The following is a 186,773-nucleotide window of genomic DNA, read 5'->3' as shown; positions in this document are numbered from 1 at the left end:
TTCGGCAAGGACAATGTCGTCAACACCTACCTCGATATCGAGATCGGCGAATCCACCCTGGTCGCGGACTGGTGCTACATCTGCGACTTCGACCACCGCATGGACGACATCACCATGCCGATCAAGGACCAGGGCATTGTGAAGAGCCCGGTCCGGATCGGTCCCGACACCTGGATCGCCGCCAAGGTGACCGTGTTGCGCGGCACCCGCGTGGGCCGGGGCTGTGTGCTCGGTGCGCACGCCGTGGTGAAGGGTGATTTCCCGGACTTCAGTATCGCGGTCGGCGCGCCCGCCAAGGCCGTCAAGAACCGCAAGGTGGCCTGGGACGCCGCCGCATCGCAGCGGGCCGAACACCTTGCCGCCCTGGCCGATATCGAGCGCAAGAAGAACGGGGTCGGCAACGGCGGGCTCCCCCGCCTCCCCGAATCTTCAGCGCACGGCTGAGAGCCGTTGACTGTCGTGCACGCGTGCCGGCGGTTGCGTGCCGAGCCGATTGTGGGCGTACCCGACGAGTTACCCCGAACCTTGCGAAATCAGTTGTCACATCGGGACGAGGTCGGGGCGGCGGTACTGTCGGCGGTATGAATCGCTATGCCGCCTTCCTGCGTGGGATCGCGCCGATGAACCCGAATATGAAGAACGACAAGCTGCGCGGCGTATTCGAAGGTCTCGGCCTCGAGGGCGTGGGTTCGGTGCTGTCGAGCGGCAATATCGTGTTCAGCGCTCCCGAAACTGATGTTCCCGCACTGGAATCGCGGATTCAGCAGGCCTTGCAGGACCAACTCGGCATTGGCGGCGGCACCCTGATTCGCAGCAGCGATCAGCTGCGCGCCCTGGTGGAGGCCGATCCGTTCGCCGGTCTGACGCACTGCCGCGAAACCTATCTGACGGTTACCTTTCTGAAGTATCACGTCGAACCCCCGGAGCTCGAGACGACGGAGGTCGACCCGACGGTGCGGGTGGTCGGCTACGACAAGGGAACGCACGCGGTGCTGTGGGTGGTCGACAACAGCACACCGAACACCCCGAAGTTCATGGCCTGGCTGGAGAAGCACCACGGCAAGGACATCACCACGCGCACCTTTTTGACCGTGCAGCGCGTGCTGAAGAAATTGTAATTCTGACCAGTCTGTTAATGCGCTGAATGACAAACTCGTCGGGGTTCGACCTCGGAGAATTATGTGGCATGCTGTCGCCCGATAGTGCCTGTGCAAGTTGAGGTATCTGCCGGAACAAGGGGGTAAGTCCTTGTGGGTTCACTGGGCCGACACGCTGGCCCGCGCGGTGGAACGGCGCGAACGGGACAATTTGGCCCGATTGTGGATGTCGCGCGCCGAATATGACCGAAGTGTCGAATATGACCGAATTCGTTTCGAAAGCTGGGCGCCCGAAGCGGAATACGAGGACCCGAATATTCGGACCGTGCGACAAATCGCCGGATATTATCCGAGCCGCTCCGGGGAGCGGCTGCTGGTACTGGGCGAACCCGGCGCGGGTAAGGCCGTCACCCTGCTGAGCCTGCTGCTCGAATTGCTCGCCGACCGCGATCGCCGACCAACCGAGGAGCGTGGCCCGGTGCCGGTGCGGGTGGATGCGGCGACCTGGAATCCCTTGACGCGCAGCCTGACCGGCTGGCTGGCCGATCGCATAGCCAGCGACCACGGTCTGCGGGTGGGTGTGGTGCGGCGACTGGTCGAGAGCGGCGCCATCCTGCCGGTGCTCGAACGGATCGACGGCATGGACCCACCGGGTCGTGAACCCGTCCGATTGCGTTGCGCCATCGAACAGCTCGACGCCGCGGAATGGCACGACCGTGCCCTCGTCATCGGCTGCGATGCCGACACCTACCAGCGCCTGCGCTCCGACGGCGGCAGACTGGGTTCGGCCACGGTGATCGAACTGCAGCCCATCGGCACCCAGACGGTGCTCGAGCGCCTCAATGAAATGCGCAACGACCCGACCTACGACAGCGATACCTGGAAGCCGGTGGTGTGGCGGCTGGTCGAATCCCCGGACGGCCCACTGGCCCGATCACTGCGCACCCCGGTACATTTCACGCTCGCCGTGAACTTTCTGCGACGCGGCCGACCCGGCGATATCGCCCGGCTGGTGCATGCGAGCAGTGAGGCGGAGGTGGCGTCGGTGCTGCATTCGGCCGTCCTGGCCGCTGCGATCGAGAGCACGCCCCGCGTCGCCTCCGGAACCGACCGCTATGACGAGGGCCAAGTTCACCGCTGGCTGCACGGTCTCGCCGAATACCTCGGTGCGCGACCGCGAGTCGGGCGTATCGACACCGTCTTCGGGCGCGACGACATCTGGGAACTGATCGGCAAACGCACCCGCATCCTGCAGGGCGTCCTGGCGGCTCTGCTCGGATTCATTGTGCTCGGCTACGCCTACGGCATTATGGGCACGCATTACGCCTGCGTTCGGACCCCGTCCGGCGACGGCCTCTTCGGTCTCTTCGGATGGACCTGCACCACACCGGCTTTCGCTCTCGACCCGCTGCTCGTTCCGATGGCCCTGCTGTGCGGAATCGTCAGCTCCGCCCCGACGTGGACGCGCCAGCACTGGTCGCCGGTCGCGAGTATGACCGCGCGTATCGGTGCCACCGCCCTGTTCGCCGGACTGGTGGTGGCGCTGGCGGTCGATATCGCCTGGTGGAATTACCGGCCGATGGAATCGGCGCGCACGCTCGCGATCGGTTTGGCCGTCTCCGCCATCGCGGCCGCCGCGGTGGCGGCGCGGGGCTGGTCGGGCAGTACCTCGCGGCTGGTACAGCGTGCCACCCGTTTCGCGGCGACCGGATTCGTCGTCGGCCTGGTGGTCGCACTGGCCCAGGCGTCGCGTATCGCCGGTGCGGGTTCACCGATCTGGTTGCACGACAGGGTGATTCTGCTCGCCGGGCACGGTCTCGCGGGTGCAGCCGGTGTATGGCCGGTCGTCGCGATCCTGGCCGCACTGCTGGCCTTCCTGGGACCGGTCCTGGAGGTGCGTTTCCTCGAACCCGCGGGTGAACACCGCTGGCTGTTCCAGTGGGGCCGCACCGCCTGGGTCGTATTGCTCACCGCCCTGGCCGGTTTCGCGCTCTGCTACGCCGTCGTGGCCTTCACGACCGACCGCACCGGCCTACACCTCGCCCTGTTCACAGCCGCGACCTCCGCGGTCGCGGTCGGCGGCGGCACCTGCGCGGTCCGCCGAATCCGCTACACCTGCGCCTGCCTGCTCCTGCTCGGCGGCGACCGATTCAGCCCACGCCCAGCCGTTTTCCTGGAATGGGCCCACCGCGCCGGGCTCTTACGCGCCGCCGGCGGAAACTACCAGTTCAGCGACGAGTCCTTCCGCCGCTGGCTACTGGCGAACCCGACCCCACCTCGCAATCACGACCACGACGATTCATCGGAACTAGAGCTCGCGGGCGCGTGATCGGCGAGCCCCCTTCATGGACAATGGGAATGGGGCCACAGCGGTGCGGGGCACCGCGGAATCGGAGGAGCACCATGCGAACACCGACAAGGCAACCAACCATCATCGAATGGTCAGCCCTGGTAGTAGCCGTCATTATCGGATTCGGCGTAGCCACCTACTTCGGCAACCTCATCGCCGGAATCGCCGTCATGATCGCCATCGCCATCATCGGCTCGGGGTTCTTCTACGTCCGGAAGTAGGTATCGGTTTCGTCAGATCGGCTGGTTCGGATCGCGTTCCGGGAGTGGGCGTTCCGCGATCACCGGGCGGGTCAGGGGGATGCGGACGCGGCGTTTTGCGGCCTGGTAGACCAGGGCGGTTTCGGCGGCGACCACATCCCAGGCGAAGTCGGCGGTGAGGCGTTCGCGGGCGGCCCAGGCGCGGTCCTGGGCGGCAGCCTGGTTGTCGAGGACGGAGACTGCGGCGTCGACCAGACCGTTGACGTCGGCTGGTTCGAAGGATGCGCCGGTGACGTCGTCGATGACGAGTTCGCCGAGACCACCTGCGGTCGACGTGACCAAGGGCGTCCCCGCAGCGGCCGCTTCCAGCGCGACAATGCCGAAGGGTTCGTAGCGGCTGGGCAGGACGATCGCGTCGGCGCTGTGCAGCCAGCCCAGCAGATCGGTGTGGTCGAGGCGGCCGACGAAATTGACGGCACGGGCGACGCGGTGGTGGCGGGCGCGTTCGCGCAGCCAGTCGAATTGGGTGCCGACACCGGCGACGGTCAAAGTCGTTCCGGGATGGGCCTTTCGGATACGGGGGAGGGCGGCGATGGCGTCCTGCACACCCTTCTCGTATTCGAGGCGGCCGACGTAGAGCAGACGCGGCGGGCCGGAGCGCGGGGCGCGTTCGCGGAAAGTCCACGCGCCCACGTCGATGCCATTGCGAATGACGGTCAGCGGCGTCCGGTCGGGGCTGTAGAGCCGCTCGACCTCGTCCTGCATGGAGGCCGAACAGGTGATGAGCGCATCGGATTCGTGCGCCAGCCACCATTCGACCGAGTGCACCTGCTTATTGACCCGGCCCGACACCCAGCCGCTGTGCCGCCCGGCCTCGGTGGCGTGAATGGTGGAAACCAGTGGCACGTCATAGAACTCGGCCAGCGCGATACCGGGATGCGCGACCAGCCAGTCGTGCGCGTGCACGACATCGGGGGTCCAGCCCTCACCGACGCCGGGCTTTTCCAGCGCGATCCCGGCCCGAACCATGGCGTGACCCATCGCGAGGGTCCACGCCAGCATGTCCTCGCCGAAGTCGAAGCACGGTGAATCCTCGGCGACCGCGACCACCAGCACCCCGTCCTCGACGAACGAGTGCGTGGGATGGGTGCTCGCGTCGGTGCCCATGGGCCGACGAGCCAGCACCACGACCTCATGTCCGGCCGCCGCTAGTTCGGTAGCCAGGTGATGGACGTGACGGCCCAACCCGCCGACAACGACAGGTGGGTACTCCCACGACACCATCAAGATCTTCATCGGGGTCCTTCTGCGTCCATGCGGCGTCCACGGGGCCCTGCGTGGTTACGCAAGCTGCCTCCTCCGGACTCGTCGTTCCCGCCGAGGGCGGGGCCGAGTCGGCGCGCGTCGAGCGCCGGGAAGAGTCCGTCGGCCGCAGCCCATCCTGCCGCCAACCGCTGTGCTTTGGCGAGTTGCCCGCCGGAAATAGCGGAAGCGATTTCGCGCACGGCGTGTGCGTGCTCATGAGCGCGGTCACGCGCGTAGCCGGCGGCGGAGTCCTTGGAGACCATGAACGCCCAGTCGCTGGAGATGGTGAGGATGGTTTCGCGCAGCAGCTGATCGGCGACCGGATCGCGCAGCCCGTCCTGGTCGGCGCGCATCTTGTCGAGGGTGTCGAGCGCCAGCCGCACGATATCGGTATTGAGGTCGACCAGATCGGCAACCTGGTCCCCGGCCCACACTCGCCAGTCCTTGCCCGAACCCCACGAGGAATCGGCCAATTCGACGCGTTCGCCCACGTAACCACGGTCCCGCGCATCGGCGAGGGTACCGACCGTGACACCGGCTTCGGGCAGTGCGCGCAGCACCTGATCGAGCCACTGCGGGCCCTCGTGCCACCAGTGCCCGAACAGTTCGGTGTCGAACGCGGCCACCACGAGCGCGGGTCGACCGATGCGTTCGGATTCGGAGAACAGGCGTTCGCGCACCGTCGCCACGAAGTCGGCGACATCGCGTTCGATGGCCGCGGCGGCGAGTTCCGGATCGTAGGGAGCCTTGTCCGGCCCGGCGACGGTTTTGCCGGTGACCCGGGCGGGTTTGAGCCCGGAGGCATGATCGTAGTGATGGAAATCACGGTAGTACGGCTGTCCGGGGTACCCGGATTTCGGCGACCAGACGCGATAGGACACGTGCAGATCGCGTCCGAACACCACCGTGTCCGAGTCCCAGACGGGTCGCCCGAGCGAGGTGTCACCGCGCAGTGCGGGCCCGTCGCACATGAAATGGGAGATGCCCGCCGCGTCGTAGTTCTTCTCCATACCGGGTGTGAATCCGCATTCGGGAGCCCAGATACCGGCGGGGGTGTGGCCGACGCGGTGCTGTGCGTCGGCGAGACCTTCGTGCAGCTGATAGGTCCGCAGCCGCTCGTCCAGCAGCGGCTGGAACGGATGAGCCAGGGGACCGCCGAGCAGTTCGATGGCCTCGGCGTCGATCAGCTCCCGCCATACCGGTGACGATCCGTGCCGCCAGCGCGTCTCGAAATCGTCGAGAGCCTCGGTGGCGAGCCGATGTTCGTGCGCGCCGAGTGCGGTATTGCCGGCCATCGACGCCTCGTCGGCGCGCAGCTTCCAGTTGCCCAACCAGTGATGCATGCCCGAGAGGCAGTGCGGGTCATCGAGCTGTGCCGCCAGCACCGGCGTGATGCCGAGGCTCAGCAGATGTGAACGCCCTTCGGCGGCAAGGTTTCTCAGCACCTTCGCTACGGGCAGATAGGTGGCCGCCCACGACTGGTACAACCATTCCTCACCGACCGGCCACCGCCCGTGATGGGCCAGCCAGGGCAGATGTGAATGCAGGACCAGCGTGAACTGGCCTGGAACAGTGGACTTCTCGCTCACTGCGGTTTCACCGCGATAGCGACCAGATCGAGGCTGGCGTCGATATCGGCGGTGCGCAGTTCGAAATCATCGGTGCTCACGGCGGCGACATCCGCGGTCAGCTCGGCGGGCCACGGCTCACCCGCGAGGGCCCGCTCGATCTGTGCGTCGATAATCGAGCCGCCCCACTTGGTGTCTAGCGCGGCCAGTTTCGCGCCGTGGTGCACGCCGGTCATGAGCTCGACCTGGAAACCGGCCTCGACAAGAAGTTCGTCGAGTTCGGCGGCATTGAGTTCGCGGGTGTGGAAGGGGTTCAACGGTGTATCGCGCCCCGGCGAGAAGGTGATCCGGTTGGGTGTGCTGATCAACAGCTGCCCGCCCGGTCGCAGCACCCGCAGGCATTCGCGCAGGAATTGTGCTTGATCCCACAGGTGTTCGATCACCTGGAAGTTCACGACGATATCGACGGAGTCGTTGTCGAGGGGTAGGTCCGCGAGGTTGCCCTGCATCATTTCTACGCGTGGGTAGCGCGCCCGCACGTGCGCGACCGCGGAATCGTCGTAGTCCAGCCCGATTACGCGCTCGGCGACCTCGGCGATCATGTTCGCGCCGTAGCCTTCGCCGGATCCGGCCTCGAGCACCACACGCCCGGCGCAGCGGTCCAGCAGACGGGCGTAAGCGATCTCGTGCCGCCGGAACCAGTAGTTCTCCTCGGCGATGCCGGGCACCGTGCGTTCGCCGGTCAACGGCAGGGGATCGGCGTGGTTTTCGGTGGATACAACGGCATCGCTCACGGCCTCGACGTTAGCGGTTGCCCATATCACAGCGACGGCCGGAGGGGGTCATGGAGAACATCACAGCCTAAGTTACCCGCGAGTAACTTAACATGGGGTAATGTCCTGCGCGAGCTACACATGTGGGACGTACGGACGGTCGTACTACCTCACCCCGTGCCATCAGAACAGGAGGTCGACGAAGACCAATGCCGAACATCGTCGTACTGATCAAGCAGGTTCCCGACACCTGGTCCGAGCGCAAGCTGACCGATGGTGACTACACCCTCGACCGCGAGGCCGCCGACGCCATCCTCGACGAGATCAACGAGCGCGCTGTCGAAGAAGCGCTGCTGATCAAGGAGGCGCAGGGCGGCGAGGTTACCGTCCTGGCCATGGGTCCGGCGCGTACCACCGAGGCAATCCGCAAGGCGCTGTCCATGGGTGCCGACAAGGCCATCCACATTCAGGACGAGGCCGTTCACGGCTCCGACGCCGTGCAGACCGCCTACGTGCTGGCCGCCGCGCTGGGCCAGATCGAGGGCATCGAACTGGTCATCGCCGGTAACGAGGCCACCGACGGTCGCTCCGGCGCCGTCCCGGCCATCATTGCCGAATACCTGGGTCTGCCGCAGCTGACCCACCTGCGCAAGCTGACTGTCGATGGCGAGCGCATCTCGGGCGAGCGCGAGACCGACGAGGGCGTCTTCAAGCTGGAGGCCACCCTGCCGGCCATCGTCTCGGTCAGCGAGAAGATCAACGAGCCGCGCTTCCCGTCCTTCAAGGGCATCATGGCCGCGAAGAAGAAGGAAGTTCAGACCTTCACGCTGGCCGATCTGGGCGTCGACCCGGAGACCGTGGGCGTCGCGAACGCCGGCACCCAGGTGACCGGTGTGACCCCGAAGCCGGCGCGCACGGCGGGCGAGAAGATCGTCGACGAGGGTGAGGGCGGCCAGAACATTGCCACCTACCTGGTCGGCCAGAAGATCATCTAAATAGCCCCCGAGCACAACGGTTGGGGCGCAGTGCTTGCCAGCTCGCCCCCATAGACGCAGCAGGAGAAGGAACAATGGCAGAAGTACTCGTGCTCGTGGAGCACGCCGAAGGTGCGCCCAAGAAGGTCACCTCCGAACTGATCACCGCGGCTCGTAGCCTGGGCACCCCGGCCGCCGTCGTGGTCGCCGGCCCCGGCACCGCCGACAAGCTGGCCGACGCGCTGACTTCCGCCGGCGCCGAGAAGATCTACGTCGCCGAGTCCGACGACGCCGAGGGCTTCCTGGTGACGCCGAAGGTGGACGTCCTCGCCGGCCTGTCCGAGACCGCCGCCCCGGCCGCGATCCTGGTCGCCGCCACCGCCGACGGCAAGGAGGTGTCGGGCCGCCTTGCCGCCCGCATCGGCTCCGGGCTGCTGGTCGACGTCATCTCCATCAATGCCGACGGCTCGGCCCAGCACTCCATCTTCGGTGGCGCGTTCACCGTCGACGCCAAGGCCACCGGCGACGTGCCGGTGATTTCGGTCCGCCCGGGCGCCATCGAGGCAGCCCCCGCGGCCGGCGCCGGCGAGAAGGTCGTCGTCGAGGTTCCGGCCCAGGACGAGGGCGTCACCAAGATCGTCTCGCGTGAGCCGATCGTGGGCGGCGACCGTCCGGAGCTCACCGAGGCCGCGATCGTGGTCTCCGGTGGCCGTGGCGTCGGTTCGGCCGATAACTTCGGCAAGGTCGTCGAGCCCCTGGCCGACGCCCTCGGTGCCGCCGTCGGTGCTTCCCGCGCCGCCGTCGACTCCGGCTACTACCCGGGCCAGTTCCAGGTCGGTCAGACCGGTAAGACGGTTTCCCCGCAGCTGTACATCGCCCTCGGTATCTCCGGCGCCATCCAGCACCGCGCTGGTATGCAGACCTCGAAGACCATCGTCGCTGTCAACAAGGACGAGGAAGCTCCCATCTTCGAGATCAGCGACTACGGCATCGTCGGCGACCTGTTCAATGTCGCCCCGCAGCTGACCGAGGCCGTGAAGACCCACAAGGGTTAAGCGTCTCGCGCTGAGCGCAATCGACACGGCCCCCGTTGGAAACAACGGGGGCCGAGTTGTTTTCGGCCCACCTCGCTCACGACTGACGTCATCCCACGTCATCCCGGCCGACCCCGGCTGAGGTGTCTGGTGAAGCCGGATCAGGTGTACCCGTCACGGCGACGGTTGTCGCGGTTGACGGTGATGCCGATGAAGGTGGGGATGAATAGGGCCAGGCCCCAGGGGACCGCCACCCAGAAGGGCCAGAAGTAGCCCATTCCGGTGGCCAGCCAGATCACGACCATGAGGATGTTCACGAAAACCCAGGGGGTCCACATGATTTTGACCCAGGTGGGGATGGTGCTGGTGTCGCCGGAGCCTGTGGATACACCCTTGCTGGGGCGCTGGGCGGGGAGGTCGGAGACTATGGGGGCCAGTTCACCGTGCGTTTTGGCGGCGTAGACGTCCTGCAGACGGCTGTCGAACTCGTGCAGGGTCAGTCGGCCCTCGTCCATCGCGACTCGTAGTCGGTCGACGATCTTTTCGCGGTCTGCGTCTGATGCTCGCAGGTTCTCGGCGCTCACGATTTCAGGGTAGGTCGATCGCGGGCGGCGTGCGCGACGAATGAGAGGGTGGTGTCATGATCTTGCCTGCCGAGGTGGCTGAGAACATTCGTGAGATCTTCGCCGAGCGCGGGGAACAGTGGTTGGCGGAGCTACCCGGAGTCATCGAGCAGCGCTGCGCCGCTTGGGGTTTGACGGTGATCGGCGCGGCCTTCGGGGGTGGGACGCATTCCTGGGTCGCACCGGTTCGCCGCGCCGACGGATCCGTTGCGGTACTGAAGATTCCGGTGGTGGACCCGGAGAATATCGGCGAGGCCGCCGGAATGTACTGCTATCAGGGTGATGGCGCGGTGCGGCTCTACGAATTCGACCCGAAAACCGGTGCGTTGCTGCTCGAATGGGCGCGGCCCGGAGCGCCGCTGCTGGTGCAGCCGGGATTTCCGAGTCTCGAAGGGCGGCCGGAGCATATCGACAAGGTCGACCTCGCCTGTCGGCTCTATCGGCGACTGCGGCGCGCACCCATCGCCATACCGGACGGCTATCCCGCGCTACCCGAAGCCGCGGGGATAGTGGCGGAATGGGTCGAGTTGTTCACCGACCCCGATCCCGAACTCGCTCAGGTGATTCCGGCGCACCTGCTGGACGCGGCCCGCCTCTGGTGCGAGCGACTGGTGGTGCCCGACGGGCCGCTGCTCATCGTCAATCGCGATACCCACCTCGGCAATATCGTTGCGGCCGAACGCGAGCCGTGGCTGCTCATCGATCCGAAGGCGTATCTGGGTGAGGCCGCCTTCGACGCCGGATTCCTCATTATGATCTCGGTGCAGAGCGCACCCACGCCCGCACATGCCCGCGCCGTGGTCGAACGCATAGCCGCCGGTCTCGGCGTCGACGCCGAACGCGCCCGAGGCTGGGCCTTCATGCGCGCCATGGAGGAGATCGCCTGGGCGCTCGAAGACGAAGAGCCCGAGGATATGCGGCTGCACCTGGCCGTCGCGCACGCCCTGACCGTCCAGTCTTCCCAATCTGCCCTCTCGGAATGACGGGGTCAGGATCTCTACTGATCGAGAGCGGTCTTCTTCCACCAGCCGACAACGTCCTGCTTGTCACTCGACGACTTCGGGCGCGCGTACATGAGGAAGGCAGCTTGGTGTTTCGTGTCGAGGAAGACCGTGACGATCGCCTCGCCCCAATACGAGGTCACCCGGTAGTTGGTGTAGGACCGGCCATTGTTGTCCTCGGTGAACTTCTTGTTCGGATCCAGCAGTGCCGTGACCGCCCGCACATCGGCGGACGAGTTGTAGGCGTAGAACCGGAAGGTCGGATCCTTGTAGTTCCCACCGGATTCGCATTCCCACTGGGCGGTCCACCTACCGAAATCCAACCCATCGTCGCTGTCGGTCGGGCGGTCCTTGGGCAGATAGCTCTTGCACGAGGCCGCGTTGTAGCCTTCCTTGCGACTCGTAGTGACCGGCACCATCTGCGGGAACGCCCGCCAGATCGAGGCGTGGTCGCCGGACGAGTGCTGCTCGGCGTCCGCACCGCTCCTCGCGAAGAGGATGCCGGACGCAATGGCGAGTGCGGTGACGAGTGCGGCAGCGATACCCGCGAACAGCCAGGTGCGCGAGCGGCCCTTTTCGACGGGCAATGGCGCGGGGTCGGCGGTACGGACGGTGGGGTCGGTGTGGGCGATTCGCGGCGCGGGGCCGGGTTCGTACATGGGCGCGGTCACCGTCGCGCCGCTGCCACCGCTATCGGACAATGCCTGCTGTGCCGCCCGCGCGAACTCCACGCACGAGTTGAACCGGTCCTGCGGCCTTTTCGCCATGGCTCTGGCCATCACTCGATCCAGTGCCGCGGGCAGATCCGGTCGCGCACTGCTCAATGATGGTGGCGCATCGTAGAGATGCCCCTGCATCACCACGGCCGGGTGCTCCGAGGCATACGGACCCGAGCCGGTGAGCAGGCGAAACAGGGTGCAGGCCAGCGAATACTGGTCGGCCCGAGCATCGAGCGTCTCGCCGGAAAGCTGCTCCGGCGAGGCGAATGCCAAAGTCGCCGTGAAGGTTCCGGTGCGCGTCAGATGTCCGGCGTCATCGCGGAGTCGAGCGATCCCGAAGTCGGTGAGCACCACACGCTCCGGCCTCCCGTTCGCCGGTCGCTCGAGCAGGATATTCGCCGGTTTGACATCGCGGTGCAGGACGCCGCAGCTGTGCGCGTAATCGAGGGCCCCGGCGACCTGGGCGATAATGTGCACCGCACGGGCCGGGGCCACCTCGCGTCCCGGAAGCGGCTCGGCGTCGGTGCCGTCCACATACTGCATCGAGATCCACAGCCGTTCGCCCTCCGCGCCGCGGTCGTAGATCGACACGATATTCGGATGATCCAGGCGCGCGACGAGATCGGCTTCCCGATCGAACCTGGCGCGGCTCTCGGCATCGGAGAACAGTTCCCGATTCAGGACTTTCAGTGCCGTCTTGCGCGGCAGCCGGGGATGTTGGGCGAGATAGACCGATCCCATTCCGCCGCGGCCCAGCTCGCGTTCGATGACAAAGTCGGCGAGGACCTCACCGCTGCGTAGCATTCCTGCACTCCCAACCTCTTCGAACCAGCCGGTCGGCGACTAACGCTCGCGACCGCGCCCGACAACTTATCGGACTCGTCGTCTTCTCCGGAGTCGCCGCGTGTTCGGCCGCGGTGCGAGATCCCCGAAGTCGGGTGGCTCAGGGTCAAGCACTGTGTAGCGCGGCCAGCAGCGTGGTGAGGATGGGGGAGCGTCGAATATCGGCCCGCACCACCGCCGACACCGGTACCCGCAGCGGCCCCCGCGCCAACCGGAGCGTCGCGATGCCCTCGGTCTGACTGTCGGCATACAGAATCGTCCACGCGTCGGGTCGATTGATGAGCTCCATGGTGGCGGTGTGGTCCGGCGGAATCGGAGGACCGTAGACCGGACCGCTCGGCAGATCGGCGAAGGCGCCGCGCACCACATTGTGCAGCAGCACCTGTTCCGATTCCGGCGGCAGCAGTAACGGGTAGGCGCTGAGTTCGGACAGGACCACATCCTGGCGTCCGGCCAGGGGGTGCGCGGTCGCGGTCGCGATGACGAGATCTTCCACCCAGAGCTTCTCCACCTCCAGTCCGGGCTGATCCACGCTGCCGCGAATCAGCGCCAGATCGCAGTCGCCGTCCGCGACCGCCTGGATGCGCTGGCGGAACGGCTTGATGACGAACTCGATTTCCGCGCCGGGATGCGCGGCGCGCGCTCCAGCTATCGCCGAGAGTGATCTTGTTGCGAAGGACATATTCGCTGCCAAGCGAATTCGCGGCCCGGAGGCCCGTACAGCTGCGCGAATGGCCGATTCCAGGCTCAGCATTTGTTTCGCAAGGGGAAGTAGCCGAGTGGTCGCGTCGGTGGGTACCACCGATCTTGTCGACCGTTCGAAGAGGGTTACGCCAAGATCCCGCTCGAGTCGAGCGATCTGATGACTGATCGCCGACTGTGAGATGAACGAGCGCGTCGCCGCCCGGCTGAAGCTGAGCTCCTCGCAGACGGCGACGAAGTAGGCCAGCTGTCGCAGCTCCACAGATGATCTCCATTCATGATCAACCAAGATAAGAGTCATCTCCATTATGCGCCCTGACCCCTGGAACATTCTCACTTCGAATCACGGTTAGTCATGAGAGAAGGGAGCTGTCATGCAGAACGTGCATTCGGGGATCGAAGCCACTGATGTCGTCATCGTCGGATCGGGCTTCGGTGGCCTCGCCGCCGCCAAGCAGTTGAATAAATCAGGAGTCGATTACGTCCTCATCTCAGCTACGCCGGAACATCTGTTCCAGCCGCTGCTCTATCAGGTAGCGACGGGTGTGCTGGCTTCGGATGAGATCGCGCCGCCGATTGAGAACATTATTCGGCACCACAAGCATGGTGAGGCCCGGCTCGGCAAGGTCGTCGCTATCGACGCCGAGGCCGCCGTACTGACCTACGAAACCCCGGAGGGGCCGCGCAAGATCCGCTACGGATCGCTCATCGCGGCGACCGGGGCCAATCAGTCCTATTTCGGGCGTGACGATTTCGCCGATAAGACCTTCTCGCTCAAGACCATCGATGATGCCAAGCGCCTGCGCGCCCAGATCGAGAGCGTCTTCGAACTGGCTCGCAATGCCGATGCCGAGACCCAGCAGCGGCTGCTGAGCTTCGTCGTCGTGGGTGCGGGCGCGACCGGCGTCGAGGTCGCGGGCCAGCTGAAGGAACTCTCGAAACGGCATTACCACCAGGAGGTTTCGGTCACCCTGGTCGAGGGTGCGGACGCGGTGCTGCCGCCCTTCGGTGGCGGACTGTCGGAGTATGCGAAGCAGTCGCTGACCCGCAGCGGTGTCGAGGTCATGCTCGATACCTTCGTGACCGATATCGAACTGGGCAAGGTGACGGTCAAGACCAAGGACGGCGTGGAGCGGCGGATTGCCGCCGAGACCGTGGTGTGGTCGGCCGGTGTGCAGGCGGGCGGCTTCGCCCAGCTGTTGGCCGAGGCCACCGGCTGCGAAACTGACCGCGCCGGACGACTATTGATCAATCCCGACCTCACCGTGGGCGGCCACGCCGATATCTACGCCATCGGCGATATGACCTCGCTCAACGGCTATCCGGGCCAGTCGCCGGTCGCCATGCAGGAGGGCCGCCACGCCGCCGACATCATTCGCCGCAGGATGCCGTCCGGCACCCCGTTCCAGTACTGGGACAAGGGCAGTATGGCGGTGATCAGCCGGTTCAGCGCGGTCACCAAGGTGAACGACAAGCTGAAGTTCACCGGAACCATCGCCTGGTTCGCCTGGTTGGCGGTGCACCTGTTCTACCTGGTCGGGTTCCGCAATCGCTTCGCCGCGGTGTTCTCGTGGCTGGTGGCGTTCATCGGCACCGGGCGGCCGGGCTTCGACGAGGTCGAGAAGACCACCGCGCCACGGCAAATGGAGCAACGCCGCGCCGCATGAGGTAGCAGTCGCACTCTCGGATCTCGTGCCCCTTCCAGCAGAGCTGGAAGGGGCACTGTCCTGTGCGGATGGGTGCGGCAGTGCCGGAAGGGGCGCTGTGCGTGCGCACGGGTGCGCTACTGCACCGGCGTGCCGGGTGGATCGGCGGCTGTACAGCGCTACGGGGCTCTAGGTGTGACGTCGTTTGCCGCCCCTCCGCAGGTTCGCGGTGTGATGCGGCGCAGGTTCGTGGCGCGGATGTCGCCGACGCCAGGGCGGGGCGACACCACGCGTTCGCTCTCAGTAACCTGCGGATATGGCTGTTCCCACCACTCGATTGCTAGTGCTCGCCGTAGTCCGGCTGCTACAACCGGTGCACGGTTACGACGTGCGTCGTGAATTGCTGTCCTGGCGCGCCGACGACTGGGCGCATACCAAACCCGGCTCCATCTACGGCGCGCTCAAGACCCTGGAGCGCGACGGGCTGATCGCGGTGGAGGGGGTGGATCAGGGCGCGGGGCGTCCGGAGCGCACCAGCTATCACCTGACTTCCGACGGCGAGAAGGAGTTCGGCGACCTCATGCGGGCGGTGCTGTTCTCGGCGGAACAGCCCAAGTACATCTATTACACGGCGGTGGCGCTGTTCCCGCACGTGCCGCGTTCCGATGTTATCGCCGCGCTGCGCAGTCGAATTCTGAAGTTCGAGGCCGAACTGGTGATCCTGGATCGAGAGGTGGAACGGGTGCTTGCGGGTAGCGGTGATCCTACGGAGGCGGAGCCGTACCAGGTGGCGGATGCGATGGGGTTGGCCGCGGCGCATGTGCGCGCGGATCTGGAGTGGGCGCGTAAGACATTGCAGCGCATCGAAAGTGGACAGCTCGACGTGTGGACGCCGGGGAAGAAAGGGGCATTGCCAGCCCGCCTAGTCAAGCCTGAATAATCAAGCTTGACTAACGAGTCGGTTGTTTCTACCGTGGGATGGGTGGAAACGACCGACTCGGTTCGCGTTCATCCCGCCGACTCGGTAATCCGGGCGCGCGGGCTGGCCCGAACGTTCACTACCAAATCCGGCCCGGTCGAAGCGGTTAAGGGAATCGACTTCGACGTCCATGCGGGCGAAATTCTCGGTCTGCTCGGCCCCAACGGCGCGGGTAAGACCACGACATTGCGCATGATCTCGACGTTGCTCGCACCCACTGCGGGCGAAGCGACCGTCGTGGGCGCGGACCTGCGCACCGAACCCCGCATCGTGCGCTCGCGTATCGGCTATGTGCCGCAGGGCGGTTCGACGGTCGACGAGCACATCGTCGAGGAAGAATTGGTGCTACAGGCCCGGCTTTTCGGTCTTTCCAAGGCCGAGGCGCGGCGCAGTGCTGCCGCGCTGTACGAGGCGTTGGGCCTGGAAGGGTTGGCAGGACGCACCTGCGGGCAGCTCTCGGGCGGGCAGCGTCGTCGCGTCGATATCGCACTCGGCCTGGTGCACCGGCCCACCCTCATCTACCTGGACGAACCGACCACCGGACTGGACCCGCAGAGCCGGGCCAATCTCTGGGAGCACATTCGGCGACTGCGCGGCGACGGCACCACCGTCGTCCTCACCACCCACTACCTGGAGGAAGCCGACGCCCTCTGCGACCGGATCCTGGTCATGGATCACGGCGGGATTGTCGCGATGGGTACGCCCGATGAGCTGAAGCGGCGTATCTCCGGCGATGTGATCAGCCTCGAAATCGAGGACAGCGACGCCGATCTCGCGCTTCAGGTCGCTGAATCGGTGTTGGACGTGCGGCAGGGTATACGGGCGGACGGCGACAGAACCGGCCGTACCGGAACGGCTCTGGTGCATCTGACCGTCGAACGCGGTGACGAGGCCGTGGTGCCGCTATTGCGCGCGCTCGACGAAAAAGACATCACCCCTGGGGCTCTCACCGTGAAGCGGCCCAGTCTCGACGATGTATTTCTCTCACTCACGGGACGTTCACTGCGGGAAGGAGCACAGTCATGACATCGCTGCGAGAGACCGGGCTGATCTTCTGGTCGCAGCTGCGGGGCAATCTACGCAACCCGGCGTGGGTGCTGATCGGGGTTTTCCAGCCGATCCTCTATCTGGTGCTGTTCGGGCCATTGGTGAAGGGCATCTCGCCGGGGGAGGACTCGTGGACGATCCTCACTCCGGCGCTGGTCATTCAGATCGGACTGTTCGGGTCCATGTTCGCGGGATTCGGTATAGTCGCCGAACTGCGGTCCGGGACTGTTGAGCGGCAACGGGTTACGCCCGCGTCACGCGCCGCGCTGCTGGTCGGGCGGGTGCTCAAGGATATGGTGGTGCTCGCCGCGCAGGCGCTCATTCTGGTGGGCGTTGCCACGCTGGCCTTCGGAGTGCGGCCGGACCCGGTGGGTTTGGTGCTTTCGGTCCTGCTCATCTCGGTAATGGCGGCAGGGCTGGCCTCGGCGTCCTATGCCCTGGGTATGTGGGCGCGTTCGGAGACGACGCTCGCGTCGGTGCTCAACTCCATTTCGGTGCCGCTCATGCTGCTGTCCGGAATCCTGCTGCCCATGAGTGTGGGCCCCGCCTGGTTGCAGAACATCGCGGCCGTGAATCCCTTCTCGCACACCGTTGATGCGGCGCGGGCGCTGTTCCGGGGTGATTTCGGGGCGAGTGAGGTGTATCTCGGGACCGCGCTCACAGTGGGTGTGGCGTTGGTACTCATGGTGATCGGCGCACGCAGCTTCGCCCGGGAGAATGCCTGAAGCGCCAGACCTGATTGCACCGCACTGTCGCCCAGGGCGAACTGCAACCACCGCGGCTGATCGATACGAATCGGGCCGCCCGCACAGGAAGTCGCGGGAGCTCGCGCAGATTACATGGAGAGCCGAGCGGTTCCGGTCCGCGTCCGAACCGCTGACCATCGGATTGTTCGCCTTCGGCGAAGAATCATTGACCTCGAGTTCAGTTGAGGTTTCACGATGGCGTTATGGGAGACAACAGCACAGCACTCATCACTGGAGCCTCGGCGGGGTTCGGGCGGGCGCTCGCGCTCGCCCTTTCCGCACAGGGGTGGCGGTTGATCATTACCGCGCGCGGGGCCGAGCGGCTCGAAGCCGTTCGAGCGGCGACGGGAGCCTATGCGGTGGTCGGGGATATCGCTGATCCAACGCATCGAGCACAACTCGTCGGCGCGGTCGAAGCGGCGGGGCGGCTCGATCTGGTGATCAACAATGCCAGTGCCCTTGGCCCGAGTCCGCTACCGCGTTTGGACCGGTATCCACTGGATGACCTGGCGGCAGTGTACGAGACCAATGTCATTGCGCCCCTGGCGGTATTGCAGGCGACATTGCCGCTGCTGCGTAGCTCCGAGGGGATCGCGGTGAATATCAGCTCGGATGCCGCTGTCGGCGCGTACGAGGGCTGGGGTGGGTACGGGTCGTCCAAAGCGGCCCTCGACCAGGTCACCGCGGTGCTCGCGGCCGAGAACCCCGAGCTGCGGATCTACAGCTTCGATCCCGGCGATATGCGTACCGAGATGCATCAGGCGGCCTTCCCGGGCGAGGAGATCTCCGATCGTCCGGAGCCGGAAACCGTTGTGCCCACGCTACTTCAGCTCATAGGCACGCGCCCTGACAGCGGGCGATACCTGGCCTCCGAGCTCGCGGTGCGGTCATGACCATCGCGATGGAGACGGTCGATTTCACACTGCCCACCGATCGTGCCGCCACCAGCCCGCCGGAGGCGCGGGGGCTGGAGCGCGACGAGGTTCGGCTCATGGTGTCCGACGGTGGGGTTCTCACCCACGCGAGATTTCACGAGCTGCCGAACTTCCTGCACCCCGGCGATCTGGTGGTGGTGAACAACTCGGCAATGCTGAAAGCGGCCGTGGACGCGATCTTCGGCTCCACTGGTGTACTGCACTTCGGCACCTGGCTCGAGGACGGCGGTTGGGTAGTCGAGCTGCGTGATCCGCATGGAACACCATGGTCGGGCGCACCGCTGGAATCGGGTGCGCGGGTGCGCCTTCCGGGTGGGATCAGCGCTGTCCTGCGCCGACCCTGGTTACCGGGTGCACGACGGCTCTGGGTCGCCGATGTGAGCGGCGACGTATGGCGGCTGCTGGTTCGGCACGGTCGACCGATCACCTATTCCTATGTCACACAGCGCTGGTCGGCGTCCTACTACCGGACCGTCTTCGCAAGTGAGCCCGGCAGCGCTGAAATGCCCAGTGCGGCACGTCCATTCACCGAGGGGCTGGTGACCGAACTGGTGAGCGCCGGGGTGGTGCTCGCGCCGATCACCCTGCACACCAATGTGTCCTCCCCGGAGTCACGGGAACCACCGAGCCCGGAGCGGCTCACAGTATCGGAATCGACTGCCCGCCTGGTGAATGCCACGCGTGCGGCGGGCGGACGGGTGGTCGCGGTGGGTACCACGGTCACCAGGGCGCTCGAATCCGCTGTCGGACCGGACGGACTCGTGCATCCGATATCGGGCTGGACGAAGTTGGTGCTCGGCACGGACCATCCGGCCCGGGTGGTGGACGGTCTCATTACCGGCTGGCATGAACCCGGAGCCTCGCACCTGCACCTCCTGGAGGCTGTCGCGGGCGCGGTCACCGTGCGTGAGGCGTACCGCGCGGCCCTCGACACCGGCTATCTATGGCACGAATTCGGTGACACCGCACTGCTCTTCGGCAGTTGAAGCCGGGGGTGGTCGAACGCGGCCCGCGACCGTGTCATACGCTGTCCTTCCTCGGCGAGCCATGCGCATCGTGCTTTCGGGAACGAGCAAAAGGCCTGGTAGGGAACGATTAGCGACGCATCGGTGAACTCCGCGTGTGGTCCAGGTCGCGTTCACCGGACTGGCATCGGCACGCCATCTCGCGGTCGCTCCGAGGCAGTGTGCGGCTGGCTTGATCATCACTATGACCACAAAGGCAGCGTCGACCTCCAGCCTGCTTACCGCTGGATCGAATCCCGCACTGCTCCCGTCCGCGTCATGTTCCACACCGGAACCGATCCGCTCCACCGGCCGCGCCCGCTACTCCCTGGTCGTCGAATCCGACGTCGCCCATCGTGAGGTGGCGCAGCGGCTGCGCTACCGGGTCTTCGCCAATGAGCCCGGGTTCACCATTACCGATGACGGCACCGGCCGCGATCACGACCGCTTCGATGAGCACTGCGATCACCTGCTGGTTCGCGACAATCTCACCGAGGAATTCGTCGGCTGCTACCGAATGCTGCCGCCGCACAAGGTAATCGCGGCAGGCGGCTACTACACCGCCACCGAATTCGATCTGGCGGGGCTCGATCCCACCGGACAGCGCATTGTCGAGATGGGCCGCGCGTGTGTCCTGCCCGAACATCGCAACGGCTCGGTGCTCAGCCTCATGTGGGCGGGCATCCTGCACTACATCGAACTCACCGGCTACGACTGGGTGATGGGTTGCGTGTCGGTGCCCATGCAACTGACGGCCGACGACCAGCCCGGCGTGAATGTGCGCGGTGTGCGCGATCTGTTGCTCGCCCGCCACGCCATCGAAGCGCCGCGATTCGTTCAGCCGTACCGCCCGGTCGTGGTGGGCGGTCGCACCCTCGACGATATCGAACCGCCCGCCCGGGCCAAGGTTCCGCCACTGCTCAACGGCTATCTGCGTCTCGGCGCGCAGATTTGCGGTGAACCCGCGCACGACCCGGAATTCGGCGTCGCCGACTTCGTGGCCCTGCTCGGCTTCTCCACTATCAACACCCGCTACCTGGACCGATTGCGCAGCGCCGCAGCCACTTTCGACGCCCGGTGAGTAACCATGATTTCAGCGCTCCTTTCCCCGGGCTCGGCACCCCTATCGTGCCCGCCCGCCGCCCCCGTGCACGCCTGGATGCCGTCGAGCCCCTGCGGGCCGGACTGCGTCGACGCACCCACTGAGGCCGGAACCCTCCGCGTCGCTGCCCGAGTCCTCTCCTTCGCGGCGGTACTCTCCACCTTCCCCGTCGCCTACCTGGCCGCTCCCCGCCGCTGGCGACCTGCGGTGAACCGCCGCTACGCCCGAACCCTGCTGTTCTGCTGCGGGATTCGGATTCGAGTGATCGACAACAGTGCCGCCGGTGCCGCGCCCGCGGACCCCGGCACCGGCCTGCTGGTCGTAGCCGACCACGTCGGCTGGACCGATATCGCGGTACTGGCGGCCGTACAGCCCATGGGATTCGTGGCCCGCGCCGACCTGATCGACTGGCCATTGCTTGGCGGTATCGCCCGCATGGTGCGCGTGCTCCCGATTGAACGCGAAAGCCTGCGCCGCCTGCCCGGCGTGGTCGATCAGCTGGCCGCCCGCCTGCGTTCCGGAGATCGCGTCGCCATCTTCCCCGAGGGCACCACCTGGTGCGGTCGCGCCCGCGGCCGCCTCCGCCCCGCCCTGTTCCAAGCCGCCGTCGATACCGGCACCCCCGTGCGGCCCATGCACCTGCGCTACCGCGACCGCGTCGGCAACCTGTCCACTATCCCCGGATTCATCGGCGCCGACACCCTCAGCGACTCCATCCGCCGCGTCCTGCGCTCACGCGGAGTCGTCGCCGAAGTAGTCCTGCGACCGCTGGAAATGCCCGGTACCGACCGCCATGACCTGGCCCGCCGCTGCGAGCGCGCCTTGAACGACGCCCACGCCGACCAGGATTTCGCGGCCTGGCCGGTCCATGCCCGCGAAGCGGGTGCGGGGCAGCTTCGTGAAGAACAGCCGAGTGTCCAGCCGGACCAGGTACTCGCGCCGAACGCGCATCCGGATCGGAATGCGGTTTTCAAGGGTGGTTCCCCGCACCGCCGAGTCGTTGGAGCAGTCCGAGTCTGAGCATTAGCGCTCGGGGTGATCACGTGGGGGCGCGAGGGTGGATTGCACTGTGGTCGTGACGATGTGGGCGGCGTCGTCGGCCGGCATGCGTCCGGCACGAACCTCGGCGGCAGCGCCGTTGAGGATGTAGTGGACGAGGTTCACCAGCCAGGTGATCGGTAGGTCGGTGCGGAAGACGCCTTCGCGCTGGCCGCGGCGAATGAGCCCTTCGACTCGTACCGCGTGGCCGGTGTGCAGTTCGCGGATGCGCTCCTCGGGCAGGGTTGCCTGGGCCGCTATCAGCAGTGCGGTGGATTCAGCCACGAGTGACCAGCTCGAGTCGAGCAGTTGGGTCAGGGCGTCGCGTGCGTTCCCGTTGAGGTCGACGTCCGCCAGGGTTTCATCACCGGATCGCAGGGCGTCGGTCAATGCGGCGTCGACCAGTTCGGCCCGGTTGGGGAAGTGGCCGTAGAGCGTCATCCGGCCGACCGCCGCCGCCTTGGCAATGTCATCGATGCTCGCATCCGGGTTGACGCTCAGGCTCTTTCGCGCCGCGGCGATTATGCGGGCAATGCTGCGTTCGGCGTCTGCGCGTCGGCGAGGACCGGTGGTTGGGGGCATGACAGTAGCTTAACTCGTACTGGAATATACGTGTTAGTCTTCAATCGATAACTCGTACTACTTCATACGAGTTGAGCTAGGAGGCTACTGATGACCGAACAGATATGGGCGGAGCCCAGCACCGCGCATCCCTTGCGCTGGCGAATCCTCGGCTTCCTGGGCGTCGCCCAGCTGATGTTGATCCTCGATATCACCGTGGTGGCAATCGCGCTGCCGCATATCGAGACCGATCTCGACCTGAGCCGTGCGGCACTGACCTGGACGATCAGCGCGTACACCCTGGTATTCGGCGGCCTGATACTGCTGGGTGGACGGGCCGCCGACCTGATCGGGGCCAAGCCGGTTGTGCTGACCGGGTTGACGATCTTCGCGGTGGCGTCGCTGGTAGCCGGACTTTCGGAATCGGCGGGCCTGCTGCTGGGCGGTCGCGTCGCCCAGGGTGTCGGCGCGGCGTTGCTATCACCGGCGGCTCTGTCCCTGGTCGTCGGCCTGTTCGCCGGTGATGAGCGGAACAGGGCGCTCGGCGTCTGGTCTGCGCTCGGTGGCGGCGGCGCGGCTCTCGGAGTGCTGCTGGGCGGGCTCCTCACCGCGGGCCCCGGATGGCCGTGGGTCTTCTACATCAATGTGCCCATCGCGTTGGTAATTGCTGTAGCTCTGGCCCGAATGCTGCCGCGACAGCAGGTCACCGGGCCCCGCACCCGGCTCGACGTGTTCGGCGCGTTGCTGGTCACCGCCTCGGCCGGCACGGTGATCTACGCACTGATCAATGCCGGAGACCACGGGTGGCGCACCGCCGCCACCGCGGGGCTGCTCGGGGTGGGCGCGCTCGGATACCTGGTATTCGTGCTGTGGGAGAAGACCACTCGGTCACCACTGCTGGATATCGGCCTGATCGTCCGCCGTCCGGTGGCCACCGGCACGTTCCTGATCCTGATGGCGACCGCGTTGATGATCGCGGTGTTCTTCCTCGGCACCTTCTACTTCCAGCAGAGCCAGGGCTACGGCGCGCTGCGGACCGGATTGCTGTTCCTTCCGGTGGCGCTGGCGACAATGCTGGGAGCCGACCTCACCGGCCGGGCGATAGCTCGGCTCGGGGCGCGAGCGCTCGGGGTGGCCGGACTGCTGGCTGCCGCGATTGGGCTGGCCATACCCGCCCTCTCGATGCGGCCCGCGACCGTGGTGGTGGGTGTGACGATCGCGGCCGCCGGGACCGGTGCCATGTTCGTCGTCGCCTCGGCAACCGCCCTCGGTCAGATCGCCCCGCACGAAGCGGGCATCGCCTCCGGAATCGTCAGCACCTTCCACGAATTCGGTGCCGCTCTCGGAGCAGCCGTCATTTCCAGTGTCGCGGCCGCCAGCCTCGCCGCGAACACACTCGACGGATTCACGAGCGGATTCACCGTCGCCGCTGTCGCCGCTGTCGCTGCTGCCGGTGCGGCCCTCGTCGCCGCCGTGCTCACTCCAGGACGACAGCCGCGCACCGCCTGACACATCCCGCCCCGGCGTCGGACCGCACCCGACGTCGGGGCGGGATGTGTGCGGTGGTCAGGTAGTGCGCGGATGTGCCGTTGCCCGCGAAGCGGGTACGGGCAGCTTCGTGAAGAACAGCCGAACGTCCAGCCGGACCAGGTACTCACCGGGCGACGAGCGGTCCCGCGAGCGCACTCATCATGGGTCCGGCGAGTACCCCGAGCATGACGGAGCCGATGGCGGCCGTATTCGCCGCGACGCGGGACGGCGCATCGGACCGGTCGAGTTCGTGTCCCGGCGGTCGGGGACGCAGTGCCGGAGCGATCCAGCGCAGGTAGTAGAAGACGCTCGCTACCGTATTGACCGCCGCCAGGACGACCAGCCAACCGAATCCGGCGTCGACAGTGGCGGTGAATACGCTGAGCTTGCCCACGAAGACACCGGTGGGCGGGGTGCCGATCAGACCCAGCAGGCAGACCACCAGGGCCAGCAGCAGTCCGGGCCGACGTCGTAGCAGCCCGGTGTAGTCGGTGACGGTGCGCAAACCCGGGAGAGCGCACACGACCGCGAACGCACCGAGATTGGTGACGGTGTAGGCGGCGAGATAGAACAGCACCGCGGGCACGGCTTGGTCAGCGCGGCCCACCGCCGTGACGCCCATGAGCAGGTAGCCGACCTGGCTGATGGTCGAGTAGGCCAGCAGCCTGCGCACGTCGGTCTGGAAGAAGGCGCCCAGATTGCCCAGCGTCATCGTGACGGCGGCGACCGCGGCGATCAGCACCCGCCAGTCCAGTGCGCTCGGCTCCAATACCATTGCGCACAAACGAATGATCGCGACCACGGCACCCAGTTTGGGCACGGTGGTGACCAGTGCGGCGACGGCCGGGCGGGTGCCCTGGGTGACATCGGGTACCCAGAAGTGCGCCGGTACCGCACCCGCCTTGAACAGCAGCCCGCCCAGTATCGCCACCGCGGCGAGTACCAGCGCCGCACGCGGGGCGTGCGGGAGTGCTGCTGCCGCAGCCGGATAGGCGGTGGCCCCGCCGACCCCGAACAGGACTGCCACACCGAACAGCATGGTGGTGCCGAACAGCGCGCCGAGCAGATAGTACTTGAGGGTGGCCTCGGTGCCGGGGGAGTCCTTCGCGAAACCGGTGAGGGCGTAGAGCGGGACGCTGGCGAGCAGGTACGCCGCGACCAGCACCAGGGCATCGGTGGCCCCGGCCAGCAGCACCGCTCCCAAACCGCTGATCAGCAGCAGGATCAGGAATTCTGATTCCCTTGGGCCGCTGTGTGTTTCCCCGAACGAGAGGACCAGCAGCAAGAGGAGTGCGGCGGCCACCGCGAGGCGCACGGTATTGGTGGCGGTGTCGATGCCGTAGCTGCCCTCGAGGATCGTCATGGCGTCTCGACCCCACACCGCGAGGGTGCTGGCCGCCACCCCCAGGCAGGCGAGGGCCGCGAGCCCACGCACCACCGACTGCCGATTGCGGGGGAGGAATGAGCCGAGCAGCAAGCCGAGCACGGCGGTGGCCGCGAGTATGCCCTCCGGGAGCAAGGCGATCAGGTCCTGGACCATGTGGTCGGTCGATTCCATCTCAGCGTTCCACCAGGACGCCCAGCGTTCGGGCCGCGGGTTCGATCACATCGAGCAGGACGCGCGGGAAGATGCCGAGGGCCAATGCGAAGGCCATCAGCGGCATGATCGAAATCGCTTCCGGCGCGGTGAGATCGGCGAACGAGCCGGCGCGGGGCGCGCCGAGGAACACTCGCTGGTACGCGCGCAGTAGCAGTGCGGCGGTGAGCAGAATTCCGGGAACGGCCAGTGCGGTATAGACCGGCGCCGAGGCGAAGGAGCCGGTGAAGATCTGGAATTCGGCAATGAAGCCGGAGAAGCCGGGCAGCCCGAGCGAGGCGAACGCCGCCATCGCGGTGACGGCGGCGAGAACCGGTGCCTGGGCGGCCAATCCGCCGAAGTGGTCCATCTCGTAGGTGTGGCGGCGTTCGTAGAGCACCCCCGCCACCAGGAACAACGCACCCGTGATCAGCCCGTGGCTGACCATCTGGGTGACCGCGCCGCTGACCGCGAGGGTGCGCGCCTGCTCACTATTGCCCGCGGCGAGCCCGGCCGCGCCCAGGGCGAGCGCGATATAGCCCATATGGTTGACCGACGTGTAGGCGACCATGCGCTTGAAGTTGTTCTGCGCCAGCGCCACCAGCGCGCCGTACAGCACACTGACCACGCCGATGATCACGATGACCAGTGCATAGCGGCGCCACGCTTCCGGAAGCATCGGCATGGCGATCCGGACGAAACCATAGGTGCCCAGCTTCAGCAGCACACCCGCGAGAATCGCCGATCCGGCGGCGGGTGCCTCGGTGTGGGCCAGCGGCAGCCAGGTGTGGAACGGCACGGTCGGCGTTTTGATCGCCAGGCCGATCCCGATCGCGGCGAGCGCCACCGCACCGCGAGCGGTATTGCCCGCCAACGGATTCTGCTCGATCAGCGCCACCATGTCGAAGGTGTGCGGTTGCGCGGACAGGTACAGCACGATGAACCCGAGCAGCATCGCCAGCGATCCGAGGAAGGTGTAGAGGAAGAATTGCAGGGCCGCCCGGCGGGCCTGCGTATGCCCCCACCCGTTGATCAGGAAATACATCCCGACAATGGACAGGTCGAAGAAGACGAAGAACAGCACCAGGTCCAGCGATACGAAGACACCGAGGCAGGTGGTCTCGAGAAAGAGGAACAGTGCCGCGAACCAGCGCACCCGCCGGGTCTCGCGCAGTGAGTACACCGCGCAGGCGAGGAACAGTACGGCGGTGAGCGCGATCAGCGGGAGGCTGAGTCCGTCGATCCCGATGTGGTAACTCGAACCCAGACTGGGGATCCACTCGCGGCGCACCTCCTCGGCAAAGGCACCGTCGGCCGCTGGTCCGCTGGTGTAGCGCACCCACAGCACGGCGACCAGCAGCACTTCGACGGCGCTCACCGCGACCCAGATCCAGCGGGCCGCCCGGTCGCCGATCCGGGGCGCGGCGATCAGGCCGACGGCCGCGAGCAGCGGCAGGAACACCAGAATGCTGAGCACACTCACCTCTCTTCTCGTGGTCGCTCTTCATGTGGTCGCGGAGTCATCGCAGCAGGAGCAGGACGACGGCGAGAACGGCGATGCCGATCGTCGCCTGGGCGTAGTACTGATGCACCAGACCCGTCTGGGGGCGGCGAGCCCACCGCCCGAGTTGACGAGTGGCGGCGGCAATGCCGCGTATCGTCGCGTCGATATCGTGTTCGGTGCGCCGGTCGGAGATTTCCGCCAGGGTGAGTACCGCGTGCGTGCCGGTGTCCACACCGGCATCCAGTACGTGGTCGTCGAAGTCGGCCAGTCGCCGGGCGAGGACCCGGGTGCCATGGGCGGTCCTGCCGACGCTCGTGTCGAGTGCGTGATCGTCGACATTCGCCAGTCGCCCGGCCAGGGCTCGTGTTCCGGTACCGGCGGTGTCCACACCCGCGCTCAGCACTCGGTCATCGAAGCGCGCGAGCGTCCGGGCGGTGGCGAGTACCGGTTTCACCAGTAGCCGTCGCGCGGCCGTTTCCAGGCCGAGCCATCCGGCCAGTACGGCGGGGGCGGGGAGGTCGCCGCGTCGGCGCACCAGGAGGGCGACCACGGAGACGGCCGTTACCGCTACGCCGCCGGATACGACGAGTTCGGACCAGCCCGGCGCCGGTGCGGAATCATGATCGAGAAGTGCGGCGAATCGGTCGTGCACCACGGGCAGCGCCATCCCACCCGCGGCCACGGTGAGTACGGCGAGCGCGACCAGCGGTATCGCCTGGGCGGAGTTCACGCTGCGGGTACCGGGTTCCTCACTGTCCCAGTGGCTTTCGGTGTCCGCCAGCGGTCGCAGCCACACCAGGGTGAGCGCCCGCCCCGCATACACCGCACTGAGCAGTGCCGCCGCGAATCCGGCCGCGTACAGCGCCACCGAACTGTCTCGGGCCGCGGTGAGGACGGCGTCCTTCGTCGGCCACAGGGCGAACGGCGGCACCCCGGCCAGCGCCAGCGCACCCACCGTGAACGCCACGCCCGCAAGGGGATACGACCGCGCGACGCCGCGTAGTCCGGCCAGACTCCTGGTGCCGAGCGCGGTGAGCCACGCACCCGCGGTCAGGAACAGCAGGCTCTTGGTCACCGCGTGCGCGACCAGGTGCCCGCTGCCCGCGGCCACGCCACCCACTCCCGCCGCCAGCACCATGAAACCCACCTGAGCCGAAGTCGACGCCGCCAGTAGCTGTTTGAGATCGCTCTGACATACCGCCACCGCGCCGAGTGCTATCGCCGTGCCCACGCCGATCCACGCGGTGGCGGTGGCCGCCCAGCCGGTCGCGTCGAGCAGGGGAGCCGAACGCAGCAGCAGGTAGGCGCCCGCCGCCACCATGGTCGCCGAATGCAGCAGGGCGGAAACAGGACTCGGGCCGACCATGGCGCGCGACAGCCAGAAGCTGAACGGCAATTGCGCCGATTTGCCGAGCGCGGCGAGCAGTACCCCGGCGGCGGCCACATGCAGCCACAGGCTGTCGAGGTCGGCCAGCGCGTCGAGCGCGAGGACGCCGGCACCGCCCGCCAGGGCAGCCCCGGCCGCGATATACAGGCCCAAATCGCAGGTGCGAGTGGTGAGGAAGGCCACCAGACCGGATTCGGTGCGCTCCGCCTCGCGCCAGCGGAAACCGATCAGCGCATAGGACGCGGCCCCCATCAGCTCCCATGCCATCAGCAGCGGGAGCAGCGACCGCGCGGTCACGGTGGCCAGCATGGCGGCGGCGAACAGCAGCATGAGGCCGTGGAAACGGGCGCGTGGCTCGTCGGAACCGAGGTCGCCCAGAGCGAAGATCAGGACCGCGACGACGATTACCGCGACGGCGACGATCAGTACCGCCGAAAGGCCATCGACGCCGAACGACACCGGGATTCCGGCCAGGAACGGTGCGGACACCGCAGGCCGTTCGGCGGCGTTCAGCACGGCGAGCACGGCGGTCGCCACCGCCGTGAGCAGTGCGATTCCGGGCGCGAATCGATCGACGCGGCGGCCGCCGAGCAGCAGTGCCACACCGGCGACGGCGGGTAGCGCGATCATCGGCCACAGCATGGGTTCAGCCCCGCAGATCGTCGGCCGAGTCGACCATATCGATATCGCGGGCGCGGAAGATCGCGGTGGTCACCGCGAACCCGGCCGCCATTTCGATCGCCATCGCGGTGACCGCGACGAGGACGAGTACCTGCGCATCGGCCGCGGGCCAGGCGAAGTACCAAAAGGCCGCCGCGGCAACAATTATCGCATTGATCATGAGTTCCAGCCCCATCATGATCATCACGATGGACTGCTGTGACAGCACGCCGTACAGGCCGACACTGAACAGCGCCGCGGCCAGCACCAGGAATTCGGGCAGATTCATCGGCCGACACCGCCGCGCGCCGGATCATCGGGTATGCGCCGGTCCAGCCGATCACCGTAGCGGTCGTAGCGGCCGCGATGGGTGGCCAGCACCACCGTCGCCACCATGGTGGTGAACAGTGCCAGCCCGAGAATCATCATGACGAGCATCTTCGGGCCCATCAGTGCCTCACCGAGGGAGACGGTCGGGTCGGGCGGCCGGGGTCGGCCCGATCGCGGCCAGTCGACGAGCAGCGCGACCGCGGACAGTGCGACGAACACCGCCGCCGAAATGCCCAGTGCCGCTTTCTGGTTGTGCACCATGCTCATGGGCATCAGCCCGGCCGGGTTCATCATGTACATGATCATGAAAACCACCATGATGACCATCTCCATGATCATCATCAGCACCACCAGGGCACCGAGGTAGGGCAGCCGCACCAGCAGCACCGTTCCCGCCGCGAACACAAATGACGCCAGCAGCGCGAAGGTCGCCCGCGCCATCGAATCCACCCGGAATACCGCGATACCGGTCCCGACCGCGCCGACCGCGCACAGCCAGAACAGCACCTGTGACCACACCGTCGACCACCTCCCGATTCACCGGACGACAACGAGCGAAACCACCAACGCCTGCAACAGAATCAGCGGCAGCAGCACGATCCAGGCGACTTCCGTATACCGCGACATCCGGATCGTCGGCCAGCGCCGCCCCAGCCAGATCAGCACGGCCAGCACCGCGAGGGTCTTGATCAGCAGCCACGACCACGCGGGCAGCAGCGGTCCCGCACCGCCGCCGAGGAAGAGCGGAACCGCCATTGCCGCGGCCGCCACGAACAGCACCCGTTGCCCGGCGGCCAGGACCAGGCGGTCGACACCCGACAGTTCCGCGGCCACGCCCCCGGCGATATCCGCACCCGTCGGGGCGTCGAATGGAGCGCGGAAGGCTATGGCGGGCACCGACAGCAGGTAGACCGCGAAGGCCACCGGCATGATCACGATGAACCATTGATCCTCCTGGGCGGCAACAATATCCGCGATTCGCAAAGATCCCGCGCCGAGCGCCGCCGTGGTCAGCGCCAACATATGCGGCAGCTCGTAGGCCAGCCCCTGGGCGATGAAACGGTAGCCCCCGACCAGGGCGAACGCGGAGTTCGAACCCCAACCGGCCAACCACACCGCCGCCCAGGCCACCACCTCGGCGGCGTTGAACCACACCACACCCACACCGGAATCCAGCACCACCTGCCCGCCGACCGGGATCAGGGCGGCGGCCAGTACCCCAGCGGTCAGCAATGCCACACCGGCACAGCGCCACAGCGGCACATCCGCACCGACCACCCGCCGGCGCTGCTGGAGGAGCAGTAGTGCGGCCGAGCGCAGTGGGGCGGTGGCGGCCACCGCCGTAGGTGAGCCAGCGGTGCGGGCGCGCAGTAGCGACTCGGTGATCTCCACACCGACCACGATCAGTAGCACCGCGCCCGGTAGGGCGAGGGCCATCCACCAGGGCGCCACCTCAACCACGCGGCATCACCACTGATTGCCGCAGCGCCGCCACATCCGGATCGAAACCGGCGACGAGCAGTCGGGCCTCCGCCAGCTCGACCCCGGCCAGCAGCTCGGGTAGCGCCGCGACGATCCATTCGTCGCGGGTTGCCTGGTCGCCGACGAATGTTCCAGGCCGTAAAGGACTTTCGTCGCGCAGTTCGCTGTCCCGGATATCGCTGACCATTCGCAGGAGGCGATCGTGGGTATCGCCCGCCAGCCCGGACGGGACGTTGTGGTGTGCGGCGACCCGGCCGATATCCCGCAGCGACCAGCGCAGTATCCGGGAGCTCGACACTCGGTGGGTCCAATGACGCAGCCGCCGTTCGGCATTCGCGTCCGGCCCGGTCCACAGCAATTCGTCCCGCAGTCGCCCCGCCGCTATCGACGCATCGTCCCAGCCGGTCAGCGCGAGCAGGGATGCGGCCGAATCCAGTCGTCGGGCAGCGAGCCATCGCCCGCCCTCGGCCACGGTGCTCGGTTCACCCCGATCCGCCCGCAGCCATGGACGCAGCCAGAACGATTCGGTTCCCGGTGGCGGCGGCAGCACCGAAACCGTTGCGCTGGTGATCAAGTCGCCCTGCAGCCGGGTGCGCACGATCAGCCCGGCGGGCCACCACGCGGTAATCGGGCCGAGCGTAACGGTGAGCACATCGAGCTCGAGCCCATCGCGATCCGCGGCCCGGTCGGCCATCGCCAGCCCACCGGGCAGCCCCATCGACGCCATGTCGTGCCCGCCGTGGCCGTGGCCGTCATGCTCGCTATGTCCGTCGTGGGTGCCATGCTCGCCATGCTCGCCATGCTCGCCATGCTCGCCATGCTCGCCGTGTTCATCGTGAGCGCCATGCCCGGCGTGGGTGTCGTGCCCGGCGTGGGTGTCGTGCTCGCCATGGCTGTGGGGTTCGCCGGGGTCGTGGTCGTCGTGTTCACCGTGTCCGGCCGGGGTGTCGGGTGCGCGGTAGGTGTTGTGTGCGTCGTGTCCGCTGTGACTGCTGTGGCTGTTGTGTTTGCTGTGGGGAGCGTGCTCGGTGTGTGCGCCGTGCCCGGGATGGGCGTCATGTCCGCCGGTTCGGCGGTCGCCGACCTGCTCACCGAGCTGTTGGTCAGAGGTTCGAGGCGTAACACCTCTCGTCATTCCGGCGTGCTTGTGGCCGGAATCCACACCCGGAAGTGCGTGCCACACGGTGCGGATCCCGGCCAAGAAGCGCGTCGCGATGCCGGTGCGCCTCGCCATGAAACGTGCGGTGCTTTCGGCACCACCCTCAGGTCTCTCGTGTTCGCCGGCGTCGCGACTCCCGCCAGGGCTGTCGCCGGTGCGCAGCCCCAGGGCCGCGTTCTCCAACAGGGCTGCGGCATTATCGGATTCGGCGATATCGACCCGCACGCACGGCGCCGGAAGTGCCGCGAGTACCTGCCGCACGTCCTCGTCGAACTCACCGCCCACCGGTGCGCCCGCGACCACCAGCAGATCCGCGGCGGCCGGGCTCGTCACCGGCCGCCAGCCTTTCTCCCGAACCGCGCGCTCGACGGCGAGCCGTACCGCGGTGCCGCCCGGCGCCGTCGCGATGAGCGGCGCCACCGCCACCCGGCCGCGTAGCCACGAGGTCACACCCATCGCAGTGCGCCTTCCTGCCAGGCGTAGAGCACGCCGACCATCAGCACCGCGAGGAAGCCGAACATCTCCACCACGGCCATGACGCCGATATCAGCGACGACCACCGCCCACGGGAACATGAAGACCATCTCCATATCGAAGGCCAGAAAGATCATCGTGATGGCGTACCAGCGCACGTGATAGCGCGAAACCGCGTGTTCCACCGCGGTTTTGCCGGAGAGGAAGGGCATGGTGTCCAGGTCCGGCGGGGCGGATCGCAGGATGCGCGCGGCCGAATACGCCGCCGCCAATGACGCGACGACGACGGCGGCCAGCACGAGAAGATTCGTCACCACCGACGATCACCTCCTGTACCCGGCGGCCTGGCGAGGACGCTACTACTCCGATACCGAATGAGCCGGGATCGTCGGCGGCCTGTTTCCGTTGGTCCTACCCGGTCGGCACAGTGGTCGAAACAATGGTCACCACAGGTGTGGCCGGAGCGCGGCGGCGTCTCGACGAGTACCCGCCATATCGCCGAATACTGCACAGTCCGCCCGCTCCCGGCGCGATTCGCCATAACCCGGCCCGCTCGTCGCCGCCCAGCAGGGGGCCGGTGAATCGAGTCGCGGAAAACACAACCCATCGATGGATCCGTCCCGCCCGACCAGTGCCGCGGTCTGCAGGTCCCCCCAGCAAGCCGAAGTCCTCGATTAGCAGCGCCATACCTCACCAACGCCGATTCGCCGGCCGACGCGGGGCTGATACCCGCAGCAGCGCATGTACGCGTGGTGATAGCTGATCTCGGTCGGCGCGATAGGGATTGGACGGCCAACCCGGGGTGGAATATCCGGCGGGTGCGCGCGGGTTGCGCATCGTGGGTGCATGGGTCGAGAAATCGTCGAGCCAGCCCGGATACCCCAAGGTAGTGCAGGTAGAGAGTGGGATAGGCTTTATCGGTCATGAAGTCGGTTTACCCGGGTCCGGTCGGTGCCCAGACGGTCTACCTCGATCACGCGGCCACTACTCCGATGTTCCCGGTCGCCATCGAGGCGATGACGGCTGTCCTGGGGCTCGCGGGGAATGCTTCCTCGCTGCACGGGTCGGGGCGGGCGGCACGGCGGTGGCTCGAGGAGGCGCGTGAATCGATCGCGGCGAATCTGGGGGCTCGACCGTCCGAGGTGATCTTCACCTCCGGTGGGACCGAGAGTGACAATCTCGCCGTCAAGGGGATCTATCGGGCGCGGCTCGATGCCGATCCGAAGCGGTCCCGGATTCTGGTGAGCGCGGTCGAACACCACGCGGTGCTGGACGCCGTGGAGTGGTTGGAGCAGCACGAAGGCGCGCGGGTCACCTGGCTGGATGTGGACTCCGAGGGAGTCGTATCACCGCGGACGCTGCGCGACGCGCTCGCCGCGTATGCCGACGAAATCGCCCTCGTGAGTGTCATGTGGGCCAATAACGAGGTCGGCACGATTCAGCCGATCAACGAATTGGCGGCGGTGGCACAGGAGTTCGATATTCCCATGCACAGCGACGCGGTGCAGGCCGCGGCGCAGCTGCCCATCGACTTCGCGGGCAGCCGACTCGCGGCGGCCAGTTTCGCCGGACACAAGGTGGGTGGACCGCACGGGGTCGGGGTACTGCTGCTGGGTCGGTCGGTGCCGTGTGTGCCGCTGGTGCACGGCGGCGGACACGAACGTGATCTGCGGTCGGGAACCTCGGATGTGCCCGCGGCCGTGGGGCTGGCGGCGGCGCTGCGGGAGACCGCGCGCGGAATGTCGGGCCGTGCGACCGAATTGGGGCGGCTGAGTGGTCGTCTCATTGCCGGAGTCCGCGACGCGGTACCTGATGCGGTGCTGAACGGCGCGACCGGAGAACATCGCCTGCCGGGCAATGTGCACTTCACCTTCCCCGGTTGTGAAGGTGATTCGCTATTGATGCTGCTGGATGCGGCCGGAATCGAATGTTCCACCGGATCCGCCTGCAATGCGGGGGTCGCCGGGCCCAGCCATGTGCTGCTCGCCATGGGGGTGGAACCGGGGCTGGCGCGCGGATCGCTGCGCTTCTCGCTGGGACATGATTCGAACGATGCCGATGTGGATGCCGTACTGGCGGTATTGCCACAGGTGGTGGAAAGAGCCAAGGCTGCCGGACTGGCCAGTGCGAAGGGAGGGTATTGATGCGAGTACTTGCCGCGATGAGCGGTGGCGTGGATTCGGCGGTGGCCGCCGCCCGCGCCGTCGACGCCGGACATGAGGTGGTGGGCGTGCACCTGGCGCTGTCCGCCTCGCCCGGGACACTGCGCACCGGATCGCGTGGTTGCTGCTCCAAGGAGGACGCCGGAGACGCGCGCCGCGCCGCCGATGTGCTCGGAATCCCGTTCTACGTTTGGGATTTCGCCGACCGGTTCAAGGAGGACGTCATCGACGATTTCGTCGCGTCCTACGCCGCCGGGGAGACCCCGAATCCATGCCTGCGCTGCAACGAGAAGATCAAGTTCTCGGCGCTGGCCGACCGTGCGCTGGCGCTCGGCTTCGATGCCGTGGTGACCGGGCATTACGCCCGCCTCGAGGACGGTGTGCTGCGGCGGGCGGTGGATGAGGACAAGGACCAGTCCTATGTGCTCGCGGTGCTGACCGCCGAGCAGCTTTCGCGTGCCATGTTCCCCGTCGGCGATACTCCGAAGCCGCGTATTCGCGAAGAGGCCGCCGAGCGCGGCCTCGCGGTGGCGAATAAGCCGGACAGCCACGACATCTGCTTCATCCCCTCCGGCGATACCCGGGCCTTCCTGGGCGCGAAGATCGGTATCCGCCCGGGTGCGGTGCTCGATTCCGACGGCACCAAGCTCGCCGATCACGAAGGCGTGCACGGTTTCACCATCGGTCAGCGCAAGGGGCTGGGTCTGCCGGGTCCCGCCGCCGACGGTAAGCCGCGCTACGTCACCGATATCGACCCGGATTCCGGCACCGTGCGTGTCGGTTCCGCCGAGGATCTGCACGTGTGGACGGTGCTCGCCGACCGCGCCATCTGGACCTCCGGGGAAACCCCCGACGGACCGATCGAATGCACCGTCCAGGTGCGCGCGCACGGCGGTCTCGCCGCGGCGGTGGTCGAACCGGTCGACGGCGGTCTTGTGGTGCGCCTGCGCGAACCGCTCACCGGTGTCGCACGCGGGCAGGCGGTGGTCATGTACCGGTTGGATGCCGAGGGCGGCGATCTCGTGCTCGGTAGCGGCACCATCTCCGGTACCGAACGTGAGAAGCACTCGTACGCGAACGAATTGGTGTCCGGCACCGCCGAATGAGTGGTGACGCACCATGGTCAGGCGGCTATGGACCCCGGTTGTTCGGCCGGTGAGTCGCCCCGTCGTTCTGTCCAGCGGAACAACCCCGTCGTTTCGGCCTTGTTCCGACCAACGGCACACCGCCGGAACAGCCCCGTCATTCCGGCATGCTTTTGGCCGGAATCCACCTCTGGTCGGCAGCGGATACCGCCCGAACCGCACCGGGATGACAGGCTGGGCCAGCGGTGCCGAACCGACACGGCAGTTTCGCGTGCCGGACGATCGGCGAATGTGCACGTCGGGATACCGACGTGCACACCGGTGACGACGCTCGAAAGGCGAAGTGAATCCAGTTGAGTGACAACGGCACAGACGAGCGCGGCGCACTGCCGGGTGGGATCGCGACCGGAGTCGGATCGTGGCCCGGTGACGATATCCGCGAGGCGACCGCGACCGTGGTCGGTGAACTCGGGGATCTGCCGCATCTGGTGGAACTGCCCGATCGCGGGGTCGGCGCGGACATGGTCGGCCGCGCCTCGGCCCTGCTGGTGGATATGCGGTTCGACACCACCACCCGCGGTTACCGCCTGGCCGTCCGCCCAGGGGGCGCGGCCCGCCGCTCCCGCGACTTCCTGCGCCGAGATCTGGACACCCTCGAAGAAGCCTGGGAGACAGCCGGTCTCACCGGCACCGGCCGTACGATCAAGGTGCAGGCAGTAGGTCCCCTGACCCTCGCCGCCCAGGTGGAACTGCCACTCGGGCACCGGGTACTCACCGATTCCGGTGCGGTGCGCGACCTTTCGGAATCCCTGGCCGAGGGCCTGGCCAAGCACGTCGCCGAGGTGGGTAAGCGCCTGGGCGCGAAAGTCATTGTGCAGCTGGACGAACCCATGCTGAATGCCGTTCTGGAGGGTTCGCTCGTCGGCCCGAGCGTGATGAACACGGTGCGCGCCGTCCCCGCCCCGGAAGCGCAGCATATTCTCGACACGGTCATCACCGCGCAACCCGGCCCGGTCCTGATTCACAGTTGCGAAGAGCCACCCGCCCTGGACTTCCTCCGTGGCACCGCCACCGCCGGAGTCGGTTTCGACCTCGCCACCATCCGCACCGCCGACCTCGACGCCCTCGGCGAACTCCTCGAATCCGGCCGCCACCTAGCCCTCGGCCTCATCCCCACCACCGCCCCGGCAACCCCCGTCACCTGGCGCGAACTCGCCGAACCCGGTGTGCGCCTGATGGACCGCCTCAGCTTCCCCCGCCGTCGCCTCGCCACCCAAATCCTGGTAACCCCCGCCTGCGGCCTAGCCACCACCTCCCTCGACTGGGCCCGCAAATCCCTCACCCTCGCCACCGAGATCGCCACCGCCTACACCGACGAACCGGAAGCGCTGACGTTCGACTGATGTGCAGGGCTAGTTCAGGTCGAACTCGCCAGCGCGCATGCCTGCCGTGAAGGTGTCCCATTCGGCCGAGGAGAAGATCAGCGCTGGACCGCTCGGGTCCTTGCTGTCGCGGACGCCGACGCCGCCGGTGACGAAGGCCACCTCCACACACTCCTGCCCGCCTGCGCTGGAGCTGGACTTGAACCACTTCGCGTGCGATAGATCTAGCTTCACGCTCCCACCTTTACCCTGGTCGCTCGCGGCCCAGTTATTCGGGCGCTAGTTCAGGTCGAACTCGCCAGCGCGCATGCCTGCCGTGAAGGTGTCCCATTCGACCGGGGAGAAGATCAGCGCTGGACCGCTCGGGTCCTTGCTGTCGCGGACGCCGACGCCGCCGGTGACGAAGGCCACCTCCACACACTCCTTGGCCGCGTCGCTCCGGGTGCTCTTGAACCACCGTGCTCCGGATAGGTCAACGTTCACGTTCGTACTCCCTTGCAATCTGGCGCAGCATATTTCTGCTGCTCACCTCGTCCAACGTCGCGTGCTGGATCGCCTGGAACGCCTGATCGTATTTGCGGACGTCCTCTTCCTTCTCCAGGTACATGTCACCGGTGAAGATCGGAACGTATACGACTCGCGGTTCGGCTGGATCGCCGAAGCCCAGCACAATGAAGGGTCCGGTGAGGCGACCGCTCGGAACACCGGCGGTGAACGGCAGAATGCGGATCGTCACGTTCGGTCGCGTACTCAGGTCCGCGATATGGCGTAGCTGCGCGGACATCACACCGCGTCCGCCGATTACGCGCCGAAGCACGAACTCGTTCAGGACGACATCGACTGTCGCCGAATGAGTTTTGCGTGTGATCAGGATTTGTCGCTGCGCCCGCATCCGCACCCGCCTATCGTGGTCGGCGGCGGTTTCTTCAGGGTACCCAGATCGGACGAGCGCTCTCGTGTAGTCGGCGGTCTGGAGCAGTCCCGGAACCAGTTCGACGTTGTAGGCCGTGAAATTGCGGGCCGCTGCCTCCAAACCCATGTACACGTCGAAGCTTTGCGGGATGAGATCCCCGAAGTCATGCCACCAAGACTTCACTTTCGCTTGTTGAGCCAACCCGAGCATCGCCGCCGTGGTCGTTTCGTCGGCACCGTAGACGCGGCACAACGCCTCGACATCGAGCACCCGAACCCGACCGGTGCCCTTCTCCAGCCGCTGCAGGGTGCTCGAACCGTGTTCGATCAGCTTCGCGGCTTCGGTAATCGTCATGCCCGACTGTAGGCGAAGATCTCGCAGGTACCGACCGAGTTGCCTTCGGGGAAGCGTGGACTCGATTTCGGACATCGCTGATGCTCCGTTTGGGTGTGAAGTGCTCGTGTTCTGGGATTTGTGATGAGTGCGTTTGGATAAGTGTGCGCCGTGGTTCGGGCGTGGTTCTGGGCTTTCGGAAGATTCGTTCTGGGTTTCCCGAAACGTGTTGCCCTGAGATGTATCGCGGCATGTGCTGGTGTCACGTCTCTCCAGGCGTTTCACAACCCGCCGATGATCGGAAGGACCGACATCATGGAACTTCTCGTATCCACGCTCGCCGCGCTGCTGCTTGTGATGGCGGCCGTATCCAATAGCACTCGCCCGGCTCGTCATCGTGCAGGTTCCACCGTCGCCGAGATTCAGGCCCGCCTCGCCTCCGAATCCCGCACTTATCTGCCGCGTCGGGGGTGGTGATCGTGCTCGAAGTACCAACCGCCCTCGGCTACCTGCGTTCCGACATCTCTGGCATACGCCAACCGTGGGACGACACACACATCCGCAGCCTCGCGAGGCGGCTCGGCTACACGTTCGCCAAAACCGTTGTGTTCGGCGCACATACCGACCATCCACTCCAACGACTCGTCAATGTCGCCAAGGCGACCGATGTCGATGCCGTTGTGGTGCCGAGCCTCGAGCATTTCGGCGGAGAGTTGCCCGATGAGTTGGTGGCCGTCGCCGACGTGATCACCGTATCGCCCGAGCAGACCTTCGCACGCTGGATCTCCCGCCCGATGCAGCCACCGATGCGGGTGGGCGATGGCCATGCCGAGGGCTAGTGAACCGCTGGGCCGCAGGGGGTATCGCGTCGTTGACACTTTTCGTGCACTATCTCCCCTGGAAGCGCGGAATTCGCCTGGACAGTGCTGATAGTGCACGAAACAGCCCACTCCGCCAGGCCGCCGCTCTGTAGCGGCTTCAGCTCTTGGCGAGGATACCCGCCGCGATGCGTGTGGCCGCCGCGTAGCGCTGCTCATCGGTGAGGGGTAGGTCCCCCATCATCGAGACGCTCCAACTGATGGCGAGCAGCGCCTGCCGTGCGTGGAAGATGGCGAGGGGTTCGCTTTCGGGTTCGGTCATGAGATCGCCCAGCGTGCGAAACTGGTAGCGCAGGCTGGTGCCGAAGCCGAGATCGCGGAAGGCGGGCTGGTTTTCGTGCCAGAACCGGACCATGTCGGAACCGAGGCCGTGGAGCAGTGCGCCATAGCGGGTGAGGATCTCCCGGGCCCGTTCGGATCCGGGCGGCGTGGATTGCGCCCAGTTGACGATCTCGTCAATGCCGCGGCGCAGGTCCTCGGAGAGGCTGACCACGATGTCTTCCTTGGTGCGGAAGTGGTAGTAGACGGCGGCCTTGGTGACGCCGAGGCGGTCGGCGATCTCCCGCAGCGAGGTCCTCTCGTAACCACGTTCGGAGAACAATTCCATTGCCACGGAACGGATTCGCTCCCGCGTATCGCTGCGACGCCCGTCCATCGAATCCTTCCGTAGTGCTTGACGACCGGCCGGTAGGAGCCTAGCGTCCCAGTTCGAGTGAGATTACTAGCCGGGCGGCAAGTTAGTTGCTCGGAGGGGAGGGCGTTATGGATGAAGCATCGACGCGAGTCCCGGTTGCGGGGGTGGCAATGACCGCGATCGGAGTGGCTGTGATCCGGGCACGCGAATCCGCACGGACTGATCGCCTATATGACGACCCCTTGGCGCAGTGGTTCGTCGATGCGGCGCGGGAGGGGTTCACGGCGGAGCGGTGGGAGCGGGTGGACGCGCTGTCCGGCCAGTTCTACGAGGGGCGGACCGTCGGGGTCCGGCTGGTTGATGATCGGGTCCGGGAGGCGGTTGGTCAGGGGATTCGGCAGATCGTGTTGATCGGGGCGGGCCTGGATACTCGCGCGTTTCGCATGGAGTGGCCCGCGCAGACACGGATCTTCGAGGTCGATCTCCCGGAGACATTCGGGTTCAAGGAACCTGTGCTGCGGAAGGCTGAGGCGCGTCCTCGGTGTGAACGGCAGGTCGTAGCCGTGGATCTACGCGACGAGTGGGCGGAAACCCTTATTGCGCAGGGATTCCGCGTCGATCAGCCAACGCTCTGGGTGGACGAGGGGGTGCTGGGCTATCTGTCCGCTGAGGAAGCTTTGCGGGCGGCGGCCATCATCACCGAACTGTCCGCTCCGGGAAGCAATTTCGGTGCCGGACGATTCACCACCGAGGTGAACAGTGGCCGGTATGCCGAACTCCACCGCTTGGTTTCCGGCGATGACGCCCCGCCTCGCTTGCCCGGTGGTCTCGGCCCGGATATCGAAGTCTGGTTCGACGAGAATGGTTGGAGTACCGAGTTTTTCGGTTGGGACGATCTCGTAGCAGCCATCGATCGACCAGAGGCTGCCGTGCACGATCCGGGTGTCGGATTCATTCGGGCGGTCCGTCGCTGACGTCAGCCGTGGAAGGGTGACCCCGTTCCCCGGCGCGCACCCGGATGGTCGGGGAACCAGTGTTGCGGCTTACCGGAGGGGTAGAGGACCGGGATCTGCTCGCCCACATACGGCCAACGGTTCACATCCCAGACGAAGCGTCCGTAGGCCTCGTACGCGACCAGGCTCGGTCCGGAGATATTGCCGGTGATGGTGACGTACTGATCGTCGAGTGCTTCGGGGCGCGGGCTGATGCCGGTGACGTACAGCGTCCCGGACTCTTGTTCGCCACGCCCGCTGAAAGGGTTGCGCCCGCGCCAGAAGTAGCCGATGGCCAGGACGAGCGCCGTGGCCATCATCAGCACGAACATGAGTTGTACCAGCATGCCCATGCACTCAGGCTAGCGTGCCGGGGGTGCGGTCAGCGGGCGGTCAGTTCGGTGGCGCCGTGGTCGTTGCGGCGGAGCTGCCAGACCGTGGTGCGCTTGGATTGGGAGCGGCCGTTGCCGCGGTCGATGAGGGCGCGGTTTCCGGTGGTGAAGATCAGTTGTGCGCCCTGGGTGTTGGTCTCGGGGTTCTGGAAGAGCTGGATGAGGCGGTCGGCGGCGTCGCCGGTGAGGTGGGTGTCGATATCGTCGACGGCCAGTACGCCACCGGTGTCGAGGGTGTCGAGAATGGGTGGCAGCAGGCGCAGCAGGGCGACGGTGGCGGTGGATTCGTCGGTGATATCGAAGGCCGTATCGATGCCCTCGTGGACCAGGCCCAGGCCGACGCCGCGGCGGGCCACCATGCGGGAGTAGAGGGCGTCGCGGGCGGCGGTCAGGTTGGCCAGTTCGCGCTGTAGCACGGTGATGGTGAGGCCGTGGTCGCGCAGCAGTACCTCGGCGCGGGCGGGGGAGGAGGTGGCGGCGTCGACTTCCTTTGCGGTGGTGGCGATATCGTTGTCGAGATCACGCAGGTAGTCGGCGTACATCGGGTCGTTCTCGGGAATCAGCAGATCGGTGATGCCGAATTCGGCGGAGCGCAGCAGGGTGAGCAGGCGGGCGGCGTGCTCGGTGGAGCGGGAGACGTGACTGCCGAGGCGGTGTGCGACGGCGTGCGGATCCTGTTGCCCGCGTTGTACTTCCAGCAGTGACTGGAACCAGCGGTAGGCGGGGACCAGCGCCTCGGCGTACAGCTGCCCGGACAGGCTGAGTAGCAGGGCATTCGGGCGCACCAGGGGCACCAGGGCACCGATACCGAAGCGGGCGGCCTCGAACAGCGGGCCGATCCGAATATCCTCGCCCGACCGTTCGAAGACGATCCGTTTGCGGTGGTGCGGATGGGTATGCAGCCATTCGGCGGTGACATCGGCATTGTCGAGCCGGAAGCCGTAGGTGTACGGACAGCCCTCGGCGACGAAATTGGCCACGAATTCCGTTGGCTGCGCGGTGAATCCGAGATGTGGGGTACGGCCCGGCCCGGCATAGGGATCCCACCCGCTGACCGAGTTCAGCACCGCGTCGCGCATATGCCAGAGCGCGTCGATCAGGCTGGTCTTCCCGGTGGCGGCCGACCCGTGCACGGCGGTCACCGGAACGGCGACCGGCCCGCTACCGCGGGTGAGCCGCAATTCCTGGGGTTCGGCGAGGGACCTGTGGTTCGTCACCTGAAAGCTGCGCAACACGATGGTCATCCTGCCGGTAGGCGACGCAATGCGCGAGCGCGGGTTGACATGCAACCAAATGGTTGCCTAAGCTGAGTTGTGCAACCATTGGGTTGCCTATGGAGGTGAGGCATGGACGAGGTGTTCCGGGCATTGGCCGACCCGAGTCGCCGCCGCCTGCTCGACAGTCTCAACGAACGCAATGGTCAGACCCTGCGGGAGCTGTGCGAAGGGCTGGAGATGACCCGCCAGGCGGTGAGTAAGCATCTGGCGGTCCTGGAGGCGGCCAATCTGGTGACCACCCGCCGCCACGGCCGCGAAAAACTGCACTACCTCAATGCCGAACCCGTCAATGCCATTGCCGACCGCTGGATCCACCGCTACGACCGCGGGCGGGTACGTGTACTCGCCGACCTCAAAACCGCATTGGAGAGCGCGACCATGAGCACGGAAGAATTCGTCTACACCACCTACATCAAGACCACGCCCGAAGAGCTGTGGGTGGCCCTGACCGACCCGGCATTCACCATCCGCTACTGGGGTGCCATCTTCGATACCGATTGGCAGCCCGGCTCGCCCATGGTGTGGGAGCAATTCGGCTGGGTGAGTAAGGATCCCGAACAGGTGGTCCTGGAATCGGAGCCCTACCGCCGGCTGTCCTACACCTGGCACTCGGTCGACCAGGCCTTCGGTGAGCAGTTCGAATTCAGCCCGGACGAGGTCGCGAAGATGGCCGCCGAACCCCGTTCGAAGGTCACCTTCGACATCGAACCCCACGGTGAGACCGTGAAACTCACCGTCATCCACGACGGCTTCGGCCCCGACAGCGTCATGCTCGACGGTGTGCGCAATGGCTGGCCCGCCATCCTCTCCAGCCTCAAGACGCTGCTGGAAACCGGTGCGACCCTGCCGGAACCCGAAAGCGCGGAGTAACTTTCGAATTCGGTGACCCGCTCGCGCCCTCAGGGCAGCATGCCGTAGACCCGGTTCGGTGTAATCCGCACCACGGCGCGCCGATCGGCCACCATGGCACGGCGGTAGTCGTCCCAGTCCGGGTGCTCGCCGCTGAGAGCGCGGTAATAGGCGATCAATTCCTCGACCGTCGCATCATCGGGATCGGCCGCCACCGGTGACAGCTCCGCCGTGCCCTCCAGCACCGCGTAGGCCCAGAAATCATCCTGGGTCACGTGTATCGCGGCCCACGGTTCACGGCGCAGATTGTGGTATTTCGCCCGGTCGGCGGTAATGGAGATGCGGATGACACCGTCGTCGGTGACCCAGTGCGCCACATTCGACAGCTGGGGACGGGTGTCCTTGCGAATGGTCGCGAGGACGGACTGCTGGTGAGTGCGCGCGAAGGTGACGGCGGTCGCTATATCCATAAGCCGTGCAACCCCACCCCTGGGACCGGTGTTCCCAGAGGTGGGCGGTTCTCAGCGGGTATTCATCGGCAGCGAGCGCAGCCCGCGCAGGACGGGGCTGGGGATGCGGACCGGCTCGCCCGCGCGGGTGAGGCCGGGCACCCGGGCCGCCAGAATTTCGAGGGCGATCGCGGCCTCCATTCGAGCCAGCGCATTGGCTATGCAGTAGTGGATTCCGATGCCGAAGGCGATGTGGTCGTTGCGGTTTCGGTCCAGCCGGAAATCGTCGGGGGAGTCCCAGTGCCGGGGATCGCGGTTCGCGGAGCCGAGCAGGGGTAGCACTCGGGCCCCGGCGGGAATTGTCACGCCGTGCAGGGTGACGTCGGTTGTGGTGATGCGCAGCAGATTCTGCGCGGGACCGTCGTAGCGAAGCGCCTCCTCGACAACGGTCGCCGCACCCGCCGGATCCTCGGTGAGCTGCTGCCACAGGTCCGGCCGATCCAGCAGTGCGAGAACGGCATTGGAGATCAGATTGGTGGTGGTCTCATGACCGCCCACCAGCAGCAGGATGCAGAAGTTGACCAGATCGAAGAGATTCAGCCTGCCATCGGCGTCGGGGGTGATCAGGAGACTGATCAGGTCATCGCCCGGGTGCCGTCGACGGCGGCGGATGGTGCGGCCGAAGAAGACTCTGATGGCAATGGCGCTGGTGACCATGCGGCGGGTATTGCCGCCGGTGAGCAGGCCGTCGGTGAGATCGTCCGACCAGCGCTTGAAATCGTCTCTCCGTTCGGCCGGAATGCCCAGGAGTTCGGCGATCACCACGGTCGGCAGTGGTCCGGCCAGGTCGCGCACCAGATCCACCCGTTCGCCCCGTGCCGCGCGGGCGAGGAGCTCGGCCACCAGACCCTCGGTGATTTCGCGAATACGCGGTTCCAGGGCCGACATTCGGCGCGGTGCGAAGGCGCGGCTCACCTTCTTGCGGAACCGGGTGTGCTGTGGCGGGTCGCTGGTGAGCAGGGTTCGCACGGGCGGCAATCGATTGACCAGCCAGGTCACCCAGCGTGGCAGCTGTTGTCCCGGATTGAATGGATTGTCCGAGAAGTCCTCCGCCGCATAGAGATCGGAGGAGAAGCGCACATTGTCGCGAAGCGCCATGACCACATCGTCGTAGCGGCTGAGGAGCCACAGATCGGGTGCGCTGGTGTGGTGTACCGGCGCTTCGTCGCGCAGCCACCGATAGTGTGGGTACGGGTCGGCGATAACCGCGGGATCATTGAGATCAAATGTGGCGGTGGTGATGTCGGCCATGATGGCCCTCCCTGGGGTTGGGGATCAGGGTGCCGCGCCGATGGCGGCGCGAAGTGTGTCGACCCACTGGCGGACGAATCGGTCGTCGTCGATGCCGAAGGGCGGATCGTCGTAGAGATAGGTTGCGGCCCAGTAGTTTTCGAGCGCTCCCTGCCAGATGGTGGTGATGGCCTCGAAATCGCGTTCGATATCCGAGGATTCGGCCTTACCTGCCAACCAGTCGGCGAGAAACCGGCGTGACGGCGCGAACAGTCGCTCGCGAGCCTGTGCCATTACCGCCGGGAACTTCTCGCTCTCCTTGGTCATGACGCGAATCAGGTTGCCCCAGCTGTGCAGAATCATCAGCGAGCCGCGGGCGATGAGCGTCAGCTCGGCCTCCAGATTCCCCAGCGAGAGAATCGGCGCGAGCGCGAACGCGCCCTCCGATCCTGCCACGGCACGCTCGACGGCGGCGGCGAGCACCTGCTCCTTGGAGCCGAAGTGGGTATAGAGCGCACCGGAATGCGGTGAGAGACCGGCCGCCTTCTCAATGGCGGCCACCGACGTCCCCGCATAGCCCTGTTCGGCGAACAGGCGCAATGCCTCGTTGAGAATGCGATCGCGGGTACCGTCCACCGCCGGGTTCTCCAATCAACCACTTGGATATTTCCATGGTGCGCTTGTCAATGCCCTCATGTCTCGACTCGCGCCGTGATTCGTCCGAAAACCGCTGTCCGGGGGGAAGGCCGACCGTTCCGCAACGCCCGGAGGGCATCGTGCCGACCGGTCGCAATTCGACGGCGATAACGGCGCGACGTGCGGGAATGTCGCACCGAGCTGTCGGTGGGCTCCGCTAGGGTGCCTATTGTGAGCGAATCGGGTATGGAGATCACCCCGGCGAGTGGGGACGTGCGCGTGGAGTGGCAGCAACTGGCGGAGGAGGTTCGCGACCACCAGTTCCGCTACTACGTCCGGGACGCACCCATCGTCACCGATGGGGAATTCGACGAGCTGTTCCAACGCCTGGAGGCCCTCGAAGCGGCCCATCCCGACCTACGCACACCCGATTCGCCGACCCAGGTGGTTGGTGGCGGATTCACCACCGAATTCCAACCGGTGGACCATCTCGAGCGAATGATGTCGCTCGACAATGTCTTCAACGACGATGAGATGCGCCAGTGGGTCGGCAAGGCGGCGGCCGAGACCGGCTCGGATATCCACTATGTCTGCGAGGTCAAGATCGATGGCGTCGCACTCAACCTCGTCTACGAGAATGGCCGACTGGTACGCGGCGCGACCCGCGGTGACGGGCGCACCGGTGAGGACGTCACCCTCAATGCCCGCACCATCGACGATATCCCGCATGTCCTGAAGCCCACCGACGAATTCCCGGTGCCGAAGCTCCTCGAGGTGCGCGGCGAGGCGTATATGACCCTCGAGGATTTCGCGGCGCTCAATGCCGCCATAGTCGCGGAAGGTAAACCGCCGTACGCGAATCCGCGCAATACCGCCGCCGGATCACTGCGCCAGAAGGACCCCGCCGTCACCGCCAGGCGGAAGCTGCGAATGATCTGCCACGGCTTCGGTCGGATGGACGGTTGGGCACCGACATCGCAGTACGAGGCATATCGGGCGCTGGCTGCCTGGGGACTGCCGGTATCCGCGCACACCGTGCGGGTGCAGGGTGCCGACGCGGTGGTGGAACGCATCCACTACTGGGGTGAACACCGCCACGATATCGAGCACGAAATCGACGGCCAGGTCATCAAGGTCGATGAATTCTCCCTGCAACGCCGCCTCGGCGCGACCTCACGCGCGCCGCGCTGGGCCATCGCGTACAAGTACCCGCCGGAGGAGGCCACCACCAAACTGCTCGACATCCAGGTGAATGTCGGTCGTACCGGCCGGGTTACGCCGTTCGCGGTCATGGAGCCGGTCACCGTGGCGGGCTCCACCGTCGCGATGGCCACCCTGCACAATGCCTCCGAAGTGAAGCGCAAGGGCGTACTCATCGGCGACACCATTACGTTGCGCAAGGCCGGTGACGTCATTCCCGAGGTGCTCGGCCCGGTGGTGGACGCCCGCGATGGCAGCGAACGCGAATTCGTCATGCCCACGCACTGCCCCGAATGCGGAACCGAACTCGCTCCCGCCAAGGAGGGAGACGCCGATATCCGCTGCCCCAACCAGCAGTACTGCCCGGCGCAGCTGCGCGAGCGCGTCTTCCACGTGGCCGGTCGCGGCGCGTTCGATATCGAGGCCCTCGGCTACGAGGCCGCCATCGATCTGCTCAAATCCGGTGCCATCGGCGATGAGGGTGACCTGTTCGATCTCACCGAGGAAAAACTGCTCACCACAACGCTTTTCACCAATAAGAGCGGCACCCTGTCGCAGAACGGCAAGCGGTTGCTCGCCAATCTGGAAGCCGCCAAGGACCGGCCGCTGTGGCGGGTGCTGGTGGGCCTGTCCATTCGCCACGTCGGCCCGACCGCCGCGCGCGCCCTGGCCGCCGAGTTCGCCAGTATGGAGTGCATCGAGGCAGCCTCGGTGGAAGAGCTCGCCGCCACCGACGGCGTCGGCCCCACCATTGCCGTCGCGGCCAAGGAGTGGTTCGACGTCGACTGGCACCGCGCGATTGTCGACAAGTGGCGGGCCGCGGGCGTGCGGATGGAGGATGAACGCGACGAGTCCATCGAGCGCAACCTCGAGGGTATGTCCATCGTGGTAACCGGTTCCCTGCAAGGGTTTACCCGCGACGGGGCCAAGGAGGCGATCCTGATCCGCGGCGGCAAGGCGGCCAGTTCGGTCTCCAAGAAGACGGCGTACGTCGTAATCGGCGATGCCCCGGGTTCGAAGGCCGCCAAAGCGGAAGAACTGGGCGTCCCTATCCTCGACGAGGACGGCTTCCGGCTCCTGCTCGAAGGCGGTCCCGAGGCTGTGCGGGGTCCGGACGTGTCGGAGAAGGACCCGGATGTGGCCGAGAAGGACCCGGACGCGGGGGAGTAGGCCCGGCTACACGACGGGGCCTGGCTTCCGCCAGTTTGATGGGACCGGCTGTCATCGATGTGGGCCGTCCGGAATGACGAGGGTTGCCCGCCGGAATGGCGAGGGTCGCCCGCCGGAATGACGAGGGTTGCCCGCCGGGCTGGCGAAGGGTGGGCCGTCCGGAATGGCGAGGGTCGCCCGCCGGAATGACGAGGGTCGCCCGCCGGGCTGGCGAAGGGTCGGCCGTCCGGACTGACGAGGGAGCCTGCTGGAGACAAGGGTGTCCCGCTGGAAAGGACAGGGTGGCTCCGCCGGAATGGCGAAGGGTTGCGGCATGTTGGAACGACGGGTATCGGGCGTCGCATGGGAAAGCTCGAGTTCCGCAATGGGTTCGGATGGAGATGAGATGGGTGTGCGGAATGGGGATGTCGAGATTCGGGATGCGCGGGCGGCCGAGTTCGCGGCTGTCGGGGCGCTGACTGTCGACGTGTATGTCGGCGAGGGGCATGTGAACCCCGAAAGTTCCTATGTCACAGAGCTTGCCGATACCGCGACACGCGCGCGAACAGCGGAGATCCTGGTCGCGGTGCGTGAGGGGGAGGTACTCGGTTCGGTGACAGTCGCTCGGCCCGGCACCGAGTTCGCCGATATCGCCCGGGTCGGCGAGTTGGAATTCCGCATGCTCGCGGTGTCGAAGCGGGCGCGCGGTCTCGGACTCGGTTCTGCCCTGGTCGGCAAGATCGTCGAGATCGCGCGGGCCGAGGGGTTCGAGGCCGTCGTACTCACCACCATGGCGACCATGGCCGATGCCCGTCGCGTCTACGACAGGCTCGGCTTCGTTCATGTACCGGAGCGTGATTGGCGCACCATGGCCGGGTCGCCGCTTACGGTCATGCGAATGTCGCTGTCCTGAACCGGCTTCGGCTCCGAAGGATCAGCCGAGCACCGTGGCGATAATGCCCGCCAGGTAGCCCAGTCGCGCCACCTCGGACGGCCGGAAATCCGGTCCGCCGGGGCGGCCCAGCAATAGCACCTTGCCCGTATCGCCGAGCGGTGCGGCGGCGAGTTTGGTGTCCATATCCTTCCAGATCTGCGGTACCCAGTCGGCTTCGGTATCGAGGGTGCACGGCTTTTCGAGCGGCATCCACGGGGTCGCGCTCGCCTGGGTCGAGGGCGCGCTCTGGCTGCCCACCACCCGGTACGCACCGGACGGTCCCATATCGATGACGGTGCTCCAACCGACCCGCAGCACCCGCGGCACCCCGTCGACCAGCACCTGCAACCGGTCGTCGTGTGCGCTGGCCACCTGGTCGATGAGCTCGAGTTCCCGGTGGGTGTCGAGCATTCCGGAGTACGGGCGCAGCGAATCCACGAGGACGTCGGCCAGCGATTCGGCAGCGGTGATCAGGGTGTCCGGCAAAGCTCCGGACGGCACCTCCACCACGATGTCGTCGATCGCGAATCCGTCGCCTCGTTCGACGACATCCAGCGAGAGGATGTCGGCGCCGACCGAGCCCAGCGCGAGTGCGAGCGAGCCGAGACTTCCTGGGCGATCCGGAAGTTGCACGCGGAGCAGATAAGACACGTGCTTTCCTTCTTTCCTATGCGACCGAGACCCTGCGACGAGTACCCGAGTCTGGCAATACTTACACCCCCGAGTGATAGTTATCGACTCGAAGGACTTTCGGTGATGTGGGCCACTCTTCATTGTGGCGGCTATTGAGCATCCGCGCAGCGATCCGGTCCTGTGACGGGCGGCCCCACGCTAGTCGCTAGGCTGTCCATGGCCGAATCACCAAGCTAGAACCACGCGAAAGGGGTCCCGCGGTGCCCGCCATCTCTCGAGACGAGGTCGCACACCTCGCTCGGTTGTCTCGGCTCGCTCTGACCGAGGAAGAACTGGACCTGTACGCCGGTCAGCTGGATTCGATTCTGACCCACGTCAAGGCCATCTCCGAAGTCGCTGCCGCCGATGTCCCGGCCACCGCGTCGCCGAATCCGGCGACCAATGTGACCCGTCCGGACGAGGTTCTGCCCTGCCTCACCCCTGAGGAAGCGCTGTCCGGTGCTCCCGCCGAAGAGGAACAGCGGTTCCTGGTTCCGCAGATTCTGGGGGAGGACTGATGACTACATCATCACGTAGTGATTCCGTGGGGGATGGCGGTCGGGGCTCGGGTGGGCGTGACCTGACCAAACTGTCCGCCTCCGAGCTCGCGGACCGGATCCATGCCCGTGAGGTCTCCTCCGTGGAGGTGACCGAGGCGCACATTCAGCGCATTGCCGAGGTCGACGGCGAGATCAATGCCTTCCTGCATGTTTCCGGCGAAGAGGCGCTGCTCGCGGCCGCCGAAGTGGACAAGTCCATTGCCGCCGGTACGGTCGCCTCGCCGCTCGCCGGTGTGCCCTTGGCGCTGAAAGACGTCTTCACCACCACCGATGCGCCGACCACCTGCGGGTCGAAAATGCTCGAGGGTTGGGTCTCGCCGTATGACGCGACGGTGACCGCGCGACTGCGTGCCGCCGGAATCCCGATTCTCGGCAAGACCAATATGGACGAGTTCGCCATGGGCTCCTCCACCGAGAACTCGGCATACGGGCCGACCCGGAACCCGTGGGACCACAGCCGGATTCCCGGCGGCTCCGGTGGTGGTTCGGCGGCCGCGCTGGCCTCGTACCAGGCACCGCTGGCCATCGGCACCGATACCGGTGGTTCGATTCGGCAGCCCGCGGCCGTGACCGCGACCGTCGGCACCAAGCCCACGTACGGCACCGTCTCGCGTTACGGACTCGTGGCGTGCGCGTCGTCGCTGGATCAGGGCGGCCCGTGTGGTCGCACCGTCCTGGACACCGCGCTGCTGCACGAGGTGATCGCCGGCTACGACCCGCGTGACTCCACCTCGCGCAATGTGCCGGTGCCGCCGGTGGTCGCCGCCGCTCGCGAGGGCGCCAAGGGCGATCTGGCCGGTGTGAAGGTCGGTGTGGTCAAGGAACTGCACTCCGACAACTACCAGCCCGGCGTGATCTCCTCCTTCGACGCCGCCGTCGCGCAGTTGAAGGATCTGGGTGCCGAGGTCGTCGAGGTGTCGTGCCCGCACTTCGAGTACGCGCTGGCCTCCTACTACCTCATCCTGCCGTCCGAGGTGTCGTCCAACCTGGCTCGCTTCGATGCCATGCGGTACGGCCTGCGGGTCGGCGACGACGGTTCGCATTCGGCCGACCAGGTGATGTCGCTGTCCCGCGAGGCCGGTTTCGGTCCGGAGGTCAAGCGCCGCATCATGATCGGTACCTACGCGCTGTCGTCGGGCTATTACGACGCCTACTACGGTCAGGCCTTGAAGGTCCGGACCCTTATCGCGCAGGACTTCGACAAGGCCTACGAGTCAGTCGATGTATTGGTCTCGCCGACCAGTCCGTTCACGCCGTGGAAGCTGGGCGAGAAGGTCAACGATCCGCTCGCCATGTACCTGTCCGACCTGTGCACCCTGCCGACCAACCTGGCCGGGCACTGCGCCATGTCGGTGCCATCCGGGCTGAGTCAGGACGACGGCATGCCGGTGGGGCTGCAGATCATGGCGCCGGCGCTGGCCGATGACCGGTTGTACCGGGTCGGTGCGGCGTACGAGGCCGCTCGCGGGGCTATCGCCTGACCTGAAACTATCAACGCCGGAACCCCTTTCGCGATCGCGAAAGGGGTTCCGGCGTTCAGCGGCGGCTCACATCGGTACCGTCCTCTCGCCATCCCGGTACCGTTCTTTCATCATCCCGGCGTGCCTTTGGCCGGGATCCACTGCTGCGGAAGTGTGGATTCCGGCCAAAGACACGCCGGTATGACGGCCCGTTGTGACAGCCCGTTGTGACGGTTCGAAATGAAGGCTCGGAATGACAGCTCGGAATGACGGCGTGCTATGCGGGCCAGGTGAATTCCGGGTCCCGAACGTAGTCCTGGCGGCGTTGGTCGAGGGCCATGGCGACCATTTCCTGGGCTCCCGGGCCGATGATCTTGCGCAGCGGTGGATTCGGGTCGTTCACCAATGCGAGCAGGCCCGCCGCGCCGACTTCCGGCGCGGCTTCGACCCATTCGGCATTCTCGTCGGCGTCGGTGCTGCCGTCGGTCTCGGTCTCGGACTCCGTCTCGCCGACTTCCGGTGCGGCCGACCGGTCCGGGTAATCCGGCATGCCGAGAATGCCCTCGCGCAGCCCCTGGTAGGCCGGTAGGCCCTCGGGGAACTTCATACTCGACTTGGCCCAATCGGTGTCGAAGCCGCCCATCTGCGCCATGGTGACCGCGATTCCGAAGGGGCGCAGCTCATCCGCGAGTGAGGAGCTGAGACCCTCCAGCGCCCACTTGCTGGCGTTGTAGATGCTGAACAGCGGTAGTGAGCCCACCGCGCCGACCGTGGAGATCTGCACGATGTGGCCGGAGCCCTGGGCGCGCAGGTAGGGCGTCGCGGCCTGCGAGACCCACAGCGCGCCATAGAAGTTGGTGTCCATCTGATCGCGGATCTGCGCTTCGGTGAGTTCTTCGAGCGCGCCGACCAGGCCGTATCCGGCATTGTTGACGATGACGTCGATGCTGCCGGACTTGTCGAATGCGGCCGCCACGGTGGCGAATACGCTCTCCCGGTCGCGAACATCCAAGGGCAGCACCGTCAGTCGCTCATCGGTGAGGTCGTCCATGGTGCGGGGATCACGGGCCGTCGCGACGACACGATCACCTGCGGCCAGGGCGGCCATGGTGAAGGCGCGGCCGAGGCCGCGGTTTGCGCCGGTAATGAACCAGGTTCGAGTCATCGCACTTCCTCTCATGGCGAGACGCTCCGTCTCGTTTTAAGCAACTGTGCCAAGCGATGAGCGTCATGTCAAGACGATACGTTGCGTCTCGTGCAGTGGTACCATGCACTCATGCCCGAGACCCCGAGTGTGGCGCGCCGCAGCGAGCGCGCTCGCGCTGCCATCCTCGCCGCCACGACCGAACTGATCGGTGAGCTGCCCTATGGGAAGTTGAGTATCGAGGCCATTGCCGCCCGGGCAGGTGTGGGCAAACAGACGATCTACCGCTGGTGGCCGTCCAAGGGGTCGGTCGTCTTCGACGCGATGCTCGATAGGAATGCCGGGCCCGACGGGTTGGCGCTGCCCGATACCGGCGATATTCGCACCGACCTCCGGACGCTGCTGCGTGGAACGGTCGTCGCGCTCACCGATCCCGTTTTCGAGAGCTTTCTGCGGGCCATGCTCATCGAACTCCAACAGGATTCCGATTTGGCCGCCACCTATCGCGAACGACTCCTGCTCCCGGAACGCGCCGCCATCGCCGACCGCCTGACGGCGGCCGTCGCGGCCGGGCAGTTGCGCCCTGACACGAATATCGAACTGGCCCTGGACCTGCTACTCGGCCCCGTGCAGAGCCGCTGGACCCTCGGCCTCGGCAATCTCACCGACGATTACGCCGACGCGGTGGTGGACGCGGCGCTCGCCCACTTCACCGCCCAAGCGCCTGATCAGAAGCCCTGAGCGCAAGCCCCTCGTCATTCCGGCGTGCTTGTGGCCGGAATCCACACCCGAATAGCACCGCACAGTGTGCATCCTGGCCGGAAGCGCGTCGGGATGACGGCGCGGTTCGGTCACGAAACGTGCGGTACCTCCGACCACCCACTCAGCAGCCGCCGAGCAGGGTGCCCTGATCGGGGCCGTAGCGGTGGCCGTGCCCGGTGGGAGCATCCAACGCGCCGAGTAGATCGGCGCTGGTCTGTAGGAAGCTGAGGATCGGGAGCCATTGCGGGACAGGGGCGTCGGGACGGGTGCCGGTGAGATCCGGTGCGCGCCACAGCAGCGACGGGGACCAGTGCACGACCGGGTCGGAGGCATTGGCGAGAACCGTCGCACCGCCGTGATGTGCGCGGCCCGCGGGCGGACCCGCCCAGAGCGCAGCACAGGTGCGACGGTCCTGGTCGGCATTATCGGTGAAGATCGAATGACCGCCGACCGCGCCGAGACTCTGGCCGTAGACGTAGAGCTTCGGGGCACGGGGGAGGGTGGACAGGCGCTCTTCGATGGCGGTGAAGAGCGCCTGCGCCGATTGTTCGGCGGCCGTGCGGCCGAAGAGGAAGGTGGCCCAGCTGGGGGCCGACGAATACTGCATGCCGACCAGTGCGACATCGCCGTCGAAGCGATCGTCCAGTCCGGCGGCGGCCTCGGCATCGATCCAGCCGGATCCGGTCGGAATGGTCACCACCAGATTCGCGCGCTCCAGGCCGCCGGAGCGCTCCAACTCCCGCAGCGCCAGTGCCACTCGGGTATTAAGATCCGGGGCCGAATCCAGGCCGACATAGACGCGAACCGCCCGGGTCGGTGTGCCGGCCACGAACCGCCGCCCCTGCGCCCCCAGCGAAGGCCAACTGACCGTGGAAACCGGACTACCTGATCGAGTGCCGGAAATCGGCTGACTGACGCCGGGTTCCAGCGCCGCGTTCGCGGCGGCATAAGCCGATTGCCGCCACTCGATCACCGCCGGTATCGCCGCGAACTGCACCGCCACCGCCAATACAGCGGCCACCACCACACTCCGCTTCCGGCCCAATCGCCGTATCAGCCACCGTATTCCGCGTGCGACTCCCACCAGCACCCCACCGATGAGCGTCGCTCCCAGCAGACACTGCAACCAATATCCGGCGCCGACCGGGGCCACCCCCATGACATCCCGCAACCGCGACTGCCAATACTCGGCGTACCCGGCCATCGCACCCACCGCGACAACCCCGACCGCGAGCGCCCAGAGCCGATATCGCGCGAACACCGCGTCGACATCGATTCCGCTCCGCCGCAGCACGAAACGAACCACCCCGGCGATTCCCAACCCGATGGCGGCCAGTAGTCCGGTGACTATCGCCTGAGCCGACGGCGTGCGCGGTAGCAATCCAGGCGCGAGCGATGCGAGAACGCCCAAGACGATCCCCATCGTGGTGCCGACTCGCGGTGCGATAGTGCCGATGCTTATCCGGCGCAGCCGCGCGGCTTCCTCTCCGCGCTCGGCGGAAGCCGCCCGGTGCCGCATTCGGACGCTGCCCACGCGTCGTGGCGTAACCGGTTGGGGCTGAACTCCTTCAGTGGTTCCCCGTCGACTTCCCGCATACCGGGACTGCTGTCCGGTGGCGGGCCGACCCCCAGCGGTATTCGTGGATGCGAGAGGCGATTCGATGGCTCCGGACTCGGTGCCGCCAGGTGTCGGCTCGGGGTCCCGCCCAGTGGGCTGTCGGGTGTTCCGGGCGGGCCCCGCGGTCCGGCCCGGTACCGGTGCTGTCGCGTCGGATGCGGCTGATTCACGCCGGGGATCGGTAACTGTTTCGACGGCACCGTCATCGGCGCCGTTGTGTTTCGCTTCGATGCCGTGCACGGTGGGCGGCCGGGTGATCCGACCGCGCCCCGTTGTCGTCCGGCCCGGCTGTCGTATCGGGGCGGTCGGGTCGGGGCCTGCCGATTCGCACCGCGGATCGGCAGGCGTTCCGCGCGTATCGGACGCGGTGCTCATGCGGAGACCTCCTGCGGCGCAGTGTGGTTGAGGCGGCGGCGGGTGCTGCGGGCGGCGAATCCGGCGAACGCCAGCGCTGATCCCGCGACGGGGATGGCGGCGGCCGCGTGCACCCGCGGCTCGGATTCGGTGGTGTTGGAACGGGATTCGTTGACCGGAGGGCCGTAGCCCTGGCGGCGGGAATTCAGATCGACGAAGGTATTGGCGATACTGGCCATGGCCTGGCAGCCGGTGCGGGAGACCGTATTGGCGCGGGTGGTGCAGGCGGCGTGCATGCGCTGTTCGAAGGTGGCGTCGAGGGCCTGGCGGGCCCAGGCGGTGAGCGGCTGGCCGCGCGAATCCGCGTAGCGGAGCAGGTCGTAACCGAGATCATGTGCCTTGCAGGTGATCTCGAACTCAGCGGGCAGCGGGACGGGGGAGGAGCATTCACCGTCGGGATTGACCAGGAGGCCTTGCTCGATGGTCGGCTGGTAGCCGGCGCCGGCGGCGAAGTCGGCCGGAATCGCGGCCGTGGCTTGGTCCGGCGAGGTCAGTGCCTCAATCGCGGTACGCGCGGCAGTGTTCTCGGTGTTCTCGGTGTTCTCCGTGATCGCGGCTGCGGCAGCCGGATTCGAATCACCTGCTGTTGCCGCCGCGGTGGGCGCGGTGATGGCGGTGGCGGCCAGCAGGACTGCGGCAGCGGCTGCGAGTAGACCGCCGCGCCGGATCGGTGTCCCCGAGGGAGAAGGTTGCGGGCGGGTGCTCGAGCCGGTGGTGGTTACCCGGCGCGTTGCGGTCGGCGGCTCGGTGGCGGATGCGGTCTGCTGCCCGTCCACCAGCGGCGTGCTGGAGTGCGGGGCGTCCTGCCCTGCCCGTGTCGATGCGACGGATTGCCCGGTGCGCGCCGCGGTGTCGGCGAGGGTTGCGGCGTGCACCGGGCGCGCCACGGCCGCGCCGGGCGTCGTCGTATGTCCGGTGCGCGCCGAAGTCTCGGGTCCGGTCGGCGGGCTGGGGGTGACTGCTGCTCGCACCGAGCGCCGCGGTCGGTCCGGGAGGTCCTGGATCACGATCATGGTTGCCGACGTTATGGAGCGGGAAGGCCTCGGGGCCTCACGCTGTGGGGCGGTTTTCGGGTGCGTGGAGCGAGGGAGGAGGAGAGGCGGGTAGTACTGGGGTAGGGGGTGCGAGATCAGCCGGGGGTGTGAGGCCCCGGCGGCGCGGTGGAACCTAATGTCGTGGTCATGATGGCTACCTGGAGAGCGTTGCGACGCCCGAAGCATGCGCGATTGTGGTTCGACGCGTTCATCGTCCTGGTGACCACGGTGTTCCTGGCGGTGGCGTGGCCGACGCTGCACATCACCCATCAGGTGCCGGTGGCGGCGCAGCCGTTCATCGCGGGCTTCGCGGCCCTGCCATTCCTGTTGATTCGGGTGAATCCCGCACTGGGGTGGGCGGTTTCGGCCGGATCGGCGCTGCTGATCGCGCTCGCCATTCCGCACCAGCCCAATAGTGACCTGCCATTCCAGGTGGTGCACATCCTGTGCCTGTTCGCGCTGACCTTCGCGGTAGCGGTGCGGGCGCCCATACAGATCGTGCTGGTGGCGTGGATCTCGACCTCGCTGCTGATGGCCACCACCATGGCGCAGCTCGATGATTCGTTCGCGCAGGCCGGACTGGGGTGGCCCATCGCCATTACCGGGCTCATAGTGTTCGGACTACTGGTGCGGTGGTTGACGCTGTCCCAGCTGGCGCTGTTGGAGCAGTCCGAGGAGACCGAACTCGAGCGGGCCCGCCGCGCCATCCTCGAGGAGAAGGCGCGGATCGCCCGCGACCTGCACGATGTGGTCGCCCACCACATGTCCATGGTGGTGGTGCAGGCCCAGACCGCGCCGTACCGCATCGACGGATTGTCGGCGGACGCCCGCGCGGAATTCGAGGCCATCGGGACGGGTGCCCGCGCGGCGCTCAATGAAATCCGTGGCCTGCTGGGTGTTCTGCGCAGCGACGGGCAGCTGCCGGAACATGCGCCGCAGCCGACCGCGGCCGAGGTGCCGGGGCTGCTGGATGGCGCCCAGCGCGCCGGAATGCAGCTCACCTCGGTAATCGAAGGACCCCTGGACGCCATCCCGGAGTCGACGGGCCTGGCTCTCTACCGAATCGTCCAGGAATCGCTGGCGAATGCCTCGCGGCACGCCCCCGGCGCCGCCGTCCAGGTCCGGATCACCTCCGCCGAGAACCTCACCCTCACCGTCGTCAACGACCCGGCCACCCACCCCGCCACCTCCCGATCCCCCCACGACACCCCCGGCAGCGGCATTACCGGCATGCAATCGCGCGCCCAGGCCGCGGGCGGCCACCTCACCGCCGCCCCCCGCCCCGACGGCGGCTTCGAAGTCCGAGCCGAACTCCCCCTCACCCCAGCCTTCGTAACCCACACCGCCGCACCCCTCCCCGAGTTCAATATCTGATCAAGATCAGCAGCCCGGTGAGCGGCCGCCAGAATTCCGGCCCGTAACGCCCCTCGTCATTCCGGCGTGCCTGTGGTCGGAATCAATACCGGAGAACACGCACCACACAGTGTGGATCCCGGCCAAGAAGCGCGCCGGGATGACCGAGGTGGTTCGGTCCCGAACCGTGCGGTACTTCCACCCACCACTCAGTCGTCTCGTTGATCCCAACGTGGCGACTGATCTCGAAAGATTTGGGGTAACTCGTCGGGTACGTCCAGAATCGGATTGGCTCCCAACCGGCGGCACGCGTGCGAAACGTTCGACGGCTCTCGGGCCCGCGCTGAAGTCTCGGGGAGGCGGGGGAGTTCGGGGTAACTCATCGGGTACGCCCAAAATCGGCTCGGCCCTCAACCGCCGGCACGCGTGCATGACGGCCGACGGCTCCGAGCCGGGCGCTGAAGATTCGGGGAGGCGGGGGAGCGGCGGGGGAGCTCGCTCGGGGTGCTTTCATGCGAGACTCGTGAGGTGCGTGAGGTGCGATTGTGGCGATAACCGTTTTGATCGCTGATGACCAGGCGATGGTGCGGGCCGGGTTCGGCGCGTTACTTGCGGCGCAACCGGATATCAGCGTTGTGGGTGATGCGTGCGACGGGAAAGTCGCTGTGGCGGAGGCGAAGCGGCTGCGACCCGATGTGGTGCTCATGGATGTGCGCATGCCGGAGATGAATGGTCTCGACGCGGCGCGCGCGATTCTGTCCGCGGGGTTCGATCCGCCGGTACGGGTACTCATGCTGACCACCTTCGATATCGACGACTACGTGTACGAGGCGCTCGGTCTCGGGGCGAGCGGGTTCCTGCTCAAGGACGCCCCCGCCGAGGAACTGGTGCGTGCGGTGCGGGTGGTCGCCGGTGGTGATGCGCTGCTCGCGCCGACGGTGACGCGGCGGCTGATCGCCGATGTCACTCGGCGTCGTGCGCGCCGTACCCCGACTCCCGCGCTGGGCGATCTCACCCCCCGCGAACGCGAGGTGCTGGAGTTGATCGCGCGCGGTCTGTCCAACGCCGAGATCGCCGATAATCTGTTTGTCGCGGAGCAGACCGTGAAGACCCACGTATCCAAGGTTTTCGCGAAACTGAACCTGCGCGATCGAGCCCAGGCGGTGGTGTTGGCCTACGAATCCGGGTTGGTGACACCGGGCTGAATCCATTGCGCGGCATAGCTGATGTGTCAGGTACCAGAGATATCGGCGCGGTAGGCTTTCGAACTCATACGTCGCCGGAAGGGGGTCGTGATGCTGAACAGTGGTGACGTGTTCGCCGGTTTCACCATCGAACGGCTGCTCGGCCAGGGCGGAATGGGATCGGTGTATCTCGCCCGCCATCCTCGGCTGGGGCGATTGACCGCGTTGAAACTGCTCAACCGGGAACTGTTCGCCGACCGCGAAGTTCGCGCCCGCTTCGAACGCGAAGCCGATCTGGTGGCGCAGCTGGAGCACCCGAATATCGTCGCCGTCTACGACCGCGGTTCCGAGGACGCGCAGCTGTGGATCTCGATGCAGTACGTGGACGGGGTGGATGCCGCGAGCGTGCAGGTCGCCACGCTGCCGCCGGAGCGGGCCGTGCAGATTATCGAAGGTGTCGCGGACGCGCTGGATTACGCGCACACCACGGGGGTGCTGCACCGAGATGTCAAGCCCGCCAACATAATGCTGGCCCGATCGGTTGCCGGGCACGGCGAGCGGGTATTCCTCGCCGACTTCGGAATCGCCCGGCTGCGTGAGGATTCCACGCATCTCACCCAGGCGGGAATGTTCACCGCCACCCTCGCCTATGCCTCGCCCGAGCAGATGACCGGCGCCCCGCTGGACCACTCCACCGACCAGTACTCACTGGCCTGCGCCCTCTACTGGCTGCTGATCGGCATCGGCCCCTTCGACTCCCCGCATCCGTCCGAAATCATTCGCGGCCATTTGCAACTCATGCCCTATCCGGCCAGCATGCGCCGCCCCGGCATCTCACCCGCGATGGACGCCGTCATCAATAGGGCGATGGCCAAACGTCCGGTCGACCGCTTCTCCAGCTGCGCCGAATTCGCCGCCGCCGCCCGCCGCGCCCTCAAGGAACCGCCCGCGCTACCGGCCCCACCGGTGCAATCCGGCCCGACCTTCCGCTACCCGCCGAATAATCCTGCGGGCCAGCAGCCTTCACCACCCGGCTACGCCCCGCCCCTGCCCGGCTACGCCGCACCCCCGCAGCCATACCCACCCCCGGGTTACCAGGTCCCACCGCAGGGTCCGGCCGCCGCCCCGCATGGTCAGGTTCCGCCGCAGGGGCAGGGCGCCGCGCACGGTCAGGTTCCGCCCCAAGGTCAGGGCGCCGAGCAGGGTCAGGGCGCCCCGCCGGGTCACCACGCACCACAGGTCCAAGCCGCCCCACCCCCCGGTTATCCCGCGCCATCACCCGCCTACGCCGCCTCGCACCAGAATCACGCTGGCGCACCGTCTTTCGTCGCACCGCCGGTGGTTGATCCACCGGACTACCCCGCAGTGCGGGCATCCGCCCCGGGCCCGCCCGGCTATGCCGCACCACCCGCCTCCACTCCGGCGGCCCCGCCCACCGGCCAACCGCCACAATCTCGCGATCCCGCACGGCAATACGCCGATCCCGGACAGCGGTACGCGAGTGCCACCCCAGTGTTCGGCGCTCCGGACTCCACGTCGGAGGGTGCGGGCCCGCACCCGCCCGAGCCCGGGCCGCGATCAGCGGGTCCGCGAGCGGGAGCAGCCGTGCCCAGTGTGGACCCGGCGGGCCGCGACGATGCCCCCGGCGACGCGGAGTTCGCATCCGCGGCCACCGAGCAAATGGCGTATCCCGCGGTCCCCCAACGACACCCCGTCGGCGTGGCAGTACCCGCGCAACCCGGCCCGGCGGAATCCGCGCAATCTGGTCGTGCGGCGCCCGATGTGTCCGAACAGCCTGACGCTGCGGTGCCTGAGGTGCCGGAGCAGTCCGGCCGCGCGGTGCCCGAGCAGTTCGGCGCGGTGCCCGCCGGACGGTCGGCGGAACCAGAGGGACGGTCGGCGGACCCCGATCGGGCCGGAGTGACCGTCGATGGCGGCGTTTCGACACCCGTCACCACTCCGGTGGGTTACCTAGTTGCGCCACACCGGGACTCAGCGGGTACCGCGCACCCGGAGGACTCAGCGGCTCCGGTGGGGGAGAGTGCGGTCGGCGTGTCGTTCTCGAGGTGCCTCGGCGGGGTCGAGGGAGCTCAGGCCACGCCGTCGGACTCGGTCACGCCTGAGTCCGACACGGCAATCGGCTCCGATGAGGTGCGCGCTCGGAGCGGTGCCGCGCGTGCGGGGGCGGTTTCGGTCGCTGCCGAATCGGGGGCAGGCGGCGCGAGCGCGGAATCCGATGCGGATCAGCAGGATTCGAAATCGGGCAGTGGTGCCGCGCGGGTGGATTCCGCCGGAGGTACCGAGTCGGATTCTGTCTTCATCGGTAGGGATTCGGCCGTGCCGAGAGAGTCGGTCACGCCCGAGTCCGAGGTGGATATCGACTCCGGCGAGGTGCGCGCTCGGAGCGGTGCCACGAGTTCCGAAGCGGGCTCGGTCGCCGCCGGTTCGAGTTCGGTCGGCGCGGGCGCGGAGTCTGTCGCCGCGGCTGATGACGCGGTGTCCGGCGTGGGCGGCCACGTGTCTGATCGGGGCGATGCGGGCGTGGAGTCCGGTTCGGAGGATGCGCTGTCGACCGGAACAGGGCATAGTTCGACGGGCCCGGAAGTGCCGGGAAGCGGTGTGGGCACGGGCGGGACCGGAGGGGGACCGGGATTCGAGGTACCGGCTGGGGCGCCGACCGCATATGGGGCACAGGGTGTGCCGCAGGTCGGGCCGGGGCCGTTCGGGCCGCCGCAGTATCCGCCGAATACCGTTCCGCCGCAGCGGATACCGCCGCACCGTCCCGGATTGGGAGACGTGCAGCCGGGGGTCGTGGTGGTGCTGGCGCTGGCCGTCGCGGTGCTGTTGACGCTGCTGGCTCTGATTGTCTTGAATGCGGTCGGATAGCGGTCGACCGTCAGCGGTACTCGCCGGGCCCGGTCATGGGGCCGCGCGGTGGGCGAGCACCATTTGCCCGTTCTCCACGAGAAGTTGACGGGCTCGACGTCGGACGCGGCAGTCATCCACGGTGCAGCACATGTGGATTCGCATGGCTTCATGAGCCTGGTCGAGGGTGAGATCGCCCGGGTCGATGGTGCAGTCGAAGAGGAACATCATATTTCCGCCGAGTCAGCGTCTTTGCGATTACGGCCGGGTGGTTCGGTGTTCGTCCGGCATACTCCGCAAGCGTATCGAGTTCGGCGGAGTTCGGCGGCGGTATCGGAGTCCAGTAGGCAGCGATCGAGGGTCCATCGGGCAGCGATCGAGTGTCCAATCGGCAGCGACCAAAGGGTCTGCTGGCGATGAGTCAATGCCCGGTCGGCCGCGGCCGACCCAGGGCGGTGAGCGTTCGCTCGGCGCGCGAGCGCGCCCGGCATTCCCTATCGGCGCAACACAGGTGGATCTGTAGCACCTCATACGCCAGATCCGGCGCGAGGTCGCCCGGATCGACGGTGCAATCGAAGATCAGCATTACCGAGCCGGTCATGGTTCCTCGTGCGGGTCGAGTGGCGATCACGAGAGTTGGGTGCGCCCGGCTCGGGGACGAGTAGGTCCGAAGTTGTCAGGGCTCCGGCTCTCACCGGGCGCTAGTCAAGCACAGCACTCGGCGTCGAGGCCGTCACCCGAAGTCCGCGGTTGTGCGGAAACTTTCCCAAACCGCCAGGTCAGCATTCATATCGCATGGGAGCATCGTTCACAGTGACCGAAAACCGCCTGCGCGGGGGAGGATTCGATGTCCGAACACGGGTCTACACTTCCACGGCGCCAACTGGGGCGATACCTGCGTGAGGGGCGCATGGAGGCCAATATGACCATCGCCGAGGCCGCGGCCCTGATGGAGTGGAGTGAATCGAAACTCCAGCGCCTGGAAACCGGTAACGCCGAGAAGATTCGGGTGCTCGACATCCGGGAACTGTGCCGCATCTACGATTTCGACGACGAATTCAGCGCCGCGCTGGTCGGGCTGGCCCAGGAGGCGAATGTCAAGTCCTGGTGGCACGAATACGACAGTCTCGTGCCCGAGGGCTTCAACATGTATGTGGGCCTGGAATCTTCGGCACGAGCCCTCATTTCCTATCAACCCGATCTGGTGCCGGGACTGATGCAGACCGCCGATTACGCGCGGGTCCTCATCAGCGATTACTGGCCGGATGCTCTGCCCGAACAGATGGACCGCCGCGTGCAGTTGCGCATGCGTCGACAGCGTCTGCTCACCCGCAAACGCAGCCCCGCCATCCTCGATGTGGTGCTGCACGAAACCGCGCTACGCCGGGTGGTGGGTGGTCCGCGCATCATGGCAGCCCAGTTGCGCCGCGTGGCGGATATGAGCACTCTCCCGACGATTGCTGTTCGTGTACTACCCTTCTCCGCAGGCGTTCCGTCGGGCCACACCGTCGGGCCGTTCGTGATTCTGGAATTCGCCCGGGACAGCCGAAATAGACCGGTCGATCCCACCGTGGTGTACCTGGAGAACTTTCTCGGTGATCTGTATCTGGAGAAACAGGCCGCGGTCGACCGATATCGCCAGGCATATCACGCACTCCAGCAGTCGGCGCTGGATGAGCAGAGCAGCAGAGAACTCTTGCGGAAGGCAGCGAAGGAGTACGCGTAGTGGACGAACCGTTCGGCGCCCGGTGGTTCAAGAGCACTCACAGCACCGGTGCGAAGGAATGCGTGGAGATCGCCTTCCTCGACGGTGGAGTGGGTGTGCGCGACAGCAAGAATCCCACCGGCCCGGCGCTGATATTCGCGCCTGCGGAGTGGGAGAGATTCACCGCGGCCGTGGTATCGGGGCGGTTCGACCTCCCCTGCCTCCCCGTGACGCTCCCCTGCCTCCCCGTGACGCTCCCCCGCCTCCCCGTGACGCTCCCCCGCCTCCCCGTGACGCTCCCCCGCCTCCCCGTGACTTCAGCGCCCGGCTGAGTGCCGTTGCCGGTTGGGGACGCGTGCCGGCGGTTGGGAGCCGAACCGATTTCGGGGGTACCCCCGGAGTTACCCCGACCGTTACGAAATCAGTCGTCACCTCGGTCAACGATTCGGGCCCCTGCTCTCCTGGACGGGGCCCCAATCGATTTCCCTCCCTCAGCCGAAGAAGGCGGCGGCCTCGTTGTAGCGGTCCGGGGGAACGAGTTTGAGTTGTTTAGTGGCTTCGGCGAGGGGTACGAGGTCGATCTCGGTGCCGTGCAGGGCGACCATCTGGCCGAATTTTCCGGCGTGCACGGCCTCGGCGGCGTGGACGCCGAAGCGGGTGGCCAGGACTCGGTCATAGGCGGTGGGGGTGCCGCCGCGCTGGACGTGACCCAGGACGGTGGTGCGTACCTCTTTGCCGATTCGGCGTTCGATTTCCGCGCCGAGCTGCTGGGCGACACCGGTAAAGCGAATATGACCGAATTCGTCGATACCGCCGTCGCGCAGGGTCATCGAGTCGGCCTGCGGGTTAGCGCCCTCGGCGACGACGCAGATGAAGTGCGAATCTCCGCGCTGGAAGCGGCGTTTGATCATGGTGCACACCTCTTCGACATCGAAGGGCACCTCCGGAATCAAGGTCAGGTGCGCGCCCGCAGCGATTCCGGCATTCAAAGCGATCCACCCGGCATGGCGACCCATGACCTCCACCAGCATGACGCGCTGATGCGATTCGGCGGTGGTGTGCAGTCGGTCGATGGCCTCGGTGGCGACCGCGAGCGCGGTGTCATGGCCGAAAGTGACGTCGGTGCAGTCGATATCGTTATCGATGGTCTTGGGCACGCCCACCACGGGAACACCCTCGTCGGCCAACCAGCTCGCGGCGGTCAGCGTGCCCTCGCCGCCGATGGGTATGAGCGCCTCGATGCCATTGTTGTCGAGGGTCTTCTTGATCTGACCGAGCCCGGCGCGCAGCACATCCGGATTGGTGCGCGCGGTGCCGAGCATGGTGCCGCCCTTGGCCAGCAACCGGTCGGTGCGGTCGTCATTGAAAATCTGGATCTTTCGATCCTCGAGTAGTCCGCGCCAGCCGTCCTGAAAGCCGACGATCGAGTCGCCCCAGCGTCCGTTCGCGGTGCGAACGACAGCTCGGATGACCGCGTTCAAGCCTGGGCAGTCCCCGCCTCCGGTCAAAACTCCGATACGCATGGCGACCATCTTGCCCGGTGTTCGGGAGTCTGTGGGCCGCACCCCCGTGAAGGGCTGGTTACGAGATCGGGTCACTCAGCGTGGCGCGGGGCAGTCGCCGCCGCGCAACTCCTCGAGGTGCTTATCGATCAGCGCGGCGAGCTTGTTCAGGATGACGGTGCCGTCGTCGAAGGAGCCCGATGTGGGCGCGGCGGCCAGCGCGATCGCGATTTCCCCGTGCTCGACCGGTAGTAGCCCGAACTGTCGCACCAGGTAGTTACCGCTGAGGTCGGGACCCCAACCACCCTTGAACTCAGCGCCGTCGAGGGTGCCGAGACCCCAGCGCTGGCCGTAATTGACCTTTCCCATCAGGGAGGTCACCGAATCCGATTGCGGCAGGCAGGGCAGATTGGAGGCGAAGCGAATCTGATCGGCGAGCGACCAGTCGGCTTGCCCGAAAGCCGAGTAGTCGGCGCGAGTTCTGGTGGCGGGCACCTCGGTGGTGGCGTCGCCGCCCTCGCGCAGGACATCCTCCACCGACTGCGCGGCCACCTCACCCGTACCGAGCGACTGCCAGAGCGTTTCGGCCGCGGAATTATCCGAACTGGTAATGGCGGAGGTCGCGGTCCCGGAGTATCCGGCATTGTTGCGCAGCGCGGCCAGTGTCAGCGGCACCTTCATGGTCGACCAGGCCGATCCGCTGGTCCAGTCGCCGAGGAGGACCGGATACTCGCCCCCGACCGCCATGACGGCCAAGCCGACCCGACCATTCAATGAGCCGCGTAATTCATTGAAATCCCACGCCAAGGTGCCGGGTACGGTGGCGACGGCCCCCGCCGTCGGGCTGCCCGCAGCGGATCTGGTGGTGATCGGGGCGTCCGGTTCCAGGGCGGGTTCGCTGCCGCAGGCGCTGGTCACCAACAGCACGGCGATGGCGCCCGCCGTACGTGCGCACCAGCGCCGCATCGATTGCCCTGTGGGCGCGCCGATTTCGGCGCTGGCCCGGTTGTCCGCCCGCGAGACGTCCACCCCGTGTACCTCCATAACCCGGGCGCGTGGACGACAATCACCTGCTCGCCCACCGACACCCGTCGATCGCAAGGATTCTGGTGTGTCACCGCGTCACGGTCAAATGCGGTGGGGACTATCACGTTTGAACAGGTGCTTCAGTGTGTACAGGTTCCGCCGTGTAGTTCGGGTATGTGATCGGCGAACAGCAATGCCATGCGGTCCAGCATGTCGGTGGCGTCGTCGAAACCCCCGGAGGTGGGTTCGGCGGCCAGTGCGACCGCGATCGGACCCGATAGCGTCGGGACCAGACCGAATTGCCGCACGGTGTAATCGCCGGTCTCGTCGTCGGGTCCCCAGCCGCCCTTGAATTCCGCGCCGATCAATCGGCCCAAACCCCAACTCTGGCTGGAGGTGATCTCACTCATGAGCGAGACGACCGAGTTGGCGTTCGACAGGCACGGCAGCCGGGAGGCGAAACGCACCTGATCGGCGAGCGCCCAACTGGTGGCACCGAAGGCCATCAGCTCATCGGAGCCCACCGTCGCGAGTCTGCTCTTGCGGTCGGCGACATCGGTGACCGTGTCGCCGCCCTCGCGCAATACCGATTCCACGGCGTCAGCGGCCTCGTTCGAGGTGCCCAGCGAATTCCAGAGTGTTTGTGCCGCACCATTATCGGAGAAGGTAATGGCCGCTTCGGCGGTGGACAGCATGCCACTCGGGTCGTGGCGCAGCGCCGCCAATGCCAGCGGCACCTTGATGGTGGACCAGGCGATACCGGTATTCCAGTCGCCGAGCAGGGTCAGGTCGCCGCCACCGACCGGCATGATCGCCATCCCGAGGCGGCCGTCGAGACTGGCCTGGAGGTCGGCGAAATCTGCTGCGAGAGAGATGGTTCGAGGAAGGCCGAAGAGGTCCGGCAGGTTCGGGACCGCCATCGACATATGCGGGTCGGCCGCCGCCGCGGGCGCGATATCGGCCGATTGCGCCACCGGCACACCCGGGGTGGTGGCCTGGGCGCCGCACGCCGACACCGCGATCAAGGCCGCGAGCGTCACTCCACGCGCGATGGCCTTGCGACAGGCCGGGGTTGGATCAATAGACATACACCACCGCATTCTCACCACCGACGCAGGTCACCAATTTCTCTGCGGCGGTGCAACTCATCGTGTAGGACCGGCCCGTAACCGGACTAACGGCCACTACAGTAGCGGCAGCACCTGGTTGATTTCCTGTCGAACCGGCATAGGCCCGACGCACCTCTTCGGCGAATGGGCAACTGGTAACCGTACTTCCGATCGCGGAGTCCGTGTAGCCGTTGAGCGAGCCGAAGACCGACGGGCACGGCGTCGCCCCCGCCGGTAGCTGCACCGTGGTCGGCGCAGCGGAGGTCGTGGTGGTCGGAGTCGTGGAAGGCGCACCGATAGGAGGTGGCGCCACTCCTGGATTGCCTTGCTCCGCAGTCATGGTCGGTGATTCGTCACCGCCACCGTCGATGATTTGCCAACCGAGCGCACCGGCCACCGCGGCCACCGCGATGGCGAGCGCGCCCACCGCCATCGGTACCGCGATGGAGCGCCGCCGTGGTGGCCGGTAGGCCGGCTCGGGGGCGTGCTGGCGCGGATGCGACGAGGTCGGGTAGGCGGACGGATCGGGTGCGGGCGCGTACGGAAAGTCCTGCGGGCCCGACGAGTACGACGACTGCTGATGCCCCCACGGCGAACTGGGCTGTGGGTTGTCCTCATTCGGCGGCAGCGGTGTGAAGTAGAAATCACTGGGCCGCACCACCGTCGGATCGGCGGGCACGATGACCGGCAGGTCACTGGCGGACGGATGCTCGCCGCTCACCGGCGGGAAGCCGCCGGTGGTATACGGCGGAAACGCGCCCGTACCGGGATCGGTGCGGGGATTGCCCTGCACCACAGTCGGATCGGATTTGCCGACCGGGGGCATCGCGCTGGTGGGTGGTGCACCGACCGCGCCCGGTGGGGTACTGCGTACGGTCGGCGGGGGCACCATGCGTCCGGGTGGGAGTGATTCGGTGGGTGGCGCGGTGACCGGACCGCCCATCAGCGCGATGCGCGCCGCGGAGGCGAATTCCCCGGCGGTGTAGTACCGGTCATTCGGATTCTTGGCCAGTGCTCGCGCGATCACCGAATCCAGCGCCGGCGGAATCCCGGGTCGCAGCGCGGTGGCCGGTGGCGGTGACTGCGACAGATGCGCCCGAATCAGCTCGCTCATATTCTGTGCCGGGAAAGGCCGTGTGCCCGTCAGGCATTCGTGCAGCACACAGCCCAGCGAGTAGATATCGGCCCGACCCGTCACCGGCCCGACATCGAAGCGTTCGGGCGCCATATAGGCGTAGGAGCCGACCGCGGTCCCAGCCATGGTGACGGCGGTGTCGCCCTCGGTGCGCGCGATGCCGAAATCCGCGAGATATGCGAAATCCGCATCAGTGACAAGGATATTGGCGGGTTTCACATCGCGGTGTACCAGCCCCGAATAGTGCGCGGCGTCCAACCCGGCCGCGATCTGCTCGAGTAGTCCGACCGCGCGGGCGGGCGACAGTGTGCCGTGTGTATTCAGCAGCGAGCGCAGATCCTGTCCGCGAACGAGGCGCATATCGATGTAGAGCACACCGTCGATCTCGCCCCAGTCGTGGATCGGAATGATGTGCGGTTCCGCCAGTCTCGCCGCCGCCTGCGATTCGCGGCGGAAACGTTCCTGATAGGAGGGGTCTTCCGCGAGCTCGGCAGGTAGCAGTTTGAGCGCGACGACGCGGTCCTTATTGGTGTCGTAGGCCTCGTAGACCTCACCCATGCCGCCCTTGCCCAGCAGCGTGCGCAACTCGTACGGGCCGAATCTGCTCCCGGCCCGCGATGGCGGTGCATCCACCCCGTAAAACCTCCAACTCCCGGACCGGTCACGACCGAGGCGACCGAAAAATGCCCGTCAGGAATTGGATTGTCCGGGTGCGACTACGCCGTGGTCAAACGCGAAGACGATCGCCGCTGCCCGGTCGCGTAGTCCCAGCTTACCGAAAATGTGTCCCACATGGCTTTTCACGGTTACTTCCGAGATGCCCAGGGTCCGGGCGATCTCCGCGTTCAGACTGCCACGCCCGATGAGTTCGAGTACCTCCAATTCGCGGGCGGTGAGTTCGGCGAGGCGATTGCCGACGGGGGACCGGGTGGGTCGGACCGTCCGGTATGCGTCGAGTACCTGCGGGGTCACCGTCGGATCCAACCAGGAACCACCCGCCGCCACCGTGCGCACCGCACGGATCAGATCCTCGGCCGGGGAATCCTTGAGAATGAATCCGGCCGCACCCGCTCGCAGCGCACCGGAGAGCAATTGCTCGTCGTCGAAGGTGGTGAGCACCAAAACCGGTGGGGCGTCGTCGCGCTCGCGCACGGTACGGGTGGCCTCGATACCGCCGACGCGTTTCATCCGCAGATCCATCATCACCACATCGGGCCGGTGCGCGGCGATCGCGGCGGGCACCTCATCGCCGTCTGCGCATTCGCTGATGGTGAAACCGTCACGGCGACGCAGGATTCGGCGCAATCCGCCGCGCACGAGTTCCTGATCGTCGACGACGAGGACCTCGATGAATTGCTCGTCGGAGCTCACACACCCTCCTGGCGCTGGGGGAGTGCGGCCGATTCGTCGCGCCCCTCGTGCAGTTTGCGAGTTACCGACGCCATGACCGAGCGGACCGAATCCTCGGCGACGCAGGAGTACGGCTGTCCGGAGTACGGGATTCGGGCGTCCACCCGCCACCCCTCACCGCTGGGCCCGGCACTGAGCCCGCCGCCGAGCATCATGGCGCGCTGGCGCATCCCCGAGATACCCATGCCCCGCCCGGGTCGGTGCGTCGCACCTGCGGGCAGCGTATTGCTCACCCGCACCCTGACCTCCTTGGCGCATACCTCGATTCGCAGCCGCACACTCGCACCGGAGGCGTGTTTGGCGATATTCGCCAGCGATTCCTGGCAGATCCGGTACACCGCCAGCCCGAGCCCCGCCGAGACGGCATTCGAATCACCGTCGAGCCGGTGGTCGATCGCCATTCCGGCCCGCAGGAAGTCGCTGACCAGATCACCGATGTCGTCGAGGCCGGGTTCGGGGGTGATCCGGGACGGTCGTTGATCCAACAGGCCGACGGTTCGGCGAATATCGGCCATGGCCTGGCGCCCCAGCCGTTCGGCATCGGTGAGCGCGTCCACGGCCTCGTCGACATCACGATCGGTCTGCAGGCTGTGGCGGGCGGCGGTGACATGCAACAGGGTGACGCTCAATGAATGGGCGATCACGTCGTGCACCTCCCTGGCAATGCGACGGCGCTCCTCGTCGGCGGCCTGGGTGGCCCGGACATCTTGATACTCGCGCTCCTGGCGCAGATACCGGGTCTGGTAGAGCAGCATCCGGCCGGTCATCCAGCCGCACACCACCCCGCCGCTGTATTGGATCAGGCCGTCGATATGTCCGATCCGAGCAAAGAGAGCGAGCTGCAGCAGCATCGCGATGGTTACTGGTGCGCTGACCCATACCGTGGCGATCGCGGTGACCTCGCCCGCGGCCAGCACCAGGATGAGCGGCGCGACATCGTTCTCGACCGGGTGGGCCAGGAACAGCGCGGTCGCGCCCATGGCCAGCCCGGCGATCATCAGCGGCTTCGGTACGACACCGAAGAACGCGTACAGCGGGCCCGTGACGTAGGTGAGGGCCATGGCCAGCAGTGGCAGCAGGTTGGGCAGGTACTCGTGCCGCTGAATCATCGCGATGGTCGCCACCACCAGCAGCACCGCATCCAGCAGCATGACCACCGACGCCGGATAGTCCCACGGCAGGTCGTCGACATTGCGGCGGAACTCGATGGCCGGATGGCGTGCGAACCGCCCCATCCGTTCGCCGCTGCGCCGGGCGCCGTCCCACACACGACGCCCGACCGGCACCGCGGGTGCGGGTGAGGTGGCGTCGGTCACGTTCATTCTGTAAGGCTAATGGCCCGATTCACCCCCGCGCATCCTTCGTTGAGCGGGGTTGGTCTCCTACCCCGGTAGGAGAGCGAGTCGCGTCCGGAGCACGAAGACAGGGCATGGGGAGGTCAGTAGCGTTTGCGATATCGAGTTGTCCGGTACGCCAACAATCCGGGCGAACAACGAAAGGTTGGAGCCATGTCCTGGACAGACCTGCACACTCGGATGGACATTCTGCACACTGTTGTCGATCGCGCGGCACGAAATGCCGCTGATCCCAGACTGTTCGACGGAATTCCGGAGCTGAACCGGCTGTTCGGCGGGCCCGCGGGCGTACTGCTGGCGCTGCGGTACCGCTGGGACAACCATTTGCGCGTGAAAATGGAACACGCACTGGCACAGGGCAAGTCGGCCGTCGAGGTGTATCTCGAACTGGCGGCCGAACAGCCGGGGGTCCGGGCCATCCTCGATACCTACGACACCGATCGACTGATGGGGCAACCGCGCGCCAGCGCCTACGCACACTGAACTACGCATCTCGACGAGGGGAAAACCATGCTGGAACTGACCGACGTAACCAAGGAATACAAGGTGGGCGGCCAGGTGGTGCGCGCGCTCGACGGCGTCAGCCTGCGCATCGAACCGGGACAATTCACCGCCATTGTCGGGCCGTCCGGCTCCGGCAAGAGCACCCTGCTGCACCTGCTGGGGGCCTTGGATTCTCCCGGTACCGGGTCGATTCGTTTCCAGGGTGCGGAGATCGGTGGTCTCGACGACGACCGGCAGTCCGAATTCCGCAGGCATCGCGTCGGTTTCATCTTCCAGTTCTTCAACCTGCTGCCCACACTGTCGGCGTGGGAGAACGTCGCTATTCCGAAACTGCTGGACGGCACCGGATTACGTAAGGCGAAGCCGCGCGCACTGGAGCTGCTGGATCTGGTCGGACTCGCCGATCGCGCCGAGCACCGGCCGGCCGAACTGTCCGGCGGGCAGATGCAGCGCGTCGCGGTGGCGCGGGCGCTGATCATGGATCCGCCACTCATCCTGGCCGATGAGCCGACCGGCAACCTGGATTCCAAGACCGGGGCCTCGATTCTGGAGCTGCTCGGCGATATCACCCGGCAGGGGAACTCGGTGGTGATGGTGACCCACGATATGGGTGCGGTGCGGTACTGCGATCGGCTGGTCACCCTGCGGGACGGCAAGATCAGGTCCAATGAGCGCGTCGAGCACACCGATAATGGTGAGATCCGCACTATGCCGGTGGAACTGACCGAATCGATGACCGATAATGCCGCAGCTGACTCCGAAACCGCTGGGGCTGACTCCGAAACCGCCGGGGCGGTGCGTCCATGATTCGCGCGGCCTGGGATAGATTGCGGCTGTTCAATATCGGAGAACTGCTCGCCCATCGCGGTCGCACCACCATGGCGATGGTTGTCATGGGAGTCTCGGCGGGTCTGCTGGTCTCGGTATTCAGCATCTCCGGATCCATTACCGGATCGGTGGACAAGCTGACCGAGAGCCTCGGCGGAGATGCGGTATTGGAGGTCAGCGGCATCACCGATTCGGGATTCGAACAACAACTGCTGCAACAGGTTCGGGGCGTTCCGGGGGTGGAGGCCGCCGTGCCCATGCTGCGGCAGGGTGTCGGGGCCGATGACGACCGGGCGCTGCTGATCGGCGCGGACGCCAGCATCGCCCAGCTCGGCAGCACCCTCGACGGGGCGCTGAGCGATCAGGCGACCAAACTGATGACCGTGCCCAAGGGGGTACTGGTCGGCACGGGCATTGGTCGAGAGGCCGGCGAGAAGTTCCAGATCGGCACCAGCACCGTCACTGTCGCGGGCGTGATCGACGACCCCGCCGCTGCCGCGCTCAATGACGGACACCTCATCGTCGCCCTGCTTCCGGTGGCGCAGCAGATTACCGACCGGGTCGGCAGGCTCGACTCCATCCAGATTATCGCCGCTCCGAATACTGATGTGGGACAACTGCGTTCGTCCCTGTCCGAGGCGGTCGACGGCCGTGCGGTGGTCGCCGACCCGAGTCTGCGCACCGCGCAGGCGAGCGGCAGCGTGCAACTGGTGCGACTGTCGACGCTCGCGTCCTCGGCGGCGGCGCTCATCGTCTCGGCCTTCCTCATCTACAACGCCATGAGTATGGCGGTGGCACAACGCCGTCCGCAGCTGTCGCTGCTGCGTGCCATCGGCGGCCGCCGCACCCCCATGGTGCGCGATCTCATTGCCGAAGCGGCGCTGCTGGGCCTGCTCGGCGGCCTGATCGGCGCGCTGATCGGAATTGTGATGGGCAGCCAGGCCATCGATCGGCTGCCCGCGGCCATGCTGAACGCGGTGGAGGCGCGCACCGAATACATGGTGCCCGGCTATGCCATACCGGTTGCCGTGGCGGCCTGCGTGCTGGCCAGTGTCGGAGCCGCCGCGCTCGCCGCCCGTCAGGTGTACAAGGTTTCGCCGATCGAGGCGCTCGCACCGGTGGGCGTATCCACCTCCGATGTGGTCAATCCGGTGCTGCGCTGGGTCGCGGTGGTCGGCGGTATCGGCCTGATCGGGGCGTCGATCTACATCGCGAACGGCGATTTCGGGCGGCTATCCATGGCGTCGACCTCGCTGGCCATTACCGGAGCGGTATTCCTGTGCTTCGCCGCCACCGGACCGATCGTTCGAGCGACAGCCGTGGTGGCACGGCTATTCGGTGCGCCGGGCGCCCTCGGCGCCACCACCGTCGAGCGAGCGCCACGGCGGGTGTGGGCGACCGCCATGACGGTCATGATCGGCGTCACCGCCGTCGTGGCCATCGGCAATGCCACCCGCGATATGGCCGATTCGGCGGCCGAGACCTTCGAGGGCCTCGGTGTCACCGACGTATTCGTCAGCCCGACCGCCATGGCGCAATTCCCGACCGGGCCACTACTGCCCTCGGATTTGAAGGACAAGATCAGCGCGGTGCCGGGCGTCGCGGGTGCGGGCTCGGCGCAAATGGCCTTCACCACCCTCGGTGGCGGTCGGGTAATGCTGCAAGCCTTCGAGGACGGTGCCGGTCGGCAAGCCTCGACCGATTCACTGAGCTCGGATGTCTTGCGCCGCATGGCCGCCGGTGAAGGTGTGGTGATATCCCGTGATATCGCACGATCGCTCGGCGTGAGCGAGGGCTCCGAACTGGACCTGCCGACACCCAGCGGTGTGCACAAGGTCGAAGTGCTGCAGGTGGTTCCGTACTTCTCCGCAATCTCGGGGGTGGTGCAGATGGACCTGGAAATTCTGCGGCAGTGGTACCAGCGTCCCGGCGAAACCATTATCGGCGTCGATTTCCTGCCCGACGCCGACCCGGAACAGGTATTCGCCGCGATCCGCGCGGTCGTCCCACCGGAATTGCACGTGGACACCGGCCCGGGCGCCGTCGCCGAGATATCGGGCAGTGTGGAGCAGGGCACCTCGATCAGTACGTCGATCCTGTGGATCGTGGTGCTGGTCTCCACGGTCGCGCTGCTCAATACCCTCATGCTCTCGGTGCTGGAACGCCGCCGCGAACTCGGGGTACTGCGCGCCATGGGCACCAGCCGACGCTTCCTGCTCCGGACCGTGCTCGCCGAGGCCGCCGGTATCGGAGTGGTCGGCGCGGCAATCGGATTGGGGGTCGGCGCGGCCGTCCACTACCTGGCCACTATTGCCATGAGCCAGGTCGTATCGCTGGATATCACCTACCAGCCCAGCCCACTGCTGCTGGTCTACGCCATTGTCGCCCTGTTGCTGGCGCTGCTCGGCTCGATCCCACCGGCGCTGCGCGCCGCGCGGCTGCCCATCGTGGACGCCATCGCGGCCGACTGAAGTCCACGTGGTGTAAGAGGACCTACCGGCGAGACACTTCGCCGGTAGGCACCTCTCGTCAGTTCGGACCAGATCAGGCAGGATGCAGCAGGTCGTCGACCGCAAGATCGGTGTCGGCGTAGCGAATCGGGATCCGATCGCCTGCGCGGTACTCGGCACGCAGTCGATAGCCGCTCGCCGTCGGCTCCGTGTGTTCGTAGATGACGTCCTTCGTCACCACCCAGTACGCCGGATATCCGGCCCGGCCGTACAGCTTCGCCTTGACACCGAGGTCCTGCATTACGGTTTCGTCCGACACCTCGATGACCAGCAGCAGATCTCTCGGATCCCACACCGCCAGCCGCGAGCCGATCGACTCGGTCGGCTCGGCATCCCTTCGCCGTACCCAACAATCCGGGTCCGGTAGCGAGTCCCCGGTCGGCAGCGTCGAACTCGAAATCCGCACACCACGTCTCGGCAGCACAGCAGCGACGGTCATTACCGTCTCGCCGTGCCATGACCCGATTACCACCGGCCAGACCTCCCCCTCCACCAGCTCCACCCTGCGCTCGAAGACATCGGCATCCCAGGCCCGAACGAACTCGTCGCGGGACCAGTGGTAGCTCAACGTGGCTTCCTCGGTCATGCTCCAACCGTACCGCCGCGATTCGGGTCGCGGCCTGGTACGAGCCGTTTTCGGTGGTTCCCGCACACCTTTCGTTAGTTGTGGAGCCGCACCTTCGTGTCCGTGTCGATCGCCACGATCCCCGGGCACCGAGGCACGGCTGCCCTGGGGGACCGCGGGCATCGAGCCGTACATAGACTGATGGCCATGAGTGCAGCGACCGCGGACTTGATGGACTACGCCGATGTCATCGACCGGTACGAGCCGGTGCTGGGCATGGAGGTCCATGTCGAGCTGGGTACCGCGACCAAGATGTTCTGCGGTTGCCCCACCGAGTTCGGCGCCGAGCCGAATACCCAGGTGTGCCCGGTATGCCTCGGCCTGCCCGGGTCGCTGCCGGTGGTGAACGAGAAGGCCGTGGAGTCCGCCATCCGCATCGGGCTGGCGCTGAACTGCTCCATCACGCCGTGGGGGCGGTTCGCGCGGAAGAACTACTTCTACCCGGACCAGCCGAAGAACTACCAGATCAGCCAGTACGACGAGCCCATTGCCACCGAGGGGTTCCTCGATGTGGTGCTCGACGACGGGTCCGTCTTCCGCGTCGCCATCGAGCGCGCGCACATGGAGGAGGACACCGGTAAGTCGTCGCATGTCGGCGGTGCGACCGGACGTATTCACGGTGCCTCGCACTCGCTGCTGGATTACAACCGCGCCGGTGTGCCACTCATCGAGATCGTGACCAAGCCCATTACCGGGGCGGGGGAGCGGGCGCCCGAGGTGGCGCGCGCCTACGTGACCGCGCTGCGCGAGGTGCTCAAATCCCTCGACGTGTCGGACGTGAAGATGGAGCAGGGCTCGCTGCGCTGCGACGCCAATGTCTCGCTGATGCCCAAGGGCGCCACCGTATTCGGCACCCGCACCGAGACCAAGAATGTGAACTCGCTGCGCAGCGTCGAGGTGGCGGTGCGCTACGAGATGCGCCGCCAGGCCGCGGTGCTCGCCGGTGGCGGCGAAATCGTCCAGGAGACCCGCCACTTCCACGAGTCCGACGGCTCCACCTCCGCCGGTCGCGTCAAGGAGACTGCCGAGGACTACCGCTACTTCCCCGAGCCGGACCTCGAACCCATCGCGCCCGACGCGGCCTGGGTCGAACAGCTGCGCACCACCATTCCGGAGTACCCGTGGCTGCGCCGCGGCCGGATCAAGGCCGATTGGGGCCTGTCCGACGAGGTGTTCCGCGATCTGGTGAACGCGGATGCGCTGGACCTCATCATCGCCACCGTCGACGCCGGTGCCTCGGTCGACGCCGCCCGCTCCTGGTGGGTCGCCTATCTCACCGAGAAGGCCAAGGAGCGCGAGGTCGCCCTCGACGAACTGCCCATCACCCCGAAGCAGGTCGCCGAGGTGGCCGGGCTGGTCGAGGCCAAGACCATTAACAACAAGGTCGCCAAGCAGGTCGTCGACTTCGTCCTCGCAGGGGAGGGCGAACCCGCGCAGATCGTCGAGACCAAGGGCCTCGGCATGGTCAGCGACGACTCCGCCCTGCAGTCCGAGGTCGACAAGGCCCTGGCCGCGAATCCGGATATCGCCGAGAAGATCCGCTCCGGCAAGGTCCAGGCCGCGGGCAAGGTGGTCGGCGACGTCATGAAGGCCACCCGTGGCCAGGCCGACGCGGCGCGCGTTCGCGAACTGGTGCTCGCCGCGTGCGGGGTCGCCGGATAGTTCGGGCGGGATAGTTCGGCTTATCCCTCACCATTCCGGCAGGCTTTCGACCGGAATCCACACCTCAGCAGGAGTGGATCCCGGCCGAAATCACGCCGGGATGACGGGACTGTGCGCTTCCACGCTCAGTAGCAACCTGTCGGTGCCGGCCGTTAGCCTTCGGCCATGCGAGCTACCGGAACCTTCTCCGTCAAATCGTTCGTCCCTACCGAGCTGGTGCCCGACCCGGCTGTCCCGACCGCGCTGCCGGTGGGTGTGGCGACCATGGAGAAGGTCTTTGTCGGTGAGCTATCCGGCCGCGCCGCAACGGTTTTCACGTCCGCCTTCGACCAGGAGACCGGGGTCGGGAGCTATATCGCCATGGAGTCCTTCGAAGGTTCGGTGAACGGCCGACCCGGTGCTTTCAATTTCGTCCATGCCGCCAGCACCACCGGCACGGACCGCACCGCTGAATTCTTCACCATCGTGCCGGCCAGCGGCACCGACGAATTGGCCGGGATCACCGGCACCGGCGGCATTGCCGTAGACGCGGACGGTACCCACCGCATCTGGCTGGACTACGAACTCGGCTGATCGCCCGCCCGATGACGGTGCCGAATATCGAGAGTGCGGTGTCGCGCGTCGAAACGGCGGCCCCGCACGGGGTCGCGCCCGTGCGGCACGCGGTCGCCGACTAGTCCGGTCCGTTGCCCGGGCCGCCGGAGGGCGGCGGGATACGGACGACGCGGTCGTCGTACTCGTTGGGTTGGCCGCCGGTCTTATTGACGGTGGTGACCCAGATGGTGCCGTCACCGCCGAGGGCGGCGGCGTCGAGCTGGCCGTACTTGTCCTGGGACAGCAGTGTGGGCGCGGCGGTAATGGCGTGCGTGCCCTTGTCCGCCTCGGCGATTGCCAGGGCCTTCTGATTGGTGAGGGCGATGGCGACGCCGTCGGATGCGGCGACACAGCCCGCTACGCCGGGGTGATCGGGCCAGCTCCAGGCCTTGGTGGCGACGCCGTCGGGGCCCACACGCTGCAGACGGTCCTCGGTGGCGGTGCGGTCGGTGATCCAGATGCTCTCGGCGTGATCGGAGCACACGCCGCCCGCGACACCGATTCCGGCGAGCATGATTTCCGCGGCGGCACCGGGGGCGGGGGAGTTCACCGCCAGCAGCTTTCCGGCCAGCGATCCATTGTCGGCGGCGGCCGAGGGATTGCCCGCGTCGCCGGTGAGCACCACCATGCGGTTGGGTGTATGGAAGTCGATCGAGCCGCGATTGCCGTTGGCGCCCTTGGGGATTCCGGTGAGGATCGGTTTGGCCTCACCGCCGCCCTGGGTGGAGATGCGCACCACCCGATTGTCCGATCCGGTGGTGACGTAGGCGTAGAGCAGCCCGTCCTCGGAGAAGCTGGGCGAGAGTACGAGTGAGGTGAGACCGCCATCGCCGGTCGGATCCACATCCACCCGCGTGACTTCGATCGGATCGGGTGGCACGCCCTCGGAGGTGGCCTCCACCTTCAGAATGCGTCCGGTGGTGCGTTCGCCGACCAGTGCGCTCACCCCATCCGAGAGGGTGACCAGCCCGCCGGTGGTATCCAGGCACGACACCACCACCGCCGGATCCGGATCCACACACGGCAGATCGGGCCGCGCCCGCTCGGACGGCGACTCCTGCGGTTGGGAAGTCTTCAGATCGGCATCCTGCCAGTCCGGTTCGGGCGTGAACGGGCTCGACGCGGAATCGTCGAAGCGGGCACATCCGGCCAGTAGCGTCACCCCGACCACCAGACCGACCGCGACCTTCCCCGCGCAGACCCTGACTCGGCCTCCGGCAACCAACTTCATGTTGAGAACGTTACGGAAAACCCGCCGCGCCCGCTCGGACGGGGTGGGCACAGCGGGATTTTCCGACAGGTCCGTGTGAATATCGAACCGGACACGCCAGTCGACTGCCGCGCGTAGGCGGCTCGGGCGGCTTACCCTGACCCGCGTGACTGACAAGCCGAACGATCCAACCGCTGCGGCGGGGTCTGGTGAACCCGCGTCCGCGCCGAGGTCGGGCGAGCCGGTGCGCAGCCCCTTCGACAGTCCGACCGAGCAGATTTCCACGCCCGGCGCGGACTTCACCAAGGAAATTCCGCGCACCGACGAGGAATTGGGGCTCGACCTCGACGTGCCGACGCGCGCCGAGGTGCAGGGCGGTGGCCCGGCGCAGGGGCCCGGCGGCGGTGCCGCACCGGGCTTCGGCGCTGCCGCCCAAGGTGTCGGCGGCGCGCAGGATGTCGGCGGCGCGCAGGGGATCGGTGGCGTGCAGGATGGTGGCGCGGCCCAAGGTATCGGCAGCGATGCCACGACAGATCCGGCCTTGGATACCGAGGGCATCTCCCCGTCCTATGCGTTCGCGAGCATTCCGCCCGCGCCCACCGCGCCCGGCGATACCGGTCGGCTGCGTCGCCGAGACGACCGTCGCGGCACGCTCGACCTCGGATTGCTCCTGCTGCGCCTGGTGGTCGGCGGTACCTTCATCTACCACGGGCTGCAGAAGCTGACCGGTTGGTTCCACGGCCCGGGTCTCGAGGGCACCCGCGATATGTTGGAGAACGGCGGCTGGAGCCAGGCCGATATCGGCGCGGCCTTCCTCATTGTCAGCGAACTCGGCGGCGGCATCCTGATCGTCCTCGGCCTCGCCACCCCCCTCGCGGCGGGCGCGGTCCTGGCGACCATCATCAGCGCCTGGTTCTGGAAGCAGGGCATGGTCCCGGGCTTCCAGTACAAGGCCGGAGACAGTGCCGTCGAATTGGAATCCATTCTCGCCGGTGCGGCCGCGGCCATTATTCTCACCGGTCCGGGACGCCTCTCCCTCGACCGCAACCGCGGCTGGGCCACCAGGCCTTTCCTCGGGTCCCTGGCCGCCCTGGTGGCGGCCGTGGCCGCCGCCATCGGCACCTGGCTCTGGCTGCACGGCGGCAACCCCCTCACCGGGGTCGGCCCCTTCAACTGACCGCACAGCACGGAAGACGCCGCGCGGAAAACCACAACGGCCGAGACGATCACATCGCGGTTCGCGACAGATCGCCTCGGCCGTTGCGCATTACGGTCCCTCACCACTCGGTGTCGGTGAACCTCCGCCATTCATCGAAGTTCTCCCGATGCAGGCGCTGTACCTCCTGGGATTTGGCATTGACCTGGGCATCCAGGGCATCGCGCTGCGCCCGGATCCCCGCGGCCTCATCGGCGGGTGCGGAATATTCGGCCCCGAAGAGCTCCCGCGTTTCCGCGGCGAGCGCTTCGGCCTCCGCCAGAATTTCACGCGCTTGCGTATTCCGGACATCACAGCGGTCGAGCATGGCCGAGTATTCGACAAGCATCGCATCGACCTTGCCGGTGTATTCGATTGTCACGCTTACCCCTAGAGAGTTACGGCACCCGCCGGACGGCGCCCTTATCGGCGGACGTCGCGAGCGCGGCGTATGCCCGCAGGGCTGTGGTGACGGGACGGTCGCGGTTGGCGGGCTGCCACGGCCGTTCGGACGCTTCCATTTTCGCGCGCCGATCGGCCAATACACCATCGGAAACCAAAAGTTCAAGTGCTCGGGTGTGCACATCGATGCGAATTCGGTCACCCGTCTCGATCAGACCGATCGTTCCGCCGCTCGCCGCCTCCGGGGAAACGTGTCCGATGGACAGACCGGAGGTACCGCCCGAGAACCGGCCGTCGGTGATGAGCGCACAGACCTTGCCCAGACCAACACCCTTCAGGAATGACGTGGGGTGCAACATTTCCTGCATGCCGGGACCGCCCGAGGGACCCTCGTAGCGGACCACGACCACATCACCCGGCACGATCTTCTTGCCGAGAATGAGCGAGACCGCCTCCTCCTGGGATTCGACCACCACGGCCGGACCCTCGAAGGTGAACAGATCCTCATCGATACCCGCGGTCTTCAGGATGGCGCCATCGGGAGCGATATTGCCGCGCAGCACGCACAGTCCACCCTCGACCGTGTAGGCGTGCTCGACCGAGCGAATGCAGCCTCCAGCCTGATCGGTATCCAGGGAGGACCAGCGGTTCTCGGTGGAGAACGGCACGGTGGTGCGCACGCCACCCGGCGCGGCGTGGAACAGTTCGATGGCCGTCTCGGAAGCCTTGCCGGAGCGGATATCCCACTCGTCGAGCCACTGGTCGAAGGACGCGGTGTGCACGGTGGTGACATCGGTTTCGAGCAGTCCGCCACGGCGCAGCTCACCGAGGATGGCGGGAATGCCACCGGCCCGGTGCACATCCTCCATGTGGTAGTCGGAGTTCGGCGACACCTTGGACAGGCACGGCACCCGACGCGAGATCTCGTCGATGGTCTGCAGATCGAAGTCGATCTCACCCTCCTGCGCGGCGGCGAGGGTGTGCAGCACGGTATTGGTGGACCCGCCCATGGCGACATCGAGGGCCATGGCATTGCGGAAGGCCTTCGCATTGGCCACATTTCGCGGCAGTACGGAGGCGTCGTCGGTGCGGTACCAGCGGTTGGCGATATCCACGATGACCCGACCGGCGTTCTGGAACAGCGCCCGGCGGGCGGCATGGGTGGCCAGCGTCGAGCCATTGCCCGGCAGCGCCAGACCCAGCGCCTCGGTGAGGCAGTTCATGGAATTGGCGGTGAACATGCCGGAACAGGAACCACAGGTCGGGCAGGCGGAACGCTCGACCTCGTCCAGGCCCTCATCGGTGACGGTGGAGGAGGCGCTCGCCGAGATGGCGGTGATGAGGTCGGTGGGGGCCTGCGCCACACCGTCGACCACGACGGCCTTACCGGCCTCCATCGGTCCACCGGAGACGAAGACGGCCGGGATATTCAGCCGCATGGCGGCATTGAGCATGCCGGGAGTGATCTTGTCGCAGTTGGAGATACACACCAGCGCGTCGGCGGTGTGGGCATTCGCCATGTACTCCACGGAATCGGCGATGATCTCGCGCGACGGCAGCGAGTACAGCATGCCGCCGTGTCCCATGGCGATACCGTCGTCCACGGCAATGGTGTGGAACTCGCGGGCGACGCCGCCCGCCTCGCGAATCGCCTCGGCCACGATCTCGCCGACGTCCTTCAGGTGCACGTGACCGGGTACGAACTGGGTGTAGGAGTTCGCGATGGCGATGATCGGCTTACCGAAGTCGGAGTCGGTGAGACCGGTGGCGCGCCAGAGGGAACGAGCGCCCGCGGCATTGCGGCCGACGGTGGTGGTGCGTGAGCGAAGCGGTGGCATGGATAGGTCCTCGGGGTCTCGTCGCGGGGGGCTGTTAGCGACTGCGCCGAATCGCTTCGGCGGCCATCACACGTTACTCCGCCGTTATGTGGCGTCCGCACAGACCGCAGAACTGCGCACCCTTTGTACGAATACGCACCCGCTCCAAGTGCTGGAACGGGTGCGTGGGTGTGCATCCGGTGCGCGAGGTCCGCTCGCCGCTACCGCTCGCTGTCGGCCTGGGCCGGTTCGTCCGTGGACTCGGCCTGCTCGGTGTTCTCGGTGTCTGCGGTCTTCTCGGCGTCCGTGGTGTTCTCCGAGTCCGGGGCGTCCGCGTCCTCCGGTTCGACGAACGGATCCGGAATCCGCCCGCCCGACGCCTCCACCAGATCGGCCAGCCGGTCGTAGCCGACCGCGGGCAATGTCACCTTGGCGTCATCGGTGAGATGCAGTCGCAGATACCCGCGCTTGGGGATCTCGAGCCCCTTGACCTGCGCCCAATCGATATGCCGCTGTCCGAATACGCTGCGCAGGTCGAGTCCCGCATTCGACACCTTGGTCCGGGTGCGCTCCACCCACACCGCCAGCGCGATCGGAACAATGAACAGCACCCAGAGCACCTGCGGCCAGCCCGCGAACGGGAAGATCGCGCCGAGCAGCACCACGAATACCGCGAGGTGTGCGAGCCGCGAGACGGCGATCACGCGCTCACCCGGATCGTCGAGGCGGCCCCGCGAGGCGTGCACGAACTGTCGGATACGTCCGAAATCAACGCCGGGCAGCGCGATTTCGCTCCCATCGGTCAGCGTCGCGCGCACACCGCCGAATCCCGGAATGCGGACGCCGGAGATCTCCGACCACGGCACGCGGCGGGTGCGCACCAGCCCGCGCACCTCCAGTCCGTTATCGCTGACCACGGTCTTCAGTCTGGTCAGCCACAGCGGCCAGGTGATCACGAGCGGCACGATGAGGATGGCGAACAGCCATAGCCAATCACTGCGGAACTGAACGCTCGGGTAGACACCCGTCTCCGATCCGTCAGCGGACGTATGGGACGATCGACCTGGTGGCACGGACTGATGCGGTGATGACACACCCCCATCCTCGCATTGTGGTGATTGAACCCGAACAACCGCTCTGTCTCACATAATGAGACACCATTGGTCAGAAGTTTGACTCAACGACTTGCGCGCACATACCGTCGAGCGCGTGAATCGAATCGAGCGACTCGTAATCGGCCGGCGCGTCCAGCGCTGAGCCGACGATGTAGCTCCTTTACGTCAGCTCGCAGCTGCGACGCGCCACCCTCGAACAGCCATTGGCTGTCGGGGGCTTTTTTGTGTTCAGGCAAGTGTGGGAACGACAAGCAGTAAGGAACCAAGACGGTGAGCGCACCTACCGCCCGGCCCGGGCCCTCGGCCCGCAGGCCCGCGCCCTCGGCCACTCAGCCGACCGCGGCTCCGGCCGCCCCGAATCGCCGACAGGTCCCGCCCGAGCGGGTCACCGGCGCGCAGTCGGTCGTCCGATCGCTCGAGGAGCTCGGCGCGGACACGGTATTCGGTATTCCGGGCGGTGCGATCCTTCCTGTCTACGATCCACTGTTCGACTCCACCAAGGTCCGCCACGTGCTGGTCCGGCACGAGCAAGGCGCGGGTCACGCCGCGACCGGCTACGCCCAGGCAACCGGCAAGGTGGGTGTGTGTATGGCCACATCCGGTCCGGGTGCGACCAACCTGGTGACGCCTATCGCGGACGCCCAGATGGACTCGGTGCCCCTGGTGGCCATCACCGGTCAGGTCGGCCGTGCGCTGATCGGTACCGACGCCTTCCAAGAAGCCGATATCTCCGGCATCACCATGCCGATCACCAAGCACAACTTCCTGATCACCGACGGTATCGATATCCCGCGCATCCTCGCCGAGGCCTTCCACCTGGCCTCCAGCGGCCGCCCGGGCGCCGTCCTGGTCGATATCCCGAAGGATGTGCTGCAGGCGCAGACCACCTTCAGCTGGCCGCCGGAGATGCGGCTGCCCGGCTACCGTCCGGTTACCAAGCCGCACGGTAAGCAGGTGCGCGAGGCCGCGCGGATGATCATGGAAGCCAAGGCTCCCGTGCTCTACGTCGGCGGCGGCGTCATCAAGGCCGACGCCTCGCCCGAGCTCCTCGAACTGGCCGAGCTGACCGGTATTCCGGTGGTCACCACCCTGATGGCGCGCGGCGCGTTCCCCGACTCGCACACCCTGAATATGGGTATGCCGGGTATGCACGGCACCGTCGGCGCGGTCGCGGCGCTGCAGCGCTCCGATCTGCTGATCACCCTGGGCGCGCGCTTCGACGACCGGGTCACCGGCCAGCTGGATTCCTTCGCGCCCAACGCCAAGATCATCCACGCCGATATCGACCCGGCGGAGATCGGCAAGAACCGGCACGCGGACGTCCCGATCGTGGGCGACTGCCGCGAGGTCATCACCGAACTCATCGAAACCCTCAAGGCCGATCCGGCCTCCGGTTCTGCTCCGCTGGTGGAGATCTCGGAGTGGTGGAAGTACCTCGACGGCGTGCGCAAGTCGTACCCGCTGGGCTGGAAGACCCCCAGCGACGGTTCGCTGTCGCCGGAATTCGTCATCGAGAAGCTGGGCCAGATGGCCGGACCCGACGCCATCTACTGCGCGGGCGTCGGCCAGCACCAGATGTGGGCCGCCCAGTTCATCAAGTACGAGAAGCCGCGCACCTGGCTGAACTCCGGTGGCCTCGGCACCATGGGCTACGCCGTGCCCGCCGCCATGGGCGCGAAAATGGGCGCACCGGACCGCGAGGTCTGGGCGGTCGACGGTGACGGCTGCTTCCAGATGACCAATCAGGAACTCGCCACCTGCGCCGTCGAGGGCGTGCCGATCAAGGTCGCGCTGATCAACAACGGCAACCTGGGCATGGTCCGCCAGTGGCAGACCCTGTTCTACGAGAAGCGCTACTCGAACACCGATCTGGGCACCCACACCCTGCGCATCCCCGACTTCGTGAAGCTGGCGGAAGCGCTCGGCTGCTACGGCATTCGCGTGGAGAAGGAAGAGGATGTGGAGGCCGCCATCCGCGAGGCGCAGTCGATCAACGACCGCCCCGTGGTGATCGATTTCATCGTCGGCAAGGACGCGCAGGTGTGGCCGATGGTCGCCGCCGGCACCTCCAATGACGAGATCATGGCCGCGCGCGGAATCCGCCCGCTGTTCGACGATGACGAGTCGGTGGAGGAACCGGCCGTCATCCACGAGGCCATGCTGCACGAGAAGGCCACGCTCAACGCGCACGAGCGCGCCCAGAAGGGGACCGAGGAATGAGCACCACCCATACCCTCTCCGTGCTGGTGGAGGATAAGCCCGGTGTGCTCGCGCGCGTCGCGAGCCTGTTCTCCCGCCGCGGCTTCAATATCGAGTCGCTCGCCGTCGGCAGTACCGAGATTCCCGAGATCTCGCGCATGACAATCGTCGTGACGGTCGACGACCTGCCGCTCGAGCAGGTCACCAAGCAGCTCAACAAGCTGGTCAATGTCATCAAGATTGTCGAGCAGGACGCGGATTCCTCCGTCGCCCGCGAACTGATCCTGGTGAAGGTGCGCGCCGACGCCAGCGTCCGCACCCAGGTGATCGAGGCCGTGAACCTGTTCCGCGCCAAGGTGATCGACGTCTCGCCCGACGCGCTGACCATCGAGGCCACCGGCACGCGGTCCAAGCTGGACGCGCTGCTGCGCATGATGGAGCCGTACGGCATCCGGGAAATCGTGCAGTCCGGAGTGGTCGCCGTCGGTCGTGGACCCAAGTCCATTACCGCGACTCGCTAGTAGTCCACCGCCGCGACTCGCTGGTAACCGGCGGTCGCGGCGGCTGAAACCCCGTCATCCCGGCATGCTTTTGGTCGGGATCCACACAACTCAGACACAGAATCCAAGAAGGAGAACCCAAAGTGGCAGTCGAGATGTTCTATGACGACGACGCTGACCTGTCGATCATCCAGGGCCGCAAGGTCGCTGTCATCGGCTACGGCAGCCAGGGTCACGCCCACTCGCTGAGCCTGCGCGACTCCGGCGTCGACGTGCGCGTCGGCCTGGCCGAGGGTTCGAAGTCCCGCCCGAAGGCCGAAGAGGCCGGTCTGACCGTCGGCACTCCCGCCGAGGTCTCGGCGTGGGCCGACGTCATCATGGTGCTCGCCCCCGACACCGCGCAGGCGTCGATCTTCACCAATGACATCGAGCCCAACCTCAAGGACGGCGACGCGCTGTTCTTCGGCCACGGCCTCAACATTCACTTCGGTCTGATCAAGGCCCCGGCCTTCATCACCGTCGCCATGGTCGCCCCGAAGGGCCCCGGCCACCTGGTGCGTCGTCAGTTCGTCGACGGCAAGGGCGTTCCGGCCCTGATCGCCGTCGATCAGGACCCGAAGGGCGAGGGCCAGGCCCTGGCGCTGTCCTACGCCAAGGCCATCGGTGGTGCCCGCGCCGGCGTCATCAAGACCACCTTCAAGGAAGAGACCGAGACCGACCTCTTCGGTGAGCAGGCCGTGCTCTGCGGTGGCACCGAGGAACTGGTCAAGACCGGTTTCGAGGTCATGGTCGAGGCGGGCTACGCCCCCGAGATGGCCTACTTCGAGGTGCTGCACGAGCTCAAGCTGATCGTCGACCTCATGTACGAGGGCGGCATCGCGCGGATGAACTACTCGGTCTCCGACACCGCCGAGTTCGGTGGCTATCTGTCGGGCCCGCGCGTTATCGACGCCGGCACCAAGGAGCGCATGAAGGCGATCCTGACCGATATCCAGGACGGCACCTTCGTCAAGCGCCTCGTCGCCAATGTCGAGGGCGGCAACAAGGAGCTCGAGGGTCTGCGCAAGGCCAATGCCGAGCACCCGATCGAGGTCACCGGCGCCAAGCTGCGCGGCCTGATGAGCTGGGTCGATCGCCCGATCACCGAAACCGCGTAGGGTTTCGTAACTGCTGAAAAGGCCCGGCATCGGTTTCGATGCCGGGCCTTTTCGTATGCGCTGTCAGCTGCTGCCGAAGGATCCGCGCGGGAGTACGTTGCGCGGGAAGTTCCGGTCGTGGTTCCGGTCGTGGTGGTGGCCGCGGCCGTGACGATCGCAATCGTCGTTGTTCCAGTGGTTTCGGTTATCCCAGGAATTTCGGTTTTCCCAAGGGTATCGGTTGTTGTTCCAGGGATAGTTGTTGTTGTTATGGTGCGGGTGCGCCACCTCGGTGACCTCGGGTTCGAGGGTGATCTCGGCCGAGGCCGGAACCGCCAGGGCGGCAAGGGGGATCGCGGCGATCGCACCGGCGACGGCTAGTCGGGCCAGCTTGCGTCGGGGAGAAACGAGTTTGGTCGACTTCATGGCTTGTACTGTGCCGCAATTCGTTTCGGAATGGCATGGTGCTGGCACGAATTCGGAAAATTTCAGGGTCGGGTAGTTCTCAGGGATGACTCTTTGGTGAGGGCAACCCCGATGGCGAGCAACCAGAGCATGGTGAGGCCGCCGACCGTGGCCGTGGTGCCCCAGCCGTTGGCGGCGTAGAAGTTCGCCGGGTTGTTCCCGAAGAACAGCGAGGGTACGAAGACGAAGTTGACGCCCGCCAGGATGAAGGCGGATCGTCGGACCCAGTCCGGGAGCATCCGGGTGCGCAGCACCGCGAATCCCAAGGCCACCAGGAACAATCCCTCCAGTAGCCGGGAAATCGTGCCGTAGAGGATGTAGGTGCCGGAGACGGCGATGGTCGGATCGATGGGTTCCGGTGCCTGGATGGCCGCGCCGACCTCGAGGCCCATGGACACCAAAACGACTGTCACCCACATCAACCCGGCGGTGGTGACGAGGGTGGCCAGCCAGTCGTAGCGCGGATCCGCGCGCTTGACGAGCGTGCCGAATCCGGTCATGAAGACGATCAGAATGGTCAGGCCCGTCAAGCCGAAGAGGCTGCGGATGAAGATATTCCAGTCCGGGGGCGGTCCGCTGTAGACGAAATAGAGGGGGAGCTCCACCAGGTGTAGGACGGCTCCGATGATGGCGGCGATTCCGGCGGTGCGGCGGAGTGCGTGGGTATCCATAGTTTCTCCTGGTTGAACGGCCTTATTGATAGTATATGCCTTATACTATAAGCGACATACTAATCCCTTGCCGCAGGGGTGGCGAGAGCCCACGATGGCCGAGAGGAGAATGTGTACCCATGTCAGAACCGGAGGTACCCGACGATCTGGCGAGATTGTGGCGACTATCCGCTGGGACGCGCCTGGGTCGTCCGGCCGCCTTGGATGTGAAGCGCGTTGTCGAGGTGGCCGTGGAGCTGGCCGATCGTGACGGATTGGCGGGTGCGACCCTTCCGAAGATCGCCGCGGCCCTGGCGGTTACGCCGATGTCGCTCTATCGCCATATCGGTTCGAAGGATGAGCTCATGGTTCTCATGGGCGACGACGCCGTCGGTCTGCCGCCGGAATCGCTTGGCGTGTTGGGGGAGTGGCGGACATCCTTGCGTCAATGGGCGCGGGCCAACCTGGCGGTCCACCGCCGTCATCCGTGGCTCATTCAGCTGCCGATCAGCGGGCCGCCACGCGGCCCGAACGCGCTGGGCTGGATGGATATGGGTCTGCGTGCTCTACGCGACACCACTCTGGGCTGGTCTGCCAAAATCGGCGTGATAACCCTGGTCGGCGGCTATGTGCGGCAAGCCTTCATTACCGGCTACCAACTCGAACAGGCAAGGCGGGCAGCGGCTCTCGACGAGGTGCAGGCGCTACGAAATTACAGCCGCGACCTGTCCGACCTCGTCGACCCGCAACGCTTCCCGGACGTCGCCGAACTCTTCGCCTCGGGCCTCTTCACCGCACCCGAGGTCGCCGACACCACCGACGAGGACTTCTCCTTCGGCCTCGAAATCATCCTCGACGGTGTGGCGGCGACGATCTCCGGAAATCAGTAGTGAGTGCCGCCATCGATGCGAATCTCGGTGCCGGTAATGAACTTTCCATCCTCGGAAGCCAACATGGCGACCACACCGGCGACGGTATCCGGGGAGGCGAAGCCCTGGCCGATACCCGGCATCAGCTTCATGAACAGATTTATATCGGCATCGGCGGGCAGGCCGGGGCCCTTCCCATCGGTCATATCGCTGGAAATGGAACCGGGCGCGACCGCCACCACCCGCAGCCCCTGCTTGCTGTACTCCGCAGCCAGCGCGTGGGTCATGGACATGATCCCGCCCTTGGACGCCGCGTACGCAGCCATATACGGGTGCGCGAAGAACGCCGAGGTGGAGGTGAAGTTCACGATCACCTTGTCCTCCGACTCCAGCAGCGCCGGCAGTGCCTCGCGAATCATGAGAAAGGTGCCGGTGAGGTTGACGGAAATAATCTGATTGAAGTCCGCGAGAGGCATCTCATGCGTATGCGCCGACCGCAGAATGCCCGCGGCATTCACCAGAACATCAAGCCCACCAAGGGTTTCCACCGCCGAGGCGACACCGGACCGCACCGACTCCTCATCGCCGATATCGATCACCAGCGTGCTGAGTCGGTCGGCGGTCCCGGTGGCGGCAGCCTGCTTGGCGGTCTCGGCCAGCCCGCTCTCGCTGATATCGGCGGCGACCACGCGCCCACCCTCACTCAGAATCCGATGCACGGTCGCCCGGCCGATGCCGGAGCCCGCACCGGTGATCAGGACCCTGCGATCGGTAAAACGCTCCATTATTGAATCTCCTCCATTGTCTCCAAAATGCCCGATTGACACGTTACGCCCGAATGGCACAACGTGCCATGATGGCACCCGAAGACCGGGATCGAGCTAGGATCGGAGGGATTCGCCCTGAAAGGAGGTGCTGTGACAACCTCTCGCCCGACCCTGGCCGAGCGTCGCAAGACCGAAACTCGCCTCGATATCGCCCGCACCGCCGCTCGCCTTTTCGCCGAACGCGGGACCGCCGACGTCACGGCCGAGGAGATCGCCGACGCCTCGGGTATCGCCTTGCGCACCCTCTACCGGTACACCCGCACCAAAGAAGACGCTGTCGAACCCATGTTGGCTACCGGTGCGCAACGCTGGTTGGAGATAATCGCCGCTGGCCCCCGTCGGCTACCCAGGGTCAACGAACTACAGGCCGCGGCGGTCCGGTCGATGGCCATCGACGACGGCGACGATCTGGAACTGACCCGAGGACTGCTGCGCGCCATGGATGACGATGCGGCCCTGCGGGCGGTATGGCACCGCATCAATATGGAGGCCGAACGCGAATTGGCCCGAGTGCTGGGCGATTTGGCGGGCCCCGGCACGGATCCTCTCCGCGTGCGCCTGCTCGCCGCAGCCGCCGCCGGAGCCATCCGCATCGCCTTGGAGGAGTGGGCGCTCGATACGACCTTGCCCACCGCGGGCCCCGCGGCCGTCGCCGTGCGCTGTATGCGCGCCCTCGCCACGGGCGTCTGATCACCCGATTTTCCCAACCGCCGCTCCGCGTTTCACGTCTGCTCCGCCCGAATATGCCCGCTAAGGTATCGACCGGTCGCTCAGCGACCGCTCGGTCACGCCATTGGGAGCATCGACCCGCGGAGGACTTCACTTGCGTCGGATCTGTAGTCGTATCGGCCTTCCCCTGACCGCGGCGGCCGTTCTACTCCTCGCCACGGCCCCCGCCTCCGCGGCCCCCAACCAGCTTCCGGTCAACTACTCGGTAACCCAATGGTTCGCCGACGTGAACACCGCCGAGCCCCCCTACAACCCACCCGGCGGCAACGACTGGACCTGCGTCCCCACTGCAGCCCACCCCCAACCGGTAGTCCTGGTCCACGGTATAACCGGCAACGGCGCAGGCTGGCCCGCCCTCTCCCCGCTCCTCCACAACAACGGCTACTGCGTCTACTCCGTCACCTACGGCATCTACCCCGGCCAAGGGGCACCCATTGCCGGAGCGGGCGGCATGGAGCCAATCCCTCAGTCCAGCCTCGAATTACGCGACTTCGTCACCCGAGTCCTCGAATCCACCGGTGCCGCAAAAGTAGACATGGTCACTTGGTCCCAAGGCACCCTGGTAGCCGCCAACTACCTCCTCTTCGACGGCGGCGCAAAGGTAGTCGACCAAACCTTCAACCTCGCCCCCATCTGGCAGGGCACCCACGCCGCCGACCCCCTCGTCAACGCGGTCTACGGCCTTCACGCCGACCAAGCAGTCTTCGCCGCCCTCCGCCCCACCTGCCAGGGTTGCGTAGACATGCTTCCCATCTCCGACTTCATCCAAAATCTCCAGGCTGCAGGCGTTTACGCACCGGAGGTGCACTACACCAACCTGGTAACCCGAGCGGATCAAGAGGTGGTGCCGTACACGAGTGGAATCCGAGATGCGCCGAACGCGACGAATATTGTGCTGCAGGACGTGTGCGCGGCGAACTTGGCGGGGCACAATTCCGTTTCCGTCGACCCGACTGTTGCAGCGCTGGTACTGAACACGTTCGCCCCGGGCACGGTCGCCGAAATCCCTTGTGCACCATCACCGACGCCGTACATTTGAGCGGTCGACCAACCTTTACCAAACCGGAACGAACCAGACTGTTTGCTGGTGGTGTGGTCTGAACCTAATGTGGTTCACATGGCTCGGAACCCGGCGTGGACACGGGATGAATTGATCTTGGCATGCGACCTGGTATTTCAGAACGGTGGGCGTGAGCTGCGAGAACACGATCTCGCGGTCACTGAGCTTTCAGATCTGCTGCGGTCACTGCCGATCCATCCACGCACTGCGCGCGATCAGAAGTTTCGCAGCCCGAACAGCGTGTCACGTAAGACCACTGATATCGCTACGCACTATCCGGGCTACCTCGGGAAAAAGACCCGTGGTGGAAAGTTGGACCGGGTGGTGCTGGATGACTTCCTGGCCGCACCCGTAGAGATGCATGCAGCAGCGGAACTGATCCGACGATCCGTATCCGCTGGGCAGTTCGACGCCGACGTGCCGCTCGGTGATGCGCCCGTCGAGGATAGCGGAAGTGTTCGCGAAGGCCGACTATTGGAAGCCCTGCACTATCGCCGCGAACGAAATCCCAAGGCGCGGAGCAAGAAGATTATCGAATTCCGTCGCGTTCACGGGCGAGTCAGTTGTGAAGTCTGCGCTTTCGATTTCGAAGCGGTCTACGGCGAGCGCGGCAACGGCTACATCGAATGCCACCACGTCGTTCCACTCCACGCCTCGGGGGAGACTTCCACTCGCTCGTCCGATCTGATCCTGCTTTGTTCCAACTGCCACAGGATGATTCATCGTGGACCGCGATGGCTCCAGCCTGGTGAGCTTCGCGGTCTGCTGCAGGCGTCGAAGCGGCGTGCGTGAGTATGAATCGCAGCGGGCGGCGCATATTGTGATGGAGGGGTGGCGGCGTTTTCGTGCACTTTCCCGCACAAGTGGGCTGAATCTGGCTGTGCGGAATCGAGGGTGCACGTTTAGGCCGGATCAGTGCGCTGGCTTCCCTCTACGTCGTCGCCGGATCGCATTTGCCGCCTCATCCACGCAGGCGTCCAACGCGCCGTATACATCGGCTGCCGCGTAGCGCAGGATCAACCAGCCGTCGAGGAGAAGGGCGTTCTGTCGACGGCGGTCGCTGCGAAAGACTGTTGGCGCGCTGTGGAATTCGCGGCCGTCTATTTCGATGATGGTGCGGGAGCGCTCGTCGACGAAGTCGCAGCAGTACTGGCCGATCCAGTGGTTGTTCAGGAGATTGAGGCCGCGTTTGGTGAGGGCTCTGGCGAAACGGCGTTCGGGGTCGGAGGCTGCGTGCAGCGCGGCTTCGTGCAATTGCCTTCGGAGAGCGGGGGAGCCGCGTCTACTTGTCCGGCACAGGTCGAGCACGTCGTGTAGGGCGACGGTACGGCCCAGGGTTTCGTCGACCAAGCGGTCGGCATCTGTACTGGAGAGGACGGTGAGGCAATCCAGCAGGGTTGGTGCAGGAGACGTGGTCGGAAGATCCCACGTCTCGCCGGTCCACTCGCATGGCAGGTCACGGCGATAGAGGCGCAGCCACGGTGGTGTCTTTCGGTACATGGATTTCGGTACGGTGGCTTCGAACAGGGTTGGTTGTGGCAGCATGCCTTGTAACCAGGCCGCGGTGCGGTGGGTGATGATCGCGCTGGGCAGCCAGGCAACGATTGCCCGGCATCTGGTGAGTGCGGTTGGTGCTGCGAGGCAGTACGTGCCGGGGAGCAGACGGATGTATTCGCCACGGCGGCAACGGTCGGCGATAGTGGTCGGCGAAATCCCTTCACCGAGTAGTTCTGAACGCGTTCGGATCACAGATCGAGGATGGAGGAGTCTGCATGGCTGTGTCGGGGATGGTCCTGCGAAAATGGTTGGCCTGTGGATGGCGCTGATTCTTGTGAATACGGGTATCCCGTCTAACTCTGCGCTGTGCGGGTTGGTGTCGATCTGGCGAAGCCTTCGACGGCTGTGAGGTCGAAGCTGCCGTGATCGGTTCCGAGTCCTCGGGCGACGAGAGCGGCCGTGGCACTGGCTGGTCGGGTCGCCTCAGGGAGGGAACGGCCTAGGCCGACAGCTCGCAGAAATCCGGCTGAAAAGAGGATTACAGCAGTTCCGGCGGCGGTGTCCGCGGGGGTGATACGGATGTCTTCCACAAGGGTGGTTAGCTGCCCTTCAGTCAGAGCCGCTACCGGGCGGACGAGGATGTCGACGACGTGGACGCCCAGGGTAACGATGTTCATCGAGGTTCTTTCTCAACGGGTTTGGGTGTGCCGTAGCCGGTGCGGAGGGCTATTTCTATGACGGCCTGCTGTTGTTCGGGGGTGAGTTCTCGGGGAGTGCCCAGGATGGCGGTGTCCAGGTAGAGGGTGCAGGCCCATTCGAGGAGTAGGGCGTGTTCGACTGCCTTGTCCAAGGTGGGGGCGAGGGTGACGGCGCCGTGATTGGCTAGGAGGGCGGCCTGTTTTCCCTGGAGGGCGTTCAGAACGGCGGTGGCGAGTTCGAGGGTGCCGAAGGGGCGGAATGGGACCACGGGGGTTACGCCGCCGAGGAGCAATTGCTGGTAGTGGAGAACTGGGAGTTCGTCGAGTACGCAGCCGATCGCCGTGGATTTGGGGGCGTGGGTGTGGACTACGGCTCCGGCGGAAGGGAATTCGCGGTAGATGCCGAGGTGTAGTTGCAGTTCGGAGGTGGGGGCGAGGTTGCCCGCGATTACGCTGCCGTCCAGGTCTACGACGGTGACCTGGTCGGCGGTGGTGTCGGCCAGGACTGTTCCGGTGGCGGTGACGGCTATGAGGTCGCCCGCGCGCAGGCTGACATTGCCCGCGGTGCCGATCAGGAGGCCGGCCTCGGCCAGGCGGCGGGAGGCCGCGGCTACCTGGGCTCGCTCGTTGGGTGCGGTCGTCGGCATTGCGCCAACTTAGTGGACGGGCGACCTGGAGGGGTGGCTAATGGCTGGCTGGTATTCGATGGTGCGGAATTAGTCCTTGGGTAGGCCCACAGCAAATCCCAGGCCGATGGCTACGACAGCTACTACGGAAACGGCGGCAATGCTCCACATGCGAGCAGGTTACGTACCGCAGCGGCGGTCTGTGGTCGAAATGCACTGCGGCGGAAGGATTATTCGAATGTCATAAGTGCGGAAGATACGTAATCGTCCGGGTCGATGAGCATTCGGATTTCGGGGCGCGACACCTCCGGTAGCTTCGCTATCTCGGCATGTAGGGGCGTGCGGAACGCTTCGCCTCGGGCGGTAATGAGGGGTAGCCAGTTGTCGTGGTGGTTGGGGATGAACACCTTGGCGCGCAACGCTTCTATGTAATTGCGGGGGTCGCGCAGGCCGTTGGTGAACTGGTTGAAGCCCTGGACCGCGCCGATGTGGACGTCCGAGGGCGGGAGGTCGCGCAGGACGTCGAGTACGTGGGGTGCTCTGTCGGCCAGTGGACCGGATGAGTCATGCCAGGTCAGAGTGAAATTCGTGGTGCGGAACTGGTAGAGCAGAGTGCCGCCCTCGGGGGCGGAGAGATTGCGGGCCAGGTGGGCGGCGTCGGCGAGGGTGGGGCGATGGGTGCGGACGTCGCCGAGGCAGGGGCGGGGAGAGACCCGCGCAGAGGCTTCGGGGCCACGGCGGGTGGGGGCGGAATGCAGGTGGCGGATGGCCGTCACCTGCAGGCCGGGGGTGAGTTCGAAGTCGTGGCGTTCGCCGGGTAGTGACGCATCCGAACCCAGTTCCACACAGTCGAATTCGGGTTTGAAGGCGACCTGCTTGCGAATGGTCGCGCAATGCGCCGCGGTGCCGTGCATCACCGCGCCACTGGCCTGCGCGATGGGCCCGGCATCGGCGGCGTGGTCGAAATGCCCGTGGCCGATGAAGATGGCGGCGGGGCGCAGGGCCGCGAGTTCGGCGGGGGTGGTGGGTACGTATCCGGAGGTCATGCCGCGCGGCACCCAGGCGTCGAGCAGAAAGATATTGCCGCCCATGGCAATCGCGAATCCAGCGCAACCGAACCAAGCCGCCGCGACCTTATTCTCTCGTACCGCACCGGTTTCCGGATCGATGGCGTCGCCGAAGAAGTGTCGGCGAGCGGCGATCGTCTCCGCCAGGGTCGGAATAGGGAGGGGTGAATCGGCGAGGCCGGGGAACCGATCGGTCAGCCTGGCTTTGATACCGGGAATGCGCGCCAATGGAAGTCCTCCCACTCGACGTGGGCGCGGGCGGCCCACTCCCGCATTGTTCCCGTCCGATCCCGGTGTGTCACCCGATCTTGGTGAAGTGCACGTGGGTGGCCCCCTCGCCCGCCTCGACACGGTCGAGTTCGTATCCCGGCAGCGTGCCCAGATCGTCGTACAGCCGCTCGCCCGCACCGAGAAGTACCGGCGCGATCGCCAGGTGCATATCGTCCACCAGCCCCGCGAGCAGGAACTGCCGCACGGTCGAGGCGCCGCCGCCGAGGCGGACATCCGCACCGCCCGTAGCCTCGAAAGCGCGTTTCAGCACCGCGTCGGGCGTCTCGTTCACGAAGTGAAAGGTGGTGCCGCCCTCCATGGGCAAGGACGGTCGCACATGATGGGTCATGACGAACACGTCGTGGTGGTACGGCGGGTTCGGCCCCCACCAGCCGCTCCAGGAGTGGTCCGGCCATTCGCCTCGCACCGGCCCGAACATATTGCGCCCCATGATGGTTGCGCCGATACCCGCGTCACCCTCGATCAGATGCCGGTTGTCGATCCCGGTCGTGCCACCCGATTCGCCGATCATTTCCTTGCCGTACGCGGTGGCGAAAAACCATTCGTGTAGCTGCTCTCCGCCGACGCCGAGGGGGTCGTCCACCCCCTGGTCGGTCCCGGCGGCATACCCGTCGAGGGAGATGGAGACGTTGTGGACGCGGAGACGAGGCATGATCTTTCCCTTCAAAGTGATTGTGTTTTGCAATCGGTAGGACGAACTGTATCGTGAGTGGTTGTAATCTGCAATCAGTTTCTTCGATAGGGTTCGTGAGGGAGGTTGCCGTGCAGGCGCGCTCGGGCTGTCCGATCAATGCCACGATCGAGGTGATCGGCGATAAGTGGACCCTGCTCGTACTGCGGGACGTCATGTTCGGCAATCGCCGGCACTTCCGCGAACTCCTCGCCGGATCCGAGGAGGGCATCGCCTCGAATATTCTCTCCGACCGGCTCAAGCGCCTGGTCGCCGCGGGCCTGCTGAGCCGCGACGACGCCGAGCGCGGCCAGAAGCTCGAATACCGGCTCACCGGGGCCGCCATCGAACTGGTACCCACCATCGCCCATCTCGGCGCGTGGGGGGTGCGGCATCGGCCCACCACCGAGCGCTTGCGCGTGCGCGCGGAGCTGATGGCGGCCGGAGGGCCGGAATTCTGGGACGAGTTCATGGACGAACTCCGCGAATCCCACCTGGGTATCCCATACCCGGATCGGCCGGGTAAGCGGCCGACCGAACGACTGGCGGAGGCCTATGCGGCCGCCTGTTCGCTCGAATAGCGTTCTCGCCCTGGATTGTTCCGGCAGTGGGCGGGGGCGGGCAGGTCGCCTCGGAAGAACATGGCCGGCGGTACGCCCATCAGTGATCGGAAGTCCGCCGACAGATGTGATTGGTCGTAAAAGCCTGCGGTGGAGGCGACTTCGGCCCACGGCGTCGAACCACCGTGCGCGATTACCTGTCGAACTCGGGAGATGCGCCCGAAGTGCTTGGGGGACAGTCCGATCCCGGTGTTGAAGAGGTTGCGCAACTGCCGCTCGCTCACCGCGAGATCGGCGGCCAGGTCGGGCACCGGTGTGCCCGCACTTCCGGTGATCGCCTCGACCGCGCTGCGTAGCAGGTCGCGATGCGCGCGCTGGGTGGAGGTCTCGGAAATACGTTGTGGCAGAGCAGCTTCCAAGAATGGAACTACCTCGTCAGAAGGAAGTGTCAGCAACTCGTCCGCGAGTTCGCCTACCGCGCCGGGCATATCGCCGAGGTGGACCATTCTGTCCGCGAGATCGGCTGTAGAGATGCCGAGCAGTTGACGAGTTGTGCCCGGGGCCAACCGTATTCGCAGGCATCCGCCGGGACGATCCGCCGTCCAGTAGGACGCTCGGGTCTGCGGTCCGATGACGAATGCCGCTCCGCGACCGGAAATCTCGGTCTGCAGCATGATCGTGGTCGTCACCTGTGGAATATGGAAGAGCGCCTGCGGCGTATCGGTGACCATCGCAATGCGACCCAACTCGGCGAACCACGGCCGCAGCGACTCCGGAACCGGCAGCGGCGATTCGAGAAGGTCGGCGTTCCGAGCGGGTGCGAGCATGCTGGTCACCAGGTCATTCTAGGTCGTCTCCGGTCGCCGCGGCTGTGCCGAAATTTCCTATAGCTCCCGGCCCTCACCCGGACAGGATCGTGCACATGATTCTGGTTACGGGTGCTACCGGCACCATCGGCAGTGAGATCGTTCGACAGTTGTCCGCTCGCGGCGAGCAGGTTCGCGCGGTGACGAGAGATCCGGCGCGGGCGCACACACCGACGGGTGTCGAGGTGGTGCGCGGCGACTACGCCGACACCGCCTCGATGGCCGCGGCCATGCACGGGGCTCGCGCGGTCTTCCTGGTCGGCGTACTCGGTCCGGAAGACATCGATACCGATCGAGCGCTCATCGCCACAGCCGTCGCCGCCGGGGTCCGCCGCATTGTGAAGCTGTCGGCCATCGGAACCGGCGATCCGGAACTGGGCCGGGTCGGCACCTGGCACCTGTCCGGTGAGAACGCTGTCCGCGGCAGCGGCGTGGAGTGGACCATCCTGCGCCCCAGCTCCTTTGCCTCCAACTCACTCAGCTGGACCGATCCGCTGCGCGCCGGACAACCCGTTCCCAACCTGACCGGCGCCGGTACCCAGGGCATCGTCGATCCGCGCGATGTCGCCGCCGTCGCCGTGGAAGCCCTGGTCGGCACGGGACATTCCGGGCAGATCTATACCCTCACCGGTCCAGAATTGCTGACCGCACCGGACCAGGCCGCAATCCTCGCGACGGTCCTCGACCGTGAGGTGGAGGTCGTCGACGTCCCGGAGGACGCCGCCCGCCAACACATGCTCGCGGCGGGCATGTCGGTGGAATTCGCCGACGGCGCACTGGCCGGGCAGCGCTATGTGCGCGAAGGCCGCAACGCGGTGCTGACCGACGACGTGGAGCGGCTACTCGGCCGTGCTCCGCATTCGTACGCCGAATGGGCTGCCGCGCATTCGACGGCATTCGGGTCGGTGAGCCCCGCCCACTGAGGTCGGGCTGAGCGGGCACCGGTCTCGACCGCCTGTAGGGGCTGTGCGGGTTGGAGACAGGGGCGTGCAGGCTGCGGCCGGGGATGTGCGACTGGGCCAGGAAGTGCACCGTGGCGGGAGAAGGCGAATGGGCGCAGCGCGCGGTGAGGCAGCCGGGCTGGTCCCCGCCCGCGTTGTTTGCCAGGAGACCGGGAGACACCGTACCGGCGGCCCGCCACGACCACAATCCTCCCGCGTGCCGCCCCCGACTTCCCGACACCCGGTTGTTTGCCGAGGAGTCGCGTGCCACTCTGGACCCGGTACGGGCGGGGCCGTGCCAATCCGGTCAGGGCTACGTTCGAGAAGGTGTGGGAATGGTGCGCGGCACTGTGAAGTGGTTCGACAGTAAGAAGGGTTTCGGCTTCATTACCCCCGACGACGACGGTCCCGATGTCTTCGTCGAGTACACCGCCGTCGAGGGACGGGGATTCCGGTCGCTGGAGGAGGGCCAGCGGGTGCGGTTCGAGGTGCGGCGCACCAAACCCGGCCCGGAGGCCCTCCAGGTCAGCGTGGTTGGAGCGCCTGACGCCTGAAGAAGTCGGCGGTCAGCGCTCGCGCGGGCCCCAGGTCCCGCCCACGGTCGGGGACGAACATCGCTGGGGCCCGCTCGAATTCGGTATCGATGAAATCGGCGATCGGTGCGGGAACGGCCCCCGACCCCATTTCTCGGGTCTTCGACTTCAGCTCGGTCAATTCGTGAACCGATGTCACGAAATCGACGGGCAGATCGCATTGTTCGAGCAATGTCGGCAGATGCATAGGCGCGACCGCCGCATCGGGATGTTCGCAGAGCCATCGCAAAGCCATCGCCGGGCGTAATGAATAGAACACCTTCTTCAATGAGCGATTCGCTTCGAAAAGTTTCCACTGGCGTCGGCCGAGGTGTAGATAATGCATTGCGACCCGGTTGCGGTCGGCCACCGCATCGGCCAGTTCCCGCAATTCATCGCGGAATTCGGTATCGCCGCGATACACGATCGGCGACATCAACCATTCGATGAGTACGGCATTGCCCGCCACCAGCAGTCGCAGCGCCTTGGCCAGTTCCCAGCCGTTCACGTCTAGCAGGTCCACCAGCGGTGTCTCGATGACATCGCGCCCGCGCCACGGCGTCAGGTAGTCGTCCATGTGCGAGACGTAGACGAACCGGCAGTCGTAGTCGGAGTCGGGGGAGGGGAAACCCCAAGCCCGGCTGCCACTTTCGATGGCGAGGCGGACGTCGACCCGGTGGTCGCGCTCGATCCGGTCCAGTTCGCCGTCGATCGTCGCGACCACCGCTGGGTCCATGGAAGCGGGGATCGAACGCAAGGTCATGGTCGGTGAGGCTAGCGACGTGATCGGCACCGGTCCACGACTTTTAGGGGCTTGTATCTATGAGTCCGATATGCGTGATCTATCCGTGATCAGTGCTGATCGAATGCCCCATATGACTCCGGGCACAGATGTTACTCGATGTTGTGCACATCACATTCCCGTAAACCCTGGTAACGGGTCCGAAATGTCGCCCGATATGCTCGGCGACAGAAGTTCAATTGAGAATTCGTGAGGAGAGATTCATATGATCCCCGTAATTTGGGACACCCTGATGGCCGCTATCAACGGTGGGCTGAACACCGGTAGCGCTGCTCTCACCGGCATCCTCGACACGCTGTCGACCGGTTCTTTCGGTAAGTGAACCCAGTAGCCGACTAATTCGGCTTCAAAGCCCGCCCTCGGACGCCGCAGCTCCGAGGGCGGGCTTTTCTTTCCATGGACGCAGGGCTGTCTACCGGTCGAATGATCCGCTCGCTGATCCGCTGGCCGAGCCACTGCCCAGAACGCACAGTGGATTGGCCACCATGGCCGCCTGCGCCGAACCGGATGACGAACCGGTGATCCCCGAGTCGACAGGTGGCGTATTCGGAACCGGCGCGGCCGGGTTGCCAGAGCCGCCCGTCAGCATCGATCGCCCGTCCAGGTTCGCGGGAGCCGGGACGTCGAGCAGATCCAGCACGGTCGGTGTGATGTCGGCCAGGGTGTACCCGTTGTTCTCCGCGCCCGCCGCGAAACCGGCCCCGCGCGCGAGGACGAAGCTGGCCGTCTCATAGGCGCTCTGTCCGCCGTGTCCGCCATCGGGCTTATGACCGTGATCGGTGGTGACCAGAATCGTCCACCGCTCATTCGAATATGCGGCGGCGCGCGCGTCCACCGCGGCGGTGATCTTGCCGACCAGTCCGTCCGCGCGGCCGATGGCATCGCGATAGGCCTGCGGCCAGATGCCGCGCAGGGTATGTCCCACGATATCCACCTGATCGAGGTGGGTGAACAGCAGATCGGCCCCGTCGTCGGCGATGGCCGTGACGGCCTGCGCGGTGGCATTGGCATCCGCGGTGGTCTCGCACACGCCCGCGCCGGTGGGGTCGATCTGGGTGACGACCACCCGGTCGGCCTTCGGGCTGCCGGTGCGCGCGATCATTCCGATCTTGTCCCAGGTGCCGATGGACGCGGTGGTCAATGCCGGCCGCTCCCGCTCCACCTGTGTGAACACCGTCGGATACTGCGCGAAAGGCCCTGGGTTGCAAGTGGATCCATTGTCCTGGATGCCGTGCTTGGTATCCCATACGCCGGTCAGTGCCGTGGCCCAGGAGACACACGACATGGTGGTGTGCGGGGCAATGGAGGTGCGCGCGAGGGTGCCCTCCGCGGCGAGGCGACCCAGGTTCGGGGCATCGGCGGCGAGTACCTCGCTCCACAGCGTGCCGTCGATACCGATGACCACGACCTTGTTCTCGATCGGGGCCGCCGGAGCGGGTGCGGCCGCGGCCAGTGGGAGCGCGGCCAGTGCGACGGCCGCGAGTATGCGGTGAGTGCGAGACATGCGCGGCACCGTAGCTGCCGGACAGTTCCTGCGCGCATTGAATTGGACAATTGACCTAGAGAGTCTCGCTCAGTGGGAACTGCCCTGTCATCCTTGTGAAGGCAGCCGCCTACCGGGCGGTAAGGGCACCCGAAATCGCGCCCACTAAGCTGGGCCGCGAAATTGCCGATTCCCATTCCTTCAGGAGCACCCCCAGTGAGCCAAGCAGGCCGCCCTGTAGTTCTGATCGCCGACAAGCTCGCCCAGTCGACCGTCGACGCGCTCGGTGACGGCGTCGAGGTTCGCTGGGTCGACGGACCCAACCGCGCCGAGCTGCTCGCCGCCGTGCCCGACGCCGACGCCCTGCTGGTGCGATCCGCGACCACGGTCGACGCCGAGGTCCTCGAAGCGGGCAAGAAGCTGCAGATCGTCGCCCGCGCGGGCGTCGGCCTCGACAATGTCGATGTTCCGGCCGCGACCGAGCGTGGCGTCATGGTCGTCAACGCGCCGACCTCGAATATCCACACCGCCGCCGAGCACGCCGTCACGCTGCTGCTCTCGGCCGCGCGGCAGATCCCGGCCGCCGATGCCACCCTGCGCGAGCACACCTGGCAGCGCAGCAAGTTCAACGGTGTCGAGATCCTCGGCAAGACCGTCGGCGTCATCGGCCTGGGCCGCATCGGCCAGCTGTTCGCGCAGCGCCTCGCCGCCTTCGAGACCAAGATCGTCGCGTACGACCCCTACACCTCCCCGGCGCGCGCCGCCCAGCTCGGCATCGAACTGATGACCCTCGACGAGGTGCTCGCGACCGCCGACTTCATCTCCATCCACCTGCCGAAGACGCCCGAGACCAAGGGCATGCTCAATGCCGAGACGCTCGCCAAGACCAAGAAGGGCGTCATTATCGTCAATGCCGCCCGCGGCGGTCTGATCGATGAGCAGGCGCTCGCCGATGCCATCAACTCCGGCCACGTGCGCGCCGCCGGTCTCGACGTATTCGAGACCGAACCCTGCACCGACAGCCCGCTTTTCGAGCTGCCGCAGGTCGTGGTGACCCCGCACCTGGGTGCCTCCACCGCCGAGGCGCAGGACCGCGCGGGCACCGATGTCGCCAAGTCCGTACAGCTCGCCCTCGCCGGTGAATTCGTGCCCGGCGCGGTGAATGTCACCGGTGGCCTGGTGTCCGACGAGGTCGCCCCGTGGCTGGATATCGTCCGCAAGCAGGGCGCGCTGCTGGGTGCGCTGGCCGACGAGCTGCCGGTCAGCCTCGAGGTGCAGGTGCGCGGCGAGCTGACCGCCAATGATGTCGCGGTACTGGAGCTTTCGGCGCTGCGCGGTGTGTTCTCCGCCCTCATCGAGGATTCGGTCACCTTCGTCAACGCCCCGTCGCTGGCCAAGGACCGCGGTATCGAGGCCACCGTCACCACGGTGTCGGAGAGCCCCACCCACCGCAGTCTGGTGGACCTGCGCGCCGTCTTCGGTGACGGCCGCACCCTCAATGTGGCGGGCACCCTGACCGAGCCGCAGCAGGTCCAGAAGATCGTGAACATCAACGGCCGCAACTACGATATGCGCGCCGAGGGCCTCAACCTGGTCGTGTTCAACTACGCCGACCGCCCGGGCCAGCTGGGCCGCCTGGCCACCAAGCTCGGCGAGGCCGAGATCGACATTCTGGCCGCGCAGCTGACCCAGGATCTCGACAAGGAGGGCGCGACCGTCGTCCTCCGCGTCAATGCCGAGGTCCCGGCCGACGTGCAGGCCGCCATCGCCGAGGCCGTCGGTGCGGCCAAGGTGGCGCAGGTCGACCTGAGCTGAGTCCGACGGGCGGTCGGTTCGCCCGAAGTCATTGCCGCCGAGCCCCTTCCATCCAGATGGAAGGGGCTCGGCGTATATGAGGCGGCGGTCAGCCCAGTTTGCGTTCGCGCGCGTCGATGGCGTTCTTCGCCTCCAGCAGGCTCGCGAAGGGATCGAGTTCGCGATAGCGCTTGATCGCGTGGATCTTTTTGCCCCGCTGGATGAGTTCGTCGATCTCGCCGTAGTCGAGCATCGTGCTCGGGTCGGCGATTCCGAGATGTTTGATGATCAGGTCGAGCTTGCGTTCGAGGCGATCGATCTTGCGCTCGAGTCTGGCATTGTCGAACATCCCTCGAATATACGGAGGTCACTGTCTGTCGACGGCTGTCAGTGCCGTCGCTCGGCCGCCCAGAGTCGTGCTGCCGCAGCGGGATCAGTGCTGTCACGCAGGGCGGCGACGTAGCTCGGAATTGTCGCGAGTCGAATTCGTCCGGCGTGCGTGTAGCCGAGGACGACTCCGGTCAGACGAGTGCCGACCGCGGGCCACTCGTCCCGGCGAATCGTCCCGTCGGCAAGATATTCCGCTGCCACCCAGCCGTGTCGACCGGCGTCGGTCGTCACGAGAATCCCCCAGGGCGCGTAACCGGTCACGACGCACTCGGCGATCGCGTACCGGGGCTGCCGCTCGTCCATGTGTTATCCCACTTCCTGGGAGTAATGCCATCCGACCAGCGGTTGACCGATCCCATTGGATGGGAAGGGTTCGCCCTGGTGCGGGACCTCGGATACCTACCCGCTATCGTGGCGGATGTTCACGGGCGTGGAGAATCCGAATGGAGCATGAATTCATGAAACTCGCTGTCATCCCGGGCGACGGTATCGGCCCCGAGGTCATCGCCGAGGCACTCAAGGTGCTCGATGTGGTGGTGCCCGGTGTCGAGAAGACCGAATACGATCTGGGCGCCAAGCGGTTCCATGCGACGGGTGAGATCCTGCCCGAGAATGTGCTGCCCGAGCTCAAGCAGCACGACGCGATTCTGCTGGGCGCGATCGGTGATCCGTCGGTGCCGTCCGGCGTGCTGGAGCGCGGGCTGCTGCTGCGTACCCGGTTCGAGCTGGACCACCACGTGAACCTGCGTCCGTCGAAGCTGTACGCCGGTGTCACCAGCCCGCTGTCCAGCAATCCGGATATCGACTTCGTCGTCGTCCGTGAGGGCACCGAGGGTCCGTACACCGGTACCGGTGGCGCGATCCGCGTGAATACCCCGCACGAGGTGGCCACCGAGGTCTCCACCAACACTCGCTTCGGGATCGAGCGCGTGGTGCGCTACGCCTTCGACAAGGCGAAGCAGCGTCGCAAGCACCTCACCCTGGTGCACAAGAACAATGTGCTCACCTTCGCCGGTTCGCTGTGGCAGCGCACGGTGAACGAGGTCGCGATGGAGTATCCGGACATCGAGCTGGCCTACCAGCACATCGATGCCGCGACCATCCATATGGTCACCGACCCGGGCCGCTTCGACGTAATCGTCACCGACAACCTGTTCGGCGACATCATCACCGACCTCGCGGCCGCCGTCTCCGGTGGTATCGGCCTGGCCGCCTCCGGAAATATCGACGCCTCCGGTACCAACCCGTCGATGTTCGAGCCGGTACACGGCAGCGCCCCCGATATCGCGGGCCAGTCCAAGGCCGACCCGACCGCCGCCATCCTCTCGGTGTCGTTGCTGCTCGCACACCTGGGTAATGCCGAGGCCGCCGGCCGCATCGAGGCCGCCGTCGCCAAGGACCTCGCGTCCCGGACCGCCCCGGCCTCCACAGTGGAGGTCGGCGACCGCATCGCCGCCGCGGTCTGAGTCAGTACTCGAGTCGAACCCCCGGGTCGGAATCCTTTCCGGCACGGGGGTTTCGGTTATCCGTATGGATTGTGTCCACCCGCACAACCACGATGGGCACAGCGCCGCTTCCACCGAACGGTGCGGCGGGAGCGGCTGCGCGAGTCAGTTTTTCGGATCGGTCGGAACCAATGGGATGGCGGCCATGGCGATTACGGCGGCCAGCAGGTAGGCGGCCGGGAATCCCGCGACGGTGATCAATGCTCCGAAGGTGGGGGCCACCATCGCCATCGTCAGGTTCTGGCCGGTGTTCTGGATACCCAAACCGCGTCCGCTCCAATACGGTCCGGCGATCTCGGCCACCGCGGTGAAGGCCAGTCCATTGTCGGTGACCGTAATAACACAGGCCACGATCAGCGCCGCGATCGCCAGCCACCACCAGCCCATCCAGGCGGTGAAGGCCAACGCGGACATGGATATTACGGCCGCGATGGCCACCGTGCGCAGCGGCCGCAACCGGCTGCCGACCCGGTCGGACCAGATCCCGGCGCCGATTCGGCCACCCGCGCCCAGGATTTGGGTGCCGGTCACCACCGCTCCGGCGACGGGCAGCGACCAGCCGACATCGCGGTGCAGCCACAGCAGGGCGAAGGTCCACAGCGTCGCCTGCGGAAACACCAGCAGAACCGAGACCACATGGATCCGCCACAGCGTGGAATCGCCGCGGTATGGATTGGCAGGTTTACCCTGCGCGCCAGCGGCTTCCGGACGGGGCGGGTCGACGATACCGATCAGGCAACTGATCGCGGCCACGCCCGCCATCAGCGCGGGCACCAGGACGGCGGTCGAGAATCCGTGCGCCGCAGCGACGGTGGGAATACTCAGAGCGCCGATGCCCACGCCCAGTGGTTGAGCGGTCTGCCGGATACCCATGGCCAGTCCGCGTCGCTCGGGTGGGAACCAGCCGACGATCACCCGGCCGCTCGCGCCATTGGTGCTCGCCGCGCCCATACCGCCCAGGAACAGCAGCACGCCCAGGGTGGCGTAATCGGAGACAGTCGCCGCGGCCACGCCCGCCACCAGCATCAATGCGGGTCCGGCCACCAATACCTTGCGTTCGCCGATGCGGTCCACCACATAGCCCCAGGCGATCAGCGTGCACACCAGGCCGATGGTGGGCATGGAGACCAGCAGGCCGGCCGTCGCCAGCGGCAATCCTCGATCGGTCAGGGCGGGCAGGAGGAACGGGGTGCCGTGGACGAAGACCGCGCTCGAGGCCTGGGCGAAGACGCCGAGTGCCAGCATGGCCCACCGTTTCGACGAATCGATCTGGGTCACGGTGGCCATGGCCATCACCTCGAGTCTCACTATCTGGGATTGATGTCTTACTATTTGAACATCTGGCCTTAAGGTACACCCGTGGCGCAAGTCGATTCCCGTGACGAGCTGTATGTTTGCTCACACGTCCGGAGGCGGCTTTCCGGCGGTGTCCATAACATCGAGTTGTATTGTGTGACGGTCCTTTTCACTTCTGTCGCACCCCGGTGCTCCGATGATCACCAGCCGGCCGCCGGGCCCGTGAGGCGGCGGGTGACGGGGGTGTACCCGAACACTCGGTCGGGTGCGTTCGGGCAGGTCGAAGCCGGTCGATAGACTGCGACCCATGCGCCTAGGTCGAGTTGCCAGCCCCGATGGGGTCGCTTTCGTAAGCGTGGAGGGAGACGGTGACGCCACCGTCGTCCGCGAAATCGCCGAACACCCGTTCGGTACACCGACGTTCACCGGCCGCAGCTGGCCGCTGGCGGACGTGCGACTGCTCGCGCCCATCCTCGCCAGCAAGGTGATCTGTATCGGTAAGAACTACGCCGCGCACGCGGAGGAGATGGGTGGCCCGGCTCCGGCCGATCCGGTCATCTTCATGAAGCCGAATACCTCCATTGTCGGCCCTAATGCCCCGATCATCCTGCCGCCCAGTTCTTCCCAGGTGGATTACGAGGGCGAACTGGCCATTGTCATCGGCCGCCCGTGTAAGGATGTCCCGGCCGCCAAGGCCCACGAGGTGATCCTCGGCTACACCGTCGCCAATGATGTCACCGCCCGAGACCAGCAGCGTCACGACGGTCAGTGGACCCGATCCAAGGGCTATGACACCTTCTGTCCGCTCGGTCCGTGGATCGAAACCTCGCTGGACCCTTCGGATCTGGAGATCGTCACCGAACTCGACGGTCAGATCCGCCAGCGCAGCCGCACTTCACTGCTGCTGCACGATATTCCGAAATTGATCGAATGGGTCACCACGGTGATGACGCTGCTGCCCGGCGATGTCATCCTCACCGGCACACCCGAGGGCATCGGCCCGATGCAGGCCGGTCAGAACCTGTCCGTGACCATCGAAGGTATCGGCACCCTCACCAATCCCGTTGCCGCAAAACGCTGATCGAGAGAGAGCCATGACTGACGTACGGGTCCGCTTCTGCCCGTCTCCGACCGGTACGCCGCATGTCGGCCTGGTCCGGACCGCCCTGTTCAACTGGGCGTATGCCCGCCACCACGGCGGCACCTTCGTCTTCCGCATCGAAGATACCGATGCCGCACGCGATTCCGAGGACTCCTACCGGGCCCTCCTCGACGCGCTGCGCTGGCTCGGCCTCACCTGGGACGAGGGTCCCGAGGTCGGCGGCCCCTACGGCCCCTACCGCCAGTCGCAGCGCAAGGAGCTGCATCTGGATGTGGTTTCGCGTTTGCTGGCGGCCGGTGAGGCCTACGAATCCTTCTCCACCCCAGAGGAAGTCGAGACCCGCCACCGGGCCGCCGGACGTGATCCGAAGCTGGGCTACGACAACTTCGACCGGGATCTGACGCCCGAGCAGATCGCCGCCTACAAGGCCGATGGCCGCCCCGCCGTCATCCGGCTGCGGATGCCCGATCAGGACCTCACCTGGAACGATCTGGTGCGCGGTGAGACCACCTTCAAGGCGGGTGTGGTTCCCGATTTCGCGCTCACCCGCGGTAATGGCGATCCGCTCTATACGCTGGTTAACCCGGTCGATGACGCCATGATGAGAATTACGCACGTGTTGCGCGGTGAGGATCTGCTTTCCTCCACGCCCCGGCAGTTGGCGTTGTATGCCGCACTCGAGCGGATCGGCGTCGCCGAAGGTACCCCGGAGTTCGGTCATCTTCCGTTCGTGATGGGGCAGGGGAACAAGAAGCTTTCCAAGCGTGATCCGGAGTCGAATCTCTTCCTTCACCGCGACCGCGGCTTCATTCCCGAAGGTTTGCTGAATTATCTGGCGCTGCTCGGCTGGAGCATCGCCGATGATCATGATGTCTTCTCGATGGCGGAGATGGTGGCCGCCTTCGATATTTCGACAGTGAATTCCAATCCGGCTCGTTTCGACCAGAAGAAGGCCGATGCGATCAACGCCGAACATATTCGTTTGCTGGAACCGGGTGACTTTGCTCACCGACTGCGCGAGTACCTCACCGGACACGGACATATTGGTGCGGAGATCGACGAGAAGCTCTTCGCCACCGCGGCCGAACTAGTGCAGACGCGCATCGTGGTACTCAGTGATGCCTGGGATCTATTGAAGTTCCTCTTTATCCCCGCCGAAGAGTTCACAATCGATCCCGCCGCCGCGGAAAAGAACCTGGGAACCGATGCGTTGCCGGTATTGCAGGCGGCGATTACCGCGTTGGAAGGTGTTTCCGCGTGGACCGCGGCTCCGATCGAGGAGGCGCTCAAAACGGCACTCATCGACGAACTGGGTCTCAAGCCGCGTAAGGCGTTCGCTCCCGTACGCGTCGCCGTCACCGGATCGCACATCAGCCCTCCGCTCTACGAGTCGCTGGAACTGCTGGGCCGGGAGACCGCGATGGGTCGTTTGCGGGCCGCGCTGGCCACCCGCAGTCCGAATTAGCCGAAAAATGGGCCTCTGACCAGCCGATTTGTGGTTTACCCCGTGGCGTTTGGTAATCTCTTTCTCGGCCGGAAACGAAGTCGAGATCCTCACAAGGGACAGACCAAACGCCCAGGTCCATTGGGGTATGGTGTAATTGGCAACACAGCTGATTCTGGTTCAGCCATTCTAGGTTCGAGTCCTGGTACCCCAGCAGAGAGCGGTAAAACGCTCTCGGTTGTCGTTGTCGGTGGTCCGTACGGATTGCCGAGGACCTACAACCATCCTGGTCCCGTCGTCTAGCGGCCTAGGACGCCGCCCTCTCAAGGCGGTAGCGCGGGTTCAAATCCCGTCGGGACTACCAGGCAAGGCCCCCAACCACTGCGGTTGGGGGCCTTTCGCTTTGTCGAATGTCGATCCCGAATGGATTAGTCGTCGAGTGCGTTCGCGGTGGTGCCGCCGTACGGGATGGCGGGCAGGCCGAGTTTGCGGTGGTCCCAGCTGCGAGTGCGCTCGGGCACCAGGCGGATGGCCACGCGTTTGTGCAGCATCTGGTCCACAAACGGCTTCATCTCTTCGCTGTAGGGGCCGGTGTAGCGCTCCCACACACTGATTCCGACCTGGAACAGGGCGTCCGCGTCGTCGATGACTTCCGCTCGGCCCTCGATGGCGACACCGCGCAGCTGGTCATAGGTATCGCCGGCTTCGACCAGCACGGTGACGCGCGGGTCACGGCGCAGATTGACCGCCTTCTGCGATTTGGCCTTGGTTTCGAACCAGATTTCGCCGTTGATCAGGCCGTACCACATGGCGATCAGGTGCGGGGTGCCCTGCGGGCCGAGGGTGGCGAGGGTGGCGATGCGACTGCGCTCCAGGAAGTCGGTGATCTCCTCATCGGACATCACGATCGACGCGCGTTGATTAACTCCCATCAGCCGAATGTACTTTACGGCGTATGGGGCAGGTCACATGGCTGAGCGAAGGTGGTTCCCGGCACAGCCGACCTGAGGATCGTGAGTCTGGAGATTCGGCTGAGGGCGCTGTGACGGCTGTGGACGGCGTGACCTACCCGCCGCCCCGCCGCGCCCTCGAACGCCCGTCAGAGGCGCTTGTGGAGGGCCTCGGCGGCGGCCACCAGATCGGCTGCCCATCGGGCTCCGGGCCGTCGGCCCATGCGGTCGATGGGTCCGGATACCGAGACGGCGGCGACCACCGCGCCGGTGGCGTCGCGCACCGGGGCGGACACGCTGGCGACACCGGCCGCGCGTTCGGCCGCGCTCTGCGCCCACCCGCGGCGGCGCACCTCGGCGAGGGCCCGCTCGCCGAAGACGGCGTCGGCCAGGATGGTGCGCTGCAGATCCGGATCCGCCCAGGCGAGGATGACTTTGGCGGCCGAGCCCGCGGTCAGCGGTAGTCGGGCGCCGATCGGCACGGTGTCGCGCAGGCCCGAGGCGGGTTCCATCGAGGCCACGCAGATCCGGGCGTTTCCGTCGCGGCGATAGAGCTGGACGCTCTCGCCGGTGATCTCGCGCAGGCGCGGCAGGATGGTCGTCGCGGCATCGAGCAGCGGGTCGCTGGCGGTGGTCGCCAGTTCGGACAGCGCGGGGCCGGGTCGCCACAGCCCCTGGTTGTCGCGGGCCAACATGCGGTGCACTTCCAGGCCGACGGCCAGCCGGTGCGCGGTGGCCCGGGGCAGGCCCGTGCGGGTGCACAGGTCGCTGAGGCCGCAGGGTTGCTCGGCTACCGCTGCGAGTACCGCCATCGCTTTGTCGAGCACTCCGATGCCGCTATGCTGTCTCATAGAACGATATTAGCGTCTCGCATAGTGGGAATTGCAAACGGTGGGAATGGCAACTCGACGCCCACAGCCCCGGCGGGCCGCGACACCGTGCCACCAGCCCTGGCGCGGCGACGAGAATCGAAAGGTGATGGAGATATGGCCGATCGGCCACGCACTCTGGCGGAGAAAGTCTGGGAGCAGCACGTCGTAGTCCGCGGCCCGGGCGAAGGCGAACAGCGCGAACCCGACCTCATCTATATCGACCTGCATCTGGTGCACGAGGTGACCAGCCCGCAGGCCTTCGACGGTCTGCGCGCGGCGGGCCGCCCGGTGCGCCGGCCGGATCTCACCATCGCCACCGAGGACCACAACGTCCCGACCATCGATATCGACAAGCCGATCGCCGACCCCATTTCGCGCCTGCAGGTGGACACGCTGCGCCGCAACTGCGAGGAATTCGGTATCCGCCTGCACCCGATGGGCGATCTGGATCAGGGCATCGTGCACGTGGTCGGACCGCAATTGGGCCTGACCCAGCCGGGAACCACGGTGGTGTGCGGTGATTCGCATACCTCCACCCACGGCGCGTTCGGCGCGCTGGCCATGGGTATCGGCACCTCCGAGGTGGAACATGTGCTGGCGACCCAGACTTTGTCGCTGAAGCCGTTCAAGACCATGGCCATCAATATCGATGGCGAACTGCCCCACGGTGTGACGTCGAAGGATGTAATTCTCGCCGTCATCGCGCAGATCGGTACCGGCGGCGGTCAGGGCTATGTGCTGGAGTACCGCGGCGCGGCCGTGCGCTCCATGTCCATGGAGGCCCGGATGACCATGTGCAACATGTCGATCGAGGCGGGTGCGCGCGCGGGCATGGTCGGCCCCGATGAGACCACCTACGAATTCCTGAAAGGCCGCCCGCATGCCCCCGAGGGCGCGGAATGGGACGCCGCCGTGGCGTCGTGGGAGGCACTGAAGACCGATGCGGGCGCGGTTTTCGATGCCGAGGTACATATCGACGCCTCGCAGCTCACACCTTTCGTCACGTGGGGTACCAATCCGGGGCAGGGTGCGCCGCTGGGCGACCTGGTGCCGAATCCGGCCGATATGACCGATGAGAACGAGCGTGAGACCGCCGAGAAGGCGTTGCGCTACATGGATCTGACACCGGGTATGCCGTTGCGCGATGTCACCGTAGATACCGTTTTCGTCGGTTCGTGCACCAATGGTCGTATCGAGGATTTGCGTGCGGTAGCCGATGTCTTGAAGGGCCGCAAAGTGGCCGACAGCGTGCGGATGTTGATCGTGCCGGGTTCCATGCGGGTGCGCCTGGAGGCGGAAAAGGAGGGCCTGGGCGAGATTTTCACCGCCGCGGGCGCGGAATGGCGTCAGGCCGGTTGTTCTATGTGCCTGGGTATGAACCCCGATCAGCTCTCGCCCGGTCAGCGCTGCGCGTCGACGTCGAACCGGAACTTCGAAGGGCGACAGGGCAAGGGCGGTCGCACGCATCTGGTCTCGCCGCAGGTCGCGGCGGCTACCGCGGTGCGCGGAACCCTGTCCTCACCTGCGGATCTGAACTGATTCCACACTTCTCACACCAGACTTCAGGAGTAAATGATGGATGCCTTCAAGGTTCACAAAGGGATCGGTGTTCCGTTGCGCCGATCCAATGTCGACACCGATCAGATCATCCCGGCGGAGTATCTGAAGCGCGTCACCCGAACGGGATTCGAGGACGGCTTGTTCGCGGCATGGCGAACGGATCCGAACTTCATTCTGAACACCGCGCCCTACAACCGAGGTAGTGTCCTGGTCGCCGGTCCGGATTTCGGGACCGGATCCTCACGCGAGCACGCGGTTTGGGCACTGATGGACTACGGCTTCCGGGTCGTGATCTCGTCGCGCTTCGCGGACATCTTCCGGGGGAACTCCGGCAAGGGCGGGTTGCTGGCCGCGCGAATGTCACAGAACGATGTCGAATTGCTCTGGAAGATCATCGAAGAGCAGCCGGGTCTGGAATTGGTTGTGGACCTGGAGACTCGAACGGTGACGGCGGGAACCGTCGTGTTGCCGTTCGATATTGATGACTACACCCGGTGGCGGCTGCTCGAGGGGTTGGACGACATCGGTCTGACACTGCAGCGTAGCGACGAGATCAGTGCCTACGAAAAGGCAAGGCCGACTTGGAAACCCGCAACGATTCCGGCTCATATTTCGCAGACGTAATCATTGGTATGCGATAGCTGAACCCTCCCAAACGCGGTAGCTGGGCGTGTGCCACGACACATGAATTTTGGCGTGGCACATAGACTCTTGCCCAATGAAGGTTTAACGTGGTACCTAGTCGGTCCGACGACGGGCCATTAGTCTGCGGAGGATTCAATGAACAAGGCGGAACTGATCGATGTTCTGACCGAGAAGTTGGGTACTGATCGGCGCACTGCCACTGCGGCAGTGGAACAGATGGTTGACACCATCGTGCGCGCGGTGAACAAAGGTCAGAGCGTCACCATCACCGGATTCGGTGTCTTCGAACAGCGCAAGCGGGCCGCTCGGGTCGCTCGTAACCCGCGCACCGGTGAAACCGTGAAGGTTAAGCCGACCTCGGTTCCCGCGTTCCGTCCGGGTGCACAGTTCAAGGCGATCATTGCGGGTAAGCAGAAGATCGCCGCGAGCGGCCCGGCCGTGAAACGTGGTGTGGCCGCCCCGGTGTCGGGTAAGAAGGCCACCGGCGCCAAGAAGACAGCGAAGAAGGCAGCGGCGAAGAAGACCGCTACCAAGGCTCCGGCCAAGACCACAGCCAAGAAGGCCGCTTCCAAGGCCCCGGCCAAGAAGGCAGCCGTGAAGAAGACGGTCGCGAAGAAGACCGCGGCGAAGAAGGCCCCGGCCGCAAAGAAGGCTCCGGCCAAGAAGACTGCGGTGAAGAAGGCCGCCGTCAAGAAGGCCACGGCGGCGAAGAAGACCACCGCCAAGAAGACCACTGCGAAGAAGGCTCCGGCGAAGAAGACCGCCGCAAAGCGCACCGCCCGTCGCTGACGGCAATAGCCGTCCAGCACAGGCACTGTGCGACGCAGTAGGACGACACAATGCGAAACGGCCCGGCCATTGGCCCGGGCCGTTTCGCATGTCAGGGGGCGGATTCGCCTGTGAGGGCGCGGAAGTGGGCTCCGACGTCGTGAAATGGCCTGTGACGGCGCGATCCTTGCTCTGACGGTGCGAAATAGGCTCTGACGGTGTCGAATGCCCGGTGGGCACGCGGGACCGTCCGGGACGAGCTGAGACGGGCCCGAAATGGCCTGTGACGGCGCGAGAGCGGCGTCAGCGCCCGATATCCACGGTCAGCGCACGGTCGAGGTGGTCCGCGGCCACCAGGCGACCCTCATGGACCGACAGCACCCACACACTGCCCTTGCGATTACGCGCGGGCGGCAGGGCGACACCGTCGCGGTCCGCCCACCAGTCCAGCAGATCCGGAATTACCCTGCCCTGACTGCAAATGACCGGAACCGTATCCTCGGAAACCAATTTTCGGGCGCGTTTTCGGGCCGCGTCGGTCGCTTCGGCATATCCCGTTTCGGAGAACAGCGGCTCGATTTCGACCTCGATTCCGAGCTGCTCAGCGAGCGGTTCCACCGTCTGCACACAGCGCAACGGTGGGGCGGAGTAGATTTCGCCGGCTCCGAAGGCGGCCAGGTTCGGGGCGAGGTTGCGAGCCTGTGCACGACCGGCCTTTTCGAGCGGCCGCTCGTCGTCCGGGCCCGAAAAGCGGTCCTTACGGCCCGCTTTGGCATGCCGCACCACCAGCACGGTGGCGGTGTCGGCCGGTAGCCGAAGGAAATTTCGCACAATGGTGCGGTCCATCGGGTACGACAGCTGATCCATCACCCGGTCGACGCCGTACCACTCCAGTTCGTCGACCTCGAGGTTGGCGACGAATTCACCGTCCACCACCGTGGCGGCCCAGTAGTCCACTCGCTTGAGCTTGCGATGACCGGGCACCGGATACGTCACGAAGCCGAGATAGCGCCCCAGGCGGGAATTCAGCCCGGTTTCCTCGGCCACCTCGCGGACGGCAGTGATCATCGGCGTCTCACCGGGATCCAGCTTGCCCTTGGGCAGCGACCAGTCGTTGTACTTCGGGCGGTGCACCACAGCGATTTCCAGCCCGCCCCGGCCGTCGGACCGCCACAGCACCGCTCCGGCGGCCAGAATATTGGGGCTGACCCGGGGATCGGAGATTCCGGCCAGGGCGTAGTTCTTCGGCTTGCTCACGGGCGATCCGGCCTCCGCAGTCGCATGAGGTACTCCTGATGGTCGCGGACCTGCACATCGGGAATCGAGGTGTCCGGTCGGGCCTGCCAACTGCTGTCCGATTGCAGGACCCAGCAGCGGGTGTCGGGATGCAGGGCGGAGTCGAACATGCCGTTCAACTGCCCGGCCAGGCGCGGATCCTTCACCTGAGCCATGACTTCCACGCGCCGGTCGAGATTGCGGTGCATCATGTCGGCGCTGCCGATCCAGTACTGGTCCTGCGCCTGGAAGTGCATGACCCGGGAATGTTCCAGGTACCGCCCGAGGATCGAGCGCACCTCGATGTTCTCGCTCATACCGGGGACGCCGGGTTTGAGGCCGCAGATGCCGCGCACCACGATCTGGGTCGGCACGCCCGCCTGCGACGCGCGATAGAGCGCGTCGATGACCTGCTCGTCCACGATGGCATTGGCCTTCATGCGAATTCGAGCGGCCTGACCCTCCTGGGCCAGTTCGATTTCGCGCTCGATGCGTTCGATGATTCCGGCGCGGACGCCGCTCGGAGCCACCAGCAGGTTGCGATAGTTGGACTTCCGGGAGTATCCGGTGAGCGAGTTGAACAGATCGGTGAGGTCCGCGCCGATCTCCGGTGCGGCGGTGAGCAATCCGACGTCCTCGTACAGGCGCGCGGTCTTGGGGTTGTAGTTGCCGGTGCCGATATGGCAGTAGCGGCGGATGGTCGCGCCCTCGCGGCGCACCACCAGGCAGGTCTTGCAGTGCGTCTTGAGGCCGATGAGGCCGTAGACCACGTGTACGCCGGCCTGTTCCAGGGCACGCGCCCATTTGATATTGGCCTGCTCGTCGAAGCGGGCCTTGATCTCCACCAGCGCCACCACCTGCTTACCCGCCTCGGCGGCGTCGATGAGGGCATTGACGATGGGGGAGTCGCCGGAGGTGCGGTACAGGGTCTGCTTGATCGCGAGGACCTGCGGGTCGGCGGCGGCCTGCTCGATGAAGCGCTGCACGCTGGTGGAGAACGAGTCGTACGGGTGGTGCACCAGCACGTCACCCTCGCGCAGGGCGGCGAAAACGTTTCGGGGCGTTTCCCGTTCACCGAAGGCGGGCGGGGTCGCCGGTACGTACGGCGCGTCCTTGAGATTGGGCCGGTCGACGCCGTACACCTGCCACAGGCAGGACAGGTCGAGGAGGCCGGGCACCTGGATGACGTCGCCGGGATCGACATCCAGTTCGCGCAGCAGCAGATCGAGCATGTGCTCGGTCATATCGTCCGAGACTTCCAGGCGCACCGGCGATCCGAAGCGGCGGCGGGCGAGTTCTCGCTCCAGGGCCTGCAACAGATCCTCGTCGCGGTCCTCGTCCACCTCGAAGTCGGCATTTCGGGTAATCCGGAACGAATGGTGTTCCACCACTTCCATTCCCGGGAACAGCAGATCGAGGTGTGCCGCGATCAGCTCCTCCATCGGCAGGAAGGCCGCCATGGCGGATCCGGTGGGGCTGTTGGCATCCCGGGCCGGGAAGGAGCGGCGGACCCGGACGAAACGGTCCACATTGTCAGGGACCTTGACGCGCGCGAAATGTTCGCCACCGGTCACCGAATCCTTCACCGTCACGGCCAGATTCAGGCTCAGGCCGCTGATATACGGGAACGGGTGCGCCGGATCGACGGCGAGCGGGGTGAGGACCGGGAATACCTGATCGGTGAAGTGGCTCGAAAGGCGTTGCCGCTCCGCCTCATCGAGTTCCTCCCAGCCGATGATGTCGATGCCCTGCGTGGTGAGGGCGGGCAATACCGATTCCAGGAATACGTGAGCGTGCCGAACGGCGATCTCCTGGGCGCGGGCGGCAATGAGATCGAGTTGCTCATTGGGGGAGAGCCCGTCGGCGGAGCGGACCGAGAGACCGGTCTCGGCGCGACGTTTCAGCCCGGCGACGCGGACCATATAGAACTCGTCGAGATTCGACGCGAAGATGGCGAGGAATTTGGCGCGCTCCAGCAATGGCTGGGAGGGGTCCTCGGCCAGCGCGAGCACGCGGGAGTTGAAATCGAGCCAGCTCAATTCGCGATTGAGATAGCGATCCGGCGGCAGCCGCGAGGTCGTGGGCAGTGGGGTCGCCGCGGGCGGTGCCGCGGGTAGTAGCGGCGGTTGCTTGACGGTTTCCGTATCGCTCACACTCACGATCATTCCCTATCTGCCGAGGGGTCCGCCGGTCCGACACCATCCATTGCAGTGCAGATCACGCCGGTCGGCGCACCGGTGGCCCGGTCCGGGCCACTGTGGATTTGCCGCCGCCCCGATGCGACATGTCGAGTTCACGCAATAGCGCGCCGGTATTCACGCCGACTCCGAGTTCCATCGCCCGCGCCAGATCGTCGGCGGTATCCACGTCCTGCCGCAACCCCGGCCACTCACCGCGCAACTCCATGGCTCCCGCGTCGATATGACGGCGGGCCGAGTCGGTGCCGAAAAGTGGGTTCAGCGCGGAGGTTCCGTCACCGACGAGGAGGGCGACCGTGCCGGTGGCGGTGTGATCGGCGACGACCGCTCGGCGCAGCCCCGCGGCCGACCGGAGCATGTCCGACAGTTCGTGCGGTCGCAGCGCGGGCAGATCCGCCTGTAGCGCGAGCAGTTCGACCGGGCCGTGTACCGCGCGTACCGTCGTGGCGGCGGCGCTGAGGGCGGTATTCAACCCGGTGTGCGGTGCGGAGACGGGTGGTTCGGGATGGACGCGCGCGCCGAGTCCGCGCACCAATTGCGATACGCGCTGATCGGGTGTCACCACCGTGACCGAGGCGATCTCCGGGGTCGAGGTCGCCGCCGTCACCGTATCGGCGAGCATGGCCAGCACCAGCTGCGGCCGGTCCTGCGGAAGCAGCCGATCGGCGAGCCGGCTCTTGGCGAGCCCGAGACTCTTCACCGCGATAACGGCGTGCACGGACGAGCGCATGCCCGAATCCTCCCACTACCAAGTGACGCGACACGCGGCGGTCGCCGAATCGTGGCGTGCGCCGGGTCGCGCGGCCGTTCGTCTGCGGCCGTCGCATGCGACAGCCTGGGACAGTCGGTCGATATTCCCGCCGCGGCGCGCCGACTACCGAGGTTCCGTGCAGCGTCGCCGGACCACACTATTTCCGTCATCCCGGCCTGCTGTTGGCCGGGATCCGCTACTTATCAGAGGGTGGATTCCGGCCAAAGCGCGCCGGAATGACGAAGGCAGGTGACATCGCGGATGAACCTGAGCGGATGAAGCCGAGTAGCCGTCACACGGTAGGCCGGCGCCACGCCCGAATTGCGACATACCGGTGGTTCGTACCCCGCTATCGGGCAGCGCGACGGCGTAGGCGCGAACGCTGCCTATATTGGTGAGATGACGAGGGCAGCGGTGCTGGGAGCGGGTTCCTGGGGGACCACGTTCGCGAAGGTATTGGCGGAGGCGGGAACTGACGTCACCATGTGGGCGCGGCGGCCGGAGGTGGCGAAAGCGCTGGCGACCGAGCATCGCAACCCCTGGTATCTGCCGAATGTGGAGCTGCCGCCCATCGCCGCCACCGATGATCACCGGATCGCACTCGAAGGCGCGGACATTGTGGTGCTGGCGGTGCCTTCGCAATCGCTGCGCGCCAATCTCGCGGCCTGGAAGGGCGACCTGCCCGGCGATGCCACCCTGCTGAGCCTGGCCAAGGGCATCGAGACCGGCACGCTGCTGCGTATGAGTCAGGTGATCGCCGAGGTGAGTGGGGCGGATCTGAGTCGGGTCGCGGTGCTGTCCGGCCCGAACCTGGCCGATGAGGTCGCCGCCCGGCAGCCCGCCGCCACCGTGGTCGCGTGTTCGGATGCCGCGCGCGCCGAGGCGGTCCAGCAGGCCATCGCCACCGGCTATTTCCGCCCGTACACCAATACCGATGTGGTGGGCTGCGAAATCGGCGGCGCCTGCAAGAACGTGGTCGCGCTGGCCTGCGGTATCGCCTCGGGAATGGGGTTGGGCGACAATACGGTTGCCAGCCTCATCACCCGCGGTCTGGCCGAGATCATGCGCCTGGGGGTGGCGCTGGGCGCGGAGCCGGTCACCCTCGCCGGACTGGCGGGCGTCGGTGATCTGGTCGCCACCTGCACCTCACCCCTGTCGCGTAATCGCTCCTTCGGCCATGTTCTCGGCGCCGGTGGAACCATGGAGTCCGCCCAGGAGGCCTCCCATGGGCAGGTCGTCGAGGGCGTGAAGTCGTGCACATCGGTGCGTGCGTTGGCGGAGCGAACCGGTGTGGAGATGCCGCTCACGGATGTGGTGCACCGGGTATGCCACCAGGGACTGTCGACATCCGAGGCGATCGGCCACCTGCTGGGGCGGCGGCTCAAGTCGGAGTGACCGCGAGGTGACCGCGAGACCCGGGCGGGTCCCACCGTGTAACCGAAGCGTCATCCCCGACCGGGTACGGTTCCGGGCATGACCAACAGGATCCGGGTGGCGGTGGTTTTCGGCGGGCGCAGCAACGAACACGGCGTTTCGTGCGTATCGGCTCGTACCGTGCTGGGCAGCCTCGATCCCGAACGGTACGAGGCGGTTCCGATCGGCATCACTCGCGATGGCACCTGGGTGCTCGGTTCCGGTGACCCGCAGGCACTGACCCCGGCGGGGCGGGAACTCCCGTCGGTGCTGACCGATTCCGGCACCGAGTTGACCTTGGCGGCCGATCCGAGCCGCAATGGCAGCCTGGTTCCGCTGGGCGGGGGCGAAGACGTGCTCGGCAGCGTGGATGTTGTCTTCCCGACGCTGCACGGCGCATTCGGTGAGGACGGCACGCTACAGGGTCTGCTCGAACTCGCCGGACTCCCGTATGTCGGTCCGGGCGTACTGGCCAGCGCCGCCGGTATGGATAAGGAGTTCACCAAGAAACTCCTCGCCGCCGAAGGTCTTCCGATCGGTATCCAGGTGGTGCTGCGTCCCGGCGTCGCGACCCTGAGCGATGCCGACAAGGAGCGTCTCGGGCTGCCGGTGTTCGTGAAGCCCGCGCGCGGCGGCTCCTCCATCGGCATTACCAAGGTGGACTCCTGGGATGGCCTCGACGCCGCTATTGCCACTGCGCGCCAGCATGATCCGAAGGTGATTGTCGAGGCCGCGATCGTCGGCCGCGAAGTCGAATGCGGTGTCCTGGAATTCCCGGACGGCCGGGTGGAAGCCAGTGTGGTGGCGGAGATCCGGATGCCGGAGGCCGATACCGAGATTCCCGACTTCTACGATTTCGACACCAAGTACCTCGACGACGTCTGTGAATTCGACGTCCCCGCCAAACTCGACGACGATGTGTCGCAACAGATTCGCGAACTCGCGGTGCGGGCCTTCCGCGCCCTCGACTGCCAGGGCCTGGCCCGCGTCGACTTCTTCGTCACCGCCGACGGGCCGGTGATCAACGAGATCAACACCATGCCGGGCTTCACCGCCATCTCCATGTACCCGCGCATGTGGGAGGCCACCGGTCTCGATAACGGGGCCCTGGTGAGCACGCTGATCGAGACCGCGTTGGCGCGCGGCACCGGGCTGCGCTGAACCAAGGCGGCGCTCGGGGCACCTGAGCTCCGTCCGCGCGTACCCTCGATCCTGTCATGCACCGGGAGAATCCGGGCGACGGTGCGCCCGGCGGTGTTGACCTGGATCTGCTGAGCGGCACAGCGCGGCTGAACAAGCCTCGAGCGCTGCGGCTGTCGCTCGTGCGGGATTCAGCTGGGAATCGGGCCCGGATCGAGCGGCTGTTCCGGAATCGTCTTGGTAATGGCGTCCGAAATCTCTTGCAGCGGAGTGGGTCCGGCGCTGTCGGCCATGGTTACCGCGATGTAGGTGCCGCGATCGACGGCGATCCAGGTGCCGGAGGAGGCGCCGGTGGTCTCATCGCGGACCGCGAACCAGCTGACGCCATTGACGACCTGTAGCGGGGACGCGCGATTGAATTCGAGCGGGCGGTCGAGGCCGCAGCGCAGCACGATCGGGTCCCCGCCCTCGGGCAGCTGCCACGCCTTCGTGGCGGCGGGGGCGGGCTGGGCGAGTTCGGCATCGGTGTAGTCGCCGAGGGTGGCGGGGAGTTCCGGCAGCAGGGCCGTGCAGGCCGGGCCGGTGGCACCGGGGGCGGGCACCGAACCGAGTGCGAGCGGCTCACGGGACACGTTCTGGCGAGCGATGAACGCCATGACGAGGACACCGACCAGCAGAGCGATGGGCAGGGCCACGGCCGTGGCGATCAGCGCGGGGGAGCGGCCGGACTCGGCGGGTGATTCCACCTGAGCGTCGGAGTTCGCGGTGTCCGGTGACTGCTCGGCCGTCGACGTCGAATCCGTCTCGTCTCCGTGCGTGTCCTTGCTCATCCGGTCCTACATCCCCGATCTACTGGGCTGGGGCCGCGCGTTTCGGCGGGCGTCCTGGCTGGTGGTCTGCGAGTGCAGGACCGAGGGTACCGTCGGTTGGTTCGTCGCCAGCATCGCACTCACCTCGAAGGAGACCGCCATCACCGCCAGCAGGAGGCAGCGTCCCGGTGGAAACGGAACCGGTTCTCGTGAGCCCGGTACCGGGCAATCCGAGTCCGGGACCGATGCTGCGCGGACGGTGGCGGATATCGGCGAGTTCGCGCTGATCGCGCGGGTGAACGCCGGGCGTACCCAGGCTGCGGGCGTACTGCTCGGCCCGGGCGACGATGCCGCCATCGTGGCCGCACCGGACGGCCGGTTCATGGTGACCACCGACATGCTGGTGCAGGATCGCCACTTTCGACTCGACTGGTCGGGTCCGCACGATATCGGGCGCAAGGCCATTGCCCAGAATGCCGCCGATGTGGTGGGTATGGGTGCGACACCGAGTGCGTTCGTGGTGTCGCTGGGCTGTCCGGCCGATACCCGGGTCGATTTCGTCTCCGACCTCGCCGATGGCATGTGGGCGGAGATCGAGCGGTCCGGTGGATCCATTGCCGGCGGCGATATGGTGCGCAGTCCACTGCTGGTGATTTCGGTGACCGCGTTCGGTGATCCGCGCGGACGTTCGCCCATTCTGCGGTCGACCGCACGGCCCGGTGATGTGGTTGCCGTCGCCGGGCGATTGGGTTGGTCCGCGGCGGGGCTGGCGGTGCTGAGTTCCGGGGCCGATCCGACGCGGTTCGCGGATGTGGTTGCCGCGCACCGGGTTCCGCGCCCGCCGTACCAGGCGGTCTTGGATCTGCCCACCGACGCGCCCATTACCGCGCTGACCGACGTCTCCGACGGCCTGCTCGCCGATCTCGGACATATCGCCGAATCCTCCGGTGTCGCCATCGATCTCGACTCGGCCACGCTGCGCGACCCGGTCCTCGATCCGGTGGCAACAGCCCTTGACGCTGATCCGCTCGACTGGATTCTGGCCGGTGGCGAGGACCATGCCTTTGCCGCCACTTTCACCGATACCGTTGATATCCCCGCAGGTTGGGTAGTTATCGGTCGGGTTGTGTCGGGGGCCGGAGTTACTGTCGACGGCGCATCCAGGTCGGGACCTTCAGGGTGGGAGTCCTTCGCATCGGGTGGGTGAGGTATCGCAATGAAAGTGGCCACGATAGGTTTTCCCGACATGGGTGCCAAACCACTGACGGAAGTCATCGATTCGGGCTGGGCCGAGGCCCTCGAACCCGTCGCCGACCGCATTGCCACTATGGGCGAATTCCTGCGCGCGGAAATCGCCGCCGGGCGCGGCTATCTCCCCAAGGGGGAGAACGTACTACGGGCTTTCCAGCGACCGTTCGACAAGGTGCGGGTGCTGATCGTCGGCCAGGATCCCTACCCCACACCGGGTCATGCCATGGGCTTGAGCTTCTCGGTGGAACCGGATGTGAAGCCGGTGCCGCGCAGTCTCGCCAATATCTTCTCCGAACTCTCGAAGGATCTCGGACTGCCGACTCCCTCCAACGGTGATCTGACGCCGTGGTCGGACCAGGGCGTGCTGATGCTGAACCGAGTACTCACCGTCGCGCCGGGCCAGGCCGCCTCGCATCGCGGTAAAGGCTGGGAGGCAGTGACGGAGCAGGCGATTCGCGCTCTGGTGGCGCGTGATCAGCCTCTCGTGGCGATTCTGTGGGGCCGGGATGCCTCGACCTTGAAGCCGATGTTGGGCTCGACGCCGTATATCGAATCCGCCCATCCTTCACCGCTGTCCGCGTCGCGAGGTTTCTTCGGATCTCGTCCATTCTCCCGTACGAACGAATTGCTCGGTACATTAGGGGCCGCCCCGGTGGACTGGCGTCTGCCGTAGGGCGTGTTAACCCGTTGAGCCTATTCAGGAGCAGATGCATGCAGAGAAAGACTGCCCGCGGTATCGTCGCCGCCCTCGCCGTGGGTGCCGCGTTCGCAGCCGTCCCCGCCGCCCACGCAGAGCCGTTGACGCTGGAACCATTTACCAACTCGACGACCGCGCCCGCCCCGGCGACACCGGTCGGCAGCCTGCTCGACACCAATAGCGCCTCGTCGCTGTCGTCGAGCACCACGTCGACTCTCGCGTGCTTCGTCCAGTCCATCAGCCAGCAGGTGCAGTGCATCGGCGGCTCGGTGTAAGTTTCGTCGGCACAGTGTGATCAGCGCCCACCGACATAGTGCGGTGGCGCTGAATGAAGGAGCGCGGTAGCGCTCGATGAATGGTGCGGTAGCGCTGCGCCGGGTACGGCTGGTAACTCAGCCGAGCCGGGCGGCGCGCCGCACCATTCGCACTTCCAATGCGGGACTGAAGGCTTCGACCTGGTGGCCACCATCGAGCTCGAAGCCGTATTTGCGATAGAAGGCCTGGGCACGGCGGTTCTCCTCGAACACCCAGAGCGAGGTATCCACATCCGGGACCAGCACCGTGCGCATGAGATCGTGCGCCACACCGGTGCCGTACCAGGCGGACCGGACATACATGGCATTGATTTCGCGGGGGGTGACCGATGATTCGGTCAGCGATGGTCCGCCACTGCCGAAACCGATGACCGTGCCGTCGTCGGTGACGGCGACGACCGCGTTGTGCGGATACGCGATGCGGCGGCGCTCCCACTGCGCGGCCAGCCGGTCGATGTCGAAGGCGTCGAGTACGTGTCGGGGCACCAGGTTCCGATACGCCTCACGCCAGCAGGCGATATGGCATGCGGCCAGACTCCGGGTGTGGTCGGCTGCCAGCGGGACCACCTGCCACCGCTTCACCCCTCGTGCCATATGCACGCGTCAATCGTACCGACGGTCGAGCCGAACTCCATCGACGACAAAGCCCCGGCCGACCCTTACGGGTGCCGGGGCTTCGACGAGATTGCAGCCTTGGTAGATCAGCCGCGAGCGACCTTGCCCGCCTTGAGGCAGGAGGTGCACACGTTCATGCGGCGGGTGTTGCCGGGGGCAACCTGCGCGCGCACGGTCTGAATGTTCGGGTTCCAGCGACGGTTGGTGCGCCGGTGCGAGTGCGAAACCGACTTACCGAAGCCGGGGCCCTTGGCGCAAACGTCGCAGACGGCAGCCATAGTCGCGAGCTCCTTCATGTCATGTGGGGACACGCTGCATGTAAAGCAGCGTGTCCGAAAGCCTAATGTTTGGACATGCCTGGTGGCGAACCGCCAGCGACCGCAGGTCAAGCCCGCGTCAGGCAACCCTGCAAGAGTAACCGGACGGTATACGCGCTGTCCAATTGCCCCCGCGCAATCGCCAGCTACCGGACAAAGCCCAGGTCGGACGGGCGTGGCGGCCGTCTCAGGGCTGCTCTGGCCGCAACGGATGCCTTCGGGCGTTCGGTTCGAGTAGCGCCCGGGCGGCATCACCGCGCGGCCCCGCGAGGCAGAACGTCCAGCCTCCGTCGCCCTCGTCCCACAATTCGTGCGGCACGTGACCATTGTCTGTCTGTCTGTCTGTCTGTCTGTCGCGAGTGCCCACGTGTCGGTGTGTTGTCGGACGGGGCGACTACGCTGGCGGCCGGGGGTTTGCGAGGCAATACCGGTTTCACAGACGACACGGTGCGGCGGAAGGACGGTGACGGTGCCCGGGGTAGGGGACGTGCTCGACGGTGCGGCGCTCACGCGGTGGGGTCGGCGCTGTCTCGAGGGACTCGAGCGGCATCGCGACGAGATCAATGCGCTGAATGTCTTTCCGGTGGCGGACGCCGATACCGGGACCAATCTCTTGACGACCATGCGGGCCGCGGTGCTCGCCGCGGAAGAGGCGGCCCGGCCCGGCGGCTCGGACGCGGCAGCAGGTGACGTCAGCTCCGCGGCGGTCGTGGCGAAACGGGGATCGGAGCGGTCGGACGCACCGGCCGGCGCGGTGCGTGACAGTACGCCCGGCGGCGCTGTCGATCGGAATCCGGTGGGACGGGCGGATACCCCGAGCCTTGCGACCAACGCTCCGAACTCGGTCGATGGCCCCGTGGGTTCCGGTGTGACGGCCCATTCGGTCGCCGCTGCCATGGCTCGCGCCGCGACCCTTGGTGCGCGCGGTAATTCGGGCATCATTCTTTCCCAGGTATTGCGCGGGGTGGCCGAGGCCGTGAGCGACGGGCCGCTGACGGCCGAGTCGTTGCGGTTGGCGCTGCGGCGGGCGGCCGTACTGGTGCGGGAGGCGCTGAGTTCTCCGGTCGAGGGCACCATGCTCACCATCCTGGATTGCGCGGCCGATCACGCGGCGGAATGTCAGGAGCGGACGTTGCGGGCGGTCGCGCTGGCGGCTGCCGATGGGGCGGTCAAAGCGCTCGGGGAGACGACGTCGCAACTAGGTGTGCTGCGCGAGGCGGGCGTGGTGGATGCCGGGGCGCGCGGACTGCTGGTGCTGTTGGACGAATTGGTGACGGTGACGGGTGGGACAACGCCCACCCGCCCGCGGTACGTGCGCGGCGGCTCCGGCGGCATGCCGATACGCGGCGCGTCGGGTGCGGGGGCCGACAGGTCGGACATATCGACCGATCTCCGGGGAGCCCACGGGGACCCCATCGCTACGCGCGCCGGCGCGCACCCGCAGGCCTGCGGGTTGAGCGGCGCTCCGGGGGCCGCGGATGAATCCGGACTCGCCGGGTCTTCCCGCGTTGCGAACGAATCCGGAATGGCCGGGTCGCCCGATGCCGCGGACGAAGGCGGTATGGGCGGATCTCCCCGCGCCGCAAGCGAATCCGGTCCGGCGGTAGGCCGGGTGGGTGGAGCTGCCTCGGATTTCGCTGCGCGCATGGGTGATTCGGCGGATTCGCCGATGCCCGCGCCGCAGTACGAGGTCATGTACCTGTTGGACGGCACCGATGAGGAACAGGTGACGGACTTGCGGGATGCGCTTGCGGGGCTTGGGGATTCGGTGGTCGTGGTGGGAGATGGGGCGGGGGCGTGGTCGGCGCATGTGCATTGTGCCGACGCGGGGGCGGCTGTCGAGGCCGGACTGTCGGCGGGTGTGCTGAGTCGGATTCGGATCGAAACGCTGGCCGTGTCCATGCACGCGACCCTCGGACCCACGGATCGCGGAATTCTCGCGGCGGTGTCCGGACCGGGCGCGGTGCGCCTGTTCGAGGACTCGGGGGCGACAGTCTTGGAGGGTGAGGTCACGTCCGAGGCGTTGTTGACGGCGATTCGCGCAATGCCGCATCGGGAGGTGCTGGTGCTGCCGAATGGCGCGCTGCCCGCGCATGAGCTGGTCGCGGTGAGTGTCGCGGCTCGCGACGGAATGCGCGATGTGCTCATGCTGCCGTGCTCGTCGGTGGTGCAGGGGCTGGCGGCGCTGTCCATGCACGACTCCGGCCGTATCGCGGTCGATGATGTTTTCGCCATGTCGGAGGCGGCCGCGGGGACGCGGTGGGGTTCGCTGCGCGTGGCGGCGGAGCGCGCGCTCACCATTCAGGGCACCTGTGCGGCGGGCGACGGACTCGGCCTGGTGGGCCACGATGTGGTGGTAATCGATCCGGATGTGCGGGCCGCCGCGCGTACGCTGTTGGACCGAATGCTCGGTCTCGGAGGCGAATTGGTCACCATGCTCATCGGCGCGGAGGCGCCCGACGGGCTCGCCGATGAATTGAGCGACCACATCGCGGCCGGATTCCCGGGCGTGGAGGTGGTTGTGTACCCCGGTGGTCAGGCCGGGGATCTGGTGCAGATCGGGGTGGAATAGATGGCGACCTTTGCCGACCGGCTCGATCACGTGCTCGGCGTGAAAGCCGCTGAGCCGCTGGCGGATGCGTTCGATATGCACACCGTCGAGGACCTGCTGCGGCATTATCCGCTGCGCTACGCCACGCAGGGGCAGCCGCTCACCGAGGAGGCCCCGGAGGAGGGCGCGCACATCACCGTGATGGGCCGCATCACCAAAACCGAACTGCGGCCCATGAAGAACCGGCGAGGCAGTCTGCTGAAGGTGGCCCTCGATGTGGGCGGCACCCGCCCGGTGGATATCACCTTCTTCAATGGCGACAAGGTGCGGTACCTGGTGAAGGAGGGTGCCAAGGCGATGATGTCGGGCACCGTGCACTGGTGGCGGCCGGATCGTTGGAACCTCTCCCACCCCGATTACCTTATTATGCCGGACAAGGGTGACGGCACCGTCGAGAATCTCACCACCGTGCGCGGCGGCGGCGCTCTGCGCGGTCTCGCACAGAGCGCCAAAGGTGCTGGGGGAGTGGACGTCTCGTTCTTCGAGCGCGAGTTCATCCCGGTGTATCCCGCCACCGCCAAGGTGCAGAGCTGGGATCTGCTGCGCTGCATCCGTCAGGTCCTCGATCAGCTCGACCCGATCGACGATCCGCTGCCCGAGGACTGGCGTACCGAGCACGAGCTGATGCCGGTCTCGGACGCACTGCGGCTCATTCATTTACCGGAGCACAAGTCCGATATCGAACAAGCAAGGGGCCGTTTGCGTTTCGACGAAGCGCTCGCCCTGCAACTGGTGCTCGCCGAGCGCCGCCACGATGTCGAGGGTCGCGCCGCCCGCCCCTGCCCGCCGCGCACCGACGGTATTGCCGCCGCCTTCGAGAAGCGGCTGCCCTTCGAACTGACCGAGGGCCAGCGCAGTGTTATCGAGGAGATCTCCGCCGACCTGTCGCGCAGCCATCCCATGCACCGGCTGCTACAGGGTGAGGTGGGTTCCGGCAAGACCATCGTCGCCCTCGAGGCCATGCTTCAGGTCATCGACAACGGTCAGCAGTGCGCCCTGCTAGCGCCTACGGAAGTGCTTGCCGCACAGCATTATCGGTCGCTGCGCGCAATGCTCGGCGATCTCGGTTCCGGCGGTGAACTCGGTGCGGCCGACAATGCCACCAGGGTGGTGCTGGTGACCGGCTCCATGTCCACCAAGGACAAGAAGGCCGCGCTGCTCGACACCATGATCGGCGAGGCCGGACTGGTGATCGGGACGCACGCCCTCATTCAGGACAATGTCGAATTCCACGACCTGGGCATGGTCGTGGTGGACGAACAGCACCGCTTCGGCGTGGAACAGCGAGATGCTCTGCGTGCCAAGGCAAAAGAGGGTGTCAGTCCACACCTGCTGGTCATGACCGCCACACCGATCCCGCGCACCATCGCCATGACCACGCTCGGGGACCTGGAGACCTCCACGCTCACCCAGCTCCCGCGTGGTCGCTCGCCGATCGTCACGAAAGTTGTTCCCGCCAAGGTGAAACCGTCCTGGGTGGACCGGGCGTGGGAACGCATTCAGGAGGAAGTCGGGGCCGGTCGCCAGGCCTATGTGGTGTGTTCGCGCATCGGCGGCGACGAGGAGGAGAAGGCCAAGAAGGGTAAGGCCAAATCCGCCGAGGAGAAGGAAGCGCCGTCCACCCATGCCGCGGTCGACCTGTTCGAGACGCTGAGCACCGGCCCACTCGCCGATCTCCGAGTGGGCCTACTGCACGGTCGACTGCCCGCCGATGAAAAGGACCGCACCATGCGGGCCTTCAATAACGCCGAGATCGATGTACTGGTGTGCACCACGGTCGTCGAGGTCGGTGTGGACGTCCCGAATGCCACCATTATGGCCATTGTGGACGCCGACCGATTCGGGGTGAGCCAGCTGCATCAGCTGCGCGGGCGCGTCGGCCGAGGTAAGCACCCCGGGCTCTGCCTGCTCATTACCGAGACCAATCCGGTCGGCTCGGCCATGGCGCGGCTGGAAGCGGTCTCGGCCACCACCGATGGTTTCGAACTCGCCGTGCTGGATCTGCGGCAGCGTCGGGAAGGCGATGTGCTCGGCTCCGCGCAGTCCGGTACCGCGCGGTCGTTGCGACTGCTCTCGCTGCTCGATGACCTCGAAGTCATCACCTCCGCACAGCAATTGGCGCGTGCGGTGGTGGATTCGGATCCGGGGCTGAAGCAGCATCCGGGACTGGCCGGAATGATGCACGCCGCCGTTGACTCCGAACGTCTCGAGTATCTGGCCAAGTCGTAGCGGCAGTAGAGCACAGCGGAAGGTTCGCGCGAACGTGGTGGCGATCGATATCGAGCGTGCGTGGAAACCGTCGGGGAAGCCGTCGGTTCGACGCATGGTCGGGTGGCAGGGGCTCGGGGGTGTGCCGCCTACCGCATTGGTGCTGGCCGGGATTGTGAGTGTGCAGGTCGGCGCGGCCGTCGCCACCCACCTGTTCGCCTCGGTCGGGCCCGGCGGTGCGGTAACTATGCGGCTGGTGTTCGGCGGGATCGTTCTGTTGGTGCTGTGGCGTTCGGCGCTGCGTATCGAACGGCGGGCGCTACCGGTGGCATTGGCCTTCGGTGCGGTGCTGGCGCTGATGAATCTGTGCTTCTACGAGGCGATCGACCGGATTCCCCTCGGTATGGCCGTCACCCTGGAATTCCTCGGTCCGCTTGCCATCGCGCTCGCCGGATCACGTAGGTGGATCGATCCGGTGTGGGCACTGCTCGCCGGCGGTGGCGTCTTCATGCTCACCCGGTCCGATGGACAGGTGGTGTGGTCGGGGATTTTCTTGGCGCTCGCGGCGGGTGTGTGCTGGGCGGGTTATATCCTGCTCAGCGCCAAACTCGGCGAACGCACCAGTGGCGGTGGGGGATTGGCGATCGCCATGGCCTTCGGCGGGATCCTCATGATGCCGGTCGGGATAGTCGAAGCCGGTACCGCCCTACTGCAACCGGCCGTTCTCGCAGCGGGATTCGCGGTCGCCATGCTGTCGTCGGTGGTGCCGTACTCGTTGGAACTGGAGGCGCTGCGCCGGATGCCCGCCCGTATCTTCGGCGTGCTCATGAGTCTCGAACCCGCCGTCGCGGCGCTCGCCGGACTCCTCGTACTGGGTCAGATCCTGAACTTCGGGCAGTGGGCGGGCGTCGTCTGTGTGGTGGCCGCGTCGGCGGGCGCCACCCGAACCGCCTCCGCGTAGCCCCGGGGCCGGACTGATCATCGCAGGTCAGAGACTATTTATAAAAATTGGTATGACCACTTGACCTCTGACCAATTCGCCGCGTAGCTTCATTGGCATGGTGTTGAAGCGGATCGACCGCAAGACCGTTCCCGACGAGGTGTTCGAGCAACTCGTCGATACGGTGCTCGACGGTGAAGTGGCCCCGGGCGAAACCCTGCCCGCCGAACGGCACCTGGCCGAGGCGCTGGGGGTATCGCGCCCCACCGTGCGGGAGGCGCTACAGCGCCTCGCCCACACCGGACTCGTGGAGGTGCGTCAGGGCGGCGGCACCACGGTGCGAGACTTCCGACGCTTCGGCGGCCTCGATATGCTGCCGCGCCTGATCTTCCGTCGCGGCGAACTCGACTACTCGGTGCTGCGCAGCATTCTGGAGGCTCGTGCCGCCATGGGCCGCGACGTCGCCGGACTGGCGGCCGAACGTGCCGGAGCCGATATTGCCCCGGCCCTGCGTGCCACCGTGGACGAGCTTGTCGCCCACCCGGATCCGATAGCCCAGCAGCGCATTGCGCTCGCCTTCTGGGATCACCTGGTGGACGCCGCCGACTCCATCGTCTACCGCCTGCTCTACAACAACCTGCGCGCCGTCTACGAACCCGCCATCGAAGCCCTCGCCGGGCTGATGGCGGCCGAGGTCGCGCAGGCCGACCGCTACCGCGCCATTACCGAAGCGGTCGCCACCGGCGACCCCGACACCGCCCGCTCCGCCGCCACCGACCTCTTGTCCTTGGCGACAACGGAATTCACCACCTTCATCCGCCGTCTAGAGGAGGCGACCAATGACCCCCACCAGCCCTGAACGCCGCAGGAAGCTCACGCTCTCCGAGGCATTCCGAATCTTCCTCCGCCAGCCTTCCCCGTGGATCATCGCCACACTGTTCGTCGGAGCCCTCATCGCCCGCGTCGCGGTAGGCGACTGGCAACTCACCGACGCCCTGGTGCCACTCATCATGCTCGCCCTATTCCCGGTGGTGGAGTGGATCATTCACGTCACCGTCCTGCACTGGCGTCCCCGGCACCTGGGCCGCTTCACCATCGACTCACTACTGGCCCGAAAACACCGCGAACACCACACCAGGCCCGGTGATATCCCCCTCATCTTCATCCCCTGGCAAACCTTCCTCTGGCTCATCCCAGCCCTGGTAGCCATTGCCTTACTCGTATTCCCCCGTCCCGCAATGGGTTTGACCTTCCTTCTGATTCTCGGCGTGCTGGGCCTCAACTACGAGTGGACCCACTACCTCATCCACACCGACTACCAGCCGACCGGCCGCATATATAAGGCCGTGCGCCGCAACCACCGCCTGCACCACTTCAAAAACGAGCACTACTGGTTCACGGTCACCAGTTCCGGCACGGCGGACCGAATCCTGCACACCTACCCGGACCCCGGTGAAACCCCCAACTCACCCACCGCGAAAGCCCTGCACTCCGCGGCCTGACCGACCGTGCTGAATCATCGGTTCGTCAGGTCGGTCGATGCCCGAGGCCGAGGACCGCGAGCCGAACCCGATTGGACGCACCGGTTTTCGCCATCAAATTGGTGACATGTGTCTTGACCGTGGTGATCCCGACGTAGAGACGGTCGGCGATCTCGCTGTTCGACAGACCTTCCGCCACCAAGGCCAGGACTTCCGCTTCGCGGGTCGTGAGACCCGATACCTGCGCGCGGGCAACGGTTTCGGTGGTGGCGCGGGAGGTAACGGCCGAGTTCATCACCCTCCGCAGCACCTCGGGGGAGAACGGGTGGTCACCGGCTGCGGCGCGGCGGATTCCGGCCAGCAATTCCTCCGGTGAGGCGTCCTTCACCAGGAAGCCCGACGCCCCGGCAGCCAGCGCCGGATACAGGTGATCGTCATCGTCGAAGGTGGTCAGGACGACCACCGGTACGGTAGGCCGCGCGGCGAGAATCCGTTCGGTGGCCTGTATTCCATCCATTCCAGGCATCCGGAGGTCCATGAGGACCACATCCGGGAGTTCCTGTTCGGCCAGGCGTACCGCCTCGCTGCCACTGGCGGCCTCGCCCACCACCTCGAGGTCGTCGGCGGTCTGGCAGAGCATGCGCAGTCCGGCGCGGACCAATTGCTGATCGTCGACCAGGAGCACTCGAACGGTCATAGCGATACTCGGGAACCGGTGGGCAGGTGCGCGGCCAAATGCCAACCGCCGCCGGTGGATTCGGCCTCGAAGTCGCCACCGAGTAGGGTGACGCGTTCGCGCAGGCCGATGAGCCCGACGCCGTGCGGGGACCGTCCGTTGGTCGCGGCGTGTGTCGCCCGGTCGTGCAGCGCGAAATCGACCATCCCGTCGCGCACTGTGACCTTCAGTCGAGCCTCGGCTCCCGTACCCGCGTGCTTCACCGTATTGGCCAGTCCCTCCTGGGTGAGCCGCAACAGCGTCAACCCGGTCAGCGCGTCCACAGTGCCGACATCGGCGTCGATCTCGGATTTCACTCGCACCCCCAATCGCCGAGCCCGTTCGACGGCGGTGTCGATGGCATCCGGCACGTCCGCCGGGGCGATGAAGGATTCGTCATTGCCATGGGGGTCACGCAGAATTGTCACCAGTTTGCGCAGATCGGTCAGGGTGGATTTGCCATTGGCGTGAATATCGTCGAGCACCTCCAGCATGGCGGGCGGTGCGTCCGGCAGCGCATGCCGTGCCACGCCGACTCGCAGCACCGTCGACGACACGTGGTGGGCGATGAGATCATGCAGTTCCCGGGCAATGGCGGTGCGTTCGAGGGCGCGTGCGGCAGCCACCTCGGATTCGCGACGCTGGGAGATCTCCCGAGCCTGCCGCCGGGCGAATTCGGTACTCTCTCGCGCGCTACGCAGCAGAGTCCCGATGAGCAGGGGCAGACCCGCCATCACCACGGCGCGATAACCGGCGGCAGCCACACCTTCGCCCGGATGCAGCAGATACGCGCCCGCGAGCACCCCCGCGGCGAGCCAGGGACGCCAACCGTGGTGGCGGGCGGCGAGTTCGGTGAGCGCGATGGCCGCGGCCACTTTCGCGACCACCGGCCCCGAATGGCCGAACTCGAAACCGACCATCAGTACCCCGGTGGTGAGCAGCGAGGTGGCCAGCGGCCAACGCACACTTCCCGCGGTGACCGTCACCGCCACCAGCGCGATGACCCAGTCGAGGGTGTCGGCCGAGTCCGTGAGCAGTAAAAGACATCCAACCGCGAGAGCGACGAGAACCACCAGCCGGGCCGGAACCGAGCGACCATCGAGCAGCCACTCGATGCCACGGGTCATTCCGGTCGATTCCACCACACCCCACATCATGCCCCCGAGCACCCGGGATACGTCTCCTCCCCGGGGAGGAGACGTATCCACCCGGAGGTTGGAAAGTCGAGCCCACCGTCGGATTCGGTCGCCCTGGGCGGTGGCGAGAGTCGGGGATATGACCGACGAGAACGACAGCAGGGCGCAAGCCGCCTCCCTCCCCGCGGTCAGCGTCCTCACCCTCGACACCGAGGGGTACCGCATGACGCGCCGCGCCTGGAACCGGTGGATCCGGCAGGGTGAGGTATTTCTGCGCGGTGAGCGCGCTCTCGCGCAATTGATTCGATTCGCCCTGGTCGGCGGCCTCAGCAATATCGGGTATCTGGTGCCGTTCCTGGCGCTGTACAGCGGCGGACCCCAGTTCGCGAATCTGGCCGGGTCGCTGGTGAGTGCGACATTGGCCAATGAGCTGCACCGGCGGTTGACGTTCCGTGCGTCGGGTCGGGTGCGGTGGTATACGGCACAGATCGAAGGCGGAGCGCTCGCGCTGACCGGCTTGGCCGTCACCTCGGGCGCGATCGCCGTATTAGAGCGGACCGCGCCGAGTATGGATGGCCCGGCCCACGCCGCCGCCCTGTTGGCGATTAGCGCCGCCGTCGGCGTCTTTCGCTTTCTCACCCTGCGCCGATGGGTCTTCTGACCCCCTCCTTCCAAAGGAGGAGGCGACTCCACCTCGCGGCCGCGGCTCGGGCCTGCGGTCGGATCCGAACTCGCTGATCAACGGTGAGAGTGGGGCCATGACCAACGAGAGCGACAGCACGCCCATCGCCGCCGATACCCCGAAACCGAGTCGCCGCAAGCTCTTCGGCATGACAGCCTCCGGACTGGCCGTCGGTGCGGCAGCCGGTCTGGCCGGGGGCGTGGCACTCGGAGCCGATTCCAACCCGCCTCGCCCAGAGTCTGGCGGGCAGCGCCGATTCGAGAACAAGGTGGTGCTCATAACCGGCGCGACCTCCGGGATCGGTGCGGCGGCCGCCCGGCTCTTTGCCGCCGAAGGTGCGCGAGTCGCCTTCTGCGGTAGGCGGGTAGGGCGCGGACAAGCGGTCGAGCGCGAGATTCGGGCGGCGGGCGGGGAGGCGACCTTCATTCGTGCCGATGTGCTGGTGGAGACCGAGGTGCGCGACTTCGTGGCGGAGGCGGTGCGGCGCTACAACGGACTGGATGTGGCCTTCAACAATGCGGGCATCACCATTCAGAAGAAGTTGCACGAGTACACCGCCGACGATTTCGATCGCGTGGTCGGCACCAATCTGCGCGGCAGCTTCCTGGCAATGAAATACCAGGTGCCGCATATGATTCGGTCCGGCGGCGGCACGATCGTCGTGACCTCGTCGAGTAACGCGCTCGCCACCGATGCGAACAAGGCTGCCTATACCGCGAGTAAACGCGCGCTGGTGGGCCTGGTCCAATCCGCGGCACTCGACTACGCGGCCGACGGTATCCGCGTCAATACCTTGATACCCGGCACCACTGATACCGAACTCGTCTGGCGGGCAGCGGGTTTGGAGTCGATGCCCGCCGATGCCCGACAGGTTTTCCTGAAGCAGTGGGCCGGTTCCAATGTGCCCGGCCTGGGTCGGCTCGCCACCGCGGCGGAGATCGCCGCCTTCGCGCTCACCCTCGCCTCACCCGAACATCCGTACCTGACCGGGGCGCAACTGGTCATCGACGGTGGCAAGACCGCGCACGCCTGACCCTCGGTAGTATCGCCGCCGATATACGTACGGGGAGGAATGGTGCCATGCGCCGGAAATTGATCGCAGTGCTCATGATGTCGGTCCTGGCGACGGGATGTCAGGAAACCATCACCGGAACGGCGCTGCCGGATTCGGCCGCCATCGGGTCGTCGAGCCCGACGACCACCGCGGCAGAGGGGCCGGTGCCACTGGCGAAGCTATCGGGCATCTGGACCGGTACCTACACCTGCGCTCAGGGGGAGACCGAGCTGACCTTGACCATCGACCCGGCCGTAAGTGGTGCGGCGCGAGCGGTTTTCGCATTCGGTCCGACCACGAAGAATCCGGATGTGCCGATCGGCAGCTATGAGATGACGGCCCAGTATGTCGACCGCATCCTCGAAATCACCCAGCAGCGCTGGATAGAACAGCCTTCCGGCTATGTCATGGTCGACCTGCTGGCGAACGCGGTGTCGGCCAACTCCCTCAGCGGGATCGTGGACGACTCGGGCTGTACCACCTTCAAGATCACCAGGGATCGGAGCTGACCGTCAGCGCGGCAGCCGCGGGTAGGGCAGATCGGTCGAGGTGGCCTCGTTGACCGCGAGCGGCCGGCCGATCTGCGGGAAGGCGCGCTGTGGGCAGGCCGGACGCTCGCACACCTTGCAGCCCGCACCGATAGGGACGGCCGCTGCGGGGTCGTCGAGCTGTAGCCCCTTGGAATACGAGAGCCGATCGGCGTATTCGAGGTCGCAGCCCAGACCGATGGCGAATTCCTTGGTGGCGGTGCCGAATCCGTGTGGGGTCGGGTTGGTGGTGCGGGCGATCCACAGGTATCGCCGCCCATCGGGCATGGACGCCACCTGGGTGAGGGTGCGTCCGGGATGGGTGAACGCCTCGTAGACCACCCACAGCGGGCAGCTGCCGCCGACGCGGGAGAAGTGGAAAGCCGTGGCGGACTGGCGTTTCGAGATATTGCCGGCGCGGTCGGTGCGAACCAGGAAGAACGGCACACCACGCTGGCCCTGGCGTTGCAGGGTGCTCAGCCGATGGCACACGGTTTCGAAGCCGACCTCGAAACGCAGCGCGAGTAGGTCGATGTCGTAGTGCAATTCCTCGGCCGACCGCAGGAATTTACCGTACGGGAGGATGAGCGCGCCCGCGAAGTAGTTGGCCAGGCCGATCCGCGTCAGGGAGCGGGATTCACCTGTCAGCGAGGGAGTTTCGTCGAGCACCTCGTCGAGGAGTTGACCGTAGAGCAGGAAGGCGAGCGTGGTCGCGATCTGGAAGGCCCGCTGCCCGGGGCGTAGGCGCCGCGCCAGGGTGAGGGTGCGGGTTTCCCTGTCGTAGTGGCGTTTCGGGATATTGGGGTCCGCGCCATCACCGCGTACCAGCACCGTCACGCCCGCGCGTTCCTCGGCCACCCGGGCCAATTGCCGGTCCAGGGAACCGATGCTGAGGCCGCATTCCTCGAAAAGCCGCTCGGCGGCCAAATCCAATTGCGCGATGTGATTGTGGTGGTCGTAGAAGAAGTCGCGCACATCCTCGTACGGCATGGGCACACCGGGTGCGCCCGTGGGCGCGGCGACTTTCGATGACAGCAGATCCAATTGGTCGGTGGCCGCCCGTAGTCGCCGACTCATGGCGACAATGATCTTGGCGACCTCGGGTAGTCGGGTGGCCAGATCCTCCACCTCGGCCACCGGAGCCGAATTCCCGCCACTGGCTTCGACGAGCACCTCGTGCAGGTCCGACACCAGTCGAGCATCGGAGTCCGCCGCGAAGAACTGCACATCCAGATCGAAGGTGGAGTTCAACTTCAGCAGCACCGGAATCGTCAGTGGCCGTTGATCGCGCTCTAGTTGATTGAGGTAGCTGGGGGACAGATCCAGCGACTTGGCGAGGGCGGCCTGGGTCATTCGCCGTTCCTCGCGCAGCCGCCGTAGTCGGGCACCCGCATACATCTTGCGCACGGTCGGAATGCTACCCACAAGGCTTCGCAATCATTGCAGTATCGCTCGGACTCGCTGACAAAAATACGCTACTGCAAGGTATTTCCACGCCACCCAGCCGCTGCGTAGCGTGCGAAGCAAGAGCCGTGATTACGCTTCTGGGAGAAGAACTTGAAGACTCACATAGTACGCGCACGGGCCGCTGATGCGGCGTTTCCGCGAACAGAACATCTGGCGACCCGGGTTGCCGAGGTGGCTGCTGATCTTGTGCCGGTGCCCGCGGAGGTCGCCGAGATGATCATCAATCGGCTCATCGACAATGCCGGTGTTGCCGCTGCTGCACTGGTCCGCCGCCCGGTGACCACCGCGCGGCGGCAGGCGGACAAGCATCCGTACCGGCCCGGCGCGACCGTATTCGGACTGCCCGCCGCACAGCGTTTCTCACCGGAATGGGCGGCATGGGCCAATGGGGTCGCGGTGCGGGAACTGGACTTTCACGACACCTTCCTGGCCGCGGAGTACTCCCATCCGGGGGACAATATTCCACCGATTCTCGCGGTCGCCCAGCACACCGGGCGCGGCGGCGCGGATCTGATTAGGGGGCTGGCAACCGGATACGAGATCCAGATCGACCTGGTGCGCGGAATCTGCCTGCACGAGTACAAGATCGATCATGTCGCCCACCTGGGACCCTCGGCCGCGGCCGGAATCGGAACGCTGCTCGGCCTCGATATCGACACCATCTATCAGGCCGTCGGGCAGGCGCTGCACACCACGACCGCGACCCGGCAGTCACGTAAGGGCGAAATCTCCAGCTGGAAGGCCTTCGCGCCCGCGTTCGCCGGAAAGATGGCGGTCGAGGCGGTGGATCGAGCCATGCGCGGCGAGGGCGCGCCCGCCCCCATCTGGGAAGGCGCCGATGGTGTGATCGCCCGGCTACTGGGTGGTCCCGACGCGGAGTACCAGGTGTCGCTGCCGGGTCCGGGTGAGGCCAAACGCGCCATTCTCGACAGCTACACCAAGGAGCATTCCGCCGAGTACCAGAGCCAGGCCCCCATCGATCTGGCCCGCCGAATGCGCGACCGCATCGGCGATCTCGGGCAGATCGCGACCATCGTGCTGCACACCAGCCATCACACGCACTATGTAATCGGCAGCGGCTCGGGCGATCCACAGAAGTACGACCCGCACGCCAGCCGCGAAACCCTGGATCATTCGCTGCCCTATATCTTCGCGGTCGCGCTACAGGATGGGAGTTGGCATCACGAGCGCTCGTACGCGCCGGACCGGGCGCGGCGCGCGGACACCGTGCGGCTGTGGAATCGGATCACCACGATGGAGGAGCCGGAGTGGACGCGCCGTTATCACGCCACCGATCCGGCAGAGCGGGCCTTCGGCGCGCGGGCCGTGGTCACGCTGAAGAGTGGGGAAACCATTGTCGACCAGCTGGCCGTGGCGGACGCACATCCGTTGGGGGCGCGGCCTTTCGGGCGCGATCAGTACATCGAGAAGTTCCGCACCCTCGCCGACGGCGTTATCGACCCGGCCGAACAGGACCGCTTCCTCGCCGCCGCGCAGCGCACCCCGGACCTGCTGCCGGGTGAGCTGGACCAGTTGACATTTACCGTCTCCGAGACGGTGCTCGGGGCCGCTCCGGAGACTCGTGAGGGGATTTTCTGATGGCGAGATCAGTTGTGAGCCTAGGGCGGTGGCCGCTGTGACCGGCCTCATAGCGGCGGCGACCAGTGCCCCGGATAAGCGCGCGGCCTTTCGGGCCGGGTTGTCGAGCGGGCGTATCCAGCGGTTACCCGGTGCGTTCAATCCCCTGGTGGCCAAGCTGATTCAGGAGCTCGGTTTCGAGGGCGGCTATGTATCGGGTGCGGTGGTGTCGGCCGAACTGGCGCTGCCCGATATCGGGCTCACCACCCTCGGCGAGGTGGTGGCGCGGGGGCGGCAGATCGCCGCGGTCACCGATCTGCCGGTGCTCATCGACGCCGATACCGGATTCGGTGAACCGATGAATGCCGCCCGCACCGTCACGTTGCTCGAAGATGCCGGATTGGCCGGATGCCATATCGAGGATCAGGTGAATCCCAAGCGGTGCGGCCATCTCGACGGTAAGGCGGTGGTGCCGGTCGCGGATATGGTGCGGCGGATCAGGGCGGCGGTGCGAGCGCGCCGGGACGCGAACTTCGTCATCTGCGCCCGGACCGACGCCCGCGGTACCGAGGGGTTGGCCGCCGCCATCGATCGGGCCAAGGCCTACGCCGACGCCGGAGCGGATCTCATTTTCACCGAGGCCCTCACCGATGCCGGTGAGTTCGCGAAGTTCCGTGCGGCGGTGAATACCCCACTGCTGGCCAATATGACCGAGTTCGGCAAGTCCGAGCTGCTCTCGGCCGGGCAACTGGCGGAGCTCGGCTACAACGCCGTCATCTACCCGGTGACCACGCTGCGCCTGGCCATGAATGCAGTCGAGTACGGTCTGCGCGAAATCGCCGCCACCGGAACCCAATCCGCGCTCGTGGATCGGATGCAACACCGCTCCCGGCTCTACGAGCTGCTCGACTACGCCGCCTACAACGAATTCGATTCCGACATATTCAATTTCACCGTGAGTGAGTGATCGAGATGACCGAGATCAAGAAGGGGCTCACCGGCGTGGTGGTCGACACCACCGCCATCTCCAAGGTGGTAGCCGAAACCAACAGCCTCACCTACCGAGGTTATCCGGTGCAGGACCTCGTGCGGCACTGCTGTTTCGAGGAGGTCGCGCACCTGCTCTGGTACGGCGAACTACCCGATGCCGTGCAGTTGGCGGCATTGCGGCAGTCCGAACGTGCGCTGCGCCGCGCGGATCGGTCGCTGCTGAGCTTTGTCGGCAGACTGCCCGAGACCTGCCACCCCATGGATGTGGTGCGGACGGCGATCAGCTACCTCGGTGCCGAAGATCCCATGGAAGATCGGGGTCGCAGCCCGGAAGCTTTGCGCGCCATGGCTTTGCGAATGACCGCCGTGCTGCCCACCGTCATTGCCGCAGATATGCGCCGCCGTCGCGGCCTGGACCCGATCGCACCGGATTCGAACCGTGGCTTCGCGGAGAACTTCCTCTACATGTGCTTCGGTGAGTCGGGTGGGGGTGACCGGCACCTCGATCCGCGGGTGGTGCGGGCCTTCGAGGCCTCACTGATCCTCTACGCGGAGCACGGTTTCAACGCCTCGACCTTCGCTGCCCGGGTGGTCGCCTCCACCGAATCCGATATCTACAGTGCGGTCACCGCGGCTATCGGTGCACTCAAGGGTCGACTGCACGGAGGCGCGAACGAGGCCGTCATGCATGCGATGCTCGAGATCGAAGATCCCGATCAGGCCCGGGAATGGTTGCGGCACAGGCTTGCCCACCGCGAGAAGATCATGGGCTTCGGGCATCGGGTGTACAAGCAGGGGGACTCCCGGGTGCCGACCATGAAGGCCGCACTCGATGAGGTCGCCGCGGTGGCGGGCGGACAGCACTGGTTGCGCATGTACGCGGAGCTGGAGTCGGCCATGGCGGAGGCCACCGGTATCGCACCCAATCTCGATTTCCCGGCCGGTCCCGCCTACTACCTGATGGGTTTCGATATCGAGGTGTTCACACCGATTTTCGTTATGAGCCGGGTGACCGGCTGGACCGCGCACATTGTCGAACAGTCCGAATCCAATGCGCTCATTCGCCCGCTATCGGAGTACATCGGTGTGCCGCAACGGAAGCTGGGCTTGATCAATACGGCCTGAGTCGCTCAGATGGAAGAGTCCAGTTATTGGCGATTGGCTCTGTATTCGCAGACCAGTTGCCCGGCATGCTGGCCCAATGCTGCTTCGTCGGTTGATCGCGCTCTATATCGGACTGGTCCTCTACGGGCTGTCGATGGCCGTCATGGTGCGCGCCGGACTCGGGCTGGACCCGTGGGATGTCTTCCATCAGGGCGTCGCCGACCGGGTTCCACTCAGCTTCGGCGCGGTAGTGGCGATCACCGGCGTCGCGGTCCTCCTGGCCTGGATTCCGCTGCGACAGAAGCCGGGCCTGGGCACCGTCAGCAATGTGGTGGTGATCGCGGTCGCCGTCGATGCCGGATTATGGCTGCTCCCGGAGGTGCACGGACTGCCGTGGCAAGTGGGGGCCATGGGTCTGGCGGTGGTCGTCAACGCGATCGCCACCGTCCTCTATATCGGCGCGGGCATGGGCCCCGGTCCGCGTGATGGACTGATGACTGGACTGGTCCTCCGCACCGGTAGACCCGTCTGGCTGATCCGTACCTCCATCGAAGCGACCGTGCTGACCACCGGCTGGCTGCTCGGCGGCAGCGTCGGTATCGGCACCCTGGTCTACGCCTTCGGCATCGGCCCCCTCATTCAGCTGATGATTCCGTTCGTCGACGACTACCTGCCGGGGTTCCGGCAGCCGAGTGTCGAGCGCGGCACCGAGCCGAGTCCGGTGGCGGCGGCGTGATCGCCGCGTCGGCACTGCGGTATCGGTGGTTACCAGCGGACCGGGAGTGATTCCAGGCCGCCGGTCAGTACGTGGCGTCGCACGGTCAGCTCCGAGATATCGACCGCCGGTCGCAGCGTTGGGAACCGGGTAGCCAACTGGGTGAAGACGACCTGGAGTTCGATGCGGGCCAGGGGTGCGCCGATGCAATAGCGAGCGCCGTGCCCGAAGGTCAGGTGCGCCGCGGCGGAACGGGTGATGTCGACCCGGTCGGGATCGGGGAACGCCGCGGCGTCGTGATTGGCCGCGCCATTGTCCAGCAGCACCAAATCGCCTGCACGGATAGTCGTTTCGGCGATTGTGAAATCCGTTCGCGCATAGCGCGGTATCCCGCCGCCGCCCCTGCCCGGCGCACGCAGGATCTCCTCGACTGCGGTGGGGGCCAGGGTCGGATCGGCTACGAGTGCCTGCCACTGTTCGGGGTGGGTGAGCAATAACAGTGCGCCGAGGCCGATCTGGACGACGGTGGTCTCGTGCCCGGCGAACAATAGGGCCATCGACAGCCGGGCGGCCTCATCATCGGTGACTCCATCGATGGCGCAGAGCCGGGAAATCACGTCATCGCCCGGATCGGTGCGCTTATCGGCGACGAGCCGCAGGCCGTAGCAGTACAACTCGGCCAATCCCTGTTCGGAGCGGGCGTGGTCGCGGGTATTGGCGGCGTCGGCGGACCAGGTGCGGAACCGGTCGCGGTCCTCGTACGGCACGCCCAGCAGTTCGCAGATCACCAGGATCGGTAGTGGAACCGCCACGGCGGCATGGAGATCCGCCGGTGGGCCCTGCTGGGCCAGGTCGTCGAGCAGCCGGGTGGTCAGTTGCTCGATCCGCGTACGCAGGACCCGCATGCGCTTCGGCGTGAAATGCGGTTGGAGGAGCGAGCGCATGCGGGAGTGGTCCGCGTGCTCGGTCGCGTAGTCACCGAGCGGACCGCCGAAGAGAGCGGATTCTCCGGTCCGCGCGGCGGTTTCCGGAGCGGGGTGGGAGCGGCCGAGTCGGTCGTCGTCCAGTAATCGCCGCACCAGCGCGTAGTCGGTGACCAGCCACCCCTCATCTCCGACCGTGGTGCGAATTCGGTGTACCGCGCCCTGGGATTGCAACTCGCGCAGCCGGGGTGGGGGACTCAGTAGATCGGTTTGCTCGAACGGCAATTGCGCGACCGTGACCATGACAACCTCCGAATAAGTACAAGTAGGCTTGTATAAGACGCGTTAAACAACGGTACTTGTATAGTCTCGGTTAAACAAGAGGAGGTCGGCGTGCCCACAGCGGACCAGCAGCCCGCGCAATCGGATTCGGCAGCTGGGCCCGAGCGGGCCCAGCGCATGCCGCGCGCGCAGCGGCGTGCGCAGATTCTCGAGGCGGCGACCCGGGCTTTCGCCCGAACCGGTTTCGCCGCAACGGGACTCGACCAGGTTGCCGCGGAAGCCGGTGTCACCCACGTCATCCTCTATCGGCATTTCGCCTCGAAATCCGACCTCTACCGGGCCGCACTCGACCGCGCCTGCACTCGATTGACCGATGCCGTCGGCATCGACGATTACGACGAGAACAGCATCCCGACGCTATTGCGTGCGGCCGCGGCCGACCCGGACGGATTCCGGCTGCTGTTCCGCCATGCGGCCCGGGAACCGGAGTTCCGTGACGTGATCGACTCCCTTCGAACCGAGTCGACCGATATCGCCGCGCGGAACGTCGCCGACGTGATTCCGGAGGGGCCGTGGCGAGATTGGGCGGCTCGACTGCTTCCGACGCTCACCCTCGAGGCCGTTATCGCCTGGCTCGACGCCGGTCGACCCGATCCGGACCGCGCCGCCGAACGCATCGCGCACGCCGTCCACGCGGTGATCGACGCTGCCCGGACGGAGTGAATCGCGTCGGTGTCCTCCGTTGGCAGCCGGTACTGCCGCGCACGGTCTGCCCTACCTTGCGTTCGGTTCGAGGACCCCGTCCGTGGCTCCATAACCAGCGGTGATCACTGCCATAAGTGCTAGATGCTGGACGGTCGAATTTCGATGGGGCACGGTAGGTGTCATGACGAAATCAGCGCGTGCGGCCGAACTCGATATTGTCGAAGGAACCCTGCAGCACGGCTTGCCGTACCTGGCGCTCGGGAAGGGGCGGCCGCTGGTGTTCCTGCGCTGGTTCACCCCGAATCACGCCAATCCGACGGGGTGGCTGCGTGATGCGGAAATCAAGACGCTGACCCCGCTGGCCCGCCACCACCGTGTGTACGCGGTGAACCGGGCACCCGGCACCGCCGAGGGCACCACCATGGCGGATATCGCCACCGAACACGCGGAGGCCCTGCGCGCGCAATTCGGCGAACCCGTCGATGTGATCGGCGTCAGCTCCGGCGGCTCGGTCGCTCTGCAATTGGCCGCGGACCACCCCGATAGTGTCCGGAAACTGGTGATCATGTCATCGGGATACCGGCTCGAGCCACCCGTCCGGGCCGCCCAGATGAACTATGGCGAGGCGGTCGCGGTCGGGCGGCGGGGAATGCACAACCTCGCGGCCGTCAGCGTCAAATCGCCGGTGCTGGCCCGCCTGGTAGGTGCGGCCATGTGGCTGTTCGACCCGCTGGCGCGCCCCCGGGATCCGGCCGCCATGTTGGCTTTCATTCGCGCCGAGGATGACTTCGACCTGAGCGGACGACTGGGAGAGATCAGCGCACCGACCCTGGTGGTCGGCGGTGACGGGGATGCCGCCTACCCGGTCGAGAATTTCCACCGCACCGCCGACGGCATCCCGAACGGGCGCGCCATCGTGTACGCGGGCGCATCTCATATGGGGGTGACCAAGGATCCACGGGCGATCTCCGACGTCCTGGGTTTCCTGGCCGCCGACCAGTCGTAGCCGCTCCTCGAGCCGGATGCTCATCGGGGCCGGAAGGGCCCGCGGACGGCCGCGGGCCCCCTCATACCGGCCGCGGTGCTGAACTCAGCGCACAGCGTCGGCGGCCGCTCGCATATTGCGCAGCGAGGCCTCCACCTCGACTGGGCCGCGGGTCTTCAGGCCGCAGTCCGGATTGACCCAGAGTCGTTCAGCGGGAACGGCCTTCAGGGCCGCGCGCAGGGAACGTTCCATTTCCTCCACACTCGGGACGCGCGGGGAGTGGATGTCGTAGACGCCGGGGCCGATGCCCAGGGCGAATCCGGCGGCATTGAGGTCGTCGAGGACCTCCATATGGGATCGTGCCGCCTCGATCGAGGTGACGTCGGCGTCCAGGGCGGCGATGGCGTCGATCACCTCACCGAATTCGGAGTAGCACAGGTGGGTGTGGATCTGGGTGGCGTCGGAGATGCCGGAGGTGGCGAGCCGGAAGGCGGCCACCGCCCAGTCCAGGTAGTGCTGCTGCTGTTCGGTGCGCAGGGGGAGTAGTTCGCGCAGGGCGGGTTCGTCCACCTGGATGATGCGGATACCGGCCGCCTGCAGATCCACCGTTTCATCGCGAATGGCCAGGGCCACCTGCCGGGCGGAGTCCGCGAGCGGCTGGTCGTCGCGGACGAAGGACCACGCGAGAATGGTCACCGGGCCGGTCAGCATGCCCTTGACCGGCTTATCGGTGAGTGACTGCGCGTACTCGATCCACTCGACCGTCATGGGAGCCCGCCGCGCCACATCGCCGAACAGAATGGGCGGGCGCACGCAGCGGGTGCCGTAGGACTGCACCCAGCCGTTCGCGGTAGCGGCGAAACCATCGAGCTGTTCGGCGAAGTACTGCACCATGTCATTTCGTTCGGGTTCGCCGTGCACCAGCACATCCAGGCCCAACTTCTCCTGTAGCGCAATGACTTCGGCGATTTCGGCGCGCATACGCTCGCGGTACTGCTCGGGCGTGATCGTGCCCTTGACCATGGCTGCGCGATCCTTGCGAATGGCGGGGGTCTGCGGGAAGGAGCCGATGGTGGTGGTCGGCAGCAGCGGCAGATCCAGCCGATCCCGTTGCAAGGGCAGGCGTTTCGATGCCGGGGCACGGTTCAAGGCCTCCGGGCCGAGGGCCGAGAGCCGAGCTCGCACGGTGTCATCGCGCAGCCGTCCGTCCGCCCACCGGCTCGCCAATGCCGCACGGGCAACAGTCAGTTCGTCGGTGACGGCATCGGTGCCGGAGTGCAGGGCGGTCGCCAGCATCCGCACCTCGGCGACCTTCTCGTCGCCGAAGGCGAGCCAGGAGCGCAGGGCCGCATCCAGCTCGGGCTCGGCGTCGAGGGAGTACGGCACATGCAACAGCGAGCAGGAGGACGAAACCACCAGTGCACCGGTACTACCGAGCAGGGTCGCCAGGGTGGTCAGCGCCTGGTCCGGATCGGTGCGCCAGATATTGCGTCCATCCACCACTCCCGCGACCACCAGCTTGTCGCGCAGCGCCGCGACCGCGACGATATCGTCGACCGTGGTTCCCGCCGTGAAGTCCAATGCGACGGCCTCGACCGGAGTGGAGGCCAGCACGGGCAGCGCGGGACCCGGACGACCGAAATAGGTGGCGACCACGAGGGCCGGGCGGTCCGATGCCGAGGCGAGTTCGGTGTAAACATTGCCCACCACGGCGAGCTCGTCCGCGGTGAGATCGGTGACCAGTACCGGTTCGTCGAGCTGCACCCACTGCGCGCCCGCCTCGGCCAACCCCCGCAGCAGCTCCCGATACAGCGGCAGCAGCTCGGCCAGCCGCCGCAGCGGGTCCTGATCGATGCCCTTGGCCAGCTTCAGGAAGGTGAGCGGTCCGATCACCACCGGGCGGGCGGGAAGTCCCAGGTCGAGGGCCTCCTTCAGCTCCCCGAGCAGTTTCTCGGGGTGCAGGCTGAATTCGGTTTCCGGCCCGATCTCCGGCACCAGATAGTGGTAATTGGTGTCGAACCACTTGGTCATCTCCAACGGCGCGACCGTCTCGGTACCGCGCGCCGCCGCGAAGTAGCGGTCCAGGGGATCGGCGATCGCGGCCACCCGCGGCGGGAGCGCGCCGAACAGGACGGCGGTATCGAGCATCTGGTCGTAATAGGAGAAGGTGCCGACCGGAACCGAATCCAGTCCGGCGGCGTACAGGCCGGTCAGCTGCGATTGCCGCAGCTCCCGCCCGACCGCGTGCAAACTCTCCGCATCGATGCGCCCGGCCCAGTAGGACTCGATCGCCTTCTTCAATTCCCGGCGCGGCCCGATACGCGGAATGCCGAGCACCGTCGCGGTGAAAGGGGCAGGTGAAATAGTCACGGGTTACTCCCAGTGTTCCAAAGCCACTGGCCACCGCCGCGGACGCGAACAGCCGTGCCATCCGCACACCGACCAGGCATGCGAGAAGCACCTGCGGTTCATCGCCCAATCCTCGAGGCGGAAGCCGCCGGATACGGCGTACCCGGCACAATCGGCAGGTCTTCGGACTTACGGGCTCCGGCCTGATCGGCCGACCTACTAGCCATCGCTTCCCAGGTGGGCTCACCCAGTGCATATGACGGCGGTCGTTCCCGTATACCGCTGCGGGACAGTCCCGGATTCTCACCGGGTTCCCTCTCACCGGAAGAACTCACAGGCCGTGAGGATCCGGTTTCGACGCCGACGGGGGCTCCCATACAGCGAACCAACTGCATCACAGAGCATATCGCCGCGCGATGACCGCCGGTCACCGGGCGGGGTAGCACAAGCGTTTGTATCCGCTCGATGAACACATCTTCGCAATCGAGCCAACCCCGCTTGTGAAGATTCCTGCGAACGGGACATCGTGACCGAACGCGCTCCGGGGAGCAGGTACCTTAGGCGAATGTTCTCCAAAGTCCTGGTCGCCAACCGCGGCGAGATCGCCATTCGCGCCTTCCGCGCGGCATACGAACTCGGCATCGGCACGGTCGCCGTCTTCCCGCATGAAGACCGCAATTCCGTGCATCGGTTGAAGGCGGACGAGGCGTATCAGATCGGCGTCGAGGGTCATCCGGTGCGCGCGTATCTGTCGATCGAGGGGATCGTCGAGGCGGCCCGGTCCTCGGGGGCCGATGCGATCTACCCGGGTTACGGTTTTCTTTCCGAGAACCCGGACCTCGCCGCCGCCTGCGCGGAGGCGGGCATTACCTTCGTCGGTCCGTCGGCGCAGGTGCTGGAGCTGACCGGTAACAAGGCTCGCGCCATTGCCGCCGCGAAGGCCGCGGGACTGCCGGTGCTGAACTCCAGCGAACCGTCGGCCGATGTGGACGCGCTCGTCGCCGCGTCCGAGGAGATGAACTTCCCGGTCTTCGTCAAGGCGGTCGCCGGCGGCGGCGGTCGCGGTATGCGCAAGGTCGATGACCGGGCGCAACTGCGCGAAGCCATCGAGGCCGCCGCGCGGGAGGCCGAATCCGCGTTCGGCGATCCGACGGTCTTCCTGGAGCAGGCGGTGGTGAACCCCCGCCACATCGAGGTGCAGATCCTCGCCGACCAGCACGGCAATGTGATCCACCTGTACGAGCGCGACTGCTCGCTGCAGCGGCGGCATCAGAAGGTCATCGAACTCGCGCCCGCCCCGAACCTGGATCCGGCTCTGCGGGACCGGATTTGCGCGGATGCGGTGAAGTTCGCCAAGCAGATCGATTACAGCTGCGCGGGCACCGTGGAGTTCCTCCTGGATGAGCGCGGCAATCACGTGTTCATCGAAATGAATCCGCGTATCCAGGTCGAGCACACGGTGACCGAGGAGATCACCGATGTGGACCTGGTGCAGGCGCAGATGCGGATCGCGGCCGGACAGAGCCTGGAAGAACTCGGCCTGAGCCAGGATTCGATCACCATTCGCGGTGCGGCGCTGCAATGCCGCATCACCACCGAGGATCCGGCCAATGGGTTCCGGCCCGATACCGGCCGCATTACCGGCTACCGCAGCCCGGGTGGCGCGGGTGTGCGTCTCGATGGTGGCGCGAATGTCGGCGCCGAGGTCGGCGCGTACTTCGACTCCATGCTGGTGAAACTCACCTGCCGTGGCCGCGACTTCTCGGTCGCCATCGCGCGGGCACGGCGGGCGGTCGCCGAATTCCGTATTCGTGGCGTCACGACCAATATCCCGTTCCTGCTGGCGGTACTCGACGATCCGGACTTCCGCGCCGGACGGGTCACCACCTCGTTCATCGACGAGCGGCCACAGCTGCTGACGCTGCGCTCCTCCGCCGACCGTGGCACCAAGATCCTGCAGTACCTGGCCGACGTCACCGTGAACAAGCCGCACGGACAGCGGCCGACCAAGGTGTATCCGCACGATAAGCTGCCCGCCCTCGACCTGACCGTGCCGCCGCCCGCCGGATCGCGGCAGCGGCTGCTCGAACTGGGGCCGGAAGGGTTCGCGCAGGCGCTGCGCAAGCAGTCGGCGGTGGCTGTCACCGATACCACCTTCCGTGACGCGCATCAGTCGCTGCTGGCGACGCGCGTGCGCACCAACGGTCTCCTGGACGTCGCCGGACATGTGGCGCGGCTGACGCCGGAACTGCTGTCCATCGAATGTTGGGGCGGCGCAACCTATGACGTTGCGCTGCGGTTCCTCTACGAGGACCCGTGGGAGCGGCTCGCTGCCCTGCGCGAGGCCGTACCCAATATCAACCTGCAAATGCTGTTGCGTGGGCGCAATACCGTCGGCTATACGCCGTACCCCGAAAAGGTCACGCGCGCTTTCGTTTCCGAGGCCACCGCCACCGGTATCGACATCTTCCGCATCTTCGACGCGCTCAACAATGTCGACCAGATGCGCCCGGCGATCGACGCGGTGCGCGAAACCGGTACCGCCGTAGCGGAAGTCGCCATGAGCTACACCGGCGACCTGTCGAATCCCGACGAGGATCTCTACACCCTCGACTACTACCTCAAGCTCGCCGAGCAGATCGTCGAGGCCGGGGCGCACATTATCGGCATCAAGGATATGGCCGGTCTGCTGCGCGCCCCCGCCGCGGCCACGCTGGTCACGGCGCTGCGCCGGGAATTCGAGTTGCCGGTGCACGTGCACACCCACGACACCCCGGGCGGACAGCTGGCCACCTACCTCGCCGCCTGGCAGGCGGGCGCGGACGCCGTCGACGGAGCCAGCGCGCCGATGGCGGGCACCACCAGCCAGCCCCCGCTGTCGGCCATTGTCGCGGCGAGCGCGAATTCGCCGTACGACACCGGATTGAACCTCCAGAACGTCTGCGATCTCGAGCCGTACTGGGAGGCATTGCGAAAGGTCTACGGCCCCTTCGAATCCGGGCTGCCCGGCCCGACCGGTCGCGTCTACACCCACGAGATTCCCGGCGGTCAGCTGTCGAATCTGCGCCAGCAGGCCATCGCGCTCGGCCTCGGCGATCAGTTCGAGGAGGTCGAGGCGAAATACGCCGCGGCCGACCGACTGCTGGGCCGCCTGGTCAAGGTCACCCCGTCGTCCAAGGTGGTCGGCGACCTCGCCCTGGCGCTGGTCGGCACCGGGGTGGATGTCGAGGACTTCGCCACCGATCCGGGCCGCTACGACATCCCCGACTCGGTAATCGGTTTCCTGCGTGGCGAACTCGGCACTCCGGCGGGCGGCTGGCCCGAACCCTTCCGCAGCCGGGCGCTGGCCGGGCGTGGTTCGGCCAAACCGGAAAACCAACTCACGGCCGAGGATGAGGCGGGCCTCAACGGCACCTCCGATCAGCGCCGTGCCACCCTCAACCGGCTGCTGTTTCCCGGCCCCACCGCCGAATTCCTTACCCACCGCGAGAAATACGGCGATACCACCGGACTGTCGGCCAACCAGTTCTTCTACGGCCTGCGCCACGACGAGGAACACCGCGTCCAACTCGAGAAGGGCGTCACCCTGCTCATCGGGCTGGAAGCCATCTCCGAGCCGGACGAACGCGGTATGCGCACCGTCATGTGCATTCTCAACGGCCAGTTGCGTCCGGTCGCCGTTCGCGACCGCTCCATCGCCAGCGAGGTGCCCACCGCCGAGAAGGCCGACAAGACCAATGCGGGCCATATCGCCGCACCGTTCGCGGGCGTGGTCACCCTGGCCGTCTCCGAGAGCGACACCATCGCCGCGGGCGACACCATCGGCACCATCGAGGCCATGAAGATGGAGGCCGCCATTACCGCCCCGCGCGCCGGTGTGGTCAAGCGCGTCGCCATCAGCAAGGTCCAGCAGGTGGAGGGCGGCGACCTGCTGATCGATATGAGCCTCACCGAGGCAGCGGCGGAGTGAGCCGGACGCGAGCGCGGAAGGCCCACGCGACCGGGGGTTCGCACACCGAACTCGGCGGGCAGCCACACACGCCGAAGCGGGGAAGGGCTGGCGCGCCGATGTTCTCGCCGCGTCCGGGGGACCGGGAAGCAACGCGATGACGCGCATTGTCGCGGGCTCGGCAGGCGGGCGTCGCCTGCGCGTCCCGCCCGCCGGTACGCGTCCCACTTCCGATCGGGTGCGTGAGGCACTGTTCAGCGTGCTCGCCGCCCGCATGGATTTCGACGGCACGCGGGTGCTCGATCTGTACGCGGGGTCGGGCGCACTCGGTCTGGAGGCGTTGTCGCGCGGTGCATCCCATGCGCTACTCGTCGAATCCGACCGCAAGGCGGGCGCGGTGATCAGCGGCAATATCGGCGACCTCGGCCTTCCCGGAGCCGAACTGCGCCGAGCCGCAGTGGCCTCGGTACTCGCGGTCCCACCTGCGGGTGGCCCCTACGACCTGGTGTTCTCCGATCCGCCCTATGCCGTCGACGTCACCGAGGTCATCGCGAACCTCGAGGCCCTGGCGACGAACGGCTGGCTCCATGACGACGCGCTGATCGTGGTGGAACGCGCCCGACGATCACCCGAACTCGCTTGGCCCGCAGGCTATTACCCGCTGAAATCGCGCACCTACGGCGAAACCCGTCTCGACCTGGCCGAGTTCGAACCGGCGTCCTGATAGCGACGCTCGAATACGGCAGGCCGGAATCCGTCCCCGCCGCAACGGTTCATGCGAAGCGCTGGACGTATTCACCGTTCGGTGCGATGAGGTCGGTGGGTGGACGAGCGCCATCGAAGTGGGCCGCGCGCCCCGACGTCGGCCGCCTGTCCGACCCCACACCCGGGGCCGTGACTCGATGGCTGTCGCGACACATGCGGTAACGTCGGCGCATGGCTGGAGCAATCTGCCCGGGCTCCTTCGACCCGGTGCACAACGGACATCTCGATGTGATCGCCCGCGCGGCGGCGCAATTCGACGAGGTGGTCGTCACGGTGGTGGTCAATCCGAACAAGCAGGGCATGTTCACCATCGACGAACGCCTGGAGATCGCCCGCGAGACGACCGCGCACCTGCCGAATGTGCGTGTGGAGCGCTGGCAGGGCCTGCTGGTCGACTTCGCCCGCCAGCAGGGCATCACCGCGATCATCAAGGGCCTGCGCGACGCCACCGACTTCGGCTACGAATTCCAGATGGCGCAGATGAACCGCAAACTCACCGGCGTCGATACCTACTTCATCGCCACCAGCCCGGCCTACAGCTTCGTCTCCAGTTCCCTGATCAAGGAAGTCGCCACCCTCGGCGGCGATATCGCCGACCTGCTCCCCGAATCCGTCCACAAACGCCTGATGGCCCGCATCGCCGAACGGCGTCAGTGAGCGGACCGCGCCCATGCGCGATCGCATGGGCGCGGATACCTCGGCTATAGCCTGCGAACGGTGAGCGGTCGCGGCACCGGCAGCGCGGCCTGGCGGATGAAGCCGGTGGGGCGGATGCGGCGGGCGCGCTGGATGGCGACGCGGACGCGTGCGCCCACCTCGAGGCTCGTCAGTTCGGCACGGGTCCAGCGCACGACCTGGAACCCCAAGGCGCGCAGTGCTTCTTCGCGGCGCTGCTCGGTGCGCGACACATCGCAGGCGGTGTGGCCCGATGGTAGGTGTCGCCGGTGGGGGAGGCGGGTGTCGTAGATACCGACCACGCCCGTGTCACCGAAGTAGCAGTCCACCGTGTCCACCAGCCGTCCGTCCGGCGCGTACACCTCGCCGCGCGCCAGCGGGACCGGCAGCCCGAGGCGCCGGAACATCACTCTGCTGCGTGATTCCCCCACGCTCGCGCTGTGCGGATCCAGAAATTCCGCCACCCGATGCGCCATGGTGCACCCGTGCCGCCGCTTCGCAGTCCCGAGTTCGGCCTCCAGATCGATTGCGGTAACCCCGAATTGGTGGGCCATGGCGTCACCCGCCACCACGGCCGCCTCGAACGGCAGGGTGCGCGCCAGGTCCACAATCGTGCGTGCCGGGGTGGTGACCGCCAGCCCGTCCAGCTCCACCACCGCGTCCACCGGCGCGCAGTGCACCTTCACATCCGTTCGAATGCGCCCGCCACCGCGTCGATTTCGGGTTACGCACACCCGCTCCAGTTCCGACACCCACAGCGGAGCCCCGTATAGCACCGCCGCCGACTGATGGCTCACGATGGCCTCCACCGATAGCCCCGGCACCACCGCCTCGACCAGTAGCCGATGCCGCTGTGCCGCACCGAGATCGGCATAGACGGCCTGATCGGCATAGAGCCCGCGGCGCACCCGCCGCCATGCCCCGCCCGCACACCGCCGCCGGATCTCGTCGTCACTGACCCCGCCCAGTACGGCATCGCGCCGCCGATGCACCAGCCCGTCGCACGCCGGGGCCGATTCCGGACCGGTCGATGCGGTCGCCGCCGGTCCCGCCGTCTCGATTACCGCGCTCGATGGCGTGCACGGCTCATTCGCGGCCGTCATCGGCCCGACCGCGGGTCGGGCGTCCGGCCGCCGACGTGCCGGGCGCAGGGCTGCCCGGCGATCGCCCGTCGCTCCCGGATTCTGGTCCCCGACCCGCCTCGCCACACCATCCGGCAACCCGCACTACGCTTCACGGCTGACCTCCAAAGGAATTGGCACCAAAGCTTCTATGCCTCCTTTGACGCGCCACACCCCAGCGCGGTTCCCCTCTTCGCACCCGAGGACTTCCCGGACCGAAAACAAAGGTCCCGCACCACGTTCGAACAGTGGTGCGGGACCTGGAGAGAAGGGGTGGTCTCAGAAGACCCAGAGCCGCAAGGTGAGGAACCGGAGCGTGCCGACCGCGGCGGTAACCCCGAGTACGGCACCCGCCTGCGCGAGATCGCCCAGTGTCGGTGCGCCCCACTCCAATGCGGCAATCGCGCCGGAGGTGATGGCCAGACCGGTCAGCGCCAGCGCCCCGCCCTCGAGCTGCGCGGTGTACCACGACACCCGTCCGGAAGCGTGGAAGGTGAGTCGCCGGTGCAGCTCGTTCGCCATCGTGGTGCTCACCACTGATCCGGCCAGGTTGGCCAGCTGCGCACCCTCGCCGTAGAGCGCCAGGAACAGCAGCAGATAACCGATATTGCTGAGCCCGCCCACCAGAGCGAAGCGGATCAGTTGCGCGAAGGCATGGTCACCGCGAAGGAAAACGCCGAGCTGTCCGAACCTGGTGCGGTAGCCATCTGTATAGATGGTGAGGGCATCGGCGGTGGGGAGGGTGGCCCGCCGCGGTAGATCCAGGACAGTCATTGTCTCTTCCGATCGAACTCGCCGAACCTGACCTGATGGGTCGCGGAGCGGCGGATGTTCTCTAGTTCTGTTTGTTCAGTCTGTACTGAACAGATCGGAACTGTCAAGGGTTTTCACACCCTTCCCGCCACCTTGCGGAGCCCGTCCGGAGTGTCCGGCTGCGCTTCGCAGACAAATATAACAGGAACCGGAGGGTGAGCCTCCATATATTTCTGTGGTCTACGAGACACTCGCTGTGCGATGAAACAGACACCCGACACGCCGAACCGGCACACAGTTGACAGCGGCGGCTCGGGGCACACTGGGGCAAGCGGAGCGTCTCGCCGTGAGTCCGGCAGGAGAAGTGGGGTAGCAGTTATGTACCGGGTATTCGAAGCACTGGACGAGCTCGTCGCCATTGTCGAAGAGGCGCGCGGGATTCCGCCGACCCGCAATTGCATCGTGCCGCGCGGCGAGGTCCTGGAGCTGCTCGACGATGTGCGTGAGGCGCTGCCCGGCGAACTCGACGACGCCCAGGACGTGCTCGATCATCGCGACAAGATCGTCACCGATGCCCGCGATGCCGCCGAAACCGCGGTCACCGGAGCCAATCAGCAGGCCGAGCAGACCGTCACGGGCGCTCGCGACGAGGCCGACCGCATCCTCTCCGACGCCAAGGCGCATGCCGACCGCATGGTCGCCGAGGCCATTGCCCACGCCGAACACCTGGTCGCCACGGCTGAACAGGAAGCCGAACGCACCGTCGCCGAGGGCAATGCCGAATTCGAGGCCGTCACCGGCCGCGCGCGCACCGAATCCGAGCGCATGATCGCCGCCGGTCAGGCGTCCTACGACCGCTCGGTCGCCGACGGCAAGGCCGAACAGGATCGCCTGGTCTCGCAGACCGAGGTGGTCCGCGCCGCGCACGCCGAATCCGCGCGCCTCATCGATACCGCCCAGGCCGAATCCGATCGCCTGCGCGAGGAATGCGACCAATATGTCGACGGCAAGCTCGCCGATTTCGAGGAGACACTGCACGGCGCGCTGCGCGTCGTCGGCCGCGGTCGCTCGCAGGTGCGGCCCGCGCCGAGCATGCCGGACTACGCGGCCGAGTTCCGCCGCTGACGTCGGGCGGATCGGGGTAGGCCAATTTGGGCTGGGCAGCGCCCGTCCAGTATTGTCGAGTGGTTGCCCATTCCACCCCGAGCGTGAGTGAGTTCGTGATGTCCGCCCAATCCGGTTCCAACGAGCGTCATCGTCGTCCGACGATTATCGACGCTGGTTTCGTGCTGGACGTACGCAGTCTCGGACGTGCCCCCGGCTCGCGCAAGGATGTGCATCGCACCGTCACCACCGCAGCGAGGATCGGCCTGGAAATGGTCGGCATTCCCGTCGGTGCGCAGGTCGAGATGGATCTGACCCTGCAGTCGGTGTCCGAGGGTGTGCTCGTCACCGGATCGGTGCGCGCGCCGATCGAGGGCGAATGCTCGCGTTGTCTCGAATCGTTCACCGACGAACTCGAGCTGCAACTCACCGAGCTGTTCGCCTACCCGAACAGCGCTACCGAGCAAACCACCGAGGAAGACGAGGTCCACCGCCTGGTCGACGATATGGTCGACCTGGAACCGGTGGTCATCGACGCCGTCGGCCTGGAGCTGCCGCTGCAGCCGCTGTGCGAACCGGATTGCGCGGGCCTGTGCCCGGAATGCGGTGTACGGATGGCAATTGCGAGTTCCGACCACGGCCATGAGATACTTGACCCTCGCTGGGCCAAGCTCGCCACTTTCGCGGCGGATGCAGATGGTTCCCACCCCGGTACCGGTGCCAATGGCACCGTGCCACCCCAGTCAGCCGATTCAGATTCAGAGGAGAAGTAGTCGTGGCCGTTCCGAAGCGCCGGATGTCTCGTTCCAACACCCACTCGCGCCGGAGCCAGTGGAAGGCCGCTGCGCCTACCCTGATCACCTGCCCGAACCGTGCCTGCGGCCAGCAGACCCTGCCGCACACCGCGTGCCCGAGCTGTGGCACCTACAAGGGCCGCCAGGTCACCGCTGCCGTCTGATTCGCAAAGCCCCGGTAGCGCAATCGTGACCGCCAGCAAGGACGCGGCCGACATCTCAGCCGCCGCCGTAGGCGACTCGGCCGACCACAACAGCCTGCTCGAGGCGCTCGGTGTCGATGTGCAACCGGACCTGCTGCGCCTCGCCCTCACCCACCGCTCGTACGCGTACGAGAACGGCGGACTGCCGACCAACGAACGCCTGGAGTTTCTGGGCGACTCGGTGCTCGGTCTGAGCATTACCGAACGCCTCTATTTGGAGCACCCGGAGAAGTCCGAGGGCGAGCTGGCGAAGCTGCGGGCGAGCGTGGTCAATATGCACGCGCTCGCCGAGGTGGCGCGCGGTCTGGGCGAGGGCGGGCTCGGTCGATACCTGCTGCTCGGTAAGGGCGAAGAGCTCACCGGCGGCCGGAACAAACCGAGCATTCTCGCCGATGGCATGGAATCGCTGCTGGGTGCGGTGCACCTGCAGCACGGCATCGATGTCGCCCGCACCGTAGTGCTGCGCCTGTTCGCGGATCTGCTCGAGCGCGGCCCCCGCATGGGTGCCGGCCTGGACTGGAAGACCAGTCTGCAAGAGCTGACCGCGGAACGCGGTATCGGCGTTCCCAGTTACGAGATCACCTCGACCGGACCCGACCACGACAAGGAGTTCACCGCCACCGCGGTGATCGGTGGTCAGTCCTACGGTCAGGGGATCGGCCGCTCCAAGAAGGAAGCGGAGCAGAAGGCGGCGGGTGCCGCCTATCAGTCTCTGCATGTCGAGAGCGGCTCGGGCGCCGAAGATCCCGCGAAGAACTCGCACGCCTGATGCCCGAACTACCCGAGGTCGAAGTCGTACGACGCGGGCTCGCCCAGCATGTGGCGGGCCGCGTCGTCGAATCCGTCACCGTCAAACATCCGCGCTCGGTGCGACGGCACGTGCCCGGTGGCGATGATCTCGCCGCTCGCCTGTGTGGTCTCCGGGTCGAGGCGGCCGAACGTCGGGGCAAATTCCTGTGGCTCACCTTCGATGAGCCCGATACCGCACTCGTCGTCCATCTCGGGATGAGCGGGCAGATGCTGGTGCAGCCCGGCGGTACGCCGCTGGAGAAGCACGCGCATATCGTCGCCACCCTCGATTCGGGCAGTGAACTGCGATTCATCGATCAGCGCACCTTCGGGGGCTGGATGCTAGCACCGCTGGTCGAGGTGGGCGGCACACTGCTGCCCGATGCGGTGGCGCATATCGCGCGCGATCCCCTCGACCCGCTTTTCGATCCCGATGCCGTGGTGAAGGCCCTGCGTGCCAAGCACTCGGAGATCAAGCGGGTGCTGCTGGATCAGACGGTGGTGTCCGGTATCGGCAATATCTATGCCGACGAGGCGCTGTGGCGGGCCGGAATCCACGGGGAGCGGGTGGCCGCCAAACTGTCCAGGGCCGCGCTGCACGAACTGCTCAACGAGGCCCAGGCCGTCATGGGGGAGGCGCTGCGCGCCGGTGGCACCTCGTTCGACGCGCTGTATGTGAATGTCAACGGCCAGTCCGGCTACTTCGAACGCGCCCTCAACGCCTACGGCCGCGAGGGTGAGCCGTGCCCGCGCTGCGGGGCGCCGATGGTGCGCGAGAAGTTCATGAACCGGTCGTCGTTCTCCTGCCCGCGCTGCCAGCCGCGCCCGCGCGGCTGAACTCGCATATCTGCGCCGCCGCGTCGCTCTCCCGGTCCCGCCGAGTGGGATTCTCAGGATCTAGCCAGGACGACGCCCTCGCCGCGATCCCGGTGAGGCGCTAACGTTTTTCCTATGGGCCGCAAGCTGCGGCCATGGAGGACGAATGCGCAAACTGACCTACTACGTCGCATCAACCATCGACGGATTCATAGCCACCGAGCGCGGTTCGGTGGACTTCTTTCCGGTCGGAGGTGACCACGGCCCGGCCATCGCCGCGCACTATCCGGAGACGCTGCCGACCAAGGTGCGTGAGGCGCTGGGTATGGATAAACCCGGTACCTCCTTCGACACCGTCGTAATGGGCCGCAAGACACATGATTTCGGCGTCCGGACCGGGACCTCGAGTCCATACGCGCATCTGCGGCAGTTCGTGGTGTCGACCACCGTGGCGGAACGCCCGGATCCGGATGTGGAGGTGATCGCCGCCGATCCCATCGCCCGGGTACGGGAACTCAAGCGGGAGAAGGGACTCGGCATCTGGCTGTGTGGCGGCGGGGAGCTCGCCCAGGCGCTGATGCCGGAGATCGATCAGATCTTCCTGAGGATGTATCCGATCGTCCTGGGGAAGGGGCGGCCGCTGTTCGGTGCGGGGGCGACCCTGCCGGAGGCGACCCGGTTCCGGGTGCTGTCCAGTCGCATCTTCGAAGACGGGGTGGCGTTCATCAAGTACAGCCGGATTCGCTAGCGCGCCAATGCACAACGCGCCCGCCCGAAACCGGGCGGGCGCGTCGGTCTTCGCTCAGAGAATGGCGACGGCGACCACGAGGCCGAGGGATACGTGCGCGGCGGCCACCATGGCGGCGGCGGAGGTGTAGTTCGGGTCCCTCAGCAGCGCGCCGATATCGATGCCGATCACCCACTCCACAATGCGTACCGAAATCACCTGGGCCACAATGCCGACCAGGCCGAAGGTCAAGGCGGCGATCAGGCCCTCGGAGAGTTTGCCCGACTGCGAGTAGATGGCCAGCACCACGATGAAGGCCATACTGACCATGCCGCTGGCGCTCACCAGCACCGCGTTCGGGCGGCCTTCGGCGACCATCTGCCGCAGGCTGCCGGGGGTGGTGATGTCGACGGCGTAGAAGCCGAGCAGCATCAGCGCCAGGCCGAGGACGGCGTAGCACAGGATCGCCCCGACGCCACGGCCGAGCGAACTCCAGTACCCCGCTTCGAGCGCGAGAGTAGTGGTCATCGTTTGTCCTCCAGGTAGGTGGGAAGTCAGGGTTGCGGAATGCGGTGTGGGACGAAGGCCGCCCCATCATCGGTGATCAGGCCGGCGGTTTCGCGGATTCCGAGGCCGGCGGAGGTGTCGCCCACGATCCAGGCGCCCAGTACCGGCCGCATACCGTCGAATTCCGGTAGCGGATCCAGCAATTGGTAGACGAAGCCTTCCTCGCCGTACACACCGCCGGTCGCGGTTTCCATCCCCGCGCCGACAATGGTCATATTCGCGCCCTCGCGGCCGAGCTTGGGTTTGCGAATGTACTCGGTGAGCTCATGTGGATCGTCGAGGTAGGTGGGCAGCAGATTGGGGTGGCCGGGGTACATCTCCCAGAGCACCGCCAGCAGCGCCTTATTGGACAGCAGCGTCTTCCACAGCGGCTCCATCCACATGGTCTGCGGCAGCGAATTCACCACGCGTTTACCGAAATCGTCGTCGAGCACCCATTCCCACGGGTACAGCTTGAAGATGGATTCGATGGGAGCTTCCGCCAGATCGACGAACCGTTCCAGTTCGAGATCCCAGCCGATTTCTTCGAGTGGCAGTGCGGTGGTGTCGAATCCGGCCTCGGCGGCGGTCTCCTGCATATAGGCGGTGGTGACATTGTCCTCGCCGCTGGCATCGGCGCCGGACCAGGCGAAGTGCAGTTCGCCGGTGGGCAGTACATCGCGCAGTTCACCCCAGCGCGCTACTAGGTTCTCGTGCAGTGAATTCCACTGGTCGTCGTCCGGGTGGGTATCGGTGAGCCAGTGCCACTGCACAATTGCCGCCTCGACCAGGGAGGTCGGTGTATCGGCGTTGTACTCCAACAGCTTTGCCGGGCCGCGACCGTCGTAGCGCAGGTCGAAGCGGCCGTAGATATGCGGGTCGGAACGCTTCCAGGAATTGGCGATGGGTTCCCAACTCCATTGCGGCAGACCGAAATCGGCGAAACGATTGGTGAGTACGATCTGCTCGACGGCATGCAGGCACATGGTGTGCAGGACCTCGACCTGAGCCTCCAGGGCCAGGATCTCGTCCATATCGAATTCGTAGTGCACCGATTCGTCCCAGTAGGGCCGCGGTTCACCGTTGGCATCGCGACCGGGTGTCCCGTATACCAGGCCCTGACTCTCGATGGTCTGCTTCCAGCTGGCGCGTGGGTTACCGCGCATGCGCCGCATTACGACCCGCCGCCGATCTTGGTGCCCAGCCCGCCGCGCTGGATCGTTGTTCCGCTCTTGGTTTTGATCGACGCGCCCTTGGGTTTCACCGTGGTGCCGCCGACGGGGGGCTTGCCGACGGTGTTGTTACCGCCGCCGTAGTAGTAGCGGTACTGGCTGCCCGCCAGGATGAAGATGCCACCGCTGCCACTGCCGCCGGACCGGGAGGCGGTCTCGCAGTAGTTGTCCGGGACGACGATCTCCTGATTGTCCTGCGTGGCAACGATTGTCTCGCCATTGCCGATGGGGACCCGCTCACCCTTCTTGGCGATAATTGTGCAGTAGGCGGTCACCTCGGGCGCGGTAATGGCGCTGTAGGCCAGGTATCCGCCGCCGACCAGACCGGCCACGCCGACTACGGCGGCTCCGCCGATGAGCAGCTTCTTCCGCTGCTTCTTCTTGGCCGCCTCGGCGTCGGCTGCCGCCCGCGCCTGCTCCTCGGCGCGTTTGCGCGCCTTCTCGCGCGCCCGCGCCTCGGCGACGGTCGGCGGGCGCGGCGCGGTGACGCCGGGTTCCTGCCGCTGCATACTGCCGCGCTGCCGGGCGTCGGATTCGCTTGGGGGAATGAGAGGTTCGAAGCCCGGCGTGGTAGGCGGCGTGTTTTCCGCGACAGGGCGATCCGGACGCTCGTCCTCTGGGAACTCCCCGGCCACTAACGCTCCTCGAATCCGCTCATATCGCCCTGTACGGCGCCCCAGTCTTCCACAACGAGGTCCACGCGCCCAGGGGTATCGCCGGAGCGTAATAGCTCGAGCAGCGCCTCGCAGTGTTGGCGCGGGCCCTCGGCGACCACGTGTACGCGGCCGTCGCGGTGATTGCGGGCGTAGCCGACGAGACCGAGTTCCAGGGCGCGGGACCGGGTCCACCAGCGGAATCCCACGCCCTGCACATACCCGTGCACCCAGGCGCTCAGTCGGACCGGTTCGTCCGTCACTCGTCGATCTTGAAAGTCAGATTGACCACGGTGCCCGCCTTGAGCGTGCGGCCCACGGTGCAGACCCGGTCGATGGACCGCTGCGCGGCGACCAGCAATCGCTGCCGCGTCTCCTCGTCGAGTTCGCTGAGATCGAGTTCGAACGACTCGTTGAGTTCGGGGTAGACCTCGTTCTCGCGGTCCGCGTCACCGGAGACGCGCACGGTGGCGTCGAAGTCGTCGCCGAGGCGGCGGGAGAGGGTGAAATCGGCACTGAGGCCGGTGCAGCCGGCCAGCGCGATCTTCAACAGCTCGCCGGGTGTGAAGGCCCCGGGTACGCCCTGCGAGGCGATCAGTACCTCACCACCGCGGTTATTGCGTCCGGTGTAGGCCCGGGTCCCGGTGCGTTCGGCCCAGAGCTCTACCGGTTCGGCGGCCTGGGTCGGCGCGGCGGTCTGCGGTGCGGTGGTCTGTTCGGACATAGCACGATCCTCCCATTTGCTCCGGATGGGCGATGCGAGGCCTATCCGGACAATGCGAAACACCGGGAGTGCCGGGCGAATTCCGGGGCGTACTCAGGCCCCGGGGCGCACGATCATGAGGACGACCACCACGGTCCACAGCAGGTTGTAGATGCCCGCGAACATGCCGAGGGTGCGCAGGCGACGGCCGTCGTCGGGTGCGGCGAGGGCTTCGCGTTGCATGGGGTGGATGACCACGGCGAGAATGCCGCCCGCGATGAAGGTCAGCGCCATGGCGATGGTGATCCAGATCTCGCTCATTCGGCCCTGATAGATCGCCAGGGCGATCCCGACGACCGGCACGATGATCGCGAGCAGTGCGTAATTGCCGGTAATGCGGTGGAAGGCCCGGGCCACGGCCGGATTGCGTTCCGGCGCGGGCGTCTCACCCGCGGCGACGGCAATGGGGGCGTAGCGGGGGAACAGGCTCGCGGCGACGGCCGAGCCGCCGACGAAGATGATTCCGGCCAGCACATGGACCGAGAGCAGCACCTGCTTCATGAACTTCCTCCAACCTTCAGGATGACTGAAGCGTAGCACCGAGCTTCAGGCATGTTGAAGGTTGTGTACGAGCTCACGCCCGCCGTGAAGGTCGCGACTCAGGAACCGAACCGGCCGACGAATGCGGCCAGGGCTGCCTCGCCGACCAGGCGTTGCGCGAGGTCTGCCTCCGGCCCGAACAGTCGGTCGTCGACCTCGGCGATGACGTCCTCGGCGGCCCGGAGCAGGCGAGCGCCCTTGGCGGTGAGCTCGATGGTCGAGGCGGATCCGGCACGCGCCGTGCGGTCACGGACCAGCCCCGCCGCCACCAGCGTCTTCATCGCCGAGTGCACGCTCTGCACACTGATGGCGCCCATGCGGGCCAGATCGCTGAACGACGCCCCCGGCACGCTCGCGATATGCCCGAGTAGCGCCAGCCGGGAAACCGTGAGATTCAGGGGTGCGAGTGCCGCACCGAGTTCGACTTCGACTCGGTGGGCGAGCGTCAGCACAATGATCGAGGTGCTGGCGGTCGGCGGTCCGGGGCGGCCGTTCTCGGTGGTCACCGAACCAGTTTCCCGCACGGCGGGTGCGCAGCGGGTCAGCGACCGCATTCCGATGCCATGAGGGATCGTCGGACGGCGGCGCGGCAACAGGCATGGCACCGGGTATCGCGCCGCGGGAGTCGATTGCCGCCGGACTCGGGCTGGGCTAATCCTCGAGCGAGGCGATGAGCTCGCCGGTGACGTTCTTCAACCCGTCCGCCACGTGGGCGGCCAGGCCGAGAGCATCCGGTGCGGGCGGGTAGCGGTGGTGCGGAACGGCGATCACGGTCATACCCGCGGCGTGTGCCGAGCGCAGGCCATTGCTGGAATCCTCGATGGCCGCGCAGCGCTCGGGTGCGATCCCGAGGCGCCCGGCGGCTTCGAGATAGCCGTCGGGCGAGGGCTTTCCGCGCGGGACCTCCTCGGTGGAGACGGTGGCGCGGAAGAGTTCGGTGACGCCCATGTGGTCGAGCACCACATCGATGAGCTTGCGCGGTGAGGAGCTGGCCAGGCCGAGCGTGAAGCGTTCGCTCAATCGCCGCACGGTGTCGACGGCATCCGGCAGCAGCGGCAGGTGGTCGGCGTAGCGGGCGCTCATAGCGTCGATGACCTCCTCGGCCACCTGAGCCGGGGTGCGCGTGCCGTCCAACAGGTCGGTGCTCAGGTAGTCGGCCCATTCGGCGGTGCTCATACCCATGAGCCGGTCCTGGGTATCGGGCAGCCACCGCCCGCCCAGCTCGTCGATATAGCCGCGGCGCACCTCCTCCCAGATGGGTTCGGTATCGATCAGTACGCCGTCCATATCGAACACAATGGCCTCGAGTGACATGGGCTCCATCGTCCGGGATGGATGTTCGGGCGGCGGATCTGGGGTGTCCGCTGACCGGGATCGTCATTGCGAAAGCCCGCGTACGGCGGGCCGGTGCGGCTTACCGTCGAAGCGAAACCAGTAGGCCGCAAGTGAATACGAGGTGGGCCGTGAGCACGGTCATCGACATCTATGATCCGGACCTCTACGTCGACGGGCCGATCCACGAGATCTTCGCCGAGTTGCGGCGCACGCGGCCGGTGTACTGGCAGCCGATGCCCGGTGAGCCCGGCTACTGGGCCATTCTCACGCATGCCGATGTCGCGCACGTGGCCCGCGATCCGCTGCTGTTCTCGGCGGAACGCGAGGGCGTGATCCTGGAGAATCAACCGCCCGAACGCCTCGAAATGACCCGCAATATGTTGCTCATGATGGATCCGCCGCGGCATACCGAATATCGCAAGCCCCTCGCGGAACACTTCAAGGCCAAGGTGATGGGTGAGCTGGAAGACCGGATCCGGGAGCTCACCGTGCAGCTGTTGGACAGCGTGGACGGCGAGGTGGAATTCGTGCACGACGTCGCGGGCGTGCTGCCGAGCCAGGTGGTGGGTGGGCTGTTCGGGATTCCGGCCGCCGACTGGCCGAGTATCCGGCATTGGGCCGAACAGTCCACCAGCCAACAGGATCCGGAGCTGGTCGGTGATTTCGATGCCACCGCCGAGGTCACCAAGATGGCCGTCTACGCCATTCAGTTCGCCATGGCGCGCCGTACCGAAGCGCCGCGCGCCGACCTCACCTCGCTGATTCTGGCGGGGCAGTACGGCGGACAAGCCATGACCGACCTCGAATTCGGCAGCTTCTTCACCCAGCTCGTCACCGCGGGCAATGACACCACCAAAACCATGCTGTCGTCGGGATTGCACCTGCTGCTGCAACATCCGCAACAGCTGCGGGCCCTGCGCGACAACCCTGCTCTGATCGCCGGTGCGGTGGAGGAGATCCTGCGCTACGCCAACCCGCTGCACTACTTCCGCCGCACCGCCACCGCCGATACCGAAATCCGGGGCGTACCCATCAAGGCCGGGGACAAGGTCGCCATGTGGTACACCTCCGCCAATCGCGACGAGCAGGTCTTCGACGACCCGCAGCGCTTCGATATCCGGCGAAACCCGAACCCGCACCTGTCTTTCGGACTCGCACAGCACTACTGCCTCGGTGTGCACCTGGCCCGGTTGGAGGGCCGCGTCTTCTTCGAGGAGCTGTTCGCGCGATTCCCGACGATCGAGCAGATCGGCGACGCCCGCCGCATCAGATCCAATCTGAACAACGGTCTGAAGGCGCTGCCGATCCGCCTGTCGCGGTAGGGGTTACGCCTGGAACCGGTATCCCATACCGGCCTCGGTCAGCAGATGTTTCGGCTGTGAGGGATCGTCCTCCAACTTGCGGCGCAGCTGCGCGAGATACACCCGCAGGTAATGGGTTTCGGTCGCGTAGGCCGGACCCCACACCTCCCGCAACAACTCCCGGCGGCCGACCAGCTTCCCCTTGTTGCGGACCAGCATTTCCAGCATGCCCCACTCGGTGGGGGTGAGATGAACATCCTTGCCGTGGCGGGTGACCTTCTTCATCGCGAGATCGACGGTGAAGGACGGGGTCTCGACCACCGGCTCGGCGGCATCGCCGCCGGCGGCACCGCGACGAACCGCGGCGCGCAACCGCGCCAGCAGTTCGTCCATGCCGAACGGCTTGGTCACGTAGTCGTCCGCGCCCGCGTCGAGCGCCTCCACCTTGTCCGAGGAGTCGGTGCGCGCCGACAGCACGATCACCGGTGCGGTCGACCATCCACGCAGCCCCTCGAGCACCTCGATCCCGTCCATATCCGGCAGGCCCAGATCCAGCACCACCACGTCCGGATGTTTCTCGGCGGCGGCCCGGAGCGCCGCCGCGCCGTTCGCGGCCGTGATCACCTCGTAGCCGCGTACCGACAGATTGATGCGCAAGGCGCGCAGAATCTGTGGTTCATCGTCGACCACAAGGACTTTGGTCGGCGCCGCGGCCGATGTCGTCACCTGTTCTCCTGTTCTGAGTTCTTGTTTTCGGTGCAGCCCTCGGGGGAGTCTTCGGAGCCAGTGCCCCCGGCGGGTAGGTCGATCACCATTGTCAATCCTCCACCGGGTGTCGGTTCGGCGTGCACGGTGCCGCCCATGGCGTCCACGAAGCCGCGCACCACCGATAGGCCGAGCCCCACCCCGACGGAGTTGTCCCGGTCGCCCAGCCGCTGGAACGGCTCGAACAGTTGATCTTCCATGCCGGTCGGCACCCCCGGCCCGGCATCGACGACGGTGATCGCCACGCGATCGCCGGTTCGTTCCGCCGTCACCCGGATCGGGGCGTCGGCCGGGGCGTAGCGCACCGCATTGTCGATCAGGTTGGCCAGCACTCGTTCCAGCAGTCCGCCGTCGGCGCACACCGACACACTGCCGACCTCCACCTTCACCCGGTTCATGGCGGCTCGCCGGAGACCGCGCGTGCCCATACTGACCAGCGCCCGGTGCACGACCTCTTCCAGGTACACCCGCCGTACCTGCGGTTGTACCACGCCCACCATGAGCCGTGACGAGTCGAGCAGGTTGCCTACCAGTGCGGTGAGCTGGTCCACCGATTCCTCGATGGTCTCCAGTAATTCGGCGGTGTCCTCGGGCGAGAATTCCACGTCGTCACTGCGCAGGCTCGACACCGCGGCCTTGGCCCCGGCCAGTGGGGTGCGCAGGTCATGGCTCACCGCCGACAGCAGCGCCCGCCTCAGTTTGTCGGCCTCCAGCACTGCCTGCGCCGCACTGGCTTCCTCCCGCAGCTGTCGTTGATTGACCAGTCCCGCGGCCTGATTCGCGACCGCGCCCAGCACGAGGCGGTCGTTGGGCGCGAGTCGACCGCCGCTGAGCAGTAGCCAGTGTGAATCGTCGCCCGCCTCCAGGGCGCTGTCGGCGTCGTCGGCTCGCTGTGGCGGATCTTCCCCGACCGATGCCACGACGCCCTCGTCGGTGACGAAGCTGACCGCGCGTTGCCGGTAGGTCTCCCGCGCGCGTTCGAGGAGGGCATGCAGATCCGCGCCGTGCAGCACAGCGCCCGCGAACAGCGTCAGCAGTTCGGCTTGCCGAGAAGCCTTGCGCGCCTCCCGGGTTCGTTTTGCCGCCACGTCCACCAGCGCCGCCACCGCCACCGCGACCACCAGCAGCACCACGATGGTGAGGGCATTGTTCAGTTCGTCGATGGTGAAGCTGTAGCGCGGGTCGGTGAAGAACCAGTTCAGCAGCAGCCCCGACAGCAGCGCCGACAGCAGCGCCGGGGCGATGCCGCCCAGGAGAGATACCGCGATGACGCCGATGAAGAACAGCGCGCTCTCGCCGCCGATCTCGAGGAACCGGTCCAGCCACAGTGCGCTCACCGCGCAGATGAGCCACGGCACCAGCACTGCCGCCGCCCATGAGGTGAGCCTGCGTTCGCGCCGCGTCAGCGCCCAGCGCAGCCCCCGCTTGGACTCCGCGTGGGTCACCATGTGCACGTCGATCTTGCCCGACTGCTGCACCACGCTCGCGCCGATACCCTCGTCGAGCATGCGTGCCCACCGCGATCGCCGCGAGGTACCCAGCACCAGCTGGGTGGCGTTCACCTGCCGGGCGAAATCCAGTAGGGCCGTGGGCACGTCGTCCCCGGTGACGGTGTGCAGACTGGCGCCGAGACTGGTGGCCAGATCCCGCAGCCGTCCCTGCCGCTGGGGCGAGACCCCGGCCAGGCCGTCACCGCGCACCACGTGCACCACGATCAGGGCCGCACTGGATTTGGTGGCGATACGGCTGGCGCGGCGCACGATGGTTTCCGACTCCGGCCCACCGGTCACGGCGACCACGACGCGCTCTCGCGCCTCCCAGGTAGCGGTGATCTGGTGGTCGGCACGGTATTTCGACAGCGCGGCATCGACCTGATCGGCCAGCCACAGTAGCGCCAACTCGCGCAGCGCTGTCAGATTGCCGGGCCGGAAGTAGTTGCGCAGCGCGGCGTCCACTTTGTTCGCGGCATAGACGTTTCCGTGGGAAAGCCTGCGCCGCAACGCCTCCGGCGTAATATCCACCAGCTCGACCTGATCGGCCCCGCGAACCACCCAGTCCGGCACGGTTTCCCGTTGCACGACCCCGGTGATCTGCTCGACCACGTCATTGAGGCTCTCCAGATGCTGCACATTGACCGTCGAGATCACGTCGATCCCGGCGTTCAGCAGCTCGTGCACGTCCTGCCAGCGCTTCTCGTGTTTACCGCCCGGCACATTGGTGTGCGCGAGCTCGTCCACGAGCACCACGGCGGGCTGTCTCCGCAGTACCGCGTCCACGTCGAGCTCCGGCAGCGTGGTGCCGCGGTATTCGATCAGCTTGGGCGGGATGCGCTCGATACCGGCCAGCATATGTGCGGTCTTCTCACGTCCGTGGGTCTCGACCACGGCCGCGACGAGGTCCCGGCCGCGTTCGAGACGGCGATGTGCCTCCGACAGCATCGAGAAGGTTTTGCCTACCCCCGGAGCCGCACCCAGATAAATACGTAGTTGCCCGCGTTTCACGGCCTGATCATCGCGCGCGGGGAGCGGTTCGCAGTACGCGGCACCCGCACTCGCACCCGCTTCGGCGCGGATGCTCCAGCGAGTATCCGCAGGCACAGCGCACCGGCCAGGAAGCCGAAGATCACCAGCAGGGTGCACGCTATGTCCGGCACTGACATCTCCTTTTCGATATGCGCCCGAGGCGCTCGGATCGAGGTTCCACACTGTCTACCGCCGTGGTGGCCGATCGGTCGAGCATTAGCGACTTCTTTACAGGATCGCCGGGTGCATTGACGGCATTCGGCGGTACGCCGCGAGTTTGCTGTAAGCGACTCGTCAAAGCGGGGCCCGGACACGCTAAGAAGCCGTAAACGATCTCGAAACCGAGCCAACTGAGCGCTTGACTCACTCCGGCGCATCTCCGGTCGCGCCGCAGAGAGGAAGGTTTCAACTTATGTCCGTCGTGGTGTTCACGGTGCTGACGGTGGCGGTTTTCGCCTTGCTCGGCCTGATCCAACGCGGGGTAGAGCGGCTGTGACCCAGAACATTATCGGTCTGGTACTGGCTATCGGCATCGCCGTCTACCTGATCGCAGCGCTGCTGTTTCCGGAAAGGTTCTAGGTGAACACGACAACCGCGGGGATCGTCTTTCTGGCGTCCCTGGTCATCGCGCTGGCCCTGGTCCATATTCCGCTGGGCGACTACATGTACCGGGTTTACAACGGCACCAAGCATTCTCGCGTCGAGCGGCTGATCTATCGCCTGATCGGAGTGAAGCCCGGTGTCGAGCACAATTGGGCGGTCTACGCACGCAGCGTGCTCGCCTTCTCGGCGGTCGGCATCCTGTTCCTCTTCTTCTTTCAGCTGCTGCAGGGCAAACTGCCGCTGCACCTGAATGATCCGGGCACCGAGTTGACCCCGGAGCTGGCCTGGAACACCGCCGTCAGCTTCGTGACGAATACGAACTGGCAGAACTACAGCGGCGAATCCACCTATGGGCATCTGGTCCAGATGGGTGGTCTGGCGGTACAGAACTTCGTGTCCGCGGCCGTGGGTATGTCGGTCGCGATCGCGCTGGTGCGTGGCTTCGCCCGCACGCGCACCGGCGACCTCGGCAACTTCTGGGTGGATCTGGTGAGGGGAACCATCCGGATTCTGCTGCCGATCTCATTCCTGGCGGCCATCGTGCTGGTGGCCGGTGGCGCGGTACAGAATTTCGTCTTGAACGACCACGTGATCGATACCGTCACCGGTGCCCAGCAGACCCTGCCCGGTGGCCCGGTCGCCAGTCAGGAGGCCATCAAGGATCTCGGTACGAATGGTGGCGGCTTCTACAACGTCAACTCCTCCCATCCGTTCGAGAACCCGTCCACCTGGACGAACTGGCTCGAAATCTTCCTGCTGCTGGTGATCAGCTTCTCGTTGCCGCGCACCTTCGGTCGTATGGTGGGGAGCACGAAGCAGGGCTTCGCCATCGCGGCGGTCATGGGCACCATCGCAATGGTCAGCTGGTCGCTGACGATGTTCTTCCAGCTGCAGCATCACGGCACGGTGCCGACCGCTGTCGGCGCGTCGATGGAAGGCGTCGAACAGCGGTTCGGCGTGGCGAATTCGGCCGTTTTCGCGGCATCGACCACGCTGACCTCGACCGGGTCGGTGGATTCGTTCCACGACTCGTACACCAGCCTCGGCGGGGCCATGCTGCTGTTCAATATGCAGCTCGGTGAGGTCGCGCCGGGCGGTGTCGGTTCCGGTCTGTACGGCATGCTGATCCTCGCTGTCATAACGGTTTTCGTCGCCGGTCTAATGGTCGGCCGCACTCCGGAATACCTGGGCAAGAAGATCACTCCGCGTGAGATCAAGCTGGCCGCGGCCTACTTCTTGGTCAGCCCGCTGCTGGTGCTCATCGGCACCGCGTGTGCCATGGCGCTGCCCGGACAACGCGAGAGCATGCTGAACTCGGGACCGCACGGCTTATCGGAGGTGTTGTACGCCTTCACCTCCGCCGCCAATAACAATGGTTCGGCCTTCGCGGGTCTGACCGGCAATACCGAGTGGTTCAATACCGCACTCGGTCTGGCCATGGCCTTCGGCCGGTTCCTGCCGATGATCTTCGTTCTCGCACTGGCCGGTTCGCTGGCCCGACAGGGCACCACTCCCGAGTCGATCGGCACGCTCCCGACCCACCGGCCGCAGTTCGTCGGCATGGTCGTCGGCGTGACCGTCATCCTGGTCGCCCTCACCTTCCTGCCCGCGCTCGCGCTCGGGCCGCTCGCCGAAGGAATCCACTGACATGACTGCTCCCACTATTGAAAATGCCACTCCCGCAGGGGGATCGGCGCGTAAGGAGCGCGGACCCGGCGGGCTGATCGACCCGAAGATGATGCTGAAGTCGTTGCCGGACGCCTTCCGCAAACTCGACCCGCGCACCATGTGGCGCAACCCCGTCATGCTGATCGTCGAGATCGGGGCGGTATGGGCGACCATCCTGGCGCTGGCCGATCCCAGCTTCTTCGGCTGGGCCATTGTGGTCTGGCTGTGGCTGACCGTGCTGTTCGCCAACCTGGCCGAGGCCGTCGCCGAGGGGCGCGGTAAGGCGCAGGCCGATACGTTGCGTAAGGCCAAGACCGACACCGTCGCCCGGCGGCTGGTCGACTGGGCGCCCGGTGCCCGTGTGGTCGAGGAGCGGGTCGCCGCTCCGGACCTGCAACGCGGCGACCACGTGGTGGTCGAGGCCGGCCAGGTCATCCCCGGTGACGGTGATGTCGTGGAAGGTATTGCCTCCGTGGACGAATCGGCAATTACCGGTGAATCCGCACCGGTGATCCGGGAGTCCGGCGGCGATCGCTCGGCCGTCACCGGCGGCACCACGGTGCTGTCGGATCGCATTGTCGTGAAGATCACCCAGGAGCCGGGGGCGAGCTTCATCGACAAGATGATCGCGCTGGTCGAGGGCGCGAGTCGGCAGAAGACGCCGAACGAGATCGCGCTCAATATCCTGCTGGCCGCGCTCACCATCATCTTTGTCTTCTCGGTGGCGACACTGCAGCCATTGGCGATCTTCTCGAAAGCCAATAACCCTGGCGTGCCGGATAGTTCGGCGCTGGATGCGCACGGAATCACCGGCATCGTGATGGTGTCGCTACTGGTCTGCCTGATCCCGACCACCATCGGCGCACTACTGTCGGCCATCGGCATCGCCGGTATGGATCGGCTGGTGCAACGCAATGTGCTCGCCATGTCCGGTCGCGCGGTCGAGGCCGCCGGTGACGTGAACACCCTGCTGCTGGACAAGACCGGCACCATTACCCTCGGCAATCGGCAGGCCTCGGAATTTCTTCCCCTGCAAGGTATCTCGGAGGAAGAGCTGGCGAGTGCCGCGCAGCTGTCGAGTCTCGCCGACGAGACTCCGGAGGGTCGCTCCATTGTCGTCTACGCCAAACAGGCGTACGGGCTGCGCGAGCGCACCCCCGGTGAACTCACCCACGCGCACTGGGTGGAATTCACGGCCCAGACCCGCATGTCAGGTGTGGATCTCGGTACCCACTGGTTGCGGAAGGGCGCGGCCAGCGCGGTGACCGAATGGGTGCGGGGCCAGGGCGGCGAGGTGCCCGTGGAACTCGGCACGATCGTGGACGGTATCTCCGCCGCCGGTGGTACTCCGCTGGTCGTCGGCGAATTGGTGGACGGTCAGGCTCGGGTGCTCGGTGTCGTCCACCTCAAGGACGTGGTCAAGCAGGGTATGCGTGAGCGTTTCGACGAAATGCGCCGCATGGGAATTCGGACCGTCATGATCACCGGCGATAATCCGCTGACCGCCAAGGCCATTGCCGATGAGGCCGGTGTCGACGACTTCCTCGCCGAGGCCACGCCCGAAGACAAACTGGCGCTCATCAAGCGCGAGCAGGACGGCGGCCGCCTCGTCGCCATGACCGGTGACGGCACCAATGACGCGCCCGCGCTCGCACAGGCCGATGTGGGTGTCGCCATGAATACCGGCACCTCGGCGGCCAAAGAAGCCGGAAATATGGTCGATCTCGACTCCGATCCGACCAAGCTCATCGAGATCGTGGAGATCGGTAAGCAGCTGCTCATTACCCGCGGCGCGCTGACCACCTTCTCCATCGCCAATGACATCGCCAAGTACTTCGCGATCATTCCCGCGCTGTTCGTGGTGTTGTTCCCCGGCCTGGACGTCCTCAACATCATGCGTCTGACCAGTCCGCAGTCCGCGATCCTGTCGGCGGTCATCTTCAACGCGATCATTATCGTGGTGCTGATTCCGTTGGCGCTCAAGGGTGTTTCGTATCGTCCGGCGGCGGCGTCGAAGCTGTTGAGCCGCAATCTCGCCGTGTACGGCGTGGGCGGCATAATCGCGCCGTTCATCGGAATCAAACTCATCGACCTCGTGGTCCAATTCCTCCCCGGGATGTCCTGATATGCGTAAGTCAACCTGGATCCGGCAACATCTGGCGGCGCTGCGCGCGCTGCTGGTGCTCACGGTGATCACCGGAATCGTCTATCCCCTGGCGGTTTTCGCGGTCGCGCAAGTGCCCGGACTGAAAGACAGTGCCGATGGCTCGCTCATCGAAGCCGACGGAAAGACGGTGGGCTCCAGCCTGATCGGGCAGTCCTTCACCGATTCCGATGGCAAGGCTCTGGTGCAGTACTTCCAGAGCCGCCCCTCGGCGGCCGGCGACGGCTACGATCCGCTGTCCACCGGTGCCACCAACCTCGGCCCGGAGGACATGATCGATTCCGCCGACCGCCCCAGCCTGCTCACCATGGTGTGCGCGCGTAGCAGGGAGGTCGGCGAACTCGAGGGTGTGGACGGCCGCCGCGAGTTCTGCACCCCGGCCGGGGTCGGCGCGGTGCTGTCGGTCATCGGCCCGCGCGCGGCAGACGGCGAGGTCGATCACCCCGTCAAGGTGGTCAGCGTCAACGAACCGTGTGCGACCACGAAGAACCCGTTCCTGGCCGAGTACCGGGGTGTGCGGGTCGAATGCGCAGTCGCGGGCGAGGATTACGCCATCGGTCGGGTCGTCCCGATTCTCGGGAATGCGCCGCAGCGGGCCGCGGTGCCCGCCGACGCCGTCACCGCCAGCGCCAGCGGCCTGGACCCGCATATCTCCCCGGAGTACGCGGCCATCCAGGTGGCGCGAATCGCCAAGGCCCGCAGTGCTACCGAAGATCAGGTGCGCGCGGTAGTCGAGGCGCACACCGAAGGCCGCACCCTCGGGTTCCTCGGTGAGCCGCGCGTGAATGTCGTGGAACTCAATCTGGACCTCGATCAGCGGTATCCGTTCCGCGGTCTCGTCAGCGGAAGATGACGCAGGTGGTGGTGGCGTGGGCGACCAGGCGGCCCTGGTCGTCCACGACGCGGCCCTCGGCGGTGGCGGTGGTGCGGCCGACGTGGATGGTGGTGCCGGTGGCGGTGAGCTTGCGGCCGCTGGTGGGGACCGCGCGGATGTAATTGATCTTCAGTTCCAGGGTGGTGTAGCCGATACCCGCTTCGAGGGTGGTGTGGACGGCGCACCCCATGACCGAGTCGAGCAGGGTCGCGCAGATGCCGCCGTGGGTGGAACCCAGCGGATTGGCGAAGTCCGGGCGGGTCTCGAGGGTGAAGACGACATTGCCGTATTCGAGGGATTCGACCCCCATACCGAGCAGGTCGCCGATGAACGGCGGACGGTCGGGGAGATTCATGGCGGTCCGCAGTAGTTCCAGACCGGACAGCTTGCTGTAGTCGATCTCGGCGGTGGTCATGAATTTTCCATCCTTTCGGTGAACCGATCGGTCCACATCTGTCATGATTGGAACATGGACCGATCGGTTCACGCAAGGCAGTGTGAGGAGGCCCCGTGAGTGCCGGACCGCGTGACAGGCTGATCGAGAGCGCCATCGAACTGGTGCGGGAGCAGGGGGTGCACGGCACCGGACTGGCCGCGCTGCTCGACCGCAGCCGGGCCTCCCGCAATTCGCTGTATCAGCACTTCCCGGCGGGGAAGGGCGAACTGGTCGAGGAGGCGACGCGGGTGGCGGGGGAGCGCATGACGGCTGTTCTCGCCCGGATCACCGCGGTCGGGTCGGCGCGGCAGTGGCTCGAGCACCTGATCAACTGGTGGCGGAAGAATCTGGAGACCACCTCGTTCACCGCGGGCTGCCCGGTGGTCAGTGCGGCGCTGGCCGAATCCGAACCCCGGGTGCAGGCCGCCGCGGCCCACGCCTTCGAGGAGTGGACCGAGTTGGTAGCGAATGCGTTGTCTCGCGATGGAATTCCCGCCGACCGGGCGCGCTCGCTGGCAGGCTCGCTACTCAGTGCGATACAGGGCGCGGTCATTCAGGCGCGGGCGCTGAAATCCACCCGCCCGCTCGCCGACGTTCGCGATCAGCTCGCGGTGTTGCTGACAGAGCAGCCCGCTACCACCAGCCGAGAATAGGGTTCAGGTGCCTGCCCAATTCCGGTGCGAGAGACCGCGCGTAGCTCGCGGTGAAGTGGTGTTCGTCGTGGTAGACGAGGATATTGCCCTCGACGACCGCGCATACCTCCGGTTCGCAGACCGCGTTGCTGAGATCGAGGGTGTAGACCTGTGGGAAGTTCGCGGCGGGGGCCGCGGCCGGATCGACCGGTGACAGTGCGTCGGTGCGCTTCATCCCGCACTCGAAGCGGTCGCCGCCCGCGGCGAGGCAGTCGATGGCGCGGTAGCGGACGTCCCCGCGGCGCAACCACGGGGTGTCCCGAATGGCGAGGACATTGAGATCGCGGTTCGACAGCGCCGACCAGACATCGAGGTAGTCGTCGGGGGTTTCGTCGCCGCCGTCGGAGGCGGGACGGGTGCTGGTGGTGAAGACCCAGTCGGGGCGATCCTCGGCGAGGCGGTCGATGACCTCCTGCGACCAGTCGCGGCAGTCCGGAATGGGCAGACCCTTGTACATGGGCTCGGCGGCCACCGTGAGCGGGCAGCCCATCTTCAGGAAAACGGTGAGGCGGAAGTGGTGCGCCAAGGCCAACTCGTGGAGGGCCGGAACCCAGTGTTCGGCATGGGAATTGCCGACGACGGCAATGGTGCGCTCCGCGGTCGTATCGCCGTATTCGCAGGTGATGACCGCACGGGTATCGAAGTCGGAGATGCAGTTGTCCCGGGTGGGGTAGGAATTGTCGGCAGGCGCCTCCTGGATGGTCGGGCGCATTTCGGCCTGCGGTACCGGCGCGCCGTTGGCCAGCGCCTCCGCGCCCGGATAGCGGACCGGATCCAGATTGCCGACGGGCTGCTGCTTGCCGCCATTGATCACCTGCCAGACGGCGGTGCCCCCGATCAGCAGCAGGCCGACGGTCGATATCGCGAGGCCCATACGCAGCCGGTGTGAACGGGAGACGGTGGGTTCGGCGCGCATGCGCAGCGGCTCTTCGATGAACCGGTTGGTGGCGTAGGCAAGTAACAGGGACGCGGTGATGACCGCGATTCCGCCGACGAGACCCGCCGAGCGGATATTGCGTTCGCCGAGCATGAAAATGAGAATCGGCCAGTGCCACAGGTATAGGGAGTAGGCCAGCGATCCCAGCCGCACCGCCGGAGCGGTGCCGAGTAGTCGGCTCACCCACGGCTGTTCGGCCGCACCGGTATTCGCGCCCGCGGCGATCAGCGCGACGGTCGCACCCACCGGCAGCAATGCGTCCGGTCCCGGGAATCGGGCGGCACCGTCCACCAGCCAGCCGCAGGCGAGGACGGCGGCCAGACCCGCGATCGCGAGTACCGACCGCGCGATACGAGGCAGTGAGATGTACGGCGCGGCAATCGCCAGCAGCGCGCCCACCAGGGGCTCCCACGCTCGCGCGAAGGTGTCGTAGTAGTTCCACCCCTGCTGTGTCGAAACCCCCTGCGCGGCATAGATGAACGAGGCGATCGACAGCGCTCCGAACGTCCCTGCCACCGCCAGCGCCACCAGCCGGGTCCGCCCGAACCGTCGGCACCCCCACGCCACCGCCGCTACCGCCACCAGCATCACCAGGTACATCTGCCCCTGCACCGACATCGACCACAGATGTTGGAGCGGGCTCACCGCCGGATCGGCCGCCAGGTAGTTCGTCCAGGATGTCGCCAGGTACCAGTTCTGGTAATAGAACAGCGACGCCAGGGTCTGCGCGGACATATCCGACCAGCGCGTGTACGGCTGGAGCAGCACGGTCGCCACCGCTACCGCGGCCAGCACCACCACCATGGCGGGTAGTAGTCGCCGCAGCGTCCGCCGCAGCGTCGGGACCACCCCGACCGAGCCGGTGTCGGCGCGCCGCAGCAGCATGCCGGTGAAGAAGAATCCCGACAGGACCAGGAAGACATCCACGCCGCCCGATACCCGGCCGTACCAGATGTGGAAGATGACGACCAGGGCGATGGCGATACCGCGCAGACCGTCGAGGTCGTGTCGGTAGTCGACACGGCGCGCGGTGGCACCGCCCAGCTCGGCGGTGGGCGTGGTGGACGAAGAGGTGGATGACACAGGCATGGCGCGGCAATTCTCGTTCCAACACCCACCGTATGTGAAATCGCCACGCAGATCTTCGCCGTAATGTGCCGTTTCTCACGAATGATCAGGCAAATACGAAATATCGCAGCCACAGATACGGGGCGGCGACCGCCACCGTTATCACCGTGACCACAATGCCCTTCCGGGTGAATTCCCAGAATGAGATCGGGTTGTCGGCGCGGCGGGCGATACCGAGCATGACCACGTTGGCGCTGGCCCCGACGGCGGTGAGATTGCCGCCGAAGTCGGCTCCCAGGGCCAGCGCCCACCACAGGGTCTCGGAGTGCCGGCCCATACTCTCGCCCAGTTCGGACACCAGGGGGCTCATGGTCGCGACGTAGGGGATGTTGTCGACGATTCCGGACAGCAGTGCGGAGACGACCAGGATGAGCATGGTGGCCAGCAGGGCATTGCCATCGGTGGCATCGGTGGCCAGTCCGGCCAGGTGCGCGATGACGCCGGTCTTCACCAGTGCGCCGACCATGATGAACAATCCGGCGAAGAAGAGCAGCGTCTCCCATTCCACGGCCGAGAGGTAATCGCGTTGTGGCAGACCGGAAATCAGCACCAGGGCACCCGCGCCGAGCAGCGCCACCACGGATGGTTCGATATGGAATACGGAATGTCCGACGAATCCGATGAACACGGCAAAGAGCACGATTCCGGATTTCGTCAGTAGGCGCGGATCCCGAATCGCCTCCCGCTCATTGAGTGACATGACATCGGCCGCGCGCGCGGGATCGACCTCGAACGAGCCGCGGAACAACCACGGCAGCACCAGCGTGAACACCAGTAGCTCCAGCACCACGATCGGTGTCATGTGCACCAGGAAGTCGTTGAACGACAGGTCTGCTCGGCTGCCGATAATGATATTGGGCGGATCACCGATCAGGGTGGCCGCGCCGCCGATATTGGAGGCGAGGACCTCCGCGATCAGGAAGGGCGTCGGCGACACCTCGAGCCGTTCGCACACCAGCAGGGTGACCGGGGCGATGAGCAGCACTGTGGTCACATTGTCGAGGAAGGCCGAGGAGGCCGCGGTGATCAGCGTCAGCAGGATCATCACTCGCAGCGGAGAACCCTTGGCGCGCTTGGCCGCCCAGATCGCCACGTACTCGAATACGCCGGTCTGCCGCAGTATGCCGACGATAATCATCATGCCGAGCAGCAGGAAGACGACATTCCAGTCGACGCCGGTGTCGTGGGAGAAGAAGGCGTCGTCGGAACCGACCACCCCCAGCGCGAGCACAATCGCCGCGCCACCGAGTGCGGCGGTGGTCTTGTTGATGCGCTCCGAGGCGATGAGGCCGTAGGCGACGACGAATACCGCGACCGCGACGGCGGTCACGAGGTGCGCCCCGGCGACCTCAGCCCTGCGGCGACGAGTCCCGCAGCGCGGCCTCCAGCAATCGGGACGCCGTGACCACGCCCAATAGCCGCTTCCCGTCCAATACCGCGATGAGGGGTGAGCGGTACTGGGCCATCACCGCGGCCAGCTCGATAATGGTGTCGTCCGCCCTGGCGAACGGAATCTTGATGAACTTCTCCGGAATCACATCGCGCACCGTCTTGCCGCGCAGCTTGGATATCGCCTTGGCGCACATCGGCTCGTCGAGTACCCGCGCCAGCGACGGATCGTCCTGCACATACCTCGGGATGATGAACTGCACCACCTGCGCGGCGGGCAGCACCGCCTCCGGATATCCATCGGAGCCCGTGACCAGAATGCCGGGTAGGCGATGCTCCGCCAGCATCCTGGCCGCGTCCAGCGCACCGGAGTCCATGGACACCATGGGGAATTCCTCGGCCATCTGAGCGGCATGCATACCTGCAGGATACGACGTCTCCTCGCGCGGTCACCGCAGCAGAATACGCCAAGATCAAAATAGCGTGGGCGACCGAAACTCCCAGCTAGGAGGTTGTGGTCCGGGTCGCGACCCGCACCGCTGGCGTGTCGACCTATCGTTGAGTCGGCAGCGAATCAGCACCGGCGAAAGAGGTGTGCATGACAGTCGAGGAAGTGGACGCGGTCGTAATCGGTCTGGGACCCGGTGGTGAGGACGCGGCGACACGACTGGCCAAAGCCGGACTGTCGGTGATCGGTGTCGAAGGCCGCCTGGTGGGCGGCGAATGTCCCTACTACGCCTGCATTCCCACGAAGATGATGGTCCGCGCGGCCGGGGTGGTGGCCGAAGCGCGGCGGATGGACGCCCTGGCCGGATCGGCGACGGTTCGCCACGATTGGCGCCCGGTCGCCACTCGTATTCGCGACGAGGCCACCGACAACTGGAATGACGCCGCCGCGGTGGAGCGGTTCGAGAAGGCCGGGGGCCGGTTCGTGCGCGGGTGGGGCCGGATCAGCGCTCCGGGGGAGGTGACCGTCGATACCGCCGATGGGCCGAGGGTTTTTCGGGCCGAGCGGGCAATCGTGCTCAATCCCGGTACCGCCCCGGTGGTGCCGGCTATCCCCGGTCTGGCCGATACGCCGTACTGGACCAACCGCGACGCGGTGGCGGCCACCGAGGCGCCCGAATCCATGATCGTGCTCGGTGGCGGGCCGGTGGCATGCGAGTTCGCCCAGGTGTTCGCGCGCTTCGGCACGGCGGTGACCATGCTGGTGCGCAGCCGCATGGTGCCGCGCGATGAACCGGAGGCGGCGGAACTGCTAGCGGAAGTATTCGCGGCGCAGGGGATCAGGGTCCGCACCGGTATCACGCCGAATCGGGTGGACCACGACGGCGTGCGATTCATCGTCCACACCGACGACGATGTGCATTACGCCCAGCACATGCTCGTCGCCACCGGACGCCACACCGATCTGTCCGGACTCGGTGTCGGCGCAATCGGATTGGATGAGAAGGCCAAGGGTATCGAGGTCGACGACCATATGCGCGCCGCCGAAAAAGTCTGGGCTATAGGCGATGTCACCGGCAAGGGCGCGTTCACCCACGTGTCGATGTATCAGGCCCGGATTGCCGCGAACGATATCCTCGGCGACATAACGGAATCCGGTGAGTATCACGCCGTGCCGCGGGTTACCTTCACCGATCCCGAGGTCGGTGCGGTGGGCATGACCGAGGCGCAGGCGCGCGAGGCGGGACTGTCGGTGCGGGTCGGTCGCACCGACATCGCGGCCTCGACGCGCGGTTGGATTCACAAGGTCGGCAATCAGGGCTTCATCAAACTCATCGAGGACGCCGATCGGGGCATCCTGGTGGGCGCGACCTCGGTCGGGCCGTGCGGTGGTGAGGTGCTCAGCGCCTTGGCCGTCGCCGTGCACGCGGAGGTTCCGGTGCGCACGCTGCGCCGAATGATCTACGCGTATCCCACCTTTCATCGGGCCATAGAAACAGCGCTGGAGGATCTGTCGTGATGTCCGGTCTGGGTGCGAAGCTGCTCCGGACGCGCTGGTTCGTCCGAGCCCCGATCGGACTGTTCCGGGCGCGACTCGGATTCCTGTTCGGCGGACGGGTGCTGCTGTTGGAACATATCGGCCGCACATCGGGGGAGTCGCGGTACGTGGCCCTCGAAGCGGTTTCCCGGCCGGATCCGCATACCGTAATCCTGGCCTCGGGGTTCGGGACGACGTCGCAGTGGTACCGGAACCTGCAATCGAATCCGAAGTGCTGGGTGAGCATCGGATTCGAGTATCGGGTTCCGGCCACCGCGACCACGATGTCGTCGGCGGACGCCAAAGTTGTTCTCGCCGAATACGAACAGGTACACCCGGCGGCGTACCGGGAACTGAGCGGTGTCATCGAACAGGCGACCGGTCAGAGCATCGATACCGTGCCGCTGGTGGAGCTGACACTCGAGGCAGGTCAGTAACCGCCGGGCTGTAGGCGCAGCGGGACACCGATCCGATTCCACAGGTTGATCTGCGCGGTCATGGCGACCAGGCCGGCGAGCTGGCCTTCGCCGAAGTGTTTCTCGGCGGCGGCCCAGATCTCGTCGGATACGCCGTGCGGTCCGAGTTCGGTTGCCGCCTCGGCATATTCGAGCGCGGCCTTCTCGGTCTCGGTGAACAGCGTCGATTCCCGCCAGGCGTTCAGGTGGAAGATGCGCTGTTCGGACTCGCCCTCTTTGCGGGCCTCGACGGTATGCATATCGATGCAGAAGAGGCAGCCGTTGATCTGGGAGACGCGGATTTTCACCAGCTCCAAGATCACTGGGTCGAGCGGGCCCTTCCGGATAGCCATTTCGGCCGTCGCCCACGCCTTGTAGACCTCAGGCGCGATCCGCGGCAGATTCAAGCGCGACATGTGCTCGTCCTTTCTCCGGTGCCCGTTGTTGGGCACACCACTTGGACGAGACAGCGGTCGACGGCGTGACGGGTTGCGACTGTGCGCCTCGTCACGCCGTCGATCCGGCGGAACTACGGCCGGGTGAGGGCCGCGTAGCGCGCCACGTGATAGTCGGTGCTGCCGTATTCGTTCTGCACAGCGGTGAGGCGTTTGAAGAGATGGCCGATGGCCAGTTCCTCGGTCATCCCCATGGCACCGTGCAATTGCACACCCTCCTGGCCGATACGACGGGCGGCGCGGCCGATGGTGGCCTTGGCGGCGGAGGCCGCCTTGGCGCGCTCGGCCGGGTCGGCGTCGAGCTTGAGGGTCACCAGATACGTGGCGGCAACGGCCTGTTCGAGCTCCAGGAGCATATCCACCATGCGATGCTGCAGCGCCTGGAAACTGGCGATCGGGACACCGAACTGCTGGCGTTGCTTGGTGTAGTCGACGGTATCGCCCAAGACCTTGCGCATAGCGCCGACCGCTTCGGCGCAGACGGCGGCAATGGCCTCGTCCAGGGTGGCGGTCACCGCGTCGGCGGCGTCGTCGAGGAGTAGCGCGTCGGCGGGCAGGCGCAGACCTGTGAAGGTCAGGTCGGCGGCGGGGCGCTCGTCGATGGTGCGGTAGGTGTCCACGGTGATTCCGGCGGCCAGGTTGGCGGCATCGAAATCCACTACGAACAGCGCGATCTCACCGCTCTCCTGGCGGGCGGTGACGAGCAGATGGGTGGCGATGGGCGCGGTGGTCACCACGATTTTGCTGCCATCGAGCACCCAGCCGTCGCCGTCACGGGCAGCGGTGGTGAAAACATGCTGGTAGTCGTACCCGGCATGCGGTTCCAGCGCGGCGAAGGCGGTGATCACCTCACCGGCCGCGATGCCGGACAGCAGATCCTCGGCCCGCTTGCCGCCCGCGCGCTGGAGCAGCCCGCCACCCACGACGACGGTGTCGATATACGGTTCCACCACGAGAGCGCCGCCGAGTGCCTCGGCAATGATCATGGTCTCGACCGGTCCGCCGCCGATCCCGCCCACCGATTCCGGCAGGCTGGCACCGAGAATGCCGACTTCCTCGGCCAGCTTGCGCCAGATCTCCGGCTGCCAGCCCGCACCGAGACGGGCGGCGGCGCGGCTGCTTTCGAGGTCGTAGCGCGCCGCCAGGAACTCCGTGACAGTGGTACGGAGCATGTCCTGCTCAGGAGTGAAATTGAAGTCCATGTCTACAGTCCCAGCGTGGCTTTGGCGATGATGTTGCGCTGAATCTCGTTGCTACCGGCGTAGATCGAGCCCGCCCGGTCATTGAAGTACCGCAGCGGCGCGACCGCCTGCCACTCCGCTCCGGAGACGAAACCGTCTGCGGGCGGGGTGAAATCGGCGATCGGGCCGCCGGGCATGGTGGCGTGCGGCTGGTAGGCGCGGCCACGCGGACCGGCGGCCTCAAGAGCCAGTTCGGTGAGTACCTGACTCAGCTCGGTACCCAGAATCTTGATGGTGGAGGCGGCCGGACCGGGATCCTTACCACTGGAAACCAGTGCCAGCGTGCGGTATTCGAGGATCTCCAGCACATCCGCGCGAATGCGGGCATCGGCGAGTTTGGCGGCGAATGCCGGATCGTCGATCAGCGCACCACCATTCGGGCCCGTCTGGGTCTTGGCGGCCTGTGCCAATTCCTCGGCCATCACCTGCAGTGTGGGGGCTGCCGCACCGCCGCCGCGCTCGAAGTTCAGCAGGAACTTGGCAACCGTCCAGCCATCGTCGATCTTGCCGAGCACATTCGCCTTCGGTACCCGCACCTGATCGAAGAAGACCTGGTTCTGCACCTGCTCGCCGGAAGTCATGACCAGCGGGCGGATTTCGATGCCCGGGGTGCGCATATCGATGAGGACGAAGGTGATGCCCTGCTGCTTCTTCGCCTGCTTGGAGGTACGTACCAGGGCGAAGATCCAGTTCGCCTCGGTGGCGTGGGTGGTCCAGATCTTGGAGCCGGTGACGACCAGATCGTCGCCGTCGTCGACCGCGGCCATGGACAGGGAAGCCAGGTCGGAACCAGCCTCCGGCTCCGAATAGCCCTGACAGAAGAACACCTCGCCGGTCAGGATATTGGGCAGGAAGTAGTTCTTCTGCTCCTCGGTGCCGAACGCCATGATGGCGTGCGAGACCATGCGGATACCCATGGGAGAGAGGTTCGGCGCGCCCGCGAGGGTGCATTCGCGGCCGAAGATGTAGTGCTGGGTAAGGCTCCACTTGCAGCCGCCGTACTTCACCGGCCAGGCGGGAGCGGCCCAGCCACGCTCATGCAGGATGTGCTGCCACTCCATGCTGGCTTCGTGATCGGGGTAGACGCTCGTCGCCAACTGCCCGGCGCGGCGAAGATCAGGGGTTAACTTTTCGTCGAGGAACTGGCGCACCTCGTCACGAAAGGCCAGATCGTCAGGCGACCAGTCGAGATCCACGATGACTCCTTGTGCGAGAACTTGTCCTAACCATCTCACCCATCACCCCTGCTGGCAAATGTGCTGGCACCTGCCTTCACTTGAGTTCTCCGAGTGTCGACATTGACATTCCACTGTGGAGGTTTATGCTTAGTCCTACATTCCACATTGGAATATCTTGAGAGGACTCGAGACATGGACATCGCGACCGGCACCCGCGCCTCCGACGCCGAACGTGCACACGTTGTAGAACAGCTCGGTCGCCATATGGCCGAGGGGCGCATCAACCTGACCGAATACGACGAGCGCGTGGCACAGGTCTACGCCACACCCACCCGTGACGCGCTGGCCTTGGTGCTGTCGGACCTGCCGAAACTGTCGAAAACCGCTGTTATGTCGAAGCCTTCGCGGGTGCCGATCTGGCAGCGGATCGAAGGTGGCGCCTGGCTCGGCGTCGGTGTGCTGTGCCTGTTCATCTGGGGCATGGTCTCGCTGGGTGTGGGGGGACTGACGTACTTCTGGCCGTTCTGGGTCATCGTGCCGTGGGGTGCGGTGCTGGTGTTCCGGATGCTCACCGGATGGGAATCCGGTTCGTACAAGCACCATCGAGCCATGTAGGAGCTCGTCATGTCGGGATACGCGACGCTGCTGACCTTCCATATCGTGACCGGCGCAGTCGGGCTGCTGCTCGGGCCGGTGCTCATGTGGGCTGATGCTCACAGATGGCGGCGGGCAGGCGATCTCGGCTTTCTCTATCTGGGAATGGTTGTTGCTGTAGGCGTTTCGGCGATCATCATGGTCGTAGTTCGACGCGACGAGCTGTGGTGGCTGATCCCGGTGTCCGTGCTAACTGTCGGCTTGGCGAGTCTCGGCCGGTATGCGGTGGGGCGGGCCGGGGGTTGGAGTCATGCCTATGTCCATGGGCTCGGCGGGTCCTACATCGCGTTGGTCACTGCGACTGTGGTGGTGAGTTATGCGATTGATGGGCCGTTGTATGGGGGTGCGCAGTTGATTGCCTGGTTGGGGCCTACTGCGGTGGGGACGCCGTTGTTGGAGGTTTGGCGGCGGGGGGTGTGGGTGGAGGGGGGTCGGAGGTTTGTTGCCGGGAGGGCTTCGTAGTGGTGGGGGCTGGAATGTTGCGGTGTGGGGGTGGTCTTTTATGGGGATTGAGGGGGGGGAGTTGGTGCTTGTTCGGGGGAGGTGGTGGTGTTGGAAACCAGATCCGTTCGGGGGTCGCGGTTCGCTGGCAAGATTAAAAGATGAAGAGCATGAAGTGTGGTTGCGTTGGGTGTCTTTCCTGACCTTCGCTGACGCGACTTGGGAGCCGTGGTCTTGCGTTCCAGCCGGGGGACTGCACGGATGCTGATTTCGAGATTTTGATGAAGAGCTGCGTGCGGAAACTGTTGTCGCGCTGGGGGGAGACCCCCTGTTCGGTCACCGATCAGGGTTGGCCGATCGGGGTGTGTGGTGGGAGGCGTGTTTACGCGCGGGGGTGCTCCGCTGTGCGGTCGCGGGCCGGTCGTGCGGATTACGGGCTGCGCTGTGCGGCCGCGGTGGTGCGGTTACGCGCGAAGTTGCTCCGCTGCGCGATCGCGATCGCGATCGCGGGTGCGGTCGGTGCGGTGGCGGGAGAGCATGCCCGACAGGACTCGTTCGGGGTGGTGGCGCAGGTTCACGCGTGGTCGCCGTGCGCGGTCGATCGTGCGGGGTGGTTGCCACCCTGTGCGGCCCGGATGAGCGGAGTCGGGGCCGAGTTTGATTGTGGCCCAGCCGCCGTCGGTGTCGTTGATCAACGAATGGCAGGCGTCGCAGGCGAAGGTGAGGTTCTCGATGTCGGTCGGTCCGTCCTTGGACCAGTCGACGACGTGGTGGACCGCGCACATGGTCGCGGGTGCGTCACAGCCGGGGCGGGTGCAGCCGCGTTCGGCGGCGGTGAGGCTGTAGCGGATCCATTTGTTGGCCAGGCGGGCTTTGCCCAGATGCAGTGGCATGCCGTGGGGGTCGAAGATCGCCAACAGGGGTGCGGCGTGGGTCTTCTGCGCCAGCTGCAGTGCTTCCGGCACTGAGACGGTGCCACCGGAGGCGGTGGTCACGACGCCGGTTTTCTTCTCCAGGTCGGTGACGCTCATGGTGAGGATGACCGAGACCGGCAACCCCCGGTGGGTGCCGAGGGATTCCGGCCCGCCACCGGCGGACAGGAATGCCAGCAGGGCGTCGTGGTTGCGTTGCCCGACCGTGCGGGTATCACGCGCGGCGGCGGCCTCCAAGCGGGTGGTATCGACGCACTCGTCGGTGGCGGTGGGGCTTTCGGTGTCGGCAGGATTGCACATGCCCGGGCGTGCCCATTTGGCGAGGATCATGTCGATCACCGCGCGCAGGGTGGGGTCGAGGAAGCCCTTGATCTCCGACATCCCGTCCGGGCGTTGCGGGCACACCACCACCTCGCGCATGCGTTGGCGGTCGGCGTCGTTGGTGAGGG

181 protein-coding genes, 2 tRNA genes, 1 pseudogene and 1 riboswitch are annotated in these 186,773 nt (G+C 66.2%); of the genes and pseudogenes, 97 read left to right on the top strand and 87 right to left on the bottom strand.

All coding sequences use genetic code 11. The annotated features are described in order from the left end of the window. From NU1_RS25680 to NU1_RS41755, 4 genes are all read left to right on the top strand, one after another. The coding region (locus NU1_RS25680) for an acyltransferase (protein ID WP_169815138.1) at positions 1–444 on the top strand (444 nt) is incomplete at its 5' end. A 137-nt stretch (positions 445–581) separates the two neighbouring features. Beyond that, positions 582–1,118 carry a DUF1697 domain-containing protein gene (locus NU1_RS25675; protein WP_067525035.1) on the top strand — a complete coding sequence of 179 codons (537 nt, stop codon included), beginning with the start codon at positions 582–584 and terminating at the stop codon, positions 1,116–1,118. 304 nt (positions 1,119–1,422) lie between these two features. Continuing rightward, positions 1,423–3,426: a hypothetical protein gene (locus NU1_RS25670; protein WP_169815137.1), complete on the top strand. Its 2,004-nt coding sequence runs from the start codon at positions 1,423–1,425 to the stop codon at positions 3,424–3,426. Between the two features lie 74 nt (positions 3,427–3,500). Continuing rightward, the gene (locus NU1_RS41755) at positions 3,501–3,668 is read left to right on the top strand and encodes a hypothetical protein (RefSeq protein ID WP_157553014.1); all 168 of its coding nucleotides are present in this window, start codon (positions 3,501–3,503) and stop codon (positions 3,666–3,668) included. Between the two features lie 12 nt (positions 3,669–3,680). Here NU1_RS41755 and NU1_RS25665 read toward each other — a convergent pair whose 3' ends face one another. The 3 genes from NU1_RS25665 to NU1_RS25655 are packed head-to-tail and all read right to left on the bottom strand — an operon-like array spanning position 3,681 to position 7,314. Continuing rightward, positions 3,681–4,943 carry a glycosyltransferase family 4 protein gene (locus NU1_RS25665; RefSeq protein WP_067525031.1) on the bottom strand — a complete coding sequence of 421 codons (1,263 nt, stop codon included), beginning with the start codon at positions 4,941–4,943 and terminating at the stop codon, positions 3,681–3,683. Further along, a complete protein-coding gene (locus NU1_RS25660; RefSeq protein WP_084521792.1) occupies positions 4,940–6,541 on the bottom strand; it encodes a 1,4-alpha-glucan branching protein domain-containing protein in 1,602 nt (533 codons plus the stop codon). Before NU1_RS25660 ends, NU1_RS25665 begins: the two co-directional genes overlap by 4 nt. Continuing rightward, a complete protein-coding gene (locus NU1_RS25655; RefSeq protein WP_245720305.1) occupies positions 6,538–7,314 on the bottom strand; it encodes a class I SAM-dependent methyltransferase in 777 nt (258 codons plus the stop codon). Before NU1_RS25655 ends, NU1_RS25660 begins: the two co-directional genes overlap by 4 nt. A 188-nt stretch (positions 7,315–7,502) precedes the next feature. Here NU1_RS25655 and NU1_RS25650 point away from each other — a divergent pair, with 188 nt between their 5' ends. Both NU1_RS25650 and NU1_RS25645 read left to right on the top strand, forming a co-directional pair. After that, entirely contained in the window at positions 7,503–8,288 is a 786-nt protein-coding gene (locus NU1_RS25650; RefSeq protein ID WP_067525029.1) for an electron transfer flavoprotein subunit beta/FixA family protein, read from the top strand. A gap of 74 nt (positions 8,289–8,362) precedes the next feature. After that, positions 8,363–9,322, top strand: a complete 960-nt coding sequence (locus NU1_RS25645; RefSeq protein ID WP_067525027.1) for an electron transfer flavoprotein subunit alpha/FixB family protein — start codon at positions 8,363–8,365, stop codon at positions 9,320–9,322. A gap of 140 nt (positions 9,323–9,462) precedes the next feature. Here the strand turns inward: NU1_RS25645 and NU1_RS25640 are convergent, their stop codons facing one another. Continuing rightward, complete coding sequence (locus tag NU1_RS25640) at positions 9,463–9,885, bottom strand: DUF1707 domain-containing protein (protein ID WP_067525025.1); 423 nt, start codon at positions 9,883–9,885, stop codon at positions 9,463–9,465. A 56-nt stretch (positions 9,886–9,941) separates the two neighbouring features. Between NU1_RS25640 and NU1_RS25635 the strand changes: the two genes are divergently transcribed. Next, a complete protein-coding gene (locus NU1_RS25635; protein WP_067525023.1) occupies positions 9,942–10,907 on the top strand; it encodes an aminoglycoside phosphotransferase family protein in 966 nt (321 codons plus the stop codon). Between the two features lie 14 nt (positions 10,908–10,921). On the opposite strand, the gene NU1_RS25630 is transcribed toward NU1_RS25635, so the two are convergent. Both NU1_RS25630 and NU1_RS25625 read right to left on the bottom strand, forming a co-directional pair. Then, positions 10,922–12,448 (bottom strand): serine/threonine-protein kinase, encoded by a 1,527-nt coding sequence (locus NU1_RS25630; RefSeq protein WP_067525021.1) that lies wholly within the window; start codon positions 12,446–12,448, stop codon positions 10,922–10,924. A 145-nt stretch (positions 12,449–12,593) separates the two neighbouring features. After that, on the bottom strand, positions 12,594–13,451 hold the full coding sequence (locus tag NU1_RS25625) for a LysR family transcriptional regulator (RefSeq protein WP_067525119.1): 858 nt from the start codon (positions 13,449–13,451) through the stop codon (positions 12,594–12,596). Positions 13,452–13,563: 112 nt separating this feature from the next. On the opposite strand from NU1_RS25625, the gene NU1_RS25620 reads away from it, so the two are divergent. The 8 genes from NU1_RS25620 (at position 13,564) to NU1_RS25585 (ending at position 21,668) form a co-directional block, all read left to right on the top strand. Further along, complete coding sequence (locus NU1_RS25620; RefSeq protein ID WP_067525019.1) at positions 13,564–14,856, top strand: NAD(P)/FAD-dependent oxidoreductase; 1,293 nt, start codon at positions 13,564–13,566, stop codon at positions 14,854–14,856. A 295-nt stretch (positions 14,857–15,151) separates the two neighbouring features. Next, positions 15,152–15,775 (top strand): PadR family transcriptional regulator, encoded by a 624-nt coding sequence (locus NU1_RS25615; protein WP_067525017.1) that lies wholly within the window; start codon positions 15,152–15,154, stop codon positions 15,773–15,775. 42 nt (positions 15,776–15,817) lie between these two features. After that, positions 15,818–16,840 carry an ATP-binding cassette domain-containing protein gene (locus NU1_RS25610; RefSeq protein WP_067525015.1) on the top strand — a complete coding sequence of 341 codons (1,023 nt, stop codon included), beginning with the start codon at positions 15,818–15,820 and terminating at the stop codon, positions 16,838–16,840. Further along, positions 16,837–17,586 (top strand): ABC transporter permease, encoded by a 750-nt coding sequence (locus NU1_RS25605; RefSeq protein WP_067525013.1) that lies wholly within the window; start codon positions 16,837–16,839, stop codon positions 17,584–17,586. The genes NU1_RS25610 and NU1_RS25605 overlap by 4 nt, the downstream gene beginning before the upstream one ends. Before the next feature lie 224 nt (positions 17,587–17,810). Beyond that, on the top strand, positions 17,811–18,500 hold the full coding sequence (locus tag NU1_RS25600) for an SDR family NAD(P)-dependent oxidoreductase (protein ID WP_067525011.1): 690 nt from the start codon (positions 17,811–17,813) through the stop codon (positions 18,498–18,500). Then, a complete protein-coding gene (locus tag NU1_RS25595) occupies positions 18,497–19,528 on the top strand; it encodes an S-adenosylmethionine:tRNA ribosyltransferase-isomerase (protein ID WP_067525009.1) in 1,032 nt (343 codons plus the stop codon). The genes NU1_RS25600 and NU1_RS25595 overlap by 4 nt, the downstream gene beginning before the upstream one ends. Positions 19,529–19,751: 223 nt before the next feature. After that, on the top strand, positions 19,752–20,627 hold the full coding sequence (locus NU1_RS25590; protein WP_084521800.1) for a GNAT family N-acetyltransferase: 876 nt from the start codon (positions 19,752–19,754) through the stop codon (positions 20,625–20,627). Positions 20,628–20,633: 6 nt separating this feature from the next. Beyond that, positions 20,634–21,668, top strand: coding sequence for a lysophospholipid acyltransferase family protein (locus NU1_RS25585; protein ID WP_245720304.1), 1,035 nt, complete (start codon positions 20,634–20,636; stop codon positions 21,666–21,668). Positions 21,669–21,671: 3 nt separating this feature from the next. Here NU1_RS25585 and NU1_RS25580 read toward each other — a convergent pair whose 3' ends face one another. Further along, a complete protein-coding gene (locus NU1_RS25580) occupies positions 21,672–22,268 on the bottom strand; it encodes a TetR/AcrR family transcriptional regulator (protein WP_067525005.1) in 597 nt (198 codons plus the stop codon). Positions 22,269–22,358: 90 nt separating this feature from the next. On the opposite strand from NU1_RS25580, the gene NU1_RS25575 reads away from it, so the two are divergent. Beyond that, positions 22,359–23,756: an MFS transporter gene (locus NU1_RS25575; RefSeq protein WP_067525003.1), complete on the top strand. Its 1,398-nt coding sequence runs from the start codon at positions 22,359–22,361 to the stop codon at positions 23,754–23,756. A 145-nt stretch (positions 23,757–23,901) separates the two neighbouring features. Here NU1_RS25575 and NU1_RS25570 read toward each other — a convergent pair whose 3' ends face one another. Genes NU1_RS25570 through NU1_RS25535 form a run of 8 tightly spaced genes read right to left on the bottom strand, consistent with a single transcriptional unit; the run spans position 23,902 to position 32,663 of the window. Further along, complete coding sequence (locus tag NU1_RS25570) at positions 23,902–25,335, bottom strand: NADH-quinone oxidoreductase subunit N (RefSeq protein WP_067525001.1); 1,434 nt, start codon at positions 25,333–25,335, stop codon at positions 23,902–23,904. Between the two features lies 1 nt (position 25,336). Then, positions 25,337–26,830: a complex I subunit 4 family protein gene (locus NU1_RS25565; RefSeq protein WP_067525115.1), complete on the bottom strand. Its 1,494-nt coding sequence runs from the start codon at positions 26,828–26,830 to the stop codon at positions 25,337–25,339. Between the two features lie 43 nt (positions 26,831–26,873). Beyond that, positions 26,874–28,874, bottom strand: a complete 2,001-nt coding sequence (locus tag NU1_RS25560; protein ID WP_245720303.1) for an NADH-quinone oxidoreductase subunit 5 family protein — start codon at positions 28,872–28,874, stop codon at positions 26,874–26,876. 16 nt (positions 28,875–28,890) lie between these two features. After that, positions 28,891–29,193, bottom strand: coding sequence for an NADH-quinone oxidoreductase subunit NuoK (gene nuoK / locus NU1_RS25555; RefSeq protein WP_067524997.1), 303 nt, complete (start codon positions 29,191–29,193; stop codon positions 28,891–28,893). Beyond that, positions 29,190–29,753, bottom strand: a complete 564-nt coding sequence (locus tag NU1_RS25550) for an NADH-quinone oxidoreductase subunit J family protein (protein ID WP_067524995.1) — start codon at positions 29,751–29,753, stop codon at positions 29,190–29,192. Before NU1_RS25550 ends, nuoK begins: the two co-directional genes overlap by 4 nt. Before the next feature lie 18 nt (positions 29,754–29,771). Beyond that, positions 29,772–30,695 carry a complex I subunit 1 family protein gene (locus tag NU1_RS25545; protein ID WP_067524993.1) on the bottom strand — a complete coding sequence of 308 codons (924 nt, stop codon included), beginning with the start codon at positions 30,693–30,695 and terminating at the stop codon, positions 29,772–29,774. Further along, positions 30,688–32,331 carry a hypothetical protein gene (locus NU1_RS25540; protein WP_067524990.1) on the bottom strand — a complete coding sequence of 548 codons (1,644 nt, stop codon included), beginning with the start codon at positions 32,329–32,331 and terminating at the stop codon, positions 30,688–30,690. Before NU1_RS25540 ends, NU1_RS25545 begins: the two co-directional genes overlap by 8 nt. Continuing rightward, entirely contained in the window at positions 32,322–32,663 is a 342-nt protein-coding gene (locus NU1_RS25535) for an NADH-quinone oxidoreductase subunit A (RefSeq protein WP_157553011.1), read from the bottom strand. The genes NU1_RS25540 and NU1_RS25535 overlap by 10 nt, the downstream gene beginning before the upstream one ends. A 609-nt stretch (positions 32,664–33,272) precedes the next feature. Here NU1_RS25535 and NU1_RS25530 point away from each other — a divergent pair. The 3 genes from NU1_RS25530 to NU1_RS25520 all read left to right on the top strand — a co-directional run bounded on the left by NU1_RS25530 (position 33,273) and on the right by NU1_RS25520 (position 36,999). Next, positions 33,273–34,493, top strand: a complete 1,221-nt coding sequence (locus tag NU1_RS25530; RefSeq protein ID WP_067524985.1) for a cysteine desulfurase family protein — start codon at positions 33,273–33,275, stop codon at positions 34,491–34,493. Then, entirely contained in the window at positions 34,493–35,617 is a 1,125-nt protein-coding gene (gene mnmA / locus NU1_RS25525) for a tRNA 2-thiouridine(34) synthase MnmA (protein ID WP_067524983.1), read from the top strand. The genes NU1_RS25530 and mnmA overlap by 1 nt, the downstream gene beginning before the upstream one ends. A 332-nt stretch (positions 35,618–35,949) precedes the next feature. Continuing rightward, positions 35,950–36,999 (top strand): methionine synthase, encoded by a 1,050-nt coding sequence (locus NU1_RS25520; protein WP_067524981.1) that lies wholly within the window; start codon positions 35,950–35,952, stop codon positions 36,997–36,999. 9 nt (positions 37,000–37,008) lie between these two features. On the opposite strand, the gene NU1_RS25515 is transcribed toward NU1_RS25520, so the two are convergent. The 3 genes from NU1_RS25515 to NU1_RS25505 are packed head-to-tail and all read right to left on the bottom strand — an operon-like array spanning position 37,009 to position 38,509. Continuing rightward, positions 37,009–37,212 carry a DUF397 domain-containing protein gene (locus NU1_RS25515; protein WP_067524979.1) on the bottom strand — a complete coding sequence of 68 codons (204 nt, stop codon included), beginning with the start codon at positions 37,210–37,212 and terminating at the stop codon, positions 37,009–37,011. A gap of 45 nt (positions 37,213–37,257) precedes the next feature. Continuing rightward, a complete protein-coding gene (locus NU1_RS25510) occupies positions 37,258–37,461 on the bottom strand; it encodes a DUF397 domain-containing protein (RefSeq protein WP_067524977.1) in 204 nt (67 codons plus the stop codon). Further along, positions 37,451–38,509 carry a helix-turn-helix domain-containing protein gene (locus NU1_RS25505; RefSeq protein WP_307644807.1) on the bottom strand — a complete coding sequence of 353 codons (1,059 nt, stop codon included), beginning with the start codon at positions 38,507–38,509 and terminating at the stop codon, positions 37,451–37,453. Before NU1_RS25505 ends, NU1_RS25510 begins: the two co-directional genes overlap by 11 nt. Before the next feature lie 30 nt (positions 38,510–38,539). On the opposite strand from NU1_RS25505, the gene NU1_RS41750 reads away from it, so the two are divergent. Both NU1_RS41750 and NU1_RS25500 read left to right on the top strand, forming a co-directional pair. Continuing rightward, on the top strand, positions 38,540–38,701 hold the full coding sequence (locus tag NU1_RS41750) for a hypothetical protein (RefSeq protein WP_157553008.1): 162 nt from the start codon (positions 38,540–38,542) through the stop codon (positions 38,699–38,701). Between the two features lie 2 nt (positions 38,702–38,703). Then, positions 38,704–39,063, top strand: a complete 360-nt coding sequence (locus tag NU1_RS25500) for a hypothetical protein (protein ID WP_067525113.1) — start codon at positions 38,704–38,706, stop codon at positions 39,061–39,063. Positions 39,064–39,202: 139 nt separating this feature from the next. On the opposite strand, the gene NU1_RS25495 is transcribed toward NU1_RS25500, so the two are convergent. Continuing rightward, the gene (locus NU1_RS25495; RefSeq protein ID WP_245720309.1) at positions 39,203–39,709 is read right to left on the bottom strand and encodes a TetR/AcrR family transcriptional regulator; all 507 of its coding nucleotides are present in this window, start codon (positions 39,707–39,709) and stop codon (positions 39,203–39,205) included. Positions 39,710–39,864: 155 nt separating this feature from the next. On the opposite strand from NU1_RS25495, the gene NU1_RS25490 reads away from it, so the two are divergent. Further along, positions 39,865–40,710: an SAM-dependent methyltransferase gene (locus NU1_RS25490; RefSeq protein WP_067524970.1), complete on the top strand. Its 846-nt coding sequence runs from the start codon at positions 39,865–39,867 to the stop codon at positions 40,708–40,710. A gap of 2 nt (positions 40,711–40,712) precedes the next feature. Here NU1_RS25490 and NU1_RS25485 read toward each other — a convergent pair whose 3' ends face one another. Together NU1_RS25485 and NU1_RS25480 are read right to left on the bottom strand one after the other, a co-directional pair. Further along, positions 40,713–41,081 (bottom strand): hypothetical protein, encoded by a 369-nt coding sequence (locus tag NU1_RS25485; RefSeq protein ID WP_245720302.1) that lies wholly within the window; start codon positions 41,079–41,081, stop codon positions 40,713–40,715. Between the two features lie 29 nt (positions 41,082–41,110). Next, entirely contained in the window at positions 41,111–42,364 is a 1,254-nt protein-coding gene (locus NU1_RS25480; RefSeq protein WP_212761793.1) for an AAA family ATPase, read from the bottom strand. 102 nt (positions 42,365–42,466) lie between these two features. Between NU1_RS25480 and NU1_RS25475 the strand changes: the two genes are divergently transcribed. Further along, the gene (locus tag NU1_RS25475; protein WP_067524968.1) at positions 42,467–43,267 is read left to right on the top strand and encodes an ArsR/SmtB family transcription factor; all 801 of its coding nucleotides are present in this window, start codon (positions 42,467–42,469) and stop codon (positions 43,265–43,267) included. A gap of 29 nt (positions 43,268–43,296) precedes the next feature. Here the strand turns inward: NU1_RS25475 and NU1_RS25470 are convergent, their stop codons facing one another. From NU1_RS25470 to NU1_RS25460, 3 genes are read right to left on the bottom strand one after another with little or no spacing between them, the layout of a single operon-like run. Further along, positions 43,297–43,716, bottom strand: coding sequence for a PPOX class F420-dependent oxidoreductase (locus NU1_RS25470; RefSeq protein WP_067524966.1), 420 nt, complete (start codon positions 43,714–43,716; stop codon positions 43,297–43,299). A 51-nt stretch (positions 43,717–43,767) separates the two neighbouring features. Then, on the bottom strand, positions 43,768–45,006 hold the full coding sequence (locus NU1_RS25465) for a cytochrome P450 (RefSeq protein ID WP_067524963.1): 1,239 nt from the start codon (positions 45,004–45,006) through the stop codon (positions 43,768–43,770). A 24-nt stretch (positions 45,007–45,030) separates the two neighbouring features. After that, a complete protein-coding gene (locus NU1_RS25460; protein ID WP_067525106.1) occupies positions 45,031–45,621 on the bottom strand; it encodes a TetR/AcrR family transcriptional regulator in 591 nt (196 codons plus the stop codon). A gap of 231 nt (positions 45,622–45,852) precedes the next feature. On the opposite strand from NU1_RS25460, the gene ligA reads away from it, so the two are divergent. After that, complete coding sequence (gene ligA, locus NU1_RS25455) at positions 45,853–47,991, top strand: NAD-dependent DNA ligase LigA (protein ID WP_084521788.1); 2,139 nt, start codon at positions 45,853–45,855, stop codon at positions 47,989–47,991. Between the two features lie 385 nt (positions 47,992–48,376). Then, positions 48,377–48,883, top strand: a complete 507-nt coding sequence (locus tag NU1_RS25450) for a GNAT family N-acetyltransferase (protein WP_067525103.1) — start codon at positions 48,377–48,379, stop codon at positions 48,881–48,883. Between the two features lie 21 nt (positions 48,884–48,904). Here the strand turns inward: NU1_RS25450 and NU1_RS25445 are convergent, their stop codons facing one another. Further along, positions 48,905–49,555 carry an ACT domain-containing protein gene (locus NU1_RS25445; RefSeq protein ID WP_067524961.1) on the bottom strand — a complete coding sequence of 217 codons (651 nt, stop codon included), beginning with the start codon at positions 49,553–49,555 and terminating at the stop codon, positions 48,905–48,907. A gap of 242 nt (positions 49,556–49,797) precedes the next feature. Between NU1_RS25445 and gatC the strand changes: the two genes are divergently transcribed. Together gatC and gatA are read left to right on the top strand one after the other, a co-directional pair. Next, entirely contained in the window at positions 49,798–50,094 is a 297-nt protein-coding gene (gene gatC, locus NU1_RS25440) for an Asp-tRNA(Asn)/Glu-tRNA(Gln) amidotransferase subunit GatC (RefSeq protein ID WP_067524959.1), read from the top strand. Then, complete coding sequence (gatA, locus tag NU1_RS25435) at positions 50,094–51,617, top strand: Asp-tRNA(Asn)/Glu-tRNA(Gln) amidotransferase subunit GatA (protein WP_067524957.1); 1,524 nt, start codon at positions 50,094–50,096, stop codon at positions 51,615–51,617. The genes gatC and gatA overlap by 1 nt, the downstream gene beginning before the upstream one ends. Positions 51,618–51,873: 256 nt before the next feature. Here the strand turns inward: gatA and NU1_RS25430 are convergent, their stop codons facing one another. Next, positions 51,874–52,761: an SDR family NAD(P)-dependent oxidoreductase gene (locus NU1_RS25430; protein ID WP_067524955.1), complete on the bottom strand. Its 888-nt coding sequence runs from the start codon at positions 52,759–52,761 to the stop codon at positions 51,874–51,876. A gap of 111 nt (positions 52,762–52,872) precedes the next feature. On the opposite strand from NU1_RS25430, the gene NU1_RS25425 reads away from it, so the two are divergent. Next, on the top strand, positions 52,873–53,481 hold the full coding sequence (locus NU1_RS25425; protein ID WP_067525101.1) for a TetR/AcrR family transcriptional regulator: 609 nt from the start codon (positions 52,873–52,875) through the stop codon (positions 53,479–53,481). A gap of 142 nt (positions 53,482–53,623) precedes the next feature. Here NU1_RS25425 and NU1_RS25420 read toward each other — a convergent pair whose 3' ends face one another. Both NU1_RS25420 and NU1_RS25415 read right to left on the bottom strand, forming a co-directional pair. After that, complete coding sequence (locus NU1_RS25420; RefSeq protein WP_245720301.1) at positions 53,624–55,036, bottom strand: alpha/beta-hydrolase family protein; 1,413 nt, start codon at positions 55,034–55,036, stop codon at positions 53,624–53,626. 455 nt (positions 55,037–55,491) lie between these two features. Continuing rightward, complete coding sequence (locus NU1_RS25415; protein WP_067524951.1) at positions 55,492–56,547, bottom strand: hypothetical protein; 1,056 nt, start codon at positions 56,545–56,547, stop codon at positions 55,492–55,494. Positions 56,548–56,715: 168 nt separating this feature from the next. On the opposite strand from NU1_RS25415, the gene NU1_RS25410 reads away from it, so the two are divergent. From NU1_RS25410 to NU1_RS44075, 3 genes are all read left to right on the top strand, one after another. Beyond that, on the top strand, positions 56,716–57,942 hold the full coding sequence (locus NU1_RS25410; RefSeq protein ID WP_307644801.1) for a sensor histidine kinase: 1,227 nt from the start codon (positions 56,716–56,718) through the stop codon (positions 57,940–57,942). A gap of 524 nt (positions 57,943–58,466) precedes the next feature. Beyond that, the gene (locus tag NU1_RS25405; RefSeq protein ID WP_067524949.1) at positions 58,467–59,126 is read left to right on the top strand and encodes a response regulator; all 660 of its coding nucleotides are present in this window, start codon (positions 58,467–58,469) and stop codon (positions 59,124–59,126) included. Between the two features lie 90 nt (positions 59,127–59,216). Beyond that, entirely contained in the window at positions 59,217–61,991 is a 2,775-nt protein-coding gene (locus NU1_RS44075; RefSeq protein WP_157553005.1) for a serine/threonine-protein kinase, read from the top strand. 400 nt (positions 61,992–62,391) lie between these two features. Here NU1_RS44075 and NU1_RS25395 read toward each other — a convergent pair whose 3' ends face one another. After that, positions 62,392–62,571 (bottom strand): hypothetical protein, encoded by a 180-nt coding sequence (locus tag NU1_RS25395; protein ID WP_067524947.1) that lies wholly within the window; start codon positions 62,569–62,571, stop codon positions 62,392–62,394. 246 nt (positions 62,572–62,817) lie between these two features. Here NU1_RS25395 and NU1_RS25390 point away from each other — a divergent pair, with 246 nt between their 5' ends. Both NU1_RS25390 and NU1_RS44345 read left to right on the top strand, forming a co-directional pair. Beyond that, a complete protein-coding gene (locus NU1_RS25390) occupies positions 62,818–63,696 on the top strand; it encodes a helix-turn-helix domain-containing protein (RefSeq protein ID WP_067524945.1) in 879 nt (292 codons plus the stop codon). Continuing rightward, positions 63,696–64,007: a DUF397 domain-containing protein gene (locus NU1_RS44345; RefSeq protein ID WP_084521787.1), complete on the top strand. Its 312-nt coding sequence runs from the start codon at positions 63,696–63,698 to the stop codon at positions 64,005–64,007. The genes NU1_RS25390 and NU1_RS44345 overlap by 1 nt, the downstream gene beginning before the upstream one ends. Before the next feature lie 159 nt (positions 64,008–64,166). Here the strand turns inward: NU1_RS44345 and NU1_RS25380 are convergent, their stop codons facing one another. The 6 genes from NU1_RS25380 to NU1_RS25355 form a co-directional block, all read right to left on the bottom strand. Beyond that, positions 64,167–65,198 carry an ATP-dependent 6-phosphofructokinase gene (locus tag NU1_RS25380; RefSeq protein ID WP_067525097.1) on the bottom strand — a complete coding sequence of 344 codons (1,032 nt, stop codon included), beginning with the start codon at positions 65,196–65,198 and terminating at the stop codon, positions 64,167–64,169. Between the two features lie 75 nt (positions 65,199–65,273). After that, positions 65,274–66,206, bottom strand: coding sequence for a hypothetical protein (locus NU1_RS25375; RefSeq protein WP_245720300.1), 933 nt, complete (start codon positions 66,204–66,206; stop codon positions 65,274–65,276). Positions 66,207–66,343: 137 nt separating this feature from the next. After that, a complete protein-coding gene (locus NU1_RS25370) occupies positions 66,344–67,291 on the bottom strand; it encodes a serine hydrolase (protein WP_067524943.1) in 948 nt (315 codons plus the stop codon). Continuing rightward, complete coding sequence (locus NU1_RS25365) at positions 67,281–69,080, bottom strand: serine/threonine-protein kinase (protein ID WP_067524940.1); 1,800 nt, start codon at positions 69,078–69,080, stop codon at positions 67,281–67,283. Before NU1_RS25365 ends, NU1_RS25370 begins: the two co-directional genes overlap by 11 nt. 57 nt (positions 69,081–69,137) lie before the next feature. Next, positions 69,138–69,818 carry a response regulator gene (locus NU1_RS25360; RefSeq protein WP_067524937.1) on the bottom strand — a complete coding sequence of 227 codons (681 nt, stop codon included), beginning with the start codon at positions 69,816–69,818 and terminating at the stop codon, positions 69,138–69,140. Further along, the gene (locus NU1_RS25355) at positions 69,815–71,179 is read right to left on the bottom strand and encodes a histidine kinase (RefSeq protein WP_067524935.1); all 1,365 of its coding nucleotides are present in this window, start codon (positions 71,177–71,179) and stop codon (positions 69,815–69,817) included. Before NU1_RS25355 ends, NU1_RS25360 begins: the two co-directional genes overlap by 4 nt. Positions 71,180–71,365: 186 nt before the next feature. Between NU1_RS25355 and NU1_RS25350 the strand changes: the two genes are divergently transcribed. The 3 genes from NU1_RS25350 to NU1_RS25340 are packed head-to-tail and all read left to right on the top strand — an operon-like array spanning position 71,366 to position 75,015. Then, entirely contained in the window at positions 71,366–71,695 is a 330-nt protein-coding gene (locus tag NU1_RS25350) for a hypothetical protein (RefSeq protein WP_067524933.1), read from the top strand. Between the two features lie 27 nt (positions 71,696–71,722). Continuing rightward, positions 71,723–72,523 carry an ABC transporter ATP-binding protein gene (locus tag NU1_RS25345; RefSeq protein WP_084521786.1) on the top strand — a complete coding sequence of 267 codons (801 nt, stop codon included), beginning with the start codon at positions 71,723–71,725 and terminating at the stop codon, positions 72,521–72,523. Continuing rightward, positions 72,520–75,015 (top strand): ABC transporter permease, encoded by a 2,496-nt coding sequence (locus NU1_RS25340; protein ID WP_067524931.1) that lies wholly within the window; start codon positions 72,520–72,522, stop codon positions 75,013–75,015. The genes NU1_RS25345 and NU1_RS25340 overlap by 4 nt, the downstream gene beginning before the upstream one ends. 73 nt (positions 75,016–75,088) lie before the next feature. On the opposite strand, the gene NU1_RS25335 is transcribed toward NU1_RS25340, so the two are convergent. Beyond that, positions 75,089–75,640, bottom strand: a complete 552-nt coding sequence (locus NU1_RS25335; RefSeq protein WP_067524928.1) for a Uma2 family endonuclease — start codon at positions 75,638–75,640, stop codon at positions 75,089–75,091. A gap of 186 nt (positions 75,641–75,826) precedes the next feature. On the opposite strand from NU1_RS25335, the gene gatB reads away from it, so the two are divergent. Beyond that, positions 75,827–77,341: an Asp-tRNA(Asn)/Glu-tRNA(Gln) amidotransferase subunit GatB gene (gene gatB / locus NU1_RS25330; RefSeq protein WP_067525091.1), complete on the top strand. Its 1,515-nt coding sequence runs from the start codon at positions 75,827–75,829 to the stop codon at positions 77,339–77,341. Positions 77,342–77,506: 165 nt separating this feature from the next. Continuing rightward, positions 77,507–77,914: a DUF3224 domain-containing protein gene (locus NU1_RS25325; protein WP_067524926.1), complete on the top strand. Its 408-nt coding sequence runs from the start codon at positions 77,507–77,509 to the stop codon at positions 77,912–77,914. 100 nt (positions 77,915–78,014) lie between these two features. On the opposite strand, the gene NU1_RS25320 is transcribed toward NU1_RS25325, so the two are convergent. After that, entirely contained in the window at positions 78,015–79,166 is a 1,152-nt protein-coding gene (locus tag NU1_RS25320; protein WP_067525089.1) for a PQQ-dependent sugar dehydrogenase, read from the bottom strand. Between the two features lie 145 nt (positions 79,167–79,311). Between NU1_RS25320 and NU1_RS25315 the strand changes: the two genes are divergently transcribed. After that, the gene (locus NU1_RS25315) at positions 79,312–80,322 is read left to right on the top strand and encodes a DoxX family protein (RefSeq protein ID WP_067524924.1); all 1,011 of its coding nucleotides are present in this window, start codon (positions 79,312–79,314) and stop codon (positions 80,320–80,322) included. Positions 80,323–80,422: 100 nt separating this feature from the next. On the opposite strand, the gene NU1_RS25310 is transcribed toward NU1_RS25315, so the two are convergent. The 3 genes from NU1_RS25310 to NU1_RS40635 form a co-directional block, all read right to left on the bottom strand. Then, a complete protein-coding gene (locus tag NU1_RS25310) occupies positions 80,423–80,722 on the bottom strand; it encodes a hypothetical protein (RefSeq protein WP_067524923.1) in 300 nt (99 codons plus the stop codon). 16 nt (positions 80,723–80,738) lie between these two features. Continuing rightward, positions 80,739–82,580 carry a dihydroxy-acid dehydratase gene (gene ilvD / locus NU1_RS25305; RefSeq protein WP_067524919.1) on the bottom strand — a complete coding sequence of 614 codons (1,842 nt, stop codon included), beginning with the start codon at positions 82,578–82,580 and terminating at the stop codon, positions 80,739–80,741. 200 nt (positions 82,581–82,780) lie between these two features. Next, entirely contained in the window at positions 82,781–83,515 is a 735-nt protein-coding gene (locus tag NU1_RS40635; protein ID WP_169815135.1) for a PH domain-containing protein, read from the bottom strand. A gap of 429 nt (positions 83,516–83,944) precedes the next feature. Here NU1_RS40635 and NU1_RS25295 point away from each other — a divergent pair, with 429 nt between their 5' ends. The 3 genes from NU1_RS25295 (at position 83,945) to ilvC (ending at position 87,530) form a co-directional block, all read left to right on the top strand. Next, a complete protein-coding gene (locus NU1_RS25295) occupies positions 83,945–85,894 on the top strand; it encodes an acetolactate synthase large subunit (protein WP_067524915.1) in 1,950 nt (649 codons plus the stop codon). After that, the gene (gene ilvN, locus NU1_RS25290) at positions 85,891–86,394 is read left to right on the top strand and encodes an acetolactate synthase small subunit (protein WP_067524913.1); all 504 of its coding nucleotides are present in this window, start codon (positions 85,891–85,893) and stop codon (positions 86,392–86,394) included. Before NU1_RS25295 ends, ilvN begins: the two co-directional genes overlap by 4 nt. A 134-nt stretch (positions 86,395–86,528) precedes the next feature. After that, complete coding sequence (gene ilvC / locus NU1_RS25285) at positions 86,529–87,530, top strand: ketol-acid reductoisomerase (protein ID WP_170264277.1); 1,002 nt, start codon at positions 86,529–86,531, stop codon at positions 87,528–87,530. 63 nt (positions 87,531–87,593) lie between these two features. Here the strand turns inward: ilvC and NU1_RS25280 are convergent, their stop codons facing one another. Next, on the bottom strand, positions 87,594–87,935 hold the full coding sequence (locus NU1_RS25280; RefSeq protein WP_067524908.1) for a hypothetical protein: 342 nt from the start codon (positions 87,933–87,935) through the stop codon (positions 87,594–87,596). A gap of 62 nt (positions 87,936–87,997) precedes the next feature. After that, entirely contained in the window at positions 87,998–88,645 is a 648-nt protein-coding gene (locus tag NU1_RS25275; RefSeq protein ID WP_067524905.1) for a hypothetical protein, read from the bottom strand. A gap of 119 nt (positions 88,646–88,764) precedes the next feature. Between NU1_RS25275 and NU1_RS25270 the strand changes: the two genes are divergently transcribed. Next, on the top strand, positions 88,765–89,514 hold the full coding sequence (locus tag NU1_RS25270) for a TetR/AcrR family transcriptional regulator (RefSeq protein WP_067524903.1): 750 nt from the start codon (positions 88,765–88,767) through the stop codon (positions 89,512–89,514). On the opposite strand, the gene NU1_RS25265 is transcribed toward NU1_RS25270, so the two are convergent. Further along, positions 89,508–90,278 carry an SDR family NAD(P)-dependent oxidoreductase gene (locus NU1_RS25265; RefSeq protein ID WP_067524901.1) on the bottom strand — a complete coding sequence of 257 codons (771 nt, stop codon included), beginning with the start codon at positions 90,276–90,278 and terminating at the stop codon, positions 89,508–89,510. The genes NU1_RS25270 and NU1_RS25265 overlap by 7 nt on opposite strands. 132 nt (positions 90,279–90,410) lie before the next feature. On the opposite strand from NU1_RS25265, the gene NU1_RS25260 reads away from it, so the two are divergent. The 3 genes from NU1_RS25260 (at position 90,411) to NU1_RS25250 (ending at position 92,901) form a co-directional block, all read left to right on the top strand. Further along, positions 90,411–91,010, top strand: coding sequence for a TetR/AcrR family transcriptional regulator (locus NU1_RS25260; protein ID WP_084521784.1), 600 nt, complete (start codon positions 90,411–90,413; stop codon positions 91,008–91,010). 133 nt (positions 91,011–91,143) lie between these two features. After that, a complete protein-coding gene (locus NU1_RS25255) occupies positions 91,144–92,088 on the top strand; it encodes an esterase/lipase family protein (protein WP_169815134.1) in 945 nt (314 codons plus the stop codon). A gap of 78 nt (positions 92,089–92,166) precedes the next feature. After that, entirely contained in the window at positions 92,167–92,901 is a 735-nt protein-coding gene (locus tag NU1_RS25250) for an HNH endonuclease (protein WP_067524899.1), read from the top strand. Positions 92,902–93,021: 120 nt separating this feature from the next. Here the strand turns inward: NU1_RS25250 and NU1_RS25245 are convergent, their stop codons facing one another. From NU1_RS25245 to NU1_RS25230, 4 genes are all read right to left on the bottom strand, one after another. Continuing rightward, positions 93,022–93,858, bottom strand: coding sequence for a type IV toxin-antitoxin system AbiEi family antitoxin domain-containing protein (locus NU1_RS25245; protein WP_157553002.1), 837 nt, complete (start codon positions 93,856–93,858; stop codon positions 93,022–93,024). A 421-nt stretch (positions 93,859–94,279) separates the two neighbouring features. Beyond that, positions 94,280–94,951, bottom strand: coding sequence for a class II aldolase/adducin family protein (locus tag NU1_RS25240; protein ID WP_067524897.1), 672 nt, complete (start codon positions 94,949–94,951; stop codon positions 94,280–94,282). Positions 94,952–95,160: 209 nt separating this feature from the next. Continuing rightward, positions 95,161–96,225: an MBL fold metallo-hydrolase gene (locus NU1_RS25235; protein WP_067524895.1), complete on the bottom strand. Its 1,065-nt coding sequence runs from the start codon at positions 96,223–96,225 to the stop codon at positions 95,161–95,163. Between the two features lie 70 nt (positions 96,226–96,295). Then, entirely contained in the window at positions 96,296–96,940 is a 645-nt protein-coding gene (locus NU1_RS25230; RefSeq protein ID WP_067524892.1) for a dihydrofolate reductase family protein, read from the bottom strand. Positions 96,941–97,050: 110 nt separating this feature from the next. Between NU1_RS25230 and NU1_RS25225 the strand changes: the two genes are divergently transcribed. Next, positions 97,051–97,539, top strand: a complete 489-nt coding sequence (locus NU1_RS25225) for a winged helix-turn-helix transcriptional regulator (protein ID WP_067524890.1) — start codon at positions 97,051–97,053, stop codon at positions 97,537–97,539. Here the strand turns inward: NU1_RS25225 and NU1_RS25220 are convergent. Further along, on the bottom strand, positions 97,512–98,345 hold the full coding sequence (locus NU1_RS25220; RefSeq protein WP_067525081.1) for an AraC family transcriptional regulator: 834 nt from the start codon (positions 98,343–98,345) through the stop codon (positions 97,512–97,514). The genes NU1_RS25225 and NU1_RS25220 overlap by 28 nt on opposite strands. Positions 98,346–98,440: 95 nt before the next feature. Here NU1_RS25220 and NU1_RS25215 point away from each other — a divergent pair, with 95 nt between their 5' ends. Both NU1_RS25215 and NU1_RS25210 read left to right on the top strand, forming a co-directional pair. Continuing rightward, entirely contained in the window at positions 98,441–99,307 is an 867-nt protein-coding gene (locus NU1_RS25215; RefSeq protein ID WP_067524888.1) for an NAD(P)H-binding protein, read from the top strand. Between the two features lie 353 nt (positions 99,308–99,660). Further along, complete coding sequence (locus tag NU1_RS25210) at positions 99,661–99,879, top strand: cold-shock protein (RefSeq protein ID WP_067524886.1); 219 nt, start codon at positions 99,661–99,663, stop codon at positions 99,877–99,879. Here NU1_RS25210 and NU1_RS25205 read toward each other — a convergent pair. Together NU1_RS25205 and NU1_RS25200 are read right to left on the bottom strand one after the other, a co-directional pair. Continuing rightward, positions 99,851–100,660, bottom strand: a complete 810-nt coding sequence (locus NU1_RS25205) for a nucleotidyltransferase domain-containing protein (RefSeq protein ID WP_157552999.1) — start codon at positions 100,658–100,660, stop codon at positions 99,851–99,853. The two genes, NU1_RS25210 and NU1_RS25205, sit on opposite strands and share 29 nt — an antisense overlap. Before the next feature lie 451 nt (positions 100,661–101,111). Further along, on the bottom strand, positions 101,112–102,203 hold the full coding sequence (locus NU1_RS25200) for an alkaline phosphatase family protein (protein ID WP_067524884.1): 1,092 nt from the start codon (positions 102,201–102,203) through the stop codon (positions 101,112–101,114). 195 nt (positions 102,204–102,398) lie between these two features. On the opposite strand from NU1_RS25200, the gene serA reads away from it, so the two are divergent. After that, on the top strand, positions 102,399–103,997 hold the full coding sequence (gene serA / locus NU1_RS25195; protein ID WP_067524882.1) for a phosphoglycerate dehydrogenase: 1,599 nt from the start codon (positions 102,399–102,401) through the stop codon (positions 103,995–103,997). Positions 103,998–104,085: 88 nt separating this feature from the next. On the opposite strand, the gene NU1_RS25190 is transcribed toward serA, so the two are convergent. Both NU1_RS25190 and NU1_RS25185 read right to left on the bottom strand, forming a co-directional pair. After that, the gene (locus NU1_RS25190) at positions 104,086–104,325 is read right to left on the bottom strand and encodes a hypothetical protein (protein WP_067524880.1); all 240 of its coding nucleotides are present in this window, start codon (positions 104,323–104,325) and stop codon (positions 104,086–104,088) included. Positions 104,326–104,363: 38 nt separating this feature from the next. Next, positions 104,364–104,669: a hypothetical protein gene (locus NU1_RS25185; protein WP_067524879.1), complete on the bottom strand. Its 306-nt coding sequence runs from the start codon at positions 104,667–104,669 to the stop codon at positions 104,364–104,366. Positions 104,670–104,824: 155 nt separating this feature from the next. Between NU1_RS25185 and NU1_RS25180 the strand changes: the two genes are divergently transcribed. Beyond that, on the top strand, positions 104,825–105,832 hold the full coding sequence (locus NU1_RS25180; RefSeq protein ID WP_067525079.1) for a 3-isopropylmalate dehydrogenase: 1,008 nt from the start codon (positions 104,825–104,827) through the stop codon (positions 105,830–105,832). Positions 105,833–105,976: 144 nt separating this feature from the next. Here NU1_RS25180 and NU1_RS25175 read toward each other — a convergent pair whose 3' ends face one another. After that, complete coding sequence (locus NU1_RS25175) at positions 105,977–107,158, bottom strand: MFS transporter (RefSeq protein WP_067525077.1); 1,182 nt, start codon at positions 107,156–107,158, stop codon at positions 105,977–105,979. 316 nt (positions 107,159–107,474) lie between these two features. On the opposite strand from NU1_RS25175, the gene NU1_RS25170 reads away from it, so the two are divergent. The 4 genes from NU1_RS25170 (at position 107,475) to NU1_RS25155 (ending at position 110,077) form a co-directional block, all read left to right on the top strand. Beyond that, entirely contained in the window at positions 107,475–108,248 is a 774-nt protein-coding gene (locus tag NU1_RS25170; protein WP_067524875.1) for a fumarylacetoacetate hydrolase family protein, read from the top strand. Positions 108,249–108,261: 13 nt separating this feature from the next. After that, a complete protein-coding gene (gene gltX / locus NU1_RS25165) occupies positions 108,262–109,734 on the top strand; it encodes a glutamate--tRNA ligase (protein WP_067524874.1) in 1,473 nt (490 codons plus the stop codon). Between the two features lie 121 nt (positions 109,735–109,855). Further along, a tRNA-Gln gene (locus NU1_RS25160) sits at positions 109,856–109,927 on the top strand. 74 nt (positions 109,928–110,001) lie between these two features. Further along, positions 110,002–110,077: transfer RNA gene (locus NU1_RS25155), tRNA-Glu, on the top strand. Positions 110,078–110,141: 64 nt separating this feature from the next. Here the strand turns inward: NU1_RS25155 and NU1_RS25150 are convergent. Both NU1_RS25150 and NU1_RS25145 read right to left on the bottom strand, forming a co-directional pair. Further along, a complete protein-coding gene (locus NU1_RS25150; protein ID WP_067524871.1) occupies positions 110,142–110,645 on the bottom strand; it encodes a PPOX class F420-dependent oxidoreductase in 504 nt (167 codons plus the stop codon). A gap of 167 nt (positions 110,646–110,812) precedes the next feature. Next, the gene (locus NU1_RS25145; RefSeq protein ID WP_067524866.1) at positions 110,813–111,514 is read right to left on the bottom strand and encodes an IclR family transcriptional regulator; all 702 of its coding nucleotides are present in this window, start codon (positions 111,512–111,514) and stop codon (positions 110,813–110,815) included. Positions 111,515–111,649: 135 nt separating this feature from the next. Here NU1_RS25145 and leuC point away from each other — a divergent pair, with 135 nt between their 5' ends. From leuC to NU1_RS25130, 3 genes are all read left to right on the top strand, one after another. Next, positions 111,650–113,074: a 3-isopropylmalate dehydratase large subunit gene (leuC, locus tag NU1_RS25140; RefSeq protein WP_067524863.1), complete on the top strand. Its 1,425-nt coding sequence runs from the start codon at positions 111,650–111,652 to the stop codon at positions 113,072–113,074. Positions 113,075–113,110: 36 nt separating this feature from the next. Further along, positions 113,111–113,719 (top strand): 3-isopropylmalate dehydratase small subunit, encoded by a 609-nt coding sequence (gene leuD, locus NU1_RS25135; RefSeq protein WP_067525075.1) that lies wholly within the window; start codon positions 113,111–113,113, stop codon positions 113,717–113,719. Positions 113,720–113,875: 156 nt separating this feature from the next. Further along, positions 113,876–114,529, top strand: coding sequence for an HU family DNA-binding protein (locus NU1_RS25130; RefSeq protein ID WP_067524861.1), 654 nt, complete (start codon positions 113,876–113,878; stop codon positions 114,527–114,529). Between the two features lie 282 nt (positions 114,530–114,811). Here NU1_RS25130 and NU1_RS25125 read toward each other — a convergent pair whose 3' ends face one another. Genes NU1_RS25125 through cofC form a run of 3 tightly spaced genes read right to left on the bottom strand, consistent with a single transcriptional unit; the run spans position 114,812 to position 118,711 of the window. Beyond that, a complete protein-coding gene (locus NU1_RS25125; RefSeq protein WP_245720299.1) occupies positions 114,812–115,765 on the bottom strand; it encodes an NUDIX hydrolase in 954 nt (317 codons plus the stop codon). Beyond that, positions 115,762–117,948 carry an RNA degradosome polyphosphate kinase gene (locus NU1_RS25120; RefSeq protein ID WP_067524860.1) on the bottom strand — a complete coding sequence of 729 codons (2,187 nt, stop codon included), beginning with the start codon at positions 117,946–117,948 and terminating at the stop codon, positions 115,762–115,764. The genes NU1_RS25125 and NU1_RS25120 overlap by 4 nt, the downstream gene beginning before the upstream one ends. Before the next feature lie 52 nt (positions 117,949–118,000). Further along, on the bottom strand, positions 118,001–118,711 hold the full coding sequence (gene cofC / locus NU1_RS25115) for a 2-phospho-L-lactate guanylyltransferase (RefSeq protein WP_067524859.1): 711 nt from the start codon (positions 118,709–118,711) through the stop codon (positions 118,001–118,003). A gap of 420 nt (positions 118,712–119,131) precedes the next feature. Here cofC and NU1_RS25110 point away from each other — a divergent pair, with 420 nt between their 5' ends. From NU1_RS25110 to NU1_RS44340, 3 genes and pseudogenes are all read left to right on the top strand, one after another. Beyond that, the gene (locus NU1_RS25110) at positions 119,132–120,127 is read left to right on the top strand and encodes an NAD(P)H-dependent glycerol-3-phosphate dehydrogenase (RefSeq protein ID WP_067524858.1); all 996 of its coding nucleotides are present in this window, start codon (positions 119,132–119,134) and stop codon (positions 120,125–120,127) included. 78 nt (positions 120,128–120,205) lie between these two features. Further along, on the top strand, positions 120,206–121,306 hold the full coding sequence (locus NU1_RS25105) for a D-alanine--D-alanine ligase family protein (protein WP_067524855.1): 1,101 nt from the start codon (positions 120,206–120,208) through the stop codon (positions 121,304–121,306). 56 nt (positions 121,307–121,362) lie between these two features. Then, positions 121,363–121,428: pseudogene (locus NU1_RS44340) on the top strand (DUF6191 domain-containing protein); the annotation flags it as partial. Between the two features lie 48 nt (positions 121,429–121,476). On the opposite strand, the gene NU1_RS25100 reads toward NU1_RS44340, so the two are convergent. Further along, the gene (locus NU1_RS25100) at positions 121,477–122,115 is read right to left on the bottom strand and encodes a DUF3515 domain-containing protein (RefSeq protein WP_067524852.1); all 639 of its coding nucleotides are present in this window, start codon (positions 122,113–122,115) and stop codon (positions 121,477–121,479) included. Positions 122,116–122,254: 139 nt separating this feature from the next. Between NU1_RS25100 and NU1_RS25095 the strand changes: the two genes are divergently transcribed. The 3 genes from NU1_RS25095 to NU1_RS25085 are packed head-to-tail and all read left to right on the top strand — an operon-like array spanning position 122,255 to position 124,317. Beyond that, positions 122,255–123,301: a thiamine-phosphate kinase gene (locus NU1_RS25095; RefSeq protein ID WP_371859838.1), complete on the top strand. Its 1,047-nt coding sequence runs from the start codon at positions 122,255–122,257 to the stop codon at positions 123,299–123,301. 39 nt (positions 123,302–123,340) lie between these two features. Then, complete coding sequence (locus NU1_RS25090) at positions 123,341–124,018, top strand: uracil-DNA glycosylase (RefSeq protein WP_067524851.1); 678 nt, start codon at positions 123,341–123,343, stop codon at positions 124,016–124,018. Between the two features lie 38 nt (positions 124,019–124,056). Continuing rightward, a complete protein-coding gene (locus NU1_RS25085; protein ID WP_067524849.1) occupies positions 124,057–124,317 on the top strand; it encodes a hypothetical protein in 261 nt (86 codons plus the stop codon). Between the two features lie 117 nt (positions 124,318–124,434). Here NU1_RS25085 and NU1_RS25080 read toward each other — a convergent pair whose 3' ends face one another. Continuing rightward, the gene (locus NU1_RS25080) at positions 124,435–124,950 is read right to left on the bottom strand and encodes a GNAT family N-acetyltransferase (protein WP_067524847.1); all 516 of its coding nucleotides are present in this window, start codon (positions 124,948–124,950) and stop codon (positions 124,435–124,437) included. Positions 124,951–125,057: 107 nt separating this feature from the next. Continuing rightward, positions 125,058–125,249, bottom strand: coding sequence for a 50S ribosomal protein L28 (rpmB, locus tag NU1_RS40630; RefSeq protein ID WP_039799620.1), 192 nt, complete (start codon positions 125,247–125,249; stop codon positions 125,058–125,060). Positions 125,250–125,757: 508 nt separating this feature from the next. On the opposite strand from rpmB, the gene NU1_RS25070 reads away from it, so the two are divergent. From NU1_RS25070 to NU1_RS25050, 5 genes are all read left to right on the top strand, one after another. After that, positions 125,758–127,860 (top strand): DAK2 domain-containing protein, encoded by a 2,103-nt coding sequence (locus NU1_RS25070; RefSeq protein WP_218027855.1) that lies wholly within the window; start codon positions 125,758–125,760, stop codon positions 127,858–127,860. Then, positions 127,861–130,128, top strand: a complete 2,268-nt coding sequence (gene recG, locus NU1_RS25065) for an ATP-dependent DNA helicase RecG (protein ID WP_067524843.1) — start codon at positions 127,861–127,863, stop codon at positions 130,126–130,128. A 34-nt stretch (positions 130,129–130,162) separates the two neighbouring features. Further along, a complete protein-coding gene (locus tag NU1_RS25060) occupies positions 130,163–131,068 on the top strand; it encodes an EamA family transporter (RefSeq protein WP_245720298.1) in 906 nt (301 codons plus the stop codon). 97 nt (positions 131,069–131,165) lie between these two features. Continuing rightward, a complete protein-coding gene (locus tag NU1_RS25055) occupies positions 131,166–131,906 on the top strand; it encodes a FadR/GntR family transcriptional regulator (protein ID WP_067524841.1) in 741 nt (246 codons plus the stop codon). Continuing rightward, positions 131,887–132,549: a sterol desaturase family protein gene (locus tag NU1_RS25050; RefSeq protein WP_067524836.1), complete on the top strand. Its 663-nt coding sequence runs from the start codon at positions 131,887–131,889 to the stop codon at positions 132,547–132,549. The genes NU1_RS25055 and NU1_RS25050 overlap by 20 nt, the downstream gene beginning before the upstream one ends. Before the next feature lie 25 nt (positions 132,550–132,574). On the opposite strand, the gene NU1_RS25045 is transcribed toward NU1_RS25050, so the two are convergent. Then, positions 132,575–133,225, bottom strand: a complete 651-nt coding sequence (locus NU1_RS25045) for a response regulator transcription factor (RefSeq protein ID WP_067524835.1) — start codon at positions 133,223–133,225, stop codon at positions 132,575–132,577. Further along, positions 133,222–134,388 (bottom strand): sensor histidine kinase, encoded by a 1,167-nt coding sequence (locus NU1_RS25040; RefSeq protein WP_371859837.1) that lies wholly within the window; start codon positions 134,386–134,388, stop codon positions 133,222–133,224. The genes NU1_RS25045 and NU1_RS25040 overlap by 4 nt, the downstream gene beginning before the upstream one ends. 130 nt (positions 134,389–134,518) lie before the next feature. Here NU1_RS25040 and NU1_RS25035 point away from each other — a divergent pair, with 130 nt between their 5' ends. The 3 genes from NU1_RS25035 (at position 134,519) to NU1_RS25025 (ending at position 136,624) form a co-directional block, all read left to right on the top strand. Beyond that, on the top strand, positions 134,519–135,040 hold the full coding sequence (locus NU1_RS25035) for a GtrA family protein (RefSeq protein WP_067524833.1): 522 nt from the start codon (positions 134,519–134,521) through the stop codon (positions 135,038–135,040). A gap of 97 nt (positions 135,041–135,137) precedes the next feature. Beyond that, a complete protein-coding gene (locus NU1_RS25030) occupies positions 135,138–136,094 on the top strand; it encodes an SDR family NAD(P)-dependent oxidoreductase (RefSeq protein ID WP_067524831.1) in 957 nt (318 codons plus the stop codon). A 47-nt stretch (positions 136,095–136,141) separates the two neighbouring features. Further along, on the top strand, positions 136,142–136,624 hold the full coding sequence (locus tag NU1_RS25025; protein WP_067524829.1) for a hypothetical protein: 483 nt from the start codon (positions 136,142–136,144) through the stop codon (positions 136,622–136,624). Positions 136,625–136,627: 3 nt separating this feature from the next. Here NU1_RS25025 and NU1_RS25020 read toward each other — a convergent pair whose 3' ends face one another. After that, positions 136,628–138,049: a short-chain fatty acyl-CoA regulator family protein gene (locus NU1_RS25020; protein ID WP_067525063.1), complete on the bottom strand. Its 1,422-nt coding sequence runs from the start codon at positions 138,047–138,049 to the stop codon at positions 136,628–136,630. A gap of 150 nt (positions 138,050–138,199) precedes the next feature. Between NU1_RS25020 and NU1_RS25015 the strand changes: the two genes are divergently transcribed. The 4 genes from NU1_RS25015 to yczE all read left to right on the top strand — a co-directional run bounded on the left by NU1_RS25015 (position 138,200) and on the right by yczE (position 142,517). Next, positions 138,200–139,708, top strand: a complete 1,509-nt coding sequence (locus tag NU1_RS25015) for an MmgE/PrpD family protein (protein WP_067524827.1) — start codon at positions 138,200–138,202, stop codon at positions 139,706–139,708. A 37-nt stretch (positions 139,709–139,745) separates the two neighbouring features. Next, a complete protein-coding gene (gene prpB, locus NU1_RS25010; protein WP_067525061.1) occupies positions 139,746–140,654 on the top strand; it encodes a methylisocitrate lyase in 909 nt (302 codons plus the stop codon). 5 nt (positions 140,655–140,659) lie between these two features. Then, the gene (locus NU1_RS25005) at positions 140,660–141,802 is read left to right on the top strand and encodes a bifunctional 2-methylcitrate synthase/citrate synthase (protein WP_067525059.1); all 1,143 of its coding nucleotides are present in this window, start codon (positions 140,660–140,662) and stop codon (positions 141,800–141,802) included. A 76-nt stretch (positions 141,803–141,878) separates the two neighbouring features. After that, complete coding sequence (yczE, locus tag NU1_RS25000) at positions 141,879–142,517, top strand: membrane protein YczE (protein ID WP_067524825.1); 639 nt, start codon at positions 141,879–141,881, stop codon at positions 142,515–142,517. Between the two features lie 29 nt (positions 142,518–142,546). Here yczE and NU1_RS24995 read toward each other — a convergent pair whose 3' ends face one another. After that, positions 142,547–143,722: a cytochrome P450 gene (locus tag NU1_RS24995; RefSeq protein ID WP_067524822.1), complete on the bottom strand. Its 1,176-nt coding sequence runs from the start codon at positions 143,720–143,722 to the stop codon at positions 142,547–142,549. A gap of 90 nt (positions 143,723–143,812) precedes the next feature. Between NU1_RS24995 and NU1_RS24990 the strand changes: the two genes are divergently transcribed. Both NU1_RS24990 and NU1_RS24985 read left to right on the top strand, forming a co-directional pair. After that, the gene (locus NU1_RS24990) at positions 143,813–144,424 is read left to right on the top strand and encodes a TetR/AcrR family transcriptional regulator (protein WP_245720297.1); all 612 of its coding nucleotides are present in this window, start codon (positions 143,813–143,815) and stop codon (positions 144,422–144,424) included. Positions 144,425–144,587: 163 nt separating this feature from the next. Then, a complete protein-coding gene (locus NU1_RS24985; RefSeq protein ID WP_067524818.1) occupies positions 144,588–145,412 on the top strand; it encodes an alpha/beta fold hydrolase in 825 nt (274 codons plus the stop codon). 84 nt (positions 145,413–145,496) lie between these two features. Here the strand turns inward: NU1_RS24985 and metE are convergent, their stop codons facing one another. Further along, positions 145,497–147,761, bottom strand: coding sequence for a 5-methyltetrahydropteroyltriglutamate--homocysteine S-methyltransferase (gene metE / locus NU1_RS24980; RefSeq protein ID WP_067524817.1), 2,265 nt, complete (start codon positions 147,759–147,761; stop codon positions 145,497–145,499). Between the two features lie 136 nt (positions 147,762–147,897). After that, positions 147,898–148,098, bottom strand: a riboswitch (cobalamin riboswitch). A gap of 207 nt (positions 148,099–148,305) precedes the next feature. Here metE and NU1_RS24975 point away from each other — a divergent pair. The 3 genes from NU1_RS24975 (at position 148,306) to coaD (ending at position 153,111) form a co-directional block, all read left to right on the top strand. Next, entirely contained in the window at positions 148,306–151,710 is a 3,405-nt protein-coding gene (locus NU1_RS24975; protein WP_067524815.1) for a pyruvate carboxylase, read from the top strand. 136 nt (positions 151,711–151,846) lie between these two features. Continuing rightward, positions 151,847–152,413, top strand: coding sequence for a 16S rRNA (guanine(966)-N(2))-methyltransferase RsmD (rsmD, locus tag NU1_RS24970; RefSeq protein ID WP_067524814.1), 567 nt, complete (start codon positions 151,847–151,849; stop codon positions 152,411–152,413). Positions 152,414–152,625: 212 nt separating this feature from the next. Continuing rightward, entirely contained in the window at positions 152,626–153,111 is a 486-nt protein-coding gene (gene coaD, locus NU1_RS24965) for a pantetheine-phosphate adenylyltransferase (RefSeq protein ID WP_067524811.1), read from the top strand. A gap of 44 nt (positions 153,112–153,155) precedes the next feature. Here the strand turns inward: coaD and NU1_RS24960 are convergent, their stop codons facing one another. Together NU1_RS24960 and NU1_RS24955 are read right to left on the bottom strand one after the other, a co-directional pair. Continuing rightward, positions 153,156–154,232, bottom strand: a complete 1,077-nt coding sequence (locus NU1_RS24960) for a hypothetical protein (protein ID WP_245720296.1) — start codon at positions 154,230–154,232, stop codon at positions 153,156–153,158. Between the two features lie 297 nt (positions 154,233–154,529). Further along, positions 154,530–155,024 carry a GtrA family protein gene (locus tag NU1_RS24955; RefSeq protein WP_067524810.1) on the bottom strand — a complete coding sequence of 165 codons (495 nt, stop codon included), beginning with the start codon at positions 155,022–155,024 and terminating at the stop codon, positions 154,530–154,532. Positions 155,025–155,381: 357 nt separating this feature from the next. Between NU1_RS24955 and NU1_RS24950 the strand changes: the two genes are divergently transcribed. The 6 genes from NU1_RS24950 to NU1_RS24930 all read left to right on the top strand — a co-directional run bounded on the left by NU1_RS24950 (position 155,382) and on the right by NU1_RS24930 (position 159,457). Continuing rightward, positions 155,382–156,128 carry a DivIVA domain-containing protein gene (locus NU1_RS24950; RefSeq protein ID WP_067524809.1) on the top strand — a complete coding sequence of 249 codons (747 nt, stop codon included), beginning with the start codon at positions 155,382–155,384 and terminating at the stop codon, positions 156,126–156,128. A 98-nt stretch (positions 156,129–156,226) separates the two neighbouring features. Then, complete coding sequence (locus NU1_RS24945; protein WP_067525055.1) at positions 156,227–156,880, top strand: YceD family protein; 654 nt, start codon at positions 156,227–156,229, stop codon at positions 156,878–156,880. A 2-nt stretch (positions 156,881–156,882) separates the two neighbouring features. Continuing rightward, a complete protein-coding gene (gene rpmF, locus NU1_RS40625) occupies positions 156,883–157,065 on the top strand; it encodes a 50S ribosomal protein L32 (protein ID WP_084521778.1) in 183 nt (60 codons plus the stop codon). Positions 157,066–157,090: 25 nt separating this feature from the next. After that, on the top strand, positions 157,091–157,873 hold the full coding sequence (gene rnc, locus NU1_RS24940; RefSeq protein WP_371859836.1) for a ribonuclease III: 783 nt from the start codon (positions 157,091–157,093) through the stop codon (positions 157,871–157,873). After that, positions 157,873–158,730, top strand: a complete 858-nt coding sequence (mutM, locus tag NU1_RS24935; RefSeq protein WP_067524808.1) for a bifunctional DNA-formamidopyrimidine glycosylase/DNA-(apurinic or apyrimidinic site) lyase — start codon at positions 157,873–157,875, stop codon at positions 158,728–158,730. Before rnc ends, mutM begins: the two co-directional genes overlap by 1 nt. Positions 158,731–158,875: 145 nt before the next feature. Beyond that, positions 158,876–159,457 (top strand): dihydrofolate reductase family protein, encoded by a 582-nt coding sequence (locus tag NU1_RS24930; protein ID WP_067524807.1) that lies wholly within the window; start codon positions 158,876–158,878, stop codon positions 159,455–159,457. A gap of 54 nt (positions 159,458–159,511) precedes the next feature. On the opposite strand, the gene NU1_RS24925 is transcribed toward NU1_RS24930, so the two are convergent. From NU1_RS24925 to NU1_RS24890, 8 genes are all read right to left on the bottom strand, one after another. Next, positions 159,512–159,964: a DUF350 domain-containing protein gene (locus NU1_RS24925; protein WP_067524802.1), complete on the bottom strand. Its 453-nt coding sequence runs from the start codon at positions 159,962–159,964 to the stop codon at positions 159,512–159,514. Between the two features lie 26 nt (positions 159,965–159,990). Beyond that, on the bottom strand, positions 159,991–161,157 hold the full coding sequence (locus NU1_RS24920) for a glutathionylspermidine synthase family protein (protein WP_067524798.1): 1,167 nt from the start codon (positions 161,155–161,157) through the stop codon (positions 159,991–159,993). Further along, positions 161,157–161,849 carry a hypothetical protein gene (locus NU1_RS24915; protein WP_245720295.1) on the bottom strand — a complete coding sequence of 231 codons (693 nt, stop codon included), beginning with the start codon at positions 161,847–161,849 and terminating at the stop codon, positions 161,157–161,159. The genes NU1_RS24920 and NU1_RS24915 overlap by 1 nt, the downstream gene beginning before the upstream one ends. Next, the gene (locus tag NU1_RS24910; protein WP_067524796.1) at positions 161,849–162,130 is read right to left on the bottom strand and encodes an acylphosphatase; all 282 of its coding nucleotides are present in this window, start codon (positions 162,128–162,130) and stop codon (positions 161,849–161,851) included. The genes NU1_RS24915 and NU1_RS24910 overlap by 1 nt, the downstream gene beginning before the upstream one ends. Next, the gene (locus NU1_RS24905; RefSeq protein ID WP_067524794.1) at positions 162,127–162,591 is read right to left on the bottom strand and encodes an OsmC family protein; all 465 of its coding nucleotides are present in this window, start codon (positions 162,589–162,591) and stop codon (positions 162,127–162,129) included. Before NU1_RS24905 ends, NU1_RS24910 begins: the two co-directional genes overlap by 4 nt. Positions 162,592–162,684: 93 nt before the next feature. Continuing rightward, positions 162,685–163,131 (bottom strand): hypothetical protein, encoded by a 447-nt coding sequence (locus NU1_RS24900; RefSeq protein WP_067524792.1) that lies wholly within the window; start codon positions 163,129–163,131, stop codon positions 162,685–162,687. Between the two features lie 98 nt (positions 163,132–163,229). After that, positions 163,230–163,676, bottom strand: coding sequence for a MarR family winged helix-turn-helix transcriptional regulator (locus NU1_RS24895; protein ID WP_067525049.1), 447 nt, complete (start codon positions 163,674–163,676; stop codon positions 163,230–163,232). Between the two features lie 145 nt (positions 163,677–163,821). Continuing rightward, complete coding sequence (locus NU1_RS24890) at positions 163,822–164,484, bottom strand: HAD family hydrolase (RefSeq protein ID WP_067525047.1); 663 nt, start codon at positions 164,482–164,484, stop codon at positions 163,822–163,824. Positions 164,485–164,633: 149 nt separating this feature from the next. Between NU1_RS24890 and NU1_RS24885 the strand changes: the two genes are divergently transcribed. Further along, complete coding sequence (locus NU1_RS24885) at positions 164,634–165,827, top strand: cytochrome P450 (protein WP_067525045.1); 1,194 nt, start codon at positions 164,634–164,636, stop codon at positions 165,825–165,827. A gap of 3 nt (positions 165,828–165,830) precedes the next feature. Here NU1_RS24885 and NU1_RS24880 read toward each other — a convergent pair whose 3' ends face one another. The 3 genes from NU1_RS24880 to NU1_RS41740 are packed head-to-tail and all read right to left on the bottom strand — an operon-like array spanning position 165,831 to position 169,224. Next, the gene (locus NU1_RS24880) at positions 165,831–166,532 is read right to left on the bottom strand and encodes a response regulator (protein WP_067524788.1); all 702 of its coding nucleotides are present in this window, start codon (positions 166,530–166,532) and stop codon (positions 165,831–165,833) included. Beyond that, positions 166,529–169,072 (bottom strand): DUF4118 domain-containing protein, encoded by a 2,544-nt coding sequence (locus NU1_RS24875; RefSeq protein WP_067525043.1) that lies wholly within the window; start codon positions 169,070–169,072, stop codon positions 166,529–166,531. Before NU1_RS24875 ends, NU1_RS24880 begins: the two co-directional genes overlap by 4 nt. Continuing rightward, on the bottom strand, positions 169,069–169,224 hold the full coding sequence (locus NU1_RS41740; protein ID WP_157552996.1) for a hypothetical protein: 156 nt from the start codon (positions 169,222–169,224) through the stop codon (positions 169,069–169,071). Before NU1_RS41740 ends, NU1_RS24875 begins: the two co-directional genes overlap by 4 nt. 361 nt (positions 169,225–169,585) lie before the next feature. On the opposite strand from NU1_RS41740, the gene kdpF reads away from it, so the two are divergent. The 4 genes from kdpF to NU1_RS24855 are packed head-to-tail and all read left to right on the top strand — an operon-like array spanning position 169,586 to position 174,381. Then, positions 169,586–169,672: a K(+)-transporting ATPase subunit F gene (kdpF, locus tag NU1_RS43410; RefSeq protein ID WP_245720307.1), complete on the top strand. Its 87-nt coding sequence runs from the start codon at positions 169,586–169,588 to the stop codon at positions 169,670–169,672. Then, positions 169,673–171,343, top strand: a complete 1,671-nt coding sequence (gene kdpA, locus NU1_RS24865) for a potassium-transporting ATPase subunit KdpA (RefSeq protein WP_067524785.1) — start codon at positions 169,673–169,675, stop codon at positions 171,341–171,343. A 1-nt stretch (position 171,344) separates the two neighbouring features. After that, positions 171,345–173,489, top strand: a complete 2,145-nt coding sequence (kdpB, locus tag NU1_RS24860) for a potassium-transporting ATPase subunit KdpB (RefSeq protein ID WP_067524784.1) — start codon at positions 171,345–171,347, stop codon at positions 173,487–173,489. 1 nt (position 173,490) lies between these two features. Continuing rightward, the gene (locus tag NU1_RS24855; protein WP_067524782.1) at positions 173,491–174,381 is read left to right on the top strand and encodes a potassium-transporting ATPase subunit C; all 891 of its coding nucleotides are present in this window, start codon (positions 173,491–173,493) and stop codon (positions 174,379–174,381) included. Here NU1_RS24855 and NU1_RS24850 read toward each other — a convergent pair. Further along, complete coding sequence (locus NU1_RS24850) at positions 174,368–174,817, bottom strand: PaaI family thioesterase (protein ID WP_067525041.1); 450 nt, start codon at positions 174,815–174,817, stop codon at positions 174,368–174,370. The genes NU1_RS24855 and NU1_RS24850 overlap by 14 nt on opposite strands. 95 nt (positions 174,818–174,912) lie before the next feature. On the opposite strand from NU1_RS24850, the gene NU1_RS24845 reads away from it, so the two are divergent. Beyond that, positions 174,913–175,491: a TetR/AcrR family transcriptional regulator gene (locus tag NU1_RS24845; RefSeq protein WP_067524778.1), complete on the top strand. Its 579-nt coding sequence runs from the start codon at positions 174,913–174,915 to the stop codon at positions 175,489–175,491. Here the strand turns inward: NU1_RS24845 and NU1_RS24840 are convergent. The 3 genes from NU1_RS24840 to NU1_RS24830 form a co-directional block, all read right to left on the bottom strand. Next, on the bottom strand, positions 175,472–177,556 hold the full coding sequence (locus NU1_RS24840; RefSeq protein WP_084521776.1) for an acyltransferase family protein: 2,085 nt from the start codon (positions 177,554–177,556) through the stop codon (positions 175,472–175,474). The two genes, NU1_RS24845 and NU1_RS24840, sit on opposite strands and share 20 nt — an antisense overlap. Positions 177,557–177,641: 85 nt before the next feature. Then, entirely contained in the window at positions 177,642–178,925 is a 1,284-nt protein-coding gene (locus NU1_RS24835; protein WP_067524776.1) for an ArsB/NhaD family transporter, read from the bottom strand. A gap of 19 nt (positions 178,926–178,944) precedes the next feature. Further along, positions 178,945–179,403, bottom strand: coding sequence for a CBS domain-containing protein (locus NU1_RS24830; protein ID WP_067524775.1), 459 nt, complete (start codon positions 179,401–179,403; stop codon positions 178,945–178,947). A 179-nt stretch (positions 179,404–179,582) separates the two neighbouring features. Here NU1_RS24830 and NU1_RS24825 point away from each other — a divergent pair, with 179 nt between their 5' ends. Next, entirely contained in the window at positions 179,583–180,950 is a 1,368-nt protein-coding gene (locus tag NU1_RS24825) for a dihydrolipoyl dehydrogenase family protein (RefSeq protein WP_067524774.1), read from the top strand. Next, on the top strand, positions 180,950–181,405 hold the full coding sequence (locus tag NU1_RS24820; RefSeq protein ID WP_067524772.1) for a nitroreductase family deazaflavin-dependent oxidoreductase: 456 nt from the start codon (positions 180,950–180,952) through the stop codon (positions 181,403–181,405). Before NU1_RS24825 ends, NU1_RS24820 begins: the two co-directional genes overlap by 1 nt. Here the strand turns inward: NU1_RS24820 and NU1_RS24815 are convergent. The 3 genes from NU1_RS24815 to NU1_RS24805 form a co-directional block, all read right to left on the bottom strand. Then, positions 181,399–181,839, bottom strand: a complete 441-nt coding sequence (locus NU1_RS24815; protein ID WP_212761796.1) for a carboxymuconolactone decarboxylase family protein — start codon at positions 181,837–181,839, stop codon at positions 181,399–181,401. The two genes, NU1_RS24820 and NU1_RS24815, sit on opposite strands and share 7 nt — an antisense overlap. A 113-nt stretch (positions 181,840–181,952) precedes the next feature. Further along, positions 181,953–183,080, bottom strand: a complete 1,128-nt coding sequence (locus NU1_RS24810) for an acyl-CoA dehydrogenase family protein (RefSeq protein ID WP_067524770.1) — start codon at positions 183,078–183,080, stop codon at positions 181,953–181,955. A 2-nt stretch (positions 183,081–183,082) separates the two neighbouring features. Continuing rightward, positions 183,083–184,315: an acyl-CoA dehydrogenase family protein gene (locus tag NU1_RS24805; protein ID WP_067524767.1), complete on the bottom strand. Its 1,233-nt coding sequence runs from the start codon at positions 184,313–184,315 to the stop codon at positions 183,083–183,085. Between the two features lie 174 nt (positions 184,316–184,489). Between NU1_RS24805 and NU1_RS24800 the strand changes: the two genes are divergently transcribed. Together NU1_RS24800 and NU1_RS24795 are read left to right on the top strand one after the other, a co-directional pair. Beyond that, positions 184,490–184,912: a DUF1707 SHOCT-like domain-containing protein gene (locus NU1_RS24800; RefSeq protein WP_067524765.1), complete on the top strand. Its 423-nt coding sequence runs from the start codon at positions 184,490–184,492 to the stop codon at positions 184,910–184,912. A gap of 9 nt (positions 184,913–184,921) precedes the next feature. Then, entirely contained in the window at positions 184,922–185,413 is a 492-nt protein-coding gene (locus tag NU1_RS24795; protein ID WP_067524763.1) for a hypothetical protein, read from the top strand. Positions 185,414–185,856: 443 nt separating this feature from the next. On the opposite strand, the gene NU1_RS24790 is transcribed toward NU1_RS24795, so the two are convergent. Then, positions 185,857–186,773 (bottom strand): HNH endonuclease signature motif containing protein (locus NU1_RS24790; protein ID WP_157552993.1); only part of this gene is annotated, 917 nt, incomplete at its 5' end.

It is taken from the genome of Nocardia uniformis NBRC 13702 (genome assembly GCF_001613345.1).
GTDB classification, from domain to species: domain Bacteria; phylum Actinomycetota; class Actinomycetes; order Mycobacteriales; family Mycobacteriaceae; genus Nocardia; species Nocardia uniformis.
The sequence above is the reverse complement of the archived record's forward strand: the minus strand, read 5'-3'. Positions and strand labels throughout refer to the sequence as shown.

Excerpts from the sequence above, each read along its gene's own strand:
- NU1_RS25675 (WP_067525035.1), top strand. The coding sequence starts at position 582 with ATGAATCGCTATGCCGCCTTCCTGCGTGGGATCGCGCCGATGAACCCG.
- NU1_RS41755 (WP_157553014.1), top strand. The coding sequence starts at position 3,501 with ATGCGAACACCGACAAGGCAACCAACCATCATCGAATGGTCAGCCCTG.
- NU1_RS25665 (WP_067525031.1), bottom strand. The coding sequence starts at position 4,943 with ATGAAGATCTTGATGGTGTCGTGGGAGTACCCACCTGTCGTTGTCGGC.
- NU1_RS25650 (WP_067525029.1), top strand. The coding sequence starts at position 7,503 with ATGCCGAACATCGTCGTACTGATCAAGCAGGTTCCCGACACCTGGTCC.
- NU1_RS25645 (WP_067525027.1), top strand. The coding sequence starts at position 8,363 with ATGGCAGAAGTACTCGTGCTCGTGGAGCACGCCGAAGGTGCGCCCAAG.
- NU1_RS25635 (WP_067525023.1), top strand. The coding sequence starts at position 9,942 with ATGATCTTGCCTGCCGAGGTGGCTGAGAACATTCGTGAGATCTTCGCC.
- NU1_RS25630 (WP_067525021.1), bottom strand. The coding sequence starts at position 12,448 with ATGCTACGCAGCGGTGAGGTCCTCGCCGACTTTGTCATCGAACGCGAG.
- NU1_RS25620 (WP_067525019.1), top strand. The coding sequence starts at position 13,564 with ATGCAGAACGTGCATTCGGGGATCGAAGCCACTGATGTCGTCATCGTC.
- NU1_RS25615 (WP_067525017.1), top strand. The coding sequence starts at position 15,152 with ATGGCTGTTCCCACCACTCGATTGCTAGTGCTCGCCGTAGTCCGGCTG.
- NU1_RS25605 (WP_067525013.1), top strand. The coding sequence starts at position 16,837 with ATGACATCGCTGCGAGAGACCGGGCTGATCTTCTGGTCGCAGCTGCGG.
- NU1_RS25600 (WP_067525011.1), top strand. The coding sequence starts at position 17,811 with ATGGGAGACAACAGCACAGCACTCATCACTGGAGCCTCGGCGGGGTTC.
- NU1_RS25595 (WP_067525009.1), top strand. The coding sequence starts at position 18,497 with ATGACCATCGCGATGGAGACGGTCGATTTCACACTGCCCACCGATCGT.
- NU1_RS25590 (WP_084521800.1), top strand. The coding sequence starts at position 19,752 with ATGACCACAAAGGCAGCGTCGACCTCCAGCCTGCTTACCGCTGGATCG.
- NU1_RS25585 (WP_245720304.1), top strand. The coding sequence starts at position 20,634 with ATGATTTCAGCGCTCCTTTCCCCGGGCTCGGCACCCCTATCGTGCCCG.
- NU1_RS25580 (WP_067525005.1), bottom strand. The coding sequence starts at position 22,268 with ATGCCCCCAACCACCGGTCCTCGCCGACGCGCAGACGCCGAACGCAGC.
- NU1_RS25575 (WP_067525003.1), top strand. The coding sequence starts at position 22,359 with ATGACCGAACAGATATGGGCGGAGCCCAGCACCGCGCATCCCTTGCGC.
- NU1_RS25570 (WP_067525001.1), bottom strand. The coding sequence starts at position 25,335 with ATGGAATCGACCGACCACATGGTCCAGGACCTGATCGCCTTGCTCCCG.
- NU1_RS25560 (WP_245720303.1), bottom strand. The coding sequence starts at position 28,874 with ATGATCGCGCTACCCGCCGTCGCCGGTGTGGCACTGCTGCTCGGCGGC.
- nuoK (WP_067524997.1), bottom strand. The coding sequence starts at position 29,193 with ATGAATCTGCCCGAATTCCTGGTGCTGGCCGCGGCGCTGTTCAGTGTC.
- NU1_RS25540 (WP_067524990.1), bottom strand. The coding sequence starts at position 32,331 with ATGGGTGTGACCTCGTGGCTACGCGGCCGGGTGGCGGTGGCGCCGCTC.
- NU1_RS25530 (WP_067524985.1), top strand. The coding sequence starts at position 33,273 with ATGAAGTCGGTTTACCCGGGTCCGGTCGGTGCCCAGACGGTCTACCTC.
- mnmA (WP_067524983.1), top strand. The coding sequence starts at position 34,493 with ATGCGAGTACTTGCCGCGATGAGCGGTGGCGTGGATTCGGCGGTGGCC.
- NU1_RS41750 (WP_157553008.1), top strand. The coding sequence starts at position 38,540 with ATGGAACTTCTCGTATCCACGCTCGCCGCGCTGCTGCTTGTGATGGCG.
- NU1_RS25495 (WP_245720309.1), bottom strand. The coding sequence starts at position 39,709 with ATGGAATTGTTCTCCGAACGTGGTTACGAGAGGACCTCGCTGCGGGAG.
- NU1_RS25490 (WP_067524970.1), top strand. The coding sequence starts at position 39,865 with ATGGATGAAGCATCGACGCGAGTCCCGGTTGCGGGGGTGGCAATGACC.
- NU1_RS25485 (WP_245720302.1), bottom strand. The coding sequence starts at position 41,081 with ATGGGCATGCTGGTACAACTCATGTTCGTGCTGATGATGGCCACGGCG.
- NU1_RS25480 (WP_212761793.1), bottom strand. The coding sequence starts at position 42,364 with ATGACCATCGTGTTGCGCAGCTTTCAGGTGACGAACCACAGGTCCCTC.
- NU1_RS25475 (WP_067524968.1), top strand. The coding sequence starts at position 42,467 with ATGGACGAGGTGTTCCGGGCATTGGCCGACCCGAGTCGCCGCCGCCTG.
- NU1_RS25470 (WP_067524966.1), bottom strand. The coding sequence starts at position 43,716 with ATGGATATAGCGACCGCCGTCACCTTCGCGCGCACTCACCAGCAGTCC.
- NU1_RS25465 (WP_067524963.1), bottom strand. The coding sequence starts at position 45,006 with ATGGCCGACATCACCACCGCCACATTTGATCTCAATGATCCCGCGGTT.
- NU1_RS25450 (WP_067525103.1), top strand. The coding sequence starts at position 48,377 with ATGGGTGTGCGGAATGGGGATGTCGAGATTCGGGATGCGCGGGCGGCC.
- gatA (WP_067524957.1), top strand. The coding sequence starts at position 50,094 with ATGACTACATCATCACGTAGTGATTCCGTGGGGGATGGCGGTCGGGGC.
- NU1_RS25430 (WP_067524955.1), bottom strand. The coding sequence starts at position 52,761 with ATGACTCGAACCTGGTTCATTACCGGCGCAAACCGCGGCCTCGGCCGC.
- NU1_RS25425 (WP_067525101.1), top strand. The coding sequence starts at position 52,873 with ATGCCCGAGACCCCGAGTGTGGCGCGCCGCAGCGAGCGCGCTCGCGCT.
- NU1_RS25415 (WP_067524951.1), bottom strand. The coding sequence starts at position 56,547 with ATGATCGTGATCCAGGACCTCCCGGACCGACCGCGGCGCTCGGTGCGA.
- NU1_RS25410 (WP_307644801.1), top strand. The coding sequence starts at position 56,716 with ATGATGGCTACCTGGAGAGCGTTGCGACGCCCGAAGCATGCGCGATTG.
- NU1_RS44075 (WP_157553005.1), top strand. The coding sequence starts at position 59,217 with ATGCTGAACAGTGGTGACGTGTTCGCCGGTTTCACCATCGAACGGCTG.
- NU1_RS25395 (WP_067524947.1), bottom strand. The coding sequence starts at position 62,571 with ATGACCGGCTCGGTAATGCTGATCTTCGATTGCACCGTCGATCCGGGC.
- NU1_RS25390 (WP_067524945.1), top strand. The coding sequence starts at position 62,818 with ATGTCCGAACACGGGTCTACACTTCCACGGCGCCAACTGGGGCGATAC.
- NU1_RS25380 (WP_067525097.1), bottom strand. The coding sequence starts at position 65,198 with ATGCGTATCGGAGTTTTGACCGGAGGCGGGGACTGCCCAGGCTTGAAC.
- NU1_RS25370 (WP_067524943.1), bottom strand. The coding sequence starts at position 67,291 with ATGTCTATTGATCCAACCCCGGCCTGTCGCAAGGCCATCGCGCGTGGA.
- NU1_RS25355 (WP_067524935.1), bottom strand. The coding sequence starts at position 71,179 with ATGAACGTGACCGACGCCACCTCACCCGCACCCGCGGTGCCGGTCGGG.
- NU1_RS25350 (WP_067524933.1), top strand. The coding sequence starts at position 71,366 with ATGTCCTGGACAGACCTGCACACTCGGATGGACATTCTGCACACTGTT.
- NU1_RS25345 (WP_084521786.1), top strand. The coding sequence starts at position 71,723 with ATGCTGGAACTGACCGACGTAACCAAGGAATACAAGGTGGGCGGCCAG.
- NU1_RS25340 (WP_067524931.1), top strand. The coding sequence starts at position 72,520 with ATGATTCGCGCGGCCTGGGATAGATTGCGGCTGTTCAATATCGGAGAA.
- NU1_RS25335 (WP_067524928.1), bottom strand. The coding sequence starts at position 75,640 with ATGACCGAGGAAGCCACGTTGAGCTACCACTGGTCCCGCGACGAGTTC.
- gatB (WP_067525091.1), top strand. The coding sequence starts at position 75,827 with ATGAGTGCAGCGACCGCGGACTTGATGGACTACGCCGATGTCATCGAC.
- NU1_RS25325 (WP_067524926.1), top strand. The coding sequence starts at position 77,507 with ATGCGAGCTACCGGAACCTTCTCCGTCAAATCGTTCGTCCCTACCGAG.
- NU1_RS25320 (WP_067525089.1), bottom strand. The coding sequence starts at position 79,166 with ATGAAGTTGGTTGCCGGAGGCCGAGTCAGGGTCTGCGCGGGGAAGGTC.
- ilvD (WP_067524919.1), bottom strand. The coding sequence starts at position 82,580 with ATGCCACCGCTTCGCTCACGCACCACCACCGTCGGCCGCAATGCCGCG.
- ilvN (WP_067524913.1), top strand. The coding sequence starts at position 85,891 with ATGAGCACCACCCATACCCTCTCCGTGCTGGTGGAGGATAAGCCCGGT.
- ilvC (WP_170264277.1), top strand. The coding sequence starts at position 86,529 with ATGTTCTATGACGACGACGCTGACCTGTCGATCATCCAGGGCCGCAAG.
- NU1_RS25280 (WP_067524908.1), bottom strand. The coding sequence starts at position 87,935 with ATGAAGTCGACCAAACTCGTTTCTCCCCGACGCAAGCTGGCCCGACTA.
- NU1_RS25275 (WP_067524905.1), bottom strand. The coding sequence starts at position 88,645 with ATGGATACCCACGCACTCCGCCGCACCGCCGGAATCGCCGCCATCATC.
- NU1_RS25270 (WP_067524903.1), top strand. The coding sequence starts at position 88,765 with ATGTCAGAACCGGAGGTACCCGACGATCTGGCGAGATTGTGGCGACTA.
- NU1_RS25265 (WP_067524901.1), bottom strand. The coding sequence starts at position 90,278 with ATGGAGCGTTTTACCGATCGCAGGGTCCTGATCACCGGTGCGGGCTCC.
- NU1_RS25250 (WP_067524899.1), top strand. The coding sequence starts at position 92,167 with ATGGCTCGGAACCCGGCGTGGACACGGGATGAATTGATCTTGGCATGC.
- NU1_RS25240 (WP_067524897.1), bottom strand. The coding sequence starts at position 94,951 with ATGCCGACGACCGCACCCAACGAGCGAGCCCAGGTAGCCGCGGCCTCC.
- NU1_RS25230 (WP_067524892.1), bottom strand. The coding sequence starts at position 96,940 with ATGCCTCGTCTCCGCGTCCACAACGTCTCCATCTCCCTCGACGGGTAT.
- NU1_RS25220 (WP_067525081.1), bottom strand. The coding sequence starts at position 98,345 with ATGCTCGCACCCGCTCGGAACGCCGACCTTCTCGAATCGCCGCTGCCG.
- NU1_RS25215 (WP_067524888.1), top strand. The coding sequence starts at position 98,441 with ATGATTCTGGTTACGGGTGCTACCGGCACCATCGGCAGTGAGATCGTT.
- NU1_RS25210 (WP_067524886.1), top strand. The coding sequence starts at position 99,661 with ATGGTGCGCGGCACTGTGAAGTGGTTCGACAGTAAGAAGGGTTTCGGC.
- NU1_RS25205 (WP_157552999.1), bottom strand. The coding sequence starts at position 100,660 with ATGACCTTGCGTTCGATCCCCGCTTCCATGGACCCAGCGGTGGTCGCG.
- NU1_RS25200 (WP_067524884.1), bottom strand. The coding sequence starts at position 102,203 with ATGTCTCGCACTCACCGCATACTCGCGGCCGTCGCACTGGCCGCGCTC.
- NU1_RS25190 (WP_067524880.1), bottom strand. The coding sequence starts at position 104,325 with ATGTTCGACAATGCCAGACTCGAGCGCAAGATCGATCGCCTCGAACGC.
- NU1_RS25185 (WP_067524879.1), bottom strand. The coding sequence starts at position 104,669 with ATGGACGAGCGGCAGCCCCGGTACGCGATCGCCGAGTGCGTCGTGACC.
- NU1_RS25180 (WP_067525079.1), top strand. The coding sequence starts at position 104,825 with ATGAAACTCGCTGTCATCCCGGGCGACGGTATCGGCCCCGAGGTCATC.
- NU1_RS25175 (WP_067525077.1), bottom strand. The coding sequence starts at position 107,158 with ATGGCCACCGTGACCCAGATCGATTCGTCGAAACGGTGGGCCATGCTG.
- NU1_RS25170 (WP_067524875.1), top strand. The coding sequence starts at position 107,475 with ATGCGCCTAGGTCGAGTTGCCAGCCCCGATGGGGTCGCTTTCGTAAGC.
- gltX (WP_067524874.1), top strand. The coding sequence starts at position 108,262 with ATGACTGACGTACGGGTCCGCTTCTGCCCGTCTCCGACCGGTACGCCG.
- NU1_RS25150 (WP_067524871.1), bottom strand. The coding sequence starts at position 110,645 with ATGGGAGTTAATCAACGCGCGTCGATCGTGATGTCCGATGAGGAGATC.
- NU1_RS25145 (WP_067524866.1), bottom strand. The coding sequence starts at position 111,514 with ATGAGACAGCATAGCGGCATCGGAGTGCTCGACAAAGCGATGGCGGTA.
- leuC (WP_067524863.1), top strand. The coding sequence starts at position 111,650 with ATGGCCGATCGGCCACGCACTCTGGCGGAGAAAGTCTGGGAGCAGCAC.
- leuD (WP_067525075.1), top strand. The coding sequence starts at position 113,111 with ATGGATGCCTTCAAGGTTCACAAAGGGATCGGTGTTCCGTTGCGCCGA.
- NU1_RS25130 (WP_067524861.1), top strand. The coding sequence starts at position 113,876 with ATGAACAAGGCGGAACTGATCGATGTTCTGACCGAGAAGTTGGGTACT.
- NU1_RS25120 (WP_067524860.1), bottom strand. The coding sequence starts at position 117,948 with ATGATCGTGAGTGTGAGCGATACGGAAACCGTCAAGCAACCGCCGCTA.
- cofC (WP_067524859.1), bottom strand. The coding sequence starts at position 118,711 with ATGCGCTCGTCCGTGCACGCCGTTATCGCGGTGAAGAGTCTCGGGCTC.
- NU1_RS25110 (WP_067524858.1), top strand. The coding sequence starts at position 119,132 with ATGACGAGGGCAGCGGTGCTGGGAGCGGGTTCCTGGGGGACCACGTTC.
- NU1_RS25105 (WP_067524855.1), top strand. The coding sequence starts at position 120,206 with ATGACCAACAGGATCCGGGTGGCGGTGGTTTTCGGCGGGCGCAGCAAC.
- NU1_RS25100 (WP_067524852.1), bottom strand. The coding sequence starts at position 122,115 with ATGAGCAAGGACACGCACGGAGACGAGACGGATTCGACGTCGACGGCC.
- NU1_RS25090 (WP_067524851.1), top strand. The coding sequence starts at position 123,341 with ATGGGTGCCAAACCACTGACGGAAGTCATCGATTCGGGCTGGGCCGAG.
- NU1_RS25085 (WP_067524849.1), top strand. The coding sequence starts at position 124,057 with ATGCAGAGAAAGACTGCCCGCGGTATCGTCGCCGCCCTCGCCGTGGGT.
- NU1_RS25080 (WP_067524847.1), bottom strand. The coding sequence starts at position 124,950 with ATGGCACGAGGGGTGAAGCGGTGGCAGGTGGTCCCGCTGGCAGCCGAC.
- rpmB (WP_039799620.1), bottom strand. The coding sequence starts at position 125,249 with ATGGCTGCCGTCTGCGACGTTTGCGCCAAGGGCCCCGGCTTCGGTAAG.
- recG (WP_067524843.1), top strand. The coding sequence starts at position 127,861 with ATGGCGACCTTTGCCGACCGGCTCGATCACGTGCTCGGCGTGAAAGCC.
- NU1_RS25055 (WP_067524841.1), top strand. The coding sequence starts at position 131,166 with ATGGTGTTGAAGCGGATCGACCGCAAGACCGTTCCCGACGAGGTGTTC.
- NU1_RS25050 (WP_067524836.1), top strand. The coding sequence starts at position 131,887 with ATGACCCCCACCAGCCCTGAACGCCGCAGGAAGCTCACGCTCTCCGAG.
- NU1_RS25045 (WP_067524835.1), bottom strand. The coding sequence starts at position 133,225 with ATGACCGTTCGAGTGCTCCTGGTCGACGATCAGCAATTGGTCCGCGCC.
- NU1_RS25035 (WP_067524833.1), top strand. The coding sequence starts at position 134,519 with ATGACCGACGAGAACGACAGCAGGGCGCAAGCCGCCTCCCTCCCCGCG.
- NU1_RS25030 (WP_067524831.1), top strand. The coding sequence starts at position 135,138 with ATGACCAACGAGAGCGACAGCACGCCCATCGCCGCCGATACCCCGAAA.
- NU1_RS25025 (WP_067524829.1), top strand. The coding sequence starts at position 136,142 with ATGCGCCGGAAATTGATCGCAGTGCTCATGATGTCGGTCCTGGCGACG.
- NU1_RS25005 (WP_067525059.1), top strand. The coding sequence starts at position 140,660 with ATGACCGAGATCAAGAAGGGGCTCACCGGCGTGGTGGTCGACACCACC.
- yczE (WP_067524825.1), top strand. The coding sequence starts at position 141,879 with ATGCTGCTTCGTCGGTTGATCGCGCTCTATATCGGACTGGTCCTCTAC.
- NU1_RS24995 (WP_067524822.1), bottom strand. The coding sequence starts at position 143,722 with ATGGTCACGGTCGCGCAATTGCCGTTCGAGCAAACCGATCTACTGAGT.
- NU1_RS24985 (WP_067524818.1), top strand. The coding sequence starts at position 144,588 with ATGACGAAATCAGCGCGTGCGGCCGAACTCGATATTGTCGAAGGAACC.
- NU1_RS24975 (WP_067524815.1), top strand. The coding sequence starts at position 148,306 with ATGTTCTCCAAAGTCCTGGTCGCCAACCGCGGCGAGATCGCCATTCGC.
- rsmD (WP_067524814.1), top strand. The coding sequence starts at position 151,847 with ATGACGCGCATTGTCGCGGGCTCGGCAGGCGGGCGTCGCCTGCGCGTC.
- coaD (WP_067524811.1), top strand. The coding sequence starts at position 152,626 with ATGGCTGGAGCAATCTGCCCGGGCTCCTTCGACCCGGTGCACAACGGA.
- NU1_RS24960 (WP_245720296.1), bottom strand. The coding sequence starts at position 154,232 with ATGACGGCCGCGAATGAGCCGTGCACGCCATCGAGCGCGGTAATCGAG.
- NU1_RS24955 (WP_067524810.1), bottom strand. The coding sequence starts at position 155,024 with ATGACTGTCCTGGATCTACCGCGGCGGGCCACCCTCCCCACCGCCGAT.
- NU1_RS24950 (WP_067524809.1), top strand. The coding sequence starts at position 155,382 with ATGTACCGGGTATTCGAAGCACTGGACGAGCTCGTCGCCATTGTCGAA.
- NU1_RS24945 (WP_067525055.1), top strand. The coding sequence starts at position 156,227 with ATGTCCGCCCAATCCGGTTCCAACGAGCGTCATCGTCGTCCGACGATT.
- mutM (WP_067524808.1), top strand. The coding sequence starts at position 157,873 with ATGCCCGAACTACCCGAGGTCGAAGTCGTACGACGCGGGCTCGCCCAG.
- NU1_RS24930 (WP_067524807.1), top strand. The coding sequence starts at position 158,876 with ATGCGCAAACTGACCTACTACGTCGCATCAACCATCGACGGATTCATA.
- NU1_RS24925 (WP_067524802.1), bottom strand. The coding sequence starts at position 159,964 with ATGACCACTACTCTCGCGCTCGAAGCGGGGTACTGGAGTTCGCTCGGC.
- NU1_RS24920 (WP_067524798.1), bottom strand. The coding sequence starts at position 161,157 with ATGCGGCGCATGCGCGGTAACCCACGCGCCAGCTGGAAGCAGACCATC.
- NU1_RS24905 (WP_067524794.1), bottom strand. The coding sequence starts at position 162,591 with ATGTCCGAACAGACCACCGCACCGCAGACCGCCGCGCCGACCCAGGCC.
- NU1_RS24900 (WP_067524792.1), bottom strand. The coding sequence starts at position 163,131 with ATGAAGCAGGTGCTGCTCTCGGTCCATGTGCTGGCCGGAATCATCTTC.
- NU1_RS24890 (WP_067525047.1), bottom strand. The coding sequence starts at position 164,484 with ATGTCACTCGAGGCCATTGTGTTCGATATGGACGGCGTACTGATCGAT.
- kdpB (WP_067524784.1), top strand. The coding sequence starts at position 171,345 with ATGACTGCTCCCACTATTGAAAATGCCACTCCCGCAGGGGGATCGGCG.
- NU1_RS24855 (WP_067524782.1), top strand. The coding sequence starts at position 173,491 with ATGCGTAAGTCAACCTGGATCCGGCAACATCTGGCGGCGCTGCGCGCG.
- NU1_RS24850 (WP_067525041.1), bottom strand. The coding sequence starts at position 174,817 with ATGACCACCGCCGAGATCGACTACAGCAAGCTGTCCGGTCTGGAACTA.
- NU1_RS24840 (WP_084521776.1), bottom strand. The coding sequence starts at position 177,556 with ATGCCTGTGTCATCCACCTCTTCGTCCACCACGCCCACCGCCGAGCTG.
- NU1_RS24830 (WP_067524775.1), bottom strand. The coding sequence starts at position 179,403 with ATGCATGCCGCTCAGATGGCCGAGGAATTCCCCATGGTGTCCATGGAC.
- NU1_RS24825 (WP_067524774.1), top strand. The coding sequence starts at position 179,583 with ATGACAGTCGAGGAAGTGGACGCGGTCGTAATCGGTCTGGGACCCGGT.
- NU1_RS24820 (WP_067524772.1), top strand. The coding sequence starts at position 180,950 with ATGTCCGGTCTGGGTGCGAAGCTGCTCCGGACGCGCTGGTTCGTCCGA.
- NU1_RS24815 (WP_212761796.1), bottom strand. The coding sequence starts at position 181,839 with ATGTCGCGCTTGAATCTGCCGCGGATCGCGCCTGAGGTCTACAAGGCG.
- NU1_RS24810 (WP_067524770.1), bottom strand. The coding sequence starts at position 183,080 with ATGGACTTCAATTTCACTCCTGAGCAGGACATGCTCCGTACCACTGTC.
- NU1_RS24800 (WP_067524765.1), top strand. The coding sequence starts at position 184,490 with ATGGACATCGCGACCGGCACCCGCGCCTCCGACGCCGAACGTGCACAC.
- NU1_RS24795 (WP_067524763.1), top strand. The coding sequence starts at position 184,922 with ATGTCGGGATACGCGACGCTGCTGACCTTCCATATCGTGACCGGCGCA.